At 60.9% G+C, this 228,562-nt stretch carries 218 protein-coding genes and 2 pseudogenes (2 of these 220 only partly in view); 92 read left to right on the forward strand and 128 right to left on the reverse strand.

Going from position 1 to position 228,562, the window contains the following annotated elements; all coding sequences use genetic code 11:
- From HZ993_RS12950 to HZ993_RS12965, 4 genes are all read right to left on the reverse strand, one after another.
- On the reverse strand, positions 1-309 hold the 5' portion of the coding sequence (locus HZ993_RS12950) for a F0F1 ATP synthase subunit B (RefSeq protein ID WP_209393162.1). It extends 162 nt beyond the left edge of the window; the window shows 309 of its 471 coding nt (coding positions 1-309); it begins with the start codon at positions 307-309; the stop codon falls past the left edge of the window.
- 35 nt (positions 310-344) lie between these two features.
- Positions 345-593, reverse strand: a complete 249-nt coding sequence (gene atpE / locus HZ993_RS12955; RefSeq protein WP_105261674.1) for a F0F1 ATP synthase subunit C — start codon at positions 591-593, stop codon at positions 345-347.
- 61 nt (positions 594-654) lie between these two features.
- Entirely contained in the window at positions 655-1,533 is an 879-nt protein-coding gene (gene atpB, locus HZ993_RS12960) for a F0F1 ATP synthase subunit A (protein ID WP_209393163.1), read from the reverse strand.
- 36 nt (positions 1,534-1,569) lie between these two features.
- Positions 1,570-2,049, reverse strand: a complete 480-nt coding sequence (locus tag HZ993_RS12965; protein WP_209393164.1) for an ATP synthase subunit I — start codon at positions 2,047-2,049, stop codon at positions 1,570-1,572.
- Between the two features lie 162 nt (positions 2,050-2,211).
- Here HZ993_RS12965 and HZ993_RS12970 point away from each other — a divergent pair, with 162 nt between their 5' ends.
- The 6 genes from HZ993_RS12970 (at position 2,212) to HZ993_RS12995 (ending at position 10,457) form a co-directional block, all read left to right on the forward strand.
- Entirely contained in the window at positions 2,212-3,141 is a 930-nt protein-coding gene (locus tag HZ993_RS12970) for a D-amino acid aminotransferase (protein WP_209393165.1), read from the forward strand.
- 27 nt (positions 3,142-3,168) lie between these two features.
- Complete coding sequence (locus HZ993_RS12975) at positions 3,169-3,504, forward strand: YbeD family protein (protein WP_209393166.1); 336 nt, start codon at positions 3,169-3,171, stop codon at positions 3,502-3,504.
- A gap of 103 nt (positions 3,505-3,607) precedes the next feature.
- The gene (gene lipB, locus HZ993_RS12980) at positions 3,608-4,363 is read left to right on the forward strand and encodes a lipoyl(octanoyl) transferase LipB (protein WP_209393167.1); all 756 of its coding nucleotides are present in this window, start codon (positions 3,608-3,610) and stop codon (positions 4,361-4,363) included.
- Positions 4,364-4,398: 35 nt separating this feature from the next.
- Entirely contained in the window at positions 4,399-5,418 is a 1,020-nt protein-coding gene (lipA, locus tag HZ993_RS12985; RefSeq protein WP_209393168.1) for a lipoyl synthase, read from the forward strand.
- Between the two features lie 74 nt (positions 5,419-5,492).
- On the forward strand, positions 5,493-8,966 hold the full coding sequence (locus tag HZ993_RS12990) for a DEAD/DEAH box helicase (RefSeq protein ID WP_209393169.1): 3,474 nt from the start codon (positions 5,493-5,495) through the stop codon (positions 8,964-8,966).
- 129 nt (positions 8,967-9,095) lie between these two features.
- Positions 9,096-10,457: a HipA domain-containing protein gene (locus HZ993_RS12995; protein WP_209393170.1), complete on the forward strand. Its 1,362-nt coding sequence runs from the start codon at positions 9,096-9,098 to the stop codon at positions 10,455-10,457.
- Between the two features lie 35 nt (positions 10,458-10,492).
- On the opposite strand, the gene HZ993_RS13000 is transcribed toward HZ993_RS12995, so the two are convergent.
- On the reverse strand, positions 10,493-10,975 hold the full coding sequence (locus HZ993_RS13000) for a hypothetical protein (RefSeq protein ID WP_209393171.1): 483 nt from the start codon (positions 10,973-10,975) through the stop codon (positions 10,493-10,495).
- An 83-nt stretch (positions 10,976-11,058) separates the two neighbouring features.
- Between HZ993_RS13000 and HZ993_RS13005 the strand changes: the two genes are divergently transcribed.
- A complete protein-coding gene (locus HZ993_RS13005; RefSeq protein ID WP_209393172.1) occupies positions 11,059-11,922 on the forward strand; it encodes a DMT family transporter in 864 nt (287 codons plus the stop codon).
- Positions 11,923-11,985: 63 nt separating this feature from the next.
- On the opposite strand, the gene ptsP is transcribed toward HZ993_RS13005, so the two are convergent.
- The 6 genes from ptsP to HZ993_RS13035 form a co-directional block, all read right to left on the reverse strand.
- Positions 11,986-13,764 carry a phosphoenolpyruvate--protein phosphotransferase gene (ptsP, locus tag HZ993_RS13010; protein WP_209393173.1) on the reverse strand — a complete coding sequence of 593 codons (1,779 nt, stop codon included), beginning with the start codon at positions 13,762-13,764 and terminating at the stop codon, positions 11,986-11,988.
- Between the two features lie 9 nt (positions 13,765-13,773).
- A complete protein-coding gene (locus HZ993_RS13015) occupies positions 13,774-14,043 on the reverse strand; it encodes an HPr family phosphocarrier protein (protein ID WP_209393174.1) in 270 nt (89 codons plus the stop codon).
- Positions 14,012-14,458 (reverse strand): PTS sugar transporter subunit IIA, encoded by a 447-nt coding sequence (locus HZ993_RS13020; protein WP_209393175.1) that lies wholly within the window; start codon positions 14,456-14,458, stop codon positions 14,012-14,014. Before HZ993_RS13020 ends, HZ993_RS13015 begins: the two co-directional genes overlap by 32 nt.
- 63 nt (positions 14,459-14,521) lie before the next feature.
- Positions 14,522-15,052: a hypothetical protein gene (locus HZ993_RS13025; protein WP_209393176.1), complete on the reverse strand. Its 531-nt coding sequence runs from the start codon at positions 15,050-15,052 to the stop codon at positions 14,522-14,524.
- A complete protein-coding gene (locus HZ993_RS13030) occupies positions 15,049-15,753 on the reverse strand; it encodes a DUF4197 domain-containing protein (RefSeq protein ID WP_209393177.1) in 705 nt (234 codons plus the stop codon). The genes HZ993_RS13025 and HZ993_RS13030 overlap by 4 nt, the downstream gene beginning before the upstream one ends.
- A gap of 19 nt (positions 15,754-15,772) precedes the next feature.
- On the reverse strand, positions 15,773-16,228 hold the full coding sequence (locus HZ993_RS13035; RefSeq protein ID WP_209393178.1) for a cytochrome c: 456 nt from the start codon (positions 16,226-16,228) through the stop codon (positions 15,773-15,775).
- Between the two features lie 202 nt (positions 16,229-16,430).
- Between HZ993_RS13035 and HZ993_RS13040 the strand changes: the two genes are divergently transcribed.
- Together HZ993_RS13040 and HZ993_RS13045 are read left to right on the forward strand one after the other, a co-directional pair.
- A complete protein-coding gene (locus HZ993_RS13040) occupies positions 16,431-17,090 on the forward strand; it encodes a cytochrome b/b6 domain-containing protein (RefSeq protein ID WP_209393179.1) in 660 nt (219 codons plus the stop codon).
- 38 nt (positions 17,091-17,128) lie between these two features.
- Entirely contained in the window at positions 17,129-17,602 is a 474-nt protein-coding gene (locus HZ993_RS13045) for a GNAT family N-acetyltransferase (RefSeq protein WP_209393180.1), read from the forward strand.
- Positions 17,603-17,665: 63 nt separating this feature from the next.
- Here HZ993_RS13045 and HZ993_RS13050 read toward each other — a convergent pair whose 3' ends face one another.
- The 21 genes from HZ993_RS13050 to HZ993_RS13150 form a co-directional block, all read right to left on the reverse strand.
- Positions 17,666-18,172, reverse strand: a complete 507-nt coding sequence (locus HZ993_RS13050) for a peroxiredoxin (protein ID WP_209393181.1) — start codon at positions 18,170-18,172, stop codon at positions 17,666-17,668.
- Between the two features lie 112 nt (positions 18,173-18,284).
- On the reverse strand, positions 18,285-18,554 hold the full coding sequence (gene rpsQ / locus HZ993_RS13055; protein ID WP_209393182.1) for a 30S ribosomal protein S17: 270 nt from the start codon (positions 18,552-18,554) through the stop codon (positions 18,285-18,287).
- A gap of 10 nt (positions 18,555-18,564) precedes the next feature.
- On the reverse strand, positions 18,565-18,771 hold the full coding sequence (rpmC, locus tag HZ993_RS13060) for a 50S ribosomal protein L29 (protein WP_209393183.1): 207 nt from the start codon (positions 18,769-18,771) through the stop codon (positions 18,565-18,567).
- Positions 18,772-18,786: 15 nt separating this feature from the next.
- On the reverse strand, positions 18,787-19,203 hold the full coding sequence (rplP, locus tag HZ993_RS13065; protein ID WP_209393184.1) for a 50S ribosomal protein L16: 417 nt from the start codon (positions 19,201-19,203) through the stop codon (positions 18,787-18,789).
- A 2-nt stretch (positions 19,204-19,205) separates the two neighbouring features.
- Positions 19,206-20,102, reverse strand: coding sequence for a 30S ribosomal protein S3 (gene rpsC, locus HZ993_RS13070; RefSeq protein ID WP_209393185.1), 897 nt, complete (start codon positions 20,100-20,102; stop codon positions 19,206-19,208).
- A gap of 16 nt (positions 20,103-20,118) precedes the next feature.
- Positions 20,119-20,448, reverse strand: coding sequence for a 50S ribosomal protein L22 (gene rplV, locus HZ993_RS13075; RefSeq protein ID WP_075585605.1), 330 nt, complete (start codon positions 20,446-20,448; stop codon positions 20,119-20,121).
- Between the two features lie 9 nt (positions 20,449-20,457).
- Complete coding sequence (gene rpsS / locus HZ993_RS13080; RefSeq protein WP_094476242.1) at positions 20,458-20,736, reverse strand: 30S ribosomal protein S19; 279 nt, start codon at positions 20,734-20,736, stop codon at positions 20,458-20,460.
- An 11-nt stretch (positions 20,737-20,747) separates the two neighbouring features.
- Positions 20,748-21,572, reverse strand: a complete 825-nt coding sequence (rplB, locus tag HZ993_RS13085) for a 50S ribosomal protein L2 (RefSeq protein WP_209393186.1) — start codon at positions 21,570-21,572, stop codon at positions 20,748-20,750.
- A 2-nt stretch (positions 21,573-21,574) separates the two neighbouring features.
- Entirely contained in the window at positions 21,575-21,898 is a 324-nt protein-coding gene (gene rplW / locus HZ993_RS13090) for a 50S ribosomal protein L23 (RefSeq protein WP_094476423.1), read from the reverse strand.
- An 8-nt stretch (positions 21,899-21,906) separates the two neighbouring features.
- Positions 21,907-22,527, reverse strand: a complete 621-nt coding sequence (gene rplD, locus HZ993_RS13095) for a 50S ribosomal protein L4 (RefSeq protein ID WP_209393187.1) — start codon at positions 22,525-22,527, stop codon at positions 21,907-21,909.
- Entirely contained in the window at positions 22,527-23,207 is a 681-nt protein-coding gene (gene rplC / locus HZ993_RS13100; protein WP_209393188.1) for a 50S ribosomal protein L3, read from the reverse strand. The genes rplD and rplC overlap by 1 nt, the downstream gene beginning before the upstream one ends.
- 184 nt (positions 23,208-23,391) lie before the next feature.
- Positions 23,392-23,706, reverse strand: a complete 315-nt coding sequence (gene rpsJ / locus HZ993_RS13105) for a 30S ribosomal protein S10 (RefSeq protein WP_029708110.1) — start codon at positions 23,704-23,706, stop codon at positions 23,392-23,394.
- A 17-nt stretch (positions 23,707-23,723) separates the two neighbouring features.
- Entirely contained in the window at positions 23,724-24,914 is a 1,191-nt protein-coding gene (gene tuf / locus HZ993_RS13110; RefSeq protein WP_209393189.1) for an elongation factor Tu, read from the reverse strand.
- 112 nt (positions 24,915-25,026) lie between these two features.
- Positions 25,027-27,129: an elongation factor G gene (gene fusA, locus HZ993_RS13115; RefSeq protein WP_209393190.1), complete on the reverse strand. Its 2,103-nt coding sequence runs from the start codon at positions 27,127-27,129 to the stop codon at positions 25,027-25,029.
- 146 nt (positions 27,130-27,275) lie between these two features.
- Positions 27,276-27,749: a 30S ribosomal protein S7 gene (rpsG, locus tag HZ993_RS13120; protein ID WP_209393191.1), complete on the reverse strand. Its 474-nt coding sequence runs from the start codon at positions 27,747-27,749 to the stop codon at positions 27,276-27,278.
- A gap of 177 nt (positions 27,750-27,926) precedes the next feature.
- Positions 27,927-28,304, reverse strand: a complete 378-nt coding sequence (gene rpsL, locus HZ993_RS13125) for a 30S ribosomal protein S12 (RefSeq protein WP_011466063.1) — start codon at positions 28,302-28,304, stop codon at positions 27,927-27,929.
- Between the two features lie 105 nt (positions 28,305-28,409).
- The gene (locus HZ993_RS13130; protein ID WP_209393192.1) at positions 28,410-29,597 is read right to left on the reverse strand and encodes a D-alanyl-D-alanine carboxypeptidase family protein; all 1,188 of its coding nucleotides are present in this window, start codon (positions 29,595-29,597) and stop codon (positions 28,410-28,412) included.
- 69 nt (positions 29,598-29,666) lie between these two features.
- On the reverse strand, positions 29,667-30,323 hold the full coding sequence (locus tag HZ993_RS13135; protein WP_209393193.1) for an alpha/beta hydrolase: 657 nt from the start codon (positions 30,321-30,323) through the stop codon (positions 29,667-29,669).
- An 85-nt stretch (positions 30,324-30,408) separates the two neighbouring features.
- Positions 30,409-30,759 (reverse strand): ferredoxin, encoded by a 351-nt coding sequence (locus HZ993_RS13140; protein ID WP_209393194.1) that lies wholly within the window; start codon positions 30,757-30,759, stop codon positions 30,409-30,411.
- 10 nt (positions 30,760-30,769) lie between these two features.
- Positions 30,770-31,864 (reverse strand): VanZ family protein, encoded by a 1,095-nt coding sequence (locus tag HZ993_RS13145; RefSeq protein ID WP_209393195.1) that lies wholly within the window; start codon positions 31,862-31,864, stop codon positions 30,770-30,772.
- A gap of 12 nt (positions 31,865-31,876) precedes the next feature.
- Entirely contained in the window at positions 31,877-32,305 is a 429-nt protein-coding gene (locus HZ993_RS13150; protein ID WP_209393196.1) for a CopD family protein, read from the reverse strand.
- A gap of 344 nt (positions 32,306-32,649) precedes the next feature.
- Here HZ993_RS13150 and HZ993_RS13155 point away from each other — a divergent pair, with 344 nt between their 5' ends.
- The 8 genes from HZ993_RS13155 to HZ993_RS13190 all read left to right on the forward strand — a co-directional run bounded on the left by HZ993_RS13155 (position 32,650) and on the right by HZ993_RS13190 (position 43,967).
- On the forward strand, positions 32,650-32,994 hold the full coding sequence (locus tag HZ993_RS13155) for an NHLP leader peptide family RiPP precursor (RefSeq protein WP_209393197.1): 345 nt from the start codon (positions 32,650-32,652) through the stop codon (positions 32,992-32,994).
- Positions 32,995-33,128: 134 nt separating this feature from the next.
- Positions 33,129-34,916 carry a hypothetical protein gene (locus tag HZ993_RS13160; RefSeq protein ID WP_209393198.1) on the forward strand — a complete coding sequence of 596 codons (1,788 nt, stop codon included), beginning with the start codon at positions 33,129-33,131 and terminating at the stop codon, positions 34,914-34,916.
- Positions 34,882-37,956, forward strand: a complete 3,075-nt coding sequence (lanM, locus tag HZ993_RS13165) for a type 2 lanthipeptide synthetase LanM (RefSeq protein WP_209393199.1) — start codon at positions 34,882-34,884, stop codon at positions 37,954-37,956. Before HZ993_RS13160 ends, lanM begins: the two co-directional genes overlap by 35 nt.
- Before the next feature lie 54 nt (positions 37,957-38,010).
- Positions 38,011-38,955, forward strand: coding sequence for a UPF0489 family protein (locus HZ993_RS13170; RefSeq protein ID WP_209393200.1), 945 nt, complete (start codon positions 38,011-38,013; stop codon positions 38,953-38,955).
- On the forward strand, positions 38,952-40,121 hold the full coding sequence (locus HZ993_RS13175; RefSeq protein WP_209393201.1) for a hypothetical protein: 1,170 nt from the start codon (positions 38,952-38,954) through the stop codon (positions 40,119-40,121). Before HZ993_RS13170 ends, HZ993_RS13175 begins: the two co-directional genes overlap by 4 nt.
- Position 40,122: 1 nt before the next feature.
- Positions 40,123-41,649, forward strand: coding sequence for a TfuA-like protein (locus tag HZ993_RS13180; protein ID WP_209393202.1), 1,527 nt, complete (start codon positions 40,123-40,125; stop codon positions 41,647-41,649).
- Positions 41,646-42,818 carry a YcaO-like family protein gene (locus tag HZ993_RS13185; protein WP_209393203.1) on the forward strand — a complete coding sequence of 391 codons (1,173 nt, stop codon included), beginning with the start codon at positions 41,646-41,648 and terminating at the stop codon, positions 42,816-42,818. Before HZ993_RS13180 ends, HZ993_RS13185 begins: the two co-directional genes overlap by 4 nt.
- A 27-nt stretch (positions 42,819-42,845) precedes the next feature.
- The gene (locus HZ993_RS13190; RefSeq protein WP_209393204.1) at positions 42,846-43,967 is read left to right on the forward strand and encodes a hypothetical protein; all 1,122 of its coding nucleotides are present in this window, start codon (positions 42,846-42,848) and stop codon (positions 43,965-43,967) included.
- On the opposite strand, the gene HZ993_RS13195 is transcribed toward HZ993_RS13190, so the two are convergent.
- The 3 genes from HZ993_RS13195 to HZ993_RS13205 are packed head-to-tail and all read right to left on the reverse strand — an operon-like array spanning position 43,945 to position 47,326.
- Positions 43,945-44,862 carry a JmjC domain-containing protein gene (locus HZ993_RS13195; protein ID WP_209393205.1) on the reverse strand — a complete coding sequence of 306 codons (918 nt, stop codon included), beginning with the start codon at positions 44,860-44,862 and terminating at the stop codon, positions 43,945-43,947. The two genes, HZ993_RS13190 and HZ993_RS13195, sit on opposite strands and share 23 nt — an antisense overlap.
- The gene (locus tag HZ993_RS13200) at positions 44,859-46,061 is read right to left on the reverse strand and encodes a cupin domain-containing protein (protein WP_209393206.1); all 1,203 of its coding nucleotides are present in this window, start codon (positions 46,059-46,061) and stop codon (positions 44,859-44,861) included. Before HZ993_RS13200 ends, HZ993_RS13195 begins: the two co-directional genes overlap by 4 nt.
- Positions 46,058-47,326 (reverse strand): JmjC domain-containing protein, encoded by a 1,269-nt coding sequence (locus HZ993_RS13205; RefSeq protein WP_256440893.1) that lies wholly within the window; start codon positions 47,324-47,326, stop codon positions 46,058-46,060. Before HZ993_RS13205 ends, HZ993_RS13200 begins: the two co-directional genes overlap by 4 nt.
- Positions 47,327-47,480: 154 nt before the next feature.
- Between HZ993_RS13205 and HZ993_RS13210 the strand changes: the two genes are divergently transcribed.
- Positions 47,481-48,614: a methyltransferase domain-containing protein gene (locus tag HZ993_RS13210; protein ID WP_209393208.1), complete on the forward strand. Its 1,134-nt coding sequence runs from the start codon at positions 47,481-47,483 to the stop codon at positions 48,612-48,614.
- A 24-nt stretch (positions 48,615-48,638) separates the two neighbouring features.
- Here the strand turns inward: HZ993_RS13210 and HZ993_RS13215 are convergent, their stop codons facing one another.
- The 8 genes from HZ993_RS13215 to HZ993_RS13250 all read right to left on the reverse strand — a co-directional run bounded on the left by HZ993_RS13215 (position 48,639) and on the right by HZ993_RS13250 (position 60,971).
- On the reverse strand, positions 48,639-49,799 hold the full coding sequence (locus HZ993_RS13215) for an ABC transporter substrate-binding protein (RefSeq protein WP_209393209.1): 1,161 nt from the start codon (positions 49,797-49,799) through the stop codon (positions 48,639-48,641).
- A gap of 12 nt (positions 49,800-49,811) precedes the next feature.
- Positions 49,812-52,706 carry an NHLP bacteriocin export ABC transporter permease/ATPase subunit gene (locus HZ993_RS13220; RefSeq protein ID WP_209393210.1) on the reverse strand — a complete coding sequence of 965 codons (2,895 nt, stop codon included), beginning with the start codon at positions 52,704-52,706 and terminating at the stop codon, positions 49,812-49,814.
- 49 nt (positions 52,707-52,755) lie between these two features.
- The gene (locus HZ993_RS13225) at positions 52,756-54,945 is read right to left on the reverse strand and encodes an NHLP family bacteriocin export ABC transporter peptidase/permease/ATPase subunit (RefSeq protein WP_209393211.1); all 2,190 of its coding nucleotides are present in this window, start codon (positions 54,943-54,945) and stop codon (positions 52,756-52,758) included.
- Between the two features lies 1 nt (position 54,946).
- Positions 54,947-56,122, reverse strand: coding sequence for an NHLP bacteriocin system secretion protein (locus tag HZ993_RS13230; protein WP_209393212.1), 1,176 nt, complete (start codon positions 56,120-56,122; stop codon positions 54,947-54,949).
- Positions 56,123-56,181: 59 nt separating this feature from the next.
- Positions 56,182-57,672, reverse strand: coding sequence for a TolC family protein (locus HZ993_RS13235; protein ID WP_209393213.1), 1,491 nt, complete (start codon positions 57,670-57,672; stop codon positions 56,182-56,184).
- Between the two features lie 160 nt (positions 57,673-57,832).
- Positions 57,833-58,483, reverse strand: coding sequence for a polar amino acid ABC transporter permease (locus HZ993_RS13240; protein WP_209393214.1), 651 nt, complete (start codon positions 58,481-58,483; stop codon positions 57,833-57,835).
- On the reverse strand, positions 58,480-60,102 hold the full coding sequence (locus tag HZ993_RS13245) for a transporter substrate-binding domain-containing protein (protein WP_209393215.1): 1,623 nt from the start codon (positions 60,100-60,102) through the stop codon (positions 58,480-58,482). The genes HZ993_RS13240 and HZ993_RS13245 overlap by 4 nt, the downstream gene beginning before the upstream one ends.
- The gene (locus tag HZ993_RS13250) at positions 60,099-60,971 is read right to left on the reverse strand and encodes a bifunctional 2-polyprenyl-6-hydroxyphenol methylase/3-demethylubiquinol 3-O-methyltransferase UbiG (protein ID WP_209393216.1); all 873 of its coding nucleotides are present in this window, start codon (positions 60,969-60,971) and stop codon (positions 60,099-60,101) included. The genes HZ993_RS13245 and HZ993_RS13250 overlap by 4 nt, the downstream gene beginning before the upstream one ends.
- Positions 60,972-61,066: 95 nt before the next feature.
- Between HZ993_RS13250 and hemB the strand changes: the two genes are divergently transcribed.
- Together hemB and HZ993_RS13260 are read left to right on the forward strand one after the other, a co-directional pair.
- A complete protein-coding gene (hemB, locus tag HZ993_RS13255; RefSeq protein ID WP_209393217.1) occupies positions 61,067-62,083 on the forward strand; it encodes a porphobilinogen synthase in 1,017 nt (338 codons plus the stop codon).
- 66 nt (positions 62,084-62,149) lie between these two features.
- Complete coding sequence (locus HZ993_RS13260; protein ID WP_209393218.1) at positions 62,150-63,274, forward strand: magnesium transporter CorA family protein; 1,125 nt, start codon at positions 62,150-62,152, stop codon at positions 63,272-63,274.
- A 4-nt stretch (positions 63,275-63,278) separates the two neighbouring features.
- Here the strand turns inward: HZ993_RS13260 and HZ993_RS13265 are convergent, their stop codons facing one another.
- Complete coding sequence (locus HZ993_RS13265) at positions 63,279-64,541, reverse strand: hypothetical protein (protein WP_209393219.1); 1,263 nt, start codon at positions 64,539-64,541, stop codon at positions 63,279-63,281.
- 146 nt (positions 64,542-64,687) lie between these two features.
- On the opposite strand from HZ993_RS13265, the gene HZ993_RS13270 reads away from it, so the two are divergent.
- A complete protein-coding gene (locus tag HZ993_RS13270; protein WP_209393220.1) occupies positions 64,688-64,996 on the forward strand; it encodes a carboxymuconolactone decarboxylase family protein in 309 nt (102 codons plus the stop codon).
- Positions 64,997-65,200: 204 nt separating this feature from the next.
- Complete coding sequence (locus HZ993_RS13275) at positions 65,201-65,914, forward strand: DNA helicase (protein WP_209393221.1); 714 nt, start codon at positions 65,201-65,203, stop codon at positions 65,912-65,914.
- Positions 65,915-65,954: 40 nt separating this feature from the next.
- On the opposite strand, the gene HZ993_RS13280 is transcribed toward HZ993_RS13275, so the two are convergent.
- Together HZ993_RS13280 and HZ993_RS13285 are read right to left on the reverse strand one after the other, a co-directional pair.
- Positions 65,955-66,611 carry a glutathione S-transferase family protein gene (locus HZ993_RS13280; RefSeq protein ID WP_245213620.1) on the reverse strand — a complete coding sequence of 219 codons (657 nt, stop codon included), beginning with the start codon at positions 66,609-66,611 and terminating at the stop codon, positions 65,955-65,957.
- On the reverse strand, positions 66,608-67,555 hold the full coding sequence (locus tag HZ993_RS13285; protein ID WP_245213621.1) for an amidohydrolase: 948 nt from the start codon (positions 67,553-67,555) through the stop codon (positions 66,608-66,610). The genes HZ993_RS13280 and HZ993_RS13285 overlap by 4 nt, the downstream gene beginning before the upstream one ends.
- A gap of 95 nt (positions 67,556-67,650) precedes the next feature.
- On the opposite strand from HZ993_RS13285, the gene HZ993_RS13290 reads away from it, so the two are divergent.
- The 3 genes from HZ993_RS13290 to HZ993_RS13300 are packed head-to-tail and all read left to right on the forward strand — an operon-like array spanning position 67,651 to position 69,879.
- On the forward strand, positions 67,651-68,472 hold the full coding sequence (locus tag HZ993_RS13290; protein ID WP_209393222.1) for an ABC transporter substrate-binding protein: 822 nt from the start codon (positions 67,651-67,653) through the stop codon (positions 68,470-68,472).
- The gene (locus HZ993_RS13295; RefSeq protein ID WP_209393223.1) at positions 68,472-69,218 is read left to right on the forward strand and encodes an SDR family oxidoreductase; all 747 of its coding nucleotides are present in this window, start codon (positions 68,472-68,474) and stop codon (positions 69,216-69,218) included. The genes HZ993_RS13290 and HZ993_RS13295 overlap by 1 nt, the downstream gene beginning before the upstream one ends.
- A gap of 28 nt (positions 69,219-69,246) precedes the next feature.
- Entirely contained in the window at positions 69,247-69,879 is a 633-nt protein-coding gene (locus tag HZ993_RS13300) for a MarC family protein (protein WP_209393224.1), read from the forward strand.
- A 17-nt stretch (positions 69,880-69,896) separates the two neighbouring features.
- Here the strand turns inward: HZ993_RS13300 and kdgR are convergent, their stop codons facing one another.
- The 16 genes from kdgR to kduI all read right to left on the reverse strand — a co-directional run bounded on the left by kdgR (position 69,897) and on the right by kduI (position 90,395).
- The gene (kdgR, locus tag HZ993_RS13305) at positions 69,897-70,703 is read right to left on the reverse strand and encodes a DNA-binding transcriptional regulator KdgR (protein WP_209393225.1); all 807 of its coding nucleotides are present in this window, start codon (positions 70,701-70,703) and stop codon (positions 69,897-69,899) included.
- A 67-nt stretch (positions 70,704-70,770) separates the two neighbouring features.
- On the reverse strand, positions 70,771-72,054 hold the full coding sequence (locus HZ993_RS13310) for a TRAP transporter large permease (protein ID WP_209393226.1): 1,284 nt from the start codon (positions 72,052-72,054) through the stop codon (positions 70,771-70,773).
- Positions 72,045-72,533 carry a TRAP transporter small permease gene (locus tag HZ993_RS13315; RefSeq protein ID WP_209398459.1) on the reverse strand — a complete coding sequence of 163 codons (489 nt, stop codon included), beginning with the start codon at positions 72,531-72,533 and terminating at the stop codon, positions 72,045-72,047. Before HZ993_RS13315 ends, HZ993_RS13310 begins: the two co-directional genes overlap by 10 nt.
- An 11-nt stretch (positions 72,534-72,544) precedes the next feature.
- A complete protein-coding gene (locus tag HZ993_RS13320) occupies positions 72,545-73,489 on the reverse strand; it encodes a TRAP transporter substrate-binding protein (RefSeq protein WP_245213981.1) in 945 nt (314 codons plus the stop codon).
- Positions 73,490-73,567: 78 nt separating this feature from the next.
- Entirely contained in the window at positions 73,568-76,408 is a 2,841-nt protein-coding gene (locus HZ993_RS13325; protein ID WP_209393228.1) for a family 43 glycosylhydrolase, read from the reverse strand.
- The gene (locus HZ993_RS13330; protein ID WP_209393229.1) at positions 76,405-77,751 is read right to left on the reverse strand and encodes a tagaturonate reductase; all 1,347 of its coding nucleotides are present in this window, start codon (positions 77,749-77,751) and stop codon (positions 76,405-76,407) included. The genes HZ993_RS13325 and HZ993_RS13330 overlap by 4 nt, the downstream gene beginning before the upstream one ends.
- Positions 77,748-79,370: a UxaA family hydrolase gene (locus tag HZ993_RS13335; RefSeq protein WP_209393230.1), complete on the reverse strand. Its 1,623-nt coding sequence runs from the start codon at positions 79,368-79,370 to the stop codon at positions 77,748-77,750. Before HZ993_RS13335 ends, HZ993_RS13330 begins: the two co-directional genes overlap by 4 nt.
- Positions 79,367-80,761 carry a glucuronate isomerase gene (uxaC, locus tag HZ993_RS13340; RefSeq protein WP_209393231.1) on the reverse strand — a complete coding sequence of 465 codons (1,395 nt, stop codon included), beginning with the start codon at positions 80,759-80,761 and terminating at the stop codon, positions 79,367-79,369. Before uxaC ends, HZ993_RS13335 begins: the two co-directional genes overlap by 4 nt.
- A 2-nt stretch (positions 80,762-80,763) precedes the next feature.
- A complete protein-coding gene (locus HZ993_RS13345; protein ID WP_209393232.1) occupies positions 80,764-83,100 on the reverse strand; it encodes a pectinesterase family protein in 2,337 nt (778 codons plus the stop codon).
- Positions 83,101-83,117: 17 nt separating this feature from the next.
- A complete protein-coding gene (locus HZ993_RS13350) occupies positions 83,118-84,281 on the reverse strand; it encodes an oligogalacturonate lyase family protein (RefSeq protein WP_209393233.1) in 1,164 nt (387 codons plus the stop codon).
- A 10-nt stretch (positions 84,282-84,291) separates the two neighbouring features.
- Positions 84,292-85,581 (reverse strand): ABC transporter substrate-binding protein, encoded by a 1,290-nt coding sequence (locus HZ993_RS13355; RefSeq protein WP_209393234.1) that lies wholly within the window; start codon positions 85,579-85,581, stop codon positions 84,292-84,294.
- A 5-nt stretch (positions 85,582-85,586) separates the two neighbouring features.
- The gene (locus HZ993_RS13360; protein WP_209393235.1) at positions 85,587-86,714 is read right to left on the reverse strand and encodes an ABC transporter ATP-binding protein; all 1,128 of its coding nucleotides are present in this window, start codon (positions 86,712-86,714) and stop codon (positions 85,587-85,589) included.
- Positions 86,715-86,998: 284 nt separating this feature from the next.
- On the reverse strand, positions 86,999-87,865 hold the full coding sequence (locus tag HZ993_RS13365; protein WP_209393236.1) for a carbohydrate ABC transporter permease: 867 nt from the start codon (positions 87,863-87,865) through the stop codon (positions 86,999-87,001).
- Entirely contained in the window at positions 87,862-88,749 is an 888-nt protein-coding gene (locus HZ993_RS13370; protein WP_209393237.1) for a carbohydrate ABC transporter permease, read from the reverse strand. Before HZ993_RS13370 ends, HZ993_RS13365 begins: the two co-directional genes overlap by 4 nt.
- Before the next feature lie 33 nt (positions 88,750-88,782).
- Entirely contained in the window at positions 88,783-89,544 is a 762-nt protein-coding gene (gene kduD, locus HZ993_RS13375) for a 2-dehydro-3-deoxy-D-gluconate 5-dehydrogenase KduD (RefSeq protein ID WP_209393238.1), read from the reverse strand.
- 14 nt (positions 89,545-89,558) lie between these two features.
- Complete coding sequence (kduI, locus tag HZ993_RS13380; RefSeq protein WP_209393239.1) at positions 89,559-90,395, reverse strand: 5-dehydro-4-deoxy-D-glucuronate isomerase; 837 nt, start codon at positions 90,393-90,395, stop codon at positions 89,559-89,561.
- 220 nt (positions 90,396-90,615) lie between these two features.
- Here kduI and HZ993_RS13385 point away from each other — a divergent pair, with 220 nt between their 5' ends.
- From HZ993_RS13385 to HZ993_RS13395, 3 genes are all read left to right on the forward strand, one after another.
- The gene (locus HZ993_RS13385) at positions 90,616-90,951 is read left to right on the forward strand and encodes a cupin domain-containing protein (RefSeq protein ID WP_209393240.1); all 336 of its coding nucleotides are present in this window, start codon (positions 90,616-90,618) and stop codon (positions 90,949-90,951) included.
- A 51-nt stretch (positions 90,952-91,002) separates the two neighbouring features.
- Positions 91,003-94,041 carry a TonB-dependent receptor gene (locus tag HZ993_RS13390; protein WP_209393241.1) on the forward strand — a complete coding sequence of 1,013 codons (3,039 nt, stop codon included), beginning with the start codon at positions 91,003-91,005 and terminating at the stop codon, positions 94,039-94,041.
- Between the two features lie 61 nt (positions 94,042-94,102).
- On the forward strand, positions 94,103-95,635 hold the full coding sequence (locus HZ993_RS13395; RefSeq protein ID WP_209393242.1) for an SGNH/GDSL hydrolase family protein: 1,533 nt from the start codon (positions 94,103-94,105) through the stop codon (positions 95,633-95,635).
- Here the strand turns inward: HZ993_RS13395 and HZ993_RS13400 are convergent.
- Complete coding sequence (locus tag HZ993_RS13400) at positions 95,586-96,569, reverse strand: sugar kinase (RefSeq protein ID WP_209393243.1); 984 nt, start codon at positions 96,567-96,569, stop codon at positions 95,586-95,588. The two genes, HZ993_RS13395 and HZ993_RS13400, sit on opposite strands and share 50 nt — an antisense overlap.
- 81 nt (positions 96,570-96,650) lie before the next feature.
- Between HZ993_RS13400 and HZ993_RS13405 the strand changes: the two genes are divergently transcribed.
- Entirely contained in the window at positions 96,651-97,217 is a 567-nt protein-coding gene (locus HZ993_RS13405; RefSeq protein ID WP_209393244.1) for a YgjV family protein, read from the forward strand.
- Here the strand turns inward: HZ993_RS13405 and HZ993_RS13410 are convergent.
- The 4 genes from HZ993_RS13410 to HZ993_RS13425 all read right to left on the reverse strand — a co-directional run bounded on the left by HZ993_RS13410 (position 97,147) and on the right by HZ993_RS13425 (position 100,777).
- Positions 97,147-97,740 (reverse strand): ABC-type transport auxiliary lipoprotein family protein, encoded by a 594-nt coding sequence (locus HZ993_RS13410; protein WP_371816929.1) that lies wholly within the window; start codon positions 97,738-97,740, stop codon positions 97,147-97,149. The genes HZ993_RS13405 and HZ993_RS13410 overlap by 71 nt on opposite strands.
- Positions 97,741-97,859: 119 nt before the next feature.
- Entirely contained in the window at positions 97,860-98,825 is a 966-nt protein-coding gene (locus HZ993_RS13415) for an MlaD family protein (RefSeq protein ID WP_209393246.1), read from the reverse strand.
- 12 nt (positions 98,826-98,837) lie between these two features.
- Complete coding sequence (locus HZ993_RS13420) at positions 98,838-99,653, reverse strand: ABC transporter ATP-binding protein (protein ID WP_209393247.1); 816 nt, start codon at positions 99,651-99,653, stop codon at positions 98,838-98,840.
- Positions 99,650-100,777 (reverse strand): MlaE family ABC transporter permease, encoded by a 1,128-nt coding sequence (locus HZ993_RS13425; protein WP_371817001.1) that lies wholly within the window; start codon positions 100,775-100,777, stop codon positions 99,650-99,652. Before HZ993_RS13425 ends, HZ993_RS13420 begins: the two co-directional genes overlap by 4 nt.
- A 97-nt stretch (positions 100,778-100,874) precedes the next feature.
- Here HZ993_RS13425 and HZ993_RS13430 point away from each other — a divergent pair, with 97 nt between their 5' ends.
- The 4 genes from HZ993_RS13430 to HZ993_RS13445 all read left to right on the forward strand — a co-directional run bounded on the left by HZ993_RS13430 (position 100,875) and on the right by HZ993_RS13445 (position 103,446).
- Positions 100,875-101,393, forward strand: coding sequence for a nucleotidyltransferase family protein (locus HZ993_RS13430; protein WP_209393248.1), 519 nt, complete (start codon positions 100,875-100,877; stop codon positions 101,391-101,393).
- The gene (locus HZ993_RS13435) at positions 101,377-101,607 is read left to right on the forward strand and encodes a hypothetical protein (RefSeq protein ID WP_209393249.1); all 231 of its coding nucleotides are present in this window, start codon (positions 101,377-101,379) and stop codon (positions 101,605-101,607) included. Before HZ993_RS13430 ends, HZ993_RS13435 begins: the two co-directional genes overlap by 17 nt.
- 91 nt (positions 101,608-101,698) lie before the next feature.
- Positions 101,699-102,493, forward strand: coding sequence for an enoyl-CoA hydratase/isomerase family protein (locus HZ993_RS13440; RefSeq protein ID WP_209393250.1), 795 nt, complete (start codon positions 101,699-101,701; stop codon positions 102,491-102,493).
- A gap of 320 nt (positions 102,494-102,813) precedes the next feature.
- Entirely contained in the window at positions 102,814-103,446 is a 633-nt protein-coding gene (locus tag HZ993_RS13445) for a DUF2306 domain-containing protein (protein WP_209393251.1), read from the forward strand.
- Between the two features lie 24 nt (positions 103,447-103,470).
- Here HZ993_RS13445 and HZ993_RS13450 read toward each other — a convergent pair whose 3' ends face one another.
- Both HZ993_RS13450 and HZ993_RS13455 read right to left on the reverse strand, forming a co-directional pair.
- A complete protein-coding gene (locus HZ993_RS13450; protein ID WP_209393252.1) occupies positions 103,471-104,727 on the reverse strand; it encodes a hypothetical protein in 1,257 nt (418 codons plus the stop codon).
- A gap of 16 nt (positions 104,728-104,743) precedes the next feature.
- Entirely contained in the window at positions 104,744-107,209 is a 2,466-nt protein-coding gene (locus tag HZ993_RS13455; protein ID WP_209393253.1) for a hypothetical protein, read from the reverse strand.
- 192 nt (positions 107,210-107,401) lie between these two features.
- Between HZ993_RS13455 and ipdC the strand changes: the two genes are divergently transcribed.
- Complete coding sequence (gene ipdC, locus HZ993_RS13460) at positions 107,402-109,024, forward strand: indolepyruvate/phenylpyruvate decarboxylase (RefSeq protein WP_209393254.1); 1,623 nt, start codon at positions 107,402-107,404, stop codon at positions 109,022-109,024.
- Positions 109,025-109,048: 24 nt separating this feature from the next.
- Here the strand turns inward: ipdC and HZ993_RS13465 are convergent, their stop codons facing one another.
- On the reverse strand, positions 109,049-110,302 hold the full coding sequence (locus HZ993_RS13465) for an MgtC/SapB family protein (protein ID WP_209393255.1): 1,254 nt from the start codon (positions 110,300-110,302) through the stop codon (positions 109,049-109,051).
- Between the two features lie 97 nt (positions 110,303-110,399).
- Here HZ993_RS13465 and HZ993_RS13470 point away from each other — a divergent pair, with 97 nt between their 5' ends.
- The 3 genes and pseudogenes from HZ993_RS13470 (at position 110,400) to HZ993_RS13480 (ending at position 114,103) form a co-directional block, all read left to right on the forward strand.
- On the forward strand, positions 110,400-112,115 hold the full coding sequence (locus HZ993_RS13470; RefSeq protein WP_209393256.1) for a GMC family oxidoreductase: 1,716 nt from the start codon (positions 110,400-110,402) through the stop codon (positions 112,113-112,115).
- 190 nt (positions 112,116-112,305) lie between these two features.
- Positions 112,306-112,788: an outer membrane protein assembly factor BamE gene (bamE, locus tag HZ993_RS13475; protein WP_209393257.1), complete on the forward strand. Its 483-nt coding sequence runs from the start codon at positions 112,306-112,308 to the stop codon at positions 112,786-112,788.
- A 150-nt stretch (positions 112,789-112,938) separates the two neighbouring features.
- Positions 112,939-114,103: pseudogene (locus HZ993_RS13480) on the forward strand (IS4 family transposase).
- 107 nt (positions 114,104-114,210) lie between these two features.
- Here HZ993_RS13480 and HZ993_RS13485 read toward each other — a convergent pair.
- Positions 114,211-116,460, reverse strand: a complete 2,250-nt coding sequence (locus HZ993_RS13485; protein WP_209393258.1) for a glycoside hydrolase family 99-like domain-containing protein — start codon at positions 116,458-116,460, stop codon at positions 114,211-114,213.
- An 84-nt stretch (positions 116,461-116,544) separates the two neighbouring features.
- Here HZ993_RS13485 and HZ993_RS13490 point away from each other — a divergent pair, with 84 nt between their 5' ends.
- Positions 116,545-117,303 carry a TSUP family transporter gene (locus tag HZ993_RS13490; RefSeq protein ID WP_209393259.1) on the forward strand — a complete coding sequence of 253 codons (759 nt, stop codon included), beginning with the start codon at positions 116,545-116,547 and terminating at the stop codon, positions 117,301-117,303.
- 11 nt (positions 117,304-117,314) lie between these two features.
- On the opposite strand, the gene mrdA is transcribed toward HZ993_RS13490, so the two are convergent.
- Genes mrdA through HZ993_RS13510 form a run of 4 tightly spaced genes read right to left on the reverse strand, consistent with a single transcriptional unit; the run spans position 117,315 to position 121,859 of the window.
- Positions 117,315-119,336, reverse strand: a complete 2,022-nt coding sequence (mrdA, locus tag HZ993_RS13495) for a penicillin-binding protein 2 (RefSeq protein ID WP_209393260.1) — start codon at positions 119,334-119,336, stop codon at positions 117,315-117,317.
- A gap of 15 nt (positions 119,337-119,351) precedes the next feature.
- Positions 119,352-119,882: a rod shape-determining protein MreD gene (mreD, locus tag HZ993_RS13500; protein WP_209393261.1), complete on the reverse strand. Its 531-nt coding sequence runs from the start codon at positions 119,880-119,882 to the stop codon at positions 119,352-119,354.
- Positions 119,879-120,799 carry a rod shape-determining protein MreC gene (mreC, locus tag HZ993_RS13505; RefSeq protein ID WP_209393262.1) on the reverse strand — a complete coding sequence of 307 codons (921 nt, stop codon included), beginning with the start codon at positions 120,797-120,799 and terminating at the stop codon, positions 119,879-119,881. The genes mreD and mreC overlap by 4 nt, the downstream gene beginning before the upstream one ends.
- 16 nt (positions 120,800-120,815) lie before the next feature.
- Positions 120,816-121,859, reverse strand: coding sequence for a rod shape-determining protein (locus tag HZ993_RS13510; protein WP_209393263.1), 1,044 nt, complete (start codon positions 121,857-121,859; stop codon positions 120,816-120,818).
- Between the two features lie 202 nt (positions 121,860-122,061).
- Here HZ993_RS13510 and gatC point away from each other — a divergent pair, with 202 nt between their 5' ends.
- Genes gatC through gatB form a run of 3 tightly spaced genes read left to right on the forward strand, consistent with a single transcriptional unit; the run spans position 122,062 to position 125,399 of the window.
- The gene (gene gatC, locus HZ993_RS13515; protein WP_209393264.1) at positions 122,062-122,361 is read left to right on the forward strand and encodes an Asp-tRNA(Asn)/Glu-tRNA(Gln) amidotransferase subunit GatC; all 300 of its coding nucleotides are present in this window, start codon (positions 122,062-122,064) and stop codon (positions 122,359-122,361) included.
- A gap of 16 nt (positions 122,362-122,377) precedes the next feature.
- Positions 122,378-123,892, forward strand: a complete 1,515-nt coding sequence (gene gatA / locus HZ993_RS13520) for an Asp-tRNA(Asn)/Glu-tRNA(Gln) amidotransferase subunit GatA (RefSeq protein WP_209393265.1) — start codon at positions 122,378-122,380, stop codon at positions 123,890-123,892.
- Between the two features lies 1 nt (position 123,893).
- Positions 123,894-125,399, forward strand: a complete 1,506-nt coding sequence (gene gatB / locus HZ993_RS13525) for an Asp-tRNA(Asn)/Glu-tRNA(Gln) amidotransferase subunit GatB (RefSeq protein ID WP_209393266.1) — start codon at positions 123,894-123,896, stop codon at positions 125,397-125,399.
- On the opposite strand, the gene HZ993_RS13530 is transcribed toward gatB, so the two are convergent.
- Both HZ993_RS13530 and pyrE (HZ993_RS13535) read right to left on the reverse strand, forming a co-directional pair.
- Positions 125,396-126,058 carry a DUF4124 domain-containing protein gene (locus HZ993_RS13530; RefSeq protein WP_209393267.1) on the reverse strand — a complete coding sequence of 221 codons (663 nt, stop codon included), beginning with the start codon at positions 126,056-126,058 and terminating at the stop codon, positions 125,396-125,398. The two genes, gatB and HZ993_RS13530, sit on opposite strands and share 4 nt — an antisense overlap.
- Positions 126,059-126,060: 2 nt before the next feature.
- Positions 126,061-126,738 (reverse strand): orotate phosphoribosyltransferase, encoded by a 678-nt coding sequence (gene pyrE, locus HZ993_RS13535; RefSeq protein WP_209393268.1) that lies wholly within the window; start codon positions 126,736-126,738, stop codon positions 126,061-126,063.
- Positions 126,739-126,748: 10 nt separating this feature from the next.
- Between pyrE (HZ993_RS13535) and HZ993_RS13540 the strand changes: the two genes are divergently transcribed.
- Positions 126,749-127,537 carry an exodeoxyribonuclease III gene (locus tag HZ993_RS13540; RefSeq protein ID WP_209398463.1) on the forward strand — a complete coding sequence of 263 codons (789 nt, stop codon included), beginning with the start codon at positions 126,749-126,751 and terminating at the stop codon, positions 127,535-127,537.
- Here the strand turns inward: HZ993_RS13540 and HZ993_RS13545 are convergent.
- Together HZ993_RS13545 and HZ993_RS13550 are read right to left on the reverse strand one after the other, a co-directional pair.
- On the reverse strand, positions 127,534-128,028 hold the full coding sequence (locus tag HZ993_RS13545) for a hypothetical protein (RefSeq protein WP_209393269.1): 495 nt from the start codon (positions 128,026-128,028) through the stop codon (positions 127,534-127,536). The two genes, HZ993_RS13540 and HZ993_RS13545, sit on opposite strands and share 4 nt — an antisense overlap.
- A gap of 2 nt (positions 128,029-128,030) precedes the next feature.
- A complete protein-coding gene (locus HZ993_RS13550) occupies positions 128,031-128,900 on the reverse strand; it encodes a M48 family metallopeptidase (RefSeq protein ID WP_209393270.1) in 870 nt (289 codons plus the stop codon).
- Between the two features lie 17 nt (positions 128,901-128,917).
- Between HZ993_RS13550 and HZ993_RS13555 the strand changes: the two genes are divergently transcribed.
- The 4 genes from HZ993_RS13555 to HZ993_RS13570 all read left to right on the forward strand — a co-directional run bounded on the left by HZ993_RS13555 (position 128,918) and on the right by HZ993_RS13570 (position 135,904).
- Positions 128,918-130,297, forward strand: coding sequence for an AmpG family muropeptide MFS transporter (locus HZ993_RS13555; RefSeq protein WP_209393271.1), 1,380 nt, complete (start codon positions 128,918-128,920; stop codon positions 130,295-130,297).
- Between the two features lie 93 nt (positions 130,298-130,390).
- Positions 130,391-131,107, forward strand: a complete 717-nt coding sequence (locus HZ993_RS13560) for a response regulator (RefSeq protein WP_209393272.1) — start codon at positions 130,391-130,393, stop codon at positions 131,105-131,107.
- On the forward strand, positions 131,107-132,396 hold the full coding sequence (locus HZ993_RS13565) for a HAMP domain-containing sensor histidine kinase (protein ID WP_209393273.1): 1,290 nt from the start codon (positions 131,107-131,109) through the stop codon (positions 132,394-132,396). The genes HZ993_RS13560 and HZ993_RS13565 overlap by 1 nt, the downstream gene beginning before the upstream one ends.
- A gap of 679 nt (positions 132,397-133,075) precedes the next feature.
- Positions 133,076-135,904: a TonB-dependent receptor gene (locus HZ993_RS13570; protein ID WP_209393274.1), complete on the forward strand. Its 2,829-nt coding sequence runs from the start codon at positions 133,076-133,078 to the stop codon at positions 135,902-135,904.
- 176 nt (positions 135,905-136,080) lie between these two features.
- Here the strand turns inward: HZ993_RS13570 and HZ993_RS13575 are convergent, their stop codons facing one another.
- The 6 genes from HZ993_RS13575 to HZ993_RS13600 all read right to left on the reverse strand — a co-directional run bounded on the left by HZ993_RS13575 (position 136,081) and on the right by HZ993_RS13600 (position 143,510).
- Positions 136,081-137,082 carry an oligopeptide/dipeptide ABC transporter ATP-binding protein gene (locus tag HZ993_RS13575; protein WP_209393275.1) on the reverse strand — a complete coding sequence of 334 codons (1,002 nt, stop codon included), beginning with the start codon at positions 137,080-137,082 and terminating at the stop codon, positions 136,081-136,083.
- Positions 137,079-138,095: an oligopeptide/dipeptide ABC transporter ATP-binding protein gene (locus HZ993_RS13580; RefSeq protein WP_209393276.1), complete on the reverse strand. Its 1,017-nt coding sequence runs from the start codon at positions 138,093-138,095 to the stop codon at positions 137,079-137,081. The genes HZ993_RS13575 and HZ993_RS13580 overlap by 4 nt, the downstream gene beginning before the upstream one ends.
- A gap of 6 nt (positions 138,096-138,101) precedes the next feature.
- On the reverse strand, positions 138,102-139,028 hold the full coding sequence (locus tag HZ993_RS13585) for an ABC transporter permease subunit (protein WP_209393277.1): 927 nt from the start codon (positions 139,026-139,028) through the stop codon (positions 138,102-138,104).
- A 7-nt stretch (positions 139,029-139,035) separates the two neighbouring features.
- Positions 139,036-139,956 (reverse strand): oligopeptide ABC transporter permease OppB, encoded by a 921-nt coding sequence (oppB, locus tag HZ993_RS13590; protein ID WP_209393278.1) that lies wholly within the window; start codon positions 139,954-139,956, stop codon positions 139,036-139,038.
- A 12-nt stretch (positions 139,957-139,968) separates the two neighbouring features.
- Positions 139,969-141,579, reverse strand: coding sequence for a peptide ABC transporter substrate-binding protein (locus HZ993_RS13595; RefSeq protein WP_209393279.1), 1,611 nt, complete (start codon positions 141,577-141,579; stop codon positions 139,969-139,971).
- Positions 141,580-141,698: 119 nt separating this feature from the next.
- Positions 141,699-143,510 carry an ABC transporter substrate-binding protein gene (locus HZ993_RS13600; RefSeq protein ID WP_209393280.1) on the reverse strand — a complete coding sequence of 604 codons (1,812 nt, stop codon included), beginning with the start codon at positions 143,508-143,510 and terminating at the stop codon, positions 141,699-141,701.
- Between the two features lie 100 nt (positions 143,511-143,610).
- On the opposite strand from HZ993_RS13600, the gene HZ993_RS13605 reads away from it, so the two are divergent.
- The 3 genes from HZ993_RS13605 (at position 143,611) to HZ993_RS13615 (ending at position 147,356) form a co-directional block, all read left to right on the forward strand.
- Positions 143,611-144,549: an ABC transporter permease gene (locus HZ993_RS13605; protein ID WP_209393281.1), complete on the forward strand. Its 939-nt coding sequence runs from the start codon at positions 143,611-143,613 to the stop codon at positions 144,547-144,549.
- Positions 144,546-145,604 carry an ABC transporter permease gene (locus tag HZ993_RS13610; RefSeq protein WP_209393282.1) on the forward strand — a complete coding sequence of 353 codons (1,059 nt, stop codon included), beginning with the start codon at positions 144,546-144,548 and terminating at the stop codon, positions 145,602-145,604. Before HZ993_RS13605 ends, HZ993_RS13610 begins: the two co-directional genes overlap by 4 nt.
- Positions 145,605-145,667: 63 nt before the next feature.
- The gene (locus HZ993_RS13615; RefSeq protein WP_209393283.1) at positions 145,668-147,356 is read left to right on the forward strand and encodes an ABC transporter ATP-binding protein; all 1,689 of its coding nucleotides are present in this window, start codon (positions 145,668-145,670) and stop codon (positions 147,354-147,356) included.
- Positions 147,357-147,434: 78 nt separating this feature from the next.
- On the opposite strand, the gene HZ993_RS13620 is transcribed toward HZ993_RS13615, so the two are convergent.
- The 3 genes from HZ993_RS13620 to HZ993_RS13630 are packed head-to-tail and all read right to left on the reverse strand — an operon-like array spanning position 147,435 to position 150,574.
- On the reverse strand, positions 147,435-148,292 hold the full coding sequence (locus HZ993_RS13620) for a lysophospholipid acyltransferase family protein (RefSeq protein ID WP_209398465.1): 858 nt from the start codon (positions 148,290-148,292) through the stop codon (positions 147,435-147,437).
- A 21-nt stretch (positions 148,293-148,313) separates the two neighbouring features.
- Positions 148,314-149,156, reverse strand: a complete 843-nt coding sequence (locus HZ993_RS13625; RefSeq protein ID WP_209393284.1) for a LytTR family DNA-binding domain-containing protein — start codon at positions 149,154-149,156, stop codon at positions 148,314-148,316.
- Between the two features lie 38 nt (positions 149,157-149,194).
- Entirely contained in the window at positions 149,195-150,574 is a 1,380-nt protein-coding gene (locus HZ993_RS13630; protein ID WP_209393285.1) for a sensor histidine kinase, read from the reverse strand.
- Between the two features lie 204 nt (positions 150,575-150,778).
- On the opposite strand from HZ993_RS13630, the gene HZ993_RS13635 reads away from it, so the two are divergent.
- The 8 genes and pseudogenes from HZ993_RS13635 (at position 150,779) to HZ993_RS13670 (ending at position 158,752) form a co-directional block, all read left to right on the forward strand.
- Positions 150,779-151,366, forward strand: coding sequence for a hypothetical protein (locus tag HZ993_RS13635; protein WP_245213623.1), 588 nt, complete (start codon positions 150,779-150,781; stop codon positions 151,364-151,366).
- 510 nt (positions 151,367-151,876) lie between these two features.
- The gene (locus HZ993_RS13640; RefSeq protein ID WP_209393286.1) at positions 151,877-152,140 is read left to right on the forward strand and encodes a hypothetical protein; all 264 of its coding nucleotides are present in this window, start codon (positions 151,877-151,879) and stop codon (positions 152,138-152,140) included.
- A 70-nt stretch (positions 152,141-152,210) separates the two neighbouring features.
- Complete coding sequence (locus HZ993_RS13645) at positions 152,211-154,013, forward strand: aminopeptidase P family protein (protein WP_209393287.1); 1,803 nt, start codon at positions 152,211-152,213, stop codon at positions 154,011-154,013.
- 129 nt (positions 154,014-154,142) lie between these two features.
- Entirely contained in the window at positions 154,143-154,991 is an 849-nt protein-coding gene (locus tag HZ993_RS13650; RefSeq protein WP_209393288.1) for an ABC transporter ATP-binding protein, read from the forward strand.
- Positions 154,975-155,886, forward strand: a complete 912-nt coding sequence (locus tag HZ993_RS13655) for an ABC transporter permease (RefSeq protein WP_209393289.1) — start codon at positions 154,975-154,977, stop codon at positions 155,884-155,886. The genes HZ993_RS13650 and HZ993_RS13655 overlap by 17 nt, the downstream gene beginning before the upstream one ends.
- A 257-nt stretch (positions 155,887-156,143) precedes the next feature.
- Positions 156,144-156,845 (forward strand): annotated as a pseudogene (locus HZ993_RS25095) (ABC transporter permease).
- A 55-nt stretch (positions 156,846-156,900) separates the two neighbouring features.
- The gene (locus tag HZ993_RS13665; protein ID WP_245213626.1) at positions 156,901-157,908 is read left to right on the forward strand and encodes an ABC transporter substrate-binding protein; all 1,008 of its coding nucleotides are present in this window, start codon (positions 156,901-156,903) and stop codon (positions 157,906-157,908) included.
- Between the two features lie 157 nt (positions 157,909-158,065).
- Positions 158,066-158,752, forward strand: a complete 687-nt coding sequence (locus tag HZ993_RS13670) for a TetR/AcrR family transcriptional regulator (RefSeq protein ID WP_209393290.1) — start codon at positions 158,066-158,068, stop codon at positions 158,750-158,752.
- A 76-nt stretch (positions 158,753-158,828) separates the two neighbouring features.
- Here the strand turns inward: HZ993_RS13670 and HZ993_RS13675 are convergent, their stop codons facing one another.
- Entirely contained in the window at positions 158,829-161,045 is a 2,217-nt protein-coding gene (locus tag HZ993_RS13675) for a TonB-dependent siderophore receptor (protein WP_209393291.1), read from the reverse strand.
- A gap of 149 nt (positions 161,046-161,194) precedes the next feature.
- Here HZ993_RS13675 and pyrE (HZ993_RS13680) point away from each other — a divergent pair, with 149 nt between their 5' ends.
- The 5 genes from pyrE (HZ993_RS13680) to HZ993_RS13700 are packed head-to-tail and all read left to right on the forward strand — an operon-like array spanning position 161,195 to position 164,464.
- Positions 161,195-161,710, forward strand: coding sequence for an orotate phosphoribosyltransferase (gene pyrE, locus HZ993_RS13680; protein WP_209393292.1), 516 nt, complete (start codon positions 161,195-161,197; stop codon positions 161,708-161,710).
- 3 nt (positions 161,711-161,713) lie between these two features.
- On the forward strand, positions 161,714-162,373 hold the full coding sequence (locus HZ993_RS13685) for an HAD family hydrolase (RefSeq protein ID WP_209393293.1): 660 nt from the start codon (positions 161,714-161,716) through the stop codon (positions 162,371-162,373).
- On the forward strand, positions 162,370-162,834 hold the full coding sequence (locus HZ993_RS13690) for a hypothetical protein (RefSeq protein WP_209393294.1): 465 nt from the start codon (positions 162,370-162,372) through the stop codon (positions 162,832-162,834). The genes HZ993_RS13685 and HZ993_RS13690 overlap by 4 nt, the downstream gene beginning before the upstream one ends.
- Positions 162,835-162,893: 59 nt before the next feature.
- On the forward strand, positions 162,894-163,382 hold the full coding sequence (locus HZ993_RS13695) for an NUDIX domain-containing protein (RefSeq protein WP_209393295.1): 489 nt from the start codon (positions 162,894-162,896) through the stop codon (positions 163,380-163,382).
- Positions 163,382-164,464, forward strand: a complete 1,083-nt coding sequence (locus HZ993_RS13700; RefSeq protein ID WP_209393296.1) for a patatin-like phospholipase family protein — start codon at positions 163,382-163,384, stop codon at positions 164,462-164,464. Before HZ993_RS13695 ends, HZ993_RS13700 begins: the two co-directional genes overlap by 1 nt.
- Positions 164,465-164,577: 113 nt before the next feature.
- Here HZ993_RS13700 and HZ993_RS13705 read toward each other — a convergent pair whose 3' ends face one another.
- From HZ993_RS13705 to HZ993_RS13745, 9 genes are all read right to left on the reverse strand, one after another.
- On the reverse strand, positions 164,578-165,675 hold the full coding sequence (locus HZ993_RS13705) for a sulfate/molybdate ABC transporter ATP-binding protein (protein WP_209393297.1): 1,098 nt from the start codon (positions 165,673-165,675) through the stop codon (positions 164,578-164,580).
- Positions 165,672-166,571, reverse strand: coding sequence for a sulfate ABC transporter permease subunit CysW (gene cysW, locus HZ993_RS13710; RefSeq protein ID WP_209393298.1), 900 nt, complete (start codon positions 166,569-166,571; stop codon positions 165,672-165,674). Before cysW ends, HZ993_RS13705 begins: the two co-directional genes overlap by 4 nt.
- Positions 166,572-166,573: 2 nt before the next feature.
- Positions 166,574-167,455 (reverse strand): sulfate ABC transporter permease subunit CysT, encoded by an 882-nt coding sequence (gene cysT / locus HZ993_RS13715; protein WP_209393299.1) that lies wholly within the window; start codon positions 167,453-167,455, stop codon positions 166,574-166,576.
- Positions 167,456-168,457 carry a sulfate ABC transporter substrate-binding protein gene (locus HZ993_RS13720; RefSeq protein WP_209393300.1) on the reverse strand — a complete coding sequence of 334 codons (1,002 nt, stop codon included), beginning with the start codon at positions 168,455-168,457 and terminating at the stop codon, positions 167,456-167,458.
- A gap of 115 nt (positions 168,458-168,572) precedes the next feature.
- Positions 168,573-170,294 carry a SulP family inorganic anion transporter gene (locus HZ993_RS13725; protein ID WP_209393301.1) on the reverse strand — a complete coding sequence of 574 codons (1,722 nt, stop codon included), beginning with the start codon at positions 170,292-170,294 and terminating at the stop codon, positions 168,573-168,575.
- An 18-nt stretch (positions 170,295-170,312) separates the two neighbouring features.
- A complete protein-coding gene (locus tag HZ993_RS13730) occupies positions 170,313-170,657 on the reverse strand; it encodes a TIGR01244 family sulfur transferase (protein ID WP_209393302.1) in 345 nt (114 codons plus the stop codon).
- Position 170,658: 1 nt separating this feature from the next.
- Positions 170,659-171,099, reverse strand: coding sequence for a YeeE/YedE family protein (locus HZ993_RS13735; protein WP_209393303.1), 441 nt, complete (start codon positions 171,097-171,099; stop codon positions 170,659-170,661).
- A gap of 27 nt (positions 171,100-171,126) precedes the next feature.
- Positions 171,127-171,558 carry a YeeE/YedE family protein gene (locus tag HZ993_RS13740; RefSeq protein ID WP_209393304.1) on the reverse strand — a complete coding sequence of 144 codons (432 nt, stop codon included), beginning with the start codon at positions 171,556-171,558 and terminating at the stop codon, positions 171,127-171,129.
- Positions 171,559-171,582: 24 nt separating this feature from the next.
- Entirely contained in the window at positions 171,583-171,915 is a 333-nt protein-coding gene (locus HZ993_RS13745; RefSeq protein WP_209393305.1) for a helix-turn-helix transcriptional regulator, read from the reverse strand.
- Positions 171,916-172,029: 114 nt separating this feature from the next.
- Here HZ993_RS13745 and HZ993_RS13750 point away from each other — a divergent pair, with 114 nt between their 5' ends.
- Entirely contained in the window at positions 172,030-172,902 is an 873-nt protein-coding gene (locus tag HZ993_RS13750) for an MBL fold metallo-hydrolase (RefSeq protein WP_209393306.1), read from the forward strand.
- A gap of 62 nt (positions 172,903-172,964) precedes the next feature.
- Here the strand turns inward: HZ993_RS13750 and HZ993_RS13755 are convergent, their stop codons facing one another.
- The 7 genes from HZ993_RS13755 to HZ993_RS13785 all read right to left on the reverse strand — a co-directional run bounded on the left by HZ993_RS13755 (position 172,965) and on the right by HZ993_RS13785 (position 179,016).
- Entirely contained in the window at positions 172,965-173,525 is a 561-nt protein-coding gene (locus HZ993_RS13755; RefSeq protein ID WP_209393307.1) for an alpha/beta hydrolase, read from the reverse strand.
- Between the two features lie 99 nt (positions 173,526-173,624).
- Positions 173,625-173,972, reverse strand: coding sequence for a carboxymuconolactone decarboxylase family protein (locus HZ993_RS13760; protein WP_209393308.1), 348 nt, complete (start codon positions 173,970-173,972; stop codon positions 173,625-173,627).
- Entirely contained in the window at positions 173,969-174,160 is a 192-nt protein-coding gene (locus tag HZ993_RS13765) for a DUF2892 domain-containing protein (protein WP_209393309.1), read from the reverse strand. The genes HZ993_RS13760 and HZ993_RS13765 overlap by 4 nt, the downstream gene beginning before the upstream one ends.
- A gap of 164 nt (positions 174,161-174,324) precedes the next feature.
- Positions 174,325-175,263 (reverse strand): CysB family HTH-type transcriptional regulator, encoded by a 939-nt coding sequence (locus HZ993_RS13770; protein WP_209393310.1) that lies wholly within the window; start codon positions 175,261-175,263, stop codon positions 174,325-174,327.
- Positions 175,264-175,372: 109 nt separating this feature from the next.
- On the reverse strand, positions 175,373-176,668 hold the full coding sequence (locus HZ993_RS13775; RefSeq protein ID WP_209393311.1) for an O-acetylhomoserine aminocarboxypropyltransferase/cysteine synthase family protein: 1,296 nt from the start codon (positions 176,666-176,668) through the stop codon (positions 175,373-175,375).
- 198 nt (positions 176,669-176,866) lie between these two features.
- A complete protein-coding gene (locus HZ993_RS13780; protein ID WP_209393312.1) occupies positions 176,867-178,069 on the reverse strand; it encodes an MFS transporter in 1,203 nt (400 codons plus the stop codon).
- Entirely contained in the window at positions 178,069-179,016 is a 948-nt protein-coding gene (locus HZ993_RS13785; protein ID WP_209393313.1) for a TauD/TfdA family dioxygenase, read from the reverse strand. The genes HZ993_RS13780 and HZ993_RS13785 overlap by 1 nt, the downstream gene beginning before the upstream one ends.
- A gap of 192 nt (positions 179,017-179,208) precedes the next feature.
- Between HZ993_RS13785 and HZ993_RS13790 the strand changes: the two genes are divergently transcribed.
- From HZ993_RS13790 to HZ993_RS13805, 4 genes are read left to right on the forward strand one after another with little or no spacing between them, the layout of a single operon-like run.
- Positions 179,209-180,225, forward strand: a complete 1,017-nt coding sequence (locus tag HZ993_RS13790; protein WP_209393314.1) for an ABC transporter substrate-binding protein — start codon at positions 179,209-179,211, stop codon at positions 180,223-180,225.
- Positions 180,222-181,076 carry an ABC transporter ATP-binding protein gene (locus HZ993_RS13795; RefSeq protein WP_209393315.1) on the forward strand — a complete coding sequence of 285 codons (855 nt, stop codon included), beginning with the start codon at positions 180,222-180,224 and terminating at the stop codon, positions 181,074-181,076. Before HZ993_RS13790 ends, HZ993_RS13795 begins: the two co-directional genes overlap by 4 nt.
- Positions 181,069-181,908: an ABC transporter permease gene (locus tag HZ993_RS13800; RefSeq protein WP_209393316.1), complete on the forward strand. Its 840-nt coding sequence runs from the start codon at positions 181,069-181,071 to the stop codon at positions 181,906-181,908. Before HZ993_RS13795 ends, HZ993_RS13800 begins: the two co-directional genes overlap by 8 nt.
- A 54-nt stretch (positions 181,909-181,962) precedes the next feature.
- Entirely contained in the window at positions 181,963-183,315 is a 1,353-nt protein-coding gene (locus HZ993_RS13805; RefSeq protein WP_209393317.1) for an LLM class flavin-dependent oxidoreductase, read from the forward strand.
- 46 nt (positions 183,316-183,361) lie between these two features.
- On the opposite strand, the gene HZ993_RS13810 is transcribed toward HZ993_RS13805, so the two are convergent.
- The 4 genes from HZ993_RS13810 to HZ993_RS13825 form a co-directional block, all read right to left on the reverse strand.
- Positions 183,362-184,252, reverse strand: coding sequence for an MOSC domain-containing protein (locus HZ993_RS13810; RefSeq protein ID WP_209393318.1), 891 nt, complete (start codon positions 184,250-184,252; stop codon positions 183,362-183,364).
- A gap of 27 nt (positions 184,253-184,279) precedes the next feature.
- Complete coding sequence (locus HZ993_RS13815; protein WP_209393319.1) at positions 184,280-184,921, reverse strand: phosphohydrolase; 642 nt, start codon at positions 184,919-184,921, stop codon at positions 184,280-184,282.
- Between the two features lie 100 nt (positions 184,922-185,021).
- A complete protein-coding gene (locus HZ993_RS13820) occupies positions 185,022-185,306 on the reverse strand; it encodes a hypothetical protein (protein WP_209393320.1) in 285 nt (94 codons plus the stop codon).
- A 528-nt stretch (positions 185,307-185,834) separates the two neighbouring features.
- On the reverse strand, positions 185,835-186,716 hold the full coding sequence (locus HZ993_RS13825; protein WP_209393321.1) for a DUF4394 domain-containing protein: 882 nt from the start codon (positions 186,714-186,716) through the stop codon (positions 185,835-185,837).
- A 256-nt stretch (positions 186,717-186,972) separates the two neighbouring features.
- On the opposite strand from HZ993_RS13825, the gene HZ993_RS13830 reads away from it, so the two are divergent.
- Positions 186,973-187,866, forward strand: a complete 894-nt coding sequence (locus HZ993_RS13830) for a DMT family transporter (RefSeq protein WP_209393322.1) — start codon at positions 186,973-186,975, stop codon at positions 187,864-187,866.
- A gap of 29 nt (positions 187,867-187,895) precedes the next feature.
- On the opposite strand, the gene HZ993_RS13835 is transcribed toward HZ993_RS13830, so the two are convergent.
- The 3 genes from HZ993_RS13835 to HZ993_RS13845 form a co-directional block, all read right to left on the reverse strand.
- On the reverse strand, positions 187,896-188,111 hold the full coding sequence (locus HZ993_RS13835) for a molybdopterin-binding protein (protein WP_209393323.1): 216 nt from the start codon (positions 188,109-188,111) through the stop codon (positions 187,896-187,898).
- 168 nt (positions 188,112-188,279) lie between these two features.
- On the reverse strand, positions 188,280-188,870 hold the full coding sequence (gene ssuE, locus HZ993_RS13840) for an NADPH-dependent FMN reductase (protein WP_209393324.1): 591 nt from the start codon (positions 188,868-188,870) through the stop codon (positions 188,280-188,282).
- A 48-nt stretch (positions 188,871-188,918) separates the two neighbouring features.
- Positions 188,919-189,947 (reverse strand): sulfate ABC transporter substrate-binding protein, encoded by a 1,029-nt coding sequence (locus HZ993_RS13845; RefSeq protein WP_209393325.1) that lies wholly within the window; start codon positions 189,945-189,947, stop codon positions 188,919-188,921.
- A gap of 181 nt (positions 189,948-190,128) precedes the next feature.
- Between HZ993_RS13845 and HZ993_RS13850 the strand changes: the two genes are divergently transcribed.
- Entirely contained in the window at positions 190,129-190,905 is a 777-nt protein-coding gene (locus HZ993_RS13850; RefSeq protein WP_209393326.1) for an ABC transporter substrate-binding protein, read from the forward strand.
- A 20-nt stretch (positions 190,906-190,925) separates the two neighbouring features.
- Here the strand turns inward: HZ993_RS13850 and nhaR are convergent, their stop codons facing one another.
- Positions 190,926-191,819, reverse strand: a complete 894-nt coding sequence (gene nhaR / locus HZ993_RS13855) for a transcriptional activator NhaR (RefSeq protein ID WP_209393327.1) — start codon at positions 191,817-191,819, stop codon at positions 190,926-190,928.
- Positions 191,820-191,944: 125 nt separating this feature from the next.
- Here nhaR and HZ993_RS13860 point away from each other — a divergent pair, with 125 nt between their 5' ends.
- On the forward strand, positions 191,945-192,481 hold the full coding sequence (locus tag HZ993_RS13860; protein ID WP_209393328.1) for an Rrf2 family transcriptional regulator: 537 nt from the start codon (positions 191,945-191,947) through the stop codon (positions 192,479-192,481).
- An 83-nt stretch (positions 192,482-192,564) separates the two neighbouring features.
- Here HZ993_RS13860 and HZ993_RS13865 read toward each other — a convergent pair whose 3' ends face one another.
- Entirely contained in the window at positions 192,565-193,374 is an 810-nt protein-coding gene (locus HZ993_RS13865; protein ID WP_209393329.1) for a helix-turn-helix domain-containing protein, read from the reverse strand.
- Positions 193,375-193,495: 121 nt separating this feature from the next.
- Between HZ993_RS13865 and HZ993_RS13870 the strand changes: the two genes are divergently transcribed.
- The 5 genes from HZ993_RS13870 (at position 193,496) to HZ993_RS13890 (ending at position 199,093) form a co-directional block, all read left to right on the forward strand.
- Positions 193,496-194,584: a DMT family transporter gene (locus HZ993_RS13870; protein ID WP_371816930.1), complete on the forward strand. Its 1,089-nt coding sequence runs from the start codon at positions 193,496-193,498 to the stop codon at positions 194,582-194,584.
- 10 nt (positions 194,585-194,594) lie between these two features.
- Positions 194,595-195,452, forward strand: a complete 858-nt coding sequence (locus HZ993_RS13875) for a GGDEF domain-containing protein (protein ID WP_371817002.1) — start codon at positions 194,595-194,597, stop codon at positions 195,450-195,452.
- A 1-nt stretch (position 195,453) separates the two neighbouring features.
- On the forward strand, positions 195,454-196,113 hold the full coding sequence (locus HZ993_RS13880; protein WP_209393331.1) for a lytic transglycosylase domain-containing protein: 660 nt from the start codon (positions 195,454-195,456) through the stop codon (positions 196,111-196,113).
- Positions 196,114-196,119: 6 nt separating this feature from the next.
- On the forward strand, positions 196,120-196,758 hold the full coding sequence (locus HZ993_RS13885; protein WP_209393332.1) for a glutathione S-transferase family protein: 639 nt from the start codon (positions 196,120-196,122) through the stop codon (positions 196,756-196,758).
- 220 nt (positions 196,759-196,978) lie between these two features.
- Positions 196,979-199,093: a carboxy terminal-processing peptidase gene (locus HZ993_RS13890; RefSeq protein WP_209393333.1), complete on the forward strand. Its 2,115-nt coding sequence runs from the start codon at positions 196,979-196,981 to the stop codon at positions 199,091-199,093.
- Between the two features lie 22 nt (positions 199,094-199,115).
- Here the strand turns inward: HZ993_RS13890 and hisS are convergent, their stop codons facing one another.
- The 3 genes from hisS to HZ993_RS13905 form a co-directional block, all read right to left on the reverse strand.
- Positions 199,116-200,435 carry a histidine--tRNA ligase gene (gene hisS / locus HZ993_RS13895; protein ID WP_209393334.1) on the reverse strand — a complete coding sequence of 440 codons (1,320 nt, stop codon included), beginning with the start codon at positions 200,433-200,435 and terminating at the stop codon, positions 199,116-199,118.
- Positions 200,436-200,622: 187 nt separating this feature from the next.
- Complete coding sequence (nemA, locus tag HZ993_RS13900) at positions 200,623-201,723, reverse strand: N-ethylmaleimide reductase (RefSeq protein WP_209393335.1); 1,101 nt, start codon at positions 201,721-201,723, stop codon at positions 200,623-200,625.
- 112 nt (positions 201,724-201,835) lie between these two features.
- Positions 201,836-203,977 carry a prolyl oligopeptidase family protein gene (locus HZ993_RS13905; protein WP_209393336.1) on the reverse strand — a complete coding sequence of 714 codons (2,142 nt, stop codon included), beginning with the start codon at positions 203,975-203,977 and terminating at the stop codon, positions 201,836-201,838.
- Positions 203,978-204,027: 50 nt separating this feature from the next.
- On the opposite strand from HZ993_RS13905, the gene HZ993_RS13910 reads away from it, so the two are divergent.
- The gene (locus HZ993_RS13910) at positions 204,028-204,714 is read left to right on the forward strand and encodes a glutathione S-transferase family protein (RefSeq protein ID WP_209393337.1); all 687 of its coding nucleotides are present in this window, start codon (positions 204,028-204,030) and stop codon (positions 204,712-204,714) included.
- Between the two features lie 48 nt (positions 204,715-204,762).
- On the opposite strand, the gene HZ993_RS13915 is transcribed toward HZ993_RS13910, so the two are convergent.
- The gene (locus tag HZ993_RS13915) at positions 204,763-205,647 is read right to left on the reverse strand and encodes a LysR family transcriptional regulator (protein WP_209393338.1); all 885 of its coding nucleotides are present in this window, start codon (positions 205,645-205,647) and stop codon (positions 204,763-204,765) included.
- Between the two features lie 78 nt (positions 205,648-205,725).
- Here HZ993_RS13915 and HZ993_RS13920 point away from each other — a divergent pair, with 78 nt between their 5' ends.
- The 4 genes from HZ993_RS13920 (at position 205,726) to HZ993_RS13935 (ending at position 211,943) form a co-directional block, all read left to right on the forward strand.
- The gene (locus HZ993_RS13920; RefSeq protein WP_209393339.1) at positions 205,726-206,439 is read left to right on the forward strand and encodes a glutathione S-transferase family protein; all 714 of its coding nucleotides are present in this window, start codon (positions 205,726-205,728) and stop codon (positions 206,437-206,439) included.
- A 97-nt stretch (positions 206,440-206,536) separates the two neighbouring features.
- A complete protein-coding gene (locus tag HZ993_RS13925; RefSeq protein ID WP_209393340.1) occupies positions 206,537-207,526 on the forward strand; it encodes a hypothetical protein in 990 nt (329 codons plus the stop codon).
- Positions 207,527-211,213, forward strand: coding sequence for an ATP-binding cassette domain-containing protein (locus HZ993_RS13930; protein ID WP_209393341.1), 3,687 nt, complete (start codon positions 207,527-207,529; stop codon positions 211,211-211,213). It begins immediately after the preceding gene.
- A 103-nt stretch (positions 211,214-211,316) separates the two neighbouring features.
- On the forward strand, positions 211,317-211,943 hold the full coding sequence (locus HZ993_RS13935; protein ID WP_209393342.1) for a DUF4136 domain-containing protein: 627 nt from the start codon (positions 211,317-211,319) through the stop codon (positions 211,941-211,943).
- Positions 211,944-211,967: 24 nt separating this feature from the next.
- Here HZ993_RS13935 and HZ993_RS13940 read toward each other — a convergent pair whose 3' ends face one another.
- The 4 genes from HZ993_RS13940 to HZ993_RS13955 all read right to left on the reverse strand — a co-directional run bounded on the left by HZ993_RS13940 (position 211,968) and on the right by HZ993_RS13955 (position 213,819).
- Complete coding sequence (locus HZ993_RS13940; RefSeq protein ID WP_209393343.1) at positions 211,968-212,501, reverse strand: dephospho-CoA kinase; 534 nt, start codon at positions 212,499-212,501, stop codon at positions 211,968-211,970.
- Positions 212,502-212,518: 17 nt separating this feature from the next.
- Positions 212,519-213,052 (reverse strand): hypothetical protein, encoded by a 534-nt coding sequence (locus tag HZ993_RS13945; protein WP_209393344.1) that lies wholly within the window; start codon positions 213,050-213,052, stop codon positions 212,519-212,521.
- A gap of 8 nt (positions 213,053-213,060) precedes the next feature.
- Complete coding sequence (locus HZ993_RS13950; protein ID WP_209393345.1) at positions 213,061-213,255, reverse strand: hypothetical protein; 195 nt, start codon at positions 213,253-213,255, stop codon at positions 213,061-213,063.
- A 90-nt stretch (positions 213,256-213,345) separates the two neighbouring features.
- Positions 213,346-213,819, reverse strand: a complete 474-nt coding sequence (locus HZ993_RS13955) for an Lrp/AsnC family transcriptional regulator (RefSeq protein WP_209393346.1) — start codon at positions 213,817-213,819, stop codon at positions 213,346-213,348.
- Positions 213,820-213,921: 102 nt separating this feature from the next.
- Between HZ993_RS13955 and HZ993_RS13960 the strand changes: the two genes are divergently transcribed.
- The 3 genes from HZ993_RS13960 to HZ993_RS13970 are packed head-to-tail and all read left to right on the forward strand — an operon-like array spanning position 213,922 to position 216,319.
- Entirely contained in the window at positions 213,922-214,902 is a 981-nt protein-coding gene (locus HZ993_RS13960) for a threonine/serine dehydratase (RefSeq protein ID WP_209393347.1), read from the forward strand.
- Positions 214,903-214,947: 45 nt separating this feature from the next.
- Complete coding sequence (locus HZ993_RS13965) at positions 214,948-215,322, forward strand: VOC family protein (protein ID WP_209393348.1); 375 nt, start codon at positions 214,948-214,950, stop codon at positions 215,320-215,322.
- A gap of 37 nt (positions 215,323-215,359) precedes the next feature.
- On the forward strand, positions 215,360-216,319 hold the full coding sequence (locus HZ993_RS13970; RefSeq protein WP_209393349.1) for a ribonuclease Z: 960 nt from the start codon (positions 215,360-215,362) through the stop codon (positions 216,317-216,319).
- 90 nt (positions 216,320-216,409) lie between these two features.
- Here the strand turns inward: HZ993_RS13970 and pal are convergent, their stop codons facing one another.
- Positions 216,410-216,967, reverse strand: a complete 558-nt coding sequence (gene pal, locus HZ993_RS13975; protein WP_209393350.1) for a peptidoglycan-associated lipoprotein Pal — start codon at positions 216,965-216,967, stop codon at positions 216,410-216,412.
- Between the two features lie 139 nt (positions 216,968-217,106).
- Between pal and HZ993_RS13980 the strand changes: the two genes are divergently transcribed.
- On the forward strand, positions 217,107-217,772 hold the full coding sequence (locus tag HZ993_RS13980) for a response regulator (RefSeq protein WP_209393351.1): 666 nt from the start codon (positions 217,107-217,109) through the stop codon (positions 217,770-217,772).
- The gene (locus HZ993_RS13985; protein WP_245213627.1) at positions 217,769-219,136 is read left to right on the forward strand and encodes an ATP-binding protein; all 1,368 of its coding nucleotides are present in this window, start codon (positions 217,769-217,771) and stop codon (positions 219,134-219,136) included. Before HZ993_RS13980 ends, HZ993_RS13985 begins: the two co-directional genes overlap by 4 nt.
- Here the strand turns inward: HZ993_RS13985 and HZ993_RS13990 are convergent.
- Complete coding sequence (locus HZ993_RS13990) at positions 219,133-219,609, reverse strand: c-type cytochrome (protein ID WP_209393352.1); 477 nt, start codon at positions 219,607-219,609, stop codon at positions 219,133-219,135. The two genes, HZ993_RS13985 and HZ993_RS13990, sit on opposite strands and share 4 nt — an antisense overlap.
- Before the next feature lie 143 nt (positions 219,610-219,752).
- On the opposite strand from HZ993_RS13990, the gene HZ993_RS13995 reads away from it, so the two are divergent.
- Both HZ993_RS13995 and HZ993_RS14000 read left to right on the forward strand, forming a co-directional pair.
- Positions 219,753-220,037 (forward strand): DUF2277 domain-containing protein, encoded by a 285-nt coding sequence (locus HZ993_RS13995; RefSeq protein WP_209393353.1) that lies wholly within the window; start codon positions 219,753-219,755, stop codon positions 220,035-220,037.
- Positions 220,038-220,074: 37 nt separating this feature from the next.
- Complete coding sequence (locus HZ993_RS14000) at positions 220,075-220,593, forward strand: hypothetical protein (protein WP_209393354.1); 519 nt, start codon at positions 220,075-220,077, stop codon at positions 220,591-220,593.
- Here HZ993_RS14000 and HZ993_RS14005 read toward each other — a convergent pair.
- The gene (locus tag HZ993_RS14005) at positions 220,590-220,922 is read right to left on the reverse strand and encodes a hypothetical protein (protein ID WP_209393355.1); all 333 of its coding nucleotides are present in this window, start codon (positions 220,920-220,922) and stop codon (positions 220,590-220,592) included. The genes HZ993_RS14000 and HZ993_RS14005 overlap by 4 nt on opposite strands.
- Positions 220,923-220,984: 62 nt before the next feature.
- Complete coding sequence (locus HZ993_RS14010) at positions 220,985-221,617, reverse strand: LysE family translocator (RefSeq protein WP_209393356.1); 633 nt, start codon at positions 221,615-221,617, stop codon at positions 220,985-220,987.
- A 163-nt stretch (positions 221,618-221,780) separates the two neighbouring features.
- Between HZ993_RS14010 and HZ993_RS14015 the strand changes: the two genes are divergently transcribed.
- Together HZ993_RS14015 and HZ993_RS14020 are read left to right on the forward strand one after the other, a co-directional pair.
- Positions 221,781-222,344, forward strand: a complete 564-nt coding sequence (locus HZ993_RS14015) for a fasciclin domain-containing protein (RefSeq protein WP_209393357.1) — start codon at positions 221,781-221,783, stop codon at positions 222,342-222,344.
- 37 nt (positions 222,345-222,381) lie between these two features.
- Positions 222,382-223,353 carry an MYG1 family protein gene (locus HZ993_RS14020; protein WP_209393358.1) on the forward strand — a complete coding sequence of 324 codons (972 nt, stop codon included), beginning with the start codon at positions 222,382-222,384 and terminating at the stop codon, positions 223,351-223,353.
- A 39-nt stretch (positions 223,354-223,392) separates the two neighbouring features.
- On the opposite strand, the gene HZ993_RS14025 is transcribed toward HZ993_RS14020, so the two are convergent.
- Positions 223,393-224,022 carry a tRNA-uridine aminocarboxypropyltransferase gene (locus HZ993_RS14025; RefSeq protein WP_209393359.1) on the reverse strand — a complete coding sequence of 210 codons (630 nt, stop codon included), beginning with the start codon at positions 224,020-224,022 and terminating at the stop codon, positions 223,393-223,395.
- Between the two features lie 94 nt (positions 224,023-224,116).
- Here HZ993_RS14025 and HZ993_RS14030 point away from each other — a divergent pair, with 94 nt between their 5' ends.
- The gene (locus HZ993_RS14030) at positions 224,117-225,313 is read left to right on the forward strand and encodes a hypothetical protein (RefSeq protein ID WP_209393360.1); all 1,197 of its coding nucleotides are present in this window, start codon (positions 224,117-224,119) and stop codon (positions 225,311-225,313) included.
- A gap of 11 nt (positions 225,314-225,324) precedes the next feature.
- Positions 225,325-226,848, forward strand: a complete 1,524-nt coding sequence (locus tag HZ993_RS14035; RefSeq protein ID WP_209393361.1) for a sensor domain-containing diguanylate cyclase — start codon at positions 225,325-225,327, stop codon at positions 226,846-226,848.
- 19 nt (positions 226,849-226,867) lie between these two features.
- Here HZ993_RS14035 and HZ993_RS14040 read toward each other — a convergent pair whose 3' ends face one another.
- Complete coding sequence (locus HZ993_RS14040; RefSeq protein ID WP_209393362.1) at positions 226,868-227,773, reverse strand: LysR family transcriptional regulator; 906 nt, start codon at positions 227,771-227,773, stop codon at positions 226,868-226,870.
- A gap of 103 nt (positions 227,774-227,876) precedes the next feature.
- Between HZ993_RS14040 and HZ993_RS14045 the strand changes: the two genes are divergently transcribed.
- A protein-coding gene (locus HZ993_RS14045) for an SDR family oxidoreductase (RefSeq protein ID WP_209393363.1) crosses the window boundary here: on the forward strand, positions 227,877-228,562 show its 5' portion. The gene runs 355 nt beyond the window's last position; 686 of the gene's 1,041 nt are visible here — the first part of the coding sequence; its start codon is at positions 227,877-227,879; the stop codon falls past the right edge of the window.

Below are 228,562 nucleotides of genomic sequence, written 5' to 3' on the forward strand. Positions count from 1 at the left end.
CGCAATGATGCGGTTGGCCTCTTCGGTTGCGCGGGCCTTGGCTTCTTCCACAATGGCCTGTCCACGGCGCTCGGCTTCCGCCAGACGACCTGCAGTCTCATTCTTGGAAGATGCCAGCTCGGCTTCCACTTTTTTATTGGCGGACGCCAGTTCGGCCTTGGCCTTGTCGGCGGCAGCGAGGCCGTCGGCTATTTTCTGTGCCCGCTCGTCCAGCGCTTTCGTGATCGGGGGCCACACGAATTTCATCGTGAACCACACCAGGATCGCAAAAACGATAGCCTGCAGGAACAGGGTTGCGTTGATGTTCACGGTTTGATTCCTTCTCTAACGTGAAGGGCCGTTGATTACTTCAGAACGAAGGGGTTGGCGAATGCGAACAGCAGAGCGATAGCAACGCCGATCAGGAACGCAGCGTCGATCAGACCAGCCAAGATGAACATCTTGGTTTGCAGTTCGTTCATCAGCTCAGGCTGGCGAGCCGAAGATTCGAGGAACTTGCCACCCATCAGCGCGATGCCGATGGAAGCGCCGATAGCGCCCAGACCAACGATGATGCCGCAAGCCAATGCCACGAGGCCGAGAATGTTTTCCATGAGAAGCTCCTAAAAGTTAGTGGAAAAAGAAAAACGAAAACAAAGAAACGAAAGAGTTACATCAATGTGCGTCGTGCGCTTGACCGGTGTAGATCAGCGTCAACATCATAAAGATGAAGGCTTGCAAAGTGATCACCAGAATGTGGAACAGCGTCCACACGGTTCCGGCGATGACGTGGCCAAGAGCCAAACCAACACCTGTCGCTGACAGTGCCCAGCCGCCACCCATCAGGGCGATCAACATAAACACCAACTCACCCGCAAACATATTGCCAAACAACCGCATGCCGTGGGACACGGTCTTGGCAACGTATTCAATCATCTGCATCAAGAAATTGATGGGGTACAGCGCCCAGTGGTCGCCAAACGGCGCCGCAATCAACTCATGCGCCCAGCCGCCCAGACCCTTGATCTTGATGTTGTAGAACACGCAGATCAACAATACGGAGCAGGACAAGCCCAAGGTAGTCGACAGATCGGCAGTGGGAACCACACGCATGTAGTCTTTAAAACCCATGGCCGGGCCGGCCGTGTGCCAGAACTGGGGAATCAGATCCACTGGCAACATGTCCATGGCATTCATCAGGAAAATCCAGACAAACACGGTCAGCGCCAACGGGGAGATCAGCTTGCGGCTCTTGGCATTGTGGATCACGCCCTTGGCCTGGTTTTCCACCATCTCGGACAAAATTTCAACGGCAGCCTGGAAACGGCCGGGCACGCCGGATGTGGCTTTGCGTGCAGCGCTCCACAACACAAAGCAGCCAATCACGCCCAAAATCACCGAAAACAGCACCGAGTCAAAGTTGAACAGGCTGAAGTCGACAATATTGGTCTGCTTCACGCTTTGGAAGGAAAAATCCTTCTGCAGGTGTTGCAAGTGGTGCTGGATGTATTCACCAGCGGAGGGGGCATGTGTTCCAGTGTTTTCTACAGACATAGGTCACCAAATATCAATTCGAACCGTTTTGAGACTTCAGCGTCGCGAGTGCAACCACGCGGCCACCCAATACACCTTCATCGTCACCACAAAGCCGGCCACCAGGGCCAGCCAGTTGAGCGGCGAAACCACCTTGGGCGCAGCCAACAACAAGGCCACCGTCAAGGCAACTTTCACCGACTCCCAAATCACAAATCCCAACATCGCAGCGCCAGGATGGGCTACCGCACGTTGACGCTGCAAGCCCCGGACCATCAATGCCGCAGGGAAAACCACCGCCAGCGATCCATAAACCGCGGAGACACCTGCCGCCTTGCCAGCCCAGAGGGCCACCAACACTGCCAACACAACGCCTGCCACCACCTGCCACACAATGACCCACCAAGGGGACACTGCGGGATGGGCACTGCGCCACTGCCGGGCTTCTTCTGCCGTCATGGGCTTGAACTCTGCGTCAAAGACCCCATCTGGGTTCTCTGCATCAGTGGGCGGCGAGGGCTGGGGCGCGATTGTCATGAATGAGAATTACGCTCAGGTTACTGCCGCAGTTCAAAGCACAGCCTCCGATTATACGTAGAAACCCGCAACGGGCCAGAAATTTTCACTTACCTGGGGCGTATAGGTACGTTCACGTACCGACGCCGTCCCGCAGAAATCCCACGCGGCGATAATTTGACCATGCACAACCTGCCGCCCCTACCCTGCTATTTGAATGGTGAATTCACACTGTTGCCAGACGCCAAGATCAGCGTCATGGACCGGGGATTCATCTTCGGCGACGGGGTGTATGAGGTCGTCCCGGTGTATGCCGGCCAACCCTTTCGCTTCGCCCAGCACATGGCCCGCCTCGCGCGCAGCCTGACCGAGATGCGGCTCCCCAACCCGCTGACCGCCGCGCAATGGCAGGAGCTTGTATCAAATTTGATAGCGCGTTATGCAGAGTCCACGGGAGCTAGCGTGCTAAACACCAACCAGATCGTCTATATCCAGATCACCCGTGGCGTGGCCCTGCGTGACCACGCCATGCTGCAAGGCATCCAGCCCACGGTGTTTGCGATGAGCAATCGCATGGTCCAGCCGACGCCCGAGCAACGCGCCCAGGGCGTGGCCTGCGTGACGGCCGACGACTTCCGCTGGGAAAAAGCGCATATCAAAAGCACCAGCCTGCTGGGCTCGGTTTTCGCGCGCCAGATCAGTGTGGACGCTGGTGCGGTGGAAACCGTGATGTTCCGGGACGGTTACCTGAGCGAGGCCGCCTCCAGCAACGTCTGGGTGGTCAAAAATGGCACCGTGTTGGGACCACCGCGCGACAACCTGGTTCTGGAAGGCATTCGTTACGGCCTGATCGAGTCCATCTGCCAAGAACAAGGCATCCCCTTTGAACTGCGCCGCATCCACCGCGACGAAGTGCTGGCGGCCGATGAGCTGCTGCTCTCCAGCGCCACCAAGGAGGTGTTGCCCGTGACCACGCTGGACGGCCAGCCCGTGGGTGACGGCCGACCCGGCCCTGTCTACCGCGCGCTGTACGCCGGTTACCAGGCCGCCAAGCAAGGCAGCACCGACCAGTCCCCGGCCGATGCAGCCTTGCACAACACCTTGCTTGCCTGAACGGCGCCCTCCATCTATTCCCTACCTATGACTGCTTCCTCCAGCCCCCCACCCTCGGACAACAGCAACACCCCGCCCGTGCCAGACCCAGCCCCCGCGCCGCGCCAGGAATCGCTGATCGACTATCCCTCGCTGTTTCCCATCAAGGTCATGGGTTTGAAGGTGGACGGCCTGGTGCAGGCCATCACCCACGTCGCCCACCAGTTTGACCCGGCCTTTGACGCCAGCACGATTGAACTGCGCGAGAGCAAGGGCGGCAAATACATTGGCGTGACCATCACCGTGATGGCGACCAGCCGTGAGCAGTTGGACGAGCTGTACCGCACGCTGTCCACACACCCGATGGTCAAAGTGGTCCTGTAAATATGGCCCCCACGCTCCGCCGCTGCGCGGGTCGCTGCCCCCCAAGGGGGTCGCGTTTGGCAAAACCCCGAGTCCACGCCTTGGGGCGGCCCGGCGGCGAAACATGACCATAGACATTCGCCACTTGGGTCGCGTGGACTATGAGCCCACGTATGCCGCCATGCAATCCTTTACCAGCGAAAGAAGCCTGCAGCCCCCGTCAGATATAGCAGACCAGCTATGGATTTGTGAGCATCCTCCGGTTTTCACCCAGGGGCTGGCGGGCAAGGCGGAGCACATCTTTATGCCCGGCGACATCCCGGTGGTGCAGACCAACCGCGGCGGACAGGTCACTTTCCACGGGCCGGGCCAGGTGGTGGGCTACCCGTTGATCGACCTGAAGCGGGCTGGCTACTTCGTCAAGGAATACGTGTACCGCATTGAAGAAGCGGTGATCCGCACGCTGCTGTATTTTGGTGTGACCGGGCACCGGGTGGCCGGGGCACCGGGGATTTATGTGCGGCTGGAAGATCCTTTTGGACACTCGCCGCTGGAACAACGGCCCCGCAAAATGGAGCGCGCTACGGAATTGGGGTCAGAGCCGATCCGCTTCGCTGCCGGATCCGACCCCAAATCCTCCGGGCCCGACTTCACCGGCCTGGGCAAAATCGGCGCCTTGGGCATCAAGGTCAGCCGCAACTGCACCTACCACGGTGTGTCGCTGAACGTGGCCATGGACCTGGAACCCTTCTCGCGCATCAACCCTTGTGGGTATTCCGGGCTGCAAACGGTGGACCTTTCTACAATCGGGGTATCTGTCGGTTGGGCTGAGGCCGCCGACGTTCTGAGCCAAAAGCTCGCAACCTACCTGGCACCCTGATCGCCCCCGCACCGCGCTCTGAGCACACCAACACTATGAATCCGACCTCTACTGCAACGCCCGGCCCCAACAACACCACGGTCCGAGAGGCCCAGTCGCAACAGGACTACGACCCCAGCGCCAAACAAAAAGCCGCGGCCAAGCTGTCGCGTATCCCGGTCAAGGTGGTGCAGGGTGAAGTGTTAAAGAAGCCGGACTGGATCCGCGTGCGTGCTGGCTCCCCCACCACCCGCTTCTACGAGATCAAGGACATCCTGCGCCAAAACAAGCTGGTCACGGTATGTGAAGAAGCCAGTTGTCCCAATATTGGCGAATGTTTTGGCAAGGGCACGGCCACCTTCATGATCATGGGTGACAAGTGCACACGGCGTTGCCCGTTTTGCGACGTGGGCCACGGCCGCCCCGACCCGCTGGACGTGAACGAACCCGAGAACCTGGCCAAGACCGTGGCCGCACTCAAGCTCAAATACGTGGTCATCACCAGTGTGGACCGCGACGATTTGCGCGACGGTGGCGCACAACATTTCGCCGACTGCATTCAGCGCATCCGCGAACTCTCGCCCACCACCCAGATCGAGGTGCTGGTGCCCGACTTCCGCGGCCGTGACGACCGTGCGCTGAACATCCTGAACGCGGCCCCGCCCGATGTGATGAACCACAACCTGGAAACCGCGCCGCGCCTGTACAAAGAAGCCCGCCCCGGATCGGACTACCAGTTCAGCCTGAACCTGCTGAAGAAATTCAAGGCCCTGCACCCCGGCGTGCCGACCAAGAGCGGCATCATGGTCGGCCTGGGCGAGACCGACGAAGAGGTGCTGCAGGTCATGCAGGACATGCGTGACCACAACATCGACATGTTGACGATTGGCCAGTACCTGGCGCCCAGCACATCGCACCTGACCGTGAAGCGGTATGTGCACCCCGACACCTTCAAGATGTTCGAGGCCAAGGCGTATGAGATGGGCTTTAAACACGCGGCCGTGGGTGCCATGGTGCGCAGCAGCTACCACGCCGACCAGCAGGCTGGGCATGCGCTGGCGGGACCTGCTGCATAAACGAACCGAACACCTGATTGCTATCTAATTAATAGCTATTCAGCTAGATTTTACGGGGGCTACAGCACGTTTTCATGCCCAGCAGCTTGCCGATAAACCGCGTCTGGTTCAACCCCAACTCTCTGGAAAAACTCGCCGCCAATGCCACCTGGACGCGTGGACGTTTGCTTTACAGCGGGCAAAAGGTGCTCGAACTGCAGATTGCGCCCGCCGACGGCTACTGGCTGCTCACAGGCGAGGTGCAAGGCAGTGAACGCTGGCCCTACACGCTCACCGTCGAGCTGACCCTCACCTCCGATGGTGAGATTGATACCTGGGATGCCGACTGCAGCTGCCCCGTGGGCTACAACTGCAAACACGGCGTGGCCCTGACGCTGAAGGCCGCCTACCAGGGCCTGCGGTTACTGGGCAGCGAAGCGGCAGCCCAGGCCGTACGCCCAGCCAGCCGCACACCGCCCACGGCGGAAGAGCTGGAAGCCGCCAGACTGGCAACCCAGGCCCGACTAGAGGATATCCAACGGAAGGACGCCGAGGCCCAGTTGTTGACCTGGTTTTACGAAATAGACCGCGCCAGCGGCAACAACGACAGCGGGAGCAGCCCCGGCCGCGTCGAGCAATACCTGTTTCTCCTCAAGCCCGTAGGGCCCAGCATCCGGCCCCAGCAATTGCGCCTGGAAGCCGCGGTGTCCAGCGCCAAGGCCAACGGCGAATGGGCCAAACCCAAAGCCATTCGCACACCGCCGCGCGCGGGCCAAGCGGCCTATGACCTGGCCAGCGAAACGGACCGCGAAGTGCTGCAACTGTTGCTGGCCATGCCCGACCCTGACCGTTCGTATTACAGCGCCTACAGCGGCAGCCCGGGCGCCACGCCCTGCGGCCATGTTGGCCTGATCGCCTTGCAACAGGCCGCCAGCACCGGTCGCCTGTACAGCTGCCATGCCAACGGCAGCCCCGACCATGCGTGGCAGTGGGGGCCACCCCGCACACTGGACTGGGGCTGGCACGAAGTCACCCCCGCACACGGCGGCACACCCGGCTGGACCCTGCGCGCCAGGCTGCACGACGCGCCCGCCACAGCCAAGCTGTTTCTGAACACACCGCCGCTGTACCTGGATAGCACCAACGGCCTGTGTGGTGTAGTGCAGGTGCCGGGCATGTCCGAGGCACAGTTGGCCGTGCTGCTCAAAACACCGGTGCTGCAGGCGTCCGCGTTAAAAAAGCACCAGGTCCATCTGATGCAGCGGCTGGGCAAGCTGCCCGCGCCGCCCATGCTGGAGAACCTCGTCACCGTCAGCGGCATCCCACCTACGGCCTGCCTGCACCTGTCACCCAACCCGCCAGACCTGGCCCACGTCCGGGGCCTGATCCAGGCGCAACTGCGTTTTGAGTACCAGGGCTACCGTGGCTGGTGGGCCGGGCAGGGCACGACGGTGGTGGCCGATGGGCCGCAAGGCCGGGCACTGCTACACCGCGATGCCGAGACCGAACTGGAGGCCATCACCCGGCTGATGAACATGGGGCTGGTGTCGGCAGAGGGCGGCATCTTCGGCCTGCCCGGCGATGCACCCCAACACACTTGGCTGCAATGGGCCGATGCCGACTATGCCCCCCTGCGTGCGGCCGGGTTTGAAGTGACGCTGGACGACGCGCTGAAAAGCTGGATCACCCATGCGGATGCCCTGCAGGTGCAGCTGCAGCCCCAGGGCCAAGGCCCCACCTCCCCTTGGTTTGACCTGTCACTGGGTATGGAGATCAACGGCCAGCGCCACAACATCCTGCCCCTGCTGCCCGACCTGATCGCCGCCGCGGCCAGCAGCCCCATCAATACCGAGACCGGCCTGCCGGAGATTCCGCCCTATGTCTACCTGCCCAACCAGCAGGCGGGGCACGGTGGGTTTATCCGCCTGCCCACGGACACCCTCAAACCCTGGATGGCCGCGCTTTTGGAGTTGGTAGGTGACCGCGCACATGACTTCACGGGCGACAGCCTCAAGCTCTCGCGCCTGGACGCCCTGCGCATCACCGCCGCGCTGGGCGAAGGCGCGGTGTGGGACGGTGCCGCACACCTGCGCGAGATGGTGCAACGCCTCAGTGGCCGCGCCGAAATGCCCGAGGTAGCGGTGCCGACAGGTGTGCACGCGGAACTGCGCCCCTACCAACAGCAAGGCCTGAACTGGCTGCAGTTTTTGCGCGAACACGGCCTGGGCGGCATATTGGCCGATGACATGGGCCTGGGCAAAACGCTGCAAACCCTGGCCCACATCCAGGTCGAAAAAGACGCCGGACGCCTGACACACCCGGCCCTCATCATTGCGCCCGTCAGCCTGATGGGCAACTGGCGGCGCGAGGCCGAACGCTTCTGCCCCGAACTGCGCACGCTGGTGCTGCACGGCAAGGAGCGCCACGACGCGGCCCACGCCATCTCCGAACACGACATCGTCATTGCTCCCTACTCGCTGCTGCAACGCGACAAGGAACGCTGGCTGGAGGCGCAGTGGCACATCGTGGTGCTGGACGAGGCGCAAAACATCAAGAACGCCAGCACCCACGCCGCGCAAGTCGTAGGCCAGTTGCAGACCCACCACCGGCTGTGCCTGTCCGGCACACCGATGGAAAACCATCTGGGTGAAATTTGGAGCCTGTTCCATTTTCTGATGCCGGGTTTTCTGGGCAGCCAGGCGCGCTTCAAGGAGCTGTTTCGCACGCCCATCGAGAAGTTGGGCGACCCCGAACGCCTGCAGCAACTGCGCGCCCGCATCACGCCCTTTATGCTGCGCCGCACCAAGGCCCTGGTGGCCCACGAGCTGCCGCCCAAGGTGGAGACGATTGAGCGTGTGGAGCTGTCGGGCAAACAGGCCGACCTGTACGAAACCATACGCCTGGGCATGGAAAAAACCGTGCGCGAGGCGCTGAACACCAAAGGCCTGGCCAAGTCACAAATCACGATCCTGGACGCGCTGATGAAGCTGCGCCAGGTCTGCTGCGACCCGCGGTTGCTGAAGCTCGCGGCCGCGCAAAAAGTCAAGACCTCGGCCAAGCTGGAGCAGCTGATGGAGCTGCTACCTGAAATGGTGGCCGAGGGGCGGCGCATTTTGCTGTTCTCGCAGTTCACCAGCATGCTGACATTGATCGAAGCGGAGCTGAAGCAGCGTGGCATACCCTGGGTCAAACTCACCGGCCAAAGCCAGAACCGCGATGCGTTGATCGAACAATTCACCAGCGGCGCTGTGCCGCTGTTCCTGATCAGCCTGAAGGCCGGTGGTGTGGGACTGAACCTGCCGCAGGCCGACACCGTGATCCACTACGACCCGTGGTGGAACCCGGCCGTGGAAAACCAGGCCACCGACCGCGCCCATCGCATTGGCCAGACACAAACCGTGTTTGTCTACAAGCTGGTGGCACAGGGCACGATTGAGGAGCGCATTCTGGCACTGCAAGAGCGCAAGGCGGCGCTGGCTGACAGCATGTACAGCGGGTCTACCGGGCGCAAACAACCGCTGTTTACCGAAGGGGATTTGGCGGAGTTGTTGAAGCCGTTGTCGGAGTAGTCCGGACGTCGGCCGCCAAGGCGTACACACGATTTGGCGCACGGCTATTGCTTTTTATCCATTAATCAATCGATAGGAATTTTGACAAAATCTGTTTATTGATACACACTTACAAAAAAGTATCTATTAATGAATACTTCTGAATTGGCCTTGGCGGAACACCTTCGCGCCCTGCTGGCGCAGGGTGGCACGTTCACGGCACAGCAACTCCAGGCCGCCACGGGCAAGAGCCAGCCCAGCATTTCACTGGCGCTGACCAAATTGGGTGCCGTGGTGTGCAAACTGGGCGCAGCCCGCAGTACACGTTACGCGCTGGCGCAGCCCATTCTGGGTCTACCGGCCCAACAAACCCTGACCTGGACCACGCCGGACGGCCGCCTGCAAAACTTTGGCAGCCTGCATTTTTTACAAGGTGGCCAGGTGTACGTGCGACACCAGATGGACGCAGACAGTAAGAAGGGCGCGGACTGGTTAAGCCCTTCGGGCCAACTGCCCTGGTTTCTGCAAAGCCTGCGTCCCCAGGGGTTTTTGGGCCGGCAGCTCACCCGCCTGCGGCCCGACTTCCCTGCCGACCCCGACGCCTGGCGCGTCGATCAGGTCTTGTACATGGCCATCAACCATGCGGGCGACCCGCCGGGAGCCCTGCAGGTGGGTGAAACCAAGAGGCACTTCGTAGCAGAGGCGGCAGGGTCTGCGCCAGACCAGGCCGCGCACTTTGACACCCTGGCGCGCGCTGTCACCCAGACCCTGCCCGCAGCCTCCAGCGCGGGCGGTGAGCAACCCAAGTTCCTGACCGAATCCGTTACGCCAGACGGGCGACACCAACACCTCATCGTCAAGTTCAGCCCGCCGCGCGGCACCCCCTTTGGCGAGCGCTGGCATGACCTGCTGCACCTGGAACACCTGGCGCTGGCCGTGCTGGCAGACCACGGAGTGGCCGTGGCGCCCACCCACACCGTGGAGTCCAACGAACGCACCTATCTGGTGTCAGAACGCTTTGACCGTGTGGGATTGCAGGGCAAGCGCCATGTCGTGCCCGCAGCCGCCGTGCATGACGCCTTCGTGCCCTCACCACGCCAGCACTGGGTCGCCACCTGCGAAGCGCTAGCTGCACAAAAACGGCTGACCCAGGCGCAGGTGGACACCGTGGCCAGCACCTACTTGTTTGGCCAGTACATAGGCAACACCGACATGCACTTCGGCAACCTGTCATTTTTTGTGGATGACGTGTTGCAACCCGCCCTGGTGCCCACCCCGGTCTACGACATGCTGCCCATGCTGTGGCGCCCTGGCGTGTATGGCGGCGAACTGGACGCGCGACCCCTACAGCCCCCGGCACAACCGACGGGTTATGCGGCGCTGGCCTCTCTGGCACGCGCGTGGGCCATCCACTACTGGGAGCGCGCCGCCAACCTGCCCACCATCAGCGCTGCGCTGCGTGATGCCAGTGGCGAGAATGCGCAGCGGCTACGACGTGGGTTCACGGGTTGAGGTCTGTGGCCCGGACCCAGACCGCCGCCCTGGCCTCACTGCGCAGCAGGCCTGGCGAAGCCGCCCTCGGCCCAGGCCACGGCGCTGCTTCGGTTGAGCTTGAAGGAGGGTGCCACGCGCACCTCGGCCAATACGTCGTCACCCTCGTCCCGGGCACTCAGCACGGCAGATGGGTTGTCTTCATCAGGGTTGATGTCCAGGTGCACGGTGATGCGGGCTTCGCCCACGGTGACGGCAATGCTCTGGTGCAGCGAGGCATGCAACTGCTGCTCGCTGCGGCGCACAAATTCGCTGGCCGTTTTCACCAGGGTACTGAAGGCGGCGCCGTCCAGCGGTTTGGGGTTCTTCTTGTCGCGGCCCATGGTCCAGGGGCCGACCAGGGCTGGCTCGGCTGCGCCGTCCTTGGTCATGGCAACGGCCCAGCCGTCGTCGTCTTCGTTCTTGATGACGCTGGCGGTCCAGCCGGCGTCGCGCCACAGGCGGGGTTCCTGGATTTTTTCGGATGTTGGGTCGGTCACGGGGCGGGCTTTTCTCGTCTGAAGGTAGGCGGGGATGCTACCGCAGCCGCAAACGGCCGCAGTGGCGTCTCTAGAATCGGCGCATGCACCGTCCCCGCCTTTTCTCCACCGCTACGCTGTTCGCCTTGGGCGCCATTTTTCTGTGGGGCACGCTGGCACCGCTGGGCGTGTTGCTGCAGCATGTGCCGCCGTTTCTGCTGACGGGCCTGGGCCTGCTGGTGGGCAGCCTGATTGCGCTGCCCTTGTCGGGCGGCAGCTTGTCCAGCATGCAAGTGCCGGTGCGCACGCTGGTGCTGGGTGTCTATGGGCTGTTTGGCTTTCACTTTTTGCTGTTCATTGCGCTGCGGCATGCACCCCCGGTGCAGGCCAACCTGGTCAATTACCTGTGGCCGCTGGGCATTGTGCTGATGGCGCCGCTGTTCCTGCCGGGCATGCGGCTGCGCGTGCTGCATGTGGCTGCGGCGCTGCTGGGTTTTGCCGGCGCGGCGCTGGCCATCGTGGGGGGCAGCGGCCAGGGCATGCAGGGCGGTTTTGCGTGGGGCTACCTACCGGCGCTGGCCTCGGCCTTTGTGTGGGCCAGTTATTCGCTGCTGACACGGCGCGTGCCGCCCTTCCCCAGCGCGGCCATTGGACTGTTTGGTCTGGCGTCGGGTCTGTTGTCCCTGCTGTGCCATGTGGCGCTGGAGCCATCCGTGGCACTGAGCACCACCGACTGGACCCTGATCGCCGCCATGGGCCTGGGCCCCTTGGGTGCGGCGTTTTACCTGTGGGATGCGGCGCTGAAGCGGGGAGACGCGCGGCAGATTGGGGTGTTGTCGTTTTTGACGCCGCTGCTGTCCACACTGGCGCTGCTGTGGGTGCGCCAGGAGGCGCCCAGCCCGTCCGTGGTGCTGGCTGCGGCCATGATCATCGGGGCGGCCATTTTGGGCTCCCGGGCCAAGGCATGATGGATCAAATCAGCCTCTAGCCCCCGTTGTTATTGATTATTAAGCTACAAATACAATAGCAAATCAACTACCCGCCATCTCCAGCGCCGGGTCTTCGGCATCCCGCACACGCTGCGCCCAGGGTGTGAGCTTGCTGGTATCGGCGCGCAGAATCTCCTGCTTGACCGCAAGGATCTGCGCCGGGTGCATGGAGAAGCTGCGCAGGCCCAGGCCCAGCAGCAGCCGGGTCAACGCCACGTCCCCTGCCATCTCACCACACACACTCACGCCCTTGCCCTGGGCGCGGCATTCGGCAATGGTGTCGGCCACCAGACGCAACACGGCGGGGTGTAACGGGTCGTACAGGTGGGCCACCGATTCATCCGCGCGGTCGATGGCCAGCGTGTACTGGATCAGGTCGTTGGTGCCAATGGATAAAAAGTCAAAATATTTCAGGAACAGGCGCAGGCTCAGGGCCGCGGCCGGTATTTCGATCATCGCACCCAGCTTGACCGGGCCATAGGCCACGCCGCGGTTGTCCAATTGGGCGCGGGCCTGGTCCAGGTGGGCCAGGGTCTGGCGGATCTCGCGTGCGTGGGCCAGCATGGGCACCAGCAGGTGCACCTGGCCGTGGGCGGCGGCGCGCAGGATGGCGCGCAACTGCGTCAAAAACATGGCCGGGTCGGCCAGGCTCCAGCGGATGGCGCGCAGGCCCAGTGCGGGGTTCAGGTGGGCATCGTCGCGCAGGGAGTCGTCCAGCGGTTTGTCGGCGCCCACGTCCACTGTGCGAATGGTGACCGGCAGGCCCTGCATGCCTTCCACGGCGCGTTTATAGGCCTGGTACTGCTCTTCCTCGCCGGGCAGGCGGCCCTGGCGGCCCATGAACAAAAATTCGCTCCGGAACAGGCCCACGCCCACGGCGCCCGCCTTCACCGCGACCAGCGCGTCCTCCGGCATTTCGATATTGGCCAGCAACTCGACTTTTTCGCCGTCCATGGTGACGGAGGGCGTGTGCAGCAGGCGCTGCAGGCGGCCGCGCTCCAGCTCACGCTGGCGTTGTTTGAAGCCGTATTCGGCCAGGATGATGGGGGACGGGTCAACGATGACCACACCCGCATCACCGTCGATGATGACCCAGTCGTCCTGGCGCACCAGTTGGCTGGCCAGGCGTGCACCCACCACGGCGGGGATGTCCATGCTGCGGGCCACGATGGCGGTGTGTGAGGTTTTGCCACCCACATCGGTGATGAAGCCGGCAAACACACTTTGCTTGAACTGCAGCATGTCGGCCGGCGACAGGTCGTGCGCGATCAGAATCAGCGGCACATCCACCGTGTCGTCCAACAACAGGTCCTGCTGCGAGGACTTGCGGCCACCACGCTGGCTCGGGTGGGACACGATGGGGGAGCCCTTGCCCTTCATGGCGCGCAGGATGCGTTCAACGATCTGCTCCAGGTCGGCCTTGCGCTCACGCAGGTACTCGTCCTCCATTTCGTCGAACTGGCGGGCGATGATCTCCAACTGCGTGGTCAGCGCCCATTCGGCGTTGTACAGGCGCTCGGTGATCCAGTGTTTGACGCCGCCGACCAGGTCGTCGTCCTGCAGCAGCATCAGGTGCACATCCAGCAGGGCGCCCAGTTCATGCGGCGCCTCCTTGGGGCCCATTTGGGTGATGGTTTCCTGCAGGCGGTGGATTTCGTCGATAACCGCGTTGCGGCCCATGCGTACGCGGTCGATTTCGGACTCGACCTCGTGGGCCTGCACAAAGTAGTGGGCTACATCCACGCGGCTGGAGGCCACCAGCACGGCGCGGCCAATCGCCACGCCGCGGGATACGTTGAGGCCGTGGATCGCGAAGGTCATCTAAAAACCCTATTCACCTTCGCCGAACTTGTCGGCGATCATGGCGAGCAATGCGTCCATCGCCTCCTGCTCACGGTCGCCTTCGGTATCGATGACAACCTCGGAGCCCAAGCCGGCGGCCAGCATCATCACACCCATGATGCTCTTGGCATTCACACGGCGTTCGCCTTTGGCAATCCACACTTCACATGGAAAGCTGCCCGCCAACTTGGTCAGCTTGGCCGACGCGCGGGCATGCAGGCCCAGTTTATTGCTGATGGTCGTTGATGTTTTGATCATGCGGTTTTCGGGTCTGATTTTGGGGCGCGGTGACGGCAACTTGCATGATGCATTGGGTACCGCCGGACATGGCACGGGCCACCAGGATGTCCAGGGGTTCGTGGCGGTAGTTGACGGTGCGCAGCAGCATGGGCAGGTTGACACCGGCGACCAGCTTGGAATGCACGCCGTCCACCACCTTTTGTGCCACATTGCAGGGCGTTGCGCCAAACACATCGGTCAGGACCAGGGTGTTGGGCGCACCCAGCTGTTGCAGCAATGCCAGGGCGGTCAGGCGGGTGATTTCGGGCGCCTCGTTGGGCAACACGTCCAGCGCCAACACGCCACCCGACGACTCGGGGTACACGTGCAACACACACTCCCGCAAAGCACTGGCCAGCGGTGCATGGGCGATGATGAGGATGCCGGTGTTCATGGGGGTATTGGAGTCGATTATGGCTGCTTTGCCTACACCGATGGCCCCTCCCCCATCGTGGCCTTAACGCAGGCTTAGCTCAGAAAACAACAGTTCGGTCATCTCGGGGCGCAGCGTGGGCGCGTAGACGGCCACGTGGAAAAGGTCTGTCCCTTTGTTCAACCAGAGTAGTTGGGCCTGTACCGCGCTGCCGTCGGGGCGTTTGCCATCCAACTTTTCCGGGTTCAGGACCGTCTTGACCTGTCCGGTGCTGGGCGTGGCAGGCTGGGGCGAGGGCCCCGGTGGAGCGGTGGCTTGCATGGCGGCCAAGGTGGCCTGGCGCCAAGCCTGGTGTGTGCCCTGCAGCTGTGCCAAGTCCGCCACCCGCACATGGCTGATGGCATACAGGGCACCCGATGCTTCGCAGCCCGACATGCGCATCGTCACGTCTGCCGGGCCCAGTGGCAACTGGCGCTCGGCATGGTCTGGCTTGCAGGGTAACCATGCGACCAGACCTTGCAGGGGCACCTCGCGCCAGTTCAGGGCGGGGCTGCAGGCGAGCACGGTAGCAGCCAGCGACAGGGCTGCCAGACTGCGCCGGTAGTGCAGCCTCACTTGAGCGCGCCGAACACCTTGGTCAGGATGGCGCTGCCGTAGCCGACCGGGTTCTGGCGGATTTTCTTTTCCTCTTCGGAGATCATGAAGAACAGGCCATCCAGCGTCTTGCCGGTGACGTACTGCTGGATGTTGGCGTCTTCTTTCCTCAACAAGCCCACCTCTGCGGCCTTGCCGGCCACCTCGTTGTACTTGTCGACCAGACCCACCTTCTCGGTGGCGCGCGTCACCACAGGCAAGAACGTCACAGCCAGTGCTGGTCGTGTTTTGGAGGCAAAGAAGTCCGTCACAGCGGTGTTGCCACCGGCCAGGATGCCCTTGGCGTCGTTGACACTCATGGTCTGTACGGCGTTGCTGAGCAGGCCCTTGGCCTGGGGCACTGCAGCCTCGGCGCCCCGGTTCATGGCGGTGATCAACTCGTCCACACGCCCGCCCTGGCCAAAGCGGCGCAGCAGATTGGCCGCGTCGTTCAGGGCACCGGGCAGGTTGATGCGAACGCGGTCATTGCCCAGGAACCCGTTTTCAGCGCCCAGGATGCCGATGGCCGACAAGGCCCCTTTTTCCAGCGCCTCTTTCAGCCCCTTGGTCGCATCGGTGTTGCTGAGGTCGGCCAGGCTCAAGGCGTAGGCCTGGTGCCAGGTGCTGACGGTCAACAGGGTGAGCAGCGATGCAGAGCGGGCGGTAAAGAGGCGGCGGTCCATGGTGTGTGTGCTTTCGGGATCAGTCTTTGCGGAAGGCGTCGTGGCAGGTTTTGCAGCTGCCACCTACGCCTGCCATTGTCGCCTTGATGTTGTCCAGATTTCCGGTCTTCGCTGCCGCGCTGAACTTAGCCATTTCGACCTGCATTTTGTTGGCGTAGTCGTTGAACTTGGCCTTGTCGGTCCAGACTTCGGGTTTGGCCCGGTTGTCACGGCCCTTGTCCGTGCCATCGCCAAACGCTACCCAGGGCAGTTTGCCGGTGAATTCTGCAACGGCGGCACTCTCGGCCGCCACTTTGGCGTCAAACGGCGCTTTGCCGGACGCCATGGCGGCGACGCGACTGAAGTTTTGCTGCATCACAAACAGCGCGCTTTGGCGGTATTTGATCGCGTCTTCAGGCTTGGCAAACTGGGCAGCTGCCGGAAACGCCATTGCGGTAACCGAGAGCGCGAGTGCGAGGGATGCAAGTTTCTTCATGGGTTGTGCCTAGAATAAATGGGGTTGACGGGAGGGGACCGAGATCAGAGTCTATGCGTGACGGCCGGTTTCGGCTATCGGTAGGGGCTAGGGTATTCACCCATGACAGGGTTTCCGCACGCCCGTCGGCGGGTGCTAAATTCGCCCTTTGCTCCGGTATCGGGCGGCGCCCGACCATACAACATGCACGAGGAGATACGCGGTGAACAAGGTGAGGGTTTGGGATCTGCCAACACGGGTTTTCCACTGGGGGCTGGTTCTGTGCCTGGTGGGGCTGGTTGTCACCGGAAAGATAGGCGGCGAGACTATGGCCTGGCATTTCCGCCTCGGTTATACGGTTTTGAGCCTGTTGCTGTTTCGCTTGGTGTGGGGTTTTATGGGAGGCCACTGGTCGCGGTTTAACGTGTTTGTTGTCGGACCCGGGGCCATTTGGCGCTACTTGCAGGTGCGTGATGCGTCGCCTTCGGCGGGCCACAACCCGCTGGGGGCTCTGTCCGTGCTGGCCTTGTTGGGGTTTGCTGTGTTGCAGGTGGCCACGGGACTGATCAGTGATGACGAAATTGCGACGTCCGGGCCCTTGGCCAAGATGGTCTCTGGCGCCTGGGTGGGCAAGGCCACGTATTACCACAATGCGATTGGCCAATATGTTTTGTATGCACTGGTGCTGCTGCACCTGGTGGCAATGGTTTTCTACCGTTTCAAGCGCAAGGTGAACCTGGTGCCTGCCATGTGGCACGGTGACCGTACGCTTGCCGACGCACATACCAGCGCTCGGGATGACGGCAAGTCCCGCCTTGTGGCCTTGGTCGTGTTCAGCGTATGTGCGGGTTTGGTCACGGGATTGGTGCAATGGGCAGGTTAAGGGAAAAAACGGCGCCAGCGCCGCTGGGTGGCGCTGAGATGCGGGTCCTGGTCCCTGCCTCGGCGTCCGAGCTGGATGCGGTCCGCAGCCTGTTTGTGGAGTACGCCAGCACGCTGAATGTGGATTTGTGTTTCCAGAATTTCAACGTGGAATTGGCAACCCTGCCCGGGGAATACGCCGCACCGCGTGGTGGCCTCTTGCTGGCCACGGTCGACGGCGAACTCGCCGGTTGCTGCGCCATGCGCCCGCTGGATGCGGTGGATTATCCCAATGCGTGTGAAATGAAACGCCTGTATGTTCGCCCGGCCTACCGCGGTTTGCGTCTGGGGCGCACCCTGGCGGAAACCATTCTGGAAACCGCGCGGGTGGCGGGTTATGACTGCATCCTGCTGGACACGCTCAATGACATGGAAGCTGCGCGTGCGCTGTACCAGGAACTGGGTTTTGAAGACATTCCACCCTACTACTACAACCCGATTGCAGGTGCCCACTACCTGAAAGCGGAGCTGTAGAAAAGAAAAGCCCCGGTCACGCCGGGGTAACCGGCGGCCAGGGCTCAGCAGGCGCTTGTGGAATTAGGCTTTGGCTTGTGCGAGCAAGGTGGCGGCGTCACTCACTTCAAACTTGCCAGGGCCTTCGATGTTCAGCGACGCCACTTTGCCGTCCTTGACCAGCATTGAATAACGGTTGCTGCGCAGGCCCATGCCCTTGCTCGTCAAGTCCAGTGTCAGGCCCGTTGCTTGTGCAAACGCGGCGCTGCCATCGGCCAGCATGCGCACTTTACCGGCGGTCTTCTGGTCACGCGCCCAGGCGCCCATGACAAAGGCGTCGTTGACGCTCAGGCACCAGATCTCGTCAACACCGGCAGCCTTGAAGGCAGCCTCATTCTCCACATAACCGGGCACGTGTTTGGCAGAGCAAGTGGGTGTAAAAGCCCCGGGCAACGCAAACAGCGCAATGGTCTTGCCGGCAGTGGCCTTGGCCACATCCACGGGGTTGGGGCCAATGCTGCAGCCTTCGCCTTCGACTTCTGAAAATTCCATCAGGGTGGTTGCGGGAAGGGTGTCGCCTACTTTGATCATGTCTGTACCTCTAGGTATTGTTGGTTGGGGTTGGGAATGGTTTGCACTAATGCAAACGGCCCACGATTGTGGGCCGTTTGAGGGTAGGCTGTCGGCCTAGAGGGCAAGCCCTTTAGACTTCGATGGCCTTTTGCACCAAGCGGGTCGCAACCCAGTTCTTGGTCTTGGAAATCGGACGGCTTTCCGTGATTTCAATCATGTCGCCCATGTGGTACTCACCCTTTTCGTCATGGGCGTGGTACTTGCTGGACTTGGCAACGATCTTGCCATACAGCTCGTGCTTGACACGGCGTTCGATCAGTACAGTGACTGTCTTCGAACGCTTGTCGCTGACCACCTTGCCAATCAAGGTGCGCTTGAGGGATTTTTTAGCTTCCGTCATTTATCGCTCCTTATTTGGCGGACTTGTCAGCGGCTTGCTTCTCGACAAGAATGGTCTTGGCGCGGGCAATGTCACGGCGCGCAGTGCGGATCGTGGCTGTGTTGGTGAGTTGTTGCGTGGCTTTTTGCATACGCAGGCCAAAGTGTGCTTTTTGCAGCGCTTTGACTTCCGTCTTCAGACCATCAACGTCTTTTTTGCGCAGTTCAGTAGTTTTCATATCAATTGCTCCTGATTACTGGCCAATCATGCGGGCCACGAAGGTGGTACGCAAAGGCAGTTTGGCAGCTGCCAAACGGAACGCTTCACGTGCCAGCTCTTCAGACACGCCGACGATTTCAAACACGATCTTACCGGGCTGGATTTCAGCCACGTAGTACTCGGGGTTACCTTTACCGTTACCCATACGCACTTCAGCAGGCTTTTGGGAAATTGGCTTGTCAGGGAACACACGAATCCAGATACGACCACCACGCTTCACGTGACGCGAAATGGCACGGCGTGCCGCTTCGATCTGGCGAGCTGTCAAACGGCCGCGATCCGTACATTTCAGACCGAAGTCACCGAAAGCGACCGAGCTGCCTCGTGTCGCGATGCCAGTGTTACGGCCCTTTTGCTCTTTGCGGTATTTCCGGCGAGCGGGTTGCAACATAGTTATTCTCCTTTACCGTCAGCTGCTGCAGCTGGCGCGGCGACTTTGCGAACGCGCTTAACGGTGGGTTTATCGGCGTCGGCACCGGAAGCCCCTACAGGCTTGTCGCTACCATCGGCGGGTGCCGCATTGCTGCCTTCGGGGCGACGGGCGCCACGGGGAGCAGGACGGTCAGAACCAGGGCGGGCACCGCCACGGTCATCGCGGCGTGGGCCACGTGGACGACGCTCTTCTTCAGCACGGGGCTCAACGGCGGCCGGCAGGTCGTTACGACCCAGCGTGTCACCCTTGTAGACCCAGACCTTCACGCCAATAATGCCGTAAGTGGTCTTGGCTTCGGAAGTACCGTAGTCAATGTCAGCGCGCAGTGTGTGGAGTGGCACGCGACCTTCGCGGTACCACTCGCAACGTGCGATTTCAATGCCGTTCAGACGACCGGACGACATGATCTTGATGCCCAGGGCACCCAGACGCATGGCGTTTTGCATGGCGCGCTTCATGGCACGGCGGAACATGATCCGCTTTTCCAATTGCTGCGTAATGCTGTCGGCGATCAGCTTGGCATCGATTTCAGGCTTGCGCACTTCTTCGATGTTCACTGCCACTGGCACGCCGAGCTGCTTGCCCAGGTCGCGCTTGAGGTTTTCGATGTCTTCGCCTTTCTTGCCGATCACCACACCCGGACGTGCCGAGAAAATGGTGATACGGGCGTTCTTGGCAGGACGCTCGATCAGGATGCGCGAAACTGAAGCATTCTTCAGCTTGGCCTTGAGGTATTCACGAACCTTGATGTCTTCGGCCAACATGCCGGCGAAATCACGGTTGCTGGCGTACCAGCGTGAAGACCAGTTGCGGCTAATCGACAAGCGAAAGCCGGTTGGGTGGATTTTTTGTCCCATATCTTCCTGGCCTCTTTCAGTTACCAACCGTCACGTACACATGGCACGTGGGTTTTCTGATTTGGTTGCCGCGGCCTTTGGCGCGGGCCGTGAAGCGACGCAGTGACGCGCCTTGTTCGACGTAGATGGTCTTAACCTTCAACTCGTCGATGTCGGCACCGTCATTGTGCTCAGCGTTGGCAATAGCGGACTCCAGAACCTTCTTGATGATCACGGCAGCTTTTTTCTGCGTGAATTGCAAGATGTTCAGGGCTTGGTCCACTTTCTTGCCGCGAATCAGATCCGCGACCAGACGGCCTTTGTCGACCGACAAACGGACGCCACGAAGGGTTGCACGTGTTTCCATGGTCAATCCTTATTTCTTCTGGACTTTTTTGTCCGCAGGATGACCCTTGAAAGTACGGGTCAGAGCGAACTCACCCAACTTGTGGCCAACCATTTGATCGGTGATATAGACAGGCACGTGCTGTTTGCCGTTGTGCACAGCAATGGTCAAGCCGATGAAATCGGGCAGGATCATGGAGCGACGCGACCAAGTCTTAATCGGCTTCTTGTCCTTGGTAGCAACAGCCTTTTCAGTCTTGGCTACCAGGTGGTGGTCCACAAAGGGACCCTTTTTGAGAGAACGAGTCATTTACCTACCCCTTACTTCTTGCGACGCGACACGATCATGACCTGCGTGCGCTTGTTGTTACGGGTACGGTAACCCTTGGTCAGATTACCCCAAGGATCGACTGCATGACGGCCTTCGCCAGTCTTGCCTTCGCCACCACCGTGTGGGTGGTCGACCGGGTTCATCACCACACCGCGAACGGTCGGGCGAATACCCATCCAGCGCTTGACACCGGCTTTACCCAGTTGGCGCAGGCTGTGCTCTTCGTTGGCGACTTGGCCAATGGTTGCACGGCAGTCGATGTGGACCTTACGGACTTCACCGGAGCGCATACGAACCTGGGCGTAAGTGCCTTCGCGGGCCAACAGGGTTGCAGATGTACCCGCAGAGCGGATGATCTGTGCGCCCTTGCCGACTTGCAATTCCACGCAATGGATGATGGAACCCACTGGAATATTGCGAATAGGCAGAGTGTTGCCAACGCGGATAGGCGCTTCGGAACCACTCATGATGGTGGCGCCGACTTCCAGACCACGGGGAGCAATGATGTACTTGCGCTCGCCGTCTGCGTAACACACCAGAGCGATGTGTGCGGAACGGTTAGGGTCGTACTCGATGCGCTCAACCTTGGCAGGAATTGCGTCCTTGTTGCGAACAAAATCCACCACACGGTAGTGGTGCTTGTGTCCGCCACCTTTGTGGCGAGTCGTAATATGGCCGTTGTTGTTACGACCGGCTTGCTGGAATTGTGGTTCCAGCAAGGCAGCGTGGGGCGCACCTTTGTGAAGGTGGTCACGCGAAATCTTCACCACGCCACGACGGCCTGGGGAAGTTGGTTTCATTTTGATAACAGCCATGATTACGCAGCCTCCCCGCCGAGGTTCAGCTCTTGACCTGGCTTGAGCATCACATAAGCTTTGCGAACGTTGTCGCGACGGCCTACGGACTTGCCAAAGCGCTTGGTCTTGCCTTTTGTGTTCACCACAGAAACGCCTTGCACTTCCACCTTGAACATCAATTCCACAGCGGCCTTGATTTCTGGCTTGGTAGCGTCTTGCAGCACCTTGAACGTCACAGCATTGGATTTTTCAGCAACCATGGTGGCCTTTTCAGACACGATGGGAGCAACCAGAACCTGCATCAAGCGACCTTCGTCGTACTTGACTTTCGACGTGTTGTTCATACGGGCGCTCATGCGAACATCTCCTTGAGTTTGTCCATGGCGGCCTTGGTCACCAACACCTTGCGGTAGTGAACCAGCGACAGTGGATCAGCGTAACGGGGCTCCACCACCAGGATGTTGACCAGATTGCGCGATGCCAGGTACAGGTTTTCGTCGACTTCGTCGGCGATCACCAGCACGGATTCCAGATTCATGGCCTTGAACTTTGCAGCCAAAGGCTTGGTCTTGGGAGAGTCAACCTTCAGCGAATCAACCACCGCCAGACGGCCTTCACGGGCCAATTGGGAGAGGATGGAAGCCATACCGGCGCGGTACATCTTCTTGTTGATCTTTTGCGCGAAGTTTTCGTCAGGCATATTTGGGAATATGCGGCCGCCTCCGCGCCACAGTGGCGAGGAAGTCATACCAGCACGGGCGCGGCCCGTTCCCTTTTGCTTGAACGGCTTCTTGGTCGAGTGCTTGACCTGCTCGCGGTCCTTCTGGGCGCGTGTGCCTTGACGGGCATTGGCCTGGAAAGCAACCACAACCTGGTGCACCAGATCTTCGTTGTATGCGCGGCCAAACACGGTCTCAGGGGCTTCGTATTTCGAAGTAGCCTGGCCTTGGTCGTTTAGGAGTTCGAGCTGCATCAGTTCGCTCCCTTCGCAGTTTCAGATTTCGCTTTGACAGCGGGACGCACGGTGACAAAACCGCCAGCCGATCCTGGGATAGCGCCCTTGATCAACAACAACTGACGGGCTTCGTCAATGCGGAATACGTCGAGGTTTTGCGTAGTGACCAAATCATCACCCAGATGACCCGTCATGCGCTTACCAGGGAACACGCGACCTGGATCCTGGGCCATACCAATGGAACCGGGAACGTTGTGCGAACGGCTGTTACCGTGCGACGCGCGTTGCGAGCTCATGTGGTGGCGCTTGATCGTACCGGCGTAACCCTTACCAATGGTCGTGCCTTGCACGTCCACCTTTTGACCGACGGCAAATACGTCAGCCACAGGCACAGTAGCGCCAGCAGCGTACTTGGCCGCTGCATCAGCGGTTACACGAAATTCTTGAATAATTTCACCGGCTTCCACGCCTGCTTTCGCAAGGTGACCAGCGGCAGGCTTGGTAACACGCGAAGCTTTGCGTGCACCGAACGTTACCTGCAAGGCAACGTAGCCATCATTCTCCTGGGTTTTCACCTGTGTCACTCGGTTGTTGGACACGTCTACCACCGTAACAGGAACAGCGTCCCCGTCATCGGTGAATAGGCGCATCATGCCAACCTTGCGACCCAGCAACCCTAAGCGATTGCTAAGACTCATTGTTTTCTCCGTAACTCCCACCGTTGCAACTTCAATTGGCTGCAACGCTTTACGTGGGAGACTGTTAATAAAACCCAATCGGGCACCCATGCATTACACACAGGCAAATCCAACCGAGCCTGCGAGTATAACTCGCATCTGGTTTTGACGCAAGTTCAGGCCGGAACCTGAGCTTGTGGGTCAATTACTGCAGCTTGATTTCGACATCCACGCCAGCTGGCAGATCGAGCTTCATCAGCGCGTCAACCGTCTTGTCTGTTGGATCAACGATGTCCATCAGACGCTGGTGTGTACGGATTTCAAACTGGTCACGACTGGCCTTGTTCACGTGGGGTGAACGCAGAATGTCGAAACGCTTCATGCGGGTTGGCAAAGGCACGGGGCCCTTGACAATCGCGCCGGTACGCTTGGCGGTATCCACAATTTCAGCGGCCGATTGGTCGATGAGCTTGTAATCAAACGCCTTCAGGCGGATACGGATTTTTTGCTTGGTAGCCATGATTGTTTCCTTGTGCCTTACGCAATGATCTTGGCAACCACACCCGCGCCCACGGTACGACCACCTTCGCGGATCGCGAAGCGCAGGCCTTCTTCCATGGCGATGGGGTTGATCAGCTTCACAGTGATCGACACGTTGTCACCAGGCATAACCATTTCCTTGCCTTCTGGCAACTCGATCGCACCGGTCACGTCCGTTGTACGGAAGTAGAACTGGGGGCGGTAGTTGTTGAAGAAAGGTGTGTGGCGGCCGCCTTCGTCCTTGGACAAGACATAGATCTCGCCGGTGAAGTGGGTGTGGGGCTTGATGGAGCCGGGCTTGCACAGCACTTGGCCGCGCTGCACGTCTTCACGCTTGGTGCCGCGCAACAGGATACCGACGTTGTCGCCAGCTTGACCTTGGTCCAGCAGCTTGCGGAACATTTCCACGCCAGTGCAGGTTGTCTTCTGGGTGTCAGCGATACCGACGATTTCGATTTCTTCGCCGACTTTGATGATGCCGCGCTCGATACGACCGGTCACGACGGTGCCGCGGCCAGAGATCGAGAACACGTCTTCCACGGGCATCAGGAATGCGCCGTCAACGGCACGCTCTGGCAAGGGGATGTAGGTGTCCAGGGCTTCTGCGAGCTTGAAGATGGCTTCTTCGCCCAAAGCACCCTTGTCGCCTTCCATGGCGAGCTTGGCGCTGCCGTGGATGATGGGGGTTGCATCGCCGGGGAAGTCATACTTGTCCAGCAGTTCGCGCACTTCCATTTCGACCAGTTCGAGCAACTCAGCGTCGTCGACCATGTCGCACTTGTTCAGGAACACGATGATGTAAGGCACACCGACCTGGCGGGCCAAAAGGATGTGCTCGCGGGTCTGGGGCATGGGGCCGTCAGCAGCGGAACACACCAGAATAGCGCCGTCCATCTGGGCCGCGCCAGTGATCATGTTCTTCACATAGTCGGCGTGTCCAGGGCAGTCCACGTGGGCGTAGTGGCGGTTAGCCGTTTCGTATTCCACGTGGGCGGTATTGATGGTGATACCACGCGCTTTTTCTTCAGGAGCTGCGTCGATCTGGTCATAGGCCTTGGCCTGACCGCCGAACTTGGCTGCCAACACGGTGGTGATGGCGGCTGTCAGCGTGGTCTTGCCGTGGTCAACGTGGCCAATGGTGCCCACATTGACGTGGGGCTTGGTACGTGTGAATTTTTCTTTACCCATTTTTCAATTCTCCAAAGAGCTAATCCCGTGTATTGGTTTTATGTCTGCACGGTGTTGCTGGATCACCCCGCACGGAAAACAGGGCGGCACACCGTCGCAGACAGGGAACTAATTACTTTGCGCGTGCAGCCATGATGGCTTCAGACACGTTACGCGGAGCTTCCGAGTAGTGCTTGAATTCCATCGTGTAGGACGCACGACCTTGCGACATCGAGCGCAGGGTTGTGGAGTAGCCAAACATTTCGGACAAGGGGACTTCGGCCTTGATGGCTTTGCCACCGCCGACCATGTCTTCCATGCCCTGGACCATACCGCGGCGTGAGGACAGATCGCCCATCACGTTGCCGGCGTAGTCTTCAGGTGTTTCCACTTCCACAGCCATCATAGGCTCCAGAATCACGGGGCCAGCCTTGCGGCAACCTTCCTTGAACCCGAAGATAGCGGCCATCTTGAACGCCAATTCGTTGGAGTCAACGTCGTGGTACGACCCGAAGTGCAAAGTCACCTTGACGTCGACAACGGGGTATCCAGCCAGCACACCTTGTGTGACGGCTTCGTGGATGCCCTTTTCCACCGCTGGAATGAACTCGCGTGGAACCACACCGCCCTTGATGGCGTCGACGAACTCGATGCCCTTGCCGGCTTCGTTGGGTTCGATCTTGAGCACAACGTGTCCGTACTGACCCTTACCACCGGACTGACGCACGAACTTGCCTTCGGCATCTTCGATGGTCTTGCGGATGGTTTCGCGGTAGGCAACTTGGGGCTTGCCCACGTTGGCGTCCACGCCGAATTCGCGCTTCATGCGGTCAACAATAATTTCCAAGTGCAACTCGCCCATACCGGCGATCAGGGTCTGACCAGACTCTTCGTCGGTCTTGACGCGGAACGAAGGATCTTCCTGGGCCAGACGCTGCAAAGCGATACCCATTTTTTCCTGGTCGGCTTTGGTCTTGGGTTCCACGGCCTGTGTAATCACGGGCTCAGGGAACACCATGCGCTCCAGCGTCAGGACAGCCGTTGGATCGCACAGTGTTTCACCGGTGGTGACGTCTTTCAGACCGATACAGGCCGCAATATCGCCAGCCACAATTTCGGTGACTTCTTCGCGCTTGTTGGCGTGCATTTGCACGATACGGCCGATACGCTCTTTTTTGCCACGGATCGGGTTGTATACGGTGTCGCCCTTTTGCAGAACGCCAGAGTAAACACGCACAAAGGTCAACTGACCCACAAATGGATCCGTCATCAGCTTGAATGCCAACGCGGAGAACTTCTCCGTGTCGCTGGCCTGGCGCACCACAGGAGCGTCGTCTTCGTCCATGCCGCCCACAGGCGGAATGTCCACTGGCGATGGCATGAATTCGATCACAGCGTCCAACATACGTTGCACGCCCTTGTTCTTGAAGGCGGAGCCGCAATACATGGGCTGGATTTCGCTGGCAATGGTGCGCTTGCGAATACCGAACTTGATTTCTTCTTCAGACAAATCACCTTCTTCAAGGTACTTGTTCATCAATTCTTCGTTAGCCTCGGCAGCAGCCTCAACCATCTTTTCGCGCCACTCTTTGGCCAACTCCACCAGCTCGGCGGGGATGTCCTTGTAGTCGAACAACATGCCTTGCGAAGCCTCATCCCAGATGATGGCTTTCATCTTGATCAGATCAACCACGCCGGTGAAGTGTTCTTCAGCGCCGATTGGGATCACCATGGGTACAGGGCTGGCCTTCAGGCGCAGCTTCATCTGGTCCACGACCTTGAAGAAGTTGGCACCGGTACGGTCCATCTTGTTCACAAAGGCCAAACGTGGCACCTTGTACTTGTTGGCCTGGCGCCAAACGGTTTCCGACTGGGGCTGCACGCCGCCCACAGCGCAGTAGACCATGCAAGCACCGTCCAGCACGCGCATAGAGCGCTCAACTTCAATCGTGAAGTCAACGTGTCCAGGGGTATCAATGATGTTGATACGGTGCTCGGGCAAGGACTTGTCCATACCCTTCCAGAAGCAAGTCGTAGCAGCCGATGTAATCGTGATACCGCGCTCTTGCTCTTGCTCCATCCAGTCCATGGTGGCAGCGCCGTCGTGCACTTCACCAATCTTGTGGTTCACGCCGGTATAAAAAAGTACGCGCTCGGTCGTCGTAGTCTTACCGGCGTCAATGTGAGCGGAGATACCGATATTGCGATAGCGCTCAATGGGGGTATGGCGAGCCATGATGGATCCTTGGTTGATCAAATTCAATGAACCACCAGCTGCACAGCGCAGCGTGGTGTGCGGCTTTCAAAGTGTGGGTGGCCAACATGACAGCGCCATTGCGCCGCCAGGACCAGCCCGGCACGTGAAAGCCGCGGGTGCCGCTCTTAGAAGCGGAAGTGCGAGAAAGCCTTGTTGGCTTCTGCCATGCGGTGAACTTCGTCACGCTTTTTCATGGCGCCGCCGCGGCCTTCGGTAGCCTCCAGCAGCTCATTGGCCAGGCGCTGGGCCATGGACTTCTCACCGCGCTTGCGAGCAGCTTCCTTGATCCAGCGCATGGACAAAGCCAAACGACGGACAGGGCGCACTTCAACAGGCACTTGGTAGTTTGCACCACCCACGCGGCGGGATTTCACTTCCACCATGGGCTTCACGTTGTTGATGGCAACCGTGAAAGCTTCGACGGGGTCTTTATCGGGGTGCTTCTTCTCGATCAGTTCCAGCGCGCCATAAATGATGCGCTCTGCAACTGCCTTCTTGCCGCCTTCCATGATCACGTTCATGAATTTGGACAGCTCTACATTGCCGAACTTAGGATCCGGCAGAATTTCACGTTTAGGGACTTCGCGACGACGTGGCATTTTTTCACCTCTTTGCTTCAGTTGGCGCCCTTACGGACACCGCGAGAGTTATTCAATAAGACTCTCACTTACTCGACCCAAACAGCGGGTCACTTCGTTTATTCACCGCGCCACGCAGTAAACAAACACCTTTTATTTTTCGAATCCAGGGTTTTAAGGCCTTGGGCTCAGGTCAATTTACTTAGCCTTTGGCTTCTTCGCGCCGTACTTGGAGCGAGACTGCTTGCGGTCTTTCACGCCTTGCAAATCGAGCGAGCCACGGACGATGTGGTAACGCACACCGGGCAAATCCTTGACACGACCGCCACGAACCAGCACCACGCTGTGTTCCTGCAGGTTGTGGCCTTCACCGCCGATGTAGGAGATAACCTCGAAACCGTTGGTCAAGCGCACTTTGGCAACTTTACGCAGAGCGGAGTTAGGTTTTTTAGGCGTAGTGGTGTACACACGGGTGCACACACCGCGACGCTGCGGAGAGTTCTGCATCGCAGGGCTCTTCGACTTGATGGTCTCGACCTCACGGCCTTGACGCACGAGTTGATTGATGGTTGGCATTTAAAAAACGTCCCTAAACGTTTGAAACTAATTGAAAACGTGAATCCCTTCGGAAATTCCGAAAAGCCTTCTACTGTATCAGCTTAGGGGTTTCCCCGCAAGTGTTTATCGGATCCAGAGGCGGATGGAATCCCAAGCCCGACCCAGAATGCCCGATTGCTCGACCGATTCCAGTGCCTGCAAGGGCACTTCTGCGACGACTTGCTCACCCGCCAGGATCTTCAACGTTCCCAGTTGCTGCCCCTTGGTGACGGGCGCGACCAGCGGATCGGTGCGCACCACCTGGGTCTTCAACTTGGCGCCGCTACCCTGAGGAACTGCCACCACAATCGCTTGTGGACGCCCCACCTTCACTGCAGGCTGAACCCCTTTCCAGATGTTTGCGCTCACTACCGCTTGGTCAGCATCGAACAATTTAACCGCTTCGTAGGCGGTGTAACCCCAGTTCAGCAGCTTTTGCGATTCGTTGGCCCGGGCGCTTTCGTTGGCCGTACCCAACACAATGGACAACAGGCGGCGACTGCCGGATGTGCCAGGTGTGCCGGCGGGCGCGCCCGGATTCGCCAGATTGGTGAAATCGCGGCGGGCCGTGGCCACCATGCAATAACCAGCCGCTTCGGTGTAGCCGGTTTTCAGGCCATCGACCGTGGGATCGCGGAACAGCAACAGGTTGCGGTTGCTGTCATTGGCCGCCGGTGTGCCCGGGTAGCGGTATTTCTTGATCGCGTAAAAGCCAACATAGTCCGGGAAGTCCGCCATCAAGCGGGTGGCCAGGATACTCAGGTCACGCGCGGTGGTGGTGTGGCCGGCTTCGGTCAGGCCCTCGGGATTCTTGTACCCGGTGGACTTCATGCCCAGCACTTTGGCCTGGTCATTCATCATCTGCACAAAACGTTCGGCGGAGCCGCCAACCCCCTCGGCGAGCGCCATGGTAGCGTCGTTGCCAGACTGGACAATCATGCCCTTGATCAGATCTTCAACTGGAACCTGCATCTTGGGGTCGATAAACATGCGAGAGCCAGGCATCTTCCAGGCCCGTTCGCTGACTGGCAAGGTCTGGCGCAGATCCAGTTTCTTGGTGCGCAGGGCGTCAAATACGAGATAGGCAGACATCAGTTTTGTCAACGAGGCGGGTTCCACCGGCATATCAATGTCTTTGGAGGCCAGGATCTGGTTAGCGGTGACATCCATCAACAGATAGGCACGGGCAGCGACTTCGGGTGGCTGCGGCGTTTGGGCAGCCGCGGAAAAGCTGAGCAGGGTGGCCACAAGGGCAGCGAAAAGTGATTTCATCGGAGTAGGTCTGGACACAGCCCGCAGAAGCGGCTGCAGCGTAGGGAAACAAGGTTGACGGAGAGACTATTACGCAGCGGTATGGGCCAGCAGGTGGCGCACGACCAGACTGCGCAACAGCGGCAATTGTCCATGAAAGAAGTGGGCGACACCGGGAATAACCGTAACCGGAAGGGACTGGGGCCGGGCCCAGTCCATCACCGAGGCCAGTGGCACCGTGTCGTCCTGCTCACCATGCAGCACCAGGGTACGGCCATGCAGCTCCGGCGCGATGGGTGCGACGGTGAAACGGCTGGCCGCCGTGCCGACCAACACCAGTTGCTGCGGGGCCTGTTGTGCACCCAGAGATTGGACGGCGTGGCTGGTGACAAACGCGCCGAAGGAAAAGCCTGCGAGCGCCAAAGGCTGGGTAGCGTCGCCTTGGGCGCCGTGGGCAATGACGGCCAACAAATCCTGCAGCTCGCCACGTCCTTCGTCGTAAACACCCTCTGTGGCACCTACGCCGCGGAAATTGAACCGCAGCGCACGCCAACCACAGTGCACGAACGCGCGGGCCAGAGTCTGGACGACCTTGTTGTCCATGGTGCCGCCAAACAGCGGATGCGGATGGGCGATGACCGCCACGCCACGCGGCGCGGCGCCGCCGGACAGGGTAGGCAGGTCTTCCAGCGCCTCGACCGCACCGGCGGGGCCTTGCACAACAAATCTTCGGGTTTGGATGTTCACAAAATGCTATCGATTTAGTAGCTACTTAACTATATTTAACGGGGGCTAGAGGGCGATTTCTCATACATCGACACCCCAGAGGACCCTATCGCCCCAGATGGGCAGGGGTGACCAGGCGCTCTACCACCTTGCCATTCTTCAGATGTGATTCGACGATTTCATCGATGTCGTGTTCGTCTACGTAGGAGTACCAGACACCTTCGGGGTAAACCACGGCCACTGGCCCGCCCGCGCAGCGGTCCAGGCAACCGGCTTTGTTGACGCGCACCTGGCCGGCACCGGCGAGACCCGCCGCACGAACCTGTTGTTTGCAGCGGTCAAAGCTCGCCTGCGCGTTGTGCTGGGCGCAACTGGCCTCTCCGTTGGTGCGCTCGTTGAGGCAGAAGAAGATGTGGTGTGCGTAATAGGGTTTTACGGGAGCGGTGGGTTCGGTCATAAGGCAGATTCTAATTTTTTACATCACGCCGCCAGATCAGCGACAACACATAGAACAGCGTGGCGTAGGGCCACAACCAGCCCAGCCATTGGGCCAAGCCATGGAAGCGGATAAACCGGCCCTGTTCCCAGGCGTGCAGCGTTTGGGCAAAGTAAGGGCTCTCGGGCGCCTGGTTGAGGAGACTCAGGTACACACCCAAAGACAACAGGAGCAAAGACGCACTGGCCCGCCACGGCACCAAGGCCAGGCCTATGGCCAACACCACGGCCAATACCATACCGAATTGCACCGGCATGCTCAGCCAGGCCCAAGCATGGATCGGTCCCCAACTCAGGGCTGCCGACAAAGCCGTCACGGCTACGCCCGCCCCGACCATCCCCAACACAAAGGCGGCGCGGCGCGAGCGGGAGCGAATCACACAGAAGGCCAACAGGCACGGAATCAACAGCCCCAGCGTCACACACACCATCTCGGCGCCGGGCACCAAGGGCTGCAGCTCGGTCTCGCGCACCGGCAGCCAATCCAGAAAAGGCGTGTCGACAAGCTGTTCGCCCAGGGTCTCTTCAACCCGCTCCAGCACCTGGCCCAGCCCAAAAGGTACGGCCGCCGGAAACAGCAGCGCCATGGGCCACAGCGCCAGCAACACAATGCCGCCCCGTGACTCGGGGCCAAACCAGCGGGCGCGGATCTGACTCCAGCGGTCTATCGCACCCAGACGGGCCAGCAACACCGCAACAATGGCGCCGACCGTAGCCCCCAGCGTGTTGAGCAACCAGTCCTCACGCGACGGAACCCGGGCCGACAGGTAGCTTTGTACTACCTCCATGCTCATCGACAGCAGGGAGGCTGTTGCAAGCGACACCCAAATGGCATGCCGAAAACGCCCCGTCCGCAACGCCCCCAGGGCCAGCAAACCACCGAGCGGTGCGTAACCCGCCACATTGACGGCCACGTCAAAACCCGTCCAGAACTTTGGCAGTGAAGCCGCCAGAAAGGCCCAGGGCGCAATGCCCTGGTCACGCCACTCGCCAAAGGGGTAGAGGCTGGCATACACAATCAGCCCCATATAGATGAGCGCCAGTGGCCAGGCCGCTGTCTTGTGCATGCGAGGCCTTTCTCAGAAGGGTTTAACCACTACCAAAATCACGGCGGCTAACAACAACAACACCGGCAATTCGTTAAACCAGCGAAACCAGACGTGGCCACGGGCCATGGCGCCGACCTCAAATTTCTTCAGGATGGCTGCACAAGCATGGTGGTAACCCACGGCCAGCACAACAACGACCAGCTTGGCATGCATCCATGCGTTACCCGGCCCCCGACCAATGCCGTAACCCAGCCACAACCACAAGCCCAAACCCAGGGCCGGCACCGCCAACAGGGTCGTGAAGCGCAACAACTTCCGTGCCATGAGCAACAGGCGTGCGCGTTCGGCGCCTGAGTCCGGCGCCACCATGGCCAGGTTCACAAAAATGCGTGGCAGGTAGAACAAACCAGCGAACCAGCTGGCGACGAAAACGATGTGGAAGGCTTTGACCCAGAGCATGGGCGAAGTGTAGTGCCCGAAAAAGTCCAGGCAAAAAAAACCCCAGCACGTGGGCTGGGGTGGTAAGCCTATTAGCTGTCACACATCAAGGCCCCGCTCAGGGAGGAAAAGCGGGAGGTAGCAAGCTACCCGGAACGGAATTTAGCAAAGTTACGGACCAAATGCAAGCCGCCCCCAAAAATTCCGAGGAATTTGCTGCGTTTGCGCGTCCCGCGCTCCGTAGGACACGTGCGGTAGGTGCGCAAAAAATAGCCGTACTTTTTTTGTTTGACAGTTGATCTAGCTCAACGTACATTCGTCTGCCTTTTGCATTTTCTTAACACTCAGATTAAAGGAGTTTCAGCATGGCTGATATTACGTACAAAGAGTTGTCAGATGCCATTACGGTCCAAGCCTTGAAAGATCCCAACTTCCGAAAAGAGCTGGTAGCCAACCCCACCGCGACTTTCGAAAAGTACTCTGGTCAGCCTGCTGGCACCAAGGTGTTTGTGCATGAAAATTCTGCAAGCGAAACACACTTCGTGCTGCCTCCTCCGGTCGCGCAAGGTGAGTTGAGCGACGATGATCTGGAAAAAGTCGCAGGCGGAGAGTTTTTTATTGGTGTTGCCATTGTTGGTGCCATCGCCACCTGCGCAGTCGGCGGAGCCACCATTGCCAATGACCAGACCAAGGCGCGCCACGGCTGGTAATACCTCCAACCGCAGTCTTCCTGGTCCCACGCTCCCCTACGGAGTCAGCGTGCGGTGACCCCAAAGGCAAGACCTACAGAACTGAACATCCAGATTGATTTGATCCGGGTGTTTTTTTTCACCCGAAAAACACCATGCACACTCTGGAAGTCCTCCGAGCGCTACCGGCCAGACTCCAATGGCTGGTCTTTTTCCGCCTGGATGCCATCGCTCGGTTCGCCGAACCGGATGTCATCAAACGCATGTTTTTTTTGCGCAGTGACACCGAGCTCTCACACTACTCCCATGTTGTATTGACCTCAGAAGGTCGTTACCTGTGCCAGGCCCATGGTGCCCATCTACACGCCGCGGGTGACGAAGCTACTCCGCTCAAACAGGAGCATGAACCGTCCATGTTGGACCGGTACACGGACCAACTCCGTGGCCTTCCACTGGAAGACGCAGACTGTATTGGCATAGGCCACAGCCCCGGGTCCCAGCCTGCGTTTTTGCACGTCACATTGGGAGCCACTGCTGGCGAAGCAATTGCCTTGCTGTGCCAAGAGCCAACCCAACGCCATTACGAATTGCTCCCGGTCATAGGAGTGGAGTATCTGGGTGGAGAAATGACGCCCGCTGGTTACACCGCCCGTTTTCGCAACCGCCTGGCCACGCACATCAAGGCCGGCATGTTGTCAGGTTTTACACGAACCGAGAACTGCAATCTGTTCTTTATAGAGCACGCCGAAATCAATGAATCTTTGGCGCAAGGGCTTCAAAGTGCGTTCAGTGACCGACTGGCCTCAGGTCGCCAGATCATCAAGTCCTTTTTGCACAAGCTGGCGGTCAAGGCGATGGCGAGCCCGCTGGCCATGACCTGCGTACCCCCATCACCTGACAACCCGTTCCCCTATGGTGACCTGGTGCCACTGGGCTTTCTGGCGCGGGGCATCAGGGCCATTACCCAATCCCAACCAGCGCCCGCACTGCTGCTGCAGGTGCATGAAGACCTTGCCATCAAAAAACTCGTCCGTTTTGTGAACGACGCCAAGTCGGACGGCCTGTGGGCTTTCCACCGGGGCCGGCTCGTCACGGCAACCGACTCTGCACTGGTTTTGCTGGGTGTATTGCAAACCGTGCCTTGTGAAGCCCTGGAGGCATTTGCAGACGGCCAGGGCGCCTACTTTCCGCAACTCTCGGCAGAAAACGACGTGTACGGCAAGATGGAATCCGACTTTTCCAACGCCCACTGGCGCCAAGCCGATTTCGCCACCACCTGCCTGATTCGCGGATTGCGCACCGAGAGCCAATTGCCCACCAAGACGCCCCCATCGGTAATCGCGGCAGGTTTCGACCGCCGCAGTGGCCTGTTCTTCGCCAACCCTTATCTTGTGGATTGGTGCACCGCGCTGGCCCTCAAGGACGATGCGGCGTTGGCACACTTGCGGGACCGGCTGTTGGAAGAAATCCTATCCAGCGCCAACCCGGACGGCTCATATGGTCAATATGACGTGGGGCTGTCAACTGGCCTGGCCATTTTGTGCATGGACTCAGTGGGATACCGTGGCCCGGCATTGCGTTTGGCCCAAATACGGCTGTTGAACCTATTGGATGCCGGCCCATGGCCCATCAGCACACCGTTTTATTCAACTTTTCTGCAACCGACCGATTCGACGCCCACAACCGAACACATCCGCTGCCAAGGCACGGTACATGCCCTCTCCCTGTACCGTGACGGATACCGAATCGTGTTCAGCGGCGTCACCGGTATGGCACTGGCCATCAACAGCGCAGTGGAAGGGGCCGACGGCCCTGTCGCGCGCGCAACGCCACACCCCCGCTACCGCTGCTCCGATTTGGCTGACTATGTTGCGCGCTTCGCGCTACCTCCTTACATCGCATCGCTGAATGGTGCTGCTCGGCCTGCCGCCCCAGTGCACTGAACGCACGATGCCATTGACAGAGGAACAAAGACGGACCCTTTTGGCACGCGCCAGTAACCTGCGCGAACGGTTGGGACGCGGATTGTCTGCGGCACCCACAACTACCGGGAACGCTCTTGCCAGCACACGGCGCGACCGATGGTGCCAGGCTAGTAGCAAAGGGGACGTTGCAGCCTTTGAAAATCTGCTGACACGCCGCAACATAGACCCGAAGAGCCTGGACCAACTTCTGTCGTCCCCACCGTGCACGGACGATACCGTTGCCTCCCATTGGACGGAGTCCATCGACGCCGTACTGGATGAAGCCGCACGCACCGATACAGAAACTCTGCTCCCGGACGCAGGTGGTCCTCCATTTGCAGACTTCTACACACCATTTTGTGCGGTGGCACGCCAGGGCTTGGCCTTGTCCCTTTCGGGCAGTACATACACATTGCCGGATACGGTCCACCGCACACTTACCAGCAGCTTGGCGCATTCCCTGCACTTCGTTTTTCAATCCGCACTGACCACAGAGCGCAGTGTTGAGCACATCACGCACGGCAGACCAACTGGCGACGACTCCGATGTCGAGAGGCATTTTTCGAAGGCGCTGCTGCAACCCCAGCGATTGGCCCGTTTCCTACTGGAATACAGCGTGGCAGCGCGGGCTGCCAGTACCTTGATGGAACGCTGGCAGCGCAACACCCTCGAATGGCTACAGCGCCTGACCACCGACACCGAGGCGATAGCGCGCTGCTTTCTGGCGGGGGCACCGCTCGGAGACCTCACCCACATCGAATGTGGCCTTTCCGATCCGCACCATGGGGGCAAGTCGGTGATGCGACTGCATTTCACGTCGGGGCTGCGCCTAATCTACAAACCCCGGTCTGTTTCACTGGATCTGGCCTACAACAATCTACTGGACTGGCTGGAACGGCAGGGCACACCCTACCCACTGCGTAAGCCGGTGTATCTCGCGCGGGCGGACTATGCCTGGGTTGAACAAATCGACCACACACCCTGCCATTCGCAGGAAGAACTCCTCCAGTTCTGCGCTGCAACCGGAGCACTGCTGTGCATCAGCTACTTGCTAGACGCAACCGATCTGCATGACAGCAACCTGATTGCAGCGCAAACATCACCAGTCCTCGTTGATCTGGAAACACTGTTGCAACCTCGCCTGGCCACGCCACAAACCAGTCAGAAACAAGATGCGCTGCGCAAAGCAGCCATGGTGGCCGATCACTCTGTCTTGCGAACGGGTCTTTTGCCCTCACTGAAAACCGGTGCCGATGGCAGCATCGCCGACGTAGGTTGTCTGGGCGGCCTGTTGGGTGCTCACTCTGCCGCATGGTACCGGCATGAGCGCACGGCATCACCGCTGTCTGATGCCATGCAGAGCGCAATGGACAGCGGCGCACTGGATCCAACGGTTCTGGTAGACAGGGTTGCCCAGGGGTTTGCGCAGACCTACGGTTTTGTGCTCGGCAAGCGCGACGCTTTGCTCGATGGTGAAGGACCGCTACGACACTTCAACAACCAAACTGTGCGATTTTTGTTACGCGACACAACGGTGTATATCAAGTTGCTTGCGTCCTCTTTCTCGGCGCATGCCCTGCGCGAAGGCATTGACCGCAGCATAGTCCTGGAGACCTTGTACCGAACGGTACAAACCCGGCCCGACTCCGACGCGTTGGCAGTGCTGGTTGAAGCAGAAATCGCAGCATTGGAAGCGCTGGATGTACCACTCATTCCCGCCACCACGCACAACACCACATTGCCGTCGTCACTCGGTGCATCAGGACCACGCCTTTTCGAGCAGTCGACCTTTCCAGTCATGCTGCAACGCCTGCGCAACTTCAGTGAGGCGGATCTCGCACGGCAGATGGAGTTTCTTCGCGGGGCCTTTGCTGCGCGGACGGCGAACACAGATCCAACCGTCCGGCCAGAACCATCTACTGGCATCCCAACCCAAACACCCCGAAGCGCTGACAACGGCTTAGCCATGGCCCGCGCCATTGCGGACGAATTGCAACAGAAGGCAATTGCTGGGGACGACGGAAGCGTCACCTGGATGGCACCCGTGCCTATTGCCGGCACGGGACGTTTCAGGTTTGACATGGTGCCGCTAAACCGGGAATTCGGCATCTTGGGCATCGCCTTTTTTTTGGCAGCATACAGTCACACAACAGGTGACAGCATCGCTGGTGCCTTGGCTAAACGCGCGATCCAGACCGCCGTTCAACGACTGGACATTCAGCGCAATTCACATGCCACGGGCATTGGCTCCGTGTTGTATGCCCTGCAGCGCATCGCTGTCTTTCTGAACGATCCAGCAATAGAGGCTGCTGCACACCGGTTGGTGCAAAGGCTGCCAGACGCAAAGGGGGCCTTATCGCAAGGACCGGGCAGTGTGTCGGACCACTCGGAACTCTGCCTGGGCTTGATGGCAATGGGAAAAACAGAGCTTGCCATTGCGGGGGGGCAACAACTCTTTGCACACTGGAGCAGCCTGGACCGCCAGGAACAGCGCCTGGCGGTGCTGACAGCCCCCAGCCTGGCACTAAGCTGGCACCGTCTAAACGCCGAAACCGATGCCGAGCATTTTCAACAAGCCTGCAGTGAAACATTGGGGACGCTGCGCAAGGCCTGTGAGCAAGATGCCACACAAACAGTCAACCTGCACTATGCCTTGCTGGGCTGCGCAAACCATGCGTCCGATCACCTGTTGGGTAACTGGCTATCCGACCCACTAGCACCAAGGCGCCCAGACGGGCAGCGCACCTCAGACAATCTTCAGCACGGTGCCTGCTCCGTCGCAGATCGATTGATCACGGCGTCTCGCAAGTTGAATCAGCCAAAACGCCAAGCCATCGCGCAGCGCATTCTGGGCGACATGGCGAACCACGCAAGTTCCATGGGTGGATACCAGACCATTGCCGGCATGCCAAGGGGTACGTTTTTTCCTGGCTTCAACCAGGGCCTGTCTGGCATTGGGTATACGCTGCTGCGAAACCAAGCAGACTCGACCCTGCCCTGCGTGCAATTGTGGGACTGAGGCATCTGGGTATATTCCATTCACCATCTGAACAACCCGGAGCAGAGAACACGCATGCCAAAGACACCGCTCTTCATCATGGAGGAACACCACGAGGCATTCTTCATCTGGCATTACGCCATTCAACACCAGTTGATGGCTGCAGGGGGCAATACCTTGTTGCACATCGATGAACATGCCGACATTGGTGCTCCGCGGCTGTTCCGATCGGTAGACACCCTGGGCACAGACCTCCACGCGATCTACCGCTTCACGTTTGACGAATTGTCCTGTTTTGAATTCATCATCCCCAGTCTTTACCTGGGCCTGTTCAAAGAGCTGGTGTGGATACGGCAGTCTACTGAACGCAAATCAGACCAGCTTGCCATCGTCCGTGCGCCCCGAAAGTCTGGTCAACTCTTTGAAATTGCGGGTTACAACGTCTTCAACAACCACGCGACGCTGCCGCCCACCGCGCCGACCGATGGCCATTGTGTGCGTTACCGCCACCAGACCGCTGCCGATGTGCTACCCATCATGGACAAGGTCATCCTGGACATTGACCTCGACTATTTTTCTTGCGAGGACGCCGTCAACCTGCCACAGAAGCTTGAAGTGTCTCCCGAAGAGTATGCAAAATTTCAGACCGACCGCTACCACTTCTTGCGCATCAACCAAGGCAGCCGCATCAAGATGCAGGAGGAAGATGGGAAATACTTTTTGTACCTCAAGAACTACCCAGAGGCCGCACCAACACCGCTGCGTGTATCCGAAAGCACGATTCTTGAACGCCTGGACAGTTTTGTAGCCTTCCTCAGGGACAAGCAGGTCAACCCCCAGATCATTGATATCGCACGCTCCCGCTTCAGTGGTTACACACCCCACGACCAATGGCAGTTCATTGAGGAAAACCTGTTAGAACGTCTGTCCACCCTGTATGACCTGGACATCAAGACCGTGGACCAGGTGTATGGATCCCTGCCACGCCAACTAGAAGCAGCCCAGGCGGTCACGCCATGAGCTCGGTCTCGCTGAGCCAGCATTTGGCAGTTTCTGTCGATCCGGAGCTGCCCCCCAGCTTGATTTCTGCAGTGCATTTGCGCGCGTTGCATGCCCTTGCCAGCCGTTTGCCAGCCGGCATCTGCGAGTTTTTCGGCTTTGAGAGCCGGCTGGGCGACGCGCGCGCAGAAGTCGATTTCCTGCTGTGTGCAAAGGCGAATGAAGGTGGACGCGATGTACTGGCAGGGTTGACGCCTGGGCAGCCACTGCCCCCTGAATTCCTGGACCACCCGGTGTGGCAGCAGATCCGCAGCTTTGCCGAGGCATGGGTGCAACCCGCCTCCCCCTTGCATGGCTGCATCCAGAATGTCTGGCTAGAGTTCGACATTGATGGCGACATGGGGGCAACGCTATGCCAGAGCGCAACCGCTCCACCCGTTCCCTCTTTGTTCATAGGCACCGATGCGCTATTTAAACGCCGCGGCAGTACTGCGCCACCCTGGTTGCTAGACCAGGCTTTACCCTTGTGCATGGGTCAGGCTGTTGCGCCAGATTTGGCGGCTTCGCTGAATACCGCCATGGGGGCACTGCCGGCCAGCGCAAACATCTTCCAAATTGGCATGATGCTCAGCCGACCGGGTGGCGCAAACATGCTGCGTCTGTGTATTCGGGGAATGAATCAGCAAGAGACCCTTAGTTATCTAGAGGCCGTGCAATGGCCCGGGAAACCGGAGGCCATCCAGGATTTGTTGAACTTTGTCTATACAGACTCCGACAGCGTCGACCTGGACATTGATCTGCAACCGCAGGTTGGCCCCAAAATCGGACTGGAATGCTCCTTTGGTGCAGACCGCGATACACCCACACGGCTGGCGGCCTTCCTCGAACACCTGGTTCAACAAGGCCTGTGCCTTGACGCCAAACGCCATGCACTGCTGGCATGGTCGCGTGGATTCCATGAGCGGACGAACCCATCCGCTTGGCCCGCCGACTTGCGCGCACGCTCGGCGAGCGCCAGCACACCCACGGCAAGCATGTTCATGCGGTGGGTGTACCACGTGAAAATTGTGTATGTTCCTGGGCAACCACTGGAGGCCAAGGCTTATCTGGCGGTGCGCCAGGCGTGGATCACACCCGAGTTCATCCGGCAAGCCAGAACAGTGGCCGCCCACCCATCTGCCGCCTGATATGCAGTACGACGCCCAAACACCGATTGCCGTATTTCTCGGTCCTTCCCTGGCACACCACAAGGCAGAACGCCTGCTGCGTGCAAACTACTACCCTCCCGTGCGCATGGGCGACGTCTATCGCCTGATCGCCACCGGCGTACAAACCATCGTCATCATTGACGGCGTTTTTCACAACACCACCCCCGTCTGGCAACGCGAGCTGGTTGCCGCCATGGACAGCGGCATTACAGTCATCGGCGCCGCCAGCATGGGGGCGCTACGCGCCGCCGAGCTGGACCAGTTGGGCATGGTCGGGTATGGGCAAATTTACGAGTGGTACCGGGATGGCGTCATAGATGGTGATGACGAGGTTGCACTGCTGCATGCCGATGAAGCCTTGGGATACCAGGCCATCTCGGAGCCTCTGGTCAACATCCGTTACACCCTTGGCCAAGCGGTAGAACGCGCCATACTCACTGCATCCCAAGCAGCCGCTTTGCTCGATCTTGCAAAAGGCCGTTTTTTCGGCGACCGCTCCTACCACCTGCTATTACAGTCCCCACTGGTCAAGGACCTGCCCCCTATGCAGCGTTGTGACCTGACCGATTTGCTGACAGAAAACCCTGCCAACCTCAAACAGAACGATGCTATTGCCGTGTTGCGCTACTGCGCTGGATTGGCGGATACCAAGCCCGTGCCATCGGCACAAACCACCTCGCTGTTTCCTAGACCGGTAGTAGATACTGCCTATCCCGCATTCGAAACCCTCAAGCGAGGGATATTGGCCACCAGCGGGGCTTTGCTGGCTATTCACGCCCTGTTTGAAGTGCTCAAAAACGATACGGATTTGATGGCCGCCGAGCACGCCCGCTGTGCGGGGATGTTTTACCTATCGGAGCTTGCCGCTGCATCTGCCGTGTCCGTCCCACAAGGGTTTCTCTCGGAGTTTCACGCCAATTGGACGGCGAAACATGTGGTGGGCGACCAGACGCTGTGGTTGCGCCAGGTCGGTTTGACGCAGGGCGAATTCGACCAACTGGTGCGTGCGCGTGCAACACAGGCCTATTTACTCCAGCAAGCGCCAGAATCACTGGGCTTCGCATTCACAGACCAGCGTATTGCTGTGGAAGCCCTGGCACAGTGGTATACCCAAGCCTCCACCGACCCGGCAGGTCAGGCTGCACGGTTGGCGCAAGAACGCGCTGACCTGAGTGCTCGCGCAGTCGCTGGATGCCTGGTAACCAACTGGGCGGAGTCGCGCGGCATCCATGCTCCGGAAGAGGTCACGGAGCAATTCATGACACGCTGGGAACAACGCGAAGCCATTGCATCGCGCGAGCACTTTCTAAAGACCGTCGGATTGACCGATCAGCAATATCGCCTGGTCTGGTCCCAACAGGCCATGTACCAATGGATGCTTGAAAAGGGGCCAGTGCATTTTGGTTATGGCACCTATGCCTTTCCCCAAGTTCTGATGCAAGACATGCAGGTCACAGGCTCCGTGCGCGCACTTGGCGCCCATGTACAACAACAGGCCACACCATGAATTCTGTCCTGACCGCCTACCACCAGGGCACCTGGCGTACCTGCTCTCCGGAAGAAACCCTCACCCGCATCACACCACACTTGCCGCGGTGTGGCATAACGCGCTGCGCCGATGTCACGCACCTGGACACCATTGGCATCCCCGTGTATTGCGCCATCCGCCCTACCGCTGCGGTCCTCCAGGTATCGAACGGGAAAGGCTTGACCCATGCCAGCGCCAAGGTGTCTGCCCTGATGGAGGGCATAGAGTTTTTCCATTGCGAAACCCCCGAGCCGGCGCGACTGCAACGCCACAGCCAAACCGCATTGCGTGCGACCGGCCAGGAATTTCTTGATCCAGCAAAAGTTGCCGGTTTTTTGGAGGCCAACTACCACTCTGACAAGCACATCGTAGAGTGGACCCAGGCACAACACTTAATTTCGGGCGAATGGACCCTTGTGCCGGCCAGCGCGGTCTATTTCCACCGTGCTCCTTCGCTGCACATGACCACTACCAACGGACTGGCCAGCGGCAACCATTTGACAGAAGCCACGCTGCATGCCCTCTACGAATTGATCGAACGCGATGCGGCCTCCGGACTACTGGGACATGCGCGCATACCCATCCAAGAGAAGTGCAAGGTCGTTGATCTCGCCAGAGTCGTTGATGGGGACCTCCGGCATCTGGTAGACATGGCCACTCGCTCAGGCTCCAAACTCGTTCTCCTACGGGTCGAAAGCACCATCTCCATTTATACGTTCTGGGCCATTCTGATGAACGAACAATCCTGGATTTCAGGGTCGACGTTTAACACGGGATGGGGAACACACCTGGACCCCGCAGTAGCGGCCTCACGGGCCATCACCGAGGCGATTCAATCGCGGGTGACCATGATCCATGGGGCGCGCGAAGACGCACTCATCAAACCTGTGTTCCGCAAGGCACAGGAGGTTTGGAGCAGCAAGGCATTTCAGTTCTTCATGAACATTGAAGCCAATACGCCCTGGAGCGATTTCGAGCCATACAAACTGTCGCCGGAAAACGATCTTGAGCAAACGCTGCAACGGCTGTTGCAACTGTTGGTCGCGGCGGGCCACACAGACATCCTGCGCTGCGATCTGACCAAACCGGACATCAACATTCCGGTGGTCCGGCTGATAGCGCCGAGTCTCAAGCTGCGTGTAGGGTAAACCGCGTACCGTTAAGAAAGTGAGGCAATGGTGAACCACAGTATTGGCCACACACTGACTGCTGACGAACGCGCCCGTGTGTTGGAGTCTTATGGTGCACGGGGCGACGTACTACAGGAGTTGCTGGCGTACAACCACAGCGCGTTTCAACGGCTCCCGGAATTCGACAATACCGCATACCCATTGCCAGACGAGGCCTTTGCCAGTGCATGGGATGGGTACTTGCTGCGCGCGCGCGACATTGGAACGCTTGCTGTTCTCAAAACCTGCCTTAGGCACCTGAATTTTCCGATACAACAAGGCATCAGCCAGGACCCGCAATACCGGGCGGTCGTCATGCGAGGTGAGCCCACCATGGGGTGTGCGTTGGCCACCGGTTTACCACTGCTGGACCCCGAGGGTATTCAATTGCGCATGCAGGCCACGGCAGCGGGACGCATTCCCGTAGTGTCGGTCAACAACCGAACCGACTTCGAACACATACTGCAGGCGCTGCTGAACCGCAACGAACCCATGGACATTCCCCAATCCATGGGAGCCGTCATGGTGGCAGGCTACAACAACTGGGAGCGGATAGACCAATACAGGCTGCGCTGGCAGCAGTCCTCACCGACGGAAATGTGGGCCGACGCGTTTCAACGTCTGATTCCACAAAAAGCGCTATACCAGGACCGTTTCATCGTGGTGAGCACAGGGCCCTACAGCAATGTCGCAGCTGCGGACCTCCACCTAGCAGATGAAGAGTGGCGACGCTTGTCGGTTGAGATACGGATCGTTCACGAATGTACACACTACGCCATGAAACGCATCTACGGCCAGATGCGCAACAACCTGCAAGATGAAATCATTGCGGATGCTATGGGTCTGGTATCTGCAACCGGCACGTTCCGTAGCGACTGGTTCCTGCGTTTCATGGGTCTGGAAAACCAAACCGCGCCCAGACCTGATGGCAGGCTTACCGTGTACCGCGGTGAGCCACCTTTGTCGGAGACCGCCTTTCAGATCCTGCAGACCATGCTGGTACAGGCCGCACGCCATATCGAAGCGCTCTTTCCACCAGGTTCAGATCCACAAGCCGGCTGTACCCGCATCATGGAAGAGTTGGCAACCGCCACGCTGGAATCCCTCAGTGGCCCGCGCCGTCCTTAGCGGCCAACCGGCGCCAGGCCTCATACATGTCCTGCGGTGTCAACCCATTCACCATGCCGCGTAACTCGTCGATGACCGCTGCAAACTGTGCCTCCCATGCGCCGGGAATGGTGTCGCTTACCGTTGGCGCCCAGGCGCCAGGCAGGTTCTCTCGCAACAAACGCCGTTGTGCAATACGAGCAGCCATGACCTGCTGAACCAGGTCCAGCGGTGATATGCGGCTGCATGCCAAGGTGAGTGCCAAGGACTCGCCTTCCGCAGAGGCGCGGTGCCAGCTGCCTTCCGGCAGGTACAGCACATCCCCTGGCTCCAGCACAACCTCGAAAAACTCAGACTCGTCCGGGCGTTTGATCGGCTCCGCCCACGGCACCTGCGCCACCATCGCGTCTTGCGAAAAACTGACCGTGGACAGCGGCTTGTGATACGGCACTTTGGAGTACCACCACCGCTTCCGGCCTTCAATCTGCAGTATCCAGACCGGGTGGTCATCCAGATGCAAGGAAAATCCGTGGCCGTTGGGCGAGTAATAACAATTGAAGCTGAGCTCTCCCGCCTGCTGCACTTCCCTGGCGAACGCAGCCATAAACTGGTTGAGCCGAGCATTTTGCTGGATACCGCTGATGCAGACTGTGGCCCCGGCGCGAAAAGCATCGTCGACTTTATCGGGTGGACAGGTTCTCTCCATCGATACACCCCGAATATCGCGGGATGAAATCTTCAGGTTGTCACAGTGCCGGATCGCCTGTTGGAAAGCCGGCTTGTCAAACAACGTCAAAAATTTGTCTGCTGTGCCTTTGGTGTACAGCGGCTTTATCTGCCAGTACTCTTCAAAAAAAGAGGAGACGGGTGTGCCGGCCAAAAGCTGCGACAACAAAGGGCTGTCCACATCACTCATGGCTGCTGATCACCTTTCACCATTTGAAGAAGCCCGCCCCGAATTAGGCGCTGCGCGAGAATAATTTTGCGACCAGGGTCCAGGCTGTCAGGCAGGGCATCCACCTCAAATGCCTGTTCTGCCCCCGCCACAAACAGCAAGGCATCTTTGTATTCAACACCCGCCTTGATCGTATTGCCAGGAAACTGAATCCGCACATCGTTGTCTACTGCGGTAACACGGCAACGCATGTTGGCGCGCTTGACCACGCGGGACTTCAAGCCCAGGGTCTTCGCCGCGGCGTCCATGTTCGCGAAGTGCCCATCTGCCAAGGGTGATGACTTGCGAATCAACTGGTCTGCCTGTACTTCGTGTACCAACTCGGTAGAAGCGTTTTCCGCAAAAACCTTGATCAATGCCTGCAACTGCTGGTCTATGTACTGGCGTGAACCGCCATCGTTTAAGTACCCTACGGGAAGGGCCTTGCGAAATCGAACATCCTTGAGAGCGAGATTGGTCAGTGCGGTGGACAGCAAATCAACCCACTGTGTGGGATAAATACCAATGGTGATGTGCATGGAGTGCGCATCCGATGTTGCAGCATCGTGGATGTGCCCCCGGGGCAGGTACAACAGGTCACCCGCTGACAACTCCACCACCTGCTCAAGGGGCGGCAAAACAGACACCGGAATCACGGGCTGGAATGTTCCCAACAGCGGGCACTGTTGGGCAGACCCATAGAGGCTCCAGGTCTTCTTACCCTCAACCTGGAGCACAAAAACATCGTGCGTGTCGTAGTGCGGATGCAGGCCGTGGGCGTTGGCAGGCGTCAGGTAGACATTGAACTCCACCGAAAAATTCATCAGCTCCTGCAACTGGCGGCACAGCAGGGCCAGCTTGGGTACAAAGCGCTGCAGGCTATTGACCACCAGCGTGTGCCCTTCCCCATAAGCCTTGTACAACTGGTTCATGTTGAGGCTGCCATCCGCATTGACGTACCGGGCAGCAGACAGCTCAACCTGCTCCAGCACCACACGCAGGTCAGGCGGCTGTGGCCTGGCGTACTGCAGCACAGACTCCAGTTCTGCTGAGGAAAACAGCGCGCTGTAATACCCAGGATCCTTGCGTGCCAGATGCAGCGGCTGTGTTTCCCAATAGGTACCCAGGAATGTGCCGGGCTCACAGGGCGCAATGATGCGGTCAAAGCTGAATGCAGTCATGGTCTTTGTTCGCTTGTTCTCGGGATCAGTACATTCGCGGCCTCTGTCGGCGTCATGCGTCCAATGGCTTGTTCCGCGTCAATGTCTCGAAGCTCCTCGGGCAGGGCTTGCACCAGCGCCTGCAGTGTGGACACAGCCCGCTGTGCAGCAGTCGCGTCAAGATTACCAGCCCCCAATGCCAATGCACGCCATTCAGACTGTGGCAGCACGCGGCGACGCGTATCCGGCGGCAACAGGTCCGCCCATGTCGGCTGATCAAAAGTGAAATTCAAGGACAGCGACTCACCCACCGCCTGCGTCTGGTGCCAGTATCCCCGCGGCAAAAACAAGACCGAACCCGGCTTCATATGCACGGTCTGCGCATCCAAAGGCAGGGTTGTTGGCAGTTCGGCTGGTCCATACATCTGCAACTCTGCCGAGGGTATGGGCTGTGCTGTGGTGTAACGGTCGGTGGGACGCGTCAGGTGACGGTTAGGTGCCAACTGCCAAATCTTTTCGCCTTTGATTTGAATGATGAAGTTGGCATTCTGGTCAAAGTGCAGGGCCTCACCCACCCCGTCGGGTGATGCGTAAACGGGGCAGCGCCCAAATGTATTGATGGGTAAGTGCAGATCCCAGCGCAACCGCTCAAGCACGCCTTTTAATACGGGGAACACTTGCTCCGCATCGGAAAATGCCAAGTGATGGCCACTCGCATACAAGGCCTTCGCCTGTATCGCATCGACTTCTCTCCCGCCAAACCGGTCCGCCAAACGCAGAAGTCCTGGCCAGGCCGAAAGCAGTGCATCAATGGACTGCAGACCCGTCACCTGGTTGATCTCTGGTATGCGGTCCAACGCGCCGTGGTACACCGCAAGCGTTTCAGGCCAGTAATCCCCGAAAAATACTGCTGGAGACACGTGTGGAAACAGGGTATGGATGCCGGAGGGAATGTGGTCGGAAGACAGCATCGTCAGCAGTGCAGGTAGGTGCATGGCCACAGACAATGCCCCCTGCACCCGGATACGCCCTTGCCGAAACAGCGACCTGGCATGCGAAGGATTGCGCAGCACCGTGTCAAAGTCATCGACCGACAGGATAATCGTGCATTCCGAAGGAAGTCCACTGCCGGCGTGGCAACTCGGCGTTCCGCGCAGCGCAAGCGTCCACTGTCCGCCACCTGCCCCCGTGATGTCAAACACAATCACCCGCCCGAGAGCGAAAACTTCGGGGGCCGCGCGCAACCGTGCAGGAACATGCTGCTCAAAGAAGCGCTTAGCGTCCATCAGTACAACGGGGGATTGGGGTTAAAAAGAGGCAATTGCGCACCGGTTGATCTTAGCCTGACACATTTTCAGCAGCAAGCACATCCCACCTTGAATTCTCAGAACGGGGTTGATAATAAAACCGCAAAAACGCCCTCGTGTTGAAAGAAGATGTATGGCCGAACCTGTTCACGGAAATGACTCTGATTTGCTGCTGATTGCGCCGGACGCGATCATCCGATTCATCTCGGGGCGTATGTTTGTACACACGGGTTCGGGCTCCCGGTTTTACTCCAGCGACGACGCCGCAATGGTCACTGTGCTGGCGCATTTTTCCAGACCCGCCACCGTTCTGCAGGCACTGGCGGGTCAACCGGACACACACCAACCACAATACCGCGATGCCATTGCACAGTTGCGGCAAATCGGCGCCCTGGTGCCTACGGCCACACAACGGGATGCGTACCCTGTGGAGGGGCCACCTGTGGACAGTCAGCTTGCATTATTGGCAGACGGTATCCAACGTATTGGCGGCGGCCTTTCTGCAATGGGCCCATATGCCAGACAAAAACTTGGCACGCGACCTGGTTCCGTATCTTTAACGCAGCGTCTGACGGCCTTGGTGGCAGGTGTCACGGCACTGGAGGCAGAACTCACGGTTATGCGACCGGATTTCATCGCCTCCCAACTGCAGAATTTGGGACTGGCGAACAAGCCACGGGGCCTCAAGCTGCATCTGGGAAGTGGTGCCACCCGCCTGCCGGGTTGGGTGAATATAGACGCCCATCCGGCCGAACTGTCTTTGGACCTGCGATGGGGTCTGCCGTTTGAACCGCAGAGTGCCGACTATGTTTTTATGTCACACGTCTTCGAGCACCTGTACTACCCGGAGGAATCATCAAGTGTATTGCGAGATATCCACAGGGTGCTGTCACCTGGCGGGCGTCTGCGTCTGATCGTTCCGGACATCGAACTCTGCATACAGGCCTACTCCAAGAACGACGCCGCGTTTATAGCAAACCGTCAACACACATGGGCGTGGTGGCCAACTGCCACGACGCGCCTGGAGGACTTTCTGGCATATGCCGGCGCCGGTCCACGCGCCAGCCATTTCCTGGAGGGGCACAAATTTGGCTACGATTTTGAAACCCTTGCGCATGCCTTGACCCAGGCAGGGTTCTCCGACATTCAGCGCAGTACTTACATGGGTAGTCAGGACCCGGTTCTGCAGGTCGATACTGCGAGCAGTGTGGCCGGCGCCCAGTCCAACGGGCAGTATTACTCGCTCTTTGTCGAGGCCCGCAAGTAGATCTGTGAACTGCGCCGGGCAAAACTAGTGGCCAATGGTGGAAAACTCGAACTGACCATTCTTGACCACCTGCATCACAACGGGTTTGTCCATCACGTTGCCCGCCCCGTCAAAACCATGCTCGCCCGTCACCCCGGACCAGCCTTTGAGCTTGTGCAGCTCGGCTGCGATATCGGCGGGCACCGTAGTCTTTGCCTTGGTCATGGCATGGGCCAGAAGGGTCACCGCGTCGTAGCCCAGTGCTGCCGATGTATCTGGTAGTTTGTTGTACCGCTTGACAAACTTGTCGTTGAAGGCGCGCACCACAGGCGTCGGCGTGTTGGGGTGAAAGAACGATGTGACCTCCACGCCCTCTACCGCGTCACCACCCAGCTTCATCAGATCGGGTGAATCGAGCCCGTCCGCGGCAAAAATCGGCACTTTGATTCCGATCTCTCGTGCAGCACGGATGATCTGCGCCCCTTCGGGCAAGGAACCCGCCAGGAAAATGGCGTCAAAGTTGTAGAAGTCTTTCCAGTGCTGCATGGCCAACTTGTAGTCACCTGCACCAGCAAGGTAAGAAACGCGGTCGGTCACCTCAACACCAATCACGGTTGCACGTTGTTCAAAGGCGTTGGCCAGATCCAGCCCATACTCATTTTTCACGTAATAGACCAGTACATGTTTGTACTTCTTGGACTTGGCGTAATCTGCCAACATCTCGCCCACATTGCGGTTGCTGGGGATCATCCGGAAGACTTTTTTATACCCCTGGTTGGTCAATCGGACCACGCTACTGCCCTGTGTGAGCATCACCATGCCCGCGAATTCATAGACCGGTGCGGTGGGAATGGCGATATACGAATTCAAGGTGCCGATCACGGCAACCATGTCCAAATTCTCTGCAAACTTGTGCGCAATCACGGTTCCCTTGGTCACAGACAGCTGGTCGTCTTCCTTGACAAGCACCAGCTTGCGCCCCAACACACCACCCGCGGCATTGAGCTCTTCCTGCGCCATGGCAACACCTTCCCACAACCGGCCCTTGGCGGTTGAGAACGGCCAGGACACACCGACCACAATGTCGCCCTGCGCCTTGGCCGCACGTGCCGCACGTTGGGCGGCGATGTCCGTGTCGCTGCATGCTGCCAGCAACGCCATGCTTGCGATGGCCACTAGGAATGATGGGATATTTTTGGACCACATGATCGATCGTTCCTATGCTATTTGCCGTTTTGCCAATTGCGCGAACAAGCCGTCGTTCTGCATCAGCTCTTCGTAGGTTCCTTGCTCCTTGATCACCCCCGCATCCAGAACAACGATCAGGTCGGCGTTCTTGACCGTGCTCAAACGGTGCGCAATAACTATGCGTGTTGCCTCCAGTTGCTCCAGGCTTTGGCTCACCACGGCCTGTGTCTTGTTATCCAGCGCACTGGTGGCTTCGTCAAAATAGATGATGCGCGGTCTGTGAACAATAGAGCGTGCAATCAGCAGGCGTTGTTGCTGCCCACCAGAGAGCCCGCCACCCATCACCACGGTGTGCATGCCCATGGGCATGTCCTTGATATCCTGCTCCAGTCCACACATGCGGGCCGCTTCCCAGGCGTCGTCGATGGTAAGACCCGATGATCCAACAATATTCTTGAAGATATCGCCCGGCAGAATCTGCCCATTCTGCAAAACAACGCCCAACTGCCGGCGTATGGCCGTGATATCCAGCACGGACATATCCTGGCCATCGTAATAGATCGACCCGGAGGTAGGAGACTCGAACCCCAGCAGACAGCGCAACAGCGTGGACTTGCCAGAGCCAGACGGCCCCACGATGGCAACAAACTGCCCGGCTTTGATGTTTAACGTCACGTCCCTCAAAATCGCTGGGCTGTCCGGCTTGTAGCTAAAGGTGACATGGTTGATTTCTATGCTGCCCTGCAGGCGCCCTGGATCAGCCTTGGCCACATCCACTTCCGGCATGGTCTGCAGGATAGGCTTGGCGCGTTCGTATAGCGGAACGATTTGCAACACGGTCACCAACGCACCGGTCATCGACAACATGGCCACCAGAAAACTCACAAAAGCCGAATTGAAGGCCAAAAACTCACCGGTCGATAACTTCTTATCGCCCAAAAAAAACGCAACCGTCATGAAGATGACCAGCGACGACACCAGCGGGAAGACCGCGTTGAAGGTTTCCAGAATGTTGCCGATGCTTTCTGCCTTGAAGGTCAGCGCGCGGTGCCTGGAAAATTCCTTTGCCCACATGCCGAACGCACGACCCTCGGACCCGGTGGTGCGCAACTTGGCCACGCTGGAGAGCAACTGCAACAGCAAGCCAGACACTTTGCCATCCACTTCCGCCAACTGGCGCTCGTACCGCAGTTTGAACAGGCTGGTGGTAATGGTCATCAATAAAACTACCAACATCAGCCCTATCGCAACCAGCGCCAAAAACCAGCTGTAGTAGAACAGCAGCCCCAGGTTAAAAATCGAAAACACGGCGCCCAGGATGGCGTTCATGGTTGTGCCGGACAAGGCTTGGCGAATGGTTGTGATGCCGTTGGCCCGCATCGCCAGGTCACCCGCCGTGAAATCCCGGAAGAACGGAACCGGCAACGCCAGCAGCCGGTCCCACACGGCGGCCTGAATGGAGAGGTCCATACGCCCCTCGATCCTCAACATGGCCACGCTGCGCGTAAATTCAAACATCGAGGCGCCGATGGCACCTCCGACCAGCGCAATGGTCAGCTGCATGAGTTGACTCTTCTCGGCGCCCGGTATGACGGTGTCAAAGAGCATGCCGGTGGCCATGGGCGTAATCATGCCCAGGATGCCCCCGGCGATACCCATCAACACCACGAGAAAAAGATCGTCATGGCAACCATGGCTTCCGAACCGCATGATCTCCAGCACGCTAAGTGCCTTGTCCTTGAAGGGTCTGTAGAAGACAAACCCAAACGGCGAAAGCTGCTCTGCAATCTCTTCCGTCACCAGCGCAACCGTGCCCAGCGCAGTATCGTGTATTTCGTAGCCACCACGCCGTGGGATCAGCGCAGCAGGGCGCTTGTCTTTCTCAAAATACACCAGCAAAGGACCATGGTCACGCTTCCACCATTGGCCTTTGAGCGCAATCTGACGGTACCGCACACGTGAGGCTTTGGCGATGCTGCCCAAAGGGTCCCGCTGCTCGGCGTCCGACTTTCCGTCCGGATGGGGAACAAACACCAGGTCCGACACACGCCCCACGATATTGCAGGCGTTCAACAATGCGCTACCGCTGACAGGTAGTTCGTCGATCAGCGATTTACCACTGACACCGGCCAGCAAGCGCACCGATTTATCAACAACCTTTTCGTCATTCGACAGCTTTTGCTCCAACCGACGGCGCTCCGCGTCATTGGACCTGTCCAGATCCATGCGGACACACTGCAACAGAAAACCATTCACCTTCGTAATGGCGTTCACTGCGCCACCCAGCCGCAATAAGCTGGACGTTTCTATCACGGTGACAGAACCCTTGTCGGCGGCTTCTATCCAGCTATCCCCAAACAAAGGAATGAACTGGCCCGCTTCCAATGCGGGATTGGACGTGCTGCTGAGAAACTTGGACGCTCCCTTTACCTGCTCAGCCCACACCACCGTGCCGCGCGGGTTGAGCACATCACCGGCATTCAGCACCGTTGGGCGACCCAGGGTGTACTCCACAGAAACCTTGGGCGGCCGCTCTCTCACCAATGACAGGCTCAGCGCAACAAACCACTTGTCCACCATGCTGGCAAGTTCCAGACACGCAGCGTCGTCATCCAGCAGGCCCACAAGCCGATCCATACCCAGGGCATGCAAGATGGTGCCCGGCACGGTCACGGCAACGAGTTTGGCTTGCCCTTGCAATGCCGCGGGGTCTATGCCAAACAGAATCCCACCCGCCTCCACACGACCAACCGGAATGCGGGCACCTTCAGCGCCCTGCGCGTCCACATCCACCAGAAAAAGATCCACCTTTCCGGATTCAATAAGCCAAGTATTGGCCGCCCCTTGCAGCAATAGCGGCTTTTCAGACACGGGGGCACCGCCACTGTCTGCTGTGATCTTTTCAATGACCGTTTTGTTTAACATGGCCCATTGACTCCAATTGCACGGTCTGGCGGTTGTTCGGAATGTGGCATCAGCCCATCTTGATCAGATCGGCGTACAGGCCTTCGACATCTTTCAGCTCGTCATGTGTGCCCCGCTGCACAACGACCCCTTTATGCAGGACGATGATCTCGTCGCAATCGCGTATGGTGCTCAAGCGGTGGGCAACAATGAGGCAGGTGCAGCCGCGCCGGCGCAGGTTGTCATCCACAATCATTTCGGTCACCGGGTCCAGCGCGCTGGTGGCCTCATCAAACACCACCACCCTGGGGTTGGACACCAAGGCGCGGGCAATCTCCAGTCTTTGGCGCTGCCCGCCGCTGAAATTTTTCCCGCCTTCGTCCACTTCGCTGTCGTACCCCAGCTGGCGCGCGGAGATCATGTCGTGGATGCAGGCATCCTTGGCGGCACGGACCAATTCCGCATTGGGGATGGTTGAGTCCCACATGGTCAGGTTGTCCCTGACCGTGCCCTCGAACATATTGATGTCCTGGTCCACCATGGACAGTGAGTTCACCATGATGTGGCGGTCAATGGCCGACCGGGGTTGCCCGTCAAACAGAATCTCACCCTCCCACGGCGCATACAAACCCATGACCAATTTGGCGATGGTTGATTTTCCGCAGCCCGATGACCCCACCAGCGCAACACGTGACCCCGACTTCATGCTCAGGCTGAAGTTCTTGATCAGTGGCCCTTCCAAGGTGCTGTAGCCAAAGGTTATGTTTTTCAACTCCAGACGGCCATCCAGCTTGTTCTTGCCAGGACCTGCGGCTGGTTGTGGGGTGCCGGCGGGTTTTGCATCCCCTTGCAAGACGGCGTCCTGCTTGTATTTCAGGACGTCGTCCAGGCGGTTCATGTCGCCACCCAGCTCCTGCAGCCTGCCACCCAAACCCACGAGATTGTTCACCGGTGTCAGAAAACTGTGCATCAGGCTCTGGAACGCAACCAAGGCACCCATGGTCAAGAAACCATCCATCACCCTGAGACCACCGAAGGACAGTATCAGCACGGTGTTGAGTGCGGTGAGTACCGATGGCAATACGGCCAGCGTGATGGACGATGAGCCCATCTCCTGGATGGCGTTGACCACCTTGGCCTGGTAACCACTCCACTGCGCAAAGAAATCCGATTCACCACCCGAGGCTTTTAGTGTTTCGATAACGATCAAACCGTTCATCGACGTGCCCAACATCTTGCCGGCGTCCATGCGCAACTTTTGGCTGGCGTCCTTGCGCGACTTAGACACATACTTCAGCACAATGATGTTCAGCACGGCCGTCAGCAGGCCGATGCAGGTCAGAAACACGTCGTAGAACAACATCAAAAGGGCGTAAAACACCACCATCACGATGTCCAGCACGGCGGACGCCAGATCCCGCGCAATCAACTTGGCAACCCGGTCATTGATGCCCACCCGTCCGCTAATTTCACCCGCGGACCGTTGCCCATAAAAAACCACTGGCAGGTGCAGCACATGCCACAAGAACTTGCCCGACTCTGCCACCGATAACTTGGACTCGAAGCGCATCAGGTAGTACTGCTTCAGCCAGGTCAATGCGCCCCGCAGCATCAGGGTCAGGAACATACCCAGCAGCAGCGGCTTGACCCAGGAATCCAGCTTGCCAACCAGGTAGTCGTCTACAAATATCTTGGTGAAAATGGGCGCTATCAGGCCCGGTATTACCAAGCCCAGTCCGGCAATGATGAGGTAAATAAATGCCAGCTTGGAGCTGGATGCACGGCGGTACAAGGCTGCCACCATGCTGGGCCGTGAGCCGCCGGGTTTGAAATCCGGCCCCGGCTTGATTTCCAGCACCACACCGGTGAAGGACTGGTCAAACTCCTGCTCGGTCAGCACCCGAGGGCCACTGGCCGGGTCATTGATGTAGACCTTGCCGTTGTGAAAACCCTCCAGCACTACGAAGTGGTTGAAGTTCCAAAAAATGATCAGCGGGAACTTCATTTCCCGCAAACCATCGGGTTCGCGCATCAGCCCCTTGGCTTCAAAGCCGTAGGTGCGCGCCGCCTTCACCACATTGCTGGCCTTGCTTCCGTCGCGCGAGACTCCACAGCTGACACGCAGCTCTTCCAGCGGCTTGATAAGACCGTAGTGGCTCATCAGTATGGCCAGCGACGCTGCGCCGCACTCCACCGCCTCCATCTGGAGAACGGTGGGTGTCTTGATGCGCGTACTGGACGGTTGTTTGGTACGCGCCATATCAGACCCCGACGAATTCCCTGAGCATGGGGATCACGAGGCTGATGGGACGTTGCGAACGAACACTGATATTGGCCGTGCCCAGCGTTCCACTTTGTATCAAGACGGGTGGTCCGCCAGGCGATGTCCACTTGTAGCCGCTGGTGGCACCTGCGTCAGGCGTCAGGTCCGCATTGATCTGGATGGGTGCTGCACCCGCAGACAGTTGCTGCACCAGTTGCTGGTTCTGCAAGATGCGCATCATGCCCTGAGAGGTACTCGGAAACTCAGAAACCGCCGTCACCTTACCCACCATGTAGCCATAGTCTTCCCGTTTGATGGTGGACGGAGAAATGAAGATGTCCATGCCGGGCTTGACTTTTTTGCCATCCAGCGACGACACAAACACCACCACCTCCAGATCCTTGATCGAATCACCCGCCAGCTCCATGTTCAGAATGGAACTGCCCGCCTGCACAATGCTGTTTTCGTCGAGCTTGATCTCCAGCACACGGCCTGAGTAAGGGCTGATGACATCGGTGCTGAGCTTCAGGCGCACCTTGACCGAATCCAGATTGCGCTCAATCTGCACCAGCTCCAACTCGATATCCACCTTGCGCAAGTCCAGTTCTTTCAGTGCTGCCGCGTTTTCCTCCAGCTGCTGCTGGGTGGTCAGCACGGACTGGCGGGTAATCAAGCCGTCTTTGAGCAAACCGTTCTGGTCATCCAGGCGGCGGCGCAAGACTTCGTTGTTGAACTTCAGGGTCTCGCGTTTCTGCCGCAGCAGGCTGTCGCTCATTTGGGACTTGTTCTGCAGCTCTGCCTTGCGCGCCTTCAGACTGTTGAACTGCTCCAGCAAATCAGGCTGCGCAATCCGCGCAATTTTCTGGCCGCGCTTGACCATGTCGCCAGCCCTGACCGACACATCGGTGATCAGGCCGTTGGACCGTGCGGAGACCTCTACCACACCCCCCGTCTTGATCAGCATGGCCGACCCAATCACTTTGGTGGGGATGTTGCCGAAGATGCCCCACATGATCGCAACCACAATCAGGCCAATCAGCGCCGTCAATGCGACCCAGCCCGCCGGACTGGTGATGCGGACCATCAGGTCTAGCTGTTCGGGTGATGACAATCGGTCCAGCGCCGATTTGCGGAACAGCTTTTCCTGGATATTCTTGCTCGGTGGACCTGCCATGGTTGATCCTTTGATGGTCTGAAACGGTGCGGGGTAAACGGGATTGGGCGATCCTGTTGTTATGGGCCGTATGCCCTCAGTTGCTCCACTGACAAGACCTGGGTATCAGGGCCGTCCGATATCAACTCGCCAATCTGGTACCGCAGGGCTGCAATGGCCGACGCATAGGCTGCACGCTGCTGGATGTGGTTGAGCAGGGCGTCTTGCCGCTGCGACTCCACATTCACTACATCCAGCAGCGTGGTGCTGCCGATCTTCAGTTTGGTGCGCTCGTTTTCAACAATCTTGGTGTAGAGATCCACCGTGAGCTGTGACTCCGCCAACTGCTGCACACTGCGGTTGTAGCCTGCTACGGCATTTTCCACACCGACCCCAATGGACAGCTGCAATGCACGTATGCCCACCGTCTGTTGGTCGTAGGTAGCCGACTGGGACAAGAAGTTGCCTTTGGACTTGCTGTTCACCACGTCCCAGGTGTAGGTGAGCCCGGCGGTCAACTGCGGATCACCCGCACGCCGACTCAACACCAGCAGGGGGTTCTCTCCCGTGGTACGGCCCACGTAATTGGCACCCAGGGTCACGCCCAGAATGGGCTGAAGGTTGTCTTTGGCCGCATTCACGGCAATCCGCAAGGCATCCAGATTGGTTTGGGAAGATTTCAGGTCAAACCGCCTTTCGGTTGCCTTCTTGACCAGCTCGGGGCCGTTCACTATCAATGCAATTTTTCCGTCATACGCTGGAAAGCCGTCACTGGCCTTGGCGGCTTCATGCAAGCCCCCATAGTCCAGACCAATTTTTTCACCCAGCGCCAGACGGGCATTGATGAGGCTCTGCTCGGCGGCCAGACGGGCTGTACGCTTGCCGGTCAGGTTGGCGTTGATGAGGTTGATGTCGGCGGCGGGGCGTTCCCCGGCATTGATCAGCCGCTGGATATCGCCCACCAGCCTTTGCGCGCGCGCCTCGGACTCACGCTGCGCCTCCAGAATTTCTTCGGCGGCGCGCAGGTTCCAGTAGGCCACCGCCGTCGAGTAAATGGCCACAGACGCGGCGTGGCGCATGTCGTATTCGCTTTTGATCAGCGAAAGTTTGGCCGCGTTTTCTGCGGCAGCCGCAAATTCTTCGCCTCGGCCCCGCAAGATCGGAAACCCGATGCTGACCCCCAGCGTAGCCTCGCTCCCGGGTGTCGGATTGGCAAACGTGTTCTCGCTACGGGCCGTCAGACTGGAGCCCAACACGATGCCACTGCGCAGCTGTTGGGACACGCCAAGCGACGAGCTGGTGGTGCGGACCTTGTCCGTGGTTTCCGCCACGGTGGTGCTGGCATTGAGTAGCGGATCGAAGGTGCCGCCAGCCGCCTGCAGTGCGCCCTGGCTGATGGCAATACGCGTCTCGCTGATTTGGATGTCCGGGTTTTTTTGCAACGACAGAGTCACAGCACGCAATAGCGATATGCCACTTGCGGGTTGCCCCACGGTACTGGCAGGCGCCTGTGCCACGGCAACGGAAGACACCGCCATCGCCATGACCGCCACGCCGTTTGCCAAAGACATCACATTTGCCATGGAATCCATCCATTTGATGCAACACCAGCCATGTGCAAACCCGGCAGCTGCACCCCGCCGACCTACACGCGAACGTTTGCCCTTGGCCTGAACGGCCCACTGCTTTGCAGTGCCAAGCGCTGCAGGATAACGGAGAAACGCCAGTTACTCAAGAAGTTTGCATGCGCGCCGCCAACCGGGTGTGCACCTTGCGCATCAACTGGGTCAACGGGTAACAAAACAGGAAAAACAAGGCACAGGCGTACAAATATACGGGCAGCATCAAACTGGTGCGCCCCGTTGCATTCACCACCGTATTGCACCGGCTCACCAGTTCACTCACCCCAATAATGGACGCAGTACTGGACGCAATCACGATGATCAGCATGTAGCTGGTCCAGCTGGGAATGAACAGGAATGCCACGCCGTGGTCACCCCGGCGCCAGTCGCGCAGCGCCTTGGTCAGGTTGTCCGAGGTAAAGCCCACTACGGCAATGGCCAGCGCCAGTGCCGCAACCAGCCAGACCGGAAAACCCAGCGTGATGGAGGTGCCGGGTATCTTGAACGTGCTGGGCAGCATGAACACCAGATAGAACTGGAACACCATGGTCGGGATGTTGCGCGTGAACTCGGTGATCAACAGGCTGAACCGGGCCACGCGGGGACGGGTCGACAGGCGCAGCAGCGCCAGGCACCAGCCCAGGCCGGTGCCGATCACCATGGCCGTGATACCGATCAGGATATTGATGGCAAAGCCGCTGAGCAGGAAGGGGGTCCAGACCCACAGCTCCTGCAGCACGGTGGTCTCCTGGGCGTTCATGGTGCACCCCCGCGCAGCTTGTGGTCGACCCAACCCAGCAAACGGGTGGCGCAGAAGATCAGCACAAAGAATGACAGCAACAGTGTGTTCATCATCACGGCCACGTTGCCGTTTTCCGCCATGATGCTGGTCACCACCGACAGCAGCTCCGGCACCGCAACGGCCGAGGCCATCATGGTCGCCTTGGACACATTGATCAGCGCCGCTGTGGCGGACGGGCTGGCCAGCGGCAACACCTGTTTGAAATTACCCAGCCGTAGGCGGTAGCCGGACTCACGGACGCGCACCACCTTGGTGGCCTCCAGAAACGCCACCATGACGCTGGAGCCCGCATAGACACTCAGGCACAGCACCACCACCACCATGGGCTCCACGGCAATGCCGACCGCGTGCATCAGTGCCGAACTCAGGCCAAACACAAACACGTAGATCACCAGCAGCGGCGGCGTCATGCGGCCTACGTTGCAAAACCAGCGCGTCACGCGGGTCAGTACGGGGATCCGCGCCTCTATGACCACTGCGCCCACAACCCCCACCAGTATGCTGCCCAGCACACACGACACCATCAGCACCACCGTGGTCGCCAGCCCCAGCAGAAAGCGGCTTCTGTCGTAGCTGTCATACACAAAACTCAGGTCCATGCCGGTCTGCTCTTTCCACCAGAGGCCCAGGCGGCGCAGACCCGATGCATCGGTGGAGTTGAGGAAGATGCGGTTGCGGCAGGCAGCGGGCCAACGCCCGTCGGCATCCCGCGCACACACGGGCTGGCCGTCCGACCCTACCGAGGTCCACAAGGTACGCATATCGGCCAGAAACTGCGAGGGCGGCAGGCGCCAGGCCCGCTCACGCTCGATCAGGAACCCGGTGCGGTGCCACTCGGCCAGGGTGTCACCCAGAAAGTGTTCGAACTCGGTACCCTGCTCACGGCGGGATATCGCCACCGCCCAGGGTGTTACCAGTTGTGGTGGTAACGGCGCCTTGTAGCCCGCCCATTCGGGCAGCAACAGATCGCCCTGTATGGCCGTGTTGTCAAACAGGTAACCCACGCAGCGCCGGTCTTTCACGGCCAGTTTGGCGTCGCGGGCGTTGTTGAACATCTGCAGGTCCAGCAGAAAGCGCTCTGCCATGGCCCGGTTGAAATAACTGCCCTGTGTGGCGCAGATTTTTTGGCCCCGCGTGGCCGCCCAGTCAGCGATGGACTGGTCGGGCCGCATAAAGAGTGTGACACCCGACGCGTAGTAGTTGGGCTCCACCATGGTGGCGATCTTGCGCCGCTCCACGGTGTCGCCGGTGGTGGCGATCACCACATCCACCACACCCTCTTCCAGCCTTTGCAGGCGGTTGGCACCGGTCACCGATACCTTGGTCAGGCTGACCCCCAGGCGCCGGGCCACATCGGCCGCCAGGTCGTGCTCCAGACCTTCGGGCTGGCCGGCGGGGTTGAGCGTGCCGAAGGGTGCGTAGTCGGTCTTGACGCCTACGATCAACGCGCCCCGTTGTTTGATCAACGCCAGCCGCTCGCTGGGCTTGACCGCCGGTTCACCCGCATGCACCCCTTGCACACTTTGCAGACACAAGAGGCACAGGGCGATGAGCCATGGGGACCAGCAGACCTTCATACCGGCCTCGCCACAACACGGATGCCATACCCCAACCCGGCGGGCAAAAACCGCGAGACTGCAGCATCTGCACGGCCCAGGGTTTGGTTTTGTGTGACCAGCCATTCGGGCAGCACACTTTCTGCATCCATCGCCACCACTTCAAACCCGCAGCTGCGCAACTCGCGCCGCAGGCTCTGGGTCGAGTACAGGTGGTAAAAAAAAGTATGGGGGGTACCGGCCAATACGCGGGTGAATTCGATATTGCCCGACTCGGCCTGCACACCCTGTGCACGCCCGGTGGCGCGGCTGAGCACTGCGGAGCACCAATCCAAGGGGCGCCTGCGCCATACCGAGGGCACGGTGAGCACCAATTGCCCCTGCGGCTGCATCAAGGCCCGCAGGCGGTGCAAGACCTCGTGGCGTGCGGCCTGCCCACCCACATGGCTCAGCACACCAAACAACATCAGAACCATGTCGAACTTTTCACAACGCTCCAGCACGTCCAGGGGCCCCGTGAGCAACCGTGCCCGTTGCCCGAATTGGGTGTTGTTGAGCAGGCCCTGGAAGGCGTCGATAGCGGCCAGCGAAATGTCGTAACCCGTCACCGTGGCCTGGGTGCGCTGCAGCAAGGCCAGGGCATAACGGCCATTGCCGCATCCAAAATCCAGTATCTGCCGGGCGGTGCCAGCCCCATGTGCAAACAGGAAGTTCAGCGTCGTGGCGTTGGGCGAGGGGTAACGCTTCTGGTAATCCTGGCAGGCAAAATAATGGTCGTACAAGCCCTCCATGGCATCCTGCAGCGCCTGCTGCGAGGCATCTTTAACAGCTGTTGGCCGGTCCTGCCGCGGTGACTCACTCGCCAATGGGGTAGGCTGCGACAGTTTCATGGCTCGGCGTCACGGATGGCATTTATTGGAAGGCTTGGGGTGGCAATGGTGCCTGTGTTTCAGCGCTTCGTCCAGAATCAGGCACAATTTTTCCTATGACCACTTTTTCTCCCTATCCCCACGGCCGCCCGCGCCGCTTGCGCCGTGACACCTTCACGCGCAACCTGGTGCGCGAAAACACCCTCAGCCCCCACGACCTGATCTACCCGGTGTTTGTAGTGGACGGCCAAGGCCAGCGTGTGCCCATAACCTCCATGCCCGGTGTGGAACGCCTGAGCCTGGACCTGCTGCTGCCCGTGGCCGAAGAGTGTGTGAAGCTGGGCATACCGGTGATGGCGCTGTTCCCCGTGGTCGACCAATCGCTCAAGGACTACCAGGGCTCCGAGGCGCTGAACCCCGATGGCCTGATACCCCGTGTGGTGCGTGCCCTGAAGAAAGAGTTTCCCCAACTGGGCCTGATGACCGACGTGGCGCTAGACCCCTTTACCAACCACGGCCAGGACGGCCTGCCGGACACCCGCCCCGAGGAAAACGGCTACATCTTGAATGACGAAACCGTGGCCGTGCTGGTGCAACAGGCCCTGACCCAGGCCGAAGCCGGTACCGACATCATCGCCCCCAGCGACATGATGGACGGACGCATCGGCGCCATCCGCGCTGCGCTGGAGGCCAAGGGCCACATCCACACCCGCATCATGGCCTACAGCGCCAAATACGCCAGTGCTTTCTACGGCCCTTTCCGCGACGCGCTGGGCTCGGCAAGCAACCTGGGCAAAAGCAACAAAAAGGTCTACCAGATGGACCCCGGCAACAGTGACGAGGCCCTGCGCGAAGTGGCCATGGACATTGCCGAAGGCGCCGACATGGTCATGGTCAAACCCGGCATGCCCTACCTGGACGTGGTGCGCCGTGTGAAAGATGAATTCCGCGTGCCCACCTTCGCCTACCAGGTGAGTGGTGAATACGCCATGCTCAAGGCCGCCGCACAGAACGGCTGGCTGGACGGTGAGGCGGTAATGATGGAGAGCTTGCTGGCCTTCAAGCGCGCGGGGGCTGACGGTGTGTTGACCTACTTTGCGCGGGACGCCGCCCGTTTACTACAAAAACAATAGCGTATTCATCATATTTCACGGGGGCTAGAGCCCTATTTCGCTTAAACCGTTCCGCCAGAAGGCTCCATGCGCATTTTTCACATCCAAACAAACGGCATCTCCGAGACACAGGACCTGGCCGCACTGACGGCTGCCGGCATGCCTGCGCAGGGCTTTGTGTGGGTGGCCTGCGCGCGGCGCGAGTTTGAAGTCACCCAGGCCCAGGTGCAAACCATGCTGCAGACCCTGTGCGGCCAGCAGCTGGTGGATTTGCACATCTCGGACCTGATCAACAACCAGCTGCCATCCCACTACGACTACACCTCGCAGTACGACGTGCTGGTGTTCCGCCGCCTGGCGGCAGGCAACCGGCCCACGGCGGACATGGCAGAGCCCGGCAACCCCGTGGCACACGGGCACACACGCAGCGGGCCACCCATTCTGCGGCGCATCGACACCAGCCCGGTCGGGTTTGCCGTGTTTGACCGCGTGTTGCTCACCGTGCACCCCACCGACTGCGCGGTGCGTGATGCCTATGCCAGCAAGCTACTGCAGGCCGCCAGTGCCGAGTCGCGCGCCGCCGGTGCCCGCCTGCCCACCAGCCCGGCCGACCTGATGCTGCGGGTCATCAACCAGATGGTGGACGGTTTTCTGGAACTGCGCCGCGAGCTCACCCACCAGCTGGACCACTGGCAAACCGAGCTGCTGAACCCTAGGACCCGCTTCACCAACTGGGGCGCACTGCTGGACGCCCGCCTGACCCTGCACTACCTGGACGAGGTATGTGAAGACCAGCGCGCCGCGCTGCAAGACTGGATCGAAGCCGTTAAAACCTGGCCCGATGCCGACACCGCTGCCGGCCAACGTGAGCGCGACCTGCTGCAGGTGCGCAGCCGCGACGTGCTAGAGCATATTGAGCGTGTGGTGCACCACGTGCGCCGCCTGGAGCAAAGTGTAGAGACCGCGGTGCAAATGCACTTCAGCGTGCAGGGCAGCCGCACCAACGACATCATGCGCACGTTGACAGCATTGACCGCCGTGTTTCTGCCGCTGAACCTGATCACCGGTTTTTTTGGCATGAACTTCGATGCCCTCCCGCTGATCCACAAGGAAAGCGGCGCCTGGATCGCGACGGGTTTTATGGCGCTGGTTGCGCTGACCTTGGTGGCGGTGTTTTGGCGCAAGCGATATCTGGCGCGGTCGGGGCGGTAAGACGTCAGACTACAGCCGCAGCCACCTCAGCAATCAAAGCATCTTTCAGCGCCAACCGCGACGAGCCATCCTTCTCCAGCATGAAGACACCACGGCCGTTGGTGTAAACCACGGTACCGTCGGGGCTGATGTCGTATGACGCAACATTGGTGGCCAGCACACGCTCGGCCCCTTTGGTGTTGCGACTGACCAGCTCCCAGTCGTCGGGCACCAGGGAGGGAACGCCATTGACGGTCCGTGCGCTGCGCACGGCCTTTTCGGCATCGATACGCCGGCCCTGCAGCAGGATGTTCTTCAGATCGGCCTCCACCATGGGCCCTGAGGCGCTGGTCAAAGGCTTGCGGGTGTACATGATCGAGAAAAAGTTGAGGTAATGAAATACTGCGCGCAGCAGGCGAAACGGAAAAAGCAGAGTGTCCAGCAGCACACTCTGCGCGCCGTATTGCGGTGCCTCAAAGGGGCGGCGGATGAACAGCAGATTGCCCGCCGGGCAGACGCGTGGCTTCAGGTAGTCAAACCGCGCGTCATCCAGCACCGGTGAAATGGTGCCGGTCGCCATGTCCAGTATCTGGATGCTGGCGTGCCCTTGGGCAACCACATAACCTTGCTCGTTGCGCGCCAGCCCGGATGACTGGAACAACAGCTGCTGGGGCTCCCCCGGTATCCAGGCAGGGGCGGAGTCCACCGTGTCACCGCTGGTCACGTCGCGCAGGCTGCTGCCGTCACTCAACATCACGGAGATGTTGGCCAACCCGCCAGACTGCTGTGACGATACCGCCAACCTCGTGCCATCGGGCGACAGGGCCATATCACCCAGATGCAGGTTCTGTTTGAGCAGCACACGGGTCTCAGTACCCGACGCCGCATCCCGGCGGAACAGGCCGCCCACGGCTTCGTCCTTCAGAAAATAGAGCAGGCTGCCACAGGCTTCAAAGACGACCGACGTTGCCAACAAGGGCTTGTCGGCCTGGTCAAACCGACGCATGCCACCACCCGCCGCGATGTTGAAACTGGTGCCCTGCTTCCAGCTGTGCTTTTCACGGGCACGTTCCCGGCGGTCGGAAGCCTCTTGCGCATAGGTGCTCTGCAGTTGCTTGATTTCACCACCGTGCTCCCGGTAGAAGATGAGGCCGTTCGAGAGGAAGGCAAAGGCGCGTTTGCTTTCCAGGGCAATCTGGGTGGGCGGTGCGGATGCCGATGTCAGAACGAATCGATAAAACAGGTAACACAGCAGCGCTACAACCAGCAGACCTAACAACACATGCATTGGATGTCCTCCCGTTTCAGGACCCCTGCGATAGGGGTCGTATCCATTGTTATTGACGGGGCAATTCTAGGCGGCAAGGCAACCGCGGTTGGCTGGGTAACATTGCCTGCATGCACAAACGTGCGCTACGTAGGACAGAAACACACATGACACTTGCCACACACCCTTTGGCCGAACTGGCCCCGAAATTCATTGAACTAAGCGGTGAGATTCTCTTCAACGACGTTTGGGAACGACCAGGTCTTTCCAAAAGAGACCGCAGCCTGATCACTGTGGCGTCGCTGGTATCGCTGTACCGGCAAAACGAGTTGCCTTTTCATTTGAAGAAAGCTTTGGAGAACGGGCTCACCAAGGAAGAGATTGTTGAGGCCATTACCCATCTTGCTTTCTACTCGGGCTGGCCAACCGCGGCAACTGCGTTGACTATTGCAAAGTCCACCTTTGACGCGAGTTAACCGCGGGACGTCTGATAGAAAGCAGCGTTGTCTGCCGACAGGTGTTGTCATTGGTTGATAATGCCAGCTAGGCAATCGCCCTTGCCTCCCCCCTCCATCGGGAAAGTACACCACATACCGGGTTCACCACATCCACAGACCACCTGTTGGAGCAAGGCGCATAAGGAGGGGTTGCGACGTCTGCTCGCAACACGAGGTTTACCCATGAAACTGTCCGTACCCGTCTACAGCCTGAAGCGGCTGGCCAAAGCGCTTTCGAGGGACCAAAAGATTCCGCTGCACGCTGCCTTGAATCGCGTCGCCCAAGAGGAAGGATTCACAAGTTGGAGCCTGCTTGCTGCGCGGCTTTGTGCCGAAAGTCCGGCGCGTGAACTGTTCTCGCGGTTGGCACCGGGAGACCTCGTGTTGTTGGGCGCACGGCCGAGCCACGGCAAGACCTTGTTGGGTCTGGAGCTGGCCCTTGCATCTGTGCAGTCGGGGCGGTCTGGATGGTTTTTTACCCTGGAGTGGAATGCGGGTGACCTGCTGAACGGTTTGCGGACGTTGGGCTTGGAGCCGTCTGCCATCGGCGAAAGATTCGGCTTCGACAATTCCGACGCCATATGCGCAAGCTACATCATCGACCGGCTTGCTTCTGCGGCCAGCGGCACTGTTGTAGTCATCGACTATTTGCAGTTGTTGGACCAGAAGCGAGAGAACCCGGAGCTGGCCGTGCAGGTACGCGCCCTCAAGGCATTTGCCCGTGTCCGGGGATTGATCGTCGTATTCATCTCCCAGATTGACCGGTCTTACGACCCGGTTGCACAAGCTTTACCGAGTCTTGCGGATGTTCGCCTGCCGAATCCCCTCGACCTTTCGCTGTTCAACTGGACCTGCTTCTTGAACAACGGGGCGATTCAGGTTTCCGCGGTCACATGACACGCCGAAGGTGCGCGCCAAGGGTCAGGGCCCACACCCCTCAATAAAACGGCGCGCTCAGTTTCTCCGTCGCCATCACGCGTTGCGAGGCTGGCCGCTCCAGCACGCGTTGCAAATACGGCCCCAGGTGTGGCAAATCGCGGGCCTTGCGGCCGTTGAAATTGCGGGTCCAGCGGCACAGCGTGAACACGTACGGGTCCAGTGCGGTGTAGCTTTCGCCCATGAACCACTGGCCGCCGTGGCGGGCCAGTTCGGCGTCCAGCTGGTCCAGCATGCCGTCGATCTTGCTTTGGGCCTGGGCCTTGACTTCGGCCACACCGGCGTCATTACCTTCGTTGGCCCAGCGCTGGGGGTAGAAGTAGGCGATGAGCGCGCTTTGCAGCGTGTTAGTCAGCCACATCAGCCATTTGTAGAAATGGGCGCGCGCCACGGTGCCGACGGCGGGGGCTAGACCGGCTGCGGGGTGGGTATCACACAGGTGCAGGCAGATGGCGGCGGTCTCGTACAACACCAGATCACCCTCCGTCAGTGCAGGCAGAAGGCCGTTGGGGTTGAGCTTCAAGTAAGCGGGTTCGCGGTGGGCGCCCATCGTGTTGTCCACCAGGACCAGTTCAAATGGGGTGCCAATTTCTTCCAGCAGCAGGTGCGGGATCATGCTAGCGGTGGCGGGGGCGTAGTGCAGGTGGATCGTCGTCATGGTTTATTGGCGGCAGTAGAAGGGGTTGGAACATCAAACAGGCGCGCACCATTGTTCCACGCAATATTGCGGGCTACGTCAGCAGGCAGCTCGCCCAGCCAGGCGCGGTAGCCCTGCATGGTGTCGCCGTAATACTGCCAGCGTTGGTTGACCCAGGTGTCGGAGCCGACCAGAAAACGCGTGGGGTATTTGAGCAACAGGCTGCGCCACTCGGGGCACAGGCGGTCGGCGCAGGTCAGGCCTGGGCGATACGACAGCTCTCCCATCAGCAGTGGGTACTGGGCCAACAAAGCGTCGACCCGCGCAGCCGGCACCCCGCTGATGCCGGTATGGGCCCAGATAAGTTTGGCCTTTTGGCCCTTGGACGGGGTGTTGGCCATCAACAGGTCTATGGCCACATCGTCCACATGGGCCAGCACGGCCAGGCCTTTGTCTTCGGCAAAGGCCATCAGCTTTTTGGCGACCGGGCCATTGGCATTGGCACTGTCGTACAGGTGGAATTCGCCAATGCCCTTGTAGGCGCCGCCGCCGGGTGTGCCCTTGGCAAACTCAGTCTGCACCATGGTGTAGATGGTTTCGTCTTTGAACCAGCTGTCGTAGTCGGCCCGGTTGCGGTACAGGCGGATGAAGGGCACCACCGCCACGCCGGCCTGGCGGGTCAGCGGGCTGCTGGCCAGCAACTGGGTGCCGTCGTTGGGGCGGGAGTTGGCCACAATGGCGCGCACGCCGCTCTGTTGCATGCGGGCCAACACGTCGGCGGGTGAGTGGGGTCCAGTCTGGCCGTCCCAGGCCTCGGTGTTGTAGTGCAGGTGGGCGTCAAACAGGGGGCCGGTGTAGTCCGCCGCTTGTGCCGCCAGGCCAATCACTCCTAAAACAATAGCAATAGAGGCAATACGAACGGGGGCTAGAGCCCTATTTCGCTTAGAGATATTCTGCAGCAGCATGGTGAACCTCTTTGAAAAGCTCCCAGCGCAGGGTGCGCCGCGGCGTGTGGAAAAACCGTTGCACATTATCCGGCTTCAGGGATAAACTGCCCGCCATGCATAGGCATCTTTACACACTGCGCGCGCTGGCCATGGCCCTGGCAGCCCTGGGTGCGGTGACCGCCCATGCCGAATGCTCGCGGGTGATCCAGGTGCCCATGTCGTCCACGGGGCTGAGCGTGTTGGTCAATGGTGATGCGGTCAGCGGTATCTACCCCGATTTGCTGCGGGTGATGTCTGACAAAGAGAAATGCACCTTTGCCATGACGGCCGTACCGCGCGCCCGGCTCGAAGTGTTGTTTGAATCCGGCCGCGCCGATTTGTTGATGCCGGCCAGCAAGACACCCAAGCGTGATGCGCTGGGCACTTTTGTCGCGCTGATCCAGAACCGCGCCCTGTTGATGTCCATCCAGTCCAAACGCCCCGCCATTGGCTCGGTGCGGGAGCTGCTGGAGCAGACCAGTCTCAAGGTGGCCCTGGTACGCGGCTTTGACTACGGCCAGCCCTACCAGGACCTGGTTGCCACGCTGGGCCAGCAGGGGCGGTTGATTCTTGAGGTGGATGCACTGTCGATAGCCCGCTTGCTCAAGGCTGGAACGGCGGATGTGACCATCATGGCGCCCACCATTCTGGCTGGTGCCGTTCAGGGGGACGAACGTGTGCGCGACATGGTGGACGCGCTACGCATGGAGCCCCTGGAAGAGCTGCCGTGGGGCAGCAGCGGCGTCTATGTATCCAATACATCCCTGAGCCCGGCCGACAAGGCCGCACTGCTGGAGGCCATGGAGCGTGCGGCCCGGTCGGGTGATGTGTGGAAGAGTTTCCAGCGCTACTACAGCCCTGCCGTGCTCAAGAACGGCATTCGCCCGCTGCCCTGATGGCGCCTGTTGTACTGGTCACAGGTGGCTCGCGCGGCATAGGAGCCGCTACTGCGCTGCTGGCCGCGGAAAAAGGCTACGCGGTGGCGGTCAACTACACCAGTAATTCGCTCGCTGCCGACGAGGTGGTGCGCCAGATACGGGCCGTCGGCGGCAACGCCATTACGCTGCAGGCCGATGTGTCGGTGGAAGCGCAGGTGATGGCCATGTTTGACAAGCTGGACGCCAAGCTGGGCCCCCTCTCCTGCCTGGTCAACAACGCTGGAATTGTGGATGTGGCCTGCCGGGTAGACGCCATGGACTGGGCCCGCTTGCAGCGTATGTTTGCGACCAATGTGCTGGGGTCTTTTGTCTGCGCCCGTGAAGCCGTCAAACGCATGAGCACGCGCCATGGTGGCGCGGGTGGCAGCATCGTCAATGTGTCCAGCGCCGCAGCACGGCTGGGTGGCGCGGGCCAGTATGTGGACTATGCGGCCAGCAAGGGCGCCATCGACACCTTCACCATTGGCCTGGCCAAAGAAGTGGCGTTGGAAGGTATCCGTGTCAACGCCGTGCGCCCCGGCATCATCGAAACTGACATCCACGCCAGCGGCGGCCAGCCGGACCGCGCCCGCCAGTTGGCACCCCAGGTGCCCATGCAACGCGCAGGCACCGCACAAGAAGTGGCCCAGGCCATTGTCTGGCTGATGGGCAGCGACGCCAGCTACACCACGGGCACCCTGGTTGATGTGGCCGGTGGCCGTTAGATACATACCCTTCAATTAGAAAAATACTATGGATTTCAAACCCCTCATCACCCTGCTGGCCATCGTGAACCCGTTGGCCATCGTGCCGTTCTTTATCCACTATACCCAGGGCTTTTCGCGCGAGCAGCGCCGGCGCACGATTGTGATTTCGTCCTTCAGCGCCTTTGTGGTGATCGCCACCAGCGCACTGGCCGGGCTGCAGATTCTGGATTTTTTTGGCATCTCGCTGGCGAGCTTCCAGGTGGGCGGCGGCATGCTGCTGCTGACGTCCGCCCTGAACATGCTCAACGCACAACCGGCCGAGGCCAAGACCAACACCCATGAAATGGAAGACGGCGCCGAGAAGGCCGCACGCGGCGCCAGCATTGCGGTTGTGCCACTGACCATACCGCTGCTGACCGGCCCCGCCACCATGTCCACCGTGGTGATTTACTCGGAGAAGGCCAAGACCTTTCTGCAGCTGGGCACGCTGGTGGGTTATGGCGTGGTTATCGCCATGGCCACCGCACTGTGTTTTGCACTGGCACAACCCATTGCCCGTGTGCTGGGCAAGACCGGCATCAATGTGATGACCCGTTTGATGGGCCTGATACTGGCTGCGCTGGCGGTCGAGGTGATGTCGGACGGGCTGGTCAAGCTCTTCCCGATGCTGGGGCGCTGAGCCCCAGCGCTGGCGGCTTACTGCGGCGCGTCCAGCGGGAAACGCGTGCAGCCCAGCCTGGACGAAATGTCGCGGCTGGCATCGGTCAGCATCGCCACCACTTCACCCTCGCGCGCCGGTTCGTAGCGGAACGTCGGGAATGAAATGCTCAACCCGGCAATGGGCCGGTTCAGGCGGTCAAAGATGGGCACACCCAGGCAACGGATGTGGTCGTCAAACTCTTCGCGGTCTTCACCAAAGCCCTGGGCCTTGACGCGCTCCAGCTCCTGTGCAAATGCGGCAGGTTCCACAATGGTCTTGTCACGGTATTTGGTGAACTCTGCGCCTTGCAGAATCAGGGCCCGGCGGTCGGGGTGTTCCCAGGCCATCAGCACCTTGCCAATGGCAGTGCAGTGCAGCGGTGCACGCCGGCCCACTTTGGAATACATGCCCAGCATGTGGCGCGAATCCACCTTGTGCACGTAGATGATTTCGCTGTCGATCAGCGTGCCCAAGTGCACGGTTTCGCCGGTCTTGTCGGCCAGCATTTGCATATGGTGCTTGGCAAGATCGACCAGCTCGGGGTACTGCAAGGCCTTGGTGCCCAGTTCAAACACCTTCATGGTCAGGCCGTAACGTTCACTGTCAGCCTCTTGGCGCACATAACCCAGGGTCATCATGGTCTGCAAAAACCGATAGACGGTGGCCTTGGGCATGGCCAGGCGCATGGACAGATCGGAAATGCCGGTTTCGCTGCGTTCGGCCAAGGCCTGCAACAGGCCAAAGGTCTTCAGGACGGCCGCTACCGACTCGGGCTGCTTGGAATCTAGGGAGTCATCATCCATTTGTTTTGGTTTCTCTGAAAACACGTTTCAAATTGTATTGTGAACTATTTGTGCATGCAGTGCCGACTCACTTCAACACCAGATTAGGGAGCCACATGGAAAACTCGGGCACATAGGTGACCAGCATCAGTGCCGCGACCAGGCCGCCATAAAACGGCCAGATGGTCTTCATGACCTCACCCACCGATATGCCGCCTATCGTGCAACCCACAAACTGGGTGGTACCCACCGGGGGCGTGTTCAGGCCCAGTGCGCAATTGATCAGGATAACGATGCCAAACTGCTCGGTGCTCATGCCCATCTGCTGACAAATGGGCAAAAAGATGGGCGTGCAAATCAGGATGGTGGCGGCCATGTCCAGAAACGTGCCCAGCACAAACAGGATGATGTTGACCCACAGAAAAATCACCCAGGGTTTGGAGCTGACGCTGCCCAGCATCTGGCCGGTCAGTTCCGCCACGCCATACAGGCCGATCAGGTAGCCAAACATGGAGCTGATGCCAATCAGCAGCAGCACCGACCCGGTGGCTTTGACCGCTTTGGCAGCGGCCTTCAGAAACTGTTCGCGTGTCAAGCGCTTGTAGACCACAGCCGCCAAAAACAGTGCCCAGACCACGGCCACCGATGCCGACTCGGTCGCGGTGAACGCACCCGACAGAATGCCCACGATGATGATGACCACCACCAGCAAGCCCGGAAGTGACTGCAGAAATGAGCGCCACACGACCGCCCAACCGGGGAAGGTGCCCGCAGGGTAACCACGCTTGACGGCCACCGCATACGCCGCGACCAGGTTGCAGATGGTGAGCAGGATGGCCGGCACGATGCCCGCCAGTATCAGCGCTGCAATGCTGACCTTGCCGCTGGCGGCCAGCGTGAAGATGATCAGGTTGTGGCTGGTGGGCATGAGTGCCCCCACCAGGGAGGCGTGGGTGGTGACATTGACCGCGTAGTCCGCGTCATAACCTTCCTTCTTCATCTGTGGGATCAGGACCGCACCCATGGCGGACACATCCGCCACCGGCGATCCGGACACGCCGCCAAACAGTGTGCAGGCCACCACATTGCTCATGCCCAGACCACCGCGCACATGGCCGGCCACGGACTTGGCAAAGTCCACGATACGGTCGGCAATGCCGCCGTACATCATGATCTCGCCCGCAAAAATAAAAAACGGAATGGCCAGAAAAGAAAACGGACTCATGCCCGAAATCATTTGCTGGAAGCCCACCGCCAGCGGCATGCCCTCATACAGAAGTGCAGCCAGCGAGGACAGGCCGATGGAAAACGCCACGGGCACGCCCAGCAGCAGCAACAGTGTGAAGCTCACACCCAAAATTGTCAGTGCCATGCGGGCTCCACGTCTTCATGGCGCAGCAGCGCAATGGTGTGTTCAAGGGAAAACAGGGCGACCAGTACACCTGCAAGCGCGGGTGGCAGGTACTTGAAGGCTTCCGATATGCCCAATGTGGGGATCTTGTAGTCCCACACGCTGTGCGCCAGCACGCCGCAGTTGTAGGCCATGACCAGGCCAAAGGCCAGCACCAGCGCCTGGATAAGCAGCTCCATCTTCAGACGCAGGGCATCCGGCACCAGCACCAACAGGGATTCCAGGCCGATGTGCCCCGCGTCGCGCACACCCACGGCCATGCCCAGCATGGTCACGTACAGCACCAGCAACACGGCCCCGCTTTCAGCCCAGGTGGGGGTGTCGTTGAACACATAACGTCCCACCACCTGGTAGAGCACGGCCACGACCAGCAGCACTAGGCCAGCGACGCCCAGCTGCAGGCACAGCTTGGCCAAAGCGGCACAAAAGCGGGTGTACATTGCCATGGGGCTTACTGGACTGCGTTGATGCGCTTGACCATGTCCTGCAGCTTGGGATCTTTCAGGAACTTGTCATACACCGGCTTCATCGCTACCTGGAAGCTGGCCTTGTCCACGTCCACGATCTGCACACCAGCCGCCTTGACGATGGCCAGTGATTTCTCTTCGCGTTCATCCCACAGCTTGCGCATATAGGTGACCGACTCCTTGGCGGCAATACGGATCTGCTTCTGTTCTTCGGCTGACAGCGTGTCCCACACCTTCTTGGAGAACAGCAGGATCTCCGGTGCCAGGGAATGCTCGGTCTTGTTGTAGAAACGGGCCACTTCGAAATGCCGCGAGCTCTCGTAGCTGGGGTAGTTGTTCTCTGCGGCATCGACCAGACCGGTCTTCAGCGCGGTATAGACCTCGCCAAACGGCATGGGAGTGGCATTGGCACCCATGGCTTCGAGCAGGGACACCCACAGGTCGCTTTGTTGCACACGCACCTTCAGGCCCTTGGCGTCGGCAAGTGTCTTGACCGGTTTCTTGACCGTGTACATGGAACGCGCGCCCGAGTCGTAAAAGGCCAGTCCGATGAAACCCTGGGCTTCGCAGTCTTTCAAAATCTCATCGCCAATGGCGCCGTCCAACACCTTGCGCATGTGTTCGGTGGAGCGGAACAGGAAGGGCATGGTTGGCACCATGGTCGCCGCACAGATGTTGTTCATGGGCGCGGCATTCACACGCGTCATGGCGATGGCACCGAGCTTGGTCTGCTCAATAGTGTCTTTCTCTATGCCCAGGGCGGACTTGGAAAACACCTTGATGCTGTGTTTGCCATTGGTAGCCTTGCTCAGAGTCTCCCCCATGTGGCGCACGGCCAGCACGGTGGGGTAGTCATCGGGGTGGATGTCCGCCGAGCGGAACTCCGTGGCCCAGGCGCTGGCTACTGCGAGCAGGGATGCCGCTGCCATCAGCGGGCGGATCAGGTTTTTGCGGTAAGTCATGTGTCTATCTCCTCTTGTGGTTGTAAAAACTCAGGCTGCTCGTATTCAGGGCAAAGCGCGGTAGGTCAAGTTTGAGAAACGCACGGTCCCTTTGCCCGCTGCATACAAAGCCGGGCGCAAAGCCATGAAGCCGTAAGCCACGTTGTGGTGGTAACCACTGACCTCCATTTGTGTGCCGTACTTTTGCCAGCTACGCCCCTGGTCGGTGGACGTATGGATGCTGACGATGTGGCGGTTGTTGGTGAGTCGCATGCGCAACGTGTTGCCCATGCCCAGGGGCTTGGCGCTTTTGCGCTGGTCCATGCCATAACGGTGCAGAACCAAACTCTTGTGGTTGACGCCCAAGCCTGCATACAACTTGTCGTTGTAGAACAGCAGCAAACCCGCCTGTGCACCCTCGTCAAAGTCCATGTCCACCTCGACGGCGTAGGCCTGGTCACCTGCGAGAAAGGTCAAGGGTGAACTATTGGCCGGAGAGTCGCCCTGTGCCCGGAGTTCCAGATGCCCGGGTTTAAAACGCACGCGATCCATCTCATCCGCACCGCCGCGGAAGAAGCTCCACTGCAGGCCAAATTTGTTGGTCGAAAAATCATCGGAGAGTGCCAGCCCGTGCGGCACGGCTTGGCCCCCTGCGGGTTTGGACAAGGGGGAGCCGTCATCACCATCACGCACCTTGAACCAGCCATCCGGCGTCCACTCCACCGCGCCCAGCAGGGTCTGGCGCCCCAGCGTGTAGAAGCCATTCTCATAGCCGTGGTACAGCATGTACCAGTCCTTGCCATTGGGGCCTTCGACCAGGGTGGCATGCCCCTTGGACCACCACTTTTCGCTGGCCGAGCGGGTGCGCAGAATGGGGTTGTAAGGCGAGTTTTCCCACGGGCGGTGGATGGACCTGGACCGTGCAGACACCACCATATGCCCCGTGGGCGGGCCGGCTGTGCCACCCAGGGCCAGCGTCATGTAGAAGTAGTCGCCTCGGCGCAGCATCTTGGGACCTTCCTGCGAATAACTCTCCACATCCCAGTCTTCGGGGTATTTCCAGCCTTCGTAGACATGGGTCATGGGCCCGACCGTGCGCAGCCCGTCGTCGGACAATTGCACGCGGTCGCCATGCGACAAAAACAGGTACCGGCGCCCGTCTTCGCCCACGATGTGGCCCGGGTCTATGCGCTCGTTGTTCAGCGCAATAGGTGTCGACCAGGGACCACGGATATTCGGGGCATGCACCACATAGATATTGTTGTTGCCGGGCTGTTTGACCGGGATGTAGAGGTAGTAACGGTCGCCATGTTTGGTGAGCTCGGGGGCCCACACACTGCCAAGGTATTGCGTGAGCGCGGAACCTATGGGTTGCCAGTTCACCAGGTCGCGTGAATGCCAGATCGTCAGGCCCGGGTTGGCTTCGAAGGACGAAAACGTCATGTAGTAATCGTCACCATCCTTCAGGATGCTGGGGTCGGGGTGGTCCCCCGCCAGGATGGGGTTCAGGTAACGCCCATCGCCCAGATCGGCCTTGCGCTGCCCTTCCACCCCCTCCACCCTTGTCTGTCGCAACTCCGGTCGGGCCAACGACGCCCAGCCGGCCTTGGGGCTCATGTCCTGCAGGTTCCAGTCTGCGGGATCAAACGCTCGGCGGGTGGACGGGTAACGGGGGTAACCCATCGCGTTCTCGGTTTCGGAGTCGATGATCAGACCGCGCCCTTCTGCCACATCCGACAGCAGTTTGAAATCAATGGGGTCGCGCTGCCAGGGCCGTGCACCGGCCACCAGCGGCAGGTTGCGCTCCAGATCGTGGACCGCATGGATCTTGGTGTCGGGCGGAAGATAGGCCGTATCCGCCTGCACGATGCGAGCCCGGCTGGCGGTATACACACCAGTTTGCGCCACGGCCTGGCCCACTTCGTCGACGGCGATGTTTTCCTGCAGGTAAAGCTCCACATCGCCATGTCCACCCAGCGCAAAGAGCGGCGTATTGGCCTTGGTGTCAGGGCCCTGGCGGTACACATTGCCCACCAGCGTGACCTTTCCCGTCTGGTAGTCGTGCCCAGCCCACTCGTGGGCCACCAGGTTGTAGTGCACGGCCTTGGCGCCGGGGTTGAATATCAGGTTGTTCACCATGGCGGCCTGCACACCGCCCTTGAACAGCGCATTGCGTTCGCGGTTGGACGCATAGACATTGCCGTACAGCAGGATGCCGGTAGCGTTGTCATGCACCAGCGTGCCCTTGGAATGTTCACCCTTGTCATGCACCGAGTTGGCCAGCCCCTCGTAAATCAGGTTGTAGCTGTAGGTGATGGCGTGTGAGGTATTGCGCCGCCACTCTGCAGGGCCTGCGCCTTCAAAACGGGGCCCACCCACGGACAGGTTTTCGTCCGTGGCCCAGGACAGCGAGCAGTGGTCCACGATGATGTGGTGTGCACCCGCCTGGGTGGAGATGCCGTCCTGGTCCTGGCCACTGCGCTTGGTGCGGCCAAACTCGCCAGGTCTGAACATCATGTGTTGGATGATGACGTTGTGGGTGGCGATATTCGTCTCGGACTTGATCACCGTGATGCCGGGCGCTGGCGCGGTTTGGCCGGCAATCGTCAGGTAAGGGTTTCTGATGGTGATGTTTTTGCCTGCCATATCAATCACACCACCGACCTCGAACACGACGATGCGAGGCCCTTCGGCCTCGACAGCTTCCCGGTAGGAACCGGGACCGGATGCATTGAGATGGGTGACACGGATGATGCGGCCACCCTGTCCGCCACGGGTGCCGCTGGCCCAGCCCTCTGTGTCGTAGGTGTAGGGGTTCATCTGCGCGTAGGCGGGTGCCAGCCACCCCAGCATTACCACCATCACCATCACCAGCAGAGCCGCCGCCCGGTGCACCACGTGTTTCATGCCATTGCTCCCACGCCCTGCAAGGCTTGTCGAACACCCACCGTCTGAATGTTTGAACGGGCAGCTGCTAGCGCATCCGCCAAACCCGCGATTCCAATCACCGCTGTGTGGAGCACGTCGGCAGGTTCGCTGAGCCCCTGCATGGCCGCGGCCAGCGCCAACACCAGGCGCGGGGGGAAATGCCCTCTGGTGTGCTCGAAGCGCACGACCTGCGGCAGCAGACGGGTGACACACTTGCTTGCCATGTTCAACGCAATGGCCTGCAAGGGGTGCTGGATATGCGGGTTGCGAAAGCGCCGCAGCGCCTCGCCGGCATAGGTCTGCAACCCGGCTTCATCAAAAGGCAGCGCGGGGATGATCTCTTCCGCGAGCACCGCCTGCAGAAAATCTTCTATCTGTGGGTCCTGCATGGCTTCGCCCACCGTGCGCACACCAGCCTGCAGGCCAATCGCCGCCAATACGGTATGCGCGCCATTGAGGATGGCGACCTTGCGCAGGCGGATCGGTGCCAGGTCTTCCACCCACTGCACATTCAATCCTGCGCGCTGCAGCGGCAGCTCCTCTGCCACCCAGGGTGGCGCCTCGATGGCCCAGTAGTGGTACTGCTCCCCGGCGACCAAAAAGGCATCCTGGTAGCCCAGGTCAGCCTGCAGCTGCACCGCCTCATCGGTGGGGTACCCGGTGACGATGCGGTCCACCAGCGTGGAGCAAAAATGGCAAGACAGTTCCAGCCAGACCCGGTACGCGGGTGCGAGTTGCCACAGGGCGCAGAAGTGCAGCACGGCACCGCGCAAAGCAGCACCGTTGGCCTCGACCAGCTCACAGGGCAGCAGCACAAGGCCTTTTGTGGGGTCTCCGTGGAAATGCAGGAAGCGTTCGTGCAACCAGCGCGTCAGCTTGGCCGGAAAACTTTGCGGAGGCTGGTCGCCATAACCATCCGTGGTGTTGGTGGTTATGCCGGCTTCTGTGGTGTTGGACACCACAAAACGAACATCCGGGTTGCGCGCCAGGGCGAGATAGTCCGCGAAGTGGTGGCCCAGATCCAGCTCGCGCTGCACACACCCGATGCGGCGCACGTCGGTCTGCACAACACCCTGGGCGTTGACGCCACGCAAGACCGTGGTGTAACACCCGCCCTGGGTGTCGAGCAAGGCGGCCGTGGAGCGGGATGTAGGACGGACGATGACAACGCCGAAGTCCAGGCAGCAGCGTTCGTTCAGTACATCCAGTTGCCAATCCACAAAAGCGCGCAGGAAATTGCCCTGCCCGAACTGCAGCACACGGATGGGCAATGCGAAGGCCTTTTCACGTTGCAGACGGGGCAGCGTTGCTGTGCCGTTCATAACGAAATGTCGCGCCGCCAGAAAATGAAGTCGTGCTGCCCCAGACGATCCGCTTGCGTAATCTGCTGCCCGGATGCAAAGGCAATGATGTGCTCCATCAACCCATCGGCCAGCGCTTCGGGTTTCGCACCTTGCAGAATGCTGCCGCAGTCGAAATCAATCAGTTCGGACAGGCGGGTGGCGACGTCGGTGTTGCTGGACACCTTGACGACGGGCGCAATCGGGTTGCCGGTGGGTGTGCCCAGGCCCGTGGTGAACAGCACCACATTGGCGCCCGCAGACACTAGTGCCGTCACCGATTCCACATCATTGCCCGGTGTACACAGCAACGACAGGCCCGGCTGTCTGGCCACCTCGCCATAGTCCAACACGGCGACGATGGGTGAGCTGCCGCCCTTGCGCGCAGCCCCTGCGGACTTCATGGCATCGGTAATCAAGCCGTCGCGGATATTGCCCGGGCTGGGGTTGTCGGCAAACGTGGTCCCAACCGCATGGGCGCGGGTTTCGAAGTCCTGCATCAGGTCCGCAAAACGCTGCCGGTCGGGTGCGTGCACACAGCGTGCCATCAGGCTGGACTCCACGCCACACAACTCGGGAAACTCCGACAGGATGGAACCACCGCCCAGCGCCACCAGGCGGTCGGACACCAAGCCCAGAACCGGGTTGGCAGTGATGCCGGAAAAACCGTCCGAGCCACCACATTTGACACCTATACGCAGATGCGACAGTGGCACTGGTTGCCGCACGGCTTCATTGGCGATGGCCAGCTGCTGGAGTGTGTCCTGCACCACGGTCTTCATCATGGCCGCCTCGCCGCCCTCCCATTCCTGCTGTTCATAGACCAGACAGGGCTTGTCAAAATGTGGGTTCTGCTCGGCCAGTGCGGCCTTGAACATGTCCACCTGCGCGTTCTGGCAGCCCAGGCTGAACACGGTGACACCCGCCACATTGGGGTGGTCCGCATAGGCCGCCAAAATCCGGCACAGCGAGCGGGCATCTGCGCGCGTGCCGCCACAGCCGCCCTGGTGGGTGATGATGCGCACGCCGTCCACATTGGGAAAGGGCCGCGCAGTGGCGGGGGCATTGCTGGTGACACCGCCCAATAGTGACCGGGTGAAGTCCGCCAGATCCTCATCCTGGCCATAACCCAATGGCCGCACCAGCGCGTCGCGCAGCTGCTCCACATTGCGGTTCTCGCAAAACACCAGCGGAAAAATCAGCCAGTGGTTGGCCGTGCCCACCCGTCCATCTGCTCGCATCACACCCTGGAATGTGGCCTGCTGCCAGCGCGTGACATCTGGAGCTGTCCACACCGGGGGTGGCTGTCCGGCACCCACCACCGGCACGGGAGCGTAGTGCTCCAGGTTATCGGTGGTGACGGCACAACCTGCACCAATGGGCTGCGTTGCCTTGCCCACTGGCGTGCCGTACAGCTTCAGAATGTCGCCTTGCGCGCAGTCGCGGCGCGCGACCTTGTGCTTGCGTTGCACTGCGGTGCGTATCGTCAACGGCTGTTGTGCCCACTCCACGGTTTCTCCAGTGTGCAGGTCCACCAGAGCCACCAGCATGTCGTCGTCCGGGTGGATGCAAAGGACCTTGCCGGGCGTGGTGGCTGTCATAACGCAAAGTAGCGTTTGGCGTTGTCGTAACAGACACCGCGCACCAGGGTTTCCAATGCTTGCTGGTCATCGGGGTATTCACCATCCTGGACCCAGCGTCCCAACTGGCGACACAGCAGGCGGCGGAAATAGTCATGCCGCGGGTAAGACGCAAAACTGCGCGAATCCGTCACCATGCCGACAAAGCTTCCCAGCACGCCATGGTTGGCCAGTGCACGCAGTTGGCGCAGGTTGCCGTCCTTGTGGTCGTTGAACCACCAGGCCGGGCCCATCTGCACCTTGCCCGCCACGCTGCCATCCTGAAAACAGCCTATCAACGCGGCCAGCATTTCGTTCATGGCCGGATTCAGGCAGAACAGTATGGTCTTGGGCAGGAGTCCATCGGCATCCAGTGCATCGAGCAGACCTGCAATGCCGCGGCTATGACCTGCATCGGAAATGGCGTCATAACCCGTATCAGGCCCCAGCACCTGCATGCCGCGCTGGCTGTTGTTGCGCTGGGCGCCAATGTGCAGGCACATGGCCCACTGGTGGCGGGCATAGATGGTGCCCAGATCCTGCAGCAGACCACGCTGGAAGGCGGCCTGCTCCGCGTCGCTGAGCGTGGCTCCCGACAAGCGCCGTGACAGCAGCACCTCACAGGCATCGACCGATACCGTGTCGCTGCTGATGGGCAAATCAATGGCGTGGTCCGAGATGCGCGCGCCACGCTGGTGAAAATAGGCCACCCGGTCGGCCAGCGCCGCCACCAGGTCGGCATATCGGGTGATGGGCGAACCCGTTTTCGCCCCCAGCGTCACTAGGTAGTCGGCAAAGCCGGGGCGGTTGATGCGCATGGCCGCGTCGGGGCGGAACGCGGGCAGCACGCGGGTCGATAGCCCCGAGCGTGCGATGGATTCGTGCTGTGCCAGATCGTCCACCGGGTCATCGGTGGTGCAGGCGACCTCGACCTTGGCCTGTTCCAGCAAGGTCCAGCACGTCATGGTTGCCAGGCGGGTGTTGGCCTGTTCCCAGATGCGAGGCGCGTTGGTTGCGTTGATGGTCAGCGTGATGCCAAATATGCGCCGCAGCTCCAGGTGGCACCAGTGGTAGATGGGGTTACCCGCGGCCAAGGGCAGCACGCGGCAAAACGCCAGGAACTTGGCTTCGTCACTTTGGGGCCCCGTTACAAAATCCTCGGATACGCCCGCACTGCGCATCAGGCGCCACTTGTAGTGGTCACCCGCCAGCCACAACTCTGCAATGTTGCGAAACTGCTTCTTGGCCGCGATCTCACCCTGTTGCAGGTGTGAGTGGTAGTCGATGATGGGTAATTCGGCTGCAACGTCGTGGTACAGCTGCTGCGCCGTCTCCGTGTCCAGCAGAAAGTGGGGGTCCATGAAGCTTGGCATGTTTAATCCGACTGTGTGCGCCCGGCACCTGCACCGCGCTGCACGCGGGCCTGCACTTCGGACACGGGGTCCAACGCCAGAAAAAGGCTGGGCGTCCAGCCCACGTCGTCGGCCCAGTTGACGTCGGGGTGGTGCACGCGCAATTCCGCCATCAGGTCCACCGCCACACCGTTGTGGGTGGACCCGTTGTCGGTAAAGCGATGGCCCTTGAGGACACGCAGCAACTGTGCGGAACGCACGTTGGGGGCCGTAAGCCACACATTGCGTTCACTGTAAATTCTGGACTGCAGCCCTATGCCCAGCGAATAGGCGTAGGGGTAGGCACCCCCACCACTGCCATCAAAGAGGTTGTTATATACATGGACATCACCGTAACGCACGCGCGGCGTGCGCTCCTTGGTCCGCTGGTACCAGTTGTGGTGAAAAGTGGTCTTGAGCGTGCCAGCATCTTGCACATGGGCGTCACCGCCGCCGACCAACGTCGTCTTGTCATGGTCGCGGAAATGGTTCCAAGACACGGTCACCCAGTTGGACTGGTGTGACAGGTCCAGCAATCCATCGTGGCGTTGCATTCTGCGGCCCAGCAGAACAGGCTCCGCGTGGTCGGGCCTTGGCCCGTCGTCGAAGGTGCAGTGGTCTACCCAGACGTGGGTGGCGCCGCGCAGCGACAGGTTGTCGTATTCGGAGTTCCACTCTCCGTTGGTATTGTCCTTGGGGTCCCAGGCCGGAAAGTAGTCGTAGGCATCCGAGAAGTGGATGTTGCGCACGATGACGTTGTCCACCCGGTCCAGCGCCAGGCCACCGTTGACGATGGCTGCGTCCGTTCCAACACCTACGAGTGTCGTTCGCGATGGCACCTTCACCACCACCTGCTGCGCCTGCCTGCGCGCAGAGCGCTGGCGAGCCTCTTCCTGTGGTCCGGCAGGCGGTTTCCTGCCCCAGGTGGCTGGGTCATAGGCCATGGCAAATGCCTGCCAGTCGAATGCCGCGTCTTTGTAGTCGGCAAAGCCCAGCGAACGGCCTTCTGCATCGGTGCTGAGGTCGATACGGCCGACCACACGCACCACACGCGGATGTGCACCAGGTGCAAGCGCCGCCACCAGCCCAGAGCGGTTGTGCACGGTGTAGACATGCTCAGCCCGCGCATCGGCACCGCCCCATGTCCCACCCTGTGCGGCGGCCCAACCGTCTTGGGGTGCCAGCACGTCGCGACTCCAGTCTGTGGCCTGTTGGTTGCGCCACTCCAGCAGACGGTTGGCCTGCTCGCCCGTCGCGCTGAAGGGTCGGCGCGACGTGGAGGCAGCCCAAGGTCCAATATGGGCGCCCAACACACTGTCGCGCACCACGGCCTGCCCATTGGGTGATGCAGCAGGCTGCCAGGCTCCCTTGGCGATACCCTGGTCCCAGGCACGCCCCAACGACACGGAACCCGGCCGCAAACCGGCTTCGCTGATCCAGCGGCTATTGGTTACCAGCATGCCCAAGGAGGTCTGCGCCGCCGTGCTGGGTGCCAGCACATGACCACCCTCACCGGCAGCCCGGCGTCCTGCACGGCTGAGGATGGTGCTGTCGTCAATCACCAAAGTACCGGCGCCAAAAATGAAGTCCACGTCCCCTGCAACCAGGCTGCGGTGCATATAGACGCGGTCCCCGGTCTTGCCAGGCGCGGAACGCACGTACAGCGTGTCCTGGTGGCCCAGCAGGTGCACGTTTTCCAGCTGGATCCTGTCGCCCTGGGTCATCAGGGCGACAGCCTGTGCACCACCCGCCTCCGCCGCAGCCGCGGGATAGCCAACGCCCGCACGCACAGCATTCATCGCATCGTTTTCAACCGTCAGGTTGACCAGTTGCACGCCATTGCTGAAGAGGGCCAGCGTTGCGCTGCTGAAGGTGCCGTAGGTCGGCGCATCCACTGCTGGCAGGCAGGGATTGCCTGTATCCACACCCGGACGTTTGCTATCCCCGGCGTAGCGCGATGCGACGATGCGCACGTCAGACGGTTGGCGGCCCAGCCCGACCAGGGTGACCGGCACCTTGTCCCGCAAACAGACTTGCCCGCGGTAGGTCCCCGCGGCAAGACCTATCACCACGCGCCGTGCCCCCGGGCTCGCGGGGGGTACCGCATCCAGCGCAACCTGCAGGCTGGTAAAGCCTGTGCTGCCGTCCGGGGTCACAACCACATCGGGTCGCATATCCCGCCATCCGGACAGGTCCGCCGGGGACCAGGGGGATGGGCCTTGTGCCAGATAAGCCTCTACCGTGTAGTCCGCAGCAGCGGCGGGCAATACCTGCGGTCGGGCGGTTTCTTGCGCCCATGCGCTCACAGCGAGAGACGCCACGAGACACATCCAGCGCGTCATGGCGCTGCGAGGTCCGCCAGATACAAAGCCGGTTCACCCTCCGCATCCGAACTGAACAGAATCTGTTTTTCGTCCGGTGTGAACGAGGGGTGCGGATGTGTCACCTGCCGGCTGCCCTTGTGGACACGCCAGGATGAGTCGTGGTGTGCCACGGCACGTACGGTGCCGGCCTTGAGGTCGAACACATGCAGGAACGGATCAGTCACGATGTTGTGGCTGCCCGCGTCCGCAACGTCGGCCGGTGAACCACAACCATCACCCACCAGCAGGCTTCCGTCGAAGTTGCTCATCAGGTGTGAACACGGCGGCATAGACACCAGGCGTTTGTCTTCCAGCGTCACGGGATCGAGCTGACAGATCCAGCGGTCACGTTGCCCCTTGAGGTAAGACACGTAGATCATGGACGAACCATCGGGTACCCAGAATTCGTGGGTGCAGCTCTCACCCGTCTGGTGCACCTTGCCGCAACGCAGGTTACTGCCGTCTTCGTTGATGAACCACATGCGTGCGTCCACCAGGTCATGCGGACCTTCGTGGCAAAAGGCTACGGTGTCATCATGGAAAGGCTGGTACTGCGGGTGGCCTAGCCAGCCATGTTTTTCCAGGATCACGTCGCGCTGGCCAGTCGCCAGATCAATGCGTATCAGCCGGCAACGTGGCTTGGCGTGGTACATGTCGTGGAATTTCTTCCAGTCGCTTAAGGGAAACCAGTCGTCCGCATGGATCTCGATGCCAACCATCTTGGTGCTGGCGGTGTTGGACACCCAGGTGCCATAACCCACCCAGCCCTGGGGCACGGTGTAGACCACCTCTTCCGTCAGGTCCGACAACGCGAGTCGGATCAACTGGCGCTCGGCGCGGACGAAGTACAGGTGCTGGTCATCGGGCGTCAAAAATCCGCCAAAGGTGTTTTCACCGCGCTGGTCGGTGAGTTGGGTGGCCACCTGGCTGTGCAGATCCAGCAGGTGGTAGTTCCACGCGCTACCGGGACCAAACTCACCGCCAAAGATCAGCTTGGAGCCGTCATTGGTGAAACACTTCTGGTAGAAGTAATTGCGGTGGCAGGTAATGTCCAGCGGTGTCAGCCGCGTCACGCGGGCGCCAGTGTCTGCGTCGCGTTTGGTCTCGAATGCCAGTTGGCGTTGGGTGGATTTGCTCATAGTTTTCTGATTACTTGATGCGTTTCAACAGGGCGTTGCCATCTTCCACCAGGCGACGCGCGGCCTCCTGGTCTGTGGTTTTGCCATAGGCCACGGTTTCAAACACCTCACGCATGAACTTGTGCAGGCGCGCGTGTTCGAACAGCGGTGCTGGCACGGGAACCCGCCCAGCCAGCCGTTGCTTCTTGATCTGTTCGTGCGCGGCCAGCTCCATGGCCGGCAGTTTGTTGGTCTGCACCAGTGCCTCCAGTTGGCTGCGCGCGGCGGGTACACCACGGGTCTTGCCCAGAATGCGGGCCGCCTGCGGGTCGGTCAGCATGTAGTTCACCAGGCGCGCGGCCAGCTCCGGCTGTTTGCAGTTGCGCCCCACCGCCAACATGACCGTGGGCCGGCCAAACATGCCACTGACACTGGCGCCCGGCAGCGTCGGGAATTCGCCCAACACCAGTTTCTGCTGCGCGTTTAAGGTGGCTGCGCGCAGGGGAATGGCGGAATCCCAAGTGAAGTTGCCCGCCCAGTTGCCCACCACCCAGTCCTGCTGCTGCTCCGTGGGTTTTTCGGCACCGCCCAGGCTGGCGCGCAAGGGCAGGGGCGTGGCTACGTGTTCGGTGATCAGTCGCCGGTAGGTCTGCACCCACTCCAACGCTGCTGCCAGGCTCATGGCCACACGAGGCTCCAGGGGGTCTACATATGGCGTGCCGTATTTTTGCTGCACGTAGGCCTGCGCCAACAGGATCATGTCGTACAACTCACCATCCAGCGGATAGGCATGGTCCCCGAGCTTGGCCTTGAACACCGGGCCTGCGGCAAACAACTCGTCCCATGTGGTTGGCAGCGCCACACCCGCACGGTCAAATGCGGCCTTGTTCCACAGGAATACGCGTGCGGTATAGGCCGAGGGCAAGGCATTGAGCTTTCCGGCTACGCGCCCTGCGTTGAGGTCTTCGGGACTAAACTGGTCCAGCGCCAGCACACTGCGCTGCTGCTCCAGATCCATAAAACCATTGCCACGCTTGGAGAACATGGCCAGCCACGCCCAGTTGATCTGCATCACATCGGGCTCGGAGCCACCGGCGATCTGGGTGGTCAGGCGCTCCAGGTAGCCGTTGAAACCCATGTATTCGGCCTTGATCTTCAGACCAGGGTTTTGTTGCTCAAACAGTGCAATGGCTTTGAGCGTGGCCTCGTGCCGGCCCGCGCCGCCCCACCAGGCGAAACGCAGAACGGTGGGCTTGGCAACTTGCGCCTGCGCCAGCACAGGGCTCAAGGCCAGCGCAGTGAAATGTCGGCGTTGCAGCATGGTGCCTACTTCAGCAAGGTCAGGCCACTGTCTGCATCAAACAGGTGGCAACGCTGCATTTGCAGATGGAAAGTGTGTGCGGCACCGCGGGCCTTGTCCTGCAGGCCGTGCAATTCGTCTGCAGGTACACGGGCGCTCAGCGTGAGGTCTCCAATATTGAAGTGCACGAACACCTCACTGCCCATGTGTTCGGTGAACCGCAGTGTTCCCTGCACGGGCACACTGTCGCCTTGTGCGCGAGGACCAGCCGACACATGCTCGGGCCGCAGGCCAAACTTCACCGCACCGGTTCGTCCTGCAATCTGTTCACTCTTGCCCATGGGTAGGCGCAACACCTGCCCCCCTAACTGGACCACCAGACCTCCGTCGTGCGCCACCAACTGCGCATCCACGATATTCATCTCGGGTGACCCGATGAAACTCGCCACAAAGGCATTCGCCGGATGGTCGTACAGCGCGGTGGGGGTGTCCACCTGCTGGATGACACCGTCCTTGAGCACACAAATTCGCTCGCCCATGGTCATAGCCTCCACCTGGTCGTGGGTCACGTAGACCACGGTTGCAGGCTGGCCGGACTCCCGTAACGTGCGGTGCAATTCGGTCAGGCGCACACGCATCGCGGCACGCAGCTTGGCATCCAGGTTGGACAGCGGTTCATCAAACAGGAACACCTCGGGCTTCTTAACGATGGCACGTCCAACCGCCACGCGCTGGGCCTGGCCACCGCTGAGCTGCTTGGGGTAACGCTCCAGCAGGTGCTCCATCTCCAGCAACCCGGCTGCATGGCGCACGCGCTGCTGCACCTCGGCCTTGGGTGTACCCGCCAGCTTGAGGCCAAAGGCCAGGTTGTCGTACACCGTCATGTGGGGGTACAACGCGTAGTTCTGGAACACCATGGCAATGCCACGCTGCTTGGGTGCCAGATCGTTCACCAGCTTGTCGCCAATGTGCAGCTCACCTCCCGTGATGCTCTCCAACCCCGCAATCATGCGCAGCAATGTGCTCTTTGCGCAGCCGGATGGGCCCACGAAGACCATGAACTCACCATCGCGCACTTCGAGGTCCACACCATGCACGGCCTTGAAGCCGTTGGGGTAGATCTTTTCTATTTTTCTGAGGCTTAAACGTGCCACTGGGTTTGTCTCCGTATTTCTTATTTCTTCAGGTCGTGTCAAAGGGCTTTTCGTCCGCCCGCATCAGGCAAGGGGCAGATGTTTTGCTCCGTGTCCCCCGGGCCGTGAGGGCCCTCCTCCTTGACCTCCGCAAAACACCCACCCCTTGCCTGCACTTGACGCTACACCTCGCAGGAGCAGTTGAGGTGTGCGTTTTGCGCAGGTCAAGGAGGAGCGCGAAGCGCGGGGGACATGGAGCAAAAGGCATACCCCAACTGCTCCGAAGCGCACACCAATCACGGACTTCATCCCTTGACGCCACTAGAAGTAGCCCCCTCTATGAAGTGTCTTTGTGCGGCAAAGAACACGGCCACTGAAGGGATCAGCGCCACGACCGAAATGGCAATCACATTGGCCCACTCCACTTCCTCGGTCGCACCTATGCTCATCTTCAGAGCCAGCGACACCGGGTACTTCTCAACCGACGCCAAGTAGATCAACGGGCCCATAAAGTCATTCATGGTCCAGATGAACTGGAACACGATGACAGACACGATTGCCGGCTTTAGCAAGGGCACGATGATGTGCCACAGCAATTGCAAAGCGTTGCATCCATCAATCTGTGCCGCCTCTTCCATGTCCCGCGGAATGCCTTTCAGGAACTGCACCAGCATGAAGATGAAGAACGTGTCCGTCGCAAATGCCGACGGGACGATCAGTGGCAGGTAAGAGTCCAGCCAGCCCAGCTCGCGGAACACCAAGTACTGCGGCAGGCGCAGCACAATCAGGGGCAGCATCATGGTGCCCACCATGACGGAGAACAGGATCTTCTTGCCCCAGAACTCAAAGCGCGCAAACGCATAGGCCACCAGCACACAAGAGATCACCGTGACGATGATGCGCGGAATGGTGATCAGAAAGCTGTTCAGGAAATAGGTTGCAAAGGTGTATTCGGTACTGGTCTTCCATCCCTTGGCGTAGGCGCCAAAGTCAAAGCGTTGCGGCCAGAAACCCACCTCGGTGAAGATTTCACTGTTGCTCTTGAAGGACGCACCCACCAGCCAGATTAACGGGTACAGCATCACCAGCGCAACCAGCCCCAGTGCCAGGTAACGCAACCAGGGCCGCCCCGCGTCTCCGCGGCTTGGGCCATGCATATCACCGCCGCTCATTTGCGCTGCTCCTTCTCGCCCGCATAGAACACCCAGTACTTGGAACTCCAGAAGCTGATAGCACTCAAGCCCCCCACCAACGCAAACAACACCCAGGACAGGGCCGCACCGTAGCCCAGGTTGAAGAAGCGGAAACTCTGGTCATAGATATACAGGGCCAACACATAGGTAGAGCTCAACGGGCCGCCTTCGGTGATCATGTAGGGACCGTTGAACTCCTGGAAGGCGTGCACCATCTGCATGATCAGGTTAAAGAAGATCACCGGTGTGATCAGCGGCACGGTGATGCTCCAGAACTGCTGCAGCTTGCTGGCACCGTCGCACTCTGCTGCCTCGTACAAGGACACGGGCACGTTCTGCAGAGCCGCCAGAAAGATCACCATGGCCGAGCCGAACTGCCATGTGAACAGCAGCACGATGGTCCACATGGAGTAGTGTTCATCGGCTAGCCAGGCAATCGGCTCCAGGCCCAACTGCACCATGATGAGGTTGACCAGGCCGTTCTTGGCAAAGATGAAGCGCCACAACACGGCCACCGCGATCGACCCGCCCAGAATGGATGGCAGGTAGAAGGCTGCCCGGAAGAAATTGATGCCACGCAAACGGAAGTTCAGCACATGCGCAATGAATAGCGCAAACCCCACGCGCAGGGGAACGGCCAGAGCCGCAAACAGCAGGGTGACGCCCAGTGACTTGCGGAACAAGGGGTCGGCCGTGGCCAGTTCGCGGTAGTTGTCCAGCCCCACATACTTAGGCGGGTCAATCAGGTCGTACTGCGTGAAGCTGAGCGCAAAACTCATCACAAAGGGAAACAGCTTGAACAGCAACACCCCCAGCACAAAGGGCAATACAAACAGAAAGCCCAGTCGTTTGTTTTCGTACATGCTTGCAGACTCCGTGCGTGGGGACCCAGGCTCTTAACGCGCCAGCCATCCACCGTCAACGGCCAGCGTATAACCATTGACATAGTCCGACGCCTTGGATGCCAGAAACACGACAGGCCCCGCCAGGTCACTGGGCAGACCCCAGCGGTTGGCGGGGATACGCTCCAGTATGGCCGCATTACGCGCGGCGTCGGCACGCAAGGCCGTGGCGTTGTCGGTCGCCATATAGCCTGGGGCAATTGCGTTCACATTGACACCATGCGCCGCCCATTCGTTGGCCATGGCCCGGGTCACGCCCATCACACCGCTTTTTGACGCTGTATAGGACGGCACGCGCACACCCCCCTGGAAGGACAGCATGGAGGCCACATTGATGATCTTGCCGCCCTTGCCCTGTTTGATGAACTGCTTGACCGCCGCCTGGGCCAGGAAGAAGGTTGTCTTCAGGTTCAGGTTGACCACATCGTCCCAGTCTTTTTCGCTGAAGTCGATGGCGTCATTGCGCCGGATGATGCCGGCGTTGTTCACCAGGATGTTGATCTTGCCGGCATGCCCCAGCGCCTGCTGAATCACGTCTTGCAAACAACTGGCGTCCGACAGGTTGGCCCGGATGTCCCAGAAGCGCCGGCCCGTGGCCTCTATCGCCACACGTGTGTCGGCCGGGTCGCTCAGGTTGACACCCACAATGTCGGCGCCCGCCTGTGCCAGCGCCAGGGCCATGCCCTGGCCCAGTCCTGTATTGCAACCGGTGACCATGGCCACCTGGCCGTTGAGTTGGAAGTTTTCTGTTGTCATGGCGTGTCTCCGGCTCAGCGCAAGGTGGTCATGGGCACGTGGTCCATGTCTTTGAAGACCTGGTTTTCGCCGACCATGCCCCAGATGAAGGTGTAGGCCTGTGTGCCCACGCCGCTGTGCAAAGACCAGCTGGGGCTGATGACCGCCTGCTCGTTGCGCACCACCAGGTGGCGGGTTTGTGTGGGCTCCCCCATCATGTGGAAGACGGCTGCGTCGGCGTTCATGTCGAAGTAGAAATACACCTCCATGCGCCGGTCGTGGGTGTGGCAGGGCATGGTGTTCCACAGGCTGCCAGGCTCCAACTGGGTCATACCCATCAGCAACTGGCAGGTGGGCAACACATCGGGCACCAGGAACTTGTAGATCGTGCGGCGGTTGCTGGTCTGGGCCGAACCCAGGGTTTCCGGCGATGCCTCGGCCAGCGTGACCTTGCGGTGGGGGTAGGCCACATGGGCTGGTGCACAGTTGAAATACAGCTTGGCGGGTTGTGCGGCGTCCATACTGAAAAACTCCAGCGCGCGGGCACCCTGGCCTACATACAGGGCCTCACGCGCGCCCACGTCGTAGTTCACCCCGTCCACCACCACACGGGCGGCGCCGCCAATGTTGATCAGCCCCAGCTCACGGCGCTGCAGAAAAAAGTCGGTACCGGTGTGTTTGCCAAGCTCCGCCGCGAAAGTGACTCCGGTGCTCACCGGCATGATGCCGCCCACGATGATGCGGTCGATCTGGCTATAGGTCAGTGTGACGTTATCGGCCACAAACAGGTCTTCCACCAGGAAGTGGCGGCGCAGGCTTTCGGTGTCCAGGGTTTTGGCATGTTCGCTGTGGACGGGTTGGCGGATTTGCATGGTTTCTCCTGTTTCCAGATGGTGTTGGCTACAGAGCCGCGAACGGCCCTTCTTTTTTAAGACTAAGCTACAAAATTATTTAATGAAATGCTGGTTTCTACTTAGTGAACCATCGTTTCATTTTTATTTGATGATGATATAGTAACAGCAAAACAAGGTTCCAAGAGTTTGCACGGCGCAAATTTGATGGCATCCGACAGCAACCTAGCCGAGGCACCGCATGCACTTTTATGAACACAACACCACCCCCTGGACCGAGCTGGGTGACGGCATACGCAGAAAAATCGTGGCCCACACCCCGCAACTGATGGCCGTGCTCGTGCAGTTTGACAAGGGCGCCATTGGTACCCCCCACGCACACGATGTGCACGACCAGATTGCATTTGTCATTTCCGGGTCCTTTGAGGCCGAAGTTGCCGGGCAGAAGAAGATCCTTCGTGCCGGCGATGCATTCATCGCACCACACCACCATACCCATGGCGTGGTGGCCCTGGAAGACAAGAGTACCTTGTTAGACCAATTTTCCCCTTGCCGAGACGATTACCTGACAACCTGAATACAAGCCTGACGCTTGCCCCCTAAAGACCAAAAACGAGGAGACGCCTTCATGTCCAACCAGACAAAACCCTTCCACCCCCTGCTGAATGCCGTCAGCCGGGCGGTTTGCGCCCTAACCACCACCAGCCAGCGGGCCAGAAGGCCCGCCACGCCCAGGCTGGCCTATTCCTTCTCCGTAGTCCGTGGGGCCAGCCGTGCCCAGTTGCTGGGCATGTCATCCCTGCTGCTGGCAGCCAGTGGCACGGCTTATGCGCAGACAGATACCCAGGCCAAACCCCTGGAAGCCGTGGTCGTGACCGGCATGCGCGCCTCGCTGGAAAGTGCCTTGAACGCCAAGCGCAATGACAACGGCATCGTCGATGTGATCAAGGCCGAAGACATGGGCAAGTTCCCGGACACCAACCTGGCCGAGTCCCTGCAGCGGGTTCCCGGCGTGGTGATCGACCGGGATGCGGGCGAGGGCCGTAGCATCACCGTGCGTGGCCTGGGCCAGGACTTCACCCGGGTGCGTATCAATGGCATCGAGGGCCTGGCTACTACCGGTGGTACCGACAGCTCGGGTGGCGCCAACCGTTCGCGCGGATTTGACTTCAATGTCTTCTCTGCCGACCTGTTCAACTCCCTGACCGTGCGCAAAAGCAGCTCGGCCGATGTGGACGAAGGATCGCTGGGCGCCACGGTAGACCTGCAAACCACCCGCCCCTTTGACCTGAAAGGCCGTGCGGCCGGTGTGTCGCTCAAGGCGGGTTACAACGACCTGTCCGGCAAGACCTCGCCCAAGGCATCCTTCCTGCTGTCCGATACCTTTGCCGACAAAAAGATCGGCGTGTTGGTCTCGGGTGCGTATTCCAAACGCCAGGTGCTGGAAGAAGGCTTCAGCACCGTGCGTTGGGACAATGGCCCGTCGTCCGGCGGATGGTGCCCGCCCCAGGGCATCACCACCGGCCTGCCCGCCGGTTCTACCGCCACCACCTGCGGCCCTGCCGCACAGGGTGTGGCCCGTCTGCCCAACACACCGGCCAATCTTGCGGCCTACAACGAAGCCACCAGAAGCGGTAACTTCCACCCCCGCCTGCCACGGTATGGCCGCCTGACCCACGACCAGGAACGCCTGGGGCTGACGGGTTCGTTCCAGATCAAACCCGCAGACGGCACGCTGCTGACGTTTGACATGTTGTATTCCAAGCTGGACGCCACCCGCCAGGAAGACTTCCTGGAGGCCATCTCGTTCAGCCGCGCCCTGACCGCCGGCGGCAAACAACAAACCAGCGTGCTGAGCACCGCCTATGCACCCAATGGAGCACTCCTGTATGGCACCTACAACGGCGTGGACGTACGGGCCGAGTCCCGCTACGATGAGCTGTCCACGACCTTCACCCAACCCACCTTGACGCTGGAGCAGGAGATTGGCGAAAGCATGAAGCTGACCGCCCGCATCGGCCGCGCCACTTCCAAGTTTGAGAACCCCATCCAGACCACCACAACCCTGGACGCGGCCAATGTCAACGGTTATTCCATCGACTTCCGTGGTGATACCCGCAACCCCATCATCAACTACGGCACCTTGAACCCGTCCGATCCCAATGGGGCGCTGAAGATTCTGGGTGTGCCGGTGGGTTCCACCAACATCACCAACTTCACCCCCAGCGAAGTGCGCCTGCGCCCCAACGGTGCCACCAATACCAATGACCTGGCCCATGTGAACCTGGCCTGGGATGTGATTCCCGACAAGTTGACGCTCAAGTTTGGTGGCGACTACAAGAAGTTCACATCCGATGTGTACGAATCACGCCGCACCGTAGAGACCATGAATACCGTGCCCGTGGGCGTGAACCCTGCCAGCCTGGTGACCACCCTGAGCGGATTTGGCAAAGACCAGGGTCTGCCACCCGGTTCGGTCACCTCATGGGTAATTCCCAACCTCAACGCCATCGCATCGGCCTACGACATCTATTGCAACTGCCTCAAAGGCGGCCCTGCCGGTGGCCCCGGTGATTACCGCCTGACCTCCATCACCAATGGCGCAGCACGTGGCTCCAACCGCACCATCACCGAAACCGATACCGGCGCCTTCTTCATGGCGGACTTCACCACCAAGCTGGGCGACATACCCTTGCGCGGCAACGCGGGCGCCCGGTACGTGAAGACCAAGATGTCGGCACAGGGTTACCTGGCAACGGCTGGCGGTACACCCGTGACAGCAGAGAACGAATACACCGACTGGTTGCCGTCGGTCAATGTGGCGGCCAACCTGTCCAAGGATGTGATCGTGCGCGGCGCCATTGCCAAAGTGATGGCCCGCCCGCAGTTGGGTAATGTGGCCCCCGGCGGCACGCTGAGCACCACGGGCACCTTGTCTTACACCGGTGGCAACCCGGCCCTGCAGCCCTTCCGCGCCGACACGTTGGACGCCAGTGTGGAGTGGTACCACGCCCGCAACGCCTTTGTGGGACTGGGCCTGTTCCAGAAGGACATCAAGAGTTACATCCAGACGCTGCGCACCAACATCCCCTACAGCCAGACTGGTCTGCCGTTGTCGCTATTGCCACCCGGCTTCAACGGTGAAGAGGTGTTCCAGGTCTCGGCCCCGGTCAATACCGAAGGCGGCAAACTCACCGGTGTGGAACTCAATATCCAGCAACCTTTTTCGTTCCTGCCCGGTATCGGCAAAAACTTCGGTGTGATGCTGAACTACACCCTGGTGAACTCGCAGATCGCCTACATCGTGTCGCCCACCAGCACCACCACGCTGACGGATGACCTGATCAATATGTCGCCCAAGGCCTTTAACGCGACCCTGTACTACGACGACGGCACCTTTAGTGCGCGGATCTCCGGCTCGCGCCGCTCATCGTTCCTGACCCGGGTCCCGGGACAGAACAACAACGATGTGGAAGGCAAGAACGAAACCGTCAACATCGACGTGTCCATGTCCTACAAGGTCACACCCAACCTGGATGTGACCCTGGAAGCCACCAACCTGACCAACCAGCCCAACGACCAGTTCATCAGCCGCGACCGCAACAGCGTGGTGGTGAACAACGTGACCGGCCGCGAAGTCATGATCGGTGCACGTTACAAGTTCTGATGGTTCGGATGCACCCGAAACGGGGCGGCGCAAGCCGCCCTTTTTTCTTTGGAGTTGGACCATGCCCCCTATCACTCTCCCTCTTCTGGCCGTGTTGTGTCTGACCGCCTGCGCTGCTGTGCAGCCCACACACAGCCTCAGTGGTTTTACCGCCACCCACACCCGCATGGCCGGGGCATCCATCAGCGTGCGCGACAGCCGGGGCGCGGTTGCCACCAACACGGCCGATTCCCAGGGTCGCTACCAGATCGATGTGTCGGCACTCACGCCCCCGCTGGTTGTGCTGGCGATGGAAGCGGGCGGCCACAGCTGCCGCACCAACCGGACACCACGCGCCCACTGCGTGACGGCGCTGGTACCCACCCTGCAAGCTGGGGCCAACACCGCCCACGTCAATCCACTCACAGACCAGATCACCTCGGACGTGGCCACCGCCCTGCGCTTCACCGGGCCGCAACAGCTGGCAGAGGCCCCGTCCGTGCCGGCCATTCCCCCGCAGGTCTACGCGAATGCCCTGCAGCACCAGCATGCCGGGTTTGGCGACGCGCTGGCCCAGACTGGTGGGCTGGATACCGTGCTGGCTGTCATCAACCACACGCGCGGTTATGACAATGACAGTGGCGAGGCATCGGCCACCGTCATCACCGACATGGGCTGGCGGCCCATTACCCACCCCTTTGCTGCCGACGCCAACGAACCCTTGCAGCTGGCGCGTACGCAGCAGCAGCTGGCGGCCATCCAGGCCGCCAGGATCCGTATCTTTATTGTGGGCGATTCCACCGCCGCCACGTATGAACGGCAGCGCATGCCGCGCATGGGTTGGGGCCAGGTGTTTGAAGAGCAGTTCAAGCCTGACAGCGGTGTGAAGGTGGTCAACGGTGCACGCGCCGGGCGCAGTTCACGCGACTTTTTTAATGGCGGCTGGTACCGCCAGATGGCGCGCTTCATCCAGGCGGGTGACTACGTCATCATTGCCCACGGCCACAACGACCAGAACTGCAACAGCCAGCGCCCCGTCCGGGGCACGGCCGATGTGGCCAACCTGTGCACCTACCCCAACGATGCGCAGGGCCAGCGCCAATTTCCAACCGGGCAGCCGCAGATGTCGTTTCAAAACTCACTGGAGGTCTATGTCAACGATGCACGCGCTCGGGGCGCCATCCCGCTGCTGATGACACCGACCACGCGTTTCCTGAATGCGGACCGCAAAACTGCCTACACAAACGGTGACACCCGGCCCGTGGTCTCACAACACCTGACGCGCCAAAACGCCGCCAGGGCTTATGCCTTCACCGGCGACTACAGCCAAACCATCAAAGACACGGCCCGCGTCAACGGCGTGCCGCTGATCGATCTGGAGGCCAAGACCATTGCCTTTGCCAACGTCCATGCCAAGGACTGGCAGGACTACTGGCTGGTGGTGGGTGACACCGAGAGATACCCCTGGTACGCCACACAGACCGCTGGCATATCTACCGCGCCGGACACCACCCACTTCCAGGAGGCGGGTGCGCGGGCCGTGGCTGCCCTGGTGGTCCAAGGCATCAGGGAGACACCAGCGCTGCTGCCCCTTGCCCAGCATTTGAAGCCTTAGGGGCCGTCAGGTCCACCATGGCATCCAGCGGAATCAGCGCACCGGGGTGCTGGATGACCCGTGCCGCCAGGCGGTTGCCAAACTGTGCCGCCACGGCCGGTGCCTGGCCGCTGAGCCGGCGGCTGAGGTAGCCCGCCGCAAACGAATCCCCGGCCGCCGTGGTGTCTACCACGCGTGGAACGTGTTCCGTGGGCACGGTCTCCCCACGGGCCACCCCCGCACGCACCAGGGTGGGTGCCGAGCCCCGCTTGATAACAATCTCTGCAGCGGGCAATTGCTGCGCGGCCAACACCGCGTCTTCCAGGGTGGGCAGGCCAAACAAGGCCTGGTGGTCATCGGCCGTGACCAGCGCCACGCTGGCTACCGCAAAGGCACGGATGAAACTGTCACGCGCGACCGCCGCGTCGGGCCACAGGCGGGGCCGGTAGTTGTTGTCAAACACCACCATAGCGCCACGGTCGCGCAGGGATTGCGCCAGCGCGAACAGGCGCTCACGCCCCTCAGGCGGCAGGATGGCCAGGCTGATGCCGGAGAAGTAGAAGGCGTCCCAGTCGGCGGCGCGCTGCTCCAGCGGCGTCTGCGGCACGTCGAAATAGGCCCGTGCTGCGCTCTGGTCGCGCCAAAAGCTGAAGCGTCGCTCGCCATGGGCATCCACCTCGATCTGGTACAGGCCCGGCAGGCGCCCGGGTATGCGGCGCACCAGCCCCAATTCCAGCCCCTGCTGCACCCAGCGGCGCATCAGCTCGGCGCTCAGACCATCGTCTCCCAATGCGGTGGCGTACCAGACGCTGAGCGCCTCCCCGCCGCAGCGGGCCAGATACACGGCGGTGTTGAAGGTGTCACCGCCATAACTTTGCTGCATGGCGCCAAAGGCCGTGCCGTGCAGCTCCAGCATGCACTCGCCAACCAGGGCAACCTTGTGGATTTTTTTCACGATAAATGTATTTTTTGAAACGCTGTTTCATTGTACTATCACCCACTTCAAAAGCAAGGCTTCCGCACCCGGCACATCCCCATGGTTTTTACTTTTCCGGATCACTGGATCAGCCCGACGCAATGGTTTGGTTACCTGGCCTTTGTGCTGGGCGTGGCCTCGTTTTTGCAAAAGAACGACCGCCGGTTCAAGTGGCTGATGGCGGGCGAATGCCTGGCCTATGTGGCCCACTTCCTGTTGCTGGGTGTGCCCACGGCGGCGGCCAGCGCCAGCGTCTCGGTGGTGCGCTCGGTGTTGTCGCTCTACACCCGATCGGTGTGGGTGGCGCTGGCTGTGGTGGCCGTGAACCTGGCGCTGGGTTATGGCCTGGCAACCCAATGGTGGAACTGGCTGCCACTGGTCGCGTCGTGTATCGGAACGCTGGCGCTGTTTCTGCTCAAGGGTATTCGCATGCGGGTGGCCATGCTGGCGGGCACGGTGCTGTGGATCACCAACAACGCGCTGGCCGGCTCCATTGGCGGCACGGCACTGGAGGTGGTCATCCTGCTGGTCAACAGCTACACCATCGCGCGGATGTTTAAGGCATCCCGCCCGCGCCCTCCACCTGCTGCAGCCACTGCGCAATCTCCGCAATCACCGCATCCGTAGCCGCGGCCAGGGCGCGCACACCGCCTTCGGCATCTGCACTGGCGGCCGGGCGTTGCACGATGAAGCTGCGCTGGGCCACCAGGCGCTGGCTGCCCTGTCCGCCCTGGCCCAGCGTGGCGCGCAGGCGCACCAGGCCGCTGCTTTGCTGCGCGGTCTCAAACAACTGGCTGAACTCGTCCAGCTCCAGGTGCAGCACCATGGCGGGTTTATCGGCCACCACACCTTGGGCGGCGTTCAGCACGGCGCGGCGCTGGCCCAGTTGTTCACGCAGGCGCTGGCGCAGCAGTTGGGCCGGTGTCATGCTCCAGCGGGCCAGCGCATAGGGTCGCAGCTGCTGGGCGTCGCTGTAGGCCAGGCGGTACAACACGGCGGTGCTGTCCAGTGCCGCGCTGGCCTCGGTATCGGCCAGCACCAGCGTGGGCAAGGGCGCCATGCGGGTGCTTGCTACCGTTGCAACCGGGCCGGGGCCAAAGTCATACACCGTGGCGCGGGGTTTGGGTTGCAGGGCTGTGCACCCCCCCAAAATCAAGACGCTTAAGCAAATAAGTGCTCTAGCCCCCGTGAAATATGCCTTAGTAGCTATACATTTCATAGCATTATCCTAGTAATCAATTGCAAGACGTGCCGCCCGGGGGGGTGTACTCATCGGGTGTTGGGTGCCGTAAAGCCTGGCTCACCCGGCCCCGGTGTGGCGGCGCCGCTGCCCAGCAGCAGCGACTGTGGGTTGTCACCCACCGCATCCACGGCCCGCCCCAGCTGGCGCACGGTGCGGGCGGTGTCGTCTGCGGTGCGGCTCAAGCGTGGCACCAGGGTGGTGTTGAGGGTCTGGCCCGTGGCCTGCAGGGCTTCGCTACCCTGGCTGATGTCGTCCAGTGTGCCGCCGGGTTCGGTCATGCGTTTGGACATGACCTTGAACGCATCGGCCGAGGTGCGCACCGAGTCTGCACTGTCGCCCAAGCGGTCTGAGGTTTCGCGCAGGCCCTTTAGCGTGACAGAGGCCTCTTGCGCCAGCGCTGGCAGGTTGGACTGGTTCGCCGTTTTGGCCAACTGGTTGATGGTGGCGGCTGCCTGGCCCAGGTTGTCTACCGCGTCCATCAGCTTTTTCTGGTTGTCCGGTGCCAGCAGCAGGTTGACGCGCTGGCTGGCGTCGTCCAGCTTGGTCAACAGGCCAGCGCCCTGGTCGGTCAGGCGCGACATCAGGCCCGGGCGCATGGGAATCCGCGCCAGTGTGTCACCCGTGCTGACCAGTGGTTCCTTGGATTCACCGGCGTCATCGAGCTGGATAAAGGCCAGGCCGGTCACGCCCTGAAAACCCAGCGATGCAAAGGTGGACTGGGTGATGGGCGCGCTGTCATCCACACCAATACGGATGCGCACATTGCCCACTGTGTCGGGATCCAGCGTGATGGACTGCACGCGCCCCACGGTGACACCCTTGTAACGCACGCCGGCCTGGCGCTGCAGGCCGGTCACACCCTCGCGGCTGGAGATTTCAAACATGCGGTGTTCACCGGTGTCGCGCGTCAGCCAGGCGGCCAGGGCCACCAGCAGGGCAGCCACCACCAGCACGAAGGCACCGGCGCCTATGGCGTGGGATTTGTTTTCCATCAGCTTCTCTTTCTACACGTCGGCCGGGTGCAGGCGCAGCAATTCCATCGCCCGCAGCCCCCGCCCACCCAGGAAAAAATTCCGCACAAAGGGGTGGTCAAATCCAATCACCTCGCGCGGCGGTGCATTCACAATCACATGCCGGTCCGCCACCACGGCCACCCGGGTGCTGATCTCGTAGATGGTATCCAGGTCATGGGTGACCATCACCACGGTCAGGCCCAGCTCCTGGTGCAGGGAGCGCACCAGGGCACAAAAGGCGTCGGAGCGGTCCGGGTCCAGCCCGGCGGTGGGCTCGTCCAGCAGCAGCAAGGGCGGATCCATGATCAGGGCCCGCGCCAGCGCCACGCGTTTGATCATGCCGCCGGACAAATCGGCCGGCATCTTGTGCGCATGGGCCGGGTCTAGCCCCACCATCTGCAGCTTGACCATGACGGCATCCCGCACCAGGTCTTCGGGTAGGGCCTTGAGCTCACGCAGCGGAAAGGCAATGTTCTCCAACACGGTAAAGGCCGAGTACAGCGCGCCGTGCTGGAACAACATGCCCACGCGGCTGGCGGCACCGGCGTGAGTCAGCTCGGCGGCCGGGCGGCCCAGCACGGTGATGCTGCCGCGCATGGGAGTCTCCAGCCCCAGGATCTGGCGCAAGAGCACGGTCTTGCCACTGCCCGAGCCACCCACGATGGACAACAACTCGCCCTGCGCGATGTCGAGGTTCAGGTCCTTGTGGATCAGCGTCTCCACACCGCCCACGCGAAAGCCGGACCACAGGTCGCGGATCTGGACGATGGGTGGCGGCGCGGATGGCGGTGTCAGATCGGTACTCATATGCCAACGTTCTTGAACACTACGGCAAACATCGCGTCCACCAAAATGACCATGGTGATGGAGGTCACCACCGATGCCGTGGTGCCCTCCCCCAGACTCTGCGTGTTGGGCTTGATGCGCAGGCCGTAGTGGCAGCCAATCAGCGCAATCATCAGGCCGAAGACCGCCGACTTGCCCACCGCCAGCCACAGGTTGGACACCTGCACGGCCTTGGCCAGTGCGGTCACAAAATAGGCCGGCGTGAGCCCCATCACCAGGTCTGATGCCAGCATGCCGCCCAGCAAGGCGGCCAACGTGGTCCACACCGCCAGCAGCGGCATGGCCACCACCATGGCCATCACCCGCGGCAGCACCAGCCGAAAACCCTTGGGAATGCCCATGACCTTCATTGCGTCCAGCTCTTCGGTGACCCGCATCACACCGATCTGCGCGGTGATGGCCGAGCCCGAGCGCCCGGCAATCAAAATGGCGGCCAGCACCGGCCCCAGCTCGCGGATCAGCGCCACCCCCAGGATGTTGACGATAAAGGCATCGGCCCCAAACTGGCGCAGCTGCTGCGACATCAGATAGGCCAGCACCACCCCAATCAAAAATCCCACCAGCGCGGTTATGGGCAAGGCCGTGGCGCCAATGCGGTACAAGTGGCCCGACACATCGCGCCAGGGGCCGGCACGCGGCGCACGCACCAGCTGGATGGCATCCAGCAGCAACTGGCCCAGCAGGCGCACGGCGCCCACCACATGTTCTTCCACCCGCACCACCACTGCCCCCAGGCGCAAGAAAAGATCCCACGCCGTCTGCGGTCTGCGCGGCGGCAGCACCGATGAAAACTGCGCCACCCGCTCCAGCATGGCCCGCTGCGCCGGGCTGGTGTGCGCGGTATCCGGCCACTGGCGGTACCAGGCGTTCCACAGCAACTGCGCACCGGTGTGGTCCATGCGCTGCAACTCACGCAAATCCCACTGCCAGTTGCGCCACTCAGGGGGCAGGGCACCCAGGGCGGCCTGCAGCGCGTCCCAGTGGGCGGGTTCGGCCAGGTTTTCGGCCGTCCACAGCCCCAACACGCGTGCCTGCATGCCCCCGGGGGCTGGCTCGAAAGCGATGCGGGGTTGGGTATCCGGCATGGTGGTGGCGTGGGGCTGGGTCAGTGGTATTGGGGTGGGCATGACATGGTACAGGCTGGCGCTATGATGCCTGCATCCACCACTTCACGCAGCAGGCATGTCCAACCTGGCAGAACAAATTCGCGAAGCGCTGGCCATGTTTGCGCGCAACGGCACAGAGCCAGCTTTGATTGGCGGCTTGGCGGTGGTTGCGCACCAGGTGGTGCGCGCCACCAAGGACGTGGATTTTCTGGTGGAGGCCGAAGCCGCGGACAAGGTGCATGGCGCGCTGCTGAATTTGGGTTATCAATGCCTGTACCGCAGTGAAGACGCCGCCAACTATGTGCGCGCAGCGGAGGGGCTGGATTTGCTGTACGCACACCGTCCCCTTGCGCGCCGCCTGCTGGCGCAGGCATCTGCGCGCGAGACCCCCATGGGCCATATGCGCATCATCAGCGTCGAAGGGCTCATCGGCTTCAAACTGCAAGGCTTCGTGAACGATGCAACGCGAACGCGCGACGTGGACGACATTCGTGCACTGCTGAAAATACACCGCGCTTCGCTCAACATGGATGAGTTGCGTGAGTACTTTGCCTTGTTCGACAAACCGGAACTCCTCAATGAACTTTTCGGATAACACCCCTGCACAGGCTGCAACGGCTCTAAGCCGTACAAAGGCAAGTGTTGTGCTGGCCCGCGAAGCGGGTGTTCCTTTTCAGCCGCCGCTAGGCACCGACTTCGGGATCGACCCCTTCGCCGAGTGGTTGAGCCTGATGGAGGTTGTGCAAATGCTCTGCCCCGTGTGGCCCGTGCGTGACAGCCCCATGCAGGGCAGGCATTGGCGGCTGTAACCTCGCCCATGCCATTCGGCAAAATGACACCCTAGCCCCCGTATTTGTTACACAGAATGCTATCAAAATAGCAGCAAATTTTGGAAACACCATGACCGACACCAGCTCGCCATTTACATCATCACCCGAGTTATCCGCCGAACAGCGTGGCCCGGTACTGTGGCTCACCATCACCCGCGAAGAGCGCCGCAATGCCATGAGCCACGCAGTGCTGGCCGGCATGGCCCAAGCCATCACAGCGGCGCAGACCCAGCGCAGCATCCGCGCCATCGTCATCACCGGCGCGGGTACCAAGGCCTTTTGCGCCGGAGCTGATCTGCAATCCGCCAACGCCTTCACCACCGACTACTCCGAGCCGCACGGCCACCTGGCCCAACTGCTGCGCGTGGCCAAGGCCAGCACCATCCCGCTGATCGCCCGCGTGAACGGCGCCTGCATGGCCGGCGGCATGGGACTGATGAGCATGTGCGACATGGCCGTAGCCGCCAGCCACGCCGTGTTTGGCCTGCCCGAGGTGAAGGTGGGTGTGTTCCCGGCCCAGGTGCTCAGCGTGCTGCAGCACCTGATCCCCCGACGCAAGCTGGCCGAGATGTGCCTGACGGGCGAGCCCATCACCTCGGCCCAGGCGCTGGAATACAACTTAGTGAACTACGTGGACGAAGACGTGGACGCCAAGCTGCAATGGCTGCTGGACCGCCTGCTGGACAAATCCCCCGCCGCCATCCGCCGTGGGCTGTACACGATGAAGAAGGCCGAGGCCATGTCGTTTGAAGAAAGCATGTCCTTCACCGAAAGCCAGATCGCGCTGTTCACGCTGACCGAGGATGCAAAGGAAGGGCAGAAGGCGTTTCAGGAGAAGAGGAAGCCGGTGTGGGCGGGGCAGTAGCCCCCATTGGGCCACTACTATTTTTATAGCGCCTCCGTTTCTATTGACGGGGGCTAGAGGCATATTTTGCTTGCAAACATTGCCAGAGAAGCTCCTCATGCCAATCAATTTGAACTGACTTGCCCGTTGAAACGCTCGCGCTCCCGCACGACGCGGTCCATGTTTTGATATTCAAGAACGAATAGCAGCTATGAACGCTTAATCAATTGCGTAACCCATCTCCCGCATCCACAATTTGCACCGTTGAAGGCTGTCGTACACAAGCTGCTCGCCCCGTACACAGTATGCGGATCGACAACGTGCAAACCCCAGGAGAAGAGATGACTGCATCGAAGACGCAGAAACTGCAATGGCTAGTGGCCGCTTTGAGTGTGGCCGTGGCGGGCTATGCGTTGATTGCCTACAGTTTGGTGCCGCTGGGCAATCTGGTCCATCCGCAGATGAAAGTGACTTTTGAAGCCCACCGTGTGGCCATTTATGTGCACATCTTCTGCTCCGTGTTGGCCATGGGGTTGGGGCCTTGGCAGTTCTTCAGTGGTCTGCGCGCGCGCCGCCCAGCATTGCATCGCTGGAGTGGGCGCATCTATCTGCTGGGCGGAGTTCTGCCTGGAGGCATAACCGGACTGTATGTAGCGGGCTTTGCCTTTGGCGGCACCTTCAATCAAATCGGTTTTGCTGTGCTGGCTGTGTTGTGGCTGGCCACGGGGTACCTGGCCTATGCCGCCATTCGGCGCAAAGACATTGCCGCCCACCAGCAATGGATGCTGCGCAACTTTGCACTCACCTTCGCAGCGGTCACGCTGCGCCTGTATCTGGGCGGGTTTGCCGCCGCAGGCATTGCCTTTGAGACCTTTTATGCCTGGCTGGGGTGGCTCTGCTGGGTACCCAATCTTCTATTCATAGAGTGGCGCATTCGCAGCAAGGCACAAAGCCATTTGCTCGCCGCCCACTGACCGGCATTTTCGATTGCAGGACGCTTACTTTGAAAGCGTAGCCATTTGGGATGGCAACGGACGCGCCTGTAACTGTATCGCCAGCCACTCTGCCTGGGGCGCAAACCGCTTCTCACCGGCAACCAGATCAAGCAAGCGTTCATTGCGACAACCCGGCTCAAACATCAAACACAGCGATTCCCATTGGGCGCTGTAGTTTCTATCGCCCATCAGTGCCTTGCGCAACACTGTCATGAACTGCGGCCCGCTCAGGCCAGACGCAGAATAGGACGCGAAGTAATACACCATGCCGCAGTCAAAGGGCTCGCGGTAGTTGAGCGTGCGTTGTGCGATCTTCTCTTGCATAGTCTGCGCAGACGCAAACTTCGAACACTCTGCCAACGCCTTCTGGACGATGCCCTTGGCTTCGGCCATTTGGATGACACCCGAGTCCAGCAGCACCAGGGTCTTGATGAAGTCTGCACTGCCTTCCGAGATAGTCCGCCCCTGCGGGATGGTGAACAAGAACTCGCTCTGCAGCTTGTGCGCCAGCTCATGCGCAAAGGTGCGCGGGAATACGGTTTCAAACTCCGCGACATGCTCTGGCCGGGGGTTGTCATAACTCATGCGGATGATGTTCAGCGCGTCGCCCCCAAATCCAAAGTAGCCCCCACTGTTGCGGGTTATCACTGCAACCACACCCACGTTCTGCTCGACGTCCACCGCCATGGCGGATTGGTAGAACGCGATGATCTTTGTAAACGACGACTGCAGGCGCTCCATAGTTGCAGCCGAGAAATCGGGGCCGAAGTAGACATTGCCCACGATGCGTGGGGCAGATTCATTGGTGAAAAATACCGCCTTGTCTGCGGTTGCAGCGGCCGGGATTGTTAACTCATCTGTATGCCACTTGCCATTCCACAGAATGTGCCGTGCCTTGACCGTGAAATCCGCCGCCGCGCAAGTACCGCTCGGTTTGAAGTAGGGCAGATATAGGTAGATACCGCCACCCTGCCGCGCGGCTTTCAGGTACTCCGCAGATTCATCAACCTCGGAGTTCAGCGGCTGAAGGTACAGCGCATCTGAAATGCGTTGGATGCCCAATTCTGGATTGAATGGGATGCCACCCGAAGACGCGCAATGCTTGCCGCCCACCGCAGGAATGAGTTCGATCTGGACGTTGTCCGCCCTTTCAGACATCACCACGCCTGGCGCCGCGTGGGCTGTTGAAAACAAGGCCAAAGCGCAGAACATGAAAACCGTGTTCTGCACGCGTTGGGCCGTGCGCAAGAAGCTATGCATGCAGATGCCGAGGGGGCTACTTCGGCAACGTTTTCCAAAACTGCAACAACGTCCGCAGCGCCTCTGGCTTGTTGATAGGCTCCCCCACTCCCCCCGCCTGGTTCCTGCTGTTCAGCCCATGGCACGACGCACAGGTGCGGATCTCCCCCGGCTGGAACGTGATCCAGTTACGCTCCCGCACCACGGCAGCGCCACTGGTATCGGTCAGCTGCCAGGTCATGGCGCGGCGCGCGGGCACAAAGGCCGCGCTGGAGCCATCCGCCGCCAGCTTCACGCTGCCGGTGGGGCCACCGGTGCCGCCCGGGTTCTGCGCCTTGGGGTCGTGCATGGCTTGCGCCAATACGCGCCGGCCGGCCTTTGGAGATGCCGTGCCGCCGTAACCGCGCACCTGGTCGGCTTGGAACATTTGTAGATGGGCCACGTTGTAGACCTTGCCACCATCACCCACCGTTTTCACGCCACCGGGCACCTGCAGGTTAAACGGTTGCTGGCGTTCGCCGCGGTCGCGGATGGTGTTGTTGCGGGTGACGATGAGCGCCAGGTCGTTGGCGGTGAGCCAGGCGCGCAGCTGGGACTCCGCCACGCCTTCCTCCTGCAGCACGGCGCTCTCCGGGCTCTCCAGGGCATCGGCGGGGCGTGTGGGCTTGGCGCGGGCGACCACCTCCACAGGGTCCAGCTCCCACAACACGCCATCAAAGTCGACCCGCGTATCCGGGTCCCAGTACCAAATGGCTTTGCTGGTGCCAGGTGTGATGGGCTGGTCTGCGGTGAAGACATCACCCGATGCCGCCATGGACTTGATACGCAACCGGTAGCGGTAGCGTGGGAATGCACGTGTTCCGTCGTTCTGCTCCAGCCGTGTCTCACTGGTGTGCACGGCCAGCAAGCTGCCGTCGGACGTGGGCAGCGGGTTGCGGTACATGCCGCTGTGGCCGGCAGCGGGCGACTGGCCATCCTCGGTATAACCTGCCGTTGCGGCATGGGTGACGGGTGTGATGACCATGACCTCGCCGTTGAGCGAAGGGTTGGCCGTCATGCGCACCAGCTGGTTGGCGCTGTTGGTACCAAACTCCCGGGCATGGGTGCCGTAGAACACGCCAGCACGTTTGGGGTCTTCGCGCAGGTGGAAGACACCGCCGTCGCCGCGCAGGTAGGTGCGGTTGGCATACACACTCTCGCGGCTGTAGTAGCTCAGGCTGGAGTCATTTTTAAAACTCGGCGGGATATAGGTACCGGCAATCTCGTGCCGGCCCACGTGGTTCAGCGTTTCTTCTGCTGTGCCGTCCTCGCGAATCTGCCAGGGCATGAACAGGTTGAAGGTGTGGCCGTTGACCTGGTTGGCCACGTTTTGTGCATCGGTACTCAGCCGTGGCTCGGGGAAGGTCTCGGTCTGCAAGGGCAGGCGCTGTGCGGCAGCCGATTCGCTGGCATACAGAAATGAGCCATTGGTGCCACCCACACGGTCGGCATCGGCCTGCTGGTCTTGCTGCAAATGGTCCCAGCGGGTGAAGACCACGCGGCCAGCGCTGTCGATGGTGGGGGTGAAGGCGCCACTGACCGCGTGGTTGAGCAGGCGCAGGTCGCCACTGTTGGGCTGCAGGCTCCAGATACCGGTGACCGTGGCTGCGCTTTCGTACTCGTCGAGCTGCGGGTACAAGTGCACTTCCCCACTGCGGGGCCGGTCCGATGTGAACAGGATACGTTCATCGGTGCCGTAGATGGGTGATATGTTGTTGAACGTGGTGGGCTGCCCAGCCACTTTGGTGATGGTGGCCGTTGCGCCTTTCTCCAGGCCGGTGACCTCGTACAGCTGCCACACGAAGTCTTTCCACTCGTAACGCGTGGTGATGGACCCCACCACCATGCTGAAGATGGCCTTGGTGCCGCTCCAATGCACAGCCGGTTCGCGCACGGCGATGGCACCCGCGCCCTGGAAGCCGCTGTTGCCAAAACCGGCCTCTTGGGTCAGGTTGCGCACGCTGCCGTCCGGGTAACGGATCATCAGGTCACCACCACGGGGAGCAGACTGCACCGTGCTCAGGTGGTTGCCAAAGGTGGACGTGCGGCTGGTAAAGCCCGACACCGGCACCTGGGTCACATACAGAATAGGGTTGACCACACCGGTGGCAGAGGCCGGTGCACCCACGGCATCCGCACCCAGCACCGTGTAGGCGTTGATACGGACACGCACATTGGTGTAGGTGCTGCCTTCAAACACCACCGAGCCCAGGGTGAGGACCTTGCTGGCGGGGTCAAAGGCATTGGCCTGGGCGGTGCCACCGTCCACCCCCAGCAGGGTGTAAGACTGCACGGTGACCGCGGCATTTTTGAAACTGCCCAGCCCCTGCACCACCACCTGGTCCATGGCCAGGTAGTTGCTCAGCGCGTTGAACGAATCGACGGCATGGGCGCCCAAGGGGACCGCTAGCGCCAACACTGCGGCGGTTGCCGCCCTCCATGCAAACCGGCTTCTCTTCAACATAACGGCCCCTCAAAAAGTTCTCGCAGAGTATCGGCGTGTTGTCGGCAGGCGCCACCCGGAAATCTGCAACATTCTGTAGCACGGCGCGCACAAAACGTGCATGCCAGTGGCAAATGGGTGTTCATTACGCTTACCCCGTGCATGCCAAAAGATTCACACTATGAGCATCTTTAAACCTTGCGGAGCTCAATCGTGAACATCACCGAATCCCTGTTGTATGCGCTCAAGGCGCATGGTGCCACCCGTGTGTTTGGCATTCCCGGCGACTTTGCGTTGCCGTTTTTTCGCATCATCGAAGAGTCTGCCATCCTGCCGCTGCACACCCTGTCACACGAGCCGGGGGTTGGCTTTGCTGCGGATGCTGCGGCGCGGGCCAATTGCGCGTTGGGTGTGGCAGCTGTCACCTATGGCGCGGGCGCCTTGAACCTGGTGAACGCGGTGGCGTCGGCCTATGCCGAAAAGTCACCGCTGGTGGTGTTGTCCGGTGGGCCGGGCCACGGCGAGGCACGGTCTGGCCTGTTGCTGCACCACCAGGTCAAGACACTGGATTCCCAGCGCAAGATATTTGAAGAGATCACCTGCGACCAGATCTGCCTGGACGACGCCGCGCGTGCACCGGCCGACATCGCCCGTGTGCTGGCCAGCTGCAGGCGCCACTCCCGCCCGGTATACATCGAGCTGCCCCGCGACATGGTGGCCGTTGAATGTCTACCTGTGCCGACCTTGCCAGCGCCCCCGCGGGATACCGACAAGCTGGACGCCTGTGTGGATGAGGTGTTGCAGCGCCTGGCCCGGGCTGCGGCACCAGTTTTGATGGTGGGTGTAGAGGTGCGCCGTTTCGGCCTGGAGGACAAGGTGGCTGAACTGGCGCGCCGCCTGGGGCTGCCGGTGGTCACCACTTTTATGGGCCGGGGTTTGCTGGCCGAGGCGGATGCCCCGCTGATGGGTACGTATATGGGGGTGGCGGGCCTGCCCGAGGTGACACAGCTGGTGGAGTCGTCCGACGCCTTGTTGATGCTGGGCGTTATCGTCTGTGACACCAACTTTGCCGTATCGCACAAGTCCATCGACATGCGCAAAGCCATCCTGGCGTTTGACGCACAACTGAGCATCGGCCACCACACCTACGCCGATGTGGGCCTGGCAGATTTGGTAGACCATTTGCTGCAACGGGTGCAGGCCACAGACACACACTATGCCGTGGCCCGCCAGGTGTTCCCGCGTGGGCTGGTGGCCGATGGCGCCAGCATTGCCCCACACGACATCGCCACTGCCATCAACGACCTGATGGCGACCCATGGCCGCATGCCTATTGCATCCGATGTGGGCGACTGTCTGTTCACGGCCATGGACATTGACCACACCGCGCTCTTGGGCCCGGGCTACTACGCCACCATGGGTTTTGGCGTGCCGGCTGGTCTGGGCCTGCAGGCCGAGACAGGCCAGCGCCCGCTGATACTGGTGGGGGATGGCGCCTTCCAGATGACGGGTTGGGAGCTGGGCAATTGCAGACGCTACGGCTGGGACCCTATCGTGCTGGTGTTCAACAACGCCCGCTGGGAGATGTTGCACAGCTTCCAACCGGAGTCCACCTTCACCGACCTGGACGAATGGGACTTTGCCCACATGGCCACCGGCATGGGCGGCGCCGGGGTGCGGGTGCAGACCCGCGCCGAGCTGCATGCGGCGCTGGACCATGCCATTTCCACACGCGGCCAATTTCAGTTGATCGACATCAGGATTCCGCGTGGTGTGCTGTCACAGGCCTTGCAGCGGTTTGTGGCGGGGGTGAAGCGGCTCAACGCGGTGGAGTAGGCCCTGGCCGCGGGACTGCTGTTCTTAAATCAGTAAAACAGCGCCCAACACACCCGTGCCCAAGAGCAGTGCGGCAATGGGCAGGGTGATGCGCCGCAGTTCGGCTGAACCAAGGCCTATGGCCATGCCGCATTTGGTCAGGGTGTTGGCCATGACCGCAATCACAATGGCGCGCGCGGCCACGTGCAGGCTGGATGCATCACCGCTGGCCAGATTGGCCATGGCCAGCGTGATGGCGTCTACATCGGTCAGCCCGGCAACGGCGGCCGCCAGGTACAGGCCCGCGTCACCCAGGTAAACCTGCGCCGCCTTGGATACCAGCAGGATGACACCAAACAGCAGGCCAAATTTGATGGCGGCGTCCAGCTCAAACGGGTTGCTGCCAGGCTTGACCTCGCCGCGCTCGCGGCGCCGGTTGCGCTGCCACAACCAGTAACACGCAGCCAGGCTGGCCACACACAACAAGCCAATGGCCCAGGCGATCTGGCGGCCTAGCTCCCAGCTGATCAACGCGGTCATGATGGCCACACGGAAAAACATCACCGTCCACGCCAGCACAATGCCCAGGGCCAACGCTGAAGCGTCTTCCCCCTCTTGGCGGCTACGCTGCGAGAAACCCAGCGTGACCGCCGTGCTGGAGGCCAGTCCGCCCAACAGGCCGGCAATGCCGATACCGTGTTCGGCCCCCACCACCTTGATCAGCAGGTAGCTGCTGAAGTTCAGCGCCGATATCAGCACCACCATCAGCCATATCTTGTAGGGGTTGATCACGTCCAGCGGTGCCGGTCCGTAGTTGACGTCGGGCACCAGGGGTAACACGATGAGGGTGACGATGCAGAACTTGAGTGTGGCCTCCACGTCCGTGCTGTGTATACGGCTGGCCAGCTGGTGCAGCCAGTCTTTCAGCGCCAGAAGCAAGGCCATGGCCACCGCTATCCAGCTCGCCAGTTGCAACTGGCCGTAACTGCACAGCAGGCCCAGCACAAAGGCCAGTAGCGCCGAGACCTCGGTGGTCACACCAATGTCGCCGCGCCGCGCTGTGACCACGTACATGGCTACAACCAAGGCCGCCACCGCGACAAACAAGGCTAGCGCCATCCACACCAGCCCCAGCTGTTCACCCAGAAACCCCGCAATGGCGCCGCTGAGCGCAATCAGTGCAAAGGTGCGCACACCGGCACCACCGTCGCCCCCCTTGGTGCGCTCCCGCTCCAGGCCCAGCAGAATGCCCAGCCCGATGGCCACGGCAAAACGAAGCGCCAGATTGGTGGGGTCCATAACGTGGTGTGTGGTCAGCAAAGTGGCTTGCATTGTCACCCAAGCGCAGACGGCGTTTTGTCAGCTTTGCGAGGGCATGCGTGGTTTAGGATGGGGCATGAGCGAAACCACGTTTGACTACATCATTGTTGGGGGCGGCACGGCCGGTTGCCTGCTGGCCAACCGACTCTCTGCGGACGCATCGAAGCGGGTACTACTGATCGAGGCTGGCCGCAAAGACGACTACCACTGGATACACATCCCTGTGGGTTACCTGTACTGCATAGGAAACCCGCGCACCGACTGGCTGTACAACACCCAACCCGACGCCGGGCTCAATGGCCGCTCCCTGCGCTACCCGCGTGGCAAAACGCTGGGCGGCTGCAGCAGCATCAACGGCATGATCTACATGCGCGGCCAGGCGCGGGACTACGACAACTGGGGCCAACTGGTCGGTGATGCGACCTGGGGTTGGGAGCACAGCCTGCCCTACTTCATGATGCATGAAGACCACCACAAGGGCGCCAGCGCGTTGCATGGCGCGCGCGGCACGGCCCCGGCGCTGATGCAGAAGGACGGCAGCCTGTACCGCAAGCTGCTGCGCCACCACAACGCTGGCGGCGAATGGCGGGTCGAGAAACAGCGCCTGCGCTGGGATGTGCTGGATGCCTTTGCCCAAGCCGCCGTGCAGGCCGGCATACCCGCCACCGATGACTTCAACCGCGGCGACAACGAAGGTGTGGGCTATTTCGAGGTCAACCAGAAAGCCGGCTGGCGTTGGAACACGGCCAAGGCCTTTTTGCGCCCCACCTGTTACGCCCGACCCAACTTCGAGTTATGGAACAGCGCCCAGGTCGCCAAGCTCTTGATAGAACCAGCAACTGGCAGCAGCCCCCTGTGCTGCACCGGTGTGCAGGTGTGGGATGGGCAAAGTATGGTCGATGCGACCGCCAAGGCGGAAGTCATCCTGTGCGCCGGTGCTATTGGTTCGCCGCAGATCCTGCAGCTATCGGGCCTGGGGCCCGCGCAGCGGCTGCAGGCCCTGGGCATAACGGTAGAGAAAGACCTGCCCGGCGTGGGCGAAAACCTGCAGGACCATTTACAGATCCGCGCCGTCTTCAAGGTGCAGAACACCACCACGCTGAACACCCAAGTGCAGTCCTTGTTCGGCAAGGCCAAGATTGGTCTGGAGTACGCCTTCAAACGCACCGGCCCCATGAGCATGGCGCCCAGCCAGCTGGGTGCCTTCACCCGCAGCGACCCCGACCAGCCCTACCCGAATCTGGAATACCACGTGCAGCCCTTGAGCCTGGACGCCTTTGGCCAGCCCCTGCATGGCTTCAACGCCATCACCGCCAGCGTCTGCAACCTGAACCCCACCAGCCGGGGCACGGTGCATATCAAATCCGCCAAGTTTGAAGACGCACCGGCCATTGCACCCAATTACCTGAGCACCGAGCAGGACCGCAAAATTGCCGCCGACTCACTGCGCATCACGCGCAACATCGTGGCCCAACCGGCGCTCAAGAAGTATCTGCCTGAAGAGTTCAAACCCGGCGTGCAGTTCCAGACCGATGCAGAACTGGCCAAACTGGCTGGTGACATTGCCACCACCATCTTCCACCCGGTGGGCACGACCAAGATGGGCCGTGCGGACGACGCCATGGCCGTGGTGGACGCGCGCCTCAAGGTGCACGGCGTGGCCGGGCTGCGCGTGGTGGACGCCGGCATCATGCCGCTGATCACCAGCGGCAACACCAACTCCCCCACGCTGATGATTGCCGAGAAGGCCGCACAGTGGATCATGGAAGACGCGGCACAGGCCGCGCAATGAAGGGTTAATCCCAATGCACACATGTGCCGCCGTTGGTACAGTTGCGGCACTCAAAGGTTAGACGGCAACTGCAAAGGGCCAGATGGAAGAAGCGAACCGAGGAGACGGTAAGCAACAAGCAACAATTTCTGCATCCACCTTGAGATGCAGCTCACAAAAGCACTGATCCAATCAGTGCTTTTTTTTCGTCATGACCAGACCCCATACCCCCCATACCCATCACGCAGCTACCTTGCTGATGTTCATCGTCTTGGGCGGTTGCACCGCTACGGCGGTTCAGCCCGGCATGTCACGCGCCGACGTGATCGCCCGCATGGGTCAACCCACGCGGGTGCAGCCCCTGGAGGCGGGCACACGGCTGCAGTACTCGTACCAGCCGGCAGGTCAACAGGTTTTCAATGTGGATCTGGATGCCAGTGGCCGCGTGGCACAGTTTCGCCAGATGCTGGTCGCGCAGGAGTTTCAGCGCATAGGCATCGGCCAGTGGACCCGAGCGGATGTGGAACACGCCTTCGGTCCCCCGGCTTTTGTCGAACATGCCGCCCACTGGCCGGGCGACATACTCACCTACCGCTGGTCCAATGGACAGGACATGTTTTACTGGGTCTACCTGGACGCCCAGAACGTGGTGCGCCGCGCGGAGCCCGGTGTGCAGTACTACCACGACGACTAAGCAAGACCACTACTGTCCGGTAAATTCTCCCAAAAAAGGGCTCAAACCTAAGCTGGCTGGGGGTTTCAAGAGGTTTTGTGATTCGGACGATTTCAAACGCGATTTTTTGCAGTTGCGTATCGTGACCTCATTTTTCGAGGTTTCCGCTCTATGCACACTGGCCGCACAGTATTTGCACAACTTCTCGAAGTGGTGCCATTCAAGCACTTCGAGCATCTCGTAAACAAATACCAAGCCAACCGCTGGACACGGGACTTCACCGCATGGAGCCACTTCATCTGCATGGCCTACGCACAGTTCACGCGCAGGGAAGGCTTACGCGACCTGATCGTGTGCCTGAACTCGCAAAGCACCAAGCTCTACCACTGCGGCCTACGTCAGCGTGTATCGCGCTCCACGCTGGCCGATGCCAACGAACGGCGTGACTCACACCTGTTCGAAGCACTGGGGCAACGCCTGATCGAAATCGCTTTGGATTTATACAAAGACCATGACATTAGCTTGAGTCTCAAGGAGCCGCTGTATGCCATGGACTCCACGACCATCGACCTGTGTCTTAAGCTGTTTCCCTGGGCGGACTTTCGGTCCACCAAAGCGGGTATCAAAGCCCACACCGTGATCGACCTACGGGGTGCGATTCCGGTCATGCTGTCGATCACCACAGGCAAAATCAGCGACGTGGGGCAACTCGATGCATTGAGACTGCCAAAGGGCTCCATCGTCGTGCTGGATCGCGGCTACGTGGACTTTGCGAGGCTGTACCGTTTGGTGCAACGGGAGTGCAGCTTTGTGGTGCGCGCCAAAGACAACCTGAGCTTCAATTGCCACGAAGCGCACGCCATCGATATCCAGGCCGGCGTGTACTCGGATCAAACCATTGTGCTGACTGGCGAACGCTCCAAAAATGTCTACCCCGCGCCCTTGCGCCGGGTACGTTTCTATGACGCAGTAAGTTGTTTGGAACTCGTTTTTTCTGACCAACCGCTTGGACTTATCCGCCCTCACCATCGCAGCCATCTACAAGCAGCGCTGGCAAATTGAATTGTTCTTCAAATGGCTCAAGCAGAACTTGAACATCCAGCACTTCTTTGGCAACTCTTTGAACGCCGTGCGTTCGCAAATCTGGATTGCGGTGTGTACTTATTTGATAGCCTTGGTCGCACACCACGGGCTACGCACGGAGTTGTCACTACGCAATTTCTTGCATCTGGTGGAGGTCAACATGTTTGAGAAAATTACTTTGGCTCAGATGGTCGACAACGCACTCAAAGATGAAAGCTTTGAAGAGCTGAAGTCGCAGGTTGAGCTATTCTGAAAATTGGTCAGAATTTACCGGACAGTAGTGGCCAAATGGGGCTTTAGCCCCCGAAAAATATACACCAATTGCTATATATGTTATAGCAACCCCTGGGATTACCGATCCTACTCGGAAGGCGCTGCGTAGGGGGAATCAACGATGCGGCGGCGGCCGACCAGGCTCCAGTCGGCCTGCCATTTCTTTTCTGCCTTGCGCCGCTCTGAACGGCTTTTGGACCCCAGGGCAACCGCAGTCGGCGCGTCCACCAGGTGGTAGCCTGCTGACAAGGCGGCAGCACCCATCATGCGCTCCAACGCATGGGCCAGTGTGCCGTCGACCTGTCCGGCCTCGGCCTCGAACAGGTCGTTCTGTAAGGACGTGCAGGCCAGCAATTTGGCCAAGGCCGCGGGCTTGAACCAGAACATGCTGCCCGCCGCAAACCAGGGCCGCGTGCGGTCCAGCCAGCCTTCACGCTCGCCCAGCTCGGCCGCCAGCTTCGCCACCCAGGTTTTGTTTTTCCAGATGAAGCGCTGCAGGTTCAAGGCATTGCCCTGTGGCGCGATCAGGCCCAACGATGGATAGTGGTCCAGGCTGTCGAGGATGCCGCGCAGTGCCTGCGGGGCGGGCAACAGACTCTTTATCAGGGACTGGCGCCACACGTGACCGTCTTCGCGGTGTACCGTCTTCTTGGAGTGCAGCTTGAGCACAGCGGCGTAACCACGCGCAATCAGCAGCGGCAGCAGCACGAACAACGGGCGGATATCGCGACCCCGGTTTTCCACCGCGAAGATTTCGGCGTGTGCGAACCGGGTTTTGACCATGGCCGACACCGTTTCCAACTGCTCGGCGGTTGTTGTGACCAACAGGTCACCGGTGAGGTCGGACGCCAAAAGGGCGGCCTCAAAATCCGGCCAGGTTTCTGCGTAGAACAGATGAATCACGATCGCACTGCGCGCGCCATCTGCGCCCGCAGCACCTGGCGCGCGTGCATCGGGTGCGGCCCAGGGCAGCGTGGCGGGCACGGGCTTGCGGGCGGTGTGCAGGCGCTGCACCTCTTCCAGCCAGGCACAGCCAAAGTGGCGGTCGGGCTCGATGTGGGCGCCCTCAGCCCATTCGTTCCAGGCGTTCACGAACACAAACTGCTGCTCGCGGGGGAGTGTCTCACGGGCGTAACTTGCGCAGGTGCTCAGCCACTCGCCAAACTCGGCCGGGTTGGCATCGGCAAACGAGAAACTGTTTGCCGTGCGCCGCGCCTCGTTGTCCCATGACGGAAACGCCGTGCGGTACAGGGGATAAGGCTCCTTGCCCCGGGTCATGGCTTCACCCGCGGCATCGGCATAGTTCCAGACCGTACCGGTGAAGCCACTGTTCCACAACTCCGGGGTCGGCGCGGATTCAATGCGGTCATGGATCTTGTGCGGTGGAAACTCCACGGCCGCGTCGAATCCAAGCGGGCGCGGGTCTGCCAGCCCAAAGGTTTGCGCGCACACCAGCCACAGACCCGGCAGACCCGCGGCTTCGGCCAGTTGGCGCCAGAGCGCCAGCACCTTCTGGGTGTCGGGGATCAGCCCCGGCCGGTACACCACCAGCATAGGCTTGCCGTTCACGCGTATGTAACGCGGGTCATTGAACAGCGGCAGCAAGTCATCAATGAACTGCTTCCAGCCATCCAGAGCATAAGTCTGCTGCAGGATGATTTCGGACTCGGCCCCATCCCAACGGCGCGTCCAGTTCTCATTGGCCCAGCACACACAAAAGGGCAGGTCGAGCTGGCGGTTGGCGGCAAACTGGTTGAGCGGCATTTCCAGCACACGCTCGCCACCAAACCAGTAGTAGTGGAAGCAAAAACCGCCCACACCATATTGTTTGGCCAGCTCCACCTGCAGGGCCATGGAGTCGGGGTTGCGCAGATCGTAGAAACCCGTTTCGGCCGGCAGGTGGGGCTGGTAATGGCCCAGGTACTGTGGCAGCGCCTTGGTCACATTGGTCCACTCGGTGAAGCCTGCACCCCAGTTCTGGTTGTTCACCTCAATGGGGTGGAACTGCGGCAGGTAGTAGGCAATGACTTTTGGGGCATCAGCAGCGGTTTCCAGCGCCTGCACCGGTAATTGACGCGGTCTATGCCATTGCGGGTGCGGTGCCTGGGCAAAACGAATGGCCGCAAGATACTGTTGTGCACCGGAATCCTGCGACGGTTGGCCAGGCTGCGCCAGGGATGTGGGGCGCGGCGCAGGAAGGAATCCCGCTGCCAGCTTGCCAATGCCATGCCACCCGGAGTCCTGCCAGGTGTTGGACACCTTCTGCCGCACACGGCCACGGTACTCAGGGCTGCGCAGCGCCTGGAGGCCAACACGGACAAATTTTCTCAACATCATGGAACGGTGAATCGGGCGAAGCTTGCAGAGGCGCGAAGTATGACATGGCGCTTTTTCCAAGGGCTGCAATGCGAGAATCAAAACATGGAAATGCTTGTTGTTGCGTTGGCCTCGCTCTTGGCCGGTTTTGTGGATTCGATCGTCGGTGGGGGGGGCTTGGTTCTGGTCCCAGCACTGTTTGCCACCTTCCCCAACGCCCATCCCGCCACCTTATTTGGCACCAACAAGGGCGCCTCGGTCTGGGGCACGGCCATTGCCACTGCGCAGTACAGCCAGCGGGTGCAAATGCGTTGGCATGCACTGGTACCGGCAGCCATTGTGTGTTTTGCAGCGTCCATGGGTGGCGCCTGGCTGGTCACCGTGGTGTCACCACAGTATTTGCGCAAGGCCTTGCCGGTGGTGCTGGTGCTGGTGCTGGGCTACACACTGGCCAAGAAACAGCTGGGGCGCGACCACACACCACGTTTTGTGGGCCAGCGCGAGGCTTTGATCGCCAGCGGCATTGGCGCGGTCATAGGCTTCTACGACGGTTTCTTTGGCCCGGGCACCGGCAGCTTTTTTGTGTTCCTGCTGGTGCGCCTGCTGGGATACGACTTCCTGAATGCATCGGCCAGCGCCAAGCTGCTCAACACTGCATCCAACCTGGCCGCTATCCTGTTATTTGCCTACAAGGGCCACGTGTGGTGGCACTTTGTGCTGGTGATGGCGATTGCCAATATCCTGGGTAGTCTGGCCGGCACCCACCTGGCACTGAAACACGGCACGGGCTTTGTACGGGGCGTCTTCATCGCCGTGGTGTCGGCGCTGATTCTGAAGACCAGCTACGACGCGTTCTTGCGCTGAGCGCAGCGGTCTTAGCGGGGCGCGCTAACTGGGGCGCTGGCTGGCGCAGCCGTGGCGCCGGGTGCCAAGGGCACAACGGCAGCGCTGGCACCGGCGCGTGGCAATGGCACCTGGGCGGCCACCAGCGGCTTGCCAATGGGCGCCATGGCCTGGCCCTTTTGCACGGCAGCCATGTCGTCGTCATTGGGATACTGCCCCATCAGCCAGTAATCGAAAACGCGCCGCGCAATGGGCGCAGCAGACCCGGAGCCCCAGCCGGCGTTCTCCACAATCACGGCCAGCGCAATCGTCGGGTTTTCGACCGGTGCAAACGCAACGTAGAGGGAATGGTCTCGTTTGCTCTCGTCGGCCTTGACACTGCTGTACTTTTCGCCCGCTCGCAGTCCGACGGCCTGCGCCGTGCCGGTTTTACCGCCACTGGTGTAGCCGGCACCGGCAAAAATCCGGGCCGAGGTGCCCTCCACCGTCACGCCGTGCATGGCATTGCGGATCACGTCCACATGCTCGGGCTTGAGCGGCAGGGGTTCGAGCGCATCACTGGCAACACGTTGGGTCGTATGGTGGACGCTGTCCTTGATCTCGCGCACCAGGCGTGGCTTGAAACGCAGACCACCGGAGGCGATGGTCGCGTAGGCGCTGGCCATTTGCAGCATCGTGAAGTTGTTGTAGCCCTGGCCAATGCCCAACGAGATGGTCTCGCCGGCATACCATTTTTGTTGCTCGGCTTTCTTGAACTTCTTGCGCTTCCATTCCTGTGACGGCAGGTCACCGGTGACCTCGCCCATCAGATCGATACCGGTGTGGCGACCCAGGCCAAAGGGCATCAACTGGTCGTGGATCAGGTCCACGCCCATCTCGTTGGCCAGGCTGTAGAAGTAGACGTTGGAGGAGCCAACGATGGCCAGGCGCATGTCTTTGGGGCCCGGGCGGTCGGCCTCGGGGCTGCCAAAGGTACGACCACCAAAGCTGTAGGTCAGGTTGTCCTGGATCACCACATTGGCGGCCCGCTTGCCACTATTCAGGGCCGCCATCGCCATCAGCGGCTTGTAGGTCGAACCCGGCGGGTAGGTGCCACGCAACGCGCGGTTCAGCAGCGGTTTGTCGGGGTCTTCATTCAGAGCGGCCCAGCTTTCGGTGTCGATGCCGTCAACAAACAGGTTGGGGTCGAAGGTGGGCTTGGACACAAAGGCCAACACCTCACCATTGCGCGGATCGATGGCCACCAGCGCGCCGCGGCGGTCACCGTACATGTCTTCTACCAACTTCTGCAGCTTGACATCGAGGGACAACACCAGCAGGTTGCCTGGCGTCGAGGGTGTGCTGGCAAGTTTGCGCACGGCGCGCCCACCGGCCGATGTCTCCACCCGCTCCACCCCGGTGGTGCCATGCAGTTCCTGCTCGAAGTTTTGCTCCACGCCCAGCTTGCCGATGTATTCGGTACCCCGGTAATTGGCCTGGTTGTCGTCGTCCTCGATCTTGGCTTTCTCGGCCTGGTTGATGCGCCCGATGTAGCCCACGACGTGGCTGGCCAGCTCGCCGTAGGGGTAGTTGCGGAACAGGCGCGCCTTGATCTCGACGCCGGGGAAACGGAAACGCTGGGCCGCAAAACGCGCCACTTCGGTATCGGTCAGGCGCGTGCGGATCGGCAGGGACTCAAAACTCTTGGACTCGTCCATCAGTTTCTTGAAGCGCCGGCGGTCCCGCGCCGTCACCTCCATCACCTTGCTCAACTCGTCAATGGTCTGCTCCAGACCCTTGGTCTTGCTGGGCGTGATCTCCAACGTATAAGCCGAGTAATTGCTGGCCAGCACCACACCATTGCGGTCCACGATCAGGCCGCGGTTGGGCACGATGGGCACGATGGAGGTGCGGTTGCTCTCGGCCTGCGCCCGCAGGTCGTCGTGGCGCACCACCTGCAGGTACACCAGGCGCATGGCCAGCAAGGAAAAACAGAACAGCACCATGACGCTGACCGCAAACACGCGGGTGCGAAAACGCGCCAGGTCCGCTTCGACGTTGCGTATTTCGGTCATGCGAAAACGGTCCAGTTACAGGGGACGGTTGGCGTCCGGATCGGGGGCGCGCAGTTGTGGGGCCAGGAGGACCAGGTTGGCCACGGGCCACAGCACCGCTTCGGCCACCGGCGCCAGCAGCATCATCCAGCCCGGGAAGGTGCCTCCATTGAACATGCGCACGGCCAGCTCCACCGCATGGGCCACGGCAAACAGCGGAAAAACTTGCGCCGCCTGCGAGGGCACCGAGAACCACAACAAGCGACGGTGCACAGTGATGGCAAAAAAGCTCAGCACGGTGTAGGCCATGGCGTGCTGGCCCAGCAGACCGCCCTGGTGCACATCCATCAACAAACCAAACACAAAAGCGCCGCCAATGCTGACACGCAGTGGCTGGTGCACCGTCCAGAATACGAGCACGACGGCCAACACGTCGGGTGTCCACGCGGCACGGCCCCACAGGCCCATGTTCTGCAGCATGTTGACCAGCATGGCGGCGATCAGGCTGCCCCAGATGAAGAAAGGGTTGGCGGGCAGCAGCAGCTGCTGGCCGGGGCGCATGATCATCGGGAGGCTCCGCGTCGGGGTACAACCGCAGGCACATCGGCTGCCGGGCGGGCGGGGATTTGTGCGTTGGTTGGCTCCAGCACCAGCACATGCCCAGCGCCGGCCACCATGGCCAAGGGCACACAGTAGATGCGGGCAAATACGGCATCCACCCGGCGCTCAATCTTCTCGATCCGGGCAACGGGCAAGCCCGGTGGATAAACACCATCCACACCGCTGGTGGTCAACAAATCGCCCTCGGCCACATCCGCATTGGCAGCCATGAAACGCAGCTCCATGGCATCTACATGCAATGACACATCACCAAAGGCCACACCCCGCGCACCGGTGCGGGTGTTCAGCACGGGGATGGCATGGTCACGGTCGGTGATGAGTGTTACCTCGCTGACCAGCGGGTAGACACGGGTCACCTGGCCCAGCACACCGGACTCGTCCAGCACCGGCGAGCCCAAGGCGATCTTGTCTGCCATACCCTTGTCGATGATGACCTTGCGGCTGTAGGGATCGGCCGCGTCATAAATCACCTGCGCGGCAACGGACGGAGACTGCAGGCGTTCGCGCAAGCCCAGTGCCTTGCGCAGGCGCTCGTTCTCCAGCGACAACTGCTCCACCTGGTTGGCGCGCTGCGATTGCAGGCTGTGTTTGCGCAAAACCTCTTGCTGTGCAGTCTGCGCCGCCGTCAACGACGAAAAATACTGGCTGGCGTGCTGGAAGACCAGCACCGGGCGCATGGCCAGCCACTGCGCGGGGTACAACACGGTGGCGAGCACCACCCGCAGGGGCTGCATGACCTTGAACCGCGCGTCCGCGACCATGAGGAAAAAGGCCAGTGCACTGCACACGGCCAATTTCGACAGGGCCGATGGGCCCTGCCGGAAGAAGGGGGGAGGATCTCTGTCCAGCGTACCTAATGGCATCGCTGTGTCCGGTTATTTATTCGCTGGTGAAAATGGAGCCCAGACGCTCCATCTGCTCCAGCGCGATGCCGCAACCGCGCACCACACAGGTCAGTGGGTCTTCGGCCACCAGCACCGGCAGCCCGGTTTCTTCGGCCAGCAGGCGGTCCAGGTCGCGCAACAGCGCGCCACCACCGGTCAACATCATGCCGCGGTCGGCAATGTCTGCACCCAGTTCGGGGGGCGTTTGTTCCAGCGCGTTTTTGACGGCTGAGACGATGTTGTTCAGCGGGTCGGTCAGGGCTTCCAGGATTTCGTTGGACGAGATCGTGAAGCTGCGGGGCACGCCTTCGGACAGGTTGCGTCCGCGTACTTCCATTTCCTTGACTTCCGAGCCAGGGAAGGCCGAGCCGATTTGTTTCTTGATGGACTCCGCGGTGGGCTCACCAATCAGCATGCCGTAGTTGCGGCGGATGTAGTTGATGATGGCTTCGTCAAACTTGTCGCCACCGACACGGACCGAGCCCTTGTAGACCATGCCGCCCAACGAGATGACGCCAACTTCGGTGGTACCACCACCAATGTCCACGACCATGGAGCCGCTGGCTTCCGATACGGGCAGACCGGCGCCGATGGCCGCAGCCATGGGTTCTTCGATCAGGTACACATCACTGGCACCGGCGCCCAGTGCCGATTCGCGGATGGCTCGGCGCTCGACCTGGGTGGAGCCGCAGGGCACACAAATGATGATGCGGGGGCTGGGGCGGAAAATGCCACGCGGATGCACCATCTTGATGAATTGCTTGAGCATCTGCTCGGTCACCGTGAAGTCGGCAATCACGCCGTCTTTCATGGGGCGGATGGCTTCAATGTTGCCGGGAACCTTGCCCAACATGGCCTTGGCTTCTTTGCCGACGGCCTGAATGGTTTTTTTGCCCTGAGGACCACCTTCGTGGCGGATGGCGACGACCGAGGGTTCGTCCAGAACAATGCCCTGACCGCGTACAAAAATCAGGGTATTGGCCGTGCCCAAGTCAATGGCCAGGTCGGTGGAGAAGTACCGACGGAAAGATCCAAACATTACATATCCTCTCGGGCACGGGAAGCGCTTCGGCCCCCATCACCACGGTTTTTGCGTTAAAAAGTCGTAAGTTTGGCGTCAATATTGGTGACTTTGCAGCACCCACGCCAAAGACGGGATAATAACCGATTGCCTTTGTACACCCCTCTCTAAACTGAGCCATTGGCACCGAATTACCTTTGGTTTCAACCCAACACGCACCATGTCACTGACATCTACTGATATTGCCCGTATTGCCAATCTGGCACGCTTGGAACTAGCGCCCTCAGAAAGTGAGCGCATGCTGACCCAAATGAATGGCTTTTTCGACATCGTGGAGCAAATGCGCGCCGTGGACACCACGGGCATTGAGCCCCTGGCCCACCCGGTGGTGGCCCTGTCGGACTTTGCCTTGCGTTTGCGTGATGACGTGGCCAGCGAGCCCAACCAGCGCGAGGCCAACCAGCGCAGCGCACCGGCGGTCGAAAACGGCCTGTTTCTGGTGCCAAAGGTGATTGAGTAATTTTGCAGAACACACGATGACGACGACACCCTCCTCCCCATCTTCCCCAGACCTGCACGACCAAAGCGTGCACGCCCTGACCCAGGCCCTGCGCGACAAAAAAGTGTCCGCAGTCGAGCTGGCCCAGCATTTCCTGGACCGCAGCGCCGCCCACGCCAACCTGGGCGCCTTTGTGGCCGTGGATGCCGACACCACGCTGGCCCAGGCCCGCGCCGCCGATGCGCGTCTTGCGAATGGCACGGCAGGTTCGCTGGAAGGCCTGCCCATGGCGCACAAAGACATCTTTGTGACCAAAGACTTCGTCACCACTGCCGGTTCGCGCATGCTGAAAACCTACCGCTCGCCGTTTGACGCGACCGTGGTGGCCAAGCTGGCCGCACAGGGTGTGGTCACGCTGGGCAAGCTCAATTGCGACGAGTTCGCCATGGGCTCCAGCAATGAGAACTCGGCCATTGCCGCAGTGGGCCACGACAAGGTCGAGCCGGTTCGCAACCCGTGGGACACGACCCGTATTCCCGGCGGCTCCTCGGGTGGCAGTGCCACCGCCGTGGCCGCACGCCTGGCCCCTGCAGCCACTGGCACCGACACCGGCGGCTCCATCCGCCAGCCAGCTTCGTTCTGCGGTATCACCGGCATCAAACCCACCTATGGACGCGCGTCGCGCTACGGCATGGTTGCGTTTGCCTCCAGCCTGGACCAGGCCGGCCCCATGGCCCGCTCCGCACAGGATTGCGCGCTGCTGTTGTCGGCCATGTGTGGCCCGGACCTGGACCGTGACTCGACCTCTATCGATGTACCTGCCGAAGACTATTCGCTGAAACTCAATGACTCCCTTGAAGGTCTGCGCATTGGCATACCGAAGGAGTTTTTTGGCGAAGGGCTGTCTGTCGATGTGCGCAGCGCCATTGGCGCGGCGCTGAAGGAATACGAAAAACTGGGCGCCAAGCTGGTGCCCATCACACTGCCGCGCACCCAGCTGTCCATCCCCGTCTACTACATCATTGCGCCGGCCGAAGCCAGCTCGAATCTGAGTCGCTTTGACGGTGTGAAGTTCGGCCACCGCGCGGACAAGTTCACCGACCTGGCCGACATGTACAAGAAGACCCGCGCAGAAGGTTTTGGCGACGAGGTCAAGCGCCGCATCATGATCGGCACCTACGTTTTATCCCACGGTTATTACGACGCCTACTACCTGCAAGCGCAAAAAATCCGCCGCATGATTGCCGACGACTTCCAGAATGCGTTCAAGGACTGCGACGTGATAGCCGGCCCGGTGGCCCCCACCGTGGCGTGGAAGATTGGCGAAAAATCCGACGACCCGGTGGCCAACTACCTGGCTGACATTTTCACGCTGCCCGGCTCGCTGGCCGGTCTGCCCGGCATGAGCATTCCCGTGGGCTTTGGTGCCGGCGGCATGCCGGTGGGCATGCAGTTGCTGGGCAATTATTTCCAGGAGTCGCGCCTGCTCAATGCCGCGCACCGCTTCCAGCAAGCGACGGACTTCCACGCCGCCCGCCCCGCAGGATTTTGATATGAGTGAGACCGTGAACACATTTGAAGCACAACAACAGGGCCGCCCAACCGGCCCGCTGGTGCAGGGGTACGAAGTCATCATCGGCTTCGAGACACACGCCCAGTTGTCCACCACCAGCAAGATCTTCAGCCGCGCCGCCACAGCCTTTGGTGCCGAGCCCAATACCCAGGCCTGCGCCGTGGACCTGGCCCTGCCCGGTACGCTGCCGGTGATGAACAAGGGCGCCGTGCAACGCGCCATCGAATTCGGTTTGGCCATTGGCTCACACATTGCGCCCAAGAGCATTTTTGCCCGCAAGAATTATTTCTATCCTGACCTACCCAAGGGTTACCAGATCAGCCAGTTCGAGATCCCGGTGGTGCAAGGCGGCGCGGTGGAATTCTTCATGCCCGAAGTCAAGGGTGTGGCCGAGAAAAAAACCGTGCGCCTGGTGCGCGCCCACCTGGAAGAAGACGCCGGCAAATCGCTGCACGAAGACTTCATTGGCCAGACCGGCATCGACCTGAACCGCGCCGGCACACCGCTCTTGGAGATCGTCACCGAGCCCGATATGCGCTCCAGCGCAGAGGCCGTGGCCTACGCCAAAGAGCTACACAAGATCGTGACCTGGATCGGCATCTGCGACGGCAATATGCAAGAGGGTTCCTTCCGCTGCGACGCCAATGTGTCGGTGCGCAAACCTGGCCAGCCGCTGGGCACACGGCGTGAGATCAAGAACCTGAACAGCTTCAAGTTCATGCAACAGGCCATCGACTACGAGGTGCGCTGGCAAATCGAGCAGATTGAAGACGGCAAAGAGATCGAGCAAGCCACCGTGTTATTCAATCCGGACACCGGCGAGACACGCGCCATGCGCACCAAGGAAGACGCCGCCGACTACCGTTACTTCCCTGACCCGGATTTGCCACCGCTATATATTTCGGAGCAATGGATCCAGGAAATACGGGGGCTGATGGCCGAATTGCCTCGTGTCATGTCGGAACGCTTTGTTCGCGACTATGGTCTGCCCGAATACGATGCCACGCAGCTGACGCAGAGCAAGACGATTGCGGGCTACTTTGAGGCAACCGCCAACGCCTGCGGCCAGCCCAAACTCGCCAGCAACTGGATCATGGGTGAAGTTTCACGCCGCCTGAACACCGAAGACCTGGCCATCGAAGCCGCGCCGGTGAAAGCTGCGCAACTGGCCGCCTTGATTGGCCGCATCGCCGATAGCACGGTATCCAACAACGCCGCCAAGCAGGTGTTTGAGGCGCTGTGGTCCTGCGAGGGCTCCGACGTGGACGCCATCATCGATGCCAAGGGCCTGAAACAGATGAACGACACCGGCGCCCTGGAAGCCATCGTGGATGAGGTGATCGCCGCCAATGCCAAAAACGTGGCCGAATTCAAGGCTGGCAACGAGAAGGCGCTCAACGCCCTGGTGGGTCAGATCATGAAGGCCAGCAAGGGCAAGGCCAATCCACAACAGGTCAACGACCTGTTGCGCAGCAAGCTAGGCTAACGACTCGCCGCCGCGGTCGGCGCATTCAAGGCCCAGAGCTGGCGCAGGCGCACCAGCTCGTCGTCAAAGCGTGCATTCACCCGCTTGATCTCGCCATCCTGCTCACCGATAAAACGGCGCTGCACCGTCTGACTCTGGGCATTTTCTTCCAACTGGCGGCGCAGGTAGGCCGGTGCCGTGGCGGGGTCCTTCTTGTAGAACTCCATTTCCTGGTCAATGGCCACGCGCTGCTTGATCAGCTCATCCAGCCGGGTTTTGGCGGCCTGTATCACCACGCCAATCTGGGCCAGCGCCTGCGCGCGCTCCTGGTCATGGACACCCTTGTTGGGGTAACGCGTCAGCAAGGCGCGGTCCCGGCGTTTCTCGTCAATGGCGCGGTTGCGCTCTTCAATCTCCCGGCGTTCTTTTTGCTCCAGCTCCGCACGCTCGGCCGCCGTCAGGCTGGGGCCAACCTTGGCCTTGACCGTGCCACTGGGGTTGAGCACCTTTTGCTCGCGGTCCGTGCATTCGGGGATGGGGCGGTCTGCGGTGAGTTTGCGGCCTTTGGCATCCACACAGGTGTAGACGCCAGGAATAACGGCCTGCGCCCAGGCAGCGGTGCAGATCACCGTAGCGATGCCAGTACCCACACCGGCGCGAACCCACTTACGCAAAGTCATGTTTATCCTTCGTCAACACCGTACCGCTCCCGGTAGGCCTGCACCTGTTGGTGCGCCTGTGCCAAACCTGCTCCGCTGTGACCCGCCAGATACTGCATCAAATCGCTGAGCTTCGCAATCGAACTTACCTTTAGCCCCAATTGGCGCTGCACAAACTGCACCGCACTGTAGGGCACGTCCTGGCCGTTTTCAGTCGCTTTCTCCTGGCGGTCCAGTGCAATCAGCACACCATGGGGCGTGGCACCCGCAGCCTGGATGATGGCGATGGATTCGCGGGTGGCGGTGCCGGCGGACATCACATCGTCCACGATCAGCACACGGCCCTTGAGTGGTGCGCCCACCAGAGTGCCACCCTCGCCATGGTCCTTGGCTTCCTTGCGGTTGTAGGCAAAAGGCACATTACGGCCCAGCCGGGCCAGCTCCACCGACAGGGCCGCACCCAGCGGAATACCCTTGTAGGCGGGGCCAAAAACCATGTCGAACTCCATGCCGCTGGCCAGCAGGCGCTGGGCATAGAATCCAGCCAAACGCCCCAGCTTGGCTCCGTCGTCAAACAGGCCCGCGTTGAAGAAGTAGGGGCTCATGCGACCCGCCTTGGTCTTGAATTCACCAAAGCGCAGCACCCCGCACTCCACGGCAAACTGCACAAACTCCTGGGCCAACGGATCGAGATTCGACATGAAAAATTCCTTGTTTAAGTTAACCAGTCTCAACCTCAATGGCATTCGCTCTGCCACCAGCAAAGGGCTGGAGGCCTGGCTGCACCAGGCCGCGCCCGATTGTATTTGTGTGCAAGAGGTCAAGGCCCAGGCTAACGATGTGGCGGGCAAGTTTGAGTCCCTGGCCGGGCTCAAGGGCTACTTTCACTTTGCCGAGAAAAAAGGCTACTCGGGCGTGGCCGCCTACACACGGCTGGAGCCCAGCGACGTGATCGTCGGTTTTGACGGTGGCGAATTTGATGGAGAAGGCCGTTATGTGGAGCTGCGTTTTGACACCCCCACACGCAAACACTCGGTCATCAGCTCCTACTTTCCCAGCGGTTCGTCGGGCGAAGACCGGCAGCAGGCCAAGTTCCGCTTTCTGGACAAGATGTACCCCCATCTGCAGGCGCTCAAGGCCCAGCGCGACTTCATTTTGTGCGGCGACATCAACATTGCCCACAAAGAGGCCGATCTGAAAAACTGGCGCAGCAACCAGAAGAACAGTGGCTTCACCCCCGAAGAGCGCGCCTGGGTGACCAAGCTGACGACGGAAGGCGGCATCGTCGATGTGTACCGCCAACTGGAGCCCGACACCACCGACGCCTGCTACACATGGTGGAGCAACCGGGGCCAGGCCTATGCCAACAACGTGGGGTGGCGGCTGGACTACCACCTGGCCACACCCGCCATGGCAGCTGGCGCCCGCACGGTGGACATCTACAAGGGTGAGAAGTTCTCTGACCATGCACCCATCACCATAGGCTACGACTGGAGTTAACGCTGCCGGGCTCGTTCTGCGGGAAAGGCGATGCTGCGCTCCACCCAGGTCCTCAGGCGCAGGGCGGTCGCATCGTTTTGTTTGGCCAGGTGGGTTATCAGGGCGTCGTCACGCATGTGCAGGTGTGCGGGCCGGCCCATCATCTCCAGGCGTTCGGGGTAGGTAATGGCCAATACGCGGGTGTTCAGCACCGTACCCAATATGGTCTGCACGTCTGTCAGGCGAATCCATCGCCAGCCTGCACCGTCCTCCAGTACATGTACGGTGGTGCCTTTGAACACGTAATGCTGACCATGCACCGGCAGCCACACACTGGACCGCAGCGCCTGGCGCAGCAGGGCCACCAGGTTGATCAGTGGGCGCGCCACCAGTGCGCCATACAGCGGTGAGACAAACAGCACGATCCATTTGTCGGTCCAATACCCCAAGGCCAGATACGCACCCGTGCACAGCAGAAGCTGTACCGCAGGGTGGTTCAGCCATTGCGGCATGGCTACCGTGCGCGGGCGCGCTCAAACAATTGCATGACCTTGGGTAGATTGGCCTCAATATCCGCGATGCGGCGTGTACCCGCCGGGTGGGTGGACAGCCATTGCGGCGGCGCGTTTTTATTGGCCGCGCCCATCTTTTGCCACAGTGTGACACCCGCGCGCGGGTTGTAACCCGCTCGCGCTGCCAGCTCCATGCCGACCAGGTCGGCCTCGGATTCGTCGTCGCGGCTGAACTCCAGTGTCAGCAGGTTGGCGCCGCCGCTGGCGATGCCGTCGGTGATGCGCGAATCGATCCCAAAATAGCTGGAGGCCAGCGCGCCCGCCAGCCGGGCAATGCCATGGGTGGCCGCACTTTTGCCCATGCGTTCGCGGGCGTGTTCACGCAGGGCATGGGCAATTTCGTGGCCCATAACCATGGCAACCTCATCGTCGCTGAGCTGCAGCTTTTCCAATATGCCGGTGTAAAAAACAATCTTGCCCCCGGGCATACAAAAGGCATTGATCTGGCTGGAGCCGATCAGGTTGACCTCCCACTGCCAACCGCGGGCGCGGGGGTTCCAGTCCAGCGCGAACGGAATGATTTTTTGGGCAATACCGCGCAAGCGCTGCAGTTGGGCATTGTCCTTGGGGGCCAGTGCCCGCTTTTCATCCGCCTGGCTGAGCAGTTGCAGGTATTGCTTAGAAGCTGACCGTTCCACCTCTTCGGCCGGCACCAGCTTGGTAAACGCGGAGTTGCCCCCCACATCCACCCCTTCACGGGCCAGCGCCGATGGTGCCGCTGCGGACAACGCCAAGGCCCCAACGAGCAGGGCTGGACCAAAGATCGGCCGGGTAAACCCGCCGGCATGTTTGCGTTCAGAACCGATTGTCATAACGGTATTATTCCTCCATGACCACTCCAACGCCCAGCACCACCCCATCGGCCGACAAGCCTACCTGGCTTGCCACCCTCAAGGTGTACCTGGAGCCAGCCTCGCTGCGCATGTTGTCGCTGGGGTTCTCGGCCGGCCTGCCTTTGCTGCTGGTGTTTGGAACCCTGAGCTTCTGGCTGCGCGAGGCCGGTATTGACCGTACCACGATTGGTTATTTGAGCTGGGTGGGCCTGGCCTATGGCTTTAAGTGGGTGTGGTCTCCGCTGGTGGACCGCATGCCGCTACCGCTGTTGACGCGCCTGCTGGGCCGCCGGCGCAGCTGGCTGCTGTTCGCGCAGGCTGTGATCATGGCGGGTTTGGTGTGCATGGCGTTTACCGACCCCCGGATGGCCTTGTTACCCGTGGTGTGGTGCGCCATTGCCGTGGCCTTTGGGTCTGCCACACAAGACATTGCGCTGGATGCCTTTCGCATTGAATCGGCCGACACCGAACGCCAGGCAGCCTTGTCTGCCACCTACCAGACCGGTTACCGCCTGGCCATGATCTGGGCTGGCGCCGGTGCACTGTGGATTGCGGCGCGGGCCGAAGTGCCCGCCGAGGTTGCAGGGGTCGTGGCGGGCTACCAACACGGCGCCTGGCAAACGGCCTACCTGGTCATGGCGGCCAGCATGTTGCCCGGCGTGTTGACTGTATTGTTCTCTCCGGAACCGGCCCACAAACCTATTCCGCCGGCCAAAAACGCGGCCGATTGGTTGCGCAGCGCCGTCGTGGAGCCCTTCACCGAGTTTCTGCGGCGTTATGGCATACACGCGGTGTTGATTTTGGCCCTGATAGCGACCTACCGCATCAGCGATGTGGTGATGGGCATCATGGCCAACCCGTTTTATGTGGATATGGGGTTCACCAAGGACGAGGTGGCCGCAGTCACCAAGATCTACGGCGTGGTCATGACTTTGGTGGGCGCCTTTGTAGGTGGCGCCATGGCCATGCGGTTAGGCGTGATGCGGGTATTGATGCTGGGTGCGGTCCTGAGCGCGGCGACCAATCTGATGTTTGCTTGGCTGGCCGGTCGTGGCCATGACGTGCAGGCGCTGATATTTGTGATCTCTGCGGACAACCTGGCCAGCGGCATCGCCTCGGCGGCGTTCATCGCTTACCTGTCCTCGCTGACCAATGTGAACTACTCGGCGACCCAGTACGCCATGTTCAGCTCCATGATGCTGCTCTTGCCCAAATTTGTGGCCGGTTATTCGGGTGCTTTTGTGGACCACTTTGGTTATGCCAGCTTCTTTACGGCCACGTCGATGCTGGGTGTGCCGGTGCTGGGCCTGGTGTGGTGGGCATCCAAAGCAAAATTAGCCTCTAGCCCCCGTCCAATAAGCTCATATAGCTCCTAATTTTATAGCATTTCGGCTCCTGGTTTACCAAACTTTACAGGTGCTTCAGGTGCCACGCACACGCGCTTCGACACGCGGCGATAGACTCGCCGCATGAGCCAACACCTGTTGATGATCGAAGACGACGCCCGCCTGGCGGCCATGGTGGCGCAGTACCTGGAGCAATCCGGTTTTGTGGTCAGTTCTGCGGGCGACGGTGCGGCAGGGCTTGCGGCACTCAATAACCCCGTCAAGGCAAGCTCCACCGATCTGGTCATCCTGGACCTGATGCTGCCCGACATGGATGGCCTGGAGGTGTGCCGACGCATCCGCGCACTGCCCTCCAGCCTGTCCCAGGTTCCCGTCCTGATGCTGACTGCCAAAGGCGACGCCATGGACCGCATCATTGGCCTGGAAATTGGTGCGGATGACTACCTGCCCAAACCCTTCGAACCGCGCGAACTGCTGGCCCGCATACGCGCCGTGCTGCGCCGCCGGGTGGAGGGCCCCGCCACCGACAACATGACACTGCGCTTCGGCGCATTGGAGATTGACCGCGATGCGCGCCGTGTGTCCGTAAGCGGCGCACTGTGCGAGCTGACCTCTTACCAGTTTGACCTGCTGGTGGCCCTGGCCGAGCGGGCAGGACGGGTGCTCACGCGAGACCAGATCATGGAAGCCGTACGCGGGCGCGAGCTGGATGCCTTTGACCGCTCAATTGATGTACACATGGGCCGCATACGGGCAGCCATCGAGGCGGACCCCAAATCCCCGAAACGGATTCTGACCGTGCGTGGCGTGGGTTACGTGTTTGCCCGTCAGCAAGATTGATGCACCGCCTCTATATCCGCATCTGGCTGGCCGTTGTTTTGGCCGTTGCCGTGCTCACGCTGCTGGTTGGGTGGGCGTGGCGCATGGCCTCGGACCCGCCCTTGCGCGAAGTTGTGGCCCGCAACCAGGCCGGCGAAGTGATTGGCCAGGGGCGCGCACGTTTGGGGCGGTCTCCCAATTCACCGGGTTGGGTCATGCCGCCCAAGCAGCCGCCGGATGCCAACGCGGATGCCGACGGTCCATCCGAGCCCGCCAGCAGCACCGACGACACACCGCGTGAACCCCGTGGCCGGTATGGCCCAGGGCCCGAGTTTGATGTTCGTATGCAGGACGGGCAGACCATATCGATCCACATGCCGCGTGCGCGACAGTCGCAGTGGCGTGCGCCATTTGGATTTTTTTGGACACTGGGTTTGGTCGGCGTAGCCGTGGCCCTGGCAACCTACCCCATCGTGCGGCGCCTGACCCGCCGGCTAGAGGCCCTGCAGCGCAGCGTGCAGCAGTGGGGCGATGGTGACTTGAGCGCACGGGTGCCGGTGGGCGGCAAAGACGAGGTGGGCTTTCTGGCCACCCGCTTCAACCATGCCGCGCAGCAAGTAGAAACCCTGGTCAAGACCCGTGACGCCTTGTTGGCATCCCAAAAATCCCTGCTCGCCAATGCGTCCCACGAGTTGCGTTCACCGTTGACCCGTATCCGCATGGGCCTGGAGTTTTTGGGTAACCCGTCTGACCCGGCAGTGAACCGGGCGAAAGACGAGATCACCCGCAATATCCAGGAACTGGACCAACTGATCGACGAAATATTACTGGCCAGCCGCCTGGACGCCAAAGAGGCCGACCTGGGCAGCATTGAACCCGTGGATTTGCTGGGTTTGGCGGCCGAAGAATGTGCACGCACCGGCGCCACGCTGGATGCCGATCCAGCGTGCGGAGCGCTGGTGGTCCCGGGGGTTAACAAGCTGCTACGCCGCGCAGTGCGCAATTTGCTCGAAAACGCGGGGCGCCATGCCAAGGGAGCAGCCACCCTGACGCTGGCCCAGGATGGCAGTTTTGCAGTCATTCGCGTGTGCGACAGGGGTCCGGGTGTGCCCCAAGCCTTTCGTGAGCGTATCTTCGAACCCTTCTACCGCCTGCCAGGCGCATCGGAGCGTGACGGCGGGGTTGGGCTGGGGTTGGCACTGGTCAAGTCCATAACACTGCGCCATGGCGGCACGGTGGTATGCAAAGACAACCCCGCCGGTGGCGCCTGTTTTGAGATTCGCTTGCCACAAGGCGCTGCCGCGGTCTAGTGGATCCGTCCATCTGGACGAAAGACAGGCCAAATGCGGCTTTTCTGAAAGAACCCCACAAACAGGGGATACCGGTATTCATCCCGCTCCCCTACAGTTGAACCCACTGCTGTCACAGTTAAGCGAAAAAAGCTTGGCATAGCCCCAGAAGTCGGGCGGCCTGCAAAGAATCCAACGACGTCCCTCTCGGGGGACTTTTACAAAGCCACCCTAGGGTGGCTTTTTTTTCGCCGATACACCGCTAGCCAGTTTGGGTAACCGTTGTGTTTGCGCCACCTGTTACCAGACAGCGTCACCATCCTGACCAAAGCGTCAAAATTATTTAACACAAATTTAGACGGGAATCTACGCCCTTTAGGGGTGCATCCCGTTATTTTTTATCACTTTTTGAGTGCCTGGGTCCGTCCAAATTTGTGCAGCGCAACAAACCCACACAGATTTGATGTTTTGACGCAACACGTTGTTACTAAATGGTAACGAACAGGGTTGACCCGACTGCAAAGCAATGTGTTTCCTAAGTAAAGTTGCAGGTCGTTTATCAAATTCTTGGAGTTAATTCCTTATGAGCAAATATTTGCCTCAATCCCCCCTATGGAGGCGTACCGCTGTCGCGGCAGCTGCAGGTTTGCTGCTGGCTGCGGGCGCGGTTCATGCGCAACAAAGCGCTGGATCCATCAACGTGCGTGCCAGCAAAGGCGCATCCATCGTTATTGAAAACAAGTCTATTGGCGTCTCCCGCCAGTTGAAGGCCAATGATGACGGCGCCGCTCAGGTGTCTCAGTTGCCTTCCGGTACCTATACCGTGACTGTCACCAATGCCAACGGCACCACAGACACCCGTACGGTGGACGTGCAAGCCGGTCAAGGCGCTGACGCTTACTTTGGTTCTTTGCAGACTGTGGTGGTGACTGGCTCGGCCAATCGCTCTTTGGACGTCAAGTCCACCGAGTCGAACCAGACCCTGACCAAGGCCACCATCGACCGCATTCCCGTGATCAAGGACGTGACCGCAGTGACCCTGCTGGCCCCTGGCGCGGTTGAAGGCGATGGCCGTATCGGTCAAACCGGCTCACGCGGCGGTAATGTGCCCTCCCTGGGCGGCGCGTCTCCTGCTGAAAACGCGTATTACATCAACGGTTTCAACGTTACCAACATCGTTAACGGTGTGGCGTTCAACCAGATTCCTTTTGAAGCCATTGGCGAGCACCAGGTCAAGACCGGTGGTTATGGTGCCGAGTTCGGCCGTTCTTTGGGTGGCGTGATCAGCGTCAACACCAAGCGCGGTACCAATGAGTTCAAGGGCGGCATCAGCGCAAGCTACGCCCCCGAAGCTTGGCGCGGCTCTTCCGTTTATTCGGAGCGCAATGCAGCTGGCGTCTGGGAACTGAAAAACCGTCCAGGCGGAACCACCGAGACCAAGGTCAACGTGTGGGGCAGTGGCGCCCTGATCAAGGACGAACTGTTCTTCTTCGGTATCGTGGAAGGCAACAACAAGACCACCAATACCTACGGCAGCGATCTGCAGACCGACCTGACCAACACATCGCCCAACTACCTGGTCAAGCTGGACTGGAACATCAACAAGAGCAACTTGTTGGAATTGACCGCATTCAGCGACAAGTCCGTCGACAACATCAACACCTATCGCTCGCCCGTCAAGTACCAAACGCCGCGCGGCGCGTACGTCGGTAACGAGTCCTACACCAACGGTGGCCAAAACACCATCCTGAAATGGACCAGCTGGATCACCGACGATTTCAATATCTCGGCCCTGTATGGCCGCGGCGAATACTCCCGTTCGTCCGATGTGTCTTCTGCTGCTTGCCCTATCGTGCGTGACCAGCGCGTTGCGCCCCGCCTGAACCTGGGTTGCGGTACCGTTCTGTCGGTGACCGATCCTGGTGCTAACGACAAGCGTGAAGCCTTCCGTCTGGATGGTGAATACACCTTGGGCAATCATCAGATCCGCGCCGGTCTGGACGTGGAAAAGTACACCGTGGTGGACGGCACAGCCTACTCCGGCGGCACCCTGTACCGCATCTTCAACCTGAGCGCCACGGGCCAACTGGCCAATGGTTACAGGAATACAACGGGCGCTGCATTCCCCTACGTGGAAACACGTACGTTCAAGAACGGTGGTACCTTCCTGACCAAGAACTCCGCTTGGTACGTCGAAGACAACTACCAGGTCACCAAGGACATTCTGGTTAACGCCGGTATCCGTAATGAGCAGTTCACGAACAACAACGCGGATGGCGTGCCGTTCATCGACATCAAGAACACCTGGGCTCCCCGCTTTGGCGCATCTTGGGACGTGTCGGGCAACGGCGACCTGAAGGTCTACGGTAACCTGGGCCGTTACTTCATTCCCGTGTACTCCAACACCAACGTCCGTTTGGCTGGCTCTGAGACCAACTACCAAGAGTTCTACACCTATGGTGGCAGCATTGGTGCAGCGCCCCAGCAGTTGCCTCTGATGGGTGCCCAACTGGGTTCACGTCTGACACTCAGCAATGGTGCAACGCCTGACCCCAAGACCGTGGTGGATCCAGACATCAAGCCCATGCACCAGGATGAGCTGATTTTGGGCTTCCAAAAGGCCTTGGCCAGCAACTGGTCGGTGGGTGTGAAGTACACCCACCGCAAGTTGCGCGACGCCATGGATGACGTTTGCGAAGGCGACGCTCCAGCAGCATGGGCGCTGAAGAACGGCTACACCGCAGCACAGGCTGCAGCCATTGGTGACGCGATTGCCCACTGCTTCTTGTACAACGCTGGCCGTGACCTGAAGGCCAATGTGGACCTGAACGGCACCGGTCAACTGACCACTCTGACCATCCCCGCATCTGCGCTGGGACTGCCAGAGGCAGAGCGCCTGTATGACGCGGTTGAAATCAGCTTCGAGCGCGCATGGGACAAGAAGTGGAGCTTCCAGGGTTCTTACGTGTATGCACGTAGCCGCGGCAACACCGAAGGTTATGTCAAGTCCGACATCGGACAAGACGACGCCGGTATCAGCCAGGACTTCGACCACCCCGGTCTGATGGAAGGCGCCCACGGTGACCTGCCAAATGACCGCCAGCACACCATCAAGATGTTTGGCTCTTACGCGCTGAACAACGAATGGCGTATCGGTGGTAGCTTGGTTGCCCGTAGCGGTCGTCCAAAGAACTGCTTCGGTTACTACAACGGCACCTTGGACACAACCTCCATCCAGTACGGTTCGTCTTCGTTCTACTGCAATGGCCAACCTACACCACGCGGCTCGCAAGGCCGTCTGGACTGGTCGAAGGAAGTCAACCTGCAAGCCACCTACACACCAGGCTGGCAAAAGGGCTTGACCTTCACGGTTGATGCATTGAACATCTTCAATGAGCGCGCTGTGCGTGCTATTGAAGAGCGTGGCGAAGTGGCATTGCGCTCGCCCGATCCAATCTACGGCCAGCCCGTGGCTGACAGCATCCAGAAGCCACGTCAGTTCCGTCTGACAGGCTCCTACGAGTTCTAATCTGCGCAAGTAGACTGTTACTCAGCAAAAAGGCCACCTTCGGGTGGCCTTTTTTTCGTCTGGACGTTGTTGCAGTTGGTGCGGCGCAGCGAGGCAGACCATTGGCCAAAATGGCCTACAGCCCCCGTGAAATATGATTGAATTGCTACAATATCGGTAGCAAAGAAGACTACCCTTCAGTCCAGAATACAGGCACTTTGGGTTTGAGGGGCCACCGTCCGCAAGGGCGGAATAGCCTGGGCACATTGCGCCACTGCCTTGGGGCAACGTGTGCGGAATACACAACCAGACGGCTGGTTGATGGGCGACGGCAAATCGCCTTGCAGAAGCTGCAGGGTCTTGCCCCGCTCGATACGCGGATCGGGAATCGGTATGGCCGCCAGCAGCGCCTGTGTGTAGGGGTGGTGGGGCGTGTCGTACAGCGCGTGTTTGTGCGCCACTTCCATGGCACGGCCCAAGTACATCACCATGACACGCTGGCTGATGTGTTTGACCACGGCCAGGTCGTGTGCAATAAATACCAGAGCCAATCCCATCTCTGCCTGCAACTCCTTGAGCAGGTTGATGATCTGGGCCTGGATCGAGACGTCCAGTGCAGACACGGGTTCGTCACAAATCACCACTTGCGGCTTCAATATCAAGGCTCTGGCTATGCCAATACGTTGGCACTGACCACCCGAAAATTCATGGGGATAGCGGTTGATCTGTTGCGCGGTCAGCCCCACGCGCAGCATCATGGCCAGCACGCGTTCGTTGTACTGTGCGCTGCTCAATTCAGGGCAATGGGTGCGCAGGGGTTCACCAATGATCTGCGCCACCGTCATGCGCGGGTCCAGCGAGGCCAGAGGGTCTTGAAAAATCATTTGCACGGCTTTGCGCTTGGCTTGCCACGCCGCAGGGCTAGCGCCACGCATCTCGTCACCATGCCACTTGACGCTGCCATCGGTGATGGGCACGAGGTTGAGCAGCGCACGGGCCAGGGTGGATTTGCCACAGCCCGACTCGCCCACAATGCCTAACGTCTCGCCGGCATGCAAGTCAAACGACACACCGTCCACGGCCTTGAGTGCGCGCGTGGCTGTCCAGGGCCAAGCACTCTCACCCCGAATCTCGAAGTGAACCCGCAGGTCTCTCACCGATAACAATGCCAGGCCGGTTTCTGCGATGGCGACGCTCATGCTGCGACTCCTTGTTCGGCCTTCAGGCGTTGCAGGTTTTGCGTCACGGTTTCGATGTTCAGGTGGCAGGCGCGCAACACATGTTCGTCGTGCGCGGCCGGGGCCAATACAGGACGAGCCGTGCCGCATTGCGGCAACGCCATCACGCAGCGTTCAGTGAATGGGCAACCCACCGGCAGTTTGGCCATATTGGGTGGCGCACCGGGAATGGCCAGCATCGGCGCATCTCCACCTTCCAGGCGCGGCACGGCGGCCAACAAACCAGCGGTGTAGGGATGGGACGGCTTGTAGAAGATCGCCTCTGCACTCGCCTGCTCCATGACCTGGCCACCGTACAACACCATGACCTCGTCGCACAAACCGGCGACTACGCCCAGGTCGTGGGTGATCATCACAATGGCCGTGCCAAAGTCGCGCTGTAACTCCCGCATCAAGATCAGGATCTGAGCCTGCACCGTCACATCCAGGGCGGTGGTAGGTTCGTCCGCAATCAGTACATCGGGTTCGCAGAGCAGCGACATCGCAATCATCACGCGCTGGCGCATGCCACCCGAAAACTCGTGCGGGTACATGGTGATGCGGCGCGCGGCCTCGGGCATCTTGACCGCGTCCAGCGCCTGCACGGCCTTGGTGCGGGCGTCTTTGCGGCTCATGCCTTTGTGGAACTCCAGCACCTCGGTCATCTGCCGCTCTATCGTCAAATACGGGTTGAGCGAGGTCATGGGGTCCTGAAAAATCATCGCCACGCGGTTGCCACGGATGCGGTTCAAGTCTTTGGTTGGCATGCTGATCAGGTCTTGCCCCTGGTACAACACCTGGCCGGTGGCCTGGCCGTTGATGGCCAGCAGGCCCATCATGGCCAGCATGGATTGGCTCTTGCCCGAGCCGCTTTCACCCACAATGCCCAAGGTCTCGCCGCGGTTCAGCGTGAAGTTGATCCCGTTGACGGCACTGACCACACCGTCGGGCGTTTGAAACTGCACGCCCAGCTGTTTGACTTCCAATAAATGCATGGTGGTTTAGCGTTCCTTGGGGTCCAGCGCGTCACGCAAGCCGTCGCCAATGAAGTTGAAGCAATACAGAGTGATGGACAACAAGGCAGCGGGAAACAGCAGGATCCACGGCGTGGCTTCCATGGTCTTGGCGCCGTCCTGTATCAGTACACCCCAGCTGGTCATGGGCTCCTGGATGCCCAGCCCCAAAAAGGACAACACCGACTCGGTCAGGATGACACCCGGCACGGTGACGGTGGTGTAAATCACCACTACGCCCAGCAGATTGGGCACGATGTGCCGGAAGATGATGCGGGGTGTTGACACACCAATGGATCGGGCTGCCTCGACATATTCCCTGGAGCGCAAAGAGAGCGTTTGCCCGCGCACCACACGCGCCATATCCATCCACGAGAAGACGGTGATGGTCAGCACCACCAGATAAAACTCGCGGCCCAAAATGGTCACCAGCAAAATGGCGATCAGCAGGTAGGGGATGGCATACATCATGTCGACGATGCGCATCATGAACGCATCCACCTTGCCGCCGACAAAACCGGCAGTCGCACCCCAGATGATGCCCAGCGTTACCGAAGTCAGGGTGGCCAGCAGCCCTACGGTCAGCGATATACGTCCGCCTATCAGGCAACGCACCAACAGGTCACGGCCTGCATCGTCCGTACCCCAGAAGTGTGAATTGGTGAAGGTGGGCGCAATACTCATCGCATCCCAGTCGGCGCTATCAAACGCGTGGGGCAAGACCCAGGGCCCCAGCACACAGGCCAGACAAATCACGGACAAAATGACCAGGCTGATCACGGCAGCGCGATTGCGCAGGAAGCGCCGGCGCGCGTCCGACCACAGGCTGCGGCCACCGGCCAGCGCAGCACCTTGCAGTGCGGCGGCGTCAGCCACTTTGGCCACCAGGCCAGAGGTTTCTTGGGGAGTCAACATAGGGGAATCAGTAACGAATCTTGGGGTCCAACCAGGCATAGGCCAGGTCCACCAACAGATTCAGTGTCACGGTCAGCACGGTGATCAGCACCACCAGGCCCAGCACCAGGGTGTAGTCACGATTGCCTGCGCCGTTCACGATCAGCTTGCCCAGGCCAGGCAAGGAGAACACCGTCTCTGTCACCAAGGCCGAAGTGATGGATGAGATGGCCAGGGGGCCAAGCACCGACACCACGGGCAAGAGTGCCGGCTTGAGCGCATGGCGCATCACCACCACCCGCGTGGGCAAGCCTTTGGCACGCGCGGTGCGAATGAAGTTGCTGTGCATGACCTCGATCAGGCTGCCGCGCATGACACGGCCTATGGTGGACACGTTGATGATGGTCAAGAGCGCAATCGGCAGCACCAGGAAGCGCGGTTCGAAGTTGTTCCAACCACCGGCGGGCAACCACTTCAAGCCCAGTGCGAAGATGATGATCAACACCGGTCCCAGCACAAAGCTGGGAACCGCACTGCCCATATTGCCCAGCAGCATCACAAAGTGGTCCACCATGCTGTTCTGGCGCAGCGCGGCAAATATACCCAGGCCAACACCCACCACCACGGCAACCAGCATGGCAATGCCACCAATGGCCAGGGACACTGGCAGGGCAGCCGCCACGAGATCATTAACCGACCAATCCGCGTAACGGAAGGATGCGCCCAGGTCGCCCTGCAACAGGCCCTTCAGGTACAGCAGGTACTGTTGCCACAGCGGCAGGTCCAGGTGGTACTTGGCCTGCAGATTGGCCAGTACGGCGGCCGAAACCTTGCGGTCACTGTCAAACGGACCGCCCGGTGTGGCATGCAGCAGCAGGTAACAGACCGTGATGACCACAAACACGGTGGGAATGGCCGCAAGCACGCGGCGCAGGGTGTAAGACCACATCGCCTAAGCCCCTCAGTGCTTGATGATGTAGAAGTCTTTGCTGCGGTAGTGGTCTTGCGGGTTCAGCTCGGAATAACCGCCGACATAGGACTTGACCAGCCGCGGCAAGGAGTACTGCACCAGGGGGATGATGGGGTAGCCGTCCATGATCTTCTTGGAGGCTTCGGTCAGCAAAGCCTTGCGTTTGGCGGGGTCGGTCTGCTGGGTACCTTTCTGGATCAGGGCTTCGGCGTCGCGGTCGCAATAGAAGTTGGTGTTCTGGTCCGAATCACAGCGCACCAGGGCCAGGAAGGTGGTGGCGTCGTTGTAGTCGGCCAGCCAGCCGTTGCGAGCAATCTGGAAGGCGCCGTCGTGGCGCTTCTTGGCCAGCACCTTGAACTCCATGGTCTCGGTTTCCATGATGATGCCGAGTTTGGTCTTCCACTCCGAGGCCACAAACACGGCCATCTTCTTGTGGTATTCGCTGGTGTTGTACGAGAAGCTGTACTTGGTGCCGGGTTTCACGCCCGCTTGCTCCAGCAGTTTCTTGGCCTCGGCCACCTTCTTGTCCATGGGCCAGGTTGCCCACTCGTAGGGCGTGGGGTCTGCACCCACCACACCGTTGACGATCAGGCTGTAGGCCGGCGGCTGGCCGTCGGCTGTGACACGTTTGGACAAGATCTCGCGGTCAATCACCATGGACAAGGCCTTGCGCACCCGCACGTCTTTAAACGCGGGGTCCTTGGTCTGGTAGTCGTAATAACGCACGCCAATGATGGCCTGGTTTTTCAGTTCCTTGGGGTATTGCGCCTTGTACTTGTCAAACACGCCGGGAGGCATTTGGTAAACGTAGTCGGTCTCGCCCGATTCCCACAGTTTGATGTCTGCAAACTGGTCTTCGATAGGCAGGTAGGTCACCTTGGTGAGCTGCACGTTGGCGGCATCCCAGTACTGGGGGTTTTTCTCCACCACGATGCGGTTGTTGACCTGCCAGTCTTTCAGTACATACGCGCCATTACCCACCATATTGCCGGGCTTGACCCAGTCCTTGCCCCATTTTTCGACGGTGGCTTTGTGTACCGGGCCCAGTTGGGTATTGCTCACCAGCTCAGGTACAAAGGCCGTGGGGTCCTGCGTCTTGATTTCCAAAGTGTGTTTGTCCAGAGCCTTGACGCCGACCTCGCTGGGCGGCTTCTTGCCCTGGGCGACGGCCAGGCCATTCAGCAAAAAGACGCCGAATGTCGCTGCGTAGGGTGACGCGGTCTTGGGGTCCACAAACCGGCGAATACCGTACACAAAATCTTCTGCGACGACGGGGTCTCCATTGGAGAATTTAGCATTGGTGCGCAGCTTGAACACCCAGGTGGTGGGGCTGGTTTGTTTCCAGCTCTCGGCCACGCCGGGCACGGTCTTGCCCGTGGTGTCGGTTGCCGTCAATCCTTCAAACAGGTCTCGCAGAATCTGGTTGGCCGGCACGGTTTCTGCCACCGCGGGGTCCATGCTTTCGGGCTCGGAGCCATTGCTGCGCACAAAGTGCTGGGTGGGATGCAGCTGCGTGCCGGGCGGGATGATGGCCGCTTGGCTGGGGCCGGTCCATACCGAAATCAAGGCCGCTGCGGCCGTCAGTGCGATGCGCAATTGCATGGTGTTCCAATTCTTTCGGGGCCCGATGGGGTTCGTTGTGCAAACGCCAGGCGGGCCTCCCGGGTTGCAGATAAGCAGGGCGAGAGGGGTGCAGCATTGTAAAGGCTGCACCCAGGTCTTCATTGGGCGGGCAGCTTGCTGGTGTCAATGTCCACATAGCGCCAAAACCCACGGGACGTGGGGTGGCGGCGGTACCCCACCAACCAGGGCTGAACCATATCGGTGCGGATGCGGTGGGTGTTGAACTTGTAGGGCATATAAGCCACCAAGATCTTGACCATTTTTTGCATGATGGCTATGCGTTCGGGGCCATCCGGCATGACAACTTGCTGGCGGTAGAGCTTGTCGTATTCATCATTCTGAAAGGCTGCCAGATTGCCCTCAAACCTTTGCGGACCGTAGCCGAAGTCTAAAAAATTGCCTCCATCTGGGTTGGTCGCCGAGTTACCCAGACCCCACATCATGACCTTGCCGGCGCGTGCCGACTTCAGGTTTTCAGGCCACTTGGCGGTCTTGAATACGATTTGAATGCCAACCGCAGACATGCTTTTCTTCCACACTTCGTTCAGTTCGCGGTCCGCGGCCGACGGTTGGGTCGAATACTCAAGCACCAGCGGTTTGCCGTCGGGCATGTCGCGCCAGCCATCACCGTCCTTGTCCACATAGCCAAACATGTCCAGCAGCGCCTTGGCGCGGGCTGGGTTGTAGTCGCTCAGCTCGGACTTGAACTTGGGGTCATAACCCCAGGTGTTCGGCGGAATGAGGCCCTGGGCCGCAATGGCCTGGTTGCGCCGGGGCAGGCGAATTTCTTCTTCGGTGTTGTAGGCCAAGCCAATGGCACGCCGCAATGCCACCTTCTCGGTGGAGTTGCCGCCGACTGTGGCGTTTTCCATATTGAAGTAGGAAAAAGTCAGCTCGGGCGCCGCATACCGCTCCATGCGCACACCCTTCTTGACCAGGTTGGGCGCCAGCTTGTTGTTGGGGATCACCTGGTTGGCAAATTGGGCTGGCAAGTACATCAGAAAGTCATGCTCGTTGCCCAAAAAGGACAACCAGCGCGGCTGCACTTCGTCGATGATGGAAATCTCCACCTTGTCCACGATGGGGATGCGTTTACCCTTCATTTGGCGGTAGATTTCCTGCGACAGAGCGTCATCGGCCGGTGGCTCGGCTTCGTAATACTCCTCGCGGAAATTGGGGTTCCGCACAAACGTGATCTTGGAGGACCGGGTCCACTGGTCCAACTTGAACGGGCCTGTTCCTACCGGGTGCTCCATGATCTTGTCGCCGTATTTTTCGACGACTTCGCGTGCCATGACTCCCAGGGTTCCGGGCTGCGCCAGACGGTAAATGAAACGCGGCTGGCTGTCGCCCAGCTTGAATTGAACGGTATAGCGATCCAGCGCACGCAAGCCTTCCACCTCGCTGTCGTAGTTGAAGCGGGCGCCGGGCTTTTCAGCATCTTTGCGCAGGGCATCCATGCCCAGCAGCTTGAGTTCTTCCATATCCGAATAACTCTGGCTTTTGGTCTTGGGGTCAAAGATCCGTTTAAATGTATATACAAAATCATGCGCGGTCAGTTCACGCTTCTTGCCACCAAAGGCGGGGTCGTCTGAAAAGTAGATGCCGGGCTTTACCTTAACCGTGAAGGTCTTGAAGTCATCACTAATGACCGGCATACCGTCCGCCACATTGGGCACCACCTTGGCGGGCCGCGCCAAATAGTCATAGCGGTACAGCGCGTCAAACATATTCGCCGTAGCGGTGCTGGAGTAGTAGTCAGAAATCTGCGCGGGGTCAAAACCCGTCTCGGCAATTTCAAACGCGTAGCGCAACACTTTCTCGGCCTGGGTCTTGCTAGCCGTGTCCCCATGGGCACCAAAACCCCAGCACAACACCGCCAAGGCCACCCCAATTTTTCCTAAACCCATAGTCACCCTCATACAAACACCTATGCCTAAAGCAAAACCGACAAGCATAATCCGCGCCTTGCCCTTTTGCATCAGCATTTAACCTTAGTTCCGCAAAAACATGCTTTCCTACATCCTGCGACGTATCTGGCAGATGATCCCCACCCTGTTGGGGGTGATTCTGCTGATCTTCTTCTTATTCAAGTTTTTTGGTGGCGACCCGGTCGAAGTGATGGCCGGTATGAAAGCCTCGCCCGAGCGACTGGCGTCCTTGCGGGCCCAATTGGGCCTGGACAAATCCATTCCCGAGCAGCTCTGGGTGTTTGTTCAGCAGGTCTTTACCTTCAATTGGGGCACCAGCTGGACAACAAACGAGTCCATTGCCAACATCTTCGCCACCCGCCTGCCCGCCACACTGACCATCATGGTCCCCATTCTGCTGCTGGAAGTGGTCCTGGCCATCGTGGCCGGCCTGGCCGTGGCCTATGTGCGTGGCAGCCTGACGGACCGCGCCATCATGGTGCTGACCACCGTGGCGTTGTCGATCAGCTTTTTGGTCTACATCGTGGTGGGCCAGTATGTGTTCGGCTTTTTGCTGGGCTGGTTTCCGGTGCAAGGCTGGAGCAACAGCCTCTGGAAGAACCTGGCCGTTTATGCACCCTTGCCCGTGTTTTTGGCGGTGCTGGTGAGCCTGGCGCCCCAAACGCGCCTGTACCGCAGCTTTTTCCTGGACGAAATTGGCCAAGACTATGTGCGCACCGCACGCGCCAAGGGTGTGTCCGAGAACACCATTTTGTTCAAACATGTGCTGCGCAACGCGATGATCCCGATTTTGACCAACGTGGCAACCAGCCTGCCCGGCGTGTTCATCGGCTCCTTCCTGATCGAGGTGTTTTTCTCCATCCCCGGCCTGGGCCGCGAAATTTTGGTGGCGGTGAACCGCAGTGACTACCCCGTCATCCAGGCGGCCACGGTGTACCTGGCCGCGCTGACGATGGTGATCAACCTGATCACCGATGTGTTGTACAAATTTGTTGATCCAAGGGTGACGTTGAAATGAGTACCGATATTGTTCAAACGCTGCCCCATTCCCCCGGCGTGTGGAAACAGGCTTGGCTGCGCCTGAAGACGGACCGGGTGGGCATGGTGTCGCTCTACGTGACGCTGCTCTTCATCGCGCTGGTGCTCGCGGCTCAATTGGGCCTGGTCGCCAAGGACTGGCAGAAGGAAGTGGGCGTGCCCTTTGCCGCCCCGACCATGGTCGGCAAGATCGCCGATGGCACCCAAAACGCCATCGTGGAAACCGTAGCCGGCGCCAATGTGGACATCAGTGATGTGGACCCACTGGCATCCCGCTACAAGGAGTGGGATGAACGCGCATCGCAGTTCAAGACCACGGTAACCGTGAAGGCCGACACCCTGCCCTTTGGTGCGGACCAGCAGGGGCGTGACGTGTTTGACAAGGTGATCAAGGGCGCGCAGGTGTCCATCACCGTGGGCCTGACGGCCGCGCTGTTTGCCACGCTGATTGGTACCGTGCTGGGCGCCATTGGCGGTTACTTTGGCGGGCGCGTTGGCGACTTTCTGGAGTGGGTGTACAACGTGTTCACCGCCATTCCCTACATCCTGCTGGTGTTTGCGCTGGCCGCGGTGCTCAAGTCTGGCCCACTGGCCGGCACACTGGGCAGCGGTGTGTGGACCGTGGTCATCATCCTGAGCCTGGTGGGCTGGACCGGCATTTACCGCCTGGTGCGCGCCGAATACATGAAACACCGCTCGCGCGAGTACGTCATGGCCGCCGAAGCGATTGGTGCGTCCCACGCATCGCGCATGTTCACCCACATCCTGCCCAATATCAGCCACGTGGTGCTGGTGCAGCTGAGCCTGCATGTGGTGAGCTTCATCAAGGCCGAGGTTATCTTGTCTTACCTGGGCCTGGGTGTGCCGATTGACATGGTCAGCTGGGGCACCATGCTGGCCGAAGCCCAGACCGAACTGGTGCAGGGCAAGTGGTGGCAGCTGGCCACGGCCACCCTGTTCATGGCGACATTTGTCACCGCCTTTGCGCTGCTGACCGATGCGCTGCGCGATGCACTGGACCCCAAGCTTAGGTAAAGACTTTGCGGGTCAGACCACTTGCGCAGCAATGTGCTCTGACCCCAACTGATTAGGTGAGACATGACTACATTGATTAGCGTACAAGACCTGAAGGTCTCCTTCCGACTGAGCAAAACCACGACTGGCCAGGCCGTCAAGGGCGTGAGTTTCGACATCCCCACCAACAGCACCGTGGCCCTGGTGGGTGAATCGGGCAGCGGCAAAAGTGTGAGCGCGATGAGCATCGTGCGCCTGTTGCCCGAGAACGCCATCGTCGACCCCAACAGCAAGATTCTGTACAACGGCAAGGACCTGCTGCAGGCGCCGATTGAAGACCTGCGGGCCTTGCGGGGCAAAGACATCTCGGTGGTATTCCAGGAGCCCATGAGTTCGCTCAACCCGGTCTTCACTGTCGGAGACCAGATTGCCGAGGTGTTGCGCATCCATCTGGGTCTGAACCGCAAACAGTCGCTGGACCGCGCGCTGGAGCTGATGACCGAAGTGGGCATTCCCAACCCGAAAGAGCGGCTCAACGCCTACCCGCACCAACTCTCTGGCGGCCAGCAGCAACGCGTGATGATCGCCATTGCCATCGCCTGCGAACCCAAGCTGCTGATCGCCGACGAACCCACCACCGCGCTGGACGTAACCGTGCAGCGCCAGATTGTGGAGCTGATGGCCAAGTTGCAGCAACGCCACAAGATGAGCATGCTGTTTATCAGCCACGACCTGGGCCTGGTGGGCGAGATATCGGACCGCGTGGTGGTGATGCGCCACGGCGTGGTGCGCGAGGCGGGCGATGCCAACACCATCTTCACCGCGCCACAGGATGCGTACACCCAGGCCCTGTTGGCCTGCCGCCCGAAGCTGGATACCCGCCCTCGCCGCCTGACAGTGATTGACGACTTCATGAACAAGCGCCCGCCGATCACCGAGGAGCGTGTCAGCAAACCCATAGACGGGCCTGCACTGATCGAGGTCAAGGGCTTGCGCAAGGACTACCCGCTGAAGACTGGTCTGTTCAAGCGCAGCGTGTTCAGCGCCGTCAAGGGTGCAGACTTTTCGCTGCACAAGGGGCGCACGCTGGGTGTGGTGGGTGAATCCGGCTCCGGCAAAACGACAGTCGGCATGATGCTCACGCGCCTGACTGCTGCAACCGCCGGCAGCATCATGTTTGAAGGCACCGACCTGGCGACCCTGAGCGCAGCGCAGATGCAGGCCTACCGCAGCCGCATCCAGATCATTTTCCAGAATCCGTACGCCAGCCTGAACCCGCGCTTCACCATCGGCCAGATCCTGATGGAGCCCATGCGCATCCACAGCATTGGCAAGGACGATACCGAGCGCGCGCACCGCGCCGTGGCACTGATCGAAAAGGTGGGTCTGCCACCAGAGGCCTTTGGCAAGTACCCGCACGAGTTCTCCGGTGGCCAGCGCCAGCGTATTGCGATTGCACGCTGCCTGACCATGAAGCCCGAGATCATCGTCTGCGACGAAAGCGTCAGCGCGCTGGACGTGAGCGTGCAGGCCACGGTGCTCAACCTGCTGCTGGACCTGCAGGAAGAGTTTGGGCTGACCTATGTCTTCATCAGCCACGACCTGGCCGTGGTCAAGTACATGGCCGACGACATCCTGGTGATGAACCAGGGTGAAATCGTGGAGCGCGGCAGCTCGGATGACATCTACAACCGCCCGCAACATGCCTATACGCGCCAGCTGCTGGGTGCCATTCCCAAAGGGCTGGAAGGCAATATCGCCAAGGCGGCTTAAGCCAAAACGGCCTCTAGCCCCCGTGTAATCTATCTGAAGCGCTATATGTTTTATAGCGCTTCAGATTAAACACCCCGCTCAAGCCTCCCGCGATGGCTGCTTGTAACGGGCGTAGGACCACAGGTACTGGCCCGGGGCACGGCGTATCAGGCGCTCCATGCCAGCGTTGACCAACGTGGTGGCCGCCTCAGGGGTGGCGCTGGCGTCGTGCAGCTCCGGCGCGTCCAGCGGCTCGAAGTGCATCACATAACCTGCGCTGCCTGGTAGGCGCTCACACCAGCACAGCAACACACGGGCGCCCGTTTGTTGTGCCAGCCGCGGCAACAGCGTCATGGTGTAGGCCGGCCGGCCAAAGAATGGCGCCCAGGCACCCTGGCCTTCAGGCGGCACCTGGTCAGGCAAGATGGCGGTGTACCCACCACCGCGCAACACCCGTATCAGGCTGCGCACACCGGCCACACTGGTGGGCACCGCCTGCAGGCCCGGGCGGTTGCGCGAGCTGGCGACCAGCGGTGCCAGCCAGGCCTTGCGGGCGGGCCGGTACAGGGCTACCAGCGGGCCGCGCGTGGGGCCGTAGCGTTCGGCCAGCGACTGGCCGATCATTTCCCAGCAGCCCATGTGGGGCAGGGCCAGAATGACACCTTTGCCTGCGTCCAATGCAGACTCAAACAGTTCCGCCCCATCCCACTTCACCAGATGCAACACCCCCTGCCCCTGGGGCCGCAGCCACAGCCAGGGCAGCTCAGCCACCATGGTGCCAATGGCGGCCCGCGCGGGGCGGTACTCGGAAGGGCTGAAGCCGGCTGCCGAGGCGTGTTCTTCAAACCGGCGGCGGTAGGTACCAGACACCCGCCAGGTCAGCCAGCCCAACAGGGCACCCACGCGCTGCATCAGCGGCAGCGGCAAGCGGCCCAGCAGGCGAAACAGGCGAACCATGAACATCGGGTGGGGAGCGGGCTACATCGCCTTGAACAAACCGGTGTAGCTGCGGCTGACTTCCAGCTTTTCATTGCTGCCGCGCACACTCACCAATTGGCGGCCGCGTTCGTCGCGGGTGACACCGGCCACGGCCTTGATGTTGACCAGCGTGGAGCGGTGGATCTGCCAGAAGAGCTGCATGTCCAGCTCTTCGACCAGCTCCTTGATGGGCTTGCGGATCAGTGCCTCCACCGTGGCCGTCTGTACCCGGGTGTATTTCTCGTCGGACACGAAGAACAACACGTCTTCCACCGGGATCATCTGGATGGCCTGGCGCACGGTGGCCTGTATCCACTGCAGCTTGGGCAGCCCTTTGGGGTTGAGTTGCCCGGCCAGCGTTTGAAGCAATTGCTGCATGTCCGGCGTATGGGCGGGCAGGGGTGTTGGCAGGTCATCATCGGCGCCGTCCACAGGCGCGTGCGCGGCGCGGTCTGCCATGCGCTTACGAATACGCTCCACGGTCACCATCAGGCGCTCGCGCTCCGCGGGTTTGAGCACGTAGTCGACCACGCCCTGCTCAAAGGCCTGCACGGCGTATTGGTCGTAGGCGGTGATAAACACAATCTCGCAACCCGGCCAGCCATCGGCCTCGTCAAAGGTGGGCAACTGGGCGATTTGCCGTGCCGCGTCCACACCGGTCAGCACCGGCATACGGATGTCCAGGAACACGATGTCGGGGTGGTGCTGCTCGGTCAGGGCTACGGCCTCTTGGCCGTTCTTGGCCTCAGCCACGATCTCCAGATCCGGCCACACCTCATGCAGGCGGGCGCGGAGCTGCTCGCGCATCAGGCGTTCGTCATCGGCAATCAGGGCACGTGTCATGGGTGCAAACTCCATCCAATATTCAAAAAATCGTCGTCTTATGCCTGTCCCGATCGTTCGGAATCCGTGCAGGCCACATAGGGCACCGTGATGGTGACCGATGTTCCGCCACCCGGGGTCTCGGTGATATTCAGGCTGGCCTTGCCGCCGTACAACAGGGCCAGGCGCTCCCGGATATTACTCAAGCCAATGCCCGTACCGGCGGTAGCGGCCTTGCCGAAGCCCAGCCCCGTGTCGGCCACGGTGACCGCCAGTTTGCCGTGCACAATTTCGGCACTCACCGTCAATTGTCCACCCTCTGCCTTGGGCTCCAGGCCGTGTTTGATCGCGTTTTCTACCAGGCTTTGCAACATCATGGGAGGGAACTCAGCAGACAACAGGCCGTCGCTGACACGCACCTCGGTTTGCAGACGCTCCTCCATACGCACCTTCAGGATTTCCAGGAAGGGGCGTATCACCGCCAGTTCCTTGCCCAAATCTCGTGTGCTGCCTTGGGCATTGGCCTCCCGCATACTGGGCATGCTGGCCCGCAGCAGCGCAATCAGGTTCTTTTGCATGATGCTGGCTCGCGGCGGATCGGTCTCGATCAAGTGGTCAATGCTAGCCAGTGTGTTGAACAAAAAGTGCGGCTCCACCTGGGCCTGCATGGCAGCCATACGCGCTTCCACAACCTGGCGTTTGAGGGATTCGGACTCTGCCACCTCGGTGGCCTGTGCCGCCTTGGCCTCGGCCTGGACCTTGCCTTTGTAGGTGATCTTGAGAATGCCCGATAGCAGGATGAACCACATGGTCAGGGGCATCAGTGCCTCACCGTAAGAACGGTGGCGGATGCGCGGGCGGGATGCGTCGGCCGCCTCCTCTATGGCTTCCTGGGCCTCGCGTTGCGCGTCTGCAATGGCGGACTCGATCTCGCGTTTGGCGTCTTCCACCGCTTCGCGCACGACGTCGCTGTTGGCACCCGGTGGCAGCTTGATATTGACTTCCGGTATGGGCGGCAATTCCGGCACGACCATGCCGGATGCAGGCAGGGCGGGTACAGCGGGGTGTGCAGGACTTGCAGGTGCGGCGGGTGCGGCAGGGCGGGCTTTGATAACTACCCCCCGCTCGTCAATGGATATGTCCACGCCTTCTTTGCCACCGGCGTAAGGCTTGCTCTTGGACGATTCAGATGGGGCCCGTGTTGGCGACTTGGAATGGGCAGGATCATGGGGCTTGATCACTTCGACATAGGTCCAGCTCAGAGGCGGCAGGTCATGGATGATGGCCATGGCGATGACGAGCGCAAAGGACAGGCCAAAAAATCGCCACCAGGTGATGCTGACCAGCCAGTTGCCGTAGCGGTGGTAGGCGGCCACACAGGCTGCGGCAAAGCGGGACCACTGGCTGGGCGGTGTGTGGGGTGAAGTGGTGGGGTTCATGGCGGATGGGCTCGCTGCAATACTGTGAATGGCTCGACTGTACCTAGGGCCAGCAGCCTGGCGCCAGCGCCAGGCGACGCACTGCCACTTGGGCGGACAGGCTGCACAGTTTGGTGACAAACCGGCAGGGCCTGTGGTGGGCAGGTAGCACCGTCCGTGCGACCCCGCACAGCATGCTTGCGCAAGGCAGGTTTATCATTGGGCATGTCCAGCCCTCTCGATCTGGCACAGATCCGCTTTGACAACGCCCTGGCGTTGTTCGATGAATTTGTGCGCAACACCATCAAACACCCCGACGCCGCCACCCTCAGAGGACTGGAAGGCCGGTTTGCCGAAAGGGTGCAAATACAGCCCAGCTACTGGAGCCAGATCAAGGGACGCTCACGCCAGATTGGTGAGCGCCTGGCGCGCCAGTTTGAGCAGCTGTGCCACAAGCCCCATGGCTGGATGGACCAGGTACACACGGGCAGCACAACCCCTGTCAAGCCCAGTGCAGTGGTCGACTCTGGCAGCGACAGCCATGCCCCCCGGGACGACGATGAACGCTTCATTGTGGGCCTGGTGCTGACCTACTACCGGCGCCACCCCCAGCGGGCACGCACCCGCTTGCTGGACTTGCTGGGTGAGGTGCTGACCCCCACGGCCAGCGAAGCCAAGCCGGGTACCGTGCCCACCGGCAAGCCTGCAACACCGGCCAAGGTGGTGCCCGCTTCGACCCCCGCGACGACAGACGCCCACGCCCTGTGGCTGCGCTCCCAAGTCGGTGTTGCGCCTCTGCGACAAAAGAAGTAGTTTCTTTATCTTCTGAATAAATTCAATTTGCTCAAGATAACACTTCGTTTATCATTTGAGCAAGTTTGCAGTCGCCATACAAGCCTTAGGCAACCGGCACCGCAAGTCCGATTAACCCCTCACCCGTTATCCATGGTCCTGTTCTCGTTGGAAATTGTTTGTCTCAGCCCGCGCATGGCGCAGCTGTTGGTCAAGCCGTTGGACCGTGTTTTGCTGAGTGGGAATAACCGTCGCGCCCTGCCTGGGGCGTCTGTGGGCTGAGCGTCACCTCTCAACGCGTGACGCGTTCTCTCCACAGAAGCCCGGGTGCGAAAGCAGTCCGGGCTTTTTTTTGCAACCCGAAGGAGAAACCTATGTCCCATTTCACGCTGTTACCCGCCAATTTTTGTCTGCAAGCCCCCAAACGCTCCCGCGGTGGAGTGATCAGCGGCTATTCCAGGCCCCCAAGTTGTAAATAGTTCAAACCGGGCGAGCGCCCCAGAGGCCGCGCCCCAGTCAGGAGACACCATCATGGTAGGAAGTTTTCACACCCGGACCTTGCCGTACTACACCCCACGCGCTCCGTCCGTTCGTCGCCTCTTAGCAGGCATATTGCGCGCCGTCAGCCATAGTTTGGCGCAGTTGGCGCGGACCTTGAGCGCGACCGAACGCGCACGCCGTCGCCCTCCCGGCGAGATGGTGTACGAGTTCTACGCAGAAGCCGGGGCGCCCGAAGGCGCCTTGTATGTGGATGGCAAGTTAGTCGGTTATGTGCCGGGGGTGACCCGGCTGTAAAAAGAGCAGTCCTACAATTGCGGGTTTGCGCCCCACCCCGGCGCCAACACCCTTCCCACAAGGAACCGCAATGACTGCCAGCCCTGAAGTTTTTGCCCAACGCATAGCCAGCGCCCAAAGCACCCTGACGGAGCTGGGCCTGGCGGCTTGCCTGGTGCCATCGAGCGACCCGCACTTGTCTGAGTACTTGCCCGCGCGCTGGCAAGGCCGTGAATGGTTGTCGGGCTTCACCGGCTCCATGGGTACGCTGGTTGTCACTCAGAATCGCGCAGCGCTATTTGCCGACAGCCGCTACTGGACACAGGCCGAAACCGAGTTGGCCCACACCGGCATCGAGCTGGTCAAGATAGACACCGGCGCCTCCACCCACCACGTGCAATGGCTGGCGCAGAACACCGGCAATGGCAAGGTGGTCGGTGTGGATGGTGCCGTGCTGGGCCTGGCCGCCGCGCAGCAGTTGCGCGACACGCTGGCCAAAGTCGGCGCCACGGTACGCACCGATGTGGACCTGTTCAACCATATCTGGCCAGACCGGGCCTCGCTGCCGCTGGCCCCCATCTACGAACACGACGCTGCATTTGCCAGCGCCCCCCGCGCCACCAAGCTGGCCCAGGTGCGCTCTGCCATGGCCCACATGGGTGCCAGCCACCATTTCGTCTCGACCGTGGACGACATCGCCTGGTTGTTCAACCTGCGCGGCTCCGACGTTTCTTACAACCCGGTGTTCCTGGCCCACGCGCTGATCGATGCAACATCGGCAACGCTGTTTGTGGCTTCTGGCAAGGTGCCCGCCGCCTTGGCCGCACGATTGAAAGAAGACGGCGTCACCGTGCAGGACTACGCACTGGCCGGCCCTGCATTGGCAGCCCTGCCCGCCAGCGCTGTGCTGCTGCTGGACCCACGCCGCGTCACGCTGGGCCTGCGTGAAAGCGCTGCACCAACGGTGAAAGTGGTCGAAGCCATCAACCCCAGCACCCTGCTCAAGAGCCGCAAGAATGCGTCCGAAGCCGCCCACGTGCGCGCCGCCATGGAGCAGGACGGGGCAGCCATGTGTGCCTTCTACGCCTGGTTTGAATCCGCACTGGGCAAGGAACGCATCACCGAACTGACCATTGACGAGCGCCTGACCGCGGAGCGTGCCAAGCGCCCCGGTTTTGTGGGCCTGTCCTTCAACACCATTGCCGGTTTCAATGCCAATGGCGCCATGCCGCACTACCGTGCCACGCCCGAGAGCCATGCCGTCATCGAAGGCAACGGCCTGCTGCTGATCGACTCCGGCGGCCAGTACCCCGGTGGCACCACCGACATCACCCGCGTGTGGCCCATCGGCACGCCCAGCGCTGCGCAGAAGCGTGACTACACCCTGGTACTCAAAGGCACGATTGGCCTGTCCCGCGCACGCTTCCCGCTGGGCACGTTGTCCCCCATGCTTGACGCGCTGGCCCGCGCACCGCTGTGGGAACACGGTATGGACTACGGCCACGGCACCGGCCACGGCGTGGGCTATTTCCTGAATGTGCACGAAGGCCCACAGAGCATTTCCAAGGCGATCCCCGACGCCAACATGGCCATGCAACCCGGCATGGTGACGTCCATCGAACCCGGCCTGTACCGCGCTGGCCAGTGGGGCGTGCGCATCGAAAATCTGGTGCTGAATGTGGCCGCCAAGACCGGTGAGCAATTTGGTGAGTTCCTGGAATTCGAGACACTGACGCTGTGCCCCATCGACACGCGTTGCATCGACAAGGCACTGCTGCGCGCCGACGAAATCGCCTGGCTCGATGCCTACCACGCCAACGTACGCACACGCCTGAGCCCCCTGGTCAGTGGTGCAGCGTTGGACTGGTTGGTGCAGCGCACCGAGGCCATTTGAGGATGGGCAAAGGGACTTGGTAGCACACGGGTATGTCCGGTTAGGGTATGCCCGCATAGTGGGGTAAATTGCGGTACGGAACTTGCAAGCAGGTCTACAATAAATTGACCAAATGGTTAGCTTTTATCCATGAAACCTGATCAACCCACTGCCGCCGCCCATGCCAACCACCCGACCAGCCCCCAAGCCGAGGGCCAAACCGCATCGCTGGCAGCAGTAGAGGTTCGCAACGCCAGCCTGGTCTACCAGACGGCGGATACCCCGGTCCAAGCCCTCAGCAATATCGATCTGCGCATTGGCGAGGGGGAGTTTGTATCCCTGATTGGCCCCTCGGGCTGTGGCAAGACCACCCTTTTGCGTGTAATTGCCGATCTGGAGCACATCACCGAAGGCAATGTGCGGGTCAACGGTGTCAGCCCCCACGAGGCCCGCATGGCCCGTGCCTATGGGTATGTGTTCCAGGCACCAGCCCTGTTCCCCTGGCGCACCGTTTTGGGCAATGTGATGCTGCCGCTGCAAATACAAGGTGGAGACAAAGCCCAGAACCGCAGCACCGCCATGGCACATTTGGAGCGTGTGGGTCTCAAGGGTTTTGAAGGCAAGTACCCCTGGCAACTGTCGGGCGGCATGCAGCAGCGTGTGTCCATCGCCCGGGCGCTGGCCTTTGAGCCCAAGATTTTGATGATGGACGAGCCCTTTGGCGCGCTGGACGAAATCACCCGCGACCGGCTCAACGAACAATTGCAGCAACTGTGGCAACGCGAGCGCCGCACCGTGGTGTTTGTGACCCACTCGATTGCCGAGGCGGTTTATCTGTCCACCCGCATCGTTGTCATGTCGCCCCGGCCGGGGCGCATTGTCAAAGTCATCGAATCGCCCTTGCCCGACGAACGCCACCTGGGCCTGCGCGACACCCAGGCCTTTGTGGACGTGGCGCATGCGGTGCGCGAGGCACTTGCCGATGGCCACCACGAGTAAAGCGCCTGTTGCGTCACTGAGCCGCCGGGCCTGGGACAACGGCCTGCCGGTTGCCGTGATCTTGGTCGTCTTGTTACTGGCCTGGTACGGCGCCGCCTGGGCCATGAATGCCAGCGCGGCCATCGAACGCGTACTGACACCCGCCGGCACCCCCTTCACCTGGCAAGACGTTCTCAGCACCACACTCAACATGGAACGCCCGGTGTTACCGGCGCCACACCAGATTGCGCTGGACTTCTGGTCCAGCCTGGTGGATTGGCCGCTGGACTCTCCACGCAACCTGCTGTTCCATGTGGCAGTGACGGGTGAGACCACACTGGTCGGTTTTGTGCTGGGCACATTGCTGGGCCTGGTGCTGGCGGTGCTGATCGTGCACTCGCGCACACTGGACCGGGCCCTGCTGCCCTGGATCGTGGCTTCACAAACCGTGCCGGTATTGGCGATTGCACCCATCGTGCTGGTGATTTTGGGCAGCTTGGGCCTGGAAGGCCTGGCGCCCAAGGCCGTGATTGCGATGTACCTGAGCTTCTTCCCGGTTACCGTGGCCATGGTGCAGGGCCTGCGTTCACCACAGGTCATTGAGACCGAAATGATGCACACCTACGCTGCCACGCGCTGGCAGGCCCTGTGGCTGCTACGCTTGCCCGCCGCCCTGCCCTTTTTGTTTCCCGCGCTGCGCGTGGGCATTGCCGCCAGCCTGGTCGGCGCCATGGTGGCCGAACTTCCAACGGGGGCGACTGCGGGCTTGGGTGCGCGGCTGCTGACCGGCTCCTATTACGGCAACACGCTGGCCATCTGGTCTGCGCTGGTGATGTCGGCACTGCTGGGGCTGCTGCTGACCACGCTGGTGGCTGGCGCCGAACACCTGGCCTTGCGGCACCGGAGGCAGCCATGAACCGGCCCGCAGTACCCCAATCCCATCGCACCACGGCGACTACGGTGCTGGCATCGCTGGTGGCTGCCAGCCTGTTGTTCCTGCACCCCACCGCCCAAGGCAACAGCCCACCCAGCGGCCTCTTCTGGTTGTTATTGGGAGTCTTGGGCGCCGTGGCCCTGTGGACCATACGCCGCGTCGCCGCCATCCAGGGCACACGTTTTGACGGCGTGCTGACCGCCGCGCTGTTTGGTCTGTGGGTGTTGTACTTCTGGCAGATGCTGGTCGTGGCCTTTGAAGTGCCGCGCGTGCTGCTGCCGGCGCCCACGCTGATTGTGCAGGCCATGGTCGACAACCCCGGCAAGTTATGGGGCGACTTCAACCAGACCGTGCTCAAGGCCGTGTGTGTGGGCTGGTTGCTCGGCAGTGGCCTGGGTTTTTCGGTGGCGGTGGCCATTGACCGCATGCCCTTCCTGCAACGTGGCCTGCTGCCCCTGGCATCGCTCACCAGCACGGTGCCGTTGGTGGCGGTGGCGCCGATAGCGGTGATGTGGTTTGGTTTTGAGTGGCCGTCCAAGGCGGCCGTTGTGGTGCTGATGACCTTCTTCCCCATGCTGGTGTCCACGCTGGCCGGCCTGCAGGCATCGGGCAAGCTGGAGCGTTAGCTGATGTACAGCTACGCCGCCGGTTACAGCCGCACGCTGTGGTCGCTGCGCCTGCCTGCGGCCACACCTTTTATCTTTGGCGCGCTCAAGGTCAACGCCACGTTGGCCCTGATTGGCGCCATCGTGGCCGAGTTTTTTGGCTCCCCCACGGTGGGCCTGGGCTTTCGGATATCGACCGAAGCGGCCCGCATGAACATGTCTCTGGTCTGGGGTGCGATTGTGGTGGCTGCGGTCACCGGTTCGTTGGCCTATGCCTTGCTTGTGCAGCTGGAGCGGCGTGCCGCGTTCTGGCATCCGTCGATTCGTGGCAAATAATGCGTTCTGCAGCAATGCCCCGGTGTTTCGTTTTATTCAACCCAAGGAGTGTTCCATGATCCGTCGTTCTTCTGTGGTGAGCAAAGGCCTGATGGCCGCGGTACTGGCGGTGTGCGGCATGACCGCCCACGCCGCCGACAAGGTGACTGTGCAGCTGAAATGGCTGCCCCAGGCGCAGTTTGCGGGCTACTACGTGGCGCAGGCCAAGGGCTACTACAAGGCCGAGGGGCTGGACGTGACGATCAAACCCGGCGGCCCCGATATTGCCCCGGCCCAGGTGATTGCCGGCAATGGTGCCGATGTGGTGGTGGACTGGATGCCATCGGCCCTGGCCTCGCGCGAAGCCGGTGTGCCCCTGGTCAATATCGCCCAGGTGTTCAACCAGTCCGGTCTGATGCTGACCTGCAAGAAGGCCAGCGGTGTGACCACCCCCAAGGACCTCAAGGGCAAGACCCTGGGCGTCTGGTACGGTGGCAATGAATACCCCTTCCTGAACTGGATGGCCAAGCTGGGCAACAAGCCCGACACCGACATCAAGATCCTCAAGCAGGGCTTCAACGTGGACCCGCTGCTGCAAAACCAGGCCGCCTGTATCTCGACCATGATTTACAACGAGTACTGGCAAGTGGTTGATGCTGGTGTCAAAGAGAGCGACCTGGTCACCTTCTTCTATGAAAAAGAAGGCGTGGCCACGCTGGAGGATGGCCTGTATGTGATGGAAGCCAAGCTCAAAGACCCCGCCTTTGTCGCGCGTATGGCCAAGTTTTTGAAGGCCACCTTCAAGGGCTGGAATGACGCGGTGAAAGACCCCGAAGCGGCGGCCAAGGTGGTCGTGGCTGCGGACGCATCCGGCAGCGCAACCCTGAAGGTGCAGAAGCGCCAGATGGAAAACGTGGCCAAGCTGATCACCAATGCCGGCACACCGAAGATTGGTTACCTGGAGCCTGCCGCCTACGAGCGCACCGTCAAGGTGCTGCTGGCCGGTGGCAGCTCTCCGGTGATCAAGAAGGACCCCGGCAAGGCCGCTATGTCCCATGTCGTGTGGGAAGCGGCATCAAAATAGTGCCCCCACGCTCCACCGCTGCGCGGGTCGCTGCCCCCAAGGGGGCCGTGTTTCACCTTGGGGCGGCCCGGCGGTGAAACGGTTGACCTGTACCTCTTCACCCTGAAGACTCCAGGGGGTCGTATCCGCCGCGGTGCGACCCCTTTTCTTTGCCACTATGACACCAGCCCAAGCCAAAGCCACAACCCAGCGCCCACGCGCCAAACCTTCGCGTACACCCGTACCCGACGAAGACCCGATCAAGGGCCAGATCCGCAAGTCGAATGAAAACCGCATCCTGGGCGCGGCGGAGAAAGTGTTTGCCCGTGCCGGTTTTGGCGGGGCCACCATGGCCGCCATCGCCACGGCCAGCGGACTGCCCAAGGCCAACCTGCACTACTACTTTGGCAGCAAAGAGGTTTTGTACCGCGCCGTGCTGGCACGCACGCTGGGCGACTGGCTGGCACCGGCCCAGGGCATCCACGCCGATGCCGACCCGCGCACCGCGCTGGAGCAGTACATCCGCGTCAAGATGGCGCTGTCGGCCCAGCGGCCTGACGGCTCCAAGGTGTTTGCCAACGAGATGCTGCACGGCGCACCGGTGGTCAAGACCATCCTGAAAACCGAGCTGCGCCCGCTGATCGTCGAGAAATCGGCCGTCATCCAGGGCTGGATAGACGCCGGACGCATGGCGCCGGTGGACGCCACCCACCTCTTCTTCACCATCTGGGCCGCCACCCAGACCTATGCCGACTTTGATGTACAGGTCTGCGCCGTGCTGGGGCGCAAGGCACTGACGGCCAAGGACCATGCACGGGCTACCGAACATGTGGTGTCCTTGCTGATGCGGGGATGTGGTTTATAGAAAAATGGGCTGTAGCCCCCGTATTACTTCAATAGTGCGCTATTAAAATAGTAGTGAATGACAGCACACAGTCAGGCTACAGTTTGATTTCCATGCCCAGGCTGTACTGCGTGCGCCCCGTGCGCACTGTGCTGCCGAAGTACCCGTCTGACGTGTAGGTGCGGGACTCCCCGTCCAGGGGCACTAGGTTGTTGGCCGCAAAACGCGCGGAAACCTTGGGGCTGAACATCCACTGCACAAACACATCCACACTGCGCGCGCGCCCCTGGTCCAGGAACTGCGACTGGGATTGTTGTGTGGTGTAACCCGGTGTAAAGGCCAGGCTGCCACCCGTGGTCATGGGCAAACTGGCAAACCGATAGTCAAAGCCCAAGTTGCCAGACCAGGGTTGTTGGCCGTCCAGCCGGTTGTTCGGGCCTGGCAATGCATCCACCGACGACTGGTACACGTTGACCGAACCACGCAGGTTCAACGGCAACTTGGCATCCACCAGACCGGGCAGCAATTCACCGGCACGCCCCTTAACCTCCAGCTCCAGTCCGCGGGTCATGGCCTTGGAAAAGTTGACGGGCCGTGAGACCCAGCGTGGCACACCGGACCAGTCCACCGTTTGCAGGCCCGTCACATTGCGGATCAGGTCGTCCACCTGGCGGTAGAACACACCCACGCTGACCAGCCCACCGGCGGGCAGGTACTTTTCCAGTGCTAAATCCAGTCCAGTGGCCAACTCGGGTAACAAGTTCGGGTTGCCCATGCGGTCCGGCGACAACTCGGTATTCGTCTTGGTGGTGTCGGAAAACAGGTTGTTGATGAAGGGCCGCGCCATCAGTGCCGACAATTCCGGTGCCTTGTAGCTGCGCGTCACACTGGCGCGCACCAGGTCGCGCCCAGCGGCGTCGAACTTGTAGTTCAGGTGCACCATGGGTGTCACCACATTGCTGGTGTTGCTGACCGGGTTGCTCAGGCCCTGGCTCTTGCTGGCAATCTGTTCTGAACGCAGCCCCAGGTAGGTGGACCACTGTTTGTTGATTTCCCATTCGTCCTGCACAAACAGGGCCTGGCGCTGGATACGCGCCGAAAACGGCTGGCCTTCAAACTCGGCAACCAGGGGCAGGCCTTTTTCCGTGATGTCGCGTTTTTCATCGCGCTGGCGCCATTCCAGGTCCCAGCCCACGGTGAGGCTGTGTTCCGCATTCAGCAGGCGGTTGTAATTGCCGGATTGCGTCACGCTCAGGTCGGCGTTGTCACCAATGGTGCGCCGAAACGGCTGGGCCAGCCGCACGGTTTGCCCATCGAACGTGCCCTTGGATGACGACACCCCGGCCTTGAGTTCTATGCGGTCGGCCGTACTGAAGTGGTTCACCCACTGCAGGTTGCTGCGCACGTTTTGCCAGCCGCCCTTGAAATCCCCATCGTCCTCCAGACTGGGCGAGCCTGCCAATACCTGGCTGCGGTAGCTGGACTCATTGAGCCAGGTGCCTTTTTGGATGAAACTTTGCCAGGTCAGGGTTTCGTCGTCGCTGATTCTCCAATTCAACCGCGGCCCGATGTTGATGCCGTGGCCCCATGACAGGTTCTGGCCCTGTTGTGCCGACTGTGCGGCTTGCCCGTCCACGCCAGGTGCCATACGCGTCACCACCGTGTCATTGCGGTTGCGCCATTGGAAGAGCGAAATCGGCAGGGACAGCGAGAATCCGTCCCACTTTTCACCAATCGTGAAGCTGCCCGACAACGTGGGTTTGTCTACGGTGTAGCCCAGCATGGCCCGCAGGTCCCGCTGCGAGACTTTGGGCGCATTTTTCAGGATGATGTTGATCGCACCGGCAACGGCCTGTGCACTTTGGTTCGCCGTGGGGCCCTTGGTCACTTCAATGCGCTCTACCTGGGCCGGGTCCAGTTGGTCCAATGCAAAGCCGGGTGGCGCCGGGTCTCCATTGAGGAGGATCAGCGTGTAGCCAGACCCCAGGCCCCGCATGCGCGGCGCACTGCCCTGCATGGTGATGCCCGGTAGGCGTTTCAATACGTCGGCCACGTTGTTGTCGCCATACTTCTCCAGCTCTTCGCGGCCATACACCTGCTTGGCAAACTGGGCGCGGCGGCGCAAGTCGTTGTCTGTGGCCTGTTTACCCAAAACCTCTACCCGCTCCAACTTGCCTCCCGGTTGCCGCGCGGCGGGCTCGGCGCCACCGCCCACCGCCGGGACGTCCTGCGCACATACCTGCCCGATACCCCCTGTGCCCAGCCAGACCAGGGGTCCCAACCACACCAAACTGCCGCGTTTGTGTTTTTTCATGCCTACCATCTCCCGAATAAATGCATACACGGCGCCTGCCTGTGCGGCGCATGCCAAAGCGGCAGATTGTCGGCGACCTCCCGGCCGGAACAGAGGTCCGCGTGTAATGACGGGCGCTGGTGCAGGGTCAAAGCCTTAACATCCAGCCCATGCAAACACTCCCCGCAAGAATCCGAACAAGCGCCCGTATCGCAGGACACTTTGTCCTGCGCTCGGGCAAGACCAGCGACACCTATTTCGACAAATACCAGTTTGAGTCGGACCCCCAGTTGCTGCGCGCCATCGCAGAAGCCATGGCACCGCTGGTGCCGCCAGGCACCGAGGTTTTGGCAGGGCTGGAGATGGGCGGTATTCCCATCGTGACCATGCTGAGCCAGGTCACCAGTATCCCCGCCGCCTTCATCCGCAAGGAGCCCAAGGACTACGGAACCTGCCGTTACGCGGAGGGCGCACCCTTGCAGGGCAAACGATTCATCCTGGTCGAAGATGTGGTCTCCAGCGGAGGCGCCATCATCGATGCGATGTCCAAGCTCAAGGCGGATGGCATGGTGCCCGAGATCGCTCTTTGTGTGATCGACCGGCAAAGTGGTGGTGCCGAAGCACTGATGGCTGCGGGATTGGCGCTCAAGGCACTGTTCCGCTTTCAAGACATTGAAAGCGCGTAGGCCGTGCCCACCACCAATCCAGCCCCACACGATCTGATCCTGTTTGACCTGGATGGCACGCTCAGCGACCCGCTGGTGGGCATAGGACGCTCCATCAACTACGCGCTGACCCACTATGGCTACCCGGCGCGCGAACTGGGGCAACTGTCCGCTTGCATCGGCCCGCCCTTGGACGAATCGTTCAAGGCTCTCACCGGCGTCACAACACCCAGCCACATCGATGCGCTGGTGGCCAAGTACCGTGAACGCTACGCCGAGGTGGGTTACTCCGAAAACGTCTTGTACCCCGGCATTCCAGAGGTGTTACGCGCCCTCAGTGACACGGGCATTCCCATGGGGGTGTGCACATCCAAACGTGTTGATTTTGCAGAACAGATTTTGGAGATGTTCGGCCTGCGCGCACACTTCCGTTTTGTCAGCGGCGGAGAGATCGGCATCCACAAGTGGCAGCAAATGCAAGGCTTGTTAGTAGACGGACTGGTCAGTACGTCGTCCGTCATGGTGGGAGACCGCGCGGTCGACATGCTTGCTGCCCACCGCAACGGTCTGCAGGCGGCGGGCGTTTTGTGGGGACACGGTAGCCGCGAAGAGCTGGTGTGTGAACAACCCCGCTATGTGTTTGCCTCCATAACCGAGCTACAGACCCTGGGGGGACTTGCATGAACCTACTCGCCGCCCTGCTCGCCCAGGCCAGCAGCTTCACGGGCCACGGCACCAACCACGAAGGGGAGCGCTTCGTCGGGCGGCTGGAGTTGCAGCCGCTGGTGAAAGCCAGTGCGCTGATGCTGCATTACACGGCCACCCGCACCGACGGCAAACATTTGCACACCGAGGCCACGCTGCTGGCTGCAGCGGCCGATGGTGCCTTGTGCCTGTGGCCGGTCATGGAAGAGTTGCCCTTTGTGCTGCCCCACCGCGCCATCGACAGCTCGCTGGACGAAGAGGACGGCACGCTGGCGGTGGTATTTGCCAGTGGGTCCCGAAACATGGTCGACATGTTCCGCGAGGAAATCACCATTGCCATCAAGCCCGGTGGCGAGCTGCGCATGACCCACAGCTGGGGCCTGCCCGGAGGGACGTTTGCAGAGCGGTCCAGTTGCACCTTGCACGCGGTCGCAGAGTGAGCGTATTGACCGCGCTGCACCGACAGCACATCCGCGCAGAAATTGCATCCATCACGCCAATGGACCCGCTGGAAGCACAGCACCGTGCGGATGCGCTGGCCTGGGTGGATTCCGGCGCGGAATTGATCCGGCAGGCAAAGCCCGCAACCCCGCCCAAACATCTGGTGTCCTACTTCGCCGTCGTGGATGGCCCGCACATTCTGCTGGTGGACCACAAGAATGCCCAACTCTGGTTACCCGCTGGTGGGCACGTTGAACCAGGTGAACATCCGCGTGAAACAGTGACCCGTGAACTGCAAGAGGAACTCGGCTTCTGCGCGGCACACGCCATCGGCCCACCCTTGATGATCACCTGCACGGACACTGTGGGGCTGACCGCGGGGCACACCGATGTCAGCCTTTGGTATGTGGTGCACGCATCGAAAGCGCAGCCGATCCACTTTGATGCCAATGAATTCAACGCTGTGAAATGGTTTGCCATCGCAGACATACCGTTCGCCCGCAGCGATCCGCACATGGCCCGATTTGTGAAGAAACTGGGGCTGTGATGCGCTACCAGCAATGTATGGTCATGGCCGGTGGTGGATTCCGCTTCGGCATCTACTTGGGGATGTATGCCGCGGCCCGCGACGCGGGTCAGGCGCCGGATCTGGTGCTGGCCAGTTGTGGGGGTGCCATTGCGGCGGCGTTGATCCACCGTGAGCCCGATGTGGCGCGGCAAAAGGCCTGGCTGGCGTCACCCGAGATGTACAACTTCTGGGCGGGCATCACCCCCGCCCCCACGGCCACCCTGGGCCACGTGTTGGCGGGTGTTGCCCGCCGCGCCCTGGATAGACGCGCAGCGCCACGGGTGCCCGACCTGTTCAACCACTACCTGCACACGCTGCCGCCTCTGCCCGCTTTGCCACAACCCGCAACGCCCCCCGCGCAGCAAAGGCCAGATGTTGCGCTGGTGGGCAGCAGGCTGCTGTACACCGCGGCGGAGGTCGGCCAGCCGCGCGGCCAGCGCAAGCTGTTTGCACAAACCGTTTTTTGCCAGGCACGCGCGGCACAGCTGGTCGACGGCATGCCCGCACCGCTGGGTGGTGCGCAGTGGGGCAACTCGGCCGTGGCACCCGTGGTGGCGACCGACACCACCATGCCGCTGGACGTGGCGGCACGCATCTCGGTGTCAGACATGTATTACTTTGCCTGCCTCCCACACGCGGGTGACCACTACATGGGCGGTGTGGTGGACCTATTCCCCATTGAACTGGCACAGCGCCTGGCGCACCGGGTGGTGATGGAGTTCAAGGCGCCGTTTGACCAGCTGATGTCGGTGCCGGCCTGGCGCGCCGTGCTGGGCACAGACGCCAACCAGCGCCTGCGCCAGGTGCATGCCCAGCATGCCGATGTGTGGATTGACACATCGGACATCATGCAGGCCCTGGACAAGCCCTATATGCGCAATGTGCTGGCCTGGCGCCAGAACCGTGTGCGACTGGAGCCCATGCCACCTTACGCCGCGTTTGTGCAGCACATGGACGACCACTGGAACTACGGCTACGCGCGCGGCCGTGAGGCGTTTGCGCGGGACACGCCGAGTTCACAAGAGGGCATGCGCCTGGTGAACCGCTACAACCGCCTGTGAGGCGAGCGAGTGGCAACTCTCCACCTAAGATTGCTATTGTTTATATAGCGCTATCACTATATTTTTCGGGGGCTAGAGGCATATTTCGCCACTAACAATCCGGTGAAAAGGCCCTACTCCACAAACACCTTGGCTTTGCGCGGCGTCAGTTCCAGGGTTTCACCTTCCTGGAACGCCATGTCATTGAACTGCTGCGCCGGAATCTGTGCCTCGATGATGTCGCCACTGCCAGCGGCTGAAGCGTCCAGCGGCAGCAACTCCAACCGCGCAATGGGCCCGACCACAATGGCGCGCACCAGCTTGGCCGGAATGCCGCGCTGGCGGGTATTGCCACCCGCCACATAACGGCGCACGTCCAGGTCATGTGGGCGCACATAGGCAAAGGCCTTGGCATCTTGCGTGTCGGTGTGCTCGGGGCTGGAGAGGCGCACGCCGTGGTGGTCTTCACCAATCAGCATTTCGCCTTCGTGTGCGCGGCCATTGAACAGATTCACATCGCCCAGGAAGCCATACACAAAGGGGCTGGCGGGGTGGTCCCACACCTGCTGGGGCGAGCCAATCTGCTCCACCTTGCCACTGTTCATCAGCACCACGCGGTCGGCCACTTCCAGTGCCTCTTCCTGGTCGTGGGTCACAAAAATACTGGTGACATGTAAGTCGTCATGCAGGCGGCGCAGCCAGCGGCGCAACTCCTTGCGCACCTTGGCATCGAGTGCGCCAAAGGGTTCGTCCAGCAGCAGCACCTTGGGTTCTACTGCCAGTGCGCGGGCCAGGGCAATACGCTGGCGCTGGCCGCCGGACAACTGCGCAGGGTAACGGTCCGACAACCAGTCCAGCTGCACCAGGCCCAGCAGATCGTGCACCTTTTGTTTGATGACCGCCTCGCTGGGGCGCGTGGCGCGGGGCTTCATGCGCAGGCCAAAGGCCACGTTGTCAAACACACTCATGTGGCGGAACAATGCGTAGTGCTGGAACACAAAGCCCACGTTGCGCTCCCGCACATGCACGTCGGTGGTGTCTTCGCCGCTGAACAAAATATTGCCGTGGTCGGCCGTTTCCAGCCCGGCGATGATGCGCAGCAGTGTGGTCTTGCCGCAGCCCGAGGGGCCGAGCAGCGCGACCAGCTCGCCGGACTCGATGTCCAGGCTCACATCGCGCAGGGCTTTGAAAGTGCCGAAGTCTTTGCTGACGTTGCGAATGGCAATGCTCATGGTGTTGTTACCTTGAAATTTTCAGGGGGGAGTGCAGCAGCGGCCTTCTGGTCACGCTCAAACTGCCATTCCACAAAGGACTTGATGACCAACGTCACCAGGGCCAGCAGCGCCAACAGTGAGGCGATGGCAAACGCCGCGACCGACTGGTATTCGTTGTACAAAATTTCCACATGCAGGGGCATGGTGTTGGTCTGGCCGCGGATATGGCCCGACACCACCGACACCGCGCCAAACTCCCCCATGGCGCGTGCGTTGCACAAGATCACGCCGTAGATCAGGCCCCACTTGATGTTGGGCAGCGTCACATGCCAAAAGGTCTGCCAGCCACTGGCACCCAGCACCTGGGCGGCCTGCTCTTCTTCGGTGCCTTGGGCTTGCATCAGCGGGATCAACTCACGGGCGATGAAGGGGAAGGTCACAAAGATGGTGGCCAGCACAATGCCGGGCACGGCAAACACGATCTTGATGTCATGCGCCTGCAGCCACGGCCCCATCCAGCCATGGGCGCCAAACAGCAGCACATAGATCAGGCCTGCCACCACGGGGGACACCGAAAACGGCAGGTCCACCAGCGTGGTCAGAAAGGCCTTGCCACGGAACTCGTATTTGGCAATCGCCCAGGCCGCGGCCACGCCAAACACCAGGTTCATGGGCACCGCAATGGCGGCCACCAGCAAGGTGAGGCGTATGGCACTCCAGGCGTCGGGCTCCTTAAAAGCCTCCAGAAAAACGCCAAACCCCTTGCGCAGGGCTTCGGTGAACACAGCGGCCAGCGGCAGCACCAGGAAGAGGAAGATAAAGCCCAGCGCAATGCTGATCAACGTCCATTTGACCCAGGTAGGTTCAGTGGTGCCGGCCTTCGCGCGGCGAATGGTGCGGGAGTTTGTGCTCATGCTCAAGCCCCCGCGCGTTTGCGCTGCCAGGACTGCAGCGCGTTGATAACCAGCAGCATCAGGAACGAAGCCAGCAGCATCACGGTGGCCACGGCGGTGGCACCGGCGTAGTCGTACTGCTCCAGCTTGCCGATGATGATGAGCGGTGTGATTTCAGACAACATGGGCATGTTGCCGGCGATAAAGATCACGGACCCGTATTCACCGACGCCACGTGCAAAGGCCATCGCAAAACCGGTCAACAGCGCGGGGCCAATGGTGGGGAAAATCACGTACCGAAAGGTCTGCCAGCGGGTGGCGCCCAGGCAGGTGGCCGCTTCTTCCAGCTCTTTTTCGGCGTCTTCCAGCACCGGTTGCACGGTGCGCACGACAAAGGGCAGGCCGATGAAGATGAGCGCAATCACCACGCCATTGCGGTTGAACGCCAGCTGAATGCCGTAGGGCTCCAGCAGGCTGCCGATCCAGCCATTGCTGGCCAAGAGTGCGGTCAGCGAGATGCCGGCCACGGCCGTAGGCAGGGCAAACGGCAAATCCACCAGCGCGTCAATGATCTTCTTGCCCGGAAACTGGTAACGCACCAGCACCCAGGCCACCAGCAGGCCGAACACGGTGTTGACCAGGGCCGCCAGAAAGGATGCGCCGAAGGTCAGCTGGTACGACGCGATGACCCGCGGGCTGGTCACGGCGCTGACAAACTGCTCCCAGCTCAAGCTGAAGGTCTTTAGGACCAGGGCCGACAGTGGGATCAGCACAATCAGGCTGAGGTAAAAAATCGTGAAGCCCAGGGTCAGCTTGAACCCGGGCAACACCCGTTTGGCCGGGCGTTTGGCAACAGGGGGGCCAGCGGGGCCAAGCAGCCCCGCTGTCGAAGCAACGGCTGTCATTTATTTGACCGTGTAGAGCTTGTCGAACTGGCCGCCGTCGTTGAAGTGCACTTTTTGCGCTTCGGCAAACGAACCAAAATAGTCTTCCACGCGGAACAGGCTGATGGGCTTGAACACATTGCTGTATTTCTTCAGCAGCGCCGCATTGGTGGGGCGAATGGCGTGTTGGGCGGCTATCTCCTGGCCTTCGTCGGAGTACAAGAAGTTTAGGTAAGCCTTGGCCTGCTCAGCCGTGCCCTTCTTGGCCACGGTGCGTTCGACCACGGCCACGGGGTTCTCGGCCACGATGGAGCTGCTGGGGTGGATCGCGTCTACCTTGCCAGCACCAAACTCCTTGTCCACCGACACCACTTCCGACTCAAAGGTGATCAACACGTCGCCAATATTGCGCTGCAGGAAGATGCTGGTGGCGTCGCGGCCGCCCTTGGCCAACACGGGTACGTTTTTGTACAGCTTGCCCACAAACTCCTGGGCCTGCGCGTCGGTGCCGCCCTTCTTGCGCACCTGCCCCCAGGCGGCCAGGTAGGCCATGCGGCCGTTGCCACCGGTCTTGGGGTTGACCACAATCACCTGCACGCCGGGCTTGACCAGGTCGTCCCAGTCCTTGATGCCCTTGGGATTGCCATTGCGCACCAGGAACAGCATGGTGGAGCTGGTGGGGGCGGCGTTTTGCGGGAACTTGGACCGCCAGTCCTTGGCCACAACACCCGTGCCGGCCAGAAAGTCCACATCCGTAGTGGTGTTCATGGTCACCACATCGGCCTCCAGGCCGTCGTTCACCGCGCGGGCCTGGGCACTGGAGCCGGCGTGGCTTTGGTCGATTTTGATGTCCTTGCCGGTGGTTTTTTTGTAGTTGGCGATGAAGGCCGTGTTGATGTCCTTGTAGAACTCGCGGGCCACGTCGTAGGAGACGTTGAGCAAGGTGGTTTGCGCTGCTACCAAATTGCTAGCGGTTAAGGCAATGGCGGCGAGGGCTAAGGTGGCTTTTTGCTTGAAACGCATGGTGGCTACTCCAAAAGAACGGTACGGGGCAGACAGGGCTGCAAGACCGCGATTCTGGGCGTAGATGCATCAAACCCAAACGAATAGTTTGTTGTTTGTTTATGTGCTGGCGGGTCTAAGCCGTGCCAGGGCGGCTGAATGCTGCATGCACACTCTGGAACACGCGGCCCTGCAAGGCCAGGCCCAGCGCCGTGTGTTGCAGCCGGTCCATGACTGGGCCTTTAACCTCGGCCAGCTCCAGGGTGATGCCGCGTTTGGCCAGGCTGGTGTTCAGCTCGGTCAACACGCCCAGAGCAGTGGTGTCCACCTGGTTGACGGCCGAACACACCAGCAGCACGCGGCGCACCGTGGGGTCCTGGTGGATCAGGGCTTCGATGCGGTCTTCCAGCGCCGTGGCATTGGCGAAGAACAGGCTTTCGTCCACCCGCAGGGCCAAGAGGCCGGGCACGGTTTCCACGGTATGCCGTTCAACATTGCGAAAGTGCTCGGTGCCCGGCACGCGCCCTACCACCGCCATGTGCGGGCGGCTGCTACGCCACACCAGCACACCCAGCGACAAGGCCACACCCATCAAGATGCCCACTTCCACACCCATGGTGATGACACCCAGTGCGGTGGCGATCAGCGACAGGGCGTCGGCCCGGTCGTAGTGCCAGGCTTCTTTCAGCGTGTCAAAGTCCACAAGCGACACCACGGCCACAATGATGGTGGCGGCCAGTGCGGCATGGGGCAGGTAATAAAAGGCGCCGGTCATGGAGGCAATCACCACGGCCATCAGCGCGGCAGACACCACACCGGCCAGCGGCGTGTTGGCACCGGCCGCAAAGTTCACCACCGATCGGGCAAACCCACCGGTGACCGGATAACCACCGGACAACGCACTGGCCACATTAGCAGCACCCAGGCCCAGCAGCTCCTTGTTGGGGGCAATACGTTGCTGGCGTTTGAGCGCCAAAGACTGTGCCACCGAGACACTCTCCACAAACCCCACCAGCGCAATCAACAAGGCGGGCAACCACAGCTGGCCGATCGTGGTGAAGCCGGGTAGCTCCAGCCCCAGCTGCGGCAGACCCTGGGGCACCACGCCCACGACGCTGACCTTGGCGTTGATGTCCAGCCGCCACAGGGCCACCACGGCGATGGACACCAAAACGGCCGCCATGGGCGCCAGCTTGGTCACCAGGTCCGCCACCTTGGCGGGCAGGCCCACGCGCACCAGCCAGCCCGACAGGTAACGCCGCGCCAGCACCAGAAATACCAGACTGCCCAGGCCCAGTGCCAGCGTGGTCAGATTGGTCTGCGGCAGGGCATACACCAGGCCACGCAGCGTCTCCCAGGTGGAGGACGACGGCACCCGTACACCCAGCAGGTGTTTGAGCTGGCCGATGGCAATCACCACGGCCGATCCGGTGATAAAACCGCTGATCACCGGGTGGCTCAAAAAGTACGCCAAAAAGCCCAGGCGCAGCGCACCAAAGGCCAGCAGCATGGCGCCGGAGATCAGCGACAGCTGCACCGCAAGCGTCACATATTCGGTGGTGCCCGCCACCGCAAAGGGGGCCAGCGCACTGGCCGTCATCAACGACGCCACCGCCACCGGCCCCACGGCCAGTGTCATGCTGGAGCCCAGCAGGGCGTAGGCCACGATGGGCAGGATGCTGGCATACAGCCCCACTTCGGGCGGCAAGCCGGCCAACAGCGCATAGGCCAGGCTTTGCGGAATCAGCATGACCGTGACGATCAGCCCTGCGGTTATGTCACCGGCCAGCCACGCCTTTTGGTAGTGGCGCAGCCACTGGGGCAAGGCAGACGCGGGCGAGAAGCTGGGTGTGGTCATGGCATGCCTTGGTGTGTTTTAGCAGTCTGCCTGGGCCAGTGTGTAGAGCTGTGCCGAGCGCGCACCGGATCGGCAAAACGCCAGCACCGGTTGGGGTGCCGTCTGCAGCAGATCGCGCAGTGCCTGTGCTTGCGCGGGTGTGATGGCGCCACCCACCACGGGCAGATAGACGTAATGCAGGCCGTTGGCCTGGGCCGCGGCTGCAACGGCCTGGCTCAGGGGCTGGTCGGCTCCGCCTTCACCGTCGGGACGGTTGTTGACCACGGTCTTGAAGCCCAGGGCCGCCACATCGGCCATCTGCTGGGCCGACAACTGGGCGGCCACGGCAAAGCCGGGTGCAAGTGTGTGTGGGGTGATGGCCATATCAGTGGGCTCCTGCCGATTTACGCGCTTGTATACGCTCGATGGTTTCAAACACCGCCATACCCACCAGCATGGCGGCCACAAATGCAGCCGCCTTGGGCTGGCCCGCGCCCAGAGACACGATGGCAGGGCCAGGGCAAAAGCCCGCCAAGCCCCAACCTGCGCCAAACAACAAGCCGCCACCAATCAGGCGCTTGTCGATGTCGGTCGAGGTGGGCAGGTGCATTGCCCCGCCAAAAAAAGTGGTGGTGCGTTTTTTGGCCGTGGCAAAGGCGCCCAAGCCGACCAAAATGCCGCCGCCCATGACAAAGGCCAGGGAAGGGTCCCAGTTGCCAGCCAGGTCCAGAAAGCCCAGCACCTTGCTGGGGTCGGTCATGCCAGCCACGATCAGGCCCACACCAAACAGCAGGCCCACAAAAAATTCGGCAATACGGTGTTGCATAGCAATATTCCTTAAGTAATAAAACGTTCAGGCCAGGATGTGGCGCATCACAAAAACCATGGCAAACCCCGCGCCCATAAAGGCCAGCGTGGCAGCCAGGGAACGTGGCGAGAGGCGCGAGAGTCCGCAAACGCCGTGGCCGCTGGTGCAGCCCGAGCCGTAGCGGGTGCCCACGCCCACCATCAGGCCGGCCAGCACCACGGTGCCCCAGCCGGCGTCAATCGTGGCGGGCACCGGGCCGGCCACCAGCACATACAGCAGCGGTGCCGCCAACATGCCCAGCACAAAGCTGATGCGCCAGCCTGCGTCACCCGCCTTGGGCCGTAGCAGGCCGCCCACAATGCCGCTGATGCCCAGGATGCGGCCATTTACCAGGATAAAAATGGCCGAGGCCAGGCCCAGCAAAATGCCGCCAGCCAGCGAGGCCCAGGGTGTGAAATGGTTCCAGTCAATCGTCATGGTTTTACTCCTCGTGTATGTGTTTCAGGATTTGCAGAACTGCGTGTACAAAACACCCATGACCGCCGTGGCCTGGGTGCTGTTGATGCAGTAGTAGATGTTTTTGCCTTCGCGGCGGGTGCTCACCAGACCTTCGTCGCGCAGCACGCCCAGCTGTTGCGAGAGTGTGGGCTGGGCAATACCCACTAGGGCTTCGAGCTCCCCCACATTCATCTCGCCCTGGCTGAGCTGGCACAACAACAGCAGGCGGTCGGGGTTGGACAGGGTCTTCATCAGGCGGCAGGCTGCGTTGGCAGATTGGCGCAGCACCTCCAGATCAAGGGGCGCGGGGGTTGAGACTGTCGGTTCGGCAAGCATGGTCAGCGGCTCCGGTTCGTTTTCGATGTTGATATTCTATTGACAAACAATCTATCTGTCAATAAACTATCTGCATCTTAATTAAATAAACCTGCTTTTTTATAGGAGCTACCCATGACCGCCCCCCAGCAAGCCCACGTGAAAGCCTTTTTCGACCCCGCCACCTGGACCGTGAGTTATGTGGTGTACGACCACGACGGCGGCCACTGCGCCATCGTTGACTCCGTGCTGGACTACGACAGCAAGTCTGGCCGCACCAGCACCACATCCGCCGACGCCCTGATGGCCTTTGTCAAAGAAAAGGTGCTGACCGTGCAGTGGATTCTGGAAACCCACGCCCACGCCGACCACCTGTCCGCGGCCCATTACCTGCGCAAACAGCTGGGTGGCAAGATTGCGATTGGCGCTGCCATCACCGATGTGCAAAACGTGTTCAAAGGCATCTTCAACCTGGAGCCCGAGTTCCACCCCGACGGCAGCCAGTTTGACCACCTGTTCCAACCCAATGAGACCTTCGCCATTGGCGACCTGTCGGCCCAGGCCCTGCCCGTGCCCGGCCACACCCCGGCCTGTATGGCCTACCAGGTGGGCGAATCCGTGTTTGTCGGCGACACCCTGTTCATGCCCGACGTGGGTACCGCGCGTTGCGATTTCCCCGGTGGCAATGCCCACGACCTGTACCAGAGTGTGCGCAGGCTGATGGCCCTGCCCGGCGACACCCGCCTCTACATGTGCCATGACTACCCGCCCGATGACCGCGCGCCCGCTTGGGAGACCACCGTGGCCGAACAACGCGCCAGCAATATCCATATTCGTGACGGCGTGACCGAGGAGGCGTTTGTGGCCATGCGCAGCAAACGCGACGCCGGCCTGGCCATGCCCAACCTGATACTGCCTTCGGTGCAGATCAACATCCGCGGGGGGGCCATGCCACCGGCAGAACCCAACGGACGGGCCTATCTGAAGATACCCCTCAACGTGCTGTAGCCAACATTACAAGCCAAATAGGCCTCTAGCCCCCGAGAATGCTCAGGGTAATGCTATTAACTTTATAGCTCTGCCGAAACGGATACAGGGCTGGTGTGAACCGGCGCATCCATCAAGGAATGCAGCAAAGCCATCCCCAGCGGCCAGGGGCCAAAGCCAGCCTCCACATTGATATGCCCCGCGTTCTGCAGGCGCACAAACTCGCTGCCCCAGGCCCGCGCATAAGCGCCTGCGGTGCGCACCGGGCAATAGGGGTCGTTGTTACTGGCCACCAGAATGCTGCGGTAAGGCAAGGCCTGGTAGGGCACGGGTGCAAAGTCGGCCAAGACACCACGCCGTTCGGGGTCGGCAGGGGCCACCAACAAAGCGCCCTGTATGCGGGCTGCAGCTTGTGGCGGTAAATGGGTGGTGGCAATACAGCCCAGGCTGTGGGCAGCAACCACCACCGGGCCGGGCTGGGACAGTATGGTCTGGGTGATGGACGTGATCCAGGCCTGGCGCGACGGCGTGATCCAGTCGTCTTGCTGCACACGCACGGCACCCGGTATCTGTTCGGCCCACAGGCTTTGCCAGTGGCCGGGGCCGGAGTCGCGCCAGCCGGGAATGATGATCAAGGTGTGCATACAAAAAACGAGCCCAGGTAAATCCAAGGGCCCGATTCTGTGCACTGCGGCTCAAATCTCCAACGAATACTTTGTTGTTTGTTTATGCCGAAAACGGGGTTAATGCGGCGCCATCGCGTCCCAGGCCTTGACGGTTTCTGCCGCATACATCAGGGCCGGGCCACCACCCATGTAGACACAGACGCTCAACATTTCGTCCAGCTCGGCGCGCGTGCATTGCAGCTTGTGCAGGGCTTTGACATGGAAGCCAATACAACCCGAGCAGTGCTGGGTGATGCCAATGGCCAGCGCCATCAGCTCCTTGTGTTTGGCGCTGATAGCACCCTCCGCCATGGCCGCACGCGCCAGTTGGCCAAAGGCCTGCAGGGCTTCGGGCTGCGCTTTTTTCAGGGGCAGCAGGCCCTCGTTGATGTTCTGGATCAACCCCGTGTGGTCAAAGTTGCTCATGGTTTGGTGGAGCAAGAGTTGATGCCCAAGAGGGTGTATGCAGGGCACCAGCCAATGGCTGCGGTTGCCAATGGCACGATGCCCAGCCAACCCCAAACGCCCACCGTGCCGGTGGCCGCCAGCCCTATCAACACCAGACCCGCCACAACACGCGCGATGCGGTCCAACCCGCCTACATTGGTTTTCATACGGATTCCTCCAAATGGCGATCCACAGGGACGCCTTGGAGAAATGGTAGGCCTGGAGCGCCTCGGACGGGATGATCTAGGTCAAGGTCGGCCTAGACTGATTCCACGAACACAAACGGTGCAAGAGCCATCTACGGTCAGCACAGATCGCTGCAGCATGCATGTCATGCTGGTGTTGTCAGCGGGGCCAACGCCTGCGCCACCACGGGCCGGGTCAGCGTGGGCACAAAGGTTTCAATGAAGCTGTACGCATAGCCCCGCAGCCAGGCGCCACGGCGCAGCCCCAGGCGGGTCACGTTCACCTGAAACAGATGGCCGGCGTCCAGGATGTGCAGGTTGCGGTCGCGCTCAGTATCCAACGCCACCGAGGCCACGATGCCCACGCCCATGCCCAGCTCCACATAGGTCTTGATGACATCGGCGTCCATGGCGGTCAGCACCACATCGGGCTGCAGCTGGGCCGCGGCAAAGGCGTCGTCAATGTGTGAGCGCCCGGTGTAACCCGCCTGGTAGGTGATGATGGGGTAACGCGCCAGCTGCTGCAGCGTGACCGGCCCAGCCTGCCCCAGCAACGGGTGGCCCGGCGGCACGATGATGCTGTGCGTCCAGTGGTAGCAGGGCAAGGTGACCAGTTGCGGGTAATCGGCCAGGGCCTCGGTGGCCACACCTATATCGGCCTCACCCGACACCAGCATGGCCGCCACCTGCTTGGGCGAGCCCTGGTGCAGGTGCAGCGTGACCTTGGGGAACTTGTCGCGGAAATCTTTCACCACATGCGGCAGTGCGTAACGCGCCTGCGAATGGGTGGCCGCCACGGAGAGTTGCCCCTCCATCTGCGCGCTGTATTCCTGGCCCGCACGTTTGAGGTTTTCGGCGTCCAGCAGCAAGCGCTCCACAATGGGCAACAGGTCCCGGCCCGGTGGGGTCAGCCCCGTGAGCCGTTTGCCCGCGCGGCCAAAGATGTCCACACCCAGCTCTTCTTCCAGCTCGCGGATCTGGCGGCTCACACCGGGTTGTGAGGTGTGCAGCATGCTGGCCACTTCCGTCAGGTTGTAGCCGCAGCGCACGGCCTCGCGAACCGATCGCAGTTGTTGGAAATTCATAAGAGCAAATGGAAGGGCAACATAACGAGCGCCGCAGGGCCGCCCCGAGGCGCGCGAGCCCCCTCGGGGGGCAGAGAGCCACACGCAGTGGGCGAACGTGGGGGCAACATTAAACCGCAGCCAGTGCCTGCTCCAGGTCGGCCAGCAGGTCATCGATGTGTTCGATACCGACCGACAGCCGCACCGCATCTTCGGGCACACCGGCCTTGGCCAGTTCTTCGGGCGACAGCTGGCGGTGTGTGGTGGAGGCCGGGTGGGTAGCCAGCGATTTGGCATCACCAATGTTCACCAGGCGGGTGAAGAGCTGCAGCGCATCCAGAAAACGGGCACCGGCTTCGCGACCCTGGCCGGACGCAGCCTTGACGCCAAAGGTCAGCAGACCAGAGGCCCTGCCGCCCAAGTATTTCTTGGCCAAGCCATGGTCCGGGTGGTCGGGCAAGGCAGCGTAGTTGACCCACGCCACCTTGCTGTGTTTTTGCAGAAACTGCGCGACCTTGAGCGCGTTGTCGGTGATGCGCTCCAGGCGCAGCGCCAGCGTCTCAATGCCCTGCAGGATCAAGAAGGCGTTGAACGGCGAGATGGCCGCCCCCGTATTGCGCAGCGGCACCACGCGGGCGCGGCCAATGTAGGCGGCGGGGCCCAGCGCTTCGGTGTAGACCACGCCGTGGTAGCTGGGGTCGGGCTCGTTCAGGCGCTTGAAGCGCGCCTTGTGGTCGGCCCACGGAAATTTTCCGCTGTCGACAATCGCGCCGCCGATGGTCGTGCCGTGGCCGCCCAGGTATTTGGTCAGCGAGTGCACCACGATGTCAGCGCCGTGTTCGATGGGGCGCAGCAGGTAAGGCGTGGCGACTGTGTTGTCCACGATGAGCGGAATGCCGTGCGCGTGTGCGATGTCGGCAATGCGGCGGATATCGGTCACATTGCCCTGCGGGTTGCCCAACGATTCGACAAAGATGGCCTTGGTGCGGTCGTCGATCAGCGGTGCAAAGCTGTCGGGGTTCTGGTGGTCGGCAAAACGTGTGGTGATGCCGAACTGCGGCAGCGTGTGGGCAAACAGGTTGTAGGTGCCGCCATACAGCGCGGTGCTGCTGACGATGTTGTCACCCGCCTCGGCAATGGTCTGGATGGCATAGGTCACCGCCGCCTGGCCGGATGCCAAGGCCAGCGCGGCCAGGCCACCCTCCAGCGCTGCGACGCGCTTCTCCAGCACGTCTTGCGTGGGGTTCATGATGCGGGTGTAGATGTTGCCCGGCACCTTCAGGTCGAACAGATCGGCACCGTGCTGGGCACTGTCAAAGGCGTAGGCGGCCGTCTGGTAGATGGGCACGGCCACCGCCTTGGTGGTCGGGTCTGGGCTGTAACCGGCGTGGACGGATTGGGTTTCGAATTTCCAGTGGTCGGACATGGGGCCTCTCCTGTTGGCTGATGGTGGTTTGAATTACTATGCTTTTTATAGCGACTTGAGCATATTTCACGGGGGCTAGCGGCACTTTTGGCTTAAAGACATGCCGTGAAATGCGGTGTGGAGCTGCATACAAGCCGCTGTTGCCCTGCAACTCTAATGGCGGCTCATCAAAACTCAAACGAATAAAAAGTTGATTCCTTAGATCGAAATGATCGTTGGACGCGCACGCTCGTGCAAAGCGCGCCAGCCCAGCCAGCCAAACACCGGCACGAACAGCAGGAACACCGCCTGCAGACCCACCACGGTGCCCAGCGTGCCCCCCAGCAGCCCACCGATAAACCCGCCGCAGGGACCGGCCAGCGCGCTCAGGCCCGACACGCGGCCCCGCCCCATGCGGGCGCCCACGTGGGCAAACTGGGTCAGGGTGTGGGTTTGCAGCAGCCCCAGGCCAGCGCCCAGCACGGCACCACCCACCCACAGCCAGGCCGTGGTGCTGGCCCAGGCCAACAACAGTGCGGCCGCAATCACCGCGCCCACCGCCCACAACACCGTACGCAGCGGCCCCAGCCAGACCATCAGTGGCCCAAGAAAAATCAGCGTGCCCACAAAGGCACTGCCCTGCACCGCCACCAACGTGCCGGCGCCCAGCGCGGGCAGGCCCAGCTCCTGCACGGCGATCACCACCATATAGAAGGCGTAGTACATGTGGATGGCCTGGATGGCGCACTCCTGCATGGCCAGAGCCCGTATGTCGGGCTCGCGCCACAACAACTGCACGGCCTGCCGCATGGGCGGGCGCACCGCACCGGCACGTGGCGGCGCTTGCTGGTGCTGGTGCTGGTGCTGGTTCAGCACCGACGCCGACAGTGGTGCTGCCGCGACAAACATTGCGGCAACCAGCCAGTAGCTGCCCGCGTAACCCAGCCACGCCACCACCGCAGCCGCCAGCAAGGGCCCCACCAGCAACATGCCGGCCATGTGGGCGCCGCGCTGCCAGCCGGCGCGCGCGTGGCCTATGCGCTCCAGCGCCGCCATGAAGACCGTGTTGAGCGACACAAAACGCAGCGGCATCACAAAACTGATGAGTGCGGTCAGCACCACCAGAAACAGCATCTGCGGCAGCAGGGGTATGGCGGCGTACACCGCCCCCATGACCAGGCTGCCCAGCACAAACAGCCGGGCGGGGCCAATACGCTCCACCCAGAAGCCCACCGGCAGGCTCATGAACAAAATGCCCACCGACTGCGCCCCGGCAATCGCTGCCAACCACCAGCCCTGCGCGCCCAGGTGCAGCGCGTACAGGGTGGTGGTGAACTTGGCCAGGCCCACGCTGATGCCCATGAAAGAGGACAACAGCGCGAAACGCAGCAAAAACTGGTGTTGTTGCAGGAACCCGCGCATCAGGCGGCCTGCGCCGCAGGTTGCACCGTGAGTTTGGCCGTTGGCTTGTCCACCGCAAAACTGCGCTGGCCCTGCACCGAGACCGGTACCTCACCCCGCACCGTCACCCGGCGCACCACACGGTGCTGGTCGCCATAGTCGTTGATGGCGTAGTGCTGAGTGGCACGGTTGTCCCAGATGGCCACATCGCCTTCGGCCCAGTGCCAGCGCACCGTGTTCTCCAGCCGCGTGATGTGGTGCTGGAAGATCTCGAACAGGTGCTGCGAGTCGTGGGTGTTGTAGCCCACAAACCGTTTCAGGAAATGCCCAGCCACCAGCGTGCGCTCACCGGTCTCGGGGTGCACACGCACCAACGGGTGCTGGGCCTCGATCAGGCGCGAGGTGAACACCTCGCGGTAGTGTTTGGCGCCATGGTCGTCTGCCGACTCCACGCGTGTGGCCGCATAGTCGTAGTCGTTGCCGTGCACCGCCCACAGGGTGTCGGCCAGGGCGCGTAGTTCCGCGGGAAGTTCGTTGTAGGCCGCAGCCGTGTTGGCCCACACCGTGTCACCACCGTGGTCGGGAATCGTCAAGGCACGCAGTACAGACACCTTGGGGTAATCCGCATCAAAGGTCACATCGGTGTGCCAGGAGTTGGCCCGCCCGCCGTGTTGCGAGTCCAGCTCCAGGATGTCGGTGCCGTTGCGCGAAGGCACGGTGGGATGCGGCACCACATAGCCCCAACGCCCTGCAAAGGCCTGGTGGGCCGCATCGTCCAGGTGCTGCTGGCCGCGGAAGAACAGCACCTTGTGCTGGAGCAGCGCCGCGTGGATGGCGGCAAAGGTTTCAGGGGCCAACTGGCCCGACAGGCGTACGCCGTGGATGACGGCGCCAATGCGGCCGGCCAGGGGGCGGACATCGAGTGCGGGAACGGCTTCGGTACGGGGAGGATTCAGAACAGCGGACATGCGGGTTTCCTTTGCGTTGATGAAAGTAGAAGGCCTGTTCATCGTAAGAAGCGCCGCGCCGTTTGCGAAGCGCGCAATACGCATGTCGACATACGCTGCGCATATCCGCATATACAAGCGCGTTTTTCTTCGTTGTCGTCCTGGCGTGCTGTCCTTACGCTGCACTCCATAACCAACCCATAAGGACTTTGCATGCGACAACTTTTCAAACGATTGACAACGGCCACCGCGGTGGCACTGGGCTTTGCAGCCTCTGCGCTGGCGCAAGAGCCGCTGGAGGTGACCGACATCCGTTACCAGGGCAGCGTAGGCACCGTGGTGTGGATCGAGCTGGCCGACCATTTGGGCTACCTGGCTCCGCTCAAACCCAAGTGGGTGGGCAACACCATCAGCGGCCCGCAAGATGTGCAGGCCGTCGTCAGCAACGACACGGACATCGGTGGTGCCTTCAATGGCGCACTGGTCAAGCTGATTGCCAAGAAGGCACCGGTGAAGGCTGTGATTGGCTACTACGGGGTAGACGACAACACCTGGAGCGGCTACTACGTCAAGAACGACAGCCCCATCAAAACAGCCCGCGACCTGTTGGGTAAAAAAGTAGCGATGAACACATTGGGTGCCCACCATGACTTCATCGTGCGGGAGTACCTGGAGCGCAACCAGGTCAACGACGAAGAGGCCAAACAGGTTACCTTTGTCATCACCCCACCGGTAACAGGTGAGCAGGCCTTGCGCCAGAACCAGGTGGAGGTCAGCACGCTGGGCGGAATCCTGCGGGACAAGGCGTTGGAGCGTGGTGGCATTCGCCCCCTGTTTACCGACCGGGACCTGTTTGGCAACTTCACCGCAGGCTCTTATGTGCTGCGCAACAAGTTCATCGAACAAAATCCCAAGGCATCCAAACACCTGGTCAGCGCCATTGCACGGGCCATTGAATGGGCGCGCACCACACCGGCACCCCAGGTCCGCAGCACGTTTGAATCCATCATCAAGGCCCGTGGCCGCGCAGAGAGTGCCGATGCCATCCAGTACTGGAAGAGCACAGGCATTCCCTCCACCGGTGGGGTGGTGCTGGACAAGGACCTGCAGGTCTGGATCGACTGGCTGGTGAAGGAGCAGATCGTCAAGCCAGGGCAGATCAAACCGGCCGATCTGTACACCAACGCCCTCAACCCTTATGCCACTGGCGCCAAGGTAGCTGCCAAATGAGCGCCGCCAAGATACGCTTTGAGCATGTGCGCAAGGAGTTCACGGTGCGCGCCGAAGATGACGGTGCGGACCAGCGCTTTGTGGCCGTGGACGACGTGACGCTGGATGTGCGTGCCGGTGAGTTTCTGGTGCTGGTGGGACCCAGCGGCTGCGGCAAGTCCACGCTGCTGGACCTGCTGGCGGGCCTGACCCCGACCACCAGCGGGCGCGTGCTGATCGACGGCAAACCCATCACCGGCCCGGCACGGGACCGTGGGGTGGTGTTCCAGCAATACGCCCTGTTCCCCTGGCTCAACGCATTGGACAACGTGGCCTTTGGCCTGGAGATTGCGGGCCTGGGGCGCAGCGAGCGCCGTGCCAAGGCCGCTGCCTACCTGGACCTGGTGGGGCTGAGCGCGTTTGCACGCCACTACCCGCACGAAATGTCCGGTGGCATGAAACAACGTGTAGCCATCGCCCGCAGCCTGGCGTATGAACCCGAGGTGCTGCTGATGGACGAACCCTTTGCCGCACTGGATGCGCAAACGCGCGAGACCCTGCAGGAAGAGCTGGTCGACATCTGGCACCGCACCGGCAAGACCATCGTGTTCATCACCCATGGCATCGACGAGGCTGTGGTGCTGGGCCAGCGGGTGGCGGTGATGACGTCACGCCCCGGGCGCATCAAACAGATCATCGACATACCCGACACGCTGCGTGCCGACACACCAGACGTGCGCTCGCTGCCCCTGTTTGGCGAACTGCGCCACCAGATCTGGTCCCTGCTGCACGACGAAGTGGCCGCTGCGCGCCAACAACGCCGTGCCCGTATCGCAACCCTACCCGCCCGCAAGGAGAGTTTCCATGTCTGATATTTCGTTGACTGCGGGCAACGCTCCGCTGGTGTTGACCCCTCCCGCCCCCTGGCTACGCATACTGCGCCAGGTGCTACATCTTGGCTGGCGCTCTGCGCTGGTCGTTGCGCTGGCCGCGTGGTGGGAGTTGGCCCCGCGGCTGGAGCTGACCGACCCCGCCTTCTTTCCACCGCTGAGTGAAGTGTTGGCGGCCGGCTGGGCACTGGCCCTGAACGGCCAGCTGTGGCAACACACGTCGGCCAGCGTGGCGCGCGCATTGGGTGGGTTTGGCATCGCCGTGTTGTATGCCGTGCCGCTGGGTCTGGCCATTGGCTGGTACCGCCGCCTGGGAGAGTTTCTGAACCCGCTGATTGAACTGCTGCGCAACACGGCAGCGCTCGCCCTGTTGCCCGTGTTCATACTCTTGCTGGGCATTGGCGAGGTGTCCAAAGTGGCCATGGTGGTCTATGCCTGCTCCTGGCCGCTGCTGCTCAACACCATAGCCGCCGTCAAGCAGGTGGACCCGTTGCTCATCAAGTCGGCGCGCACCATGGGCGCCAGTGCCCGGCAGCTGTTCCTGAAGGTGATCCTGCCGGCCTCGGTGCCGACCATTTTCGTTGGCATACGCCTGGCCAGCGCCACGTCCATCCTGGTTCTGGTGGCCGCCGAAATGGTGGGCGCCAAGTCGGGCCTGGGCTACCTGATCATCTACGCGCAATACAGCTTTCTGATTGCCGACATGTATTTCGGAATCATCGCCATCACGCTGATTGGTGTGGCCTTTAACGCGCTGTTGCAGGTGGCCGAGCGCCGCCTGACCGCCTGGAAACCGGGCGCGAGCAACACCTGACCCCGGCACCACCGGCCCCTTCTTTTCACATCTTCATACCTACAAGGAACTGTCATGTCTCAACGCAAACTGCGCCTGGGCGCATTCATCATGGCCACCGGCCACCACATCGCTGCCTGGCGCCACCCGGGGTCGCAGATCGACTCGGGCACCAACATTGACCACTACATCGAGGTGGCCAAGACCGCCGAGCGCGGCCTGTTTGACCAGGTGTTTGTAGCCGACAGCCCGGGCCTGTGGTTTGAAGGTAGCGACGAAGCCTTCAGCCGCCAAGGCCGGGTGTCGCACTTCGAACCCGTCACGCTGTGGGCCGCACTGGCTGCAGTAACCAAACACATTGGCTTTGTGGCCACCGCCTCCACCACCTACGAAGACCCTTACCTGCTGGCGCGCAAGTTTGCATCGCTGGACCATGTCAGCAAGGGCCGTGCGGCCTGGAACGTGGTGACCACCAGCGCTGAAAACGTGTACGGCAACTTTGGCCTGGACAAACATCCGGACCCTGAAACCCGCTACGAACGGTCGCACGAATTTGTGGACGTGGTGAAGGGCCTGTGGGACAGTTTTGAAGACGATGCCTTCAGCCGCGACCCGGCCAGTGGTGTGTACTTCGACCCCGACAAGCTGCACACGCTGAACCACGTAGGCAAACACCTGAAGGTCAAAGGGCCGCTGAACATCGAACGCTCGCCCCAGGGCTACCCCGTCATCGTGCAGGCGGGTTCGTCCGAGCCCGGCAAGGAACTGGCCGCCGCAACGGCCGAGGCCATCTTCACCGCCTGGACCAGCCTGGCCGAAGCCCAGGCCTTCTACAGCGATGTCAAAGGTCGCCTGGCCAAGTACGGCCGCCGACCCGAGCAATTGCTGGTGCTGCCCGGCATCTCGCCAGTGGTGGGCCGCACGCAGGAGGAAGCCGATGCCAAGTGGGCCGCGCTGCAAAAGCTGATACACCCCAGCGTGGGTCTGAGCACCATCGCCCCCTTCTGGCCCGGCGAAGACCTCACCAAATGGGACCTGGACGCACCACCACCCTATATTCCCCAGCCACCGATAGGCCGCAACAGCCGCGCCCACGTGGTGCTGGAACTGGCCCGCCGCGACAAACTCACCGTGCGCCAGCTCTACGAGTACCTGGCTGGTGCACGTGGCCACTGGGTGGTGGTGGGCACCCCCGAGAAGATTGCCGATGAGATCCAGAGCTGGTTCGAAAACGGTGCGGCCGACGGCTTCAACGTGATGCCCCCCGTGTTGCCCGAATCACTGGACGACTTTGTAGACCTGGTGATCCCCGAACTGCAGCGCCGCGGCCTGTTCCGCACGGAGTACGAAGGCAGCACGCTGCGCGAAAACCTGGGGCTGGAGCGGCCGGTGAACCAGTTCACAGTGCGCAAACAGAAAGCGGCTTGAACACCGCGTCACCAATTTGCAGCAGCTCAGCCACCGCCTAGCCGGTTTACGCGAAACCGTAATCCAGCTCCAGCGCCTGGCCCACGCGCAGGGTGCGGCCTATGCTGGCGACGATGATCGCGTTCATGCCGAAGCTCACGGCGCCATTGACCCGTGCGTCGTGCCGGTAGGTGCCCAGGCAGTCGATCACATGCGGCGCGCTGTGTGCGGTGTCGGGGTCGATGTTGGGGATAGGGCAGCGTGGGCAGGGCTTGACCAGGCGCAGGTGGATGGGACCATGGCTGGAGTCGTCTGCAGACACCAGTAGTTCGGCGGCCAGGTCTTCCTCATGCTCCGGTACACCGTCGATGACGATGTTCGGGCGAAAGCGCTGTAATTGCGCTTCAGGCCAGCCCTGGGCCAGCAGCCGGCGATTCAGGCCGTCCAACGCAGATTGGCTGAGCACCAGCAACGGGAATCCATCGCTGAAGAGATTCAAGGCGGTGTCATCGCCCGTCCAATGGGTGTCAGAAGCGCGCCGGTGTGTGGGGTCGAAGCGCACCAAGCGCAGCCCATCTTGTTCCAAAAAGGCGCTGAACCAGGCCGCCACCTCGGCACCCACATCGAACGCCGGCATGTTATGCCCCCAGAGCTGCACTGGAACGACGGTGGCGGTTGCTTCAGCAGGTGCGTCAAGGGTCAGCACAAGCTCGGCCATGCCCGGAGCATTAACCCGCAGCAGTGCGCTGTCGATCTCCGTGCGGATCAGCGCCATGCGGGCCAGCTCCCGCTGGCTGACAAAGCGCCCCTGCGCATCCACCAGCATGAACTGCCGGTCATGCGCCAACCCGGTGTCGGTCAGGCGCGCCTGTGGCAGTTCAATGCCGGCGCAGGACTTGATCGGGTAAATGAACAAGCGGGCGATATGGGGTTCGGTGTGGGTCGGGGTGGTGTTCATGGAGAAGGCTGCTCCGCAGCCGCTGGTTCATTGTTGACGGGACTTCAGGATTGTCTGCATTTCCTGCAGGAAGCGTGTGTTTGCAAGATCTGTAGTCCATGGCTCCCAGGGCACCCCACCGTAGACTGCAACCAATGGGTCGTCCACCAAAGGTGTCACTTGAATGTTCAACACAGAGCGAACCTCTTCACGGCTCCAACCTGCCACGTGAATCGCCTCGCTGGCAGCGGCCAGCACATCGGCCTTCTTGTGTTTGGCTTTTTCTTCCTGGGTCCACCAGGACAAGCCGTAGCTTGCAAAAAGCGCTTTCTGCATTTGGTCCAGCAAGGCTAGAAAGCCTTCACCCAGAATGGGCTTCAGCGGAGAAATGGGGTCAAAACCCAGCAAGCCCTCTTCGGCGTCATGCAGCAATTCGCGCAGCTGCGCATCAGGGTCTAGCTTGCACTGTGACCGCCGAATCTGCAGGACCAACAACGAATGCTGTGCAACCGACATGGGAAGTGGCCATACGGAATGGCCACCCCACCGGAAGGTGCGAGCGAGCCCTAGCGAGAGGTCGGTGTCATCCACATCAGCGAAAGTCGGATCATGCAGATCGATGCGCCGTCCGGAGGGGAGCCGCACCCACGCACGTTGGGCGCTGTGACGGGTTTGAACGGGCTTGGCCATGGCGACATTTTGCATGCGTCGCACGGTAGCTGGAGCGCCTGCAGGTTCGGGCCATTGCGCGCATTGGCGGCTGGCCGCATTTCCCTAAAACACTGTGTGACTACACCAGCTTCTTGGCACGCAACAGCCGCGCCAGGCCGCATTGACCCGACTGGCTCAGCACTTCATCCGCTTCCTTGCTGGGTAGCAGCTTTTCACGCAGATCGTTCGCGCGCTTTTCCCCATGGGATTGGCGCACGACCGCCACCACCTGCTCGAACTTGGACACATCGCTCTGGCAGGCGGCCGACACGTGGGTGGGGCTTGCAACCTGTGCCTGGCTTTGGGCGTTGGCTTGCATTGCGAGCAAACAGAGTACAGACAGTGAGAGGACATTGCGGTTCATGGAAGGACTCCAGAAAGGGTGTGGGGAAGTAGGAGGCGCTTTGTGGAAACAATCCACACAAAGCGATCTGTTCGGATGGGAAATTATGCGAACCGCACGTATCGCATTGATGTCAAAACCGCTCGACTTTGTATCGTTTGTACGCGCTACAAGCGATACAAAACCGCCCGTCGCGACACAGATGTGATACATCCAGTTCGCATACTACGCAGACCGAATCAGCCCCCGCGTAGAAAGAGGATGTCAAGCATGCAAGCGTCAGAAACTTCACCGATCCGTACAACGGCCCTGCCAAAGGCACCATTGGCAATGGTGCGTAGAAACCCGCAATGGCCATTTCCGGTTGGGGCAGCGAATCGCCAAAATGGTGGTGTGGCTGCAACTGACCCGAGCGTCATTTCGACCACCGCGCGAGCCTATTTGGCTCAACAATCCTCCCAATGAGTTCGGCCAAATACCGCAATGAATGAAACAACGTGGGCCAACACGGCGGCCCGCCATGATCACCGGTCATGGCGGGGATTCTGATCAAGGCTCCAGCGCAATACCGACCACAGGCTCGCCACCGCCGACCATGCCCAGAGACTTGGCTACGCCTGTTTTCAGGTCTATCGTCACCCAGCGACTTGCTGCGCCACCGTCGCTGTTCAAAGCAGCAAAGGCCACGTCGCTCAAGACTTGAATGTCAAAGGCGGCCGTCGCGAAAGGCATACCCAGAGAGCCCACGGTAAAAAACTGGCCCGTGTTGGGTGATACAGCGGGCAAAACGCCCTCACGCGAACCTTGTGTTACCAGGGCGCCAGTGGCCGCGTCGAGCGCAAAGTTGGTGGTGATTTTGGGATCGGCTTTGTTGTAGCTGTAAGCTGCACCAACAGCGCTGGGCAACTTGCCAAAGTTGGCATCACCCACTGCGTAAGTCAATTTGCCGTCGGTTTGCAGGCCTTCCAAAGCCGGGTTGCTGTCCACAACGGCCCCCGTGTCAGGGTGCAGGCGCAGGTTTTGCCCGTTGTTGCTGACCACCCGAATACGGTCCACTGTGGGGTTGAAGTCGAAGCCAAACTGCGTGCCTTCCAGCTTGATGGCAAACGGCACGCCCACCATGCTGACGGCACCGGTGTCTTCATTGACCGTGTAGAGCCGGCCACTGCTGCCCAGGGCGTAAAGCTGGTCCTTGGCGACACGGTAATCAATGCCCAGCAATGTCTCGCCTGCCTGCAAACCAGTGATGTTGAGCGTGGTCAAAATACGGCCAGGGCTGCCTGCATTGAACTTGAGAAGCTTGTTGGATGCAGTGACGGCTACTGCCTTTTCAGCACGCTCCGCGCCTTCAGGCGCCATGGTGGTGCATGCGGTGAGACTGGCCAGCGCGAGCGCAGCAAGGCTTAAAGACTTGTAGGAGAAGGTGTTCATGAAGGTCCTTTAGGAGTGGTTTTTAGGATGAGCCTTTACATGTACGCAGAGTATTCTGAAATGGATTCAAAACCAGTAAAAAAAGTCGCTGTGCTCGTCAAATAACTCTCCGCCTAACGCTTTGCTATAAATACATGAGCGATATCGATAGATCCGACGGGGGCTAGAGACCAAAATGACTCATGAGATGCCAGCGCAGGCCAGTGCGCTGAGCACCAACATAAGGCGGCGTGAACGCGGCCCCTAAGATCGGAGCATGCATTCCAACCCTGAAACCGTCCGCGCGCGCACGGCGGCCCTTTACCCCTTGTTGTTTGTAGCCCTGTGGAGCACCGGCTTCATAGGTGCCAAGTTTGGCCTGCCAGACGCCGAGCCCCTCACCTTTTTGAGCCTGCGGTATGCCATCGTGCTGGTGCTGATGGGTGCCCTGGCCTGGCACCAGCGGGCCGCCTGGCCCCGCACGGTGCGGGAGTGGATACACATCGGCGTGTCCGGGGTGCTGGTGCATGGGGTGTACCTGGGCGGCGTGTTCATTGCCATTGGCCATGGCCTGCCCGCCGGGGTGACGGCGATTGTGGTGGGCTTGCAACCCGTGCTCACGGCCCTGGGTGCAGGCCTGTTGCTGGGCGAACGCGTGCGCCCCACACAATGGGCCGGGCTTGCCCTGGGCTTTGTGGGCGTGGCGCTGGTGGTGGCGCACAAGGTAGCGGTCAGCACCAGCGGTGGCGGCATGGTGCTCTCCATGCTGTTGCCCGCCTTCATAGCCTTGCTGGCGATCACGGCGGGCACCCTGTACCAGAAGCGCTTTTGCCCGTCTTTCGATCTGCGCACTGGGTCGGTCATCCAGTTCCTGCCCACCCTGGCTTTGACGGGATTGGCCGCCATGGCCACCGAGACCATGGTCGTGCATTGGACACCGTCGTTTGTGTTTGCGCTGGGCTGGCTGGTGCTGGTGTTGTCGCTGGGTGCCGTGACCCTGCTGAATGTGTTGATCCGCAATGGCAGCGCCGTCAACGTCGCCAGTTTGTTTTACCTGGTGCCACCGGCCACGGCCTTGGTTGCCTGGGCGCTGTTTGGCGAGACACTCACCGGCCTGGCTTTGCTGGGCATGGTGCTCACGGTGCTGGGGGTGTGGCTGGCGCGCAAGTAAACAAGCAAACGGCGTGCGTTACAGCTTGGCTACAACTTGGCAATCGACACTTCGGTCGACTTGACCAGCGCGACCACGTCGCTGCCGATCTTCAGCTCCAGCTGGTCCACCGAGCGGGTGGTGATGACGGAGGTGACGATGCCCCAGGGCGTTTCGACATCGATCTCGGAGACAACATCGCCGCGGATGATCTCCTTGACCTTGCCTTTGAATTGGTTGCGTACGTTGATGGCTTGGATGGACATGGGGTGCTCCTAAAAAGTCCGTTGCAAAAATGAAGGGATGAGACTGCAACCGTGCTAGTTGCTGTCCTGCGTAGGGGTAATTGGTGAAAAAATGACCATCCAGCCCCCGTGAAATTTGTACAGATTGCTACTAAATGAATAGCAACTATTGCATTCCACCGAGGCCCTTCAGACGCTACATCGCACCTGGGCAAATGGGACAGGCGCAAAACGGCCAGCCACCGAAGGGATCTCGCGCAGGGCCTCGGCAATCAGCACGTTGACGCTTTCATCCAGGCGCACCGCAATTTCGGGCAGCACCTGGTAACCGCCTTCCGGCAAAACCACCACCTGGGAATCGGTGGCATAGATGCCCGGCAGGATGTGGGCAGCGCCCAAGGCTTGCAGCACCGGCCGCAACGCATAGTCCAGCGCCAGCATGTGGTGCGGGCTACCCCCAGTGGCCAGCGGCAGCACATGTTTGGTCTTGAACGCGGTCTGCGGCAGCAGATCCAAAAAGACTTTGAGCACGCCGCTGTAGGCCGCCTTGTAGACCGGTGTGGCCACCACAATGGCCTTGGCACGCGCCACCAGGGCTGTGGCATGCACGACCGACGGGTGGCTGAAGTCTGCCAACAGCAGGGCCTGGGGCGACAGGTCACGGATGTGCAGGCGCTCCACCTCCACACCGCGCAGTTGCAGGCGCTGCTGCACGGCATCCAGCAGGGCCGCTGAGCGTGAGTGTTCGGACGGGCTGCCCGCTACCAATAGGACTGACATGTTTTTATTCTCCCTTTGTGTGACAGCGTGTTGTTCTGGTGTTGGCGCTTATTTCTTCACGTAGATCTGGTCGAAGCTGGCGCCATCGGCAAAGTGGTCCTTGGCCGCCTTGTCCCAGCCGCCAAAGGCCTGTTCGATGGTGAACAGCTTGAGCTTGGGGAACTGTTTGGCGTATTTGGCCGCGGCCTTTTCCGAGACTGCGGGGCGGTAGAAGTGTTTGCCCGCAATGTCCTGGCCCTCTTCGGTGTACAAATACTCCAGGTAGGCGGTTGCCACGGCGCGGGTGCCTTTTTTGTCCACGTTTTTGTCGACCACGGTGACCGCAGGCTCCGCCAGGATGCTCAGCGATGGGTAGACCACATCCACCTTGCTGCCAAATTCTTTCTCCAGCAGGTAGGCTTCGTTCTCCCACGAGATAAACACATCACCCTGGTTGCGCTGGGCAAACGATATGGATGAGCCACGCGCACCCGTGTCCAGCACTGGCACATTCGCATACAGCTTGGCGATGAACTCCTTGGCCTTGGCATCACTGCCGAACTTGCGTTTGGCAAACTCCCAGGCTGCCAGGTAGTTCCAGCGCGCGCCACCCGATGTTTTGGGGTTGGGCGTGATGACGCTGATGCCGGGCTTGATCAGGTCATCCCAGTCCTTGATGCCCTTGGGGTTGCCCTGGCGCACGACGAGCACTATTGTTGACGTGTAGGGCGAGGCGTTGTGCGGCAGGCGGTTTTGCCAGTCCTTGGTGATCCAGCCGCCGTTGGCATGCAGGGCGTCGGTATCACCCGCCAGGGCCAGTGTGGCCACATCGGCCTCCAGACCATCGATGATGCCGCGGGCCTGTTTGCCCGAGCCACCGTGGGATTGTTTGATGGTCACGTCCTGGCCAGTCTTGGCCTTCCAGTGTTTGGCGAAGGCGGCGTTGAATTCAACATACAACTCGCGGGTGGGGTCGTAGGAGACGTTGAGCAGCTCTACCGGCTTGGGCTGCGCAAATGCGCCCAGACTGGCACCGGCCAGAGCGGTACTTATTGCCAATGCCGTGAAGAAGCGGCGGCTAGGAAGATGGGTAACCATGTCGATAACTCCAGAAGAAAAGTGCAAGGCGTTAGTGCCATGGACTGGATTCTGGAAGCCCATCGTTAAAACTGGAACTACTGTATTTTTTGTTTCTAATTACTTAAACATCTATAGGGGTGTGTGAGGGACGCAAATGCAAGCGTCGCGGGTATGCTGCAAAGTTATGAAGGAAATGTTCATGGTGCATGTACTGCGCGCCGTTGTTTTGATGGCCTCGCTAGCCAGCGTGGCGACTTCCTGGGCGGCGGATATTGACGTTTTCGGCAGCGACTATTCCATCCCCAAGGCCTATGTCCAGAACGGCGAAAACAAGGGCATCTTGGTGGATATCCTGAAGTACATCGACGAAAGACTTCCCAACCACCAGTTCACGGTCAAGCTGGCACCGTGGAGCCGGGCCTACAAAAGCGCAGTAGATGGCGAAGGGGGCATTGTTGGCATCTCCAAGACCGCGGAGCGCGAGGTCTTGTTTGACTATTCCGATTCTTTGTACAACGACAACGTGGTGATCGTTGTGCTGGCGGGCAAGGCGTTTGATTTCAAGACCATTGCCGACTTGCATGGCAAGACCATTGGCATTGGGCGGCGCGGCTCTTACGGCGACGCCTTCGACAGCGCGCACAAGGCGGGCCTGTTCCGCCTGGAGGAAGACAGCGGGCCTGACAGCCGCCTGCGCAAGCTGCTGGCCGGGCGTATGGACGGTGGGCTGTTCAACGGGGGCGCCGCTGGTTTTCAACAAGTGCTCCAGCAGGACCGGGAGCTGTACGCCCAGCGCGACAAGTTTGAGGTACTGCCGGTGCCGCTGAAGATTGATCCCAACTACCTGGCCTTCTCCAAAAACCTGCACCAGCAGGACCTGTTGAACGAGGTGAACCGCATCCTGCGCGCAGGCCACGCCAACGGTGACCTGGCCCGCATCACCGGTGCGGGCTTGAGTAAGGCTGCGGGGCGGTGATCTGTACTACTCCGTAGTGATCACCCAAACAACTGACCGCGCGCCGCATCCGTAATCGCCACCACACACGGGTGGGTGATCCGCCGCTCCACCGAGACTGCAAAAAACTCGTCCACCAGTTCATCGGTGCGGCCAATCACCTCGACCCCAAACTGCTCCACGGTTTCATGCTCCATGACCGTTGGCGCCATGAAGGCGCCGCGCCCCTCGCGGCCAAAGGCGTTCATCAGCGCGCCGTCGTCAAACTCGCCAATGATGCGCGGGTGGATCTGGTGGCGGGTGAGCCAGCCTTCCAACTGCTGGCGCACCGAGGCATGGGGGCCCGGGATCAGCAGGGGAAAGTCGTTCAAGCAACGCGGAAAGGTGCCTGTGAGCCCTGCCTTTAACGACGGGGCGCAGAAGAAACTCATGGCGGTGCTCCCCAGCGGGTGGTTGAAGGCCTTCACATTGAGGCGCTTGGACATGGGCTCGTCCGCAATCACCAGATCCAGCCGGTTCAACGCCAATTGCGCCAGCAGATCGGGGAATTTACCCTCGTGGCAGACCAGGCGCACCGGCTCGGCAATGGCCAGAGCGGGCTCCAGCAGCCGGTAGGCAATCGATTTTGTAACCGAGTCTGCCACGCCCACCTTGAAATCCAGCAGGCGCTGGCCGCCGTGGGCCTGTCGCACGGCCGTCTCTAGCTCGGTGCCCAGGGCGAAGATCTGGTCCGCATAACCCAGCGCCAGGTGGCCGTCTTCGGTCAGCTCCAGGTTGCGGCCGTTCTTGCGGAATAACTTGCGGCCCAGCCAGTCTTCCAGCAGTTTGATCTGGCCGGACAGGGTTTGCGGCGTGGTGTGCAGCTGCTCGCCCGCGCGCATGATGCCACCGGCCTTGGCGGTGACCCAGAAGTAATGCAGGTGTTTGAAGTTCATAGCAGTTTTTAATTACTTCGGATTAATCGAAGTGAAATTGTTACAAATACGAATTTACACGAAGCATTGTCGCGCCTACATTCACGCTTCACCAGCCACCTTTTGAGCTGGAAGGAGAAAGACCCATGCGTTTGAGTACACGAGGCCGTTTTGCCATTACCGCGATGATTGACCTGGCCCTGCGCCAGACCACCACGCCGGTGCCGCTGCAAGACCTGGCGCAGCGCCACCGCATTTCCATGTCTTATCTGGAGCAGATGTTTGCCAAGCTGCGCCAGCACGGCCTGGTGGAGAGCACACGCGGCCCAGGAGGCGGCTACACCCTGGCCCGCACCGCCAAAACCATTTCGGTGGCCGACATCATTGGCGCCATAGAAGAAGGCGCCGATCCGCGCAGCGAAGGCACCCAGCGCGAGACCTCGGCCAGCGCCCAGGCCATGACACAGGATTTGTGGGATGCGCTGCAGACCACCGTGGTGGCCTACCTGCAGACGGTCACGCTGCAAAGCCTTGCCGACGAGCAAAAGGCCAAGGGTTTCCAGGTGCAGGAACGCCGGCCAGTGCAAAAAGGCGTGTTTGCCAAGCCCAAGCAAGACAAACCACGGCCCAGCACACCCAACTCGGTGTTTGCGCTGGCAAACGCCTGGTCCGTCAAGACCTGAGTTGGGTGGAGCAATCCGCGGATTGCTATTATTTCAGTAGCGTAGTAAGCATATTTCACGGGGGCTATAGGCCAATTCGGCTGTTATTGCCTTGGCAAAACCGGCCCTGTGGCACCTTTGCGGTACTCGTCTGGCGTGGTGCCCACCAGTCGCTTGAACATGCTGATGAAGGCCGATGCGCTGCCATAACCCAGGTCCAGCGCGATGGTTTCCACGGTCTGGCCGGCCTCCAGCATCGGCATGGCCCTGACCACGCGCAGGCGCTGGCGCCACTCGGCCACCGACATGCCCAGGTCGCGCTGGGCGCGGCGCATCAATGTGCGTTCGGTGCTGTGGGCGGCCTGCGCCAGTTCGGGCAAGGGGCGGTTGTCGCCCGGGTTGGCCTGCAACATGCGCAGCACCGCACCCAGCGCCGGATCGTCTGAGCCCGGCAGGTAACTGCCGGCGCGCGGGGCCTGCGCCAGTTGGTCCAGCAACACCTGCATCAGCCGGGCGCCCTGCGGGGTGGACAGGTCATCCGACGCCAACTGTCGCAAATGCTCCAGCAGCGCCCGCACCAGCGGGTTCACCGTTAGCGCACAGGGCGTGGCGGGCAGCACCACACAACCCGGACGTGCGATGTACAACGAGCAGTGGTGCGCCTCCAGCCGGTTCAGCCCCACATGCTCCAGATCGGGCGGCAGCCAGATGCCGTAGTGCGGCGGCGCCAGGTAGTGGTGGTCGGCCACCTTGACCTCCATAACCCCGCTGAACGAATACACAAACTCGCCCCAGGCATGCTGGTGCTGCGGGTACAGACCCTGAGCTGGCACAAAGGCGCTGCGGAACATGATGGGCGCCGGCAACCGCGGGCTGTGCAGCGGGACCTCCAGCTTGGGCGGCAGTATGGGCATGGCAATGGCTTGGTGGGCGTGATTGGCGGTTGGGCGCTATGGCTTGTCTGGTATTCACTATATCAAGCAAAGCCGTCAAATCAATAATCCATCCACTCTGACACAACACCGGGAAGTAGCCATGGATACGCGCAAAGCGCTGGACGGACAAGCGATAGGCCTGATGTTGCTGCTGTGCCTGGTTTGGGGCCTGCAACAGGTGGCACTGAAAGCCACGGCGGCCGAGATTGCGCCCATCTTCCAGATCGCGCTGCGCTCGGGCGTGGCGGCGCTCCTGGTGGGGCTGGTCATGCTGGTGCGCGGCGAGCGCCTGCCACTGGCAGCAACCTGGCGAGCCGGCCTGGTGGTGGGCCTGTTGTTTGGCCTGGAGTTCCTCTTGGTAGGGGAAGGCCTGCGCCACACCAACGCATCACACATGGTGGTGTTTTTGTACACCGCACCGATTTTTGCGGCACTGGGCCTGCACTGGAAACTGCCCTGCGAACGGCTGGGTGCCGTGCAGTGGCTGGGCATCACACTGGCCTTTGGTGGCCTGGCGCTGGCATTTTTGGGCCGCAGCACGGCGGGCGGCGGTGCGGCATCCGGCAATGTGTTGTGGGGTGACTTTCTGGGCCTGCTGGGGGGTGCGGCCTGGGGCGCCACCACCGTCGTGGTGCGCTGCTCGCGCCTGGCGGCTGCACCCGCCACACTGACACTGCTCTACCAGCTGCTGGCGGCATTTGTATTGCTGCTGTGCGCATCGTTTGCCACCGGCCAGGCCCACTTCAAACCTACGCCCACCCTGTGGGCCAGTTTGCTGTTCCATTCGGTCGTGGTGTCGTTTGCCAGCTTTTTGTTGTGGTTCTGGTTGCTGCGCAAATACCTGGCCTCGCGCCTGGGCGTGTTCTCGTTCATGACGCCGCTGTTTGGCATTGCACTGGGCGCATGGCTGCTGCAGGAGCCCCTCGAAGCCAGCTTTCTGGTCGGTGCGGTGCCCGTGTTGCTGGGCATTGTGCTGGTCAGTGTGGGGGGCCCAAATAAACCCCGCAGGGCATTTGCAATGGTGCAGAATCGGTTTACAACCGACCCTCGCCAGGACCAGCGTTATGCAAAAAACCGAATTCCAAGCGGACCAAATCCCGACCATTCTCCAAGGCTCCGGGCTGTTCAAGGGGGTGGAGCTGGCGACCATCGCCTCCGAACTGCAGGACAGCCGTACCCAGACCATTGAAGCCGGCCAGGTGTTGCTGGACCCCAAACACATCAACACCCATATCTACCTCGTGCTCAGCGGCGAACTGCTGGTCTGCCTGGAACCCAAGATCGGCAACCCGCTGGTGCGCCTGGGCGTAGGCGACTGCGTGGGCGAGCTCTCCATCATCGACGCCAGTGCGCCGTCGGCCTATGTGGTGGCATCCGTGCCAACCCAACTGCTGGTGATTTCCAAACCGGTGCTGTGGCGCATGTTGGCCGTGCAACAGGTCATGGCCTTGAACCTACTGCATGTGCTGGCCCGGCGCATCCGCGAAAACAACACCGTACTACTGGGCAGCCTGGAGCTGCAGCGCCAGTACCGCAGTAAGGCCGAGACCGACGCCCTGACCGGCCTGCACAACCGGGCCTGGTTTGAAGAAGTCTTTCCCAAACAGCTGGAGCTGTGTGAACGCACCGGCCAGCATGTGTCGTTGCTGATGGTGGACATTGACCACTTCAAAAAGGTCAACGACCAGTACGGCCACACCTGTGGCGACGAGGCCCTGCGCCACATGGGCAACCTGCTGCGGCGCAATCTGCGCTCCACCGACCTGTGCGCTCGCTACGGCGGTGAGGAAATGATTGTGCTGATGCCTGGCACCGAGATCATCCACGCCCAACTGACGGCAGACCGCCTGCGCGAAAGCGTGGCCGACACCCCGTTGACGCTGCAGGACGGGCGGGAACTGACGATACAGGTATCAGGCGGCATCGCCCAGTGGCAGCCCGGCACCACGCTGAACGATCTGATACGCTCGGCAGACCAGGCGCTGTACCGCGCCAAAGAGGGTGGACGCAACCGGATTGCGGTGCACGCCCTGCCAACCCATATGGATTTTTCGTAATTTGCAGTTCTCACCCCACCCGCGCGCCCTGTGGCGCGTTTTGCTGACCGCGCTGTGTTTGGCGGCAGCGTCATCAGCCAGCTCCGCGGCCGAGGGCGAAGCCCCCAACAAGCCCGGACCCCGGATCTACAAGTACCTCAAGGGCGGCACACCGTCGTTCTCGGACGTGCCACCGGCCAGGATTCCCTATGTGGTCTTCACGCCCTCGTGTTACGCCTGCAACGTGCACTCCAACATCAACTGGCACACCACACCCCTGCATCTGGAGGCCTATGCGGACGACATCGCCCAGGCCGCGCGCCAGTTCAGCGTGGACCCCGCGTTGGTGCGTGCACTGATCCATGCAGAGTCCGGCTTCAACCCGCGCGCGCGCTCGCAGAAGGGCGCCACGGGCCTGATGCAACTGATGCCAGGCACGGCCCGCATGCTGGGCGTGGCAGACCCCCTGGTGCCCAGCGACAACATCCGCGGTGGCACGCAGTACCTGGCCGAGCAGTTGGCACGTTTCAAAGGCGATACCAGCTTGGCCGCAGCCGCCTACAACGCAGGCCCCGGGGCGGTTCAAAAATACGCGGGCATCCCGCCCTACGCTGAAACACAGGTCTATGTGCAGCGGATCAAGATACTGCACCAGCGGTACAAAAACAGCCCACGCGGTTGACACAACATGCTCACCACCCACACCCTCTTTGGCTCCCAAGGCTCAGGCTCCGCCGCCGTAGAAATCGCGCTCAACATGTGCGCGCTGCCCTACCGCGCAGTGCGTGCGTCCAGTTGGGAGCCCGACTCGGCCATCGCCGAGCTGGCCGCCGTCAACCCGCTCTGCCAGATTCCCACCCTGGTGCTGCCCGACGGATCGGTGATGACCGAAAGTGCCGCCATCCTGATCCACCTGGGCCTGTATTACCCGCGCAGCGGCCTATTGCCGGCAGTGCCCAGTGCCCGCGCACAGGTGATACGCGGCCTGGTCTTCATCGCGGCCAACTGCTACGCGGCGCTCAGCATCAACGACTACCCGGCACGTTGGACCACAGCCACCACCAAACCCGCGCAAGAGAAGGTGCGGCAGGGTGCGCGGGCGCAACTCCATAAACATTGGGCCATCTTTGCCGACAGCTTTGCGGCCACGCCCTTCCTGTCGGGCACACAGCCCGGCGCATTGGACCTACTTGCCGCCGTGGTCAGCAAGTGGGCAGGCTCACGCGCCTACCTGCAGCAGCACCGGCCCGCGTTTGCAGCGTTGCTGCACCGCATCGAATCGGATGCACGTGTGGCATCCGTCTTTCACCAGCACTGGCCGGCCTGAGCCCTGCCACTGGCCGTGTTTTATGCTCGGCGCAGGTACAACCACACACTTTTCGGATAAAGATACTCCTTGGCTTTGCTGGGCCAGAGTTTTCTGTCAAAGTTCGATATGGCCATGTCCAAAGAGCAAATGGTTCTGAAGCCGCGCTAGTACCCGGCGGAACTTTCACGCCCCCTGGCGCTCCAATATTTTTACCACCGCCGCTTGAAACGGAATCCGGATGAAACTGAAATTACTGGCACTCCTTTTTGCCTTTGTCACGGCAGCACAGGCCGCGGTGCTTGCACCCGCCGCCCAGGATGCCAAGGCAGCGACTCTGGCAGCAGAGGTGCTGTCCCGCTACCACTACAAGGCCCTGCCACTGGACGAATCCCTGTCCAGCCGCATTTTTGACCAGTACCTCAAAGCACTCGATCCAGAAAAGCTGTACTTCGTACAGACCGACATCGACCAGTTTGAAGGTTCCCGCACCAAGCTGGGTGTGGAGATGCAAAGTGGTGAGCTGGGTCGGCCCTTCGCCATCTTCAACCTGTATGTCAAACGCGCCAACGAGCGTTTTACCTACGCGCGCAGCCTGCTCAAAAAAGGCTTCAGCTTTGACAGCAACGAGACCTACCAGTTTGCGCGTGACAAACAAGGCTGGTCCAAGACCGAGGCAGATGCGCTGGATCTGTGGCGCAAGCGGGTCAAGAACGACTGGTTGCGCCTGAAGCTGGCCGGCAAGGACGATAAGAGCATTGCCGCCGTGCTGGACAAGCGGTATGAGAACAGCATCAAACGCATCAGCCGCGCCAACAGCGAAGACGCCTTCAACGCCTACATGAACGCCTACACGATGGCGATCGAGCCCCACACCAACTACATGGCGCCCCGCACCGCGGCCAACTTCAACATCTCGATGAAGTTGTCTCTGGTCGGCATTGGCGCCGTGCTGACCGAGGTGGACGACTACACCACCATCCGTGAGCTGATGGCCGGCGGCCCCGCGGCCCTGTCGGGCAAGCTCAAGGTAGGTGACCGCATTGTGGGTGTGGGCCAAGGCGAAAAAGGCCCCATCACCGACATCATGGGTGCACGCCTGGATGATTCGGTGATGTTGATACGCGGTGCCGAAGACAGCGTGGTGAGATTGGAAGTGCTGCCCGCCGAAGCCGGACCGGACGGCAAACACGTCTTCATCAACCTGGTGCGCAAGCCCATTTCGCTGCAGGACCAGTCGGCCAAATCATCCATACAAACGGTGACCGACGGCAAGCTCACACACACCATCGGCGTGATTTCTCTGCCCTCGTTCTATGAAGACTTCGCGGCCAAACAAAAAGGCACGCCCGACTACAAAAGCACGACCCGCGACGTGGCCCTGCTGATCAAGGAACTCAAGGCCAAGAAGGTCGACGCCATTCTGATGGACCTGCGCAACAACGGCGGTGGCTCCTTGTCCGAGGCGGTAGAGCTCACCGGCCTGTTCATCGGCAAAGGCCCGGTGGTGCAGGTGCGCAATGCCAGCGGCCAGATCCGTGTGGAGTCTTCACGCCAGGCCGACGTGGCCTGGGACGGCCCGCTGGGTGTGCTGGTCAACCGCAACTCGGCATCCGCATCGGAAATCTTTGCCGCCGCCATGCAGGACTACGGCCGCGGCCTGATCGTGGGTGAGCCCAGTTTTGGCAAAGGCACGGTGCAGACCATGATCAACCTGGACCGCATCGCCAAATCCGAGAAACCACAACTGGGCGAACTCAAATTGACCATTGCGCAATTTTTCCGCATCAACGGTGGCACAACCCAGCTGCGCGGCGTGACGCCGGATGTGACCTTCCCGACGGTGCTGGATACGGGCGACTACGGTGAGTCCCGCTTTGACAACGCCCTGCCCTGGACACAGATTGCGCCCGCCACCTACACGCCCAGGGGCTCGGTGCAAGAGGTTCTCCCCATTCTGGTGGCCCAGCACAAACAGCGCATCAAGAACGAAAAAGACTTTCAGTACCTGCAGGAAGACATTGCCGAGTTCAACCGCATCCGCAAGCAAAACGCCGTGTCCTTGAACGAGGCCGAACGGCGCAAGGAAAAGGAAACCCAAGAAGCCAAGCTGGCGGCCCGCAAACCCGGCGCCAAGGGCAAAGATGCAGCCAAGAACGACGCTGACAAGGACGACGGCCTGCAAGCGGGTGAGCGTGATCTGAATGCAGAACTGGCCGCCGAGAAGGCGCGCAAGAACGACAAAGACGTGTTGCTGATCGAAGCTGCCAACATCCTGGGCGACCAGGTGGACCTGCTCAAACCCGGCGTCAACCTGGCGGCACGTATGAAGCAGATCCCCCAGTTGGCCCAATAGACCGAAGAATGGGTGCCGCGGCTTAGCCCGGCAACCAGGTATCCGGGTCCACCGTGCTTTGCTCGCCCGTTAGCAGGTTCTTCACCTGGTGGCTGGCGTTCTCGCCGATGAACCACACATACGGAATGCCACGTTTGGACGCAGCCTCGATCTGTTTCCCGTAGGCCTTGGGCAGATGGTAGAGGTCGGTGGCAATGCCGCGGCCCCGCAGGCGGTTGGCCAGGGCGTTTGCTGCGGGCCTGCTGGCGTCGTCGTTCAGCGCGACCAGCACATCGGTGGGGGTTTTGCGGGTGGGCTTGAGCAGGCCCTTGGCAAACAGCAAACCCAAAATACGTGTCAGCCCAATGGACATGCCCACGCCGGGCAGCTTGACCTTGGCGTCACCCGCCAGGTTGTCATACCGGCCACCGCCGCACACAGAGCCTGACGATTCAAAGCCCTGCATTTGCCCCTCACACACCATACCGGTGTAGTAGGCCAGGCCACGGGCAATGGCCAGGTCGGCGGATACGGAGGGTGGCAGGCCGGCAGCCTGGCGGGCAGCGTTGAGGTCGGCAGCGTTGTCCAGCACCTCGGTCAATTCGGTCAGGCCCTCGTCCAGCAAGGGGGAGCTGATGCCCAGCGCCCGCACGCGGTCCACAAACGAGGTGTCGGCCGTCTTGATGCTGGCAATGGCCAGGCACTGGGCCGCTTGGGCGTCGGTCAGACCCAGTTCGGTCTGCAGCAGCCCGGAGACCTTGGGTGCGCCAATCTTGTCCAACTTGTCGACGACGCGCAGCACAGCGTTGGTGTCGGTTATCCCTAAGCCTTCGTAAAAGCCCTGCAGCAGCTTGCGGTTGTTGACCCGTAGCGTGACGGGTGGAATGGGCAGCGTGCTGGTAACCACGGCCATCAGGCGCACCACCTCGGCGTCGTAGAAGCTGGGCAGGGTACCGTCGCCAATGACGTCGATATCGCACTGCGTGAACTCGCGGTAACGGCCCTCTTGTGGGCGCTCGCCGCGCCAGACCTTTTGCATCTGGTAGCGCTTGAACGGGAAGCTGAGCTGGCCCTTGAACTGCTGCACGTAACGCGCCGTGGGCACGGTCAGGTCAAAGCGCAGTCCAAACTCGGGGGGCGCTTTGGGCGCTTCTGCATCCTCGTGCAGGCGCGCCAACACATAAATCTCTTTGTCGTCGCCATTGCCGCTGAGCACCTGCGTGGGCTCCACGCTGCGGGTTTCAATATTGGCAAAGCCGTACAGCTCGTACTGGCGGCGGATGGTGTCCATGCACTGCTGTTCCAGCAGGCGCTGCTCGGGCAGCCATTCGGGGAAGCCACTGATGGGTGCAAACTTGCTCATATTCGGTAGGGGGTCTGGGGTGGGATGCGTGCCGGCTTGGCAGGGCTCAAGTGTAATTTGCCGGCATAGCCCGCCAGAAGGCTGGCACGCCTCGCACACAGGCCGCTACGTTTTTGATAGTGAACTAGTGATAGTTAACGGGGGCTAGAGGCCAAATTCGCATAGAAGACTCGGCTAAGCCCATTGACTATCGCCCATCCAGCGTTGGGTAGGTCGTGTAGCCATTCGCACCCCCGCCATAAAACGTGCTGGCGTCTGGCGCGTTCCAAGCGGCGCCGCGTCGAATGCGCTCGGGCAAGTCGGGGTTGGCAATGAAGGCGCGGCCGAAGGCCACGGCGTCCATCAGGCCGGCTTCCATGCGCTGCACCGCTTCGGCGGCAGTGTAGTTGCCGGCTCCCACGATCACCCCGGGAAAGGCGGCGCGCAGCGCGCGGCGGAAGTCATCGCTCAGCTCGGGCCCACCCGCCCAATCGGGCTCGGACACATGCAAAAACGCCAAACGCCGCCGCGCCAATTCGCGCACCAAGTACAGCGCGTTGGCCTCGGGCGCGTCATCGGCCAGGTCGGGTGATGCCGGGCAGGGGTAGATGCGAATGCCCACCCGCGCGGCACCCCACTCGGCCACCACCGCATCCACCACCTGCAGGCACAGCCGGGCGCGGTTTTCAATGGAGCCGCCGTAGTCGTCCGTGCGCTGGTTGCTGGCGGCGGCAAGAAACTGCTGCAGCAAGTAGCCGTGGGCGGCATGGATTTCGACCCCATCAAACCCTGCAGCACGCGCTCGCCGGGTTGCCATGGCGTAGCTGTCAATCAGGCCCGGCAGTTCGCAGCGCTCCAGCGCACGCGGCAGGCTGCAATCGGCGCGGTACACGCTGCCGTCCGCGTGCTTCAAGCTGACCCGACCGGGCACCGCAATGGCTGACGCCGACACCGGCGCTAACCCGCCCGGCTGCAGACTGCTGTGCGAGACGCGCCCCACATGCCAAAGCTGCAGCACGATGCGCCCGCCTTGGCGGTGCACCGCATCGGTCACCGGCTGCCAAGCGGCCACTTGCTCGTCGGAGTAAATGCCCGGTGCCCCGGCATAGCCTTTGGCCTGCGGGCTGATGTGCGTGGCCTCCGAAACGATCAAGCCGGCCCCAGCACGCTGCTGGTAGTAGAGCGGCGCCAAGGGCCCGGGAATGTCCCCGGGTTCGAGCGAGCGCAGGCGCGTGAGCGGCGCCATCCAGATGCGGTTGGCAAGCGATAGCGCTCCGGCCTGAAGAGGTTCAAAGAGGATGTTGTTCAACTGAAATCATTCCGGTGGTCGCATCAGACGTTACTATTTTTATAGTGCTTCAGCTTTATTTCACGGGGGCTAGAGGCCAATTTCGCATAAATGACTTGGCTAACCCCACCTATTACCGCCCGCCCAGCGCACTCCAAAAGAAGGCAAAGCGTAGCGCCTGCAATTGCGCACGCTGCAGGTTGTCTGCTGCCCCGCCGTGGCCACCTTCCATGTTTTCGTAATACAGCACATCCTTGTGCCCCTGCTCCAGCATGCGGGCAACCATCTTGCGGGCGTGGGCGGGGTGGACGCGGTCATCCCGCGTGGACGTGGTGAAAAAAGCTTTGGGGTACTGCACGCCAGCCTTGACGTTTTGGTACGGGCTGTATTGGCTGATCCACGCCCATTCTTCAGCCACATCGGGGTTGCCGTACTCGGCCATCCAGCTGTTGCCAGCCAGCATGTGGTGGTAGCGCCGCATGTCCAAAAGCGGCACGGCACTTACTACGGCGCCAAACAGCTCGGGGCGCTGCACCATGACGGCGCCCACCAACAGGCCACCGTTGCTGCCGCCGTAAATGCCCAGGTGTTTGGCGCTGGTGGTCTTGCGGGCGATCAGGTCTTCGGCCACGGCGGCAAAGTCGTCATAACTGCGCTGCTTGTGGGCCTTGGTGGCGGAGGTATGCCAGGTGGGGCCAAACTCGCCACCGCCGCGGATATTGGCGATAACCAGCACACCGCCCTTGGCATGCCAGGCCACACCGTATTCACCGCTGTAGCTGGGCAGCTGCGAGATCTGGTAGCCGCCGTAGCCGTAGAGGATGGTGGGGTTGCTGCCATCGGCCTTGGCGCCCTTGGGCCAGACCACGAAGTACGGGATTTTGGTGCCGTCTTTGCTGGTGGCGAATTGCTGCTCGGCGCGCATGCCGTCGGCGTCATAAAAACGCGGGCGGCTCTTGAGCAGCGCGCGCTGGTCGCTGCCGGTCTGGCCCAGGTAGAGGCTGTCGGGCGTCAAGAAGTCGGCGTAGTTCAGCAGGTAGCTGTTGGCCAGCGGGTCGTCCTTGACAAACGGGTCGTGCAGGCTGCCCACGCTCAGTTTGCCGGGGAAGGGCGCGTCCACCACACGGCGCACCCACTGGCCCTTTTCGTAGCTGAGTTCTTCCACGCGGCCGGCCACGTTGTCCAGAATGCTCAGCAGCACATGGTCACGTGTCAGGCTGATGCCGCTGCGCGTGATCGAGCGGGAGGCGGTGGGTTCGAACAGCACGTCAAAGTTGCGATCACCCTGCAGCCAGGCATCGAACCGGATACCCAGCAGCGCACCGGCCTTGTAGGTCTTGGTGCCCACCGTGTAGTCGCTGCGCAGGTGCAAAAACGCCCAGTCGCGCTGCCACAGCAGCTTGGCGTCGGACGGTTTGTCCAGTTGTTTGCGTGCGCCGCCTTGCAGCAAAAATTCTTCGGTGTTGAAGAAGTCGGTGGCGCGGCCCACCACCACCCGCTCAAAGCCGGGTGTGCGGTCCACCGTGGCATAGGCTGACACATCGCTCTCCTGGGCCTCAAACACGGTGCGGGCCTCTGCCAGCGGCGTGCCACGCTTCCATTCCTTGACGGTGCGCGCATAACCGCTCTTGGTCATGGAGCCGGGGCCAAAGTCGGTGGACACCAGCACGGTGTTGGCATCCACCCAGTCGACGTTGGACTTGGCCTCAGGCAGTGCAAAACCGTCTTGGACGAAGCCGCGGGTCGCCAGGTCAAATTCACGCACCACGGTGGCATCAGCACCACCGCGTGACAGCGACACCAGGCAGCGGGTATAGGCCGGTGCCAGGCACTCGACGTTGGACCAGACCCAGTTTTCGTTCTCGGCCTTGGCCAAAGCGTCGACGTCCAGCAGCGTCTCCCACGCGGGCTGGGGCTTGCGGTACTCGGCCAGCGTGGTGCGGCGCCACAGGCCGCGTTTGTTGGTGGCGTCTTTCCAGAAATTCCACACATGGTCGCCACGGCGGGTGATGTAGGGGATCTGGTCGCGGTTGTCCATCACCTCCAGCAGTTTGCTGCGGGTCTGTGCGAAGCCGGGCACGGCCTCCAACACGGCTTGCGACTGCGCATTGCGCGCGCGGGCCCAGTCCAAGGCGCGTTCACCCTGCACGTCTTCGAGCCAGAGATAGGGGTCGTCGGATGGGGACACGGTTTGGGCTCCAATGGAAAACGAGAGGGCTGTGGCGCTACACAACAGCAGCACCCAGCGGGTGGCAACAAACGCAGAAAAACGCATGCGGGCTCCTGAGAAGAAGCGTGGATCATAGTGTGTGGATAATCGTTCGCATGATCACCGTACACCACTTGGAAACCTCCCGTTCACAACGCGTGTTGTGGTTGCTTGAAGAGCTGGGCCTGCCCTATGAGATCAAACGCTACCAGCGTGATCCCAAGACCAAGCTGGCCCCCGCCGCGCTAAAGGCAGTGCACCCGCTGGGCAAGTCGCCGGTGATCACCGATGGGGATGAGACCATTGCCGAGTCGGGTGCGATTCTGGAATACATCGTGGAGCGTTATGGCGCGCAGGCCTCGGGTGACTTGGCCCAATTGCAACCGGCCCCGGGCACCCCAGCCCACCGCCAGTCGCGCTTCTGGATGCACTATGCCGAAGGCTCGTTGATGAACTGGCTGGTGATGAAGCTGGTGTTCATGACCATACCCACGCAGCCCATGCCATTCTTCGTGCGGCCCATTGCACGCAAGCTGTGCGGCACCGTGCAGGCCAAGCTGATAGACCCCAACCTGACCACGGCGCTGGCCTTCATCGAAGACCACCTGGGACGCAACACCTGGTTCGCCGGTGATGCCATCAGCATTGCCGACTTCCAGATGAGTTTTGCGGTGGAGGCGGCGATAGCCCGCAGCTCCAATGCCAGGCACTACACCAAGCTGGCCGCTTACCGCGACCGCATGGTGGCGCGTCCCGCGTATCAGCGGGCCATAGCCAAAGGTGGTCCCGTCGTGATGGGCTAGGCAGAAGCCTGGGCGGCGGCGTGTTTTGCTCCGCCGCCCAGGCTTCTTCTATTCCAGCAACAGGTTCTGCGACAAATACCCATACACCGCGGAAACGCGCCGCAGGTGGCGCGATTCGTTATGGGTCAACAACCACAACTCGGTCTGGCATTCGTCCAGCACCTCTGTTAGCTGGGTTAGATCCACTCGCCGCTGGGCCAGAAACACGGGCAGTAAACCAATCCCCAAGCCCTGCGCCACCAGCTCGGCCACGGTCAGTATGCTGTTGACGCGGTAACGCGGCGCAACCTTGGGGAAATGTTTCTTGCGCCAGACCACGGAGGGGTGCTCGGGCAGCGCGTCATCGGGTGCGATCCAGCTGGCCTGTGCAGCGACCGTGTCGTCAAAGCGTTGGATACCACCCTTCTTTCCCGCATACAGCGCCACCCGTATCGGCCCAATGTGTTTGCCCACCAGGTGCTGGGGTGGACGCTTGGTGGCGCGCACGGCGATGTCGGCATCGCGGCGGGTCAGGCTGGCCAGTTCGTTGCCAGCATGTAAATCAAAACCGAGCAAAGGATGGCTGGCCTGCAGCGCCTTGAGCGCGGGTGCCACCAGGCCGTGCAGGACCGTGTCCGTGGTGGTGATGCGCAAGGTGCCTGACACCTGCTCAGGCTGCAATTGCAAAACTGAGCGCGCCGCCTCCAGCTGCGCCTCCACCTGCTCACCATGACCGGCCAGCTGCAGCGCCAGCTCTGACGGCAGATAACCCGCACGTGTGCGCTCGAACAGGCGCTGACCCAGCCCCTTCTCCACCTTCTGGATGGTTCTGAACACCGTGGATGCATCCAGCGACAGGCGCTCTCCGGCATCGGCCAGCGTGCCGGTGCGGGCCAGGGCCAACACCACTTCCAAGTCGGCGGCGCTAAGTTTGTATTGCGTTTCTGCATTCATGCTTTGCATCTATGCCTATTTTCATTGCAAACGTGAAATCCTACATTACCTCCATCACTACCCCTTTGGAGATTTGCAATGAACCCCAGCCCCACCCTTAAACAGAAACTCACCCTGGTGAGCCACCTTCTGTGCCCCTACGTGCAACGCGCGGCCATCGTTCTGGCCGAGAAGGGCATTGCCTTTGAACGTATCGATATCGACCTGGCGAACAAGCCCGACTGGTTTTTGAAGATTTCGCCGCTGGGCAAGACACCCGTGCTGCTGGTCGACGGCCAAGCCATTTTTGAGTCCGCCGTCATCTGCGAATACCTAGAGGAGACTACAACGAGCCCTTTGCACCCACGCAACGCCATTACACGCGCACAGCACCGCGGCTGGATGGAGTTTGGCTCCACCGTGCTCAATGCCATTGCAGGCTTCTATGCCGCGCCCGATGACAAACAACTGGCGGCCAAGTCCGCGGAGATCGCTGCCAAGTTCCAGCAGGTGGAAGACGCGCTCACGACAACTGCGAAAGGCCCGTACTTTGCCGGCCAGCAGTTCTCCATGGTCGATGCAGTGTTCGGCCCCATCTTCCGTTACTTTGATGTGTTAGAGACCATAGACGACTTTGGCTTCTTTGCCCACACGCCCAAGGTACGCGCCTGGCGCGCGGCACTTGCGCAGCGCCCGTCTGTGTGCAAAGCAGTGCGCGCCGACTACCCAGAACTGCTACGGGATTTTCTGCTGGCACGGCAGTCCGCCCTGTCCCGGCGCATGGTGGACGCAGTACACATCGCACAGGTCTGAGATTGATCGCTGGCACCACGGAAAGGAAAGGAGAACAGACGCGCAATAATCCCGCTTCCAACAAGGCGCACCAGAACCTCAAGACACGGGACGGGATATGGCAGAGAAAGAAATCTTTTACGAAATGCTGTGGGACTGCGACCAGTGCAACACCAAGGGGCTGCTGGGCGATTCACATCGCCACTGCCCCACCTGCGGTGCGGCGCAGGACCCCACCAAACGCTATTTCCCCGAACCCGGTACCGAGGTTGAGGCCCGCAACCACCAGTTTGTGGGTGCGGACTGGAGCTGTGCTTTCTGCAGCTCCCCCAACTCCGCGGCGGCCGCACATTGCACCAATTGTGGCGCGGGCCAGGATGGCACCAAACCGGTAGCACTGGTCACCGATACCGCGGCACCCGCGCCGGAGCCCATAGCGAGCACTGCGCCTGCTGCGCCGCGTTCCGGCTGGTGGCGTTGGGTGCTGGCCCTCGTTGCATTGGTGGTGGTGGCGCTGGGCTTTATGTTCACCAGCAAACACGAAGCCACGGCTACTGTGTCGGCCAAAAGCTGGCAACGCGAAATACAAATCGAAAAATTCGGCCCCGTATCCGACTCCGCCTGGTGCGACAGCATGCCGGGTGATGCCTATGCCGTGAGCCAAAGCCGCGAGCAACGCTCCACCCGCAGCATCCCAGATGGCCAGGTCTGCCATGACGAACGTATTGACAAGGGGGATGGCACCTTTGTAAAGCGCCGCGAATGCACGCCCCGCTACCGCGAGGAGCCGGTCTACGACAACCGCTGTCGCTACCAGGTCAACCGCTGGCGCAGCTACCGCACGGTGAAGGCCGGGCCGCAGACCGCGGCTGCACCGGCGTGGCCAAGCCTAAACAACATCGGCACGGGCAACAGCCTGGTGGGCAACACCATGGGGGCCGAACGCGCCGGAGCACGTAGTGAAAGTTATGTGTTGTCCCTGCAATCCGAAGGCAGGAGCTGGACCTGCAATGTGAGCGAAGCGGTGTGGAACAAATACGAACAAGGCACAACCGCACCGATACAGGTGCGCATGACTGGTGGTGCGGATTGCAGTAGCCTCAAATAGATGTTGTTGCACTACCCGCTTGCGTTCTTAAAGTCCCTGGTCCAAGACTACCAACGGCACCTGACACCCCAACTGCAAGGCATGGCCCGCGGCCAGCCTGCACCCGGCATACACGACATGGACCCGGCCATAGAAGCCATGGAGCAGACCCATGGCCGCGCGCTGCTGCAGTTGGACACGGCCAATGGGTCCTGGGCGTTCATCCGCAGCATCATTCGGTCTACCCGGCCCCACCTGTGGTGGACCCTGGTCTACATGGCCATCACCACCATGGCAGCTGCAGCACCGGCGCTGCTGATCGAACAGGTCATCACCCGATTCGACGCCATCAAGGCAGCGCCCTGGCTGCCCGAGCACGTGGCGCTGCTGCTGGCCTTTCCGCTGGTGATTTATGTCACTAATGTCACGTTTATCCGTTACCTGAAAGCCTTCTCGCAGGCGCACCTGTTGCAGCGCAGCGCGCTGATGCAAGCCTTTGCCCAAAAGTGGTTCCGGCTGGACCCGCGTGTGCGCCACGAGCTGCCGCAGGGCAATACCCAAAACCTGATGCACGTGGATGTGCCAGCGGTCAGCCACTGTGTGGAGCGCATTGTGGATGCCGGCATGGTGGTGGTCCATATCGCCATCGCGGGTCTCTTGTTGTGGCGCTACTTGGGGGTCACCGCACTGGTGGGCCTGGGCCTGATGGCGCTAAGCATGCCCGTGCTGAAATACATCGTGCGCGAAACCGGCCAGCGCCAGACCGACCTGCTGCGCGCCCGCGACCAGCGGCTGGATTTGTTGTCGCAGATTCTGACGGCCATCAAGGTCATCAAACTCTCGGGCTGGTCCGACATCTTTCTGGGCCGCACGCGGCGTGCGCGCAGTGCGGAGGTGGACCGCCTGATCTCGGTCATGCTGCTGCAGACCCGCTCATCCCTGGTGTTCTCTTGCACCGGCTTGGTGGTGGCTACTGCCACTTACGGCCTCTACATCTGGCGGGGTGGCGAGCTGAATGCGGCCATGTTGATTCCCACGCTGTTGATTTTTCAGGGGCTCGAATTTCCGTTCGTGGTGCTCAGCGATGTGGCCGGCATCCTGGCACAGACCGATGTGTCAGCCAAGCGGCTGCTGGACTTTTTCAATCTGAAGGACGCCGAACCCGCCAAGCCCGCAGAGGCCGGGCCAGTGGGCCTGCAGATCAACGATGTCAGCTTCAGCGCCGTGGAAGGCCAGCCCATTCTGCGCGATATCACGCTGGACCTGCAGGCCGGCCAGAGCCTGGCCATCGTCGGGCCCGTGGGCGCCGGCAAGTCCGTGCTGCTGCGCCTGCTGCTATCGGAGTACGCGGCCAGCAGCGGTGTCGTCCGCTGGTGCGGCAGACCGCAGTTTGCCTACTGCCCGCAAGAGACTTTTATTGCCAGCGGCACGCTGCGCGACAACCTGACGCTGTATGGCGAGGGCGAACACCTGAGCGACGCCCACATCCAGCGCGCCCTGCAACTGGCCAGCCTGTCGCACGAGGTCAACCAATGGCCCGCCGGGCTTGACACCGAGATTGGCGAGCGCGGGCTCAACCTCTCGGGCGGGCAGAAACAACGCGTGTCGCTGGCACGCGCAGTGCTGCACCCGGCCAATGTGGTGATTCTGGATGACCCGCTGTCCGCGCTGGACGTAGGGACCGAGGGGCGCATTGCCGACGACTTGCTGTTTGGCGAGTGGAAAGACACGCTGCGCATTTGCGTGACCCACCGCCTGGCACACCTGGACCGGTTTGACCGCATCCTGTTCATCGACACCGATGGCCGCGGTGAATTTGGCACGCTGGACCAGTTGCGCACGGCCAATGCCCGCTTCTCCAACTTCTTGCGCATCGAGCTGGAAGGCCATGCCGACCATGCGGCTGTGTTGCAGCACCTTGGGGGCAACGCGGCATCGGTGTCCGAGAAAGAAGAAAGCCTGACCGCCGTAGAGGGTCAGGCCGTGGGCAAGGTGCGCGCTGCGATGTGGAAGAACCTGCTGCTGACGCTGGGTGAAAGTGGCTGGCAGGGCCATGCAGTCGGCGGTGCCGTACTCGTGCTGGGCCTGATGTTTGTGGCCAGTGCCCTGCCGATGTCACAGCAGTATTTGATGTCACACATGGACGGCACCCACGCCATCACACCCTGGCAGTTTTTTGCCGCCTTCGCCGGCCTCACCCTCATCATCCTGCTGGTGAGTTACGTGGCGCAGGCCACCTTTCGCCGGGCTTGCGCCCACACCGCACAAAAGGCGCACGACAACATGCTGACCGGGGTGATGCAGTCCCCACTGCGCTTTTTTGAGACTACGCCATCGGGCCGCATGCTGAACCGCTTCTCGGCCGACATCCAGCAGCTGGATGTGGAATTGGCCGCGCGGGGCTTTCGCTTTACCCATGGCGCGACCACTGCCCTGGCCTGTGCACTGGGCGTGGTGGCGGTGACTGCACTGGCCGCCCTGCCCTTCACGCTGGCCACCTATGTATCGGTGCGCGTGTCGCGCCTCTACGGTGTAGCGATCCGCGAGAACTCGCGCGTGTCATCGGTGGTGCGTTCACCGGTGTTCTCACTGTTCAACGACGGCCTGCGCGGCCACTCCACGCTGCGTGCCTTTGGCCGCGAGGCCAATCTGGTGGCGCGCTTCGACCAGGCCAACCACCTGCGGCTGAACACCGAGATGCGGGGCTGGAACCTGGCCTTCTGGCTGGGCATGCGCCTGACCCTGGTCTCCTGTGTGTTGATGTGCTGCCTGGTCTTGCCCTTCTTCTGGTTAGGGCCACAGCCCTGGCTTCCCAGCTTTGGCGCGGGCACGGTGGGCCTGCTGCTGGCCCTGACCTTTGGCCTGCTGGACCGCATAGACCGGCTGTGCCGCGACTTCTTTGCACTGGCCACCGTGTTGGTGCCGTGGGAGCGCTGCCAGCAGTGGGCCGAACTGCCAGCGGAGGCCGATGCGCACACGCAGGCAGCGGCACCCGCCCCGGTTCCCGATAACTGGCCCAGCGCCGGCCACATCGAGTTTCGCAATGCCTGCCTGCGGTATGCGCCTGAGCTGCCAGCCGTGGTGGAAGACGCCAGCTTTACGGTGGCAGCGCAGAGCCACGTGGCCCTGCTGGGCCGCACCGGGGCCGGTAAGTCAACCGTGCTGCTGGCCCTGCTGCGCACACTCAGCGTGGACAGGGGTGACATCTTGATTGACGGCATCAACATCAACGACGTGCCCCATGCACGCCTGCGCCAGGCCATTGCCTATGTGCCGCAAGAGCCGGTGCTGTTCCTGGGGCCGCTGCGTGCGTCCATTGACGTGACCGGGGACTACAGCGACGACGACATCCAGGCCGCGCTGGTCCAGATTGGTCTGGCCGACTTTGTGGCCAACCTGCCCCTGGGCCTGGACACACCGCTGGAAGAAGGCGGCCGCAATATCAGCGCCGGCCAGCGCCAGTTGATCTGCCTGGCCCGCGCCCTGTTGTCCAAAGCGCGCATCGTGCTGATGGACGAGGCCACCGCCAGCGTGGATGTGGAAACCGATGAACTGATCCGCGCGGCTATCCAGAAACACCTGCGCGGCACCACCATTGTGCTGATTGCGCACCGGCCCAGCTCTTTGGCGCTGTGTGACCAGTGGATACACGTGGAGCATGGCCGCACCACGGTGGTGGACCGCACCGTCACGGCGCTGCAAGCGTGATAGCGTCTTGCAAACCGCTCGTACAACTTTACATGGAGGGGCTTGAATCGCGTGGCGATCAGGACCATGATGATGTGGTGAGAACTTTCGAGGAGGCTGCCAGATGGCAATCATGACAAGTAACACCCTTTTGAAACGCCTGGCGCGTACGGCGTTGGTCGCAGCGGCCGTCGTGTTGGCCGGTTGCGCGACCGTGTCCACGGTCGAGAGCGATGTGCAGAGTTTTGCCACCACGCCCACCCCGGTACAGCCTGGCACGTTCCGCTTCGAGCGGTTGCCGTCGCAAGATGTAGACGCCGCACAAGCCGCATCGCTGGAAAACATGGCACAGGCAGCGTTGGCAAAGTTTGGCTTTAGCCGCAATGACACCGGTGCGCGCTACAGCGTGCAAATCGGCGCGGGCACGGTAGAGACCGTGTCGACCTTCTCGGACCCCTTCTTCGGGCGCTCGGCGTGGTCACCGTTTGGCCGGCCCCGCATGTGGCCCGGCCGGCACTTCTACGGCTCCCCCTGGTTGATGGACCGCGAAAGTTATGTGACCCGCGTGCGTATGGAGATCCGCGATCTGGGCACCGGCAAGGTGGTGTACGAGAGCACAGCCACCAATGAGGAGAGCTGGTTCAACCCCGCCCGGGTTTTGCCTGCCCTGTTTGAAGCGGCGATGGCGGACTTTCCCTCACCGCCCAAGGGTATACGCAAGGTTGTCGTGAAGCTGCCCGGTGCGCCGTAATACCTGCAGCGCGGGGCGTCGCCACTAGCGAGCCCAAGTCGCGAACTCTGCCAGGAAATCGCTCCCCGGTGGGCTCACGAGCTTGCGCTTGGGCCCGCCATAGTTGCCGAAAAGCGCCTGGTGGGCCGACAACGAGAGATCACCCTGGCGCGTGTAGTACTCACGCACCCACGCCAGCAAAAACTCGAGCTTACTATCTTGCTCTTCCTTGGATGGGTATTTATGAGGCTCCCATGGGCGAGCGCGGCAGTGGTCCAAGCACACGTCAACGCCTGGCTCGACAAACAGTAGCATGGGGGAGTATTGAAGTGTTGCTGCAACCAGGTTGCCATAGCAACCTTCAACGACCCAGTGCGGGGCTGCTTCACAGAACGAGGTGACGGCAGAGGTGGCGACTGCGGCATCGCGAGCAACTGCAATCTTTCCCGGTTCCCAAGCGACCGTGTCCAGATCAAGCGTTGGCAGCGCATGCACGGCTGCTAGTGTTCTCGCTATCGTGGACTTGCCCGATCCGGAGTTTCCGATGATTGCGATGCGCATGCTTTTCATGATGTCCAACGTCACAGCTCAGCGGGCTAAGCCATCCGCTGTAGAGAAAAGTTAGCCAGCATCTCCAAAACACGACGAGCTTCTTCAACGAGCGGCTGGCTATTTTCGTAGCTCCAAGTCGCGTCGCACCAATCACAGCAATTCCAGAGGTCGCCCAGCCAAGACGGCGACACATGACTCGTCGGTGCGTTGGTGAATCCATCGTTCTGCAACACTCCAAGGACATAGATCGTATCGAGATCGGACACCAACTCGCACAACGATTGAACCGTACGTTCTCGGACAAGGAACTGCCGAAGAGCCTTCCGTAGCGACCCAATCGCAAAGGGCAATGCTTCTTTTGAGTTTGGCCGAAACTTATTGAGATCCCATGCGATTTCTGCAAGGAGACGAGTCACCACTGAAACGTCGTCGACTGTCAAGACGTCCCAAACCAGCGAGTGAACCTCCCCTGTTGCCGCATTAGCAATGCCCGCCCAAGCCATAACTTCGGACAATTCGCCCACGCCGTAATGGAGTTCAACGGCAAGCCGATTCAAGTCGTTGCGCCAATCGTTCATGCCGCTGGCTAACGTGTTATCTCAGTGAAACCTGTCTTATCAACAAAGCAGTCTTGAACCATGATTTCACTCCCAATATTTTCAAGTGATTGGTTTATAGCTGAATTGCCAACAGGTCCCATCGTGACCCAGAACAAAATGGCGGCAACCCCTGCAAAACCGCCAATCGGGCGCAGAACAGATGCAGCGTCAATGAATTTCAATTTGCTATCGTTTAAGTAGCATTGGAGTGATATTTCACCCGGGCTAGATGCCAATTTCATTCAAGCGACCGAGAGTGGACACCGCACCGTTTAAAAGCTCAACGCCCCTGTGCGCTTGGCCGCGTCCAGCACGATATGGGTGGTGAAGCTACGCACATTCGCATCGTGCAGCAGGCAGGCCTTGCAGAACGCGTCGTACGCAGCCAGGTCTGCCACGATAACCACCAACACATAGTCGGCCGCACCGGTCACGCCGTAACACTGCTGCACCTCGCCACGCGCGGTCACCTTGTCGCGGAAGGCGCGGGTGGCGTGGGCGGATTCGTCGACCAGGTCCACATGCACGATGGCGGTCATGCCCAGGCCCAGGGGCTGGCAGTCCAGCACGGCCACCTCGGCCTGGATGACACCGGTCTCACGCATGCGTTTGAGGCGGCGCTGCACGGCGGCGGCAGACAAACCCACCTGCGCGCCGATCTGTTCGCCAGGCAAGCGGGTATTGCGTTGGTACAGGGCCAGTATCTGGCGGTCAAAACTGTCTAGCGGGACTGCGTCTGAAGGCATGTGACTTTTCGCCGCATGGGCGGCACGGGCAATGCGGCCAAGCCGCAGCAAGGGGTGGGTAAAAGCGGCCGGGCGCAGCGCCAACGCGCCGACACTCTTGCCATGCCTTCCATTATCAACACTACTACTTCCCATCGCCTGTCGCTGGACCACATCGCGCACGCCGCTGCGGTGGTGGACCCGGCATTTCTGAACAGCCCGCAGTTTGACTGCGAGCCCCTGTCCCACGCATTGGGCGTTCCGTCGCTGACGCTCAAGGTCGAGTCGCTGAACCCACTGCGCTCGTTCAAAGGCCGGGGCGCTGACTTCTTCATGCACCAGAATGCCGAGCGTCTGGCAGGCCGCACGCTGGTCTGCGCCACTGCCGGCAACTGGGGCCAGGCCATGGCCTACGTGTGCCGCGCCCGGCAGTGGCCGCTGGTGGTGTACTGCGCCACCACGGCCAATGCCTACAAGGTGGAGCGCATGCGTGCGCTGGGTGCCGAGGTGCGCCTGTACAGCGAGGACTTTGACAGCGCCAAGGAAGAGGCCAAACGCTTCTGCGCCAACAGCGGCGGGTATTTTGTGGAAGACGGTGCAGAGGCCAGCATTGCCGAAGGCGAAGGCACCATCGCCCGCGAGATGCTGGCGCGGCGCGTCTTTGACACCCTGCTGGTGCCGCTGGGCAACGGCGCGCTGTTGACCGGCATGGGCCGCTGGACCAAGGCCCATGCGCCCGATGTGCGCGTGATCGGCGTGTGTGCTGCAGGCGCGGACGCCATGGCCGCATCCTGGCACAAGGGCCGTGTGGTGAACCGCGGTGTGGCCAGCACGATTGCCGACGGCATCGCCGTACGTATGCCGGTACCCGAGGCGCAGGCCGACATGAAGGGCACCGTAGACGATGTGCTACTGGTCAGCGAAGCGGCGATTGAACGCGCCATGCGCCTGGTCTTCCAACACGCAGGTCTGGTGGTGGAACCTGCCGGTGTGGTGGGTGTAGCTGCTGTGCTGGAGCAACCTGGGCTGCGCACGCAGCGCTTGGCCACGGTCTTGTGCGGCAGCAACCTGACCGGTGAGCAGGTGGCCCGTTGGCTGGTGTAGCCCCCACGCTTCCCTGTGCATCCAAATGTTTTGAAGGAGAACACTGTGATTGACCATGTATCCCTGGGCACCCGCCACTATGCGCAAGCCGTTGCCTTTTACCAGCAGGCACTCAAGCCGCTGGGCCTGGCGCTGCAGCGTGACACCGGCGCAGAAGCCGCATTCGGCACCGCGTCGCAGTGGTCGTTTTTTCTGTACCCGGTGGAAGAAGACCAGCCCGTGACGGCAAAAGGCACACACGTCGCACTGGGTGCAGCATCGCGTGCGGTGGTGGCAGAGGCCCACGCCGCTGCGCTGGCTGCATCAGGCCAAGATATTTTTACGCCGCGCACCCGGCCCGACATCAGCCCCACCTACTTTGGCGCGATGTTTCATGACCTGGACGGCCACCGCATCGAGATGCTGACCAACGCGGCCTGAGGCAAATGGACGGTGGTGGTGGTGTTCCAATAGCTGCATGGACTTGTTATTTCTCGGTACCTCTTCGGGCACCCCCACCAAGCAACGCAACGTGACCGCACTGGCACTGGTGGCCGACAGCGGCAAGGGCTGGTACCTGGTGGATTGTGGCGAGGCCACACAACACCAGCTGCTGCACACCCCCCTGTCGCTCAGCGCCTTGCGTGCCATTTTCATCACCCATGTGCATGGCGACCATTGCTACGGCCTGCCCGGCCTGCTGGCCAGTGCCGCCATGTCGGGGCGCACCGCGCCACTGCCCATCATTGCACCGCAGGGGATAGAAACCTGGATACGGACGACCCTGGCGCTGACCACGGTGTACCTGCCGTTCACGCTGGAGTTCATCGCCACCGAAAGTTTTGGTGCGTGGCAAGACGCCGAGTGGCGCGTGCAAAGCGAGCCACTGTCCCACCGCGTGCCGTCGTATGCCTATAGCTTTGCCGAGTTGCATGTAGAGCCCAGCATGGACACCGCAAAACTTGCTGCCGACGGCGTGCCGCAGGGTGCCATCTGGGGGCGCCTGAAAAATGGCGAGGATGTGGTTCATGCAGGGCGCACCTTGCACAGTGCCGACTACCTGTCGTACCCCAACCCGGTCCGCAAAATTGTCGTGGGTGGTGACAACGACACGCCTTCCCTGTTGCGCTCGCTGTGCGAGGGTGCGCAGGTGCTGGTGCATGAGGCCACGTACACACAAGCCGTGGCCGACAAGAATGGCGCGAGCTACCAACACAGCTCGGCGGCCAGCGTGGCGGCCTTCGCCCAGGCGGCAGGTGTTCCCAACCTGGTGCTGACCCATTTCAGCCCCCGCTACCAGTCGGATACCCGGCAATCCCCCTCCATCGCCGACATACAGGCCGAAGCAGCGGCTGGCTACACGGGGCAGCTTTTTCTGGCGGAAGACTTCGCGCGATTCCGGCTCAGCCGCTCGGGTCTGCTGGCGCGGGTAGTCTAGCCGTGAGGCGGCATAAGCGCCTCATCTACTACAGTTTTGATAGCGTTAGCGCTATATTTTTCGGGGGCTAGAGGCCGATTTGGCCACTAACTACTTTTGAGGATAGGCCAGATCGCCGCGGCGGTTTTGGGCATGTGAAGCCTCGTCATGGCCGGTGGCCTGGGGCTTTTCCTTGCCAAAGCTCACCGCTTCCAACTGTGCGTCTCTTGCACCATAAATCTTCAGGGCCCGCACCACGGCCTCGGCTCGTTTTTGCCCCAGTGCCAGGTTGTATTCGGTGCCGCCCAGTTCGTCGGTATTGCCTTCGACCCGGATGCTGATGCCGGCATGGGCGGCCAGGTATTTGCCGTGCATCTCCAGCACCGGGGTGTATTCGGGCTTGACGGTGTACTGGTCAAAGTCGAAGTAGATGCTGCGTTTCTGGGACAGCGGGCTCTTGGGGTCCAGGTGTTCGGACAGTCGGCCTACGGGATCGGAAATGACGACCCCGTTGGTCACCGGCTGTTCCGCCTTGGTCACGGTCTGCGTAGTTGCGGTGTCGGTTGTAGTGGTGGTGTTGCTGGTGGCCATAGGCGTGCTGCTGCAGGCACCCAGCAGGATGGTGGTGGCGGTCGCTGCAAGCAGGGCCAGTCGGTGGATGGATGTCATGGTGGTGTGCTCCTCGGTGGTGGTGTTTGCAAGGCTGGTCTGTTGTCTACGGTCTGGATTGTTCGGGTGCAGACTTAGGTGAAACTTAAACCGCGCCGCAACAGCGTGAACACGTCTGCAAGTGGGCAAAATAGCCCTCATGCGTTTGTTACTGGTTGAAGACGATCCGATGATTGGCGAGTCCGTGCTGGATCTGCTGCGTGCCGACGGGTATGCAGTGGACTGGGTCAGGGATGGCGAGATGGCCGACGTCACTCTGGACACCGAGACCTATGACCTGGTGCTACTGGACCTGGGCCTGCCCAAGCGCGATGGCCTGGCCGTGTTGCGGCGGCTGCGCGCCCGCAAGAACCGCACGCCGGTGCTGATTGCCACCGCACGCGACGCGCTGGAGCAAAGGGTACAGGGCCTGGACATGGGCGCGGACGACTACATCATCAAACCCTACGCGATAGACGAGCTGCTGGCCCGTATCCGCGCGCTGATACGCCGTGCATCGGGCCGGGCCGAACCCGTCTACGAACACATGGGCATCAGCATAGACCCCGCAACCCGGGAGGTGCTGGTGGAAGGCCAGCCCGTGACCCTGGTGGCACGCGAGTGGGCCATCCTGGAGCCCCTGTTGGCGCGCCCGGGCATGGTGCTGTCGCGCAAACAACTGGAGGACAAGCTCTACAGCTGGAAGGAGGAGGTCAGCAGCAATGCGGTGGAGGTCTATATCCACGGCCTGCGCAAGAAGCTGGGTGCCCACCTGATACAGAACGTGCGCGGCGTGGGCTACATGGTGCCCAAGGCAGAACCATGAGCAACGCGTCTTCGTCCGGCATGGGGCATTCGCTGCGCGCGCGCCTGCTGGTGCTGCTCTTCAGCGTGGTGCTGCTCACGGCGGCGGTGCAGGCGTTTGTGGCCTACCGCACCTCGCTGGACCAGACCATCGAGATCTTTGACTACCAGATGGAGCAGATGGCCCTCTCGCTGCGCAAAGGTCTGCCTATAGGCGGCTACCTGGCCAATAGCTTCAGGGACAACACCGACACCAGTTTCGAGTTTTTGATCCAGGTGACCGGAGCGGGTGGCAAGACGATTTTCCAGTCATCCCCCGGCGCCGTGCTGCCGCTGGACGCTGCGCCCGGGCTCTCCCATTTCGATGCCGGTGGCAAGACCTACAAACTGTTTTCGCTGCAGTCGGGCGACCAGTTCATACAGGTGGCGCAAGACCTGTCGGCACGGCACGGTTTGGCCCGAAAGCTGGCCTTACAAGCGGTCAGCCCTGTGGTCGTCATGGTGCCGTTGTTGATACTGTTGGTGTGGTGGGTGGTCAGCGCGTCGCTGGCGCCTGCGGAGCGGGTGCGCAGCCAACTGGCCTTGCGACGCGCCGATGAACTGACCGAGGTCAATGAAGAGGGCCTTCCAGCAGAGATCGCTCCGCTGGTGCGTGAACTCAATCTGCTGCTGCACCGCGTGCGCAGTGCCTTCGAGGCGCAGAAACACTTCATTGCCGATGCGGCGCATGAACTGCGCTCGCCCCTCTCGGCACTCAAGCTGCAGGTGGAAGGCCTGCGCCGAGCCGGCGACGCAGTTGCGCGTGATGTGGCGATCGGCCGGCTGGCGGCAGGCATTGACCGTGCGACGCGGTTGGTGGAGCAGCTGCTGGTGCTGGCACGCCAGCAGGCTGCGCCCAGCGATCTGGCGATCAAAGCCCCGGTGCCCATAGCCCAGCTGGTGCAGAGTGTGGTGGGGGACCTGTGGGAGACCGCCAGCGCACGGCGCATCGACATGGGCCTGGTCGCCGCGCAAGACGGCACTGTGATGGGCCACAGCGACGCGCTGGCCATTCTGGTGCGCAACCTGCTGGACAACGCCATCAAGTTCACACCCGAGGGTGGCACGGTGAATGTGTCGGTGTTGGCGAACACCACCGGCATGCAGCTCGTGGTGGAAGACAGTGGCCCCGGCGTTCCGATAGCAGACCGGGCGCGCCTCTTTGACCGCTTCTACCGGGTCGCAGGGCCCCAGAGCGGAACGCTGGGTAGCGGCCTGGGTTTGGCGATTGTCAAAACGATTGTCGACATGCATGGGGCCCGCATCACCCTGGACACGTCGGAATCCTTGGGCGGCCTAAAGGTCTGCGTTGCATTCGACACACCTGGCGTTCGGCCAGGCGATTAAGGTGCCGGCCGGTCCGGGCCCTGCGTGCCCTGTGCGCGGGCGGCCAGGTAGGCATAGAGGTCGGCAATATGGGCATTCACGCGAGGCTCGGTCTGCCAAGCCGGCATGCTGAGCACGTAGGCCTTGCGTTGCACCAGATCGTCGACCAGGGCGTCCCTCGCAGCACCCTCGGGTTTGGTGGCTCCCAGTTGGGCGCTCCAGTCATACCGGTTGAGCACCAGGCCCACGAACTGGCGTGGCCCCATGTTGCGCACGGCGGGCAGCAGGTTGGGCGCACCGGCCGTGCCGGTGGCGGCCGGCCCGTGGCAGGCGGCACATTTGTCCTGAAAAACACGCCAACCGGCGTAGACCGAACCCGGGGGCTGGGCTTGCTGCTTCAGTGCCTGTGCGGGCTGGGTGTTTTGCACTTCTACGGCGCACCCTGCCAGCGCGACCAGGCAGGCTGCCGACAGTGTCGATAAAAGTCTTGGCATGTTCATCCCCTTTTAGTCACCTTGCCGACAAGGTGAATGCAAGGCCATTGTGGGCGGCGGGCGGGGTCCCGGTGTTGATACAGATCAACGACCGAGTCACCACACACCCAGAGTAGGATGGCACCCATCTTTAGGGAGTGACCATGTGCCGCAACATCAAAACCCTGTTCAACTTTGAGCCCCCCGCCACGGAGCTGGAGATACGCGACGCGTCGTTGCAGTTCGTGCGCAAGCTCAGCGGTTTCAATCTGCCGTCCAAGGCCAACGAGGCTGCGTTTGAACGGGCCATTGAAGACGTGGCTGCCGCGGCCCGTGTGCTGATTGCGTCCCTGGTGACCCACGCCGAGCCGCGCAACCGCGAGGTGGAAGCCGCCAAGGCACGCGCCGCATCGCTGGAGCGATTCAGTGCGCCCACAAAAGCTGTATAAAGTGCCACCCACCCACAACCCCACGGAGACCCGCGCCATGCACCCAGACACCATGAAACACAAAGCCAGCCTGTGGGAAGGTGAATTCGGCACCTCACGCCACATCACCGATGTGCACTGGGAGGGAGACATCACCCAGCAGGAGCTGGCCGAAGTGGCAGAGCAGATTTCACCCGACTGGCAGACCGTAGACCTTGAACTGGACCCGGCCCACCCCCAGCACGGCCAGACCTTCCGGTTGGTAAAAAGGCCCAGCGGGCCCAGCCTTGAAGACGAGGCCTTTGCACTGAGCGTGCTGGAGGCCGAAGACGAGCTGGAAGGCCACTATGTGTGGGTGCATTGCTGCCGCCACATTGACGACCCCGAGGGCGAACTGGAAGACGCCACCGGCCGCACCTACCGCCAGCTGTTCAACACCATCATGTTCTGCGTGGAGTTCACCACGTTTGACGAGATTGCCGCGCAGTGCGACGAGCACTTTGGCACGGACGGCTGGGACGAATACGAGCTGTACCTGGACGACGAACTGCCAGAGCCCGTCGCAACGTATGACTAGTCCGTCGTTTTAGACGGTGTGGGTGCGCTCAATACCGAGCGCACCTCATGTGCTTCCACATCCACAATGTCGGCGCTGTTGGTGTGTGAGCCACCGCTGGCACCAGGCCGAAAACCCGGGCGAAACTGCTGTGCGGTCTGGTTGAAGCGGGCAAAGGTGGTCACCACCGCGGGCTTGCGGCCGGTCACCAAAAACCGCAACACCAGCACGATAACCACCAGCAAGCCGGCCAACAAAACACTCAGCGCAAACACGGCTGCAAACACCAGCAGCACCAGTTTGACCACGCCCCGCAGCAGGCTGGCCACCGTATCAAAAATCAGATTCATGCTGGCATTTTGCCTCGGCTGCCCAAATCCACACGCTGGATTGTTGGTATCGGCGGCCCGTTTTACTCACGGGCGGTGGCCATCAGCGCGGCAAACCCGATGAATACACCGCCGGTCAGCCGGTTGAAGGCACGCATCACGTTGGCGCGCTGCAGGTAGACCGACAAGCGCTTGCCGCTGACCGCGTAAACCATGTACCAGCCCACTTCGATCACCGTGAACGTGGCCAGCAGAATAGCGAACTGCGGAAACTGGGGCGCATCCGCGTGGATGAACTGCGGAAAAAATGCCGCGGCAAACAGGATGGCCTTGGGGTTGCTGGCGGCCACCAGAAAGGCCTGGCGGTAGATGGCGCCGGTATTCAAAGCAGGCATGACGACGGGCGATGTTTCGGCGGCGGTCTGGTCCTGCACTGGCGAGCGCCACACCTTGATGCCCAGGTAAGCCAGGTAGGCGGCACCGGCCAAGCGCAATGCCTCGAACACCTGGGGCGAGGTCTGCAAGACCGCACCCAGACCAGCAGCAGAAATGCTCATCATCGCTAGCAAGGCGGTCATGCAGCCCAGCATGGCGACCACCGATGCACGCACGCCATGTTTGGCGCTGACACTCATCACCATCAGCATATTGGGGCCAGGCGTGGCGGAGACTACAAATGTCATCAGGATAAAGAGCCACCAGGTGCTGAGGGTCATGGGATGTTTCTCTGTAGGGGATTGGCACCCAAGGCTATCAGATTGCGCATGCGCACTGCCGTGCAACGTCAATCTCTTGAATCCATTTGCAGCCTGCCTGCGTATTCAGTACAGCCGCGACATTTCGGCTTATCTGTTACCAACCCCTCAGGAGTTAATTCACATGGCATCCCGTACTACTACCCGCACACTCGCATCCTTCAGCCTGGCCCTCATCATGTCTGCCGTGTCCGTGGCCGCCATGGCCGACGTCATGGTGGGTGGTGCACCCATGCTGGCGTCCAAAGACATCATCGACAACGCCGTCAACTCCAAGGACCACACCACGCTGGTGGCTGCGGTCAAGGCGGCTGGCTTGGTCGAGACGCTCAAGGGCCCTGGCCCCTTCACCGTGTTTGCGCCCACCAATGCGGCCTTTTCCGCGCTGCCCGCCGGCACCGTGGAGACGCTGCTCAAGCCCGACAACAAAGGCACGCTGACTACCATACTGACCTACCACGTGGTGGCCGGCAAGTGGGACGCAGCGGCCATCAGCAAAATGATCATGGATGGCAAAGGCATGGCCACCATCAAGACCGTGAGCGGCGGCACGCTGACCGCCAAGGCCAGCGGCTCCAAAGTCATGGTGACCGATGAAAAAGGTGGCACCGCCACTGTGACTATTGCCGATGTTTACCAGTCCAACGGCGTGATCCACGTCATCGACAAGGTGCTGTTGCCCAAGTAAAGCTGCCAGCCATGCGGCGGTTCCTTAAAATCGCCGCATGACTGCACACACCACCCCCACCATCGCCACGCACAGTGGCAGCTTCCACGCCGACGACGTTTTCGGCGTTGGCATTCTGATGGGGGTTTTCCCATCACACACCTTGGTGCGCACACGCAAACAAGAGCTGATTGACGCTGCCGATTTCGCAGTGGATGTGGGCGGCAGCTGGAACGTTGCCACTGGCCGTTTTGACCACCACCAGCGCGGCTTTGACGGTGCACGGCCCACACAGGACGTGGACGGGCAAACAGTACCCGGTGTGGGCTACGCCAGCGCTGGACTGTTGTGGGCTGCATTTGGCGCCGCCTATGTTGCCGCCTGGGCCAAAAACCACGGCCACAGCCTGAGCCCCGAGGCTACCGCGGAAGTGGTCCGCTCCATAGACCATTCGCTGGTGCAGTACCTGGACATTGTGGACACCGGCAAGGGCGACGTGTCGCCCGGCATCTTTGGCCTGTCGTCACTGATTGCCCAGCTCAACACGCATTGGATGGAAGAGCAGGGCCTGGACGGCACGGCCAAGGCCCAGTTGCAGGAGGAGCGCTTTCGCGAGGCCATCACCATCACGCGCAAGTTTCTGGACCATGCCATCAGCAAAAAGGTGGCGCAGATCCGCGCCATGGACACGGTACGCAACGCGCCGCGCCTGCTGGGCGGCCGTGTGCTGCATCTGAGCGAAGGTGGCATGCCGTGGACCCACGTGGTGCTGCACGAGATGCCCGAAGTGGTGTTTGTGATCTACCCGGACTCGGACGGCGACCAGTACCAGATCAAGACCGTGCCCGTGGAAGCCGGCTCTTTCACCGCCAAGCTGGACCTGCCCCGCAGCTGGGCCGGCCTGCGCGACCAGGAGCTGGCCGCCGTGACCGGCGTGGCCGACAGTGTTTTCTGCCACCTGAATGTGTTTATTGCCGGGGCGCGCAGCTTTGAAGGCGCGGTGAAACTGGCCGAACTGGCACTGGCATAGGCAACACCGCCCCTCAGACGCTACATAATCAATAGCGTACTAGTGAGATTTTTCAGGGGCTAGAGGGCGATTTTCCATAAACCCCCTCTGCTGGGCCACAAATCCGTCAAACGCATCCAGCAAGGCTTGCCACTTGGCGCTGTTGCCTTCCAGCTGCGCCAGCGCTGCACAGGTGGCCTCTAACGTAGACAGTTGCCCCGGCAGGTGTGCCTTGCGGATCGCGTACCGGCCCTCAGGCACTTCCTTCAGTGCCAACCGTGGCAAGCGTTGAAGCGCAGGGCTTAGGTGCAGCATCTTGCGGCTCTTGCGCCAGGTGGCGTCCAGCACAACCAGACGGACCAGCGATGGATCCAGCAGTTGTGTGGTGTCCAGCGCCGCCGGAGTCGCGTGGCCCTCGTACGCGGAAGGCGGGTACAGCAGCACGGTGTAGCGCGGCTCGGGCATCAGCACTTGCAATGCCGTGTCGTCAAACACTTCACCCACCGCCATGCGGCTCTGCTGCAAGCTCAGATGCAGCAGGCGTGCACTGTTCTTGGCGTGGTGCTCTTCCAGCGGGTGCTGCAAGATCAGCACCGCGGAGGCATGGGGCGTGGGTGTTGCGAAGCGGCAGATGCAGGTGGATTGCGGGCGCTGGCAGCGGGGGCAAATGGGGCGAACGGATCTGGTCATGCAATGGCGTGGGTACACCGCACATTGTAAAAAGCGGCTGGTGCTCGCCGCGACTCTGTTATTCTCAAACGCGTTGGAGCCCACCCCCATTCAAATGACAAGTAAGTCACTGGGCCTCTTGGCCACTATCTTGCTCTCCTGCCTCGCCCATGCACAGAACGCTGCCGAGGGCCCGGCGGATGGATGGCGGGGTTTGTTGCTGAACAACGTCACCCTGCAAACCAGCACGCAAGCAGCCTTACGCAACCGGCCCAGCCCCTTCCGTCCAAACCTTGTGACCGACAACGGCGCCCGCCTATTGAGCTTCGTTGCACTGCAGTACACCCGTGGTGAATGGAGTTTTTCTGGCGCCTACTCCGACAACCGCACTCTCGGTGGCGATGGCAATGCCTATTCGTTGACCAATCCCATGGGATTTGGCGTCAACACCGTCGAGACCATTGGTTCCACCCGCGAGGCCGTCAACTTCAAATCCGGCTTGCAGGAGCTGGCAGCAACCTACCGCAAAAATGGCAGGCTGGTGATGGTGGGCAAGATAGACACCGCCAACTGGTATCTGGCCGATCCACTGTTCGGTGGTGACCTGACGACCGGCAACGACTATGGGAACGCCGCCACGCGCGCGGTGGCGCCACCTTTTCCGTCAGCGGCGGTGGTGGTCAAACAGGACTTGGGCCATGGGTTTTCGCTGACTGGCATCATGGGCGACGCGTTCGGCGACCGCGAGACCCTGAACGCCGGGCGCAATCTGGCGCAGGGTGATCTGGCCTACGTGCTGGAGCTTAACTTTCAGGACTCCAAACAGCACTACCAATTAACCCTGAACCACATAGATGCGTTCCGCTACTACGACAAAGATGCCGTGTGGCCGGGGCCAGGCGACAAGGGGCCCAGCGTCGACGCGGTGATGGCAACGGCCAGCTACCGGTTCAACCCGAACTGGGCGGGCTTTGCCCGGGCGAGTTACGCCAAGGGTGACGGGCAGATTGAAGACCTCAATTACCTTGCCGGGGTGCGCTACGATCTCGGCAAGTTCTATTTGCTGGTATCGCAATCGGCAACACGCGTGGCCACTGACAACACCCCCTACAAGCGTGGTGCCAGGGGCGACACCACCTGGGTCAGCGAATGCACGCTCAACTACAAGTTACATCCGCAAGTCACCGTGGGTCTGACCTACGACCTCTACAACAGCAGCGGCAGTGCGCTGCTGGCTAAAGATGGCGGATGGAATGGCGCCAAACGCAACCAGGTGATAGGTTTGCGTGTCACATCCTTCTTGCCTTTTTGATGGATACGGACATGGCATATTCCAGTGGTTCCGCAGCGTCTTCTACGACCCGGGGGCAGCGGCTGACCATCTTGAAGCTAGCGGGCGCTATCTTGATCGGCTTCCTGCTGTTGGGCAGCTGGCTGGTACTCGACTTGCAGCGCGGTTACGACAAAGTCCTTGCCGACACCTCTTACCGGGCCATGCAACGGGCCCAGATCATCGGTCAGGCCTTCCGCACCGAAGTGCTGGCTGCCGACTATGTACTGCGCGATGTGCTGGGGCGCTTTCAGGAGGCGGATCTGGTGTACCCGGACCCCGATGCGGACCATGCGCGGCGCATGACGATGCTCCTGAAGGAAAAGGCAGACACCGTGCCGGACTTCTTCAGCATGGTGATCTTCAACCGCGACTGTGTTTTCGCGGTAACACCTACAGGCAAGAACACGGGTGTTCAGTCGAAGGCCGAGTTGTGCACGGCCCGCAAGCTGCATGACGGGCCTGGCCCCATGGCCAGCTACGTTTCAGGCAAAAGCTCAGCATCGGGACGCTCGGTGCTGGTGTTATCGCGCCACCTCAGGTCCGCTTCGGGAGATTTTTTGGGCGGCGTGATGGGTGTTATCGAGCTGGACCGGGCGCAGCGCCGGTTCGATGCACTCAGTATGGAGCACGGGGACTCTGTTGCACTATTGGATGAAGGGCAGGTACTCCTTGCGCGGCGTCCCCAGTTGCCCGATTTGCTTGAGAAGCGCGTAGCGTCCCCTGCATTTTCCGCAGAATTGCAGACACAGGCCTCTGCAGGCACAGTTGCAGCCCAAGCCGATGTAGATGGACACGAGCGCTTGTTCGGGTTCAGCAAAATCGACGGTTTCCCTTTCGTGATCGCCTACGGTTTTGATAAAACCCTGGCATTGCGCGAATGGCAGCGGCGCGCGGCGGAGCTTGGTGTCGGCTATTTTGTCTTGCTGGTGTTAGCAGTCTTTGCTGCCCGGGCGCACTGGGTCACGCTGCGTCAGCGTGACGCGCTGATGGCCAGCGAGACCGCCTTGCAGGAACTCGCCACACGAGATGGACTAACCGGTCTCTACAACCGCCGGTTCCTCGATGCCGTGTTGTCGCGTGAAATTGCCCGATCAGAACGTGAAAAGCAACAGCTGGCCATCATCATGCTCGATGTGGACCACTTCAAAAAGGTGAACGACCAATACGGGCATGCAGCGGGCGATGAAGTCTTGAAAGCCCTGGCAGCATTGCTCAAAACGGGCGCCCGTGAAAGTGATCTGATCTGCCGTTATGGCGGAGAAGAGTTTGTCGCGGTTATGCCCGACATGTCCGCAGAACAAGCCGTGGTGCGGGCAGAATCTTGGCGCAAACAACTGGAAGATTTGACACTGGTAGTGGGAGAGTTCCGCATCAAGACAACCGTGTCAGCCGGTATTGCAGTGTTCCCCGACCATGGCACCAGCCCGGATCGTCTGCTGAACCTGGCCGATGAAATGCCGTACCAGTCCAAGAATACTGGTCGGAACCGCACTTCATTAGCGCCGACCGCGTAGCCAGTTCCCCTGCCAGGGTCTATGCCGCCATGTAGGCCTGCAGCCCCACCAGCAGCGCATCAAACGCCACCTTGCAGCGCGGACTGTTGCGCAGGTCCTCGTGCATGGTGAGCCAGGTTTCCAGCGCCAGCGGAGTGCTGCCGGGCAGCAGGTGCACCAGGTCGGGGTTGCGTGCAGCCAATGCCACCTGGCAAATGCCGATGCCACTGCCGGCGCGGATCAGAGCCAGTTGCGCCAGGTCGCTGTCGGTGCGCACGGCAAAGGCATCACGGTTCCACACCGGAAAGGCCTTGGTAGCGGCACGCACAAATGGTGTCTCTTCGTCAAAGCCAATCAGGGCATGCTGCGCCAGATCGGTCAGCGACGTGGGAGTGCCACGCGTTTGCAAATAGCGTGTGTGTGCGTGCAAGCCCAGCTTTACGACGCCCACACGCCGGGCGATCAACAGCTCTTGCTTGGGTTGCGTCATGCGCACGGCAATATCGGCCTCGCGCTTGAGCAGGTCCTGCACGCGGTTGGTCAGCACCAGCTCCACCTTCAGATCGGGGTGGGCGCGCTGCAGTTCGGCAACGATGGGTGGCAACACTTCCACACCGATCACTTCGCTGGCCGTGACGCGCACCGTGCCCCGGATACCGGCACCGTGGCTCTCGGCGGCGCGCCGCAGTGCAGCGGCAGAACTGCCCATGGCCTGCACAAAACTTTGTAGCTCCAGCGCCGCCTCGGTAGGCAGCAGCCCCAGTTGGGAACGGGTGAACAGCACCACCCCCAGTGACTTCTCCAGTGCTTCAATGTGGCGCCCCACCGTGGGTTGTGCAATGCCCATGGCGCGGGCGGCGCCCGAGAGCGAGCCCTCCTTGATCACGTTGAGATACGAGCGGTAGAGCTCCCAGTCAATGCCGTTGTCGTGCGGGTCTTTGGTCATGCATAAATGTATAGCTGCTGGTATATGTTGGTCAATTGCGTAACAGCGCCATCACTTCGACACTTCATCCATCGCAACAACATTGTCTTCAAGGAGATTTGACATGGACAACAGCAACAGCAAAACAGCATTGGCCAAAACGGCGCTGGTACTCGGCGCAACCGGCGGCATCGGTGGAGAGGTAGCCCGGCAGCTGCGTGACGCAGGCTGGACGGTGCGGGCCCTCTGCCGCGGTGGTGAACAAGCCCTGGAGCGGCGCGACGGCATGGTGTGGATACGCGGCGACGCGATGAACCGCGCCGACGTGGTGTCTGCAGCCAGCGGCTGCCAGGTCATCGTGCATGCCGTCAACCCGCCCGGCTACCTGCGCTGGGCCGAGCTGGTGCTGCCCATGCTGGACAACACCATAGCCGCGGCCCAGGCCAACGACGCCACCATCGTGTTGCCCGGCACGGTCTACAACTTTGGCCCCAGCGCCTTCCCCTTGCTGCGCGAAGACTCGCCGCAAGAACCCGTGACCCGCAAGGGCGCGATTCGGGTCGAACTGGAACAACGCCTGCGCACGGCCAGCGACAACGGTTGCCAAGTGATCGTGGTACGCGCAGGCGATTTCTTTGGCCCCAAGGTCGGCAACAGCTGGTTCTCGCAAGGGCTGGTCAAACCGAACCTGCCGGTCAAGGCCGTGCAGCTGCCCGGCGCACACGGTGTGGGCCACCAATGGTCTTACCTGCCCGATGTGGCCCGCACCATGGTCGCGCTGGTGCAGCGCCGCGACACGCTGGAGCCGTT

The sequence above is a fragment of the Rhodoferax sp. AJA081-3 genome (genome assembly GCF_017798165.1).
GTDB lineage: Bacteria > Pseudomonadota > Gammaproteobacteria > Burkholderiales > Burkholderiaceae_C > Allorhodoferax.

Coding starts and splice junctions, on each gene's coding strand:
- atpE (WP_105261674.1), bottom strand. CDS start 593: ATGGAAAACATTCTCGGCCTCGTGGCATTGGCTTGCGGCATCATCGTT.
- atpB (WP_209393163.1), bottom strand. CDS start 1,533: ATGTCTGTAGAAAACACTGGAACACATGCCCCCTCCGCTGGTGAATAC.
- HZ993_RS12965 (WP_209393164.1), bottom strand. CDS start 2,049: ATGACAATCGCGCCCCAGCCCTCGCCGCCCACTGATGCAGAGAACCCA.
- HZ993_RS12970 (WP_209393165.1), top strand. CDS start 2,212: ATGCACAACCTGCCGCCCCTACCCTGCTATTTGAATGGTGAATTCACA.
- HZ993_RS12975 (WP_209393166.1), top strand. CDS start 3,169: ATGACTGCTTCCTCCAGCCCCCCACCCTCGGACAACAGCAACACCCCG.
- lipB (WP_209393167.1), top strand. CDS start 3,608: ATGACCATAGACATTCGCCACTTGGGTCGCGTGGACTATGAGCCCACG.
- lipA (WP_209393168.1), top strand. CDS start 4,399: ATGAATCCGACCTCTACTGCAACGCCCGGCCCCAACAACACCACGGTC.
- HZ993_RS12990 (WP_209393169.1), top strand. CDS start 5,493: ATGCCCAGCAGCTTGCCGATAAACCGCGTCTGGTTCAACCCCAACTCT.
- HZ993_RS12995 (WP_209393170.1), top strand. CDS start 9,096: ATGAATACTTCTGAATTGGCCTTGGCGGAACACCTTCGCGCCCTGCTG.
- HZ993_RS13005 (WP_209393172.1), top strand. CDS start 11,059: ATGCACCGTCCCCGCCTTTTCTCCACCGCTACGCTGTTCGCCTTGGGC.
- ptsP (WP_209393173.1), bottom strand. CDS start 13,764: ATGACCTTCGCGATCCACGGCCTCAACGTATCCCGCGGCGTGGCGATT.
- HZ993_RS13015 (WP_209393174.1), bottom strand. CDS start 14,043: ATGATCAAAACATCAACGACCATCAGCAATAAACTGGGCCTGCATGCC.
- HZ993_RS13020 (WP_209393175.1), bottom strand. CDS start 14,458: ATGAACACCGGCATCCTCATCATCGCCCATGCACCGCTGGCCAGTGCT.
- HZ993_RS13030 (WP_209393177.1), bottom strand. CDS start 15,753: ATGGACCGCCGCCTCTTTACCGCCCGCTCTGCATCGCTGCTCACCCTG.
- HZ993_RS13035 (WP_209393178.1), bottom strand. CDS start 16,228: ATGAAGAAACTTGCATCCCTCGCACTCGCGCTCTCGGTTACCGCAATG.
- HZ993_RS13045 (WP_209393180.1), top strand. CDS start 17,129: ATGCGGGTCCTGGTCCCTGCCTCGGCGTCCGAGCTGGATGCGGTCCGC.
- HZ993_RS13050 (WP_209393181.1), bottom strand. CDS start 18,172: ATGATCAAAGTAGGCGACACCCTTCCCGCAACCACCCTGATGGAATTT.
- rpsQ (WP_209393182.1), bottom strand. CDS start 18,554: ATGACGGAAGCTAAAAAATCCCTCAAGCGCACCTTGATTGGCAAGGTG.
- rpmC (WP_209393183.1), bottom strand. CDS start 18,771: ATGAAAACTACTGAACTGCGCAAAAAAGACGTTGATGGTCTGAAGACG.
- rplP (WP_209393184.1), bottom strand. CDS start 19,203: ATGTTGCAACCCGCTCGCCGGAAATACCGCAAAGAGCAAAAGGGCCGT.
- rpsC (WP_209393185.1), bottom strand. CDS start 20,102: ATGGGACAAAAAATCCACCCAACCGGCTTTCGCTTGTCGATTAGCCGC.
- rplV (WP_075585605.1), bottom strand. CDS start 20,448: ATGGAAACACGTGCAACCCTTCGTGGCGTCCGTTTGTCGGTCGACAAA.
- rpsS (WP_094476242.1), bottom strand. CDS start 20,736: ATGACTCGTTCTCTCAAAAAGGGTCCCTTTGTGGACCACCACCTGGTA.
- rplB (WP_209393186.1), bottom strand. CDS start 21,572: ATGGCTGTTATCAAAATGAAACCAACTTCCCCAGGCCGTCGTGGCGTG.
- rplW (WP_094476423.1), bottom strand. CDS start 21,898: ATGAACAACACGTCGAAAGTCAAGTACGACGAAGGTCGCTTGATGCAG.
- rplD (WP_209393187.1), bottom strand. CDS start 22,527: ATGCAGCTCGAACTCCTAAACGACCAAGGCCAGGCTACTTCGAAATAC.
- rplC (WP_209393188.1), bottom strand. CDS start 23,207: ATGAGTCTTAGCAATCGCTTAGGGTTGCTGGGTCGCAAGGTTGGCATG.
- rpsJ (WP_029708110.1), bottom strand. CDS start 23,706: ATGGCTACCAAGCAAAAAATCCGTATCCGCCTGAAGGCGTTTGATTAC.
- tuf (WP_209393189.1), bottom strand. CDS start 24,914: ATGGGTAAAGAAAAATTCACACGTACCAAGCCCCACGTCAATGTGGGC.
- fusA (WP_209393190.1), bottom strand. CDS start 27,129: ATGGCTCGCCATACCCCCATTGAGCGCTATCGCAATATCGGTATCTCC.
- rpsG (WP_209393191.1), bottom strand. CDS start 27,749: ATGCCACGTCGTCGCGAAGTCCCTAAACGTGAAATTCTGCCGGATCCT.
- rpsL (WP_011466063.1), bottom strand. CDS start 28,304: ATGCCAACCATCAATCAACTCGTGCGTCAAGGCCGTGAGGTCGAGACC.
- HZ993_RS13130 (WP_209393192.1), bottom strand. CDS start 29,597: ATGAAATCACTTTTCGCTGCCCTTGTGGCCACCCTGCTCAGCTTTTCC.
- HZ993_RS13140 (WP_209393194.1), bottom strand. CDS start 30,759: ATGACCGAACCCACCGCTCCCGTAAAACCCTATTACGCACACCACATC.
- HZ993_RS13145 (WP_209393195.1), bottom strand. CDS start 31,864: ATGCACAAGACAGCGGCCTGGCCACTGGCGCTCATCTATATGGGGCTG.
- HZ993_RS13150 (WP_209393196.1), bottom strand. CDS start 32,305: ATGCTCTGGGTCAAAGCCTTCCACATCGTTTTCGTCGCCAGCTGGTTC.
- HZ993_RS13155 (WP_209393197.1), top strand. CDS start 32,650: ATGGCTGATATTACGTACAAAGAGTTGTCAGATGCCATTACGGTCCAA.
- HZ993_RS13160 (WP_209393198.1), top strand. CDS start 33,129: ATGCACACTCTGGAAGTCCTCCGAGCGCTACCGGCCAGACTCCAATGG.
- lanM (WP_209393199.1), top strand. CDS start 34,882: ATGGTGCTGCTCGGCCTGCCGCCCCAGTGCACTGAACGCACGATGCCA.
- HZ993_RS13170 (WP_209393200.1), top strand. CDS start 38,011: ATGCCAAAGACACCGCTCTTCATCATGGAGGAACACCACGAGGCATTC.
- HZ993_RS13175 (WP_209393201.1), top strand. CDS start 38,952: ATGAGCTCGGTCTCGCTGAGCCAGCATTTGGCAGTTTCTGTCGATCCG.
- HZ993_RS13180 (WP_209393202.1), top strand. CDS start 40,123: ATGCAGTACGACGCCCAAACACCGATTGCCGTATTTCTCGGTCCTTCC.
- HZ993_RS13185 (WP_209393203.1), top strand. CDS start 41,646: ATGAATTCTGTCCTGACCGCCTACCACCAGGGCACCTGGCGTACCTGC.
- HZ993_RS13190 (WP_209393204.1), top strand. CDS start 42,846: ATGGTGAACCACAGTATTGGCCACACACTGACTGCTGACGAACGCGCC.
- HZ993_RS13195 (WP_209393205.1), bottom strand. CDS start 44,862: ATGAGTGATGTGGACAGCCCTTTGTTGTCGCAGCTTTTGGCCGGCACA.
- HZ993_RS13200 (WP_209393206.1), bottom strand. CDS start 46,061: ATGACTGCATTCAGCTTTGACCGCATCATTGCGCCCTGTGAGCCCGGC.
- HZ993_RS13205 (WP_256440893.1), bottom strand. CDS start 47,326: ATGGACGCTAAGCGCTTCTTTGAGCAGCATGTTCCTGCACGGTTGCGC.
- HZ993_RS13210 (WP_209393208.1), top strand. CDS start 47,481: ATGGCCGAACCTGTTCACGGAAATGACTCTGATTTGCTGCTGATTGCG.
- HZ993_RS13215 (WP_209393209.1), bottom strand. CDS start 49,799: ATGTGGTCCAAAAATATCCCATCATTCCTAGTGGCCATCGCAAGCATG.
- HZ993_RS13220 (WP_209393210.1), bottom strand. CDS start 52,706: ATGTTAAACAAAACGGTCATTGAAAAGATCACAGCAGACAGTGGCGGT.
- HZ993_RS13225 (WP_209393211.1), bottom strand. CDS start 54,945: ATGGCGCGTACCAAACAACCGTCCAGTACGCGCATCAAGACACCCACC.
- HZ993_RS13230 (WP_209393212.1), bottom strand. CDS start 56,122: ATGGCAGGTCCACCGAGCAAGAATATCCAGGAAAAGCTGTTCCGCAAA.
- HZ993_RS13235 (WP_209393213.1), bottom strand. CDS start 57,672: ATGTCTTTGGCAAACGGCGTGGCGGTCATGGCGATGGCGGTGTCTTCC.
- HZ993_RS13240 (WP_209393214.1), bottom strand. CDS start 58,483: ATGAACGCCCAGGAGACCACCGTGCTGCAGGAGCTGTGGGTCTGGACC.
- HZ993_RS13245 (WP_209393215.1), bottom strand. CDS start 60,102: ATGAAGGTCTGCTGGTCCCCATGGCTCATCGCCCTGTGCCTCTTGTGT.
- HZ993_RS13250 (WP_209393216.1), bottom strand. CDS start 60,971: ATGAAACTGTCGCAGCCTACCCCATTGGCGAGTGAGTCACCGCGGCAG.
- hemB (WP_209393217.1), top strand. CDS start 61,067: ATGACCACTTTTTCTCCCTATCCCCACGGCCGCCCGCGCCGCTTGCGC.
- HZ993_RS13260 (WP_209393218.1), top strand. CDS start 62,150: ATGCGCATTTTTCACATCCAAACAAACGGCATCTCCGAGACACAGGAC.
- HZ993_RS13265 (WP_209393219.1), bottom strand. CDS start 64,541: ATGCATGTGTTGTTAGGTCTGCTGGTTGTAGCGCTGCTGTGTTACCTG.
- HZ993_RS13270 (WP_209393220.1), top strand. CDS start 64,688: ATGACACTTGCCACACACCCTTTGGCCGAACTGGCCCCGAAATTCATT.
- HZ993_RS13275 (WP_209393221.1), top strand. CDS start 65,201: ATGAAACTGTCCGTACCCGTCTACAGCCTGAAGCGGCTGGCCAAAGCG.
- HZ993_RS13280 (WP_245213620.1), bottom strand. CDS start 66,611: ATGACGACGATCCACCTGCACTACGCCCCCGCCACCGCTAGCATGATC.
- HZ993_RS13285 (WP_245213621.1), bottom strand. CDS start 67,555: ATGCTGCTGCAGAATATCTCTAAGCGAAATAGGGCTCTAGCCCCCGTT.
- HZ993_RS13290 (WP_209393222.1), top strand. CDS start 67,651: ATGCATAGGCATCTTTACACACTGCGCGCGCTGGCCATGGCCCTGGCA.
- HZ993_RS13295 (WP_209393223.1), top strand. CDS start 68,472: ATGGCGCCTGTTGTACTGGTCACAGGTGGCTCGCGCGGCATAGGAGCC.
- HZ993_RS13300 (WP_209393224.1), top strand. CDS start 69,247: ATGGATTTCAAACCCCTCATCACCCTGCTGGCCATCGTGAACCCGTTG.
- kdgR (WP_209393225.1), bottom strand. CDS start 70,703: ATGGATGATGACTCCCTAGATTCCAAGCAGCCCGAGTCGGTAGCGGCC.
- HZ993_RS13310 (WP_209393226.1), bottom strand. CDS start 72,054: ATGGCACTGACAATTTTGGGTGTGAGCTTCACACTGTTGCTGCTGCTG.
- HZ993_RS13315 (WP_209398459.1), bottom strand. CDS start 72,533: ATGTACACCCGCTTTTGTGCCGCTTTGGCCAAGCTGTGCCTGCAGCTG.
- HZ993_RS13320 (WP_245213981.1), bottom strand. CDS start 73,489: ATGGCAGCGGCATCCCTGCTCGCAGTAGCCAGCGCCTGGGCCACGGAG.
- HZ993_RS13325 (WP_209393228.1), bottom strand. CDS start 76,408: ATGAAACACGTGGTGCACCGGGCGGCGGCTCTGCTGGTGATGGTGATG.
- HZ993_RS13330 (WP_209393229.1), bottom strand. CDS start 77,751: ATGAACGGCACAGCAACGCTGCCCCGTCTGCAACGTGAAAAGGCCTTC.
- HZ993_RS13335 (WP_209393230.1), bottom strand. CDS start 79,370: ATGACAGCCACCACGCCCGGCAAGGTCCTTTGCATCCACCCGGACGAC.
- uxaC (WP_209393231.1), bottom strand. CDS start 80,761: ATGCCAAGCTTCATGGACCCCCACTTTCTGCTGGACACGGAGACGGCG.
- HZ993_RS13350 (WP_209393233.1), bottom strand. CDS start 84,281: ATGAGCAAATCCACCCAACGCCAACTGGCATTCGAGACCAAACGCGAC.
- HZ993_RS13355 (WP_209393234.1), bottom strand. CDS start 85,581: ATGCTGCAACGCCGACATTTCACTGCGCTGGCCTTGAGCCCTGTGCTG.
- HZ993_RS13365 (WP_209393236.1), bottom strand. CDS start 87,865: ATGAGCGGCGGTGATATGCATGGCCCAAGCCGCGGAGACGCGGGGCGG.
- HZ993_RS13370 (WP_209393237.1), bottom strand. CDS start 88,749: ATGTACGAAAACAAACGACTGGGCTTTCTGTTTGTATTGCCCTTTGTG.
- kduD (WP_209393238.1), bottom strand. CDS start 89,544: ATGACAACAGAAAACTTCCAACTCAACGGCCAGGTGGCCATGGTCACC.
- kduI (WP_209393239.1), bottom strand. CDS start 90,395: ATGCAAATCCGCCAACCCGTCCACAGCGAACATGCCAAAACCCTGGAC.
- HZ993_RS13385 (WP_209393240.1), top strand. CDS start 90,616: ATGCACTTTTATGAACACAACACCACCCCCTGGACCGAGCTGGGTGAC.
- HZ993_RS13390 (WP_209393241.1), top strand. CDS start 91,003: ATGTCCAACCAGACAAAACCCTTCCACCCCCTGCTGAATGCCGTCAGC.
- HZ993_RS13395 (WP_209393242.1), top strand. CDS start 94,103: ATGCCCCCTATCACTCTCCCTCTTCTGGCCGTGTTGTGTCTGACCGCC.
- HZ993_RS13405 (WP_209393244.1), top strand. CDS start 96,651: ATGGTTTTTACTTTTCCGGATCACTGGATCAGCCCGACGCAATGGTTT.
- HZ993_RS13415 (WP_209393246.1), bottom strand. CDS start 98,825: ATGGAAAACAAATCCCACGCCATAGGCGCCGGTGCCTTCGTGCTGGTG.
- HZ993_RS13420 (WP_209393247.1), bottom strand. CDS start 99,653: ATGAGTACCGATCTGACACCGCCATCCGCGCCGCCACCCATCGTCCAG.
- HZ993_RS13425 (WP_371817001.1), bottom strand. CDS start 100,777: ATGCCGGATACCCAACCCCGCATCGCTTTCGAGCCAGCCCCCGGGGGC.
- HZ993_RS13430 (WP_209393248.1), top strand. CDS start 100,875: ATGTCCAACCTGGCAGAACAAATTCGCGAAGCGCTGGCCATGTTTGCG.
- HZ993_RS13435 (WP_209393249.1), top strand. CDS start 101,377: ATGAACTTTTCGGATAACACCCCTGCACAGGCTGCAACGGCTCTAAGC.
- HZ993_RS13440 (WP_209393250.1), top strand. CDS start 101,699: ATGACCGACACCAGCTCGCCATTTACATCATCACCCGAGTTATCCGCC.
- HZ993_RS13445 (WP_209393251.1), top strand. CDS start 102,814: ATGACTGCATCGAAGACGCAGAAACTGCAATGGCTAGTGGCCGCTTTG.
- HZ993_RS13450 (WP_209393252.1), bottom strand. CDS start 104,727: ATGCATAGCTTCTTGCGCACGGCCCAACGCGTGCAGAACACGGTTTTC.
- HZ993_RS13455 (WP_209393253.1), bottom strand. CDS start 107,209: ATGTTGAAGAGAAGCCGGTTTGCATGGAGGGCGGCAACCGCCGCAGTG.
- HZ993_RS13465 (WP_209393255.1), bottom strand. CDS start 110,302: ATGGACCCCACCAATCTGGCGCTTCGTTTTGCCGTGGCCATCGGGCTG.
- HZ993_RS13470 (WP_209393256.1), top strand. CDS start 110,400: ATGAGCGAAACCACGTTTGACTACATCATTGTTGGGGGCGGCACGGCC.
- bamE (WP_209393257.1), top strand. CDS start 112,306: ATGACCAGACCCCATACCCCCCATACCCATCACGCAGCTACCTTGCTG.
- HZ993_RS13485 (WP_209393258.1), bottom strand. CDS start 116,460: ATGATGTTGAGAAAATTTGTCCGTGTTGGCCTCCAGGCGCTGCGCAGC.
- HZ993_RS13490 (WP_209393259.1), top strand. CDS start 116,545: ATGGAAATGCTTGTTGTTGCGTTGGCCTCGCTCTTGGCCGGTTTTGTG.
- mrdA (WP_209393260.1), bottom strand. CDS start 119,336: ATGACCGAAATACGCAACGTCGAAGCGGACCTGGCGCGTTTTCGCACC.
- mreD (WP_209393261.1), bottom strand. CDS start 119,882: ATGATCATGCGCCCCGGCCAGCAGCTGCTGCTGCCCGCCAACCCTTTC.
- mreC (WP_209393262.1), bottom strand. CDS start 120,799: ATGCCATTAGGTACGCTGGACAGAGATCCTCCCCCCTTCTTCCGGCAG.
- HZ993_RS13510 (WP_209393263.1), bottom strand. CDS start 121,859: ATGTTTGGATCTTTCCGTCGGTACTTCTCCACCGACCTGGCCATTGAC.
- gatC (WP_209393264.1), top strand. CDS start 122,062: ATGTCACTGACATCTACTGATATTGCCCGTATTGCCAATCTGGCACGC.
- gatA (WP_209393265.1), top strand. CDS start 122,378: ATGACGACGACACCCTCCTCCCCATCTTCCCCAGACCTGCACGACCAA.
- gatB (WP_209393266.1), top strand. CDS start 123,894: ATGAGTGAGACCGTGAACACATTTGAAGCACAACAACAGGGCCGCCCA.
- HZ993_RS13530 (WP_209393267.1), bottom strand. CDS start 126,058: ATGACTTTGCGTAAGTGGGTTCGCGCCGGTGTGGGTACTGGCATCGCT.
- pyrE (WP_209393268.1), bottom strand. CDS start 126,738: ATGTCGAATCTCGATCCGTTGGCCCAGGAGTTTGTGCAGTTTGCCGTG.
- HZ993_RS13545 (WP_209393269.1), bottom strand. CDS start 128,028: ATGCCGCAATGGCTGAACCACCCTGCGGTACAGCTTCTGCTGTGCACG.
- HZ993_RS13550 (WP_209393270.1), bottom strand. CDS start 128,900: ATGACAATCGGTTCTGAACGCAAACATGCCGGCGGGTTTACCCGGCCG.
- HZ993_RS13555 (WP_209393271.1), top strand. CDS start 128,918: ATGACCACTCCAACGCCCAGCACCACCCCATCGGCCGACAAGCCTACC.
- HZ993_RS13560 (WP_209393272.1), top strand. CDS start 130,391: ATGAGCCAACACCTGTTGATGATCGAAGACGACGCCCGCCTGGCGGCC.
- HZ993_RS13565 (WP_209393273.1), top strand. CDS start 131,107: ATGCACCGCCTCTATATCCGCATCTGGCTGGCCGTTGTTTTGGCCGTT.
- HZ993_RS13575 (WP_209393275.1), bottom strand. CDS start 137,082: ATGAGCGTCGCCATCGCAGAAACCGGCCTGGCATTGTTATCGGTGAGA.
- HZ993_RS13580 (WP_209393276.1), bottom strand. CDS start 138,095: ATGCATTTATTGGAAGTCAAACAGCTGGGCGTGCAGTTTCAAACGCCC.
- HZ993_RS13585 (WP_209393277.1), bottom strand. CDS start 139,028: ATGTTGACTCCCCAAGAAACCTCTGGCCTGGTGGCCAAAGTGGCTGAC.
- oppB (WP_209393278.1), bottom strand. CDS start 139,956: ATGTGGTCTTACACCCTGCGCCGCGTGCTTGCGGCCATTCCCACCGTG.
- HZ993_RS13595 (WP_209393279.1), bottom strand. CDS start 141,579: ATGCAATTGCGCATCGCACTGACGGCCGCAGCGGCCTTGATTTCGGTA.
- HZ993_RS13600 (WP_209393280.1), bottom strand. CDS start 143,510: ATGGGTTTAGGAAAAATTGGGGTGGCCTTGGCGGTGTTGTGCTGGGGT.
- HZ993_RS13605 (WP_209393281.1), top strand. CDS start 143,611: ATGCTTTCCTACATCCTGCGACGTATCTGGCAGATGATCCCCACCCTG.
- HZ993_RS13610 (WP_209393282.1), top strand. CDS start 144,546: ATGAGTACCGATATTGTTCAAACGCTGCCCCATTCCCCCGGCGTGTGG.
- HZ993_RS13615 (WP_209393283.1), top strand. CDS start 145,668: ATGACTACATTGATTAGCGTACAAGACCTGAAGGTCTCCTTCCGACTG.
- HZ993_RS13620 (WP_209398465.1), bottom strand. CDS start 148,292: ATGGTTCGCCTGTTTCGCCTGCTGGGCCGCTTGCCGCTGCCGCTGATG.
- HZ993_RS13625 (WP_209393284.1), bottom strand. CDS start 149,156: ATGACACGTGCCCTGATTGCCGATGACGAACGCCTGATGCGCGAGCAG.
- HZ993_RS13630 (WP_209393285.1), bottom strand. CDS start 150,574: ATGAACCCCACCACTTCACCCCACACACCGCCCAGCCAGTGGTCCCGC.
- HZ993_RS13635 (WP_245213623.1), top strand. CDS start 150,779: ATGTCCAGCCCTCTCGATCTGGCACAGATCCGCTTTGACAACGCCCTG.
- HZ993_RS13640 (WP_209393286.1), top strand. CDS start 151,877: ATGGTAGGAAGTTTTCACACCCGGACCTTGCCGTACTACACCCCACGC.
- HZ993_RS13645 (WP_209393287.1), top strand. CDS start 152,211: ATGACTGCCAGCCCTGAAGTTTTTGCCCAACGCATAGCCAGCGCCCAA.
- HZ993_RS13650 (WP_209393288.1), top strand. CDS start 154,143: ATGAAACCTGATCAACCCACTGCCGCCGCCCATGCCAACCACCCGACC.
- HZ993_RS13655 (WP_209393289.1), top strand. CDS start 154,975: ATGGCCACCACGAGTAAAGCGCCTGTTGCGTCACTGAGCCGCCGGGCC.
- HZ993_RS13665 (WP_245213626.1), top strand. CDS start 156,901: ATGATCCGTCGTTCTTCTGTGGTGAGCAAAGGCCTGATGGCCGCGGTA.
- HZ993_RS13670 (WP_209393290.1), top strand. CDS start 158,066: ATGACACCAGCCCAAGCCAAAGCCACAACCCAGCGCCCACGCGCCAAA.
- HZ993_RS13675 (WP_209393291.1), bottom strand. CDS start 161,045: ATGAAAAAACACAAACGCGGCAGTTTGGTGTGGTTGGGACCCCTGGTC.
- pyrE (WP_209393292.1), top strand. CDS start 161,195: ATGCAAACACTCCCCGCAAGAATCCGAACAAGCGCCCGTATCGCAGGA.
- HZ993_RS13690 (WP_209393294.1), top strand. CDS start 162,370: ATGAACCTACTCGCCGCCCTGCTCGCCCAGGCCAGCAGCTTCACGGGC.
- HZ993_RS13695 (WP_209393295.1), top strand. CDS start 162,894: ATGGACCCGCTGGAAGCACAGCACCGTGCGGATGCGCTGGCCTGGGTG.
- HZ993_RS13700 (WP_209393296.1), top strand. CDS start 163,382: ATGCGCTACCAGCAATGTATGGTCATGGCCGGTGGTGGATTCCGCTTC.
- HZ993_RS13705 (WP_209393297.1), bottom strand. CDS start 165,675: ATGAGCATTGCCATTCGCAACGTCAGCAAAGACTTCGGCACTTTCAAA.
- cysW (WP_209393298.1), bottom strand. CDS start 166,571: ATGAGCACAAACTCCCGCACCATTCGCCGCGCGAAGGCCGGCACCACT.
- cysT (WP_209393299.1), bottom strand. CDS start 167,455: ATGACAGCCGTTGCTTCGACAGCGGGGCTGCTTGGCCCCGCTGGCCCC.
- HZ993_RS13720 (WP_209393300.1), bottom strand. CDS start 168,457: ATGCGTTTCAAGCAAAAAGCCACCTTAGCCCTCGCCGCCATTGCCTTA.
- HZ993_RS13725 (WP_209393301.1), bottom strand. CDS start 170,294: ATGACCACACCCAGCTTCTCGCCCGCGTCTGCCTTGCCCCAGTGGCTG.
- HZ993_RS13730 (WP_209393302.1), bottom strand. CDS start 170,657: ATGGCCATCACCCCACACACACTTGCACCCGGCTTTGCCGTGGCCGCC.
- HZ993_RS13735 (WP_209393303.1), bottom strand. CDS start 171,099: ATGCAACACCGTATTGCCGAATTTTTTGTGGGCCTGCTGTTTGGTGTG.
- HZ993_RS13740 (WP_209393304.1), bottom strand. CDS start 171,558: ATGACGATTGACTGGAACCATTTCACACCCTGGGCCTCGCTGGCTGGC.
- HZ993_RS13745 (WP_209393305.1), bottom strand. CDS start 171,915: ATGCTTGCCGAACCGACAGTCTCAACCCCCGCGCCCCTTGATCTGGAG.
- HZ993_RS13750 (WP_209393306.1), top strand. CDS start 172,030: ATGACCGCCCCCCAGCAAGCCCACGTGAAAGCCTTTTTCGACCCCGCC.
- HZ993_RS13755 (WP_209393307.1), bottom strand. CDS start 173,525: ATGCACACCTTGATCATCATTCCCGGCTGGCGCGACTCCGGCCCCGGC.
- HZ993_RS13760 (WP_209393308.1), bottom strand. CDS start 173,972: ATGAGCAACTTTGACCACACGGGGTTGATCCAGAACATCAACGAGGGC.
- HZ993_RS13765 (WP_209393309.1), bottom strand. CDS start 174,160: ATGAAAACCAATGTAGGCGGGTTGGACCGCATCGCGCGTGTTGTGGCG.
- HZ993_RS13770 (WP_209393310.1), bottom strand. CDS start 175,263: ATGAATTTCCAACAACTGCGATCGGTTCGCGAGGCCGTGCGCTGCGGC.
- HZ993_RS13775 (WP_209393311.1), bottom strand. CDS start 176,668: ATGTCCGACCACTGGAAATTCGAAACCCAATCCGTCCACGCCGGTTAC.
- HZ993_RS13780 (WP_209393312.1), bottom strand. CDS start 178,069: ATGCGCGGGTTCCTGCAACAACACCAGTTTTTGCTGCGTTTCGCGCTG.
- HZ993_RS13785 (WP_209393313.1), bottom strand. CDS start 179,016: ATGTCCGCTGTTCTGAATCCTCCCCGTACCGAAGCCGTTCCCGCACTC.
- HZ993_RS13790 (WP_209393314.1), top strand. CDS start 179,209: ATGCGACAACTTTTCAAACGATTGACAACGGCCACCGCGGTGGCACTG.
- HZ993_RS13795 (WP_209393315.1), top strand. CDS start 180,222: ATGAGCGCCGCCAAGATACGCTTTGAGCATGTGCGCAAGGAGTTCACG.
- HZ993_RS13800 (WP_209393316.1), top strand. CDS start 181,069: ATGTCTGATATTTCGTTGACTGCGGGCAACGCTCCGCTGGTGTTGACC.
- HZ993_RS13805 (WP_209393317.1), top strand. CDS start 181,963: ATGTCTCAACGCAAACTGCGCCTGGGCGCATTCATCATGGCCACCGGC.
- HZ993_RS13810 (WP_209393318.1), bottom strand. CDS start 184,252: ATGAACACCACCCCGACCCACACCGAACCCCATATCGCCCGCTTGTTC.
- HZ993_RS13815 (WP_209393319.1), bottom strand. CDS start 184,921: ATGGCCAAGCCCGTTCAAACCCGTCACAGCGCCCAACGTGCGTGGGTG.
- HZ993_RS13820 (WP_209393320.1), bottom strand. CDS start 185,306: ATGAACCGCAATGTCCTCTCACTGTCTGTACTCTGTTTGCTCGCAATG.
- HZ993_RS13825 (WP_209393321.1), bottom strand. CDS start 186,716: ATGAACACCTTCTCCTACAAGTCTTTAAGCCTTGCTGCGCTCGCGCTG.
- HZ993_RS13830 (WP_209393322.1), top strand. CDS start 186,973: ATGCATTCCAACCCTGAAACCGTCCGCGCGCGCACGGCGGCCCTTTAC.
- HZ993_RS13835 (WP_209393323.1), bottom strand. CDS start 188,111: ATGTCCATCCAAGCCATCAACGTACGCAACCAATTCAAAGGCAAGGTC.
- ssuE (WP_209393324.1), bottom strand. CDS start 188,870: ATGTCAGTCCTATTGGTAGCGGGCAGCCCGTCCGAACACTCACGCTCA.
- HZ993_RS13845 (WP_209393325.1), bottom strand. CDS start 189,947: ATGGTTACCCATCTTCCTAGCCGCCGCTTCTTCACGGCATTGGCAATA.
- HZ993_RS13850 (WP_209393326.1), top strand. CDS start 190,129: ATGGTGCATGTACTGCGCGCCGTTGTTTTGATGGCCTCGCTAGCCAGC.
- nhaR (WP_209393327.1), bottom strand. CDS start 191,819: ATGAACTTCAAACACCTGCATTACTTCTGGGTCACCGCCAAGGCCGGT.
- HZ993_RS13860 (WP_209393328.1), top strand. CDS start 191,945: ATGCGTTTGAGTACACGAGGCCGTTTTGCCATTACCGCGATGATTGAC.
- HZ993_RS13865 (WP_209393329.1), bottom strand. CDS start 193,374: ATGCCCATACTGCCGCCCAAGCTGGAGGTCCCGCTGCACAGCCCGCGG.
- HZ993_RS13870 (WP_371816930.1), top strand. CDS start 193,496: ATGGATACGCGCAAAGCGCTGGACGGACAAGCGATAGGCCTGATGTTG.
- HZ993_RS13885 (WP_209393332.1), top strand. CDS start 196,120: ATGCTCACCACCCACACCCTCTTTGGCTCCCAAGGCTCAGGCTCCGCC.
- HZ993_RS13890 (WP_209393333.1), top strand. CDS start 196,979: ATGAAACTGAAATTACTGGCACTCCTTTTTGCCTTTGTCACGGCAGCA.
- hisS (WP_209393334.1), bottom strand. CDS start 200,435: ATGAGCAAGTTTGCACCCATCAGTGGCTTCCCCGAATGGCTGCCCGAG.
- HZ993_RS13905 (WP_209393336.1), bottom strand. CDS start 203,977: ATGCGTTTTTCTGCGTTTGTTGCCACCCGCTGGGTGCTGCTGTTGTGT.
- HZ993_RS13910 (WP_209393337.1), top strand. CDS start 204,028: ATGATCACCGTACACCACTTGGAAACCTCCCGTTCACAACGCGTGTTG.
- HZ993_RS13915 (WP_209393338.1), bottom strand. CDS start 205,647: ATGAATGCAGAAACGCAATACAAACTTAGCGCCGCCGACTTGGAAGTG.
- HZ993_RS13920 (WP_209393339.1), top strand. CDS start 205,726: ATGAACCCCAGCCCCACCCTTAAACAGAAACTCACCCTGGTGAGCCAC.
- HZ993_RS13925 (WP_209393340.1), top strand. CDS start 206,537: ATGGCAGAGAAAGAAATCTTTTACGAAATGCTGTGGGACTGCGACCAG.
- HZ993_RS13930 (WP_209393341.1), top strand. CDS start 207,527: ATGTTGTTGCACTACCCGCTTGCGTTCTTAAAGTCCCTGGTCCAAGAC.
- HZ993_RS13935 (WP_209393342.1), top strand. CDS start 211,317: ATGGCAATCATGACAAGTAACACCCTTTTGAAACGCCTGGCGCGTACG.
- HZ993_RS13945 (WP_209393344.1), bottom strand. CDS start 213,052: ATGAACGATTGGCGCAACGACTTGAATCGGCTTGCCGTTGAACTCCAT.
- HZ993_RS13955 (WP_209393346.1), bottom strand. CDS start 213,819: ATGCCTTCAGACGCAGTCCCGCTAGACAGTTTTGACCGCCAGATACTG.
- HZ993_RS13960 (WP_209393347.1), top strand. CDS start 213,922: ATGCCTTCCATTATCAACACTACTACTTCCCATCGCCTGTCGCTGGAC.
- HZ993_RS13970 (WP_209393349.1), top strand. CDS start 215,360: ATGGACTTGTTATTTCTCGGTACCTCTTCGGGCACCCCCACCAAGCAA.
- pal (WP_209393350.1), bottom strand. CDS start 216,967: ATGACATCCATCCACCGACTGGCCCTGCTTGCAGCGACCGCCACCACC.
- HZ993_RS13980 (WP_209393351.1), top strand. CDS start 217,107: ATGCGTTTGTTACTGGTTGAAGACGATCCGATGATTGGCGAGTCCGTG.
- HZ993_RS13985 (WP_245213627.1), top strand. CDS start 217,769: ATGAGCAACGCGTCTTCGTCCGGCATGGGGCATTCGCTGCGCGCGCGC.
- HZ993_RS13990 (WP_209393352.1), bottom strand. CDS start 219,609: ATGCCAAGACTTTTATCGACACTGTCGGCAGCCTGCCTGGTCGCGCTG.
- HZ993_RS13995 (WP_209393353.1), top strand. CDS start 219,753: ATGTGCCGCAACATCAAAACCCTGTTCAACTTTGAGCCCCCCGCCACG.
- HZ993_RS14000 (WP_209393354.1), top strand. CDS start 220,075: ATGCACCCAGACACCATGAAACACAAAGCCAGCCTGTGGGAAGGTGAA.
- HZ993_RS14005 (WP_209393355.1), bottom strand. CDS start 220,922: ATGAATCTGATTTTTGATACGGTGGCCAGCCTGCTGCGGGGCGTGGTC.
- HZ993_RS14010 (WP_209393356.1), bottom strand. CDS start 221,617: ATGACCCTCAGCACCTGGTGGCTCTTTATCCTGATGACATTTGTAGTC.
- HZ993_RS14015 (WP_209393357.1), top strand. CDS start 221,781: ATGGCATCCCGTACTACTACCCGCACACTCGCATCCTTCAGCCTGGCC.
- HZ993_RS14020 (WP_209393358.1), top strand. CDS start 222,382: ATGACTGCACACACCACCCCCACCATCGCCACGCACAGTGGCAGCTTC.
- HZ993_RS14025 (WP_209393359.1), bottom strand. CDS start 224,022: ATGACCAGATCCGTTCGCCCCATTTGCCCCCGCTGCCAGCGCCCGCAA.
- HZ993_RS14030 (WP_209393360.1), top strand. CDS start 224,117: ATGACAAGTAAGTCACTGGGCCTCTTGGCCACTATCTTGCTCTCCTGC.
- HZ993_RS14035 (WP_209393361.1), top strand. CDS start 225,325: ATGGCATATTCCAGTGGTTCCGCAGCGTCTTCTACGACCCGGGGGCAG.
- HZ993_RS14040 (WP_209393362.1), bottom strand. CDS start 227,773: ATGACCAAAGACCCGCACGACAACGGCATTGACTGGGAGCTCTACCGC.